The sequence below is a fragment of the Desulfothermus naphthae genome, from assembly GCF_054657475.1.
Genome location: NZ_BAAHYQ010000003.1, coordinates 1 through 230686, shown reverse-complemented (window position 1 = coordinate 230686; position 230686 = coordinate 1). Strand labels below are relative to the sequence as shown.

Below are 230686 nucleotides of genomic sequence, written 5' to 3'. Positions count from 1 at the left end.
AAAAAATAGGGTGACCTATTCCTTTGGTTCCAGGATAATCGGAAATAATCATTGTATGATGTTTTTTTATGCCTATGCTTTTAATAGAGCAGATAAAGAGGATATTAAGAAAGCACAAAAGGCCCTTTATGAAACAAATATTAAAATACTTGAGTTAGGTGGTATACCATGGAAGGCAGAGTTACCTGCTCAAAAAGAAATTTTAAAAAGAATGGATAAAAATACCAAAACACTTTTATTTAAGATTAAAAAATTAATGGACCCAAATCACATAATGAGTCCTGGAAATTGGGAGGAGTGATTTATGGATAAGGAATTATTAAATATTATTCATAGGTGCTTTAGATGCGGGTATTGTAAATTCCCGTCAACCTACATAGATTTTAACTGTCCAAGCTATTTTTCCTATAGATTTGAAACTTATTCTCCAGGGGGACGGATGTGGCTTATTTATGAATGGATAAATGGGAATTTGAGTTCAAGTCCAAGATATCAAGAAATTTTATATTCCTGCGCAACCTGTGCAAATTGTATTAACCATTGTGCCTTTCCTGATTTTAGAGATTTATTACTGGAAGTATTTAGACAGGCAAAAGAAAAATTAATAGAAGAAGGAAAGGTGCCTCCATCTGTGAGAGATTATTTAACCAATTTATATAAATTTAAAAATGGATTTGGAATATCAAATAAAAAGAGATTTGAATGGGCAGATAATGTAGAAGAATATGACAGCAATAAACATGAGTATCTTTTGTATGTAGGAGATGAATGTTGCTTTGATCCTATTGCAAATCAAATGGCTGTCTCAACTATAGAATTACTAAGATGTATGGACATATCCTTTGGTTTATTAAAGCAAGGTGAAATATCCGATGGACTTGAAGCATATAATCTTGGAGAAACTGAATTATTTAAGGAAATAGCAGGTGAGCTTGTTAAAAATATAAAAGATTCAAAGGTGCAGAAAATAATTTTTATTTCTCCTCATAGTTATTATAATTTTAAAAACTTATATCCTAAATTTTTTGATGTAGATTTTCATTTATATCATATTACAGAGATAATTGAGCAGAATTTTTCTAAGATAAAAAACAGGATTAAATCTATCAATAATCACATAAAAATAAGCTATCACGATCCATGTTATTTAGCACGACATTTAAAGGATTTTTCAACTGTTAGAAAAATTTTAAATATGTTGTCACTAAATTTTATAGAACTTCCTAGAAACAAAATGGATTCACTATGTTGTGGGGGAGGCGGAGGAAATTTCTACACCTCTTTAACTCAAAAAAATGAAGAAACTACAGCAAAGCAAAGGATTTTAGAAGCAATTGAGGCAAAGATAAAATGGCTTATTGTATCTTGTCCAATATGTAAAGTTATTTTAGAAGATGCTAAAAAATCTTTAAATCTAGACCAAAAAATAGAAGTCATTGACATATCTACATTTGTTTTAAAAAACATATAACTTGTGGCATTATTTTTTACCTGCGAAATCTTTTAACAAAGTTAAGGATAAGAGAGTCAGGTGGGTAAGAGATAAATTATCTAAATGCCTTGACACAGACATTAATTTTTTTTATGTCCAAATTGTAAGTTTAAAAAGAAGGTATTAACTCTGAAAAAGGAGGTAAAAGATGACTCAGAGACTGCAGATTTATCAATGTGAAGTGTGTGGAAACACCGTTGAGGTGATAGATAAGGGAAAGGGGAAGCTTGTATGTTGTGGGAAGCCCATGGTTTTTCTCAAGGAAAATGTTCAGGATACCGGAAAAGATACCCATTTGCCTGTAGTAAACAGAAAGGGAAATGTAGTGGAGGTCCAGGTTGGAAAAGTCCTCCATCCAATGGAAGAAAATCATTATATTAAGTGGATAGAACTTGAGGATGGAAATAGAGTTTATAGACAATACTTTGAGCAGCCTAAACCAATAGATGACGATGATGATAGAAATAAAAAGAAAAAACCTCCTCAGCCAAAAGCAACCTTTATAGTGGAAAATAAGCATTATTATGCAGTGAGAATCTATTGTAATTTGCACGGACTATGGAAGGCCTTTAAGAGTATGCAATTAGGGTTTTAAGGTGTTATTTTATTAGTCAAGCAGGTAAAAATTAGGGATACACTTCAACATAAAGGAGAGCTGGTATTTCTTTTAAAGAAATAGCAAAAAAATAGATTTAGAAGGAGAGTATTAATTTTTTGTGGGGGAAAAGATTTCTTAAAAAAATTATAATAAGAGAGGGTAAAAAGGGTGTTGACTACTCATTTTCTTAACAATGTTCATTAAGTAAAACTAAATTAAAAAATGGGGAGGGGGATGAGGTGAAGGGAAAAGATAATGGATCACAAACAATAGGTACCTATCAATGGGTAATTTTTGCGCTTTTGACCATTGTCCACCTGTTAATGGCCATGTGCTTCTATGCATGGGGACCACTTGCACCTTTCCTAAAAAATGATCTGCTCATTAATAATAACCAGTTTGGCTTTGTAGTTTCCATCATGTATGGAGTAATGGTTGTTGTTTCTATCCCTGGTGGTTTTCTTACTGATAAATATGGTGTTAAGTGGATGTTAGTGCTTTCAGGTTTTCTTTTGTCCATAGGTTTTGCACTATTTTCTGTCTTCAACTCTTACGAATCCCTTTTTTTGGTATCAGCCTTAGCAGGAGCTGGATATGGAATGATAAATCAGATTACGGCCAAGGGTTTGATGTATTGGTTTGAACCAAGCAAAAGAGCAACTATCATGGGGATAAAACAGACCAGTGTTCCAGTTGGTGGCAGTTTAATAGGAATTTATCTTCCTTTTTTTGCAAAGTTCATAGGGTGGCAAAGAGCTATTCTTCTTTTGGCAGGAGCGATTTTTTTTATCCTTCTAATTTCTTTAGTTTTTTACAGGGAGAAGCCGGATCTAGATGAATCCTTTTTCAAAGAACAACAAAAAGGAAAAACAGAAAAAACATCTATCAAGTCGGTCTTACTTCAAGCCAGTGTGCTTTCGTTGATAGTTATTTTTACCCTGCTTGCAATTGGTCAATCTTGTGTTACCTCTTTTATTGTTCTTTATGGACGTGAATCATTTTCCCTTCCCATGGAAATTGCTGGAAGTTTTCTTACGTTAGCAATGGTAGGCGGATCAATTAGTAGAATACTCTTTGGATTTATTAGTGATCGTTTTTTTAAAGGAGATAGAGTGGCCCCAATAGCACTGCTAACTTTAGTAGGAGTTGGGACAACCTTGTCTCTTGTTTTTTTGAATAAAGGTACCCCCCTATGGCTCCTATATGTTATATGTACTCTTCTAGGTGGAGCCTTGTTAGGGTGGAATTCTTTAGCCATTGTTTTAATGGCAGAAATTGCAGGAAACGAGCTGGTGGGATCTATTATGGGAATTATATTTACAATTGCCTGGGGAGGAATGGTGATAGGACCTACTTTATTTGGATACGTTGTTGACATGTATGGATACAAGATGGCATGGCTTGTAATTATGTTTTTTACTGCTATTTCTTTTATGGGATTGATCTGTCTGTGGCAAAAACAGAAAAAAGCAGTTCTTGCTTAACACTTTAAAATTACAGAGGTGGCCTATGTCAAAAATTGGAGATATCTTCAAAGCTGTTTTAGGGATATGCAGGACCAAAGAATTAAGTCCTCATTTGTGGAATTTAGAACAAAACAAGATATATATAGACTTAGAGAAAGTGCCAGAATTACAAAAAAAGGATGGTGCAGTTTATTTAAAAGGAAAGGGTCTTAAATATCCTGTGTTGATAATTCGTGATGGAGATAAAGATTTTTTGGCATTTGTTAATCGTTGTACCCATATTGGACATAGAAAACTTGATCCTGTGCCAGAGAAAAAGGAGATTCGCTGTTGCAGCTTATTTCACTCTACCTTTGACTATAAAGGAAATAAATTGAGAGGACCAGCAAAAAAACCATTAACTCCTTTCCCAGTCAAATGTGTTAATAATACTCTGATTGTAGATGTGGGTGGTCAATTTATTAAATGAGATAGGAGGCTGCAATGATTAATAGAGAACTAATAGAAAAGGCTGCAGAATTAATTTCTTCTAAAAAGCCTGTTGTTGCTTTTACAGGCGCGGGAGTTTCAAAAGAAAGCGGCATTTCTACATATCGAGACCCTGGTGGCTTATGGGATAGATACCCAGAAGGTAGCTCTGGTGGGATTTTAGCAGTTTTGAGAAATCATCCTGAAGAGGGTTCAAAAATACTCAAAGATTTTATGGCAAGATTAAAAAATGCCAGGCCTAATCCTGGTCACATGGCGCTTGTTGAGCTTGAAAAAATGGGATATTTAAGATCTGTTATAACCCAAAATGTTGACAACTTACACATAGAGGCAGGCAATTCAAAGGTCCTGGAATTGCATGGAAATATCTTTCGGCTTAGATGTATTAAGTGTGGAAAGATAATAAAACTTGAGAGAGAAAAATATTTTGAAATAATAGAAGAAATACTTAATCGCATGACACGATTGACCATGGAGGATCTATTTTCCCAACTTCCGCCCTGTGAATGCGGCGGAAAAAGACGTATAGACTTTGTTGGATTTGGCGAGCCAGTAAAGGACTTACCTGAAGCAATTGCAGAAGCTCAAACCTGTGGTCTCATGCTGATCTTGGGAACATCTGGAGTAGTCTATCCCGCTGCCTCTATTCCACTAACAGCAAAGTCAAAAGGGGCTATGCTTTTAGAGATAAATCCAAATAGAACTGCTTTAACTGACCATACAGACCTCTTTGTACCAGAAAAAACTGGAGAAGCACTCCCACAAATTGTTTCAGCTTTAAAAAAGAGAATAAAAAATTGAGAGAAATGGATTATCTTAACGACTAATGTCTATTTTTTGCAGCCTCTTCTGCCTCCTCCAAGGATTCGTAACCAAGGTCCATTACTAATTGTTTATATAATTCTTCTGCCATATTTTTCCCTTCTTTTTGCATCCCAACTATATCATCATACAGGCTTGCAAGGGTGTTGTGTGAATATGTTTCAAGTTCTCCTCTCAAATATGTTTCAAAGGAAGTTTGAAAAGGGGAATCTTGGGAGGAATACACTGGACGGGCACCGCGCATCAACTTTGGATACTTGCGAAACATCTCTTCTTGCCATTTACATTGGATATTCACAATCTTATCAATCAATGGATCTTGATTTTTTGGGGGAATAAGATTGTCCATACGGGCGTATTTTTCAGTCATTAAATTACGTCCTTCCTTTTCTGCCATCTCTAAGTCTTTGAGATAACTTTCCAAGGTCTTTTCAGACCACATCAAAAACTGAGCACGCCGCATGGTTTTAAAACTCTCAGGATGCTCCTGGCATGCTGCCTTTTGCCTCACAGGTACTGTTAAAAACATCTTTAACTCTTTATCTAAAATCTTTTCAATTAGTTCTGTTCTTTTTGTGTTTTCCACTTTACACCTCCTTTTTCCCCACTTATCCTCCTATGAATTTATCTTACTCTAAACTACAATACCAATTGTATGTTCTTTTCATTCCCTCAACAAATGGCGTGTATTCAAAACCTAGAACGCGTTGAACAAGAGTGCCCGAATATATTAGGTGTTTGTCCAGAGGAAATGGTAGTGGTATGAGCTCTCTTTCAATTGTCTGAACTGGTAATACAGTGGTGGGGATTTTTTGCCCTGTGATTTCTTCTAAGACCTGAACATATCTTCTATAAGAAACAAGCTCATCTGCTGAGAGATTAAAGGCCTGATTGAATGCCCTTTGGTTGCCAATACACTCTAAAATAATTTTAGCCACATCCCAAACAGAGACAAATTGGAAAAGGGCAAGTTCGTTATCTGGCAAAACAATCCTTTGACCACTTTTTATAAGGTCAAAAAAATAACTCTCTCTTGGAGCATAGTTATATTTTCCATAAATAATCGTGGGCCGCAGGCACGTATAAGGAATATTCGCTGACTCACACAACTCCATCAACTTTAGTTCTGCTAACCATTTATTATACCCATAATCTGCGGCTGGTCCTAATTCAGGCTGGGGGCCAGTTAATTTAGGTGCCTCTTCTTTTACAGGTAAGTCAAGTGTGTCTTCATAAATAGAGGCAGTGCTGATAAATATATATTGTTTTAATGAATTATTAGGTAAAACATTCATTAAAATCTCAATATCTGTAGGAGTATATGCGCAAAAATCTATTACAGCATCCCAGATTTTAGCAGGTAGGACCGCCTCAAGTCTATCAATATCGTGTCTATCACAAATGAGTTCATTAACTCTGTCCATATTTAAGGGACGATTTCCTCTATTTAATACATAAATATCAAATTCCTCTTTTTGCACAGCCTCTTCTACAAAAACCTTTCCTACAAAGTAACTCCCACCAATTACCAATATATTTTTTTTCATAACAATCTCCTTATCCTACCCATACATTTCGTTCTCTGAGTGCCCTGTCCTTTATCCTTCTCTGTACTTCAGGACCATGATCTAAAAGAAAACTACTATTGGAACTACTGAGATCATCAATCCTGAGTTGAGTAATAACATCACTACAAATAGATTCAATTATATCGACCTTTTCTTGATAATTATTGGTTGTGACTAAATTTAATATCTTTTGATGGATTTCCTTTCCCAATATTGGAAGTTCCTTTAATGCTCTATGCATCCATTTAAAAAATGGGGTATAACGTCTGTTTAACAAAAAAATAAGAGAAATCACATCAGCGCAAAATTTGGTTTCACAGTATTGAGCAGCAAAATATTCTTTTCTCTTAACACATCTACCAAAGTTGTATTGTCCTGATTGTGCAATTGTCATACAACGTGAAGCTATCTTTTTTAGTCTCACATCTTCTGGATAAAATTCAAGGAGTTTTTCTCTCCATCTGGAAAATTCCCCTAATGGATCATAGAACACTCTGCCATTAGTACATGCAGCCAGAGAGCTTTCTGGAATATAGAGCCACTCCTCATTATCTTTTGGTATATGATCTAATCCGATAAAATTAGCATAAAATTGGGAAATTTCAAATACACCAATTCTTCCAAGGCCCCAATCACTTACCTTTCTTGGACCATACCCCATAAAGACCTTTGGAAGTTTATAAATTTCATATTCGAGGTCTTTACCTATTTTTTCATAATCCTCTTTGGTTAACCAGACACAAAAACCCGGCCCCCAGTCATGATCTCTTGAAATTTCATCATCATAACCATAACATTCAGACCCATCCCCAACAAGCCCTGCAGCAATGCGCTTTTCATATTCTTTAAATTTCTTTTGTATCAAGGGCATTCCATAGGTTTCAAAATACTTTTCTGCCAGTTCTAATCCTTTCATATTTCTGTCCTCTTGTCTTGTTTATTTTTATTAATTTCTTTAATTAAAACCTTAATATTTTGTTTAACATATTCAGCTTTGTCCTTTTCTTCCAAAGATTCAAAAATGGGGAGGGCCCTTTTGTACAGCTTTAAAGCCTCTTGAGGGGAATCTTTCATCACATAAATATAAGCAATATTGGTGAGCTGATTTGCTATGCCTAACCTATTATCCAACTGTTCAAATAACTCCAAGGCCTTCTTATAATACTCCAAGGACTTATCATATTTTTGTTTATCCCTGTATACTGATCCTAAATCTCCAAGTTGTTCTGCTTGACCACGTAAATCATTCATGGATTTGTATAAATCATAGGCCCTTTTAAACCAAACAATGGCTTCCTCAAAGTTTTTTAACCTAACGGCTATTAGACCAAGATTACTGGCAACTACTGCTCGAATCCTTTTTTCTTCAATTTCTTCCAACAATTTATAACTTTGCCGATAAGTAGCCCTGGCCTTGTCTAACTGGCCTATAATCAAATATTCATTTGCTTTCCAACCCAATTGAAGAGCCTTATTTTTTATTTCTTTTTTCTCCATAATCCTCACCTTTTTTCAATTTGCCATTGTGTCTTTTTTAATTGTTAGGATAAAGATTAACTGATTAAGTAAGCAGTGTCAATTATTTTGAACGGAAATCAGCCCTTAATTTATATAGAAAAGACTTATCTTAAAAAAACAGATATTAAAACATTAGCCTTTTCATGTTGACCTTGTAAAAAATAGCTCTATACTTCAACTCCATATGTTTATAAATTTATGTTTAAGTATTGATTTTTCAACTTAATTGTGCAAAAAGCAATTTTTGCTAAGTAGTAAAAAGTAAATGGACAATTTTAATTTTGACATGGAAAAATTTTTATTAATTATTTCTGAAATAAAGGATATTGCCCATCTCATAGATGGATTAAAGGAGAATAACATTCAATTTCAAGTTAGCTGTGATTTGAATGAGATAGATGTTATTTTAAATAAGAGACATCCCAATTTAGTGATTGTTAAAGATAAACTTGAAAAATTAAATCCAGAACAAATAATAACTAAAATTGTAAATAGAGATAAAAGTCCATATGTTGTTGTTTTTTCAGAAAAAGCAGATGTTTTTATAGCAAAAAAATTTCTGGACCTAGGAGTATTTGATTTCTGGATAGCACCACTTATTTTAGAGAAAATCTTGGTCTTTTTTAAAGAAGAAAACAAAGAAAATTTTTCACAAAATCATAGGCCCAAAAATTATATAAAGATAGTTGGGGAGCATAAAAAGATAAAACTGGCACTTGCCTTGGCAAAAAAGATAGCGCCATCAAATGCAACAGTCTTAATTTGTGGGGAGTCTGGAACAGGTAAGGAACTTATTGCAAAATATATTCATATTAATAGTAAGAGGGCAAGAGGTCCTTTTGTTGCAGTAAATTGTGCTGCTTTACCAGAAAATCTTCTGGAAAGTGAACTTTTTGGATATGAAAAAGGGGCCTTTACTGGCGCATATAAATCAAAACCTGGAAAGTTCGAGCTGGCATCAGGTGGTACAATTTTACTGGATGAAATATCAGAGATGAATCTGACTTTGCAGGCAAAGCTTCTTAGAGTGATTCAAGAAAAAGAAGTAGATAGGCTAGGTGGAGTCCAACCAATAAAAGTTGATGTTAGAATAATTGCTACCACTAACAGAAATTTAAAAGAATATGTGGATCAGGGAAATTTCAGGCAGGATCTATATTTCAGATTAAATGTTATTCCTATTCATCTCCCTCCTTTACGAGAACGAGGTGAAGATGTTATCTTGCTTGCTAATTATTTTTTAGAAAAATTTTCCCTGGAATACAATATTCAATCACCTGGATTCAGCGAGGAATCAATCAGGTGGATGAAAAATTACAATTGGCCAGGAAATATAAGAGAGCTTGAAAATTTAGTTGAAAGAGCAATTCTTATAGCACAGAACTCATACATAGAGCCTAGACATCTACTCATGGATTCCTTAGAAGAAGATCTACTGGGAGAGAAGGATGAAAAGAATTTAAAAGATAATTCAAAAAAGCAAAACTTAGAAACTTCTCAATTTGCTCTGGATAGGATTATTCCATTGGAAGAGCTGGAAAAACACATGATAATAAAAAGTTTGGAAAAAACTAGAGGAAATAGGACTAAGGCAGCAGAACTCTTAGGCATATCTGTAAGAACCCTTAGAAATAAATTAAATAAATTAAAACAAGAAGGAATTACTTTGTAAACAATAGAATTAAGGGAGTGTAAATATGGGGTATTTAAACAAAGAAATAACTGGATTTTTAGAGAAAAGTTCCTGGATAAGGAAGATGTTTGAGGCTGGATTGGAATTGAAGAACAAGTTTGGTGAGGACAATGTTTATGATTTTAGTTTAGGAAATCCAGATTTGCCTCCACCAAAAAAGGTAAAAAATGCCCTTATAGAAATAGCAAATAATGCGGATAAACCATATGTTTTTGGGTATATGCCAAATGCTGGAGCACCTCAGACCAGAGAAAGAGTTGCTGAATACCTTTCTAATGAACAGGGCATTAAGATTTTGCCCAGTGATGTGATGCTAACCTGTGGTGCAGCTGGTGGCCTTAATTGTCTTTTCAGGGCTATTTTAGAGCCAGGAGAAGAGGTAATTTGTTTGTCTCCATATTTTGTTGAATATGTATTTTATCTCTCTAATCACAATGCAAAGGCTAGAATCGTTGAAACTAATGAAAACTTTGAAATAGATTTAGATAACATTGAGCAGGCTATTTCAAAAAATGTGAGAGCTGTTCTTATAAATTCCCCCAATAATCCAACAGGTCAAATCTATTCCAAAGAACATTTAGTGAGTTTGGGAGATTTGCTTACAAAATATTCAGAAAAATTTAATAGGCCAATCTATCTGATTTCAGATGAGCCTTACAGATTTTTAACATATGACGGATTTTTGTGTCCTTCAGTTTTTAAATGCTACAAAAATTCTATCGTTGTCAGCTCTTTTTCTAAGAATCTGTCTCTTGCTGGTGAGAGAATTGGTTATGTTGCCTTAAATCCTGAACTTGAAGGGAAAGAAGAGCTCATGAATGGGCTTATATTTGTAAATAGAATACTTGGTTACGTAAATGCCCCTACTATTGGGCAAAAAATCATAGACCATGCCCTGGGTGAGAATGTGGATATTTTGATATATAAAAAGAGAAGGGATTTGATGGCCAATATATTAAAAGATGCTGGATATGAATTTCTCATGCCAAAAGGTGGTTTTTACTTCTTCCCAAAATCTCCCATCCCTGATGAAGTTGAGTTCGTTAAAATACTTCAGGAAGAGCGAATTCTGGCAGTTCCCGGCTCTGGATTTGGAAGAAAAGGGTATTTTAGACTATCCTTTTGCGTTTCTGAAAAAACAATAGAAAATTCTGCCAATGGATTTAAAGAGGCTATAAAAAAGATATTGTCTTAACCTACTGTTTTTTTTAAATAAGAAAACACTAAAGGCAGAATTTTTATATTTAAGATTGGATCTAATCTTGATAAAAAGAGCCTTTAGTAATAGAATTTCCTATTTTCACCAAATCAAAAAATAGACTTTTGGACCTATAGGGTGTATAAGGTCATCTCGTGTTGCTAAGGGATTTGGTCATCCTGGTATAAATAAAAATAAGAGGTATTTTAAATTTATGACCAAAAACAAGACAAAATTTATTTTTATTACTGGAGGAGTTCTATCATCGTTAGGTAAAGGACTAGCTGCAGCCTCAATAGGGGCTTTGCTAAAGACAAGGGGGTTAAAAGTCACTATTCAAAAATTAGATCCATACATAAATGTAGATCCAGGCACAATGAACCCCTTTCAACACGGAGAGGTATATGTAACAGACGATGGCGCTGAAACCGATCTGGACCTTGGGCATTATGAAAGATATCTAGGCATTCCCATGGGGAAACACAATAACTATACCTCTGGAAGCGTGTATTATGAAGTTATAAAAAAAGAGCGCAGGGGAGACTATCTTGGAGGTACTGTCCAGGTTATTCCCCACATAACAGATCAAATAAAACAATATATTTTAAATGTAGTGAAAAATGACGAAGATGTTGCCATAATTGAAATTGGCGGCACTGTTGGGGATATTGAAGGACAACCCTTTTTAGAAGCAATTAGACAGATGCGCTACGACCTTGGGAAAGAAAGGGTCTTATATATCCACTTAACATTGGTTCCTTACATTAAAACCGCTGGAGAGCTTAAAACAAAACCCACCCAACACAGTGTAAAAGAACTCAGAAGCATAGGTATTCAACCAGATATTATTTTATGTAGAAGTGAGATGGAACTCAATGAAGGAATAAAAAGGAAAATTGCCCTTTTTTGTAATGTTGACCCAGATGCTGTTTTTTCTGCTGTAGATGTTGAGAATATATACGAAGTCCCCCTTACATTTTACAACGAAGGTATAGACCAAAAAATAGCAATAATGTTGAAACTTCCTGCGAAAAATCCAGACCTTACACCATGGATAAATCTTGTAAAAAAACTAAAATCATTAAAGCAAGGACCTAAAATTGCTATCGTTGGAAAATATGTTGATTTAAAAGAATCCTATAAAAGTTTACATGAAGCTTTGATTCATGGTGGAATAGCAAATGATGTAAAACCAGAGCTGGTCTATGTGAACGCTGAAGAATTAACACAAGATAATGTGAATGAAAAACTCGGGCAGGTGCATGGAATCTTAGTGCCTGGTGGATTTGGTTACCGTGGAGTAGAAGGCAAAATCATTGCATGCAAATACGCCAGAGAAAATAAAATTCCATTTTTTGGAATATGTCTTGGAATGCAATGCGCTGTAATTGAATTTGCCCGAAATGTGTTGAATTTGCCCAATGCAAATTCCTCTGAATTTGATCCCAACACCCCGGACCCAGTTATTTACCTTATGACTGAATGGTATGATTTTAGAAAAAAATGCGTGCAAAAAAGGGATGTATCATGTGAAAAAGGTGGCACAATGAGACTCGGGGCATATCCCTGTAAACTCAAAAAAGAAACAAAGAGTTTTGAAGCTTATAAAAAAGAGTTAATAAGCGAAAGACATAGACACAGATATGAATTTAATAAAAAATATGCAGAGGATTTTGAAAAAAATGGAATGGTCTTAAGCGGACTTTCTCCAAATGAAGAACTGGTGGAAATAATAGAAATTAAAGATCATCCATGGTTTGTGGGATGTCAGTTTCATCCAGAATTTAAGTCTAAACCCATGGACCCCCATCCCTTATTTGTCAACTTTATAAAAGCAGCAAAAGAAAAATTTTCGGGTTAATGGGTTAGGAATTTAAATTGTTCAACGTTCAATGTTCAACGTTCAATGTACTTAGAACTTTGAACCTTGAACATAGAACCTTGAACTTTGAACATAGAACTTAGAACCTTGAACTTTGAACCTTGAACATAGAACATAGAACTTTGAACTTAGAACCTTGAACCTTGAACCTTAGTAGGGTAAATAATGGAAGACCTAGAAAAAATATACAAAAATAGCTTTGAATCTCTGTTTTTCATATTAGGTCCATGTGTTATTGAAAATGAGGATATAGTTTTAAAAGTAGCTAAAGAAGTTAAAGGAATTTCTGATAAATACAATATTTCTATAATATTCAAGAGTTCTTTTGATAAGGCAAACAGGACATCTATAAAGAGTTTTAGAGGGCCAGGTCTTGATAAGGGCCTTGAGATATTGAACAAGGTAAAAGAAATGTATAAATTACTAATAACTACTGATATCCATGAAACATCGCAGGCAAGCCGAGTAGCTGAAGTGGTTGATGTAATTCAGATTCCTGCTTTTTTATGCAGACAGACAGATTTGTTAATTGCTGCAGGTAAGACAAATAAAATCGTAAATATAAAAAAAGGGCAATTTTTAGCCCCCTGGGATATGTTAAATGCTGTTGAAAAAGTAAGATCAACTGGAAATAACAAGGTCTGGTTAACAGAAAGAGGGAGTTTTTTTGGCTACAACAACCTTGTTGTGGATTTTAGATCTATTCCAATTATGCAGGATACAGGGTGTCCTGTTATTTTTGATGCAACCCATTCTGTGCAACTTCCTGGAGGAAAAGGAGAATCTTCAGGGGGAAAAAGAGAATATGTCCCACACCTTGCTTCCTGTGCTGTGGCGGCTGGGTGTAACGGAATTTTTATGGAAGTACATCCTGCCCCAGACAATGCCCTGTGCGATGGCCCAAACAGCTGGTATCTTGACAGGCTGGAAGATTTAATAAAAAAATTAATAAAAATAAAACAGGCAATCTCATGAAGGAACTGGTGAAAAAAATAAAGATACTTATAAGTGATGTAGATGGAGTGCTCACTGACGGAGGCTTGTATTATGATGATCAAGGAAATGTTTTTAAAAAATTTAATGTGCAGGATGGTCTTGGCATAAAACTGGCTCAAATGGCTGGATTGGAGATAGTTATAATAACAGGATTAAAATCAGAAGCAGTAAAGACAAGAATAAAACAACTTGGAATTACAGAATATTATGAAGGTTTTTTGAAAAAAGACCATTTGATAAGAAAAATTTCTAAAGATAAAAATATAAAATTTGAAGAAATGGCCTATCTTGGAGATGATTGGGTGGACGCTCCAGCCATGAAATTAGTGGGACTACCTATGGCTGTAAAAAATGGACAACCAGAGATAAAAAAAATTGCAAAGTGGATTTCCCAAAAAAAAGGAGGAGAAGGAGCCCTCAGAGAAGCAATAAATTTTATTTTGGGCATGCAAGGAAAATTAAAAGAGTTATGGGAAAAATGGTTAAACCAAGAATTTTAGCATTTGGCCTAATAGTTGCGGTACTTTTGGTCAGCATAATAATCTATTTTCAAAAATCAGAACAAACACCTCCCAAACAACAATTTTTAATAAAAAATCTACCATTTGAATCTATATTACAAAAGGCTATAATAAAAGGTGTTACTAAAAAAGGATTTTGGGTCTTAAAGGCAGATAAGGTCCTATCAAAAGACAAATTATCTGAGATTCGCTTTATTTCCCCTGAGTTATTGATAACCTTAAATGATAATTCCACACTTAACGTGAGCGCTCAAAGGGGATTTTATTTTAAACAACTCAAGAGAATAGAATTTGAATATAAAATAAAAGGTAAGTATAAAGATATCATTCTGGTTGCTAATTTTATGAATTTTAATTTAAAACTTAACAAAATTACATTTAAAAATGGCTTTAAAATAAGTAATAATCAATTAATTGTTTCAGGATTAGAAGGTATAATAGATTTGAACAAACATATTATAACTCTTAAAAAAAATGTCAGGGTGAAAATTATATGAAAAAATTTATATTTTTATTTACGCTTTTTTGTATATTATCATTAAATAAAATAAGTTTTTGTAAAAATATAAAATCTGCAATTACTATAGATGCTGAAAAGGCTATTTATATTGAAAAAGAAAATAAGGTGTTATTTGAAGATAAAGTTGTTGCTAAAAATAAAGATTTAACAATCAGATCAGATAAATTAATAGTTTTTTTGAAAAAAAAGGTAAAAAATATTAATTCTACAAAAAATAAAAAAGATATAATAAAAAAAATGGTAGCTAGCGGGAATGTCCATATAATATTTAAAGATAAAGAAGGGTATTGCTCTACTGCAGAATATAATATAAAAGATCAAAAAATCACATTGGAGGGAAATGTAACGCTCATTCAAAATAAAAATAAAATTGAAGGAGATAAATTGGTTATTGATTTAAATAAAAATACCAGTGAAATTTTTTCCAGTAATTCTACGAAAGTAAAAATAATATTTTATCCTGAAAAACAGGGAAATTCTCAGAACAAAAACAATGCAACAGAGATAGATAAAAAATAATGGATTCACATCTACAGGGAAAAAAACTGTCCAAAAGTTACGGAAAAAAAACAGTAGTCAGAGATATAAGTATTTCTGTATCAAGTGGACAGGTGGTAGGTCTTTTAGGTCCAAATGGTGCAGGTAAGACCACTACTTTTTATATGTTAGTAGGCATAATTTCTCCTACTAAAGGAGAGGTCTTTCTAGATAATGAAGATATCACCACCTGGCCATTATATAAACGTGCAAGAAAAGGAATAAGCTATTTGCCGCAGGAGAGCTCAGTTTTTAAAAAACTTACTGTAGAACAAAACCTGAAAATTATTCTTGAGTTTACTGGACTTTCTTCAAAAGAACAGGAAGAAAGAAAAGATTTTTTATTAAAAGAATTGGGCATTCATCATCTAAAAAAACAAAAGGCCTGTTATTTGTCAGGAGGAGAGAGGAGACGTCTTGAGATTGCCAGATCACTAATTAGACAACCAAAATTTATTTTGCTTGACGAGCCCTTTGCTGGTATTGACCCATTGGCTATTTTGGATATCCAAAATATTATTGCAAAGTTAAAACAAAAAGGTATAGGAATACTTATCTCTGATCACAATGTCAGGGATACAATGAAAATTTGCGACCTTGTTTATCTGGTGTATGAAGGAAAAATCATCTTAAAAGGAACTCCAGAAGATATAGCGAATAATGAAATTGCTAAAAGAATCTACCTTGGGGATCAGTTTGAACTTTAAGGGTTTATGGATTTCATTGAAGTTCTAGGTTCTGGATTCTGGGTTCTAGGTACTAAATTTCTTAAACATTGAACGTTGAACATTGAACATTGAACATTGAACGTTGAACATTGAACTTAGTTCTATGCTCTAACTTCAAGGATTTAAAGGTTAATGGGTTAAACTCAACAAACCCAAAAACCCAATTAATTTTGATTTGCCTTGAATCAAGAGATGTGGCATAATATTTGATAGGCGCGATTGCAAAGCCTGTTTACATAGAAAAGAAGATCCAGAGGAGGTAATAAATAAATAATGAGTTTGGAACTGAAACAAAATCTCAAACTGACCCAACAACTTGTAATGACACCCCAGTTGCAACAGGCCATAAAGATGTTGCAACTCTCACGGCTTGAGCTGGTTCAAACAGTTCAACAGGCATTGCAAGAAAATCCGTTACTTGAAGAAACACTACCAGAAGTCCAGGAGGTAAATGCAGAACAAAAGGTTTCAACAAAGGATGTTCCCACATTATTGAAAATTGATGAAAAACATCTGCTTAAAAATGCTGAATGGGAAAATTATCTTGGATATTTTTCCAGCTCCTCAAAAATGGCTAGGGAGATTGAATTCCCAGATGAAAAATCCAATTTAGAGGCCTTTTGTGCATCAAAACCAACTCTGGAAAGCCATTTATTATGGCAACTTCACTTATCTAATATGGATCCAGAAGAAATCAAAATTGGAGAAATAATTATTAAACATATAAATTCTTCAGGCTATTTGGACAGTAGTGTAGAAGAAATAGCCAACATAGTGAAAAAAAGCCCAGAACTAGTAGAAAAGGTCTTAAAAAAGATCCAACAATTTGATCCTGTTGGCGTTGGCAGTAGAGATTTAAAGGAATGCCTCATAGAACAACTCAAATTTCTGGGTATATTAGATGAGACCATTGAAAAGATTATAGAACATTATTTGCCATACCTTGAAAAAAAGAAATATAATCAAATTGCAGAAGAATTAAATATTACACTAGATAAGGTATTGGAGTATGTAGAAATTATCAAGAGTTTAGACCCAAAGCCAGGAAATAATTTTAGTGAAGGTGAAACTGTTTATATAAGTCCAGATGCATATGTATTTAAATATGAGGATGATTTTGTAATAATATTAAATGATGAAGGTTTTTCAAACATAAAAATAAATGAATATTATTTGGAATTACTCAAAAAAAATAACAGTAAAGATAAAGAATACCTTGAATCAAAATTTAAAGATGCACTCTGGCTTATAAAGAGTATACATCAAAGACAAAGAACCTTATACAAAGTTATTGAAAGTATTATAAAATTTCAAAGGGACTTTTTTGAATATGGAATAACACAACTAAAACCTCTTGTTCTTAGAGATATTGCAGAAGATATTGGAGTCCATGAATCCACAGTAAGTAGATTAACTACCAATAAATATATTTCTACTCCCCATGGTATATTTGAACTAAAGTTCTTTTTTAATAGTGGTATTAATGCCGGGAACGGTAATGAAGTATCTGCGGAAAGTGTAAAGTATTATATTAAAAAGTTAATTTCAGAAGAAGATTCCAAAAAACCTTTAAGTGATCAAAAAATAGCAGAGATATTAAAAGAAAAGTTTCAAATCAATATTGCCAGACGTACTGTAGCAAAATATAGGGAATCAATGGGAATTCCAGCTTCAAGTAAGAGAAAAACATTTTTTTAAATCATTTGTAAGAGAAAAACATTTTTTTAAATCATTTAAGGAGGATGTATGGAAATACAATTTAATTTCAAAAATTTTGAACCTTCAGAACATTTAAAAAAATACGCTGAAAACCGTTTTAGAAAACTTGAAAAATATATAAAAAGAATAGATAGTGCATACCTTCAAGTAAATATGGAAGTTGATAAATATAGACAAAAAATAGATGTTGTATTTAATGCAGATGATATTCATATTTCTGCTCAGGAAGAATCACAAGATATGTATGCATCAATTGATAAAGTGCTGGATAAAATGGACGCCCAACTTAGAAAAATGAAGGATAAAGAAAAAGATAGAAGAAAAGGTAAATTAAATAAATCACAAACTTTTAAAAGTGAATCTATTAGAGAATCTGTATCTGAAGGCTATCCTAATATCGTTATGTCAGATAATTATATCCCAAAACCAATCTCAATAGAGGACGCAGCAATAGAATTACAGAGAAGCGATAATAACTTTGTGGTTTTTATAAATTCTGATACCAAAAGGGTGAATGTGTTGTACAAAAAGAAGAATGGCGATTTTGGATTGATAGATCCACAGATATAGAGGCAAGGGAGCTAAAATGGAATTAATGGAATATTTAAGTAAAGACCTCATCCTCCCAGAATTGAGCTCTACTACTAAACAGGAAGTATTAAAGGAATTAGTAAGACCACTTGAGAATAAATTCCCAAAGTTTAATACAAAAAACGCATACAAAGTACTCCTTGAAAGAGAACAGTTAGGATCTACGGGTATTGGGGATGGTGTTGCCATCCCCCATGGTAAACTCCGGGAACTAAACAAAATCGTTGTTGTTGTTGGAAGGAGTTTTCTGGGAGTGGACTTTGATGCATTGGACAAAAAGCCCTGTCATATATTCTTTCTGGTACTTGCCCCAGAAAATGTGGCTGGACTTCACTTAAGAATCCTGGCACATATATCACGAATCCTGAAAGACCCAGCATTTAGGCAAGCCTTTATGGAGGCAAAAGGAGTGGATGGAATCTGGAATCTTTTGGGGGCACATTAAAAATGAATGAGATAAAACTTCCCCTGATCATTATAAGTGGCCTTTCTGGAGCTGGAAAGAGTACAGCACTAAAGGTGTTTGAGGATATGGGCTTCTTTACAGTGGATGGCTTACCTCTACCAATGACTATCAGACTAACTGAGCTATTTAGTGAACAAAATCCAAGAAAGTACAGAGGTCTTGCCCTGGGAGTAGATGTCAGACAAAAGGATTATCTCTCTGAGTGGGATGAGATAAAAAACCGGCTTATGTCTTATAATATTGAACCTCAAATAATCTTTTTGGAAGCAGACAAGGATATCTTAATTAAAAGATATGCAACTACAAGAAGACCCCATCCATTAGAATCAAAAGAAATTGGCCTTACACAGGCAATAGAAGAGGAAAAAGAGCTACTTAATGCCCTTAGAGAAGAATCCAAATTAGTGATTGACACATCAAATTTTTCAATTCATGACTTACGTAGAAAGATACAATCCAGCTTTGATTTTTTAATGGAAAGTAATGTTGGTTTCAGAATAAATATTATCTCATTTGGATATAAATATGGAATTCCAAAAGAGGCTGATATTGTTTTTGATCTCAGATTTCTACCAAATCCATATTTTGAAAATGATTTAAGGCCACTTTCTGGCAGAGAAGAAAAAATTCAAAAATATATTTTAAAGTTTGAACAATCAAAGACATTTTTGAATAAGCTGGAAGATTTTTTAGAATTTATGTTACCCTTATATTCTGAGGAAGGTCGGTACCGTCTCACAATAGCCTTTGGATGCACAGGTGGATTTCATAGGTCAGTTGCTATATCAGAGATAATATCTCAAAAATTGAGAGAAAAAAACTACAATGTCCAATTGGAACATAGGCACCTTGCCCTTGGATAAGTTAATTTAATGTTAGAGGTATAATATGGTGGGAGTACTTATAGTTACTCATCTTGATTTGGGGAAAAAACTACTTGAAGTGGCAGAATTAATTATGGGCAAACAAGAACTAACCAGAGCCCTTACCATTGATACTTCAAAGCCAATGGAAGAGATTCTTGGAGATATACAGATTAGTGTGAAGGAATTAGATGAAGGAGACGGGGTCATAATCCTAACAGACATGTTTGGTGGCACACCAAGCAATCTAAGTTTTTCCTTTTTAAAAACAAACAACCTTGAGGTAATTACTGGGGTAAATTTACCTATGCTCCTTAAAATATTTTCATCTAGAAATCTTCAATTAAAAGAACTTGCATCTGAGGCCAAAGTTGCCGGTAAAAAGGGTATAAGGATTGCTGGAGAAGTCCTCCAAAGGAAGGTTTCTACAAATGGAAGGTAATAACATCTGGGTCAGAATAGACAATAGACTTATACATGGACAGGTAATTGAGACCTGGATACCTTATTTTAAATCAAAATATGTAGTTGTGGCAAATGATGAATTAAATAACGATGCTATTAGACAGGAAATTATAAAGCTTGCTATTCCAGCCAGTTTGAAGGTATTTTTTTGTGGTGTACAGGAGGTTTTAAAAACAATAAAAAAAATTTTACAAAGAAAAAACGGGCAAATATTTATCCTTTTTGCCACTTGTCAGGATGCAAAAAAGGCATTTGATATTGGACTTAAATTCAATACCCTGAATCTGGGAAATCTTCACTACAAACCTGGAAAAAAACAGGTGTGTGACCACATTTTTTTAAGTCAAGAGGATATTACTTGCTTAAGATATTTAAATAAAAGAGGCATATCATTGGATTTTAGATGTGTGCCAAACAATCCAATTTCAATACCAGTGGATGAGTTATGGAAATAAATTTTATAAATCTATTTTTCTATAGTTTTTTTTTGGCCTTTTTTCATTAACCAGATTCCTTTTGCCTATAGGACTAGTTGACCGACCTATAACAATATCACTCCTATTTGTTTTTTTTGTCCAGGATATAGAACTTTGCTTAGGAGCAGGAATCTTCTTTGAGCTCCTGTGGATGGATTCTTTTCCTGCAGGGACATATATCCCTCCACAAAGGCAGTTCCCCCTGTTTTTGACCCTTGCCATTAGTAGTAACATTTCCATAACTAACCCAAATATATTTTACCTCTTACTTCTCATCACCATCCCCTTTGCACATATTGGAAAATGGTTAGAAAGATTTCACAGAATAGCACAAAACAAAGACTACGATAAAATAACAAAAAAAATTACTACACTTCCATCCTACCCCCTTGGACCAAGGCTTATTAAGTCTCTTATGCAACTACTGTTAATAAATATAACTGTTTTTTTTATCTCTTGCATCATTGTAACAAAAGCCATAACCATACTACACAACTATATCCCTTTATCTACCAGCACAAAAATAAACTGGTCCCTTATTTGGACTGTATCTTTTATAGGTGGGATTTTGTCCTTAAGGATAAAAAAGAGTTATTTGACATTTATAGTGAGTTATGTAGCAGCGGCAATTATGTTGGTATTTTTTCAATAAAAAAAACAGGCACTTAAAGTGCCCGTCCTTCATGCCGAGGGAGGGATTCGAACCCTCACGGGCAAATGCCCACTACCCCCTCAAGATAGCGTGTCTACCAGTTCCACCACCTCGGCATCAATAACAATATAGCTATATAAAATTTTTTTTCAGTTGTCTAGAATTTTCTTTTTATTTTTTTGTATTGTTTTTATCTTTTTCTGGGGCTACAGGAGTTTTATTTACCTTTACGGGCTTTTCCAAAATAACAGAATGCTGAGTCTGTACCTTTTTAGAAGAGTCATAAATTGTAAATCCCATGGATGTACAAAAAAACACTATGGCAAAGATCACGGTCATTTTAACCAAAAAACCACCAGCACCTGTACTTCCAAAAAAGGAAGATGAGCTAGGGCCTCCAAATATAACTCCCATTCCCTCTTCGCCCCTTTGAAGTAAAATCAAAATAATCAGAAAAATACAAGCAATAAAATGAATTGTAAGTAGTAGAGTCTCCAACTTTATCCTCCTTATAGCCTTTTAAGCTGTAACTATTTTGCTAAAACTATCAGCATTTAAACTAGCTCCTCCTACCAAGACCCCATCCACGTTGTCAATACTAATTATATCTGATGCATTATCTGGCTTTACACTCCCACCGTACAAAATCCTGATGGAGTTCCCAACTTCTCCATAAATATTTTTTAGCTCATCTCTCACAATTTTATGTGCCTCAAAGATTTCCTTTTCTCCTGCAACTTCCCCAGTACCAATGGCCCACACTGGCTCATAGGCAATTACAAGATGATTTTCTATAGCTGGTATCTTATTTAAATCTTTTAATATACTTAGCTGGGATTTTAACACCTCTCCCACTTGTCCTGCCTTTCTCTGTTCTATTTTTTCCCCAATACAAAATATTATGTTTAACCCCACCTCAAGGCCGTATTTTACTTTTTCTTTTAACAGCTCATCTCTTTCAAAAAAGATATGTCTTCTTTCTGAATGACCCACAAGTGCATATGAACATCCAATATCCAATAACATCTGAGGAGATATCTCACCAGTATAAGCGCCTTCTTTTGCCGGATAAAAATTTTGTGCTCCTAAGTACATGTAATTTATATCTTTTATCTCTTCTGCAACAACCTTTAATGATGTATAGGGGGGACATATCAAAACACCCCTATCCACATCCAACTCTTTTCCCAAAATATTAATAAGATTCTTTGTTGTGTTTTTGGCTTCATCCTGTGTCTTATACATCTTCCAATTAGCAGCCATTAATTTTTTCATAGAGATTTCTCCTTATTTTAATCGTATAATCCAAGAGCCTTTAGACCTGGTAGTTGTTTACCCTCTAAAAATTCCAAAAAAGATCCTCCACCTGTTGAGATAAAAGTTATTTTATCTTGAAGTTTACACTTATGAATGAGATTATCTGTATCACCCCCACCAACAATAGTAGTCCCTGATACAGCAGCAACACTCTGGGCTATGCCAAAGGAGCCTTGAGAAAATGTAGGGTTTTCAAACGCCCCCATTGGACCGTTCCATACAACTGTCCTGGCGTCCTTTAATACCTCTGAATATAAGGTGTGAGTTGCTGGTCCAGTATCAAAGATCTTCCCATCTGGATCCACATTTTGATAGGGAAATACTCCTAATGGAACTTGATCATTTATATCTTTACCCATGACATAGTCAACAGGAAGATAAAAGGCCACTCCTTTATCCTTTGCCTTATTTATTATTTTCAGGGCATCATCTAACAAATCTTTTTCATAAATAGAACTGCCAATTGGATAGCCCTGGGCCTTTCTAAATGTATTTGCCATTGCTCCACCTATTAAAATTGTATCTACCTTATCCAAGAGGTTATTTAACAGCCCTAATTTACTGGATACTTTAGCTCCTCCAGCAATAAGTACAAAGGGATGTTCTGGTTTTGCAAGATAATTATTCAAATACTCAACTTCTTTTTTAATTAAAAAGCCGCCACACACAACCTCTACATAGTCGCAAATGCCTACTACTGATGCATGTTTTCTGTGTACAACTCCAAAGGCGTCATTCACATAAACATCTGCCAGCTTGGCTAGTTCCTTACTAAACTCAGGATCATTTTCTGTCTCTCCTTTGTAATATCTTAAATTTTCAAGCAAAAGGATTTCACCCTCCTTTAATTCATTTGACATAGAGAGCACTTGATCCCCTATACAATCATCAGCCATTTTGACATCTTTGCCTAAAAGTTCTTTTAGGCGGCGGGCAACTGGCTTTAAAGACAATTCATCAACCCTTTTCCCCTTTGGTTTCCCAAGGTGTGAGCAGGCAATAAGTCTTCCACCAGTGTCTAAAATATATTTTATAGTATCCAGTGCTGCCTTAATCCGGGAATCGTCCTGAATTTCTCCCTGCTTTAGGGGTACATTAAAATCAAATCGCCCCAAAACCCTTTTCCCTTTTATATCTATTTGATCTATAAATCTAATAGCCATGAAACACCTCCACTTTGATTTAAGAAGTTACAATAAGGATTATATATTGTCTCCTCTTCTGCAAAATCTCCACTCCCAAAACTTATCCTTATCACAGGATGGGGAGCAAAATCATATTTGTTATAAATATAAAGCCCCTTAAATAACTCCTTATTACCTAAAAATATCTCTGCTATGGTATCCAAAAACAAACTCTTACCAAACCTACGGGGACGGGAAAGAAAATAATATTTTCCACCCCTTATTAGTTTGTGGGCAAAATATGTTTTATCAACATACACATATCCCTCTTCTATTATCTCACTAAAGCTCTGTATCCCTATGGGTAATCTCTTCACAAGGAACTCCTTGTATTTTTTTACATTCTGATTTATTATAACTCCTCTAAAAAATAAATACAAATAAAAAAATAAAGCCAAATTTGCTATAAACCTATATATTTATCCCAAAAAATTTGGACACCTTTTGAAAGTAAAATTAGGAATTGAGTAAGGGATGAAAAAGCTTCAACAAAAGGGACTAATCTAAAAAATAAAGTTCCTTTAACTTTTTTGCAGGATCCAATTTTGGCATAACTACTCTTTTTTGGGAATACATTCAATTACAATTTTATCTTTAAAGTGTTTTTTAACAACTTTGGCTCCACATATTCCACACCTAAAACTAACCAGCCCACTCACATTGGCAGCGGTTAAAAAAAATTTTTTTGGCACATCTATTTCCCAATTTTCAGTATAATTACCGCAATTTTTACATTCTACACTAAAATCATATGGGTATTTAAAATCCCAACATTTTTTAAAAAGTTCCCAATCTTCCAATGGTTCCACTATTTGAAGCTCTTTGCTAATCAAACCATGTTTTTGTAATATTTTTTTTAAGTCTTCTTTTATCTTAATCCATACATCAGGTTCCACAAAAACTCCTAGAAAATTATGTTCTTTGTCGTATAATTCATGAACTCCTTTCATCTCTATCTCCATAGTAAAAAAGCTTATTTACGCTTATATACACCCTTTTCCTCTTGGTTTACTTAAAATATATTTTTATCTGGTTTGTATGTTTCTCTAATTGTCCTGGCGTTGGTTGACCAGATGTTATTATGATTCTATCTCCTGGTTTAAACAACTCAGAGTTTTGGACAAAACTCTCAACTCTATCTAAATGGTTTGGAATCTTAGGATCAGAACGTATAGGAATAACTCCTTTCATAAAATTTAGATATTTCATTACTTCAATATGGGGGGTAAGAGCAAAAATTTTCTGTTTAGGCCTGCAACTTGAAATGAGTCTTGCTGTTTTACCTGAAGTAGAATGACAGGCTATACCTTTTGCATTGGTATAATTTGCCAGCAAACATGCAGAATAAGCCAAATAGGAGCCAGGATCTGTTTCATGATGAGGCTTTAATGGTTCTTTTTGTTGCTCAAAAATATAATTTTCTGTATTTTCTCCAATCTCTTTAATAATATTTATGACCTCAATAGGATAATTTCCTATAGCTGTTTCATCGGATAACATGAGACAATCTGCTCCATCCATGATTGCATTTGCCACATCTGTTGTTTCAGCCCTTGTGGGCAAAGGATTATGCACCATAGAAAGTAGCATTTGAGTGGCAACTATTGCAGGTTTATGTTGTTTGTTACAGGCATTAATTATCCTTTTCTGGATAATAGGTAAAGAAGATAAAGGACATTCAAGTCCAAGGTCTCCTCTGGCCACCATTACCCCATCTGCAACGTCAAGTATCTCAAACAAATTTTCAACACCATTGGCACGTTCTAACTTTGCAATCACTGGAATGAATTTATTATATTTATCTATCTCATTCTTTATATCAATGATATCTTGTTTATTTTGAACAAAAGATAATGCAAATGCATCTATATTAAGTTCAATTGCCTCATGGAGATTCTTTTTGTCTGTTTCTGTAAGTGCAGGCAAGGATATGTGTTTACCAGGGAAATTAATTCCTTTATTTGAAGAAACACTACCTCCTGATTCCACCTCTAACAAATAGACCCTATCTGGTTCTAAGACTTCTTCTACTCTAAAAACCGGAATTCCATCACTCAAAATTGCCTTCATCCCAACCTTTAATCCTTCAATAGCTTCTTTGATTTTTACGCCTAAAAATGGAATTTCCCTGTCTTCATATTTTGCTCTCAAAGATTCTAGGCCCAAAATTGCCTTATATCCCTTTCCAAGATATAGAGGAGAATTTTTTATCTCCCCTATTCTTATCTTTGGCCCACTTAAATCCCCCATTATAGTTAATGGGGTCTTTAATTCTGTTTCAAGTTCCCTTATTTTTTCAATTATCGGCATAAATTCCTTTGGTGTACCGTGGGAAAAGTTTAGTCTAAATATGCTCACTCCTCTTAAAACCATTTCTCTTAATACTTCTTTTGAAGAAGAACTAGGACCTATAGTAGCTATTATCTTTATGTGCATAAAAATTACTCCTCTATTGCTATAATTTATTAAAAAAATATAAAATACTTAGGGTTTATTTAAATTAAATTCAAAACCTTTATATTTTAAGACCTCTTTTACTTTTTTTAGTTCTTTTAGTTGTTTAAATTCTCTCATTTTATTTGGATTGTGTAAAATATAAGACCTTTTATCTAAAATAAAATCTACTCGTCTATTTTTTTTCCTGCCCAATGCAGTCTCATTTGAATATAAGGGATGATATTTACCATAGGCTTCAATTATTAATTTGTCTTTAGGCACACCAGATTGAATTAGATAATTATATACATTTATACATCTTTTAATAGATAAAATCCACGATGGATCTACTGCCAATTTTTTACTATTGGTTTGGGGAGTTTCTTGTTCAACTTCATACAGAGATGTGTGCCCGGCTACAAGAACTGGATATTTTACTGTTTTTAAAACTGGTGCAATTTTTTGTAATATAATTTCACCCTCTGAGGTTAAGTCTGCTGTACCTTTTTTAAATAGTAGTTCTGCATTTACTGAGAATATCTGGATAAATTTATTTTCTCTAAAATCTAGATCTTCTGAAAAATCTTCCCATATGAGGTTTTTAAGTGGTTCTAAGTCCTCTGTTTCCATTACTCCTGGCTCTAACAGATTAATATCTTTAGCCCTATTTTTGCCAATAATGCTCATATTTTCTCTACCAACACCAAAGGAACTACTCAAAGAACCAATAGCTAGATGCTTTTTTTTTATATCCTGCAAAGAAGCCATGCTAAGTAAGAGAACAAAAAAGGTAAGAAGCAAGGTCATAACATCAGAAAAAGTTACCAGCCATTGCGGGGTTTCTTCACCGCCACCGCCGCCATTTGATTTTTTCTTTTTTTTGGCCATATTTATCCCTGGGTTTTTCTTTCTTTTGGCGGAATAAAGCTATTTAATTTCTCTTCTATTATCCTTGGATTTTCGCCCTTTGATATAGATATAATCCCTTCTAAGATAAGTTCTCTTAAAAGCACTTCTTCTTTATGCCTGGCGCGAAGTTTTCCTGCCATGGGATTAAATATTAAATTGGCTAAAATAGCCCCGTAAAATGTAGTAATTAATGCTACAGCCATGGCTGGACCAATGGTACTTGGATCATTCATGGTTTGAAGCATCTGTATAAGTCCTATAACTGTGCCTATCATGCCCATGGCTGGAGAAAAGGAACCCATGGTAGACACAACTTCTGCCCCTAATTCGTGCCTCTCATCAAGGTAAGCTATCTCTGTTTCCAGGACTTCCCTGATCACATCAGGTTCCATTCCATCCACTGTGAGTTGCAACCCCTTTCTCAAATAATCATCATCTATTTCCTTTAAAATTGGCTCTAAGGCTAAAATTCCTTCTTTTCTTGCCTTTTGAGCATATTCTAAAAATCTCTCAATCATTGCTGAAGGTGATTCTGCTTTGTATAAAAAAGTATTTTTAATAATACCAATAACACCTATCACGTTTTTTAGAGGATAATTTACAAGGGTAGCGCCAATAGTCCCTCCAAAAACAATTAAAGCAGAGGGAAAATTAATAAAGGACCCTGGACTGCCACCCATAACTAATGATGCTATAACAAGACCAAATGCAATTACAATTCCAAGAACTGTTGCTAGATCCATCTAAACCCCTCTTAATATTTCCTTTGTCCAAATATATTAGTCCCAATACGAACTATTGTAGCTCCTTCTAGTATTGCCTCTTTAAAATCAGAACTCATACCCATTGACAGATGGGGAAGTTTTATATCCAATTTTTGTTCAAGCTCTTCCTTTAGTTTTCTCAGTTTATTAAAATAGAGTCTTACTTTTTCAGGATTTTCAAAATAAGGCGGTATACACGTAAGACCTAAAATATTTAATTTTTTTGTATTATTTAATAGTTCAGTTATAAAAATTTCAGCCTCTTGTATTAAGATTCCACCTTTTGTTTCCTCTTCAGCAACATTTATCTGAACAAGGATATCCTGCATTATGTCTTTTTTTTGACATCTTTTATCAAGTTCTTTAGCGAATTTTAAAGAATCTACTGAATGCACCATAACAAATCTTCCAGGGATATACTTTGCTTTATTGGATTGACACCTTCCAATAAAATGGAATCTCACATCAGGATTATTTAATTCCTCTATTTTTTCAAGGGCCTCTTGGATATAATTTTCGCCAAAATCAAGTTGTCCAAGTTCCACTGCCCACTTTATGTATTGAACAGGCTGGACTTTTGAAACCGCTACTATTTTAATATCTTCTGCCCTTGTTCCAGCCTTTTTAGCAGCTATCTCCACCTCTTCCCTAACCCTTTTTAAATTTTCTGCCAATTTTTCCTTAGTCACTTTAAAACTCCTCTGAATAAAGATATGTTATAAATCTTTCATCTTCATTCCATCTTTCTCTTACCTTTACCCAGAGTTGGAGATACACTTTAGAGTCCAATATAGCTTCTAATTCCTTCCTTGCAAGGGTACCTATTTCCTTAAGCATACTTCCTCTGTGGCCTATGACAATCTGTTTATGATTCTTTTTTGCCACATAAATTACTGCATGGATTTTAATTAAATTTTTTTCTTCATCCTCTTCCCAATGCTCAATTTCCACTGCCACAGAATAGGGAAGTTCTTTTTCGAGCTTTAAAAACAACTTTTCCCTTATAATCTCAGCTGCCATAAATCTTAAAGGCACTGATGATATCTGGTCTTCTGGAAAAAGTGGAGGACCAACAGGTAAACGCTTTTTTATCTCTTCTAAAAGTTCAAAAGAACCTTCTCCTGTTAGGGCAGAAATTAGAAATATCTCTACCCCTTCAAAGTGTTTTGACATAAAATCTATTATTGGCAAAAATTTGTTTTTGTTTTTAATTTTGTCTATTTTATTAATTGCAATTATTGTTTTATCAAGTTGATTTTTAAGAGGACCTATCAGAGGAGTAATTTCCTTTTCTAATAGAGATAATTTGTCAACATATCTGGCACCATCTATCATAAGAAGCACCACATCTGTTCCATTTATTGCCTGCCATGCGGTTTCAACTAAAAATCTATTTAAGGTCTGGTTAGATTTATGAATACCTGGCGTATCTAAAAAAATAATCTGACAATCCTCTCTTTGAAGTATTCCATTTATTCTGTTTCTTGTGGTCTGTGGTTTTGGCGTTACTATAGAAACTTTTTGACCTAAATAAGAATTTAGAAGAGTGGATTTCCCAGCATTGGGAGGCCCTATAAGTGCAACAATACCACATCTAAATTCCTTTTGTTCCCTCTTTTCATTCATTGTTTATTTCTCCTTAAAATTAAAATTGTATTCTTTGTTAAAAAAATTTTACTTGCGCAAAATTTTGACTCCATGTATAGCGTTCACTATTATGAAAAAAGATTTAATCATTGTTGAATCACCTGCCAAGGTCAAAACAATTAAAAAGATTTTAGGCAATAAATACCTTGTTGAGGCTACCCTTGGTCACATAAGGGATCTCCCCACCAATGTTTTAGGGGTGGATGAAAAAAATAATTTTAAGCCAACATATGTGATCCTCCCTGGAAAAGAACCGTTGGTTAAGAAGTTACAACAAAGTGCAAAAAAAGCCAACTATGTATTATTGGCACCAGACCCAGATAGGGAAGGCGAAGCAATTGCATGGCATGTTGCTGAATTAATTAAGGATGTAAACCCTAATTTTAAGCGAATGCAGTTCAATGAAATAACTGCAAGTGCAATTAAAGGTGCTTTAAACAACTTAAGGGACCTAGATGAAGATCTATTTAATTCCCAGCAGGCCAGGAGGATTTTAGATAGATTGGTTGGTTATAAGATATCTCCAATACTATGGAAAAAGGTAAAAAGGGGTATATCAGCAGGTAGGGTGCAATCAGTTGCACTTAGATTAATTGTTGACAGAGAAAAGGAAAGACAGGCCTTTGTACCCAAGGAATACTGGGTTTTTAAAGTCCATCTCAAGACCAAAAAACACGATATTCTTGTTGCTGAACTCTGGAAAATAGACAATAAAAAGGCCAATGTTCCTAATGAAAAAAAGGCATTAGAGTTAGAAAAATTACTTAAAACCAGTAAGTTTGAGGTAGTAGAAGTAAAGGAAAAGGAAAGGTCAAGGTCTCCAAAGCCACCATTTATTACTTCAACTTTGCAACAGGAATGTAATACACGGCTTGGTTATTCAACAAAAAAGGTCATGAATATTGCCCAACACCTATATGAGGGGATGGATTTGGGAGAGCTTGGCGTTAGGGCACTTATCACCTATATGAGAACCGATTCAGTCAGAGTGGCAAAGGAGGCTCAACTTCAGGCAAAGGATTGGATAGGAAAAAATTTTGGTAAAGAATATTTACCTCCAAGGATAAGAAATTACAAGACAAAGTCCTCATCGCAGGATGCCCATGAGGCTATTAGACCAGTAGATGTTACTATTACCCCTGAAATGATAAAAAATAGTGTATCTAAGGACCATTACATGGTGTATAAACTGATATGGGAAAGATTTGTTGCCTCTCAAATGGCAAGTGCAAGGATATTGGATACAGAGATCTCAATAAAGGCGCAAAATACCCTGTGGAGGGCAAAGGGCGAGAGAATAGTTTTTGATGGATTCTTAAAGGTGTATTCCTATGGAATGAAAAAAGAGCTTATTTTACCAGAAGTAGAAAAAGGAGAAATTTTGCCTCTTCAAAAAATAGAAAAAGAACAGAAATTCACCTCTCCCCCACCCCGTTATACTGAAGCCTCCCTGGTCAAAAAAATGGAAGAAAATGGGATAGGAAGACCATCTACCTATGCCCAGGTAGTATCTACCTTAAAAGAACGGGAATATGTCAAAATGGAAGAAAGATATTTTGTGCCAACAGAGCTTGGGTCTGTAGTTAGTGACCTTCTGGTTAAGCACTTTCCTAAATTAATGGACTCTGGATTTACTGCAGAAATGGAGCTAAATTTAGATAAAGTGGCAGAAGGAAAATTGAGCTGGATTTCTCTATTAAAGGATTTTGCCAAATATCTCTACCCTGCTTTAGATAAGGCACTAAAAGAAATGGAAGAGATAAAAACAGGTAAGTCCACTGATATTATTTGTGATAAGTGCGGATCTCCCATGGTGATAAAATTTGGGAAAAATGGGGAATTTCTTGCCTGTAGTTCATATCCTGAGTGCAAAAATACTAAGAATTTTAGAAGGGATGAAAATGGAAATATACAGATTGTAGATACAGAGCCAAGTGAACTTGAAGTTGTAGGCAAGTGTCCAAAATGTGGTGGGGATTTAGTAGTTAAATTTTCAAGGGCTGGAGCTAGATTTATTGCGTGCAAAAATTACCCTAAGTGTAAATATACAGAACCATTTTCTACTCATATAAAGTGTCCTATTGAAGGGTGTGATGGTGAAATAGTTGAGAGGACATCAAAAAGGGGTAAGGTGTTTTATTCTTGTAATAGATATCCCAAATGTAAATTTGCCATATGGAATCCACCTTATGATGAGATTTGTCCTGAATGCGGTTTTAAGATATTGGAAATAAAACAGAGCAAAAAAAGGGGAAAGTTTTTGTCCTGTCCAAATAAAAAATGTAATTTCTGGAAAAAATTAGAGGAATAAGTATGATTAATAAAAAGGCCCTTCAAATCATTGGTTATAAAAATTCTGGAAAGACCCATTTAATGGTTAATTTGTGCTCAATGTTTAAATCCAGAGGACTCAGAGTAGGATGTATAAAATATTCACATCACTCTCTTGATAAAAGGGATTCAGATACTGAGAAATTATCACATGAAGCAGATGTGGTAGTCGGGATCTCACCTTCCTCATCTCAAATATTTTTCAATAAAAAAAAGAGCTTTTTAGATGTGCTCACTTATCTGGATGTGGACATAATCTTGATTGAAGGTGGAAGAGGAGAAATAGACTTTTTGCCCAGAATTGTCGTGGCAAACCATGAAAAGGATATTGAACTCACAGATGAATTGACTATTGGAGTTTACCTCAGAAATAAGGATTTAAAATTCAAAGATGATAAAATAAATTTTAGTGATAAAGAAGAAGATTTATTAGAATGGATTTTAAACAAAGGATTTCTCTTGCCAGGTATAGATTGTGGTGCCTGTGGATATAATTCATGCAGAGAAATGGGTATTAAAATCTTAAAAAACCAAGAAAGTGTTCAATCATGTATGAGCATGAACACTCCTGAAGTAAAGGTTGAAGTGGATGGAGTGCCCCTTAATTTAAATCCCTTTGTGCAAAATATTGTCAAATCAACAATAGAAGGTCTTTTATCAAACTTAAAAGGGTATCACAAAGGCGAAATTAACATACAAATTAAAACAAAATAGGGCCATGTTTTTTAAAGTTGTCAAGGTCTCAGAATTCTATGATTTATTTTACAATTTTTCTCCCATTGAAACTCAAATTGAAGTTGATTCTGCAAAGAGTCTCAACAGGGTAGTTTCAGAGGATGTTGTAGCACCCGAGGATTTTCCCCCTTTTGATAGGGCATGTATGGATGGTTTTGCAGTTTTAAGTGAGAATACCTATGGGGCCTCTGAGTCAAATCCTGTATATTTAAAAGTAATTGGCGATGTTCAGATAGACAAAATCCCAGATTTTTCCATAAAAAGCGGTGAGTGTGCTAAAATCGTGACTGGTGCACCTATGCCAGGTGGCGCCAATGCAGTTGTTATGGTAGAATATACAGAAGAAGTGGCTCCAGATGAGATAGAGGTTCGCAAGAGTGTATCTCCTTTTGAGAACGTGATCCTTACAGGTGAAGATTTTAAGAAAAATGATATTTTGGTGACAAAGGGAGTAAGGATAAGACCACAGGAAATAGGGATTTTCATGGAATTTGGCGTAACCAAATGTAGGGTATTTGATTTTATAAGGGTTGGGGTTATTTCTACGGGAAATGAATTGGTTTCTCCTGATACAAAAAAATTATTGCCAGGTCAAATAAGGGATGTAAATTCCTATGTTATCTCATCCATTGTAAAAACAAATCACGCAAAACCTGTATTTTTTGGTATTATACCAGATGATAGAGATGCTTTGATCTCAGCAATTTCAAAGGCCTTATCTAATTGTCATCTGGTACTTATATCGGGTGGGAGCTCTATTGGGGTAAAAGATTTAACAGAACAGGCAATTACTTCTTTTAAAAACAGCGAGATACTATGTCATGGAGTGGCTATATCGCCGGGAAAACCAACTCTTCTTGCTTCAATAGACAAAACTCCAGTTGTTGGCCTGCCAGGGCAAGTGACCTCTGCCCAGATAGTTATGCAAATCTTAGTTGCACCTTTAATTCGTTTTTTGTCCAATGAGAAAGACTATCTCTCTGAGAATTATTTTCCAAAGACAAGGGCCAGATTAACCCACAACATACCATCTAAAAAAGGTAGAGAAGATTATATCAGGGTGAAGCTAATAAAAAGAAAAGGAGAGTTGTTGGCCCAGCCAATTTTTTCTAAATCAGGTATTATCAAAAGTCTGATTCAGGCAAAGGGCCTTGTAAGAGTACCATATATGAGCGAAGGGATTGTTGAAGATTCTGTAGTAGAAATATTATTACTCTGACACACAACAGATTTTGCTTTTAAATAGTGATCAAATCTTTGATTTTTGATAGAGTGTAGTTTTTTAGGACTCTTTAAGAATAACAACCTTTAAAAGTCCAACCATCAATTTACTAAATTTGGCAGGACAACCTCGGTTACTATATTTACTCGCAAGTGATTTTATTAAAGATTAATAAAATCTAATAAATCTCAACATATCAATTAGTGTATTGTACACTTATGTATACCCATCTGCAAATAATTTACCTTCAATTTTTTCTTTTCGACCAATTTTTTATCTGTTTTAGACATTGAATTGCCGAGTTAGAGTTTTTAATCTTGACAGGAGGGAAAAATTAAAATAGAAATTTTGTCAATTTTAAAAATGGAAATAAAAGGAGGTTTTTGCTTTGGCTAATACAAAACAAGCACTAAAAAGACACAGACAATCACTGAAAAGAAGGGCAAGAAATAGGGCGATGAAAAGCAGGGTGAAAAAAGCCATTAAAAATGTTCGACTGGCAATAGAAGCAAGAGATAAGGAAAGGGCTCAAACAGCACTCAGGAATGCTACTTCTTTATTGGATAAGGCTGCATCAAAAGGAGTAATACATTGGAAAAATGCAGCAAGAAGGATTTCTAGATTGTCTAGCCAGGTAAATAAGTTGAATTAATAATTGTTTTTTTATTTTTAATTTAGGATGCAAAAACCCAGGGAAATTACCCTGGGTTTTTTTTACAAAAATTATGGAAAAGGGATTAATTTTAAATTTTAATTGCTAAGTAAAAAACAATTGATTAATGATAATGGGTATATTTTTTGTTATAGGGCCTTTACAATGACTAAACGACTCCTTTTTATATTTATCCCTTTTATCGTCTTAATAGGATGTAGCCTTAGAACTCATTCGATGATTTCCCCATCTACCCTTGGTATAAAAATTGATATTTCAATGCTTAAAAAAGACTTTGCAAAGTATAACATCTATTACGCAGAACCAGTCTATAATCCACCAGCCATTTTATTTTTAAAAAAGCAAATAAAAGAAAAGATTATCTTAAGTAGATGTTTTAACAAGATAAAAGATCCAACAGAGTTCAAAGAATTAATGGGTAGAATAGAATACCTTCAACCTTATTTGTATGCTCTAACTATTAGGCAGAGGAAGAAATTCGATGTAGTTGGTTATATTTATACTGTAGGCCATACCTGTTTAAAAAAAACAGGGGATAATGAATATTTTTTGTTGCCAGTTAGAGAACATTTTAATGATATATATTATGGTGGAGACAATGCTTTTTTCCATGGTAATTTTGATTAAACATCAAGGATAGCATATGAAAATAAAGCATGTTATTAACAGAAATTGGTGTAAGGGATGCGGAATTTGTGTCGAATTTTGTCCAAAAAAGGTTTTAGAAATAGATAGAGAAGAAAAAGTTGTAGTAGCTAGGGCTGAGGACTGTATAGGCTGTAGGACCTGTGAATATAGGTGTCCAGATTTGGCAATAGAAGTTTTAGTGGAGAAAGAAGATGAAGAAGCAACAGCTTAAATTTATTCAAGGCAATGAGGTTTGTGCAGAGGCCGCACTTTATGCTGGAGTTGAATTTTTTGCCGGCTATCCCATTACTCCTTCATCTGAAATCCTAGAATACATGGCAAGAGAACTTCCCCTAAGAGGCGGAAGTTTTTTGCAAATGGAGGATGAAATTGCCTCTATATGTGCTATAGTGGGGGCATCTTTGACCGGAAAAAAGTCAATGACAGCAACTAGTGGCCCTGGTTTTTCTCTAATGCAGGAAGGTCTTGGATTTGCCATAATGGCTGAAATCCCATGTGTGATAGTGGATGTCCAAAGGTTTGGCCCATCAACTGGTCTTCCAACTCAAGGAGGCCAGCAAGATGTGTATCAAGCAAGATGGGGGCGACATGGAGACCATTCAATAATTGTACTTACAGCCTCCAATCATCAAGACCTCTTCAAAATCACGGTTGAGGCATTTAATTTTTCAGAGACCTATAGGACCCCTGTAATTTTATTATTTGATGAGATTGTTGCACACTTAAGGGAAAAAATAATTATTCCAGAAAAGGGGGAAATTCCAGTGATTGAGCGCCTTAGGACTTCTCTTCCCGAAGGAGTTGATTATCATCCCTATTTGCCAAGAGAAGATGGTCGGTTACCTATGTCAGACTTTGGAGGAAAACACAGATATAATGTGACAGGACTATTTCATGATATGTGGGGATTTCCCACAACCGATCCCAAAGTTGTCCACGGACTTTTGCATCACATAGTCGATAAAATAGAATCAAATGTAAGTGAAATAGCAAGATATAAGGAATATTTTTTAGAGGATGCCGATATTATATTGGTCTCTTATGGATCCTCGGCAAGGACAGCTCTTCATGTAGTAAGATCCATGAGAAGAAAAGGGCAAAAATGGGGACTTTTTGAACTTCAGACCTTATGGCCATTTCCAGCCTTTGTTGTCAAGGAAAAGTGTAAAGATGCAGATTTTGTCTTTGTAGTGGAGATTAATATGGGGCAGATTGTTCATGAGGTGAAAAAAAGTGTGGATCATCCAGAAAGAGTGTATCTTGTAAATAGGGTTGATGGAGAATTTATCACACCAACTGATATAAAAAACATTACAAGACTTATTCGAGGGAGGGGGGTATAGTGAGCTACTCAGTAAAAGATTATATTAGAAAGAGGTTTTTTCCCCACTTATGGTGTCCCGGATGTGGGCATGGTATAGTTCTCAATAATTTACTTAGAGCAGTTGCTGAACTTGGCATACCTAAAAATGAAATTGTTATGGTGTCTGGAATAGGGTGTTCATCAAGAATTTCTGGCTATGTGAATTTTCACTCTCTACATACCCTCCATGGTAGGGCTATTGCCTTTGCAACTGGAGTAAAGATGGCCCGACCATCGTTACATGTTATTGTCCCTATGGGTGATGGAGATGCACTTGCAATTGGCGGAAATCATTTTATCCATGCCTGTAGAAGGAATATAGATCTAACAGCAATAGTAATGAACAACAGGATATATGGTATGACAGGTGGTCAGTTTTCTCCTCTTTCAGGAAGAAATATAGTGGCCACTAGTGCGCCATTTTCAAATTTAGATCCTGCCTTTGATACCATCAAATTGTCATTATCCGCTGGCGCTAGTTTTGTTGCCAGGACAACTACTTTTCATTTTAATGAAATTAAAGAATATTTGAAAAAGGCCATATCACATAGAGGTTTTTCTGTTGTAGAGATTTTGTCCCAGTGTCCCACTTACTTTGGACGGAAAAATAAGATGGGCTCTCCAGTGGATATGCTTAAATATTTCAGGGATAATACAGCCCAGTTAGGATCTAAAAAATTAGAGAAAAATCCAGATTTTATCCCTAGAGGCATTTTTGTTGAAAAAGATGTTCCAGAATATACTGAAGAATATCAAAAACTAATCACAAGGTTGCACAAAAAATAACCTATAACATGTGGTAGGGATCGAGATCCAAATTGATTTTAATTCTTTTTTTGTAGTTTGAATATTTTTTAAAAATTTTAGCAGCAAATGCTCGGATAGGGGCATAAGTTTCTGCTTTTAAAAGACATTGATATCTTTTGTTCTTATTTAAAATAAAAATTGGAGCAGGTGCTGGTCCTAATACGGTAAGAGAGGTCCTTTTAATTTTATGTATAAAATCTCTTATTTCTTCTATTAATCTTTGATGTTGCTGGTAATCTTCTCTAATTTGAAATCTCAAGAGACCAAGTTTGACAAAGGGTGGATATCTCCTCTTTTGTCTAATTTTGAGCTCATGTTGAATAAACCCTTCATAGTCACTATTTTTTATATATTGCCAGCAATAGTGACTTGGATTTCTGGTCTGGATAAAGACCTTGCCTGGCTTTTGTCCTCTGCCAGACCTTCCTGCTACCTGTACTAGGAGTTGAAAGGTTCTTTCTGTTGCCCTATAGTCAGGAAGGTTTAGTCCAATGTCTCCATCCACAACTACAACCAGGGTTACACCTGGGAAATTATGTCCTTTGCTGCACATCTGAGTTCCAACTAAAATCTGGTATCTTCCTTCTGAGAAAGATTTTAATATGTCTTCATCTTTTTTTTCACGCCTGTAAGAGTCAGCATCAAGTCGCAATATTTTATAGCTATTTCCAAATTTTTCCTTTACAAACTCTTCAACCTGTTCTGTCCCAACATCTAATGGAATATATGAAACAGCTCCACAAACAGGACAATTGCATGGAAAGGGCATAACTTTTCCACAATAGTGACACAACAGCCTTTCTATTTTTTTATGGTATGTCATAGACACAGAACAATTTGGGCACTTGACCACCTCTCTGCATGAAGTGCAAAAAACCACAGGAGAAAAACCTCGTCTATTCAATAAGATTATTACTTGATCCCCATTGTCCAGTGTGGATTTTATTTCTGAAAAAACTATTTCACTAAATGGGCCATGTGTTGGAGGATTTTTATTTAAGTTTACAATATCTATCTCTGGTAAGGGATTTCCTGTGACCCTTTTTTTCATTTTCAATAGCTCAATTTTTTGATTAATTGCTGCATAATATGTCTTTAAATCTGGGGTTGCAGATCCAAAAACAAGGAGGCTCTTAAATTTATAGGCCAAAAGATAAGCAATTTCCCTTACATGGTATCTTAGTCTTTCATCTTGCTTATAGGAGGAATCATGTTCTTCATCTATAATAATTGTTCCAATGTTTTTCACTGGTAGAAATATGGCAGAGCGAGTTCCAATTATAATGGAGGGTGTAGTGGCTTGTGATAATGTTTTAAATATTTTTGCTCTCTCACCGTTGGACAAATATCCATGATAAAAATAAATATTAGTGCCTGAAAAAAATTGTTTAATTTCCTGATATGTACTCTCAGCTAAAGCTACTTCTGGAAGGAGAATTATACTATTTTTATTTAACTCCAAAGATTTTTTTATTAAATATATGTATATTAGAGTTTTACCACAACCAGTTACACCATGCAACAGCACTGTTTTAAAAATGTTTTTTTCTATATAGGGTATTAAGACATCGATAACTTCTTTTTGTTCTTTTGTGAGATTATAAGAAGAACAATAATCATATTGTAAATTTGAGGAATATTCTCTATTTTTTGATGAAAATCGAATTAAACCTTTGTTTAAAAAAGACCTTAAAACATTTCCTGAATATTTCCCAAATTTAGCTATGATATGAGATTTTTTTTGAGGACCCTGGGTGTAGAGATATTCCAAAATATCTAACTGGGTTTTTGCATTTTTTTTTACTGGCCATGGAGGAGAACATATAAGTTCAACTATTATATCTTCCTTTGATTGAGATACTATTTTAACATCTCCATTTATCCATTTTGCTAAAAATGCATTTAAAATGTGGGGTTCTTTTTTTAGAAATTCTAATATGTTAAATTTATTTCCTTTTTTGTCCAAAAAATATAATTTTAGTGACATTAATTTTGAAGGTGTTACTGATGATATAACCTGTCCCAGCTCAACTAAAAGGTGAGCAGAAATATCTTCAAAGATTTCAAGCTGTTCTTTTAAAAAAAGGGGCTTTTTATCAATGGGAAGGATTAATTCTTTTATTTTAAAATTCACATGTTTTTTATTATGGGATTTAATGATAATACCCATGGTATATCTTTTTTGTACAGGTACAATTACCCTTATTCCTGGTTCTAAGTTACAATTTTTCAGAAGGGAAGGAATTTTATATGTATATTTTTTAAATGGTGGAGTTAATAATACTACATCTATTAAGTGCATAAGATGAGTTAATTAGAAGACTCAGTGGAGGATTCTTTTACCTCAATTAAGTCATCGTCATTATTGATACTCATATCTAAGGGATTTAATTTATTGTCAGAAATTGATATACTTTTTTCAAAATCATTTATTTTTTCTTTTATCTCGTTAGATTTTTTACCAGTCAATATTGAAAATTTTTCAAATAAATTACGGGTGCGGGAATCCTTCTTAATATCTTTAATCTTTTCCTGCATATTACAATTGCCATGCAAGATTCCACCCCGATCTACTGAAAAGACCTTTGTAGATACATCTCCTACTATTTTACCTTTTTCTCCAATAATTAGGGTTTCTTTGGCTATTACATTTCCAACAACTTTTCCATGGACAACAACATTTTTTCCTGAAATATCACCTTCAATAAAGGCACTATGATTTATATATACATCTTCACTACATTCAATAATGCCTTTAAATGTTCCTTCAATACAGATGTTATCTTCTCCTTTGTAATTTCCCTCAAATACACTTTTTGCCCCTATTAAGGTGGGAGTTGAGTCAATTCTCTCCTTTTTGTTTTTCTTTGCAAAAGCCATTTTTTACCTCAACCCAAGACTTTTTAATCTTCTATCCCAGATATAATATTTGGGATTTACAGGTCTACCATCAACTACTATTTTGTAATGAAGATGTGTTCCAGTACTATGTCCTGTATTTCCCATATAACCAATTACATCCCACCTTTTTACCTTATCTCCTTCTTTAACAATTGTTTTATATAAATGTCCATATAAAGTTATAATATGAGGTGTATGTCTTATTCTTACATAATTCCCCACAATACTATTTTTGCCAACTTTTATTACAATCCCGTCTGCTGGAGCCACAATTGGTGTTTTCCAGGCAGAAGCTATATCTATGGCAGCGTGAAATTCCCTTTGTTGGGTGAATGGATTTGTTCGCCAACCAAAACCACATGAAATCCAGAACTTATCTCCTTTAATAGGAAGAATAGAGGGCATGTGCCTTAATTTTTTATGTCTTTTTTCCAGATAATCCACAAGTTGCGCCAGGCTTTCTCTCAGGTCTGTTGAATAAGATACGATGTTTTTTATTTTTTTGAAGTGTGTTGCATTTTGATCTTCAATTGAGAGAATGGTCTGTTTTTTTTTCTCTGGTGATGTGTTGTATTCAAAACCACCCTGGTGGGAGAATTTATCCTCTGCATTTGTTTTATCACTTTCAAGTCCCAGAAAATTTTTTATCTTATCTTCCATTTCTTCCATATCTGCAAGTTCATCTTGAACAGTGGATAGCTTTTTCTCTAAGGAAGATATCTTTTTTATCTTTTGTTTTAAGTCTTGCTCCAGTGCAAAAACTCGTTGTTGCTCTTTTTTCAATGTAGTAGTAATCACTACAATCTTGTTGCTTAGAGAAGCAATTTCTTTTTTTGCATTAGAAATTTTAAAATGCTGATAAATTAATAGTCCACTTAGAATTATAAGGCCTGAATATATAAGAAGATGAAGAAAAAGTAGTAGATAAGTTTTGGATTCTGTGAGAGAAATCCTGTTATATGTATTTTTTGACTTTGAAAACCAGATAATTGATACCTTTTTCAACTAATTTTCTCCTTGAATACCAGAGTTGTAGACTAGTAATTCAAACATATTTCCAAAAATAAAAGAGTAAATGTTATCCTGTTACTAAACAAAAAAATTTTTTTTGTCAAATAGAGTTCACATATTGTTGCGATTCTCAGTAAAGAACAAATTAGATTATTTGTAAGCGATCACAGGGAACTATACGTCACTAGGTTTTTAACCATTCAAAATCAAGTTTTTGCCCTTTAAAAATAAGCAGAAAAAGTGTCTAAAATTAGAGTTTATAATAACAGGGGACTTATGTCCCCTAAATAAAAAGGCACTCAAGGATAGTTAACTAACTGATTTTTCACTCTCATCTAAACCAAACTTCCTCAAAAGCCACATAAGAGGGCAGGTATTGGTAAAAGCAGATTGAAAGAGATTTATCCCTACAAAAAGGGTCAAAAGCAGCCACCAATAAGAATAGCTCACAGCCAAAATAAGACTTAAAATAATAATAAAACCCGCCACGCCTCGAACAATCCTATGCATATCCATGTGTTTCACCTCCTTTTTTTACACAACATCAATATCCTTTAATTGAAGATCTACGCCAATTAGTCCATTATATGTATTAATCCTGGGATAAAAGGCAATATTTACATATTTATTAGTAAGATCTTGCGGGATTAAATCCGCCATATTCCACGCCTTTGCCCACATGGTCTTTTTTGCCCTCTCATCCCTAACCTCTAAAAATACATGCTCTTTTCCCACTAACTTTTGTTTTAAGACCAATAGATCCTTTGTCCAGAAAACTGGTTCAGGATTGTCTGGTCCATAGGGCTCAAGTAATTCCAACTCCTTAATAAGGTTATAATCTATATATTTCAAAGGCAAGTAACTATCTACTATGAGATGTGGAGTTAATTCTATACCCTTAGTTATTTTCTCAATACATTCAACAAACAATTCTTCAAAATATTGAACTTGTTCCTTGCTAAGAGAAATTCCACCAGCCTGTGGATGGCCTCCAAATCTTAAAAGTGCATCTCTGCATTCCTTCATTGTTAAATATAAATCTACCTCAGGTATAGATCTGCCTGAACCCTTTACGTCTCCATTTTTACCAGTAAGTACAAATGTTGGCTTATAAAATCTTTCACAAACCCTAGATGCAACAATACCTATAACCCCTTCATGCCAATTATCGCCATACAAAACAAGGCCAGGCCTATCTGACTTTTCCATTGCCTGTTTTAGGGCATCCTTTAAAATCCTATCTTCTTCCTTTTTTCTTGCCCTATTGTATCCCTCTAATTTTTTGGCTATTTCCTTTGCCCTACTCATATCCTGTGTTAAAAGGAGTTCCACTCCATCCTTACCATTCCCCATTCTACCTGCAGCATTGATCCTTGGAGCAAGCATAAATCCAACCTCTTCTGCTCCCAATTTTGCCCCTACTTTAAGACCACTTTCCTCTTTAAGAGCTACAATGCCAGGCCGCCTGGTTTCAGAGAGCATTAACAGACCATTTTTAACCAGTATCCTATTATCTATATCTAAAGGCACTACATCTGCAATAGTTCCCATGGCCACAAGGTCAAGATATTGTCTAATATCTATTTTTTCAGGAAGTTCATTATTTAATCCAGCTGCAAGCAAAAAAGCAACGCCTACTCCTGCCAAATTTTTATATGCATTGCTATTTATTTTTGGATTAATAACAAAATTTGCAGGAGGCAACTCATCTGCCGGCATGTGATGATCAGTAATTACAACATCTATATTTTGCCCTCTTATCCACTTAACTTCCTCAATATTTGTTATTCCACAATCTACAGTAATGATTAAATTAACACCTTGTGCAACCAATGTTTTTAACCCTTCTAAATTAAGCCCATATCCCTCTTCCAGTCTATTTGGGATATAATAAATAGGAGAAAAACCTTTCTTTCTAAGTAAATCTACCAAAATAGCAGTAGATGTTATGCCATCTACATCATAATCACCCCAAATTGCAACCTTTTTCCCTGATTTCAATGAATGTGCAATAAATTTTACTGCACTATCTAACTCTCCAAGAGATGATAAGGGTTTTAAATATCTCAAATGCGGATTTAAGAATATATTCATATCTTCAATGGTTCTTATGCCCCTCTTTAACAAAAACTCCACAACTAATCTAGATACCCGTAATTTTTTAGAAAATTGGGGTACCAATAGCTTTAATTCATCAGACAAGGGCCTACTCATATTCCATTTATACAACAAATCAAACTCCTTATATAAGTGTCTGTGATCTGTGTGGGTGATCTGTATCTGTAACTTGACATCCCATACTGACCACTCACACTGATCACTCATCTTACCTTATTTATCACACTCAACACAACAGGGATATACACAATTTTTATTACATACTCATTTTTAAACCAATCCCTTTTTTTCTAAAAACTCCATAAACTTTCTTGCTTCTTCTAAGTCTGGATTTAATTCTAATGATTTTTCCAGATATTCTTTACATTTACTATAATCCTTCATTTCAAAATAACACCTGGCTATGTTATATAAAAGGTGATCATCCTCTGGAGCAAGTTCAAGTGCCCTTTGATAATATTCAAGGCACTGTCTATACATCTTATTTTTTCTGAGTTTAATTCCAAATTCATTGAACAGGTGTTTATGCTCTTTTTCAAAGGCTGCATCTAGCTTGACCAACCTTTCAAAAATATTTTGGGCCTTTTCTGTATCTCCCCTATCAAGGTATGTTAAACCAAGCCCAAAATTGGCCCTGATATTTTCTTCATCCACTTTCAGGGCATTTTTATATTCAAACTCTGCACTGTATGTCTCTCCCCTCATCCTGTGTCTATCTGCCCTGGCAATGGTCTTATTTAACTCCCGTATCCTTGGATAGACTTCATATGTATAAAATTCTGGCTCTGGGATAAATTTTTCAAGGAGTTCTTCTTTAGTAATTACTTTCTTTGGGCCAGAAGGAACATAATTCTTATTTAATGCTTGAATTTCCACATTTCCATCATCTAACTCCTTGACAAACCAATAACTTTTTTGAACAGTCTTTCTCTGGGTCGTACCTGTTCCTATCTTCATTACGGTCTGGGTAGAAAATACGCCTTTAATTTTTTCTATAGGTGCTTCCGTTGACTTATTATCCATATTATCTCCTCACCCTACATTTGGCTGATAAATATATACATCTTAAATTATCATATGCTTTATTTAAATCATCATTTAAAATTACATATTCAAATTCATCTATGGCTTCCATCTCTTTTTGTGCATTTTTTAATCTTATTTCAATTGTTTTGGGATCATCTCCACCCCTTCTGACCAACCTTCTCTTAAGTTCATCAATTGAAGGTGGTAAAATAAAGACAAATACACCTTGTCTCAAACTTTGTTTAAGACTTTTGGCCCCCTGAACATCAACATCAAATACAACATCAAAACCTTTATTTAATTTCTCTTCAATCTCCTTTCGTGGAGTCCCATAATAATTTCCATGTACATTTGCCCATTCAGCAAACATATCTTCTTTTATTAGTTTTTTAAATTCTTCCTTTGAGATAAATACATAGTCTATGCCATCAATTTCTCCTTCACGTGGTTTTCTCGTTGTGTAAGAGATTGAAAATTGGATGTTTGGAAATTCTTCAATAAGCATCTTTACAAGGGTTCCTTTGCCAGCTCCAGATGGACCACTGATAATCAGGGCAATACCCTTATTTTCCATCTCCCTCTCCTTTTTCTAAAGCTACCCTCTGCGATATGGTCTCAGGATGAAGGGAAGACAAAAATACATGGTTTGAATCTGTTAAAATAATAGACCTTGTCTTTCTTCCATGGGTTGCATCAATAAGTCTGTGATCGTCTCTTGCCTCTTCCTTTAACCGTCTCATTGGAGAAGAATTTGGATTAAAAATTCCCACGATTCTAGAGGCAACTACATAGCTTCCAAAACCTATATTTATAAGTTTTTCCCCCATAACATCACTCTAAGTTTTGTATTTGTTCTCTAATTCTTTCAAGTTCTGTCTTAAATTCAACTACAAAAGAACTTACTTTAGCGCATTGAGCCTTATTACCCAGGGTATTTATTTCTCTAAAGCTCTCTTGACAGAGAAAATCCAATTGTCTTCCAACATATCCTTCAGAATTAAGCAGATCTAACATGGCATTTAGATGGGATGTTAGCCTGACAAGCTCTTCTGACACGTCTAATCTATCCGCCATAATTGCCAGCTCTTGCATAAGTCTGTCTTGTTCCACCTGAATATCTATTGCCTTTAAAATTTCTTCTATCCTCTGTCTTAAGAGTTCAAACTTCTCACTTACCAGGCCTTTGGTGGCTTGACTTATTTTGTTTTTAATATCAACCAGTCTCTTAAGTCTAGACTTAAGATCCAACACAAGGTCTTGCCCTTCCCTTTCTCTGAATTTATTCCAGGATAAAAGGGCCTTTTTAAGACCATTTTTCAATTTGTCAACCAGCTCAGATTCTGCATCTACTGGAGCTTCAGTCCATAGGCCAGGAATAGAAAGAACCTTGTTATAATCTGGGACAAATACCTCGCCCTTTTTCTTGGCATAGCTTTTTAAAAATCCAAACAAGACATCTAGCAGTGTCTCGTTTATTTGAAATGGGACTTGATCTTGTCTAAATATTTTAAGCCCCAGAGAAATATCTATATTCCCTCTACTCACAAATTTTTTTACTTCTCTTAAAAAGATATATTCTACAGATCTCAAAAATGAAGGTATTTTAAATCTTATATTTAAATTTTTTGAATTTAGGCTCTTTATCTCCCAATGCTGCAAACAAATCTCATCGCTTATTTCATATGAACCATAGCCAGTCATTGACTTAATCATCTATTTCCCTTTAACTTTTTTTTATAATTCTCCCTTAAAAGCAAAAGGATCTTTTGAAGATCTTCCTTTGCATAATCTGGATATGTCCAAGGAAGGCTTTGCCATCTGCCCTTTTGAAAGATCAGGGTAAGGTCAGCCCAGATACCCTCTCTTAAATAAATCCTGTGAGTATATTCTTTTCCTGTGGCAAGCACGAACCTCTCAAAAGAGAGAATACCAGGATCTAAATTAAAGATCCTTGATCCATCTTGTTTTGCATATTTCTTTTCTATCTCATTAGTTGTTAATTTTATATCAGCCAACTTATCAGGTGAAATAAGATCTTTAAAGGACAGAATACGCCTATATATGGGAGTTCCAAGTTCCCTGTCATAATAGGTGGTCTCTGTAAATAAAATCATAGGAGATATGTATTCAATCTCTCCCAGGGCCTCTTTTAAATCTTCCTGCACCCTGGGCCAAAATTGATCCCATTTGCTTCCTAAGATAGATAATACTAAAAGGACATCTTTTGGTTTTTTGGGTACACTCATTTTATATCTGCTTAACAACCAAATTTAATTTATCAAAATCAAGGGACATAGGTACAGCTTTAATTAAGTCTCCCTTTTTTAAGGGTAAAAAACTTTTTTTATTTATTTTACAGATAATATAATATTCATTCATACCCACCAATTTTTCTGTATCTTCAACAATGATATTTACCTGGTCTAAAGAAAGAAGTTTTTTTAAAAAATTTTTCTTTTTCTCTAAAAAAAGTTTCCTTAACAAAAAACTTCTTTTTTGTTTAATATCTTTTGGAACTTGATATGGATATTTTGCAGCTGGGGTATCTGGCCTTTTGGAATATTTAAACACATGACCATAGGTAAAGGACATTTTTTTACAAAAATTATAAGTATCCAGAAAGTCTTTATCATCTTCACCAGGAAATCCAACTAACACATCGCATCCAAGTCCAAAAATTGGCCATATCTCTCTTAATTTATACATAAAATTTAAAATATCATCTGGAGAATAAGGGGACCTCCCCATTTTTTCCAAAATCTTTTTACTTGCTGACTGAACTGAGACGTGCAAATGCGGTGCAATTTCAGGACATTTGCTAATTACATCTAAAGCCCTATCATTTAAAAGAGATGGATCAAGTGAACTTATCCTAATGCGTGCCCCTTTATATTTTCTAACTAGCTTTGTTGCAACCACTTCTATGAGATCCCATAGATCTAATTCTTCTCCTAAATAATCGCCTTTAAACTCCTTTAAATTAATCCCACTAATTATAATCTCTTTAAAACCTCTATCTAAGATTGTTTTTACTTCTTCTAAAATAGATAGAACATCTCTACTCTTAGAAGGACCACGTGTTAAAGGCACAATACAATATTTACAATAATGGGAACAACCATCTTGTATCTTTATAATTGGTCTTGCCCTGAAATAATCCTGTATTTTCAAGGAAAAATTATCTCTGAAATCATCTTGTTTTGCACCTATGTTTTCTGGAAAGCCCAAAAGCTGGAATTTTTCCCTTTGAGGAATTGTAAGTCTAACTCCATCTATAGCTTTTATCTCTTTCTCCCATCTTGGAATGGCACATCCTGTTACTATTATCTTACATTCTGGGTTTTGTCTTGCAAATCTCCTTGCATACTTTTTTGTATCAGATATTGCCATATGAGTTACAGCACAGCTATTTATCAAGACAATATCTGCCTTTTGGGGATCATGAACTTCAAAAAGTCCTTTTTTAATCCAGGCTTCTCTGATTGCCTCTGACTCATATTGATTGATCTTACAACCAAGGGTCAAAATATAAAAACCTTTACCTTTCATTTCTGATTATTCCACCCCCCAGGACCACATTTCCAGAATAAAAACAACATATCTGACCTGGAGATGGTCTTGGAATCTTCTCTTTAAAAAATACTTGAATTATCTTATTTTTTTTCTCCCAAAAGGCCTTTTTTGGCTTCATGTTATAATTTACCTGAATCTCTATTTCTTCTGGCCAATTGTCCATGGGAACAAGGCAATTTACATCACCCACAACACACCTGTTATGCAAAAGGTCATTCTTTGTACCCACAACTAAAATATTTTGATCAAGGTCCTTATGGATCACATATAAAGGCTCTAAGTAAGGTATCCCAAGCCCACGTCTCTGGCCAATTGTATAATTAAAAAGCCCTTTATGAATACCCAATTCATCACCCCATATCCCTATAATCTTACCAGGTCCTGGAAGGTTCTTCCCCATTTTTTTTAAAAAATCTCTGTAATTTCCTTTTATAAAACAAATCTCCTGACTCTCAGATGTAATAGCTGGGGTAATATTTTTTTTATTTAACTTCTCTCTAATTTCATTTTTTTTATATCCACCAAGGGGCAATTTAACATCCTTAAAACTATCTTTTGATACCAAAGACAAAAAATAACTCTGATCTTTGGCTTTATCTATACCCCTATACAATCTAATTTGACTATTTTGGTTTATAAGTTTAGCATAATGGCCTGTTGCAAAATAATCAAATCCTAAGTCCATTACACATTGTTTAAGTACACCAAATTTAATATATTTATTGCATATACAACATGGATTTGGCGTAAAACCTTTTAAATAATAATCTACAAAAATATCTACTACATATTTTTTAAATTCATCTATTAGATCTAAAAATATACACTCAATATTAAGGGATTTAAATTTATCTTGAATTTTATCCTTAATTTTTCTTAATTCTTCTGTAAAAATGCCAAAAACACCTACTACATCATACCCTTTTTCCTTTAGCAAAACAGAACAAAAAAGACTGTCCATACCCCCACTTACTGCTACACCAATTTTCATACTAAAGTCTGAAATCAGCGGCGAGCGAGTAGCGAATCCGCTGAACCGTTTTGTTTGATTATTTTAATATTTCTATAATCCTGTCTATCACCTCTTGAACTTTGGAACCCTTCAAACTACCTATTTTATATAAAATTATATCTTTATCTGCTGTGAATATTTTATTAGGCCTTATATTACTTTCTTGCCTTAAACCACCTATTGCAAAATTGTCATCTTTTAATTCTATTGCATACTTATCTCTTACATTTTTGCTTGTTATTTAACACAAAATCAAATCCTGTCCTTCTAAGTTTGAAATTACTAATGCGGGCCTCCTTTTCCTTCCGGTTAAATCAGAAAAAGGAAAAGGAATAACTATCACATCTCCTTTTATAAATCTTTCCATGCTTCATCTTCCTCTGGAAGAAGCCAATCTTTAGATAGTGACTTTTCACTTAGATATAATGTTTCTTTTTTTTGAGCTTTTAATTGTAAATATTCTATAAAATCAATCAATTGCTTTTTATAGGGTAGCGGTAATTCCCGCATTTTTTCTATTAATTTTTCTTCTAAAACTTCTATTTCTTCCATTATATTCCCTTTTTTATTATTCTAACATCAACTCATAATTCATTAACTTTTTAGACCAAAGGGTTCGGGCAAAGGATCAAGTTCTCCTTCAACTCTGTCAGCAATTCCAAACAAAATGTCTTCCCTAAATGGCGGAGCAATAAATTGAAGCCCAACTGGAAGTTTTAGGTTATCTCCAAGTCCCACAGGAATGGAAATACCAGGCAGTCCACTTAAATTCAGAGGATTTGTAAAAACATCTGTGAGATACATGGTCAAAGGATCATGGATTTTTTCCTTTAATTTAAAGGGAAGTGTTGGTGATACTGGGGTTAGTATCACATCACAATTTGAAAAGGCCTCTAAAAAGTCCTGTCTAATTAATCTCCTTACCTGAGCTGCCTTTTTATAATAGGCATCATAATATCCTGCAGACAAAACATAAGTGCCTAAAATAATACGTCTTTGAACTTCAAATCCAAACCCTTCACTACGTGTTTTTACATACATATCAATTAATTCTTCTGCGTCCTTTGTCCTGTATCCATATCTTACTCCGTCATATCTTGCGAGGTTTGAACTGGCTTCTGCCATTACAATTATGTAATAAGTGGCAACTGCATATTTGGTATGGGGGAGGGAAATGTCAATGAGTTCTGCCCCTAATTCCTTTAAAAGCCTGAAAAAATCTTCTGATTTCTTTTGAATGTCAGGATCTAGCCCTTGTTGCCAATATTCCTTTGGCAGACCAATCTTTATTGACTTGAGGTCCTTGTATTTTTCCATCTCCTGTAAATAATCTGGCACTGGATTTGGAGATGATGTGGAATCTTTTTTATCTTTTCCAGCAATCACAGAAAGCATAAGGGCTGCGTCTTTTACTGTCTTGGTAATTGGACCTGCCTGGTCCAAAGAAGATCCATAGGCAATCAGCCCAAATCTAGATACCCTGCCATAAGTTGGTTTTAGCCCAACAACTCCGCAAAATGCAGCAGGTTGTCTAATAGACCCACCAGTATCAGTTCCAATTGAAATAGGGGATTGAGATGCCGCAGTAGAAGCTGCTGACCCTCCACTGGAGCCACCTGGAACCCTATCTAAGTCCCATGGATTTTTTGTTGGCTTAAATGCTGAATTTTCAGTGGATGACCCCATTGCAAATTCATCCATATTAGATTTTGCTATAATAATCCCCCCTTGTTCTTTTATTCTCCTAACTATCTCAGCATCATAAAAAGGAATAAAATTCTCCAACATTTTTGACGCACAAGTAGTTGGAATGCCTTTAGTTGTCAAAACATCCTTTATAATTACTGGTATTCCCCAGAGTTTTTTAGAAGGATCAGGACCATTTTTATCCATATCTCTTGCGTTCTCAAGGGCCTGGTCTTTATTTATGTAAAGGAGGGCATCAATTTTTCCTTCAGTCTCCTCAATCCTCTTTAAATATGCATTTACAACTTCTTCAACCTTGACCTCGCTACTTAAAATCATATCTCTGATTTTGATTCCAGAATATTTTCTAACATCCATAGATATATCTCCTCATTCTTTAGCTAACTACCTTTGGTACAATAAAGTGTTCCCCATCTTCCTCTGGTGCATTTTTTAATACATCTTCCCTTGTAAATTCAGAATAGACCTCATCTTCCCTATATGGAGTAGGATGTTCAACTGGTGAATACATGGGTTTTACATCAGATGTATCCACTTCTGATAATTGTTCCATGTAATCCAATATCTGGCTCAGTTGTTTTGAAAAAAGTTCCAATCTATTCTCATCTAGATGTAGTCTTGCTAAATAGGCTATGTTTTTGACCTGTTCTTTTGATATCTTCATACAATACTCCTTACCTCAAGAGAATTTTTAATATATCCTCAAAACAAACATATGTTGAGAAGCAATTCCCTTTTCATCCCACTTAATTGGTCCAATTGTCCACTTAAATTCTGGGTTATTTAAAATAGAATCAATAAGTTGTCCATTTTTTAGGTGTTCTTTAAGATATGCTGCATACCTAAAAAAGTCATACCCAAGACATATCCAGAAATTAACATCCTTTTTACTTAAATCAAACACTATTTTTTTCAAATTAATTAGCTGGTTATTATTGTTATCCTCTATCCAGGGAGATGGATAGTATGCCCTTTTAAACATGGATATTTCCAGGGGAGTAAATTCTGGTTTAAAGCTACCCCAAAGAGCTGGCCCTAAAAAATATAAATCAGATGCATTATAATAAAAAAAGTAAGGAATTATTATCCTGGAATTTTCAAAAGAATCTGGGATAAACACAGCAGAAAAATCTATATCTGGTTTAAACCCTTTTATCTTTTCATCGTCCTTATCTTGAAATAGATCTTTTGGCACATCCAAAAAATTACCTACTTTTTCTTGCCAATCCCTTGTGTTTTCAGGATCATACCATGATATTTGTGTGAGTTTAGCCCCAAGTAAACGAGCTTCATTAAAAAATTCTTCTCCCAAATTCCTGCCATAATCTGATCTTGGATAAAAAATAGCAAAAGAATCTATTTGGAGCTTATCCATAGAAAACTTAATTAACTCAGTGACCTGGTCTTTATGGGATGGAAAAAATCTAAAACCGTCCACGCCTTCCTTTGGAATATAAGACCTAAATGCAAATAAATGAATTTTTTTTGGAAGGTCTGTTTTCAATATCTCATTAAAAGTTTCCAGCTTAATAAAACCGCCAACAATTAAATCCTTACTTGCAATCTCTTTTAATCTATCTATCCACCCACTTGCATTTGAATTTAAAACAACTACTTTTGCTTCAACTCCCATACCTTCCATCTCATAAATAGCTGCCTCAACCCCAGTCAAAATCTCATAGGAGACTTGCTCATATAAAGGATCAAAGGGTAGGACCAAAACAAGTTCTATCCTTGGAATTCCATTTTTTTCAATAAGAGTTTTAAATTCATCTAGAAATAATTCTTTTAATAGGGAATTTTTGTTTAAAATATTCTGAAGCAACATATAAGATTTGGACCAAGATATCTTTTTTGAAGACAGAAGGCACAAAATCTTTGCCCACATTATTAAACTATCTGGAAGTTTTGCTGGATCTAGGTTTTCTAAACGATATTTTGTTGCAATATTCTCCTCTAATATGCTCTTGTACAAATCATTTAAAATATCATATTGTTCCCTTGAATTAAATGTGTTGTAATAATTATCAAAAATAGCTCTTCCATTATTTATATCTTTGTTTTTTAAATATGAGAGTTCCAATAAGATAAAGCTGTTTTTTCTAATAGTTAAAGGGAGATCTATTTTGATTAAGTCTATTAAATATTGGTAATATTTTTGTTTTTCATTTTTTAAATCTAAATAAGTCAAGTAGTATTTATGGAATTGCCATTTCTTTAAGTAGGTTGGATCAATTGATTTCCATTTATCCAAATATAATTTGGCCTTAACTAAATTTTTACTCTGGAGAGAACACTTAATAATCCTCTGTATCAAAGTAAGTTCCCTTTGTTTGGGAACAAGATAGTTATAAAGGGCCTTTTCATAATTTTCACAGGCAGATATATACTCCCCTTTTTCCCAGAGATAATCTCCAATCTCCAATGGAGATTTTGGAACCATCTTAATTTGTTTTTTGGGGCCACAACCTATAAAAATAATAAGAAAAATACAAAATAATAAATAATATCTCATGCAAACCTCTTGATCTTCAAATCTGTCGCCTTGAGAGACTAAAATAAAAAAGCCTGGGCTATATTTTAAGCCCAGGCTCAAGATTAGAGGAGGGGGAACGTTTATGTCAAGCACACTTATTTTTGCTCAGTATATTCAGCATCTACCACATCATCATCCTGGTTTGGATTACCTGCTTGTGCACTTGATGCGCCTGCTTGAGCGCTTGAACCTGTTGCACCTGCTTGTGCTCCTGCTTGTTGTTGCTGATATAATAACTCAGCCAACCTGTGAGATGTCTGAGTTAGGGCATCCATTGCATTTTTAATTGCCTGTTCGTCTTCGCCATCCATTACTTTCTTTAGATCTTCTATCTTTTGCTCTAATTCAGCCTTAAGAGCACTGTCTACTTTATCACCAAGATCCCTCATGGACTTTTCAGTTGTGTAGATCAGGGTATCTGCCTGATTTCTTAAATCAATCAAACGTTTTCTCTTTTCATCTTCTGCCTTATGGGCTTCTGCTTCTTTAATGATCCTTTGAATTTCTTCCTCTGATAGACCACTTGATGGCTGAATCCTGATAGACTGTTCTTTTCCTGTGCCAAGGTCCTTTGCAGAAACATTCACAATACCATTGGCGTCTATGTCAAAGGTAACCTCAATCTGAGGAACTCCCCTTGGTGCAGGAGGAATTCCAACTAAATCAAACCTACCCAGACTCATATTATCCTTTGCAAGGGGCCTCTCTCCCTGCAGTACATGGATAGATACTGAAGTCTGGTTATCAGCAGCAGTTGTAAATATCTGACTCTTTCTTGTTGGAATAGTAGTATTTTTCTCAATTAGTTTAGTAAATACCCCACCTAATGTCTCAATACCTAGAGAGAGTGGTGTTACGTCCAGGAGCAATACATCTTTTACATCTCCAGAAAGTATTCCACCTTGAATAGCAGCACCCATTGCAACTACTTCGTCAGGATTTACGCCTTTATGGGGCTCTTTTCCAAAGAACTCTTTTACTTTCTTCTGTACAAGTGGCATCCTTGTCATACCACCTACTAAGATAACTTCATCTATATCATTTACTGTAAGTCCAGCATCTGCCAATGCCTGCTTACATGGTCCTAGAGTCCTATCTACGAGATGTTCTGTAAGAGCCTCTAACTTTGCCCTACTTATTTTCATATTCAAGTGCTTTGGACCAGTCTGATCTGCAGTTATAAATGGTAGATTAATATCAGTCTCCAGGGCAGTTGAAAGCTCTTTTTTGGCCTTTTCTGCTGCCTCTTTAAGCCTTTGCAAGGCCATTGTATCATTGCTCAAATCAATTCCTGTCTCTTTCTTGAACTCTTCAATTATGTAATTTAAAAGTGCCTGATCAAAGTCTTCCCCACCCAGGAAGGTATCACCGTTTGTGGCCTTTACCTCAACAACATTATCACCAACTTCAAGAATTGAAATATCAAAGGTACCACCACCTAAGTCAAACACAGCTATTTTTTGATTAACTTTTTTATCAAATCCATATGCAAGGGAAGCAGCAGTTGGTTCATTAATTATCCTCTTTACTTCAAGTCCTGCAATTCTTCCTGCATCCTTTGTTGCCTGCCTCTGGGCATCGTTAAAATATGCAGGAACCGTTATAACTGCTTCTTTTACAGGTTCGCCCAGATAACTCTCTGCGTCTTCTTTTAATTTTCTTAAAATCATTGCAGAGATCTCTGGAGGGCTATATTTTTTCCCTTCAATTTCAACATATGCGTCGTTGTTTGGACCTGGAACTATATTATAGGGACACCTTTCTTTCCATTTTTTCACCTCTTCTGAATCATAACTGCGTCCCATAAGTCTTTTTATGGCAAAGATAGTCCTCTTTGGATTAGTAACTGCCTGTCTCTTTGCTAATTCACCAACTAGTCTCTCTTTATCAGTAAATGCAACAATAGACGGAGTGGTCCTCCCACCTTCAGGATTGGGAATACATTTTGGCTCTTTCCCTTCCATTACATAAACACAACTATTTGTTGTTCCGAGATCTATTCCTATTATTTTTCCCATCTTTTTGTCCTCCTAACTTACTAAATTTTCTTTACATAAAAAATAAGCTTATTTTTAAGCTTGTAAAGGGCTTAATTATTATTTTCCTGTTTTTTGCTCACCATGACCTTTGCAGGTCTAAGTACCCTATCCTTTATTTTGTATCCTTTTTGCATAACAGTAGAGACCATACCAGGTTCCATGTCTTCCCTTTCCTGCTGTGCCATGGCCTCATGATAATTTGGATCAAAGGGTTCTCCAATTTCAGTTTTAATCTGTTCTAACCCGTGATTTTTTAGGGTATTTAATAAAATATTTAAAGTCATTTCTATGCCTTCAACAATATCTTTACAGGCCTCTACTTTTTTTGCGTGCTCGAGTCCAAGTTCAAGGTTGTCTATTACTGGAACTATATCTTCTAAGACCTTTTCAGTTGCATATTTACAAAAATTCTCTTTTTCCCTTTCCATACGCTTTCTAAAATTATCTGCATCAGCCTTTACCCTGAGCATCTCCTGTTCCATTTCTTTTTTTACTGGACACTCAGGACAAATTTTCTCTTTGCAGAGTTCTTTTAATTTTTCTATATCTATCTCCTCTTCTTTTTCTTTGGTTTGTTTTTCTTGCTCTACCTCAATTTTTTCTTCTTGCTCACAAGAAACCTGTTCTTGTTTTTTTTCATCACTCATCCACTACACCTCCACAAATTATTTTTTTGAAAAATCAGACTTGAAATTAAGTAAGAGAAGGTTGGCTACTATAGCCTGGCCTCAAGTATCTTACTAAGCATTTTGGCCATATAGTCAACCATGGGGATTAATTTTGAATATTCCATGTAGATGGGACCAATGGTACCTATAATTCCTAAGGGTTCACCATAGGCACCATAAGGGGAGGAAATTATTGACCATTCACCCAGGTCAGGATCGAAAAGTTCATTTCCAAAATGAATAAAAATTCCTTTTCCTTCCTCTATTTTATCTAAAATCTTTAAAAATTCAGACCTTTTTTCTATATATTCTAATAGAGATTTCATCCTCTCTATATCTTTTGGATCTATACTACCAATAACCCTATGTGCACCTTGGACAAATATCTCCCGCTCATCTTCGGCCTCACAGGTATATTGAGCTAGGGTCAAGGCATTTATATATAATTCATTAAATTTCTTTTTTGCCTCTTCCATTTCTTTTAAAAACTGTTTTTTTACCTCAAACAGGGGCTTACCTGAAAATTTTTCATTTAAAAAATTGCTGAATTTAACAAGGTCATCGGAATTTATCTTCAAATCTTCCACTGCAATTAGTCTACTGTGAACCATACCCCCTTCAAATACCAAAATAGCCATAACAAGACCTGGTTTGACTAAGACAAAATCTATATGTTTCCATTTCATAAAGGAGATTTCAGGAGAAACAGCCAAACCCACAAGTGCAGTTTCATCTGATATAAACTTTGTTGCTCCTTCTAGAATTTGGGAAAAATCATATACAACTGCACTATTAAAATATTCCTTTATTTTCTTTTTTTCATACAAAAGTGGCTCTGGCTTCAAAATATTGTTTAAGTAAAACCTGAGACCTTTTTTGGTTGGAATCCTTCCAGCAGAGGTATGGGGCTGTTTTAAAAAACCCTTTTCAGTGAGATCAGCCATGACATTTCGCATGGTGGCGGGACTTAAATTAAATTTAGATTTCTTGGCAACATATCTGGAACCAACAGGAGTACCTCTCTCTATATATCCTTCGACCACTATTGACAAAACCTCTAATTCTCGGTCATTTAATGTTTCCATGGAGTAGCCCCTATTAACAATATTCTGCATATAACACATTTAATCATATACAAAATTTGTGTCAAGAAAGTGTTTTATTTCCTCTAGCAACTTTTTGAAATTTACAAAATTGTTAACACCAATTCTCGATGAACTTGGGAAGGTTGGGTTTAAGGAGTAATCCAAGAAAAATAATATATATTTTCGCAAAGTATGGAAAAAAGGACGGTATTGAAAGTTATACTGCTCCCAAAAAAGTTGGACACGTTTTGAAGGTAGAGTTAGGAGTTGAGTAAGGGGTGAAAAAGGGTTGAAATTTAATCTTGGAAACAAACTTTGGGAGGGATTTTCTATGAAGAGAAGGAAATGGAGTGCTGATGAAAAATTGGCCATTGTATAAATGGGAATTAAGGGGAAAAATCTGTGGCTCGAATCTGTAGGGAGCACCAAATTTCTCAAGCTCAGTATTATGAATGGTGTGAGAAATTTTTAGAAGGTGGTAAAAACGCCTTGGCTTTTGATGCTCCCAGCAAAAAAGAAGCTCAACTAAAAGCTGAAATTGAAAAACTACAAAAAATAAATGGAAAATAAACTGTCTACATCGAAATACTAAAAAAAAGAGGAACTTCTCAAGGGAAAATAGAAGCTATCTCACAGCTGGTAAAAATAAGTTTTTCTGTTAAAGATGCATATTACGCTATGGGGATATCCAGAAGCACTTATTATTCATACAAAAAAACACGTCGACCCAAAAAGAAAAGTAAGGAATATTTATATTTAGTAAATAAAATCAAAGAGATAAAAAACAATCATCCTTTTTGGGGATATAGACGATTAATACTGGCTTAAAAATAGAGAAAATATAAATGTAAACAGAAAAAAGGTCTATTGCTTGTTAGTGACAATGGCTCACAACCTACTTCCAGATCTTTTATGCAATATACAAAACAATTGAATATAAAACAAATTTTTACAACATATAATAATCCTAAAGGAAATGCAGATACTTAAAAAAGTAATAAGAACAATTAAAGAAGAAGTAATCTGGATAAATAAATTTACTTCATTAACAGAAGCAACTGAGACTATATCAAAGTGGTTAAAAAAAGACTATAATAAACTATATGTACATTCAACTCTTGGATATAAGAGTCCTGAGGAGTTTGAACAAGAATATTATAAATTACATTATAAGAAAGCGGCTTAAAAATATAAAGTTACTTTTTCTTCAGGGAACCCTTTAAAAAGTTAAGCGAAGGAGCCTTGACAACCGAAGGCGTGTCTTTTTCTGAGCTGGTATACTTGAATATAAGATTGGGTAATTGAAGATGCTACTTTTTCTTCAGTGTAACCCCAAAGCCAGGATCTCCTGGTCACCAGTTCAGAAAAAGATTGTCAAGGCCCGAAGCGAAAAAAAGTAAATTATATAAAGTTAACATAATTAACTTTATCTTAATTTCTTAAAAATTTGTCTTGATTTTTGGGAAGCATTACAATCATGGCTATCCCCAATTTTCTGTACTTGTCAAAAATAAAAACTTATTTTAAAAATCACAACTTGATGGCAAGATATGCTGGCTATGTTCCTTTAATTTAAAAATTTTAAGGAAAAAAAATGAAGACCTATTTAGAATGCATCCCATGTTTTGTTCGTCATGCCCTTGACGTAGGAAAAATTACTGGAGCAGATAAAAAAATTCAAGAGCAATTAATGAGAGAAGTGCTTGTAAGTTTAAGCAAAATAGATATGTCAAAACCACCCCCATATACAGCAAAACACATCCATTCATTAATTAGAAAAATAACCAATAATCCAGATCCTTACAAAGAGATAAAAATCAGACATAATAAATTGGCAATTAAGATATATCCAAAATTAAAATCAATGGTAATGAATTCTCAAGATCCTCTTAATACTGCTATGAGACTTGCCATGGCAGGAAATGTTATTGATCTTGGAGTAAAAAATAATATTACAGAACAAGAAATAGAAAACTCTATTTCTCAAGTTGTATCACATCCTATTATAGGAGATTTTCAATTATTAAAAAAACAAATAAAAAATTCAAAAAATATTCTTTATCTAGCAGATAATGCTGGCGAAATAGTATTTGATAAAATATTTATTGAAGAAATTGGACCTGAAAAAATTACATTGGCAGTTAGAGGTGGTCCTATTATAAATGATGCAACTATCTATGACGCTGAATTTTGCAATTTAGACAAAATTGTCAATGTTATAGACAATGGAGCAGATGCACCAGGAACCATTTTAGAAGAGTGTAAACAAGAATTCTTAAATATATTCTGGAACTCGGATTTAATTATTGCAAAGGGTCAGGGCAACTTTGAAAGCTTAAGCAATGTAAAACACAATATCTTTTTCTTATTTAAGGCAAAATGTAATGTTATTGCAAATCATGCAAATGTTCAAGTTGGCTCTTATGTATTGACACAACCACTTAATGAGGATAAGGGCGATTAAAAAAATGATTCATCAAAAAAAGGAGGAATCCTATGCCAACTTATGAATATGAATGCATAAATTGTGGACATAGATTTGAGATAAAACAATCAATGTCTGATAAGCCAATAAGTGAGTGCCCCCAATGTGGAGGCACGGTAAAACGTTTAATCAGCGGAGGAATGGGCTTTATTTTAAAGGGATCAAACTCTCATCCACCCTATAAAAGACAGGAAAAAGAATGTAATTTCGAAACCACGGGAAAGACCTGTTGTGGCAGAAGTGAGCCCTGTGGAAAGTGCCACTAAAAACTATTCAAAAAATCAAAACTCCTTGGACCAGCCAACATTTGCAAACTCAAATCTCTCTTTAAATTTCATATAGCAGTGGGAAGCAGCAACAGGACCTGTGCAATGGGAAACTGCTACAAGCTCAACTGAAAAACGCTCAAGCTCATCTAAAATATTGTTTAATTCTTCCCCTGGTGGGAAAAATCCAAGGTGGGTACCGCCTATCACCCCATAAAATTTTTTATATCCTGTTTTTTTTGAAAAATATCTCAGAATATTTACAACCCCACTGTGGGCACATCCAAGTAATACAACAGGACCTTTGTCTGTTTCAATAAGTAAACTTATATCGTCGTTAAATGGATCTTCAATATATTGACCATCATCTGTTCTTACAACAAGACGTGTGTCTTTTATGGCAAACCTCTCTTCCTTTGGGACCTCACCTGAAAAATAAATTCCCTTTGAGATCTCTGTAAATTCTTTTAAATACACAAATTCAGCCTTTAGAGAATCTTCTAATATCTCTTTTTTAAATTTAATCCCAATATACATATAATCAGTTCCTTTGGGAGTATTAAGTTCTGCATATTTTGCCCCAAAACAATCAGGGTGAAGATATACCTTTGCCCCTCTTGGGGGATATAAAGCATCCATAAGTCCACCTGTATGGTCATAATGCCCATGAGAAATCACTATCTTGTTAATCTCTTTAAAATCAACGCCTAGGATAGATGCATTGTGTTTTAAAGTAAAACCCTGACCTGTATCAAATAAAATTTTTTCTCCGTCCTTTTCAATTAGGGCAGAAAAACCATGCTCACCAATGAGGCCAAACATAGCGCCTGCTGTGTTTTCACATAATATTGTAATTTTTGTGGACATAATTTACACCTCCCCTCCCAAAATGCATATATTTATGCGTATTTAATGGTTAAAAAAACAAAAAAAGGGACGAGCCTTTTCGTCCCTTTTATCAAATTTTATTTTTACCAACCCTATTTTTCATCCAATTTAAGTATTGGTTCTAATATCTTTAAAAGGGCCTTGGCTGCTGGTGAGTCTTGATGATATTTAATAAAAACCTCGCCGCTATCTCCAGCCTCAACTAATTTGGGATCTAGGGGTATTTTTCCAAGAAACTCAACCCCTGCTTCCTTTGCTAAGGCCTCTCCTCCGCCTGATTTAAAGATATGAACCTCTTTACCACAATGGGGACATACAAAGCCACTCATATTTTCAATAACACCTATTATTGGATTTCCTGTGTGACGACAAAAATTAATTGACCTCCTTACATCATCAACTGCCACGTCTTGTGGTGTAGTCACTATAACTGCCCGGGCCTCTTTTCCCATAAGCTGCATAACAGAGAGGGGCTCATCCCCAGTGCCAGGGGGACAATCCACTACAAGATAATCTAAAACTCCCCAAACCACATCCGCTATGAATTGTTTTATAACTCCCATCTTAAGGGGCCCTCTCCAGATCACAGAATCTTCTTTGGAAGGAAGTAAAAATCCCAGGGAAATTACAGATAAATTTTTAGACCATGGGATTGGATACATTCCACTTGCACCAACTTCAGGCCTTGCCCCATCCAATTTTAATAAACGGGGAATAGATGGACCATGCACATCAACATCCATCAGCCCTACTTTTTTACCCTTTAAAGATAATCCAACAGCTATATTTGCTGCAATTGAGCTCTTTCCAACTCCACCTTTACCTGAAAGTATTACTATTTTATGTTTAATCCTGTTAAGTGTTTGCTTTAATTTCTTATCTCTAAATTCTTCACAAGTACCTTTTTTCGAACAACTCTCACACTCTTTTTTCTCCATTTCACACTTATTTTCACTCATGCCCATCACCTCCTCTTGTTAAAGATCTCTTCAAATAAACCCTGCAGAAAATATATAAGACCGTTACAACACCTTGTAAAGAAAAAAGTTAATACACTCTAACTTTTTTAAAATGCTTTAACTTTAAACTATCTCTGGTTTTGGATTTTTCTATAATAATCACCAATTGCCTCATGCAATGTATTTGCTGCAAGAAATGCACAATGATGGTGATCCTCAGGCAATCCTGGAAGTTGTGTTAGAACATCTTCTCCAGAAATTTTTTCAGCCTCTTCCAAAGGTTTCCCATGTGCCAGGTCGCAAACAAGAGATCCACAGACCACAGTGGCGATACAACCGTCTGTCCAGTACGAAATCTCATCTATCTTTCCCTTTTTGACTTTTATTAAAATTTCCACACTATCTCCACAACTCCCGGTAAGTTTGCCAATACCATCACCTTTTTCTAATACATTAAAGTATTTTAAATTTTTCCATATCTCAGCTATCTTTTTTCCATAGGCCTCTTCTACTTTTTTATCTATATCAATCTGAAGTCCTTGACAAAATTCATCTAACTCATCCATAGTCTTCCCTCCTTTAATTCTATCTTCTATACTCAATAGGATCTTTGATATTGGCCTCTTTAAATCCTTTGAGTCTTAGTTTACATGCTGGACATTTGCCACATGCAGGTCTTAGACCCTCATAACAGGTGTGGGTGTATTTATACCAATCCAATTTTCCAAGCTCTTTCATGAGTAAAACTGTGTCTTTTTTTGATAAATACATAAGAGGAGTATGTATTTCAAAAGAAGAGTCAACTGCGAGCTCCAATGTGGCGTTTAAAGACTTAATAAAAGTATTTCTACAGTCAGGATAGCCACTAAAATCTGTCTGAGATACACCAACTACTATATTCTTTATGCCATAAATATATGCAATGGAAGCTGCAGAGGAGATAAAAAATAAGTTTCTAAAAGGGACAAATGAAGCTGGAAGGTCTTTATCCAAATCAAAGGGCCTATTTAAATCCCCTTGATTTTTTATAAGATTACTTTCAGTTATCTGGGAAAAAAGTTGGTCTAATTTTATCTCAAAGTGTTTGACACACCCAGCAAGCTGGGAAAGTTTTCTCGCACACTCAACTTCAATTATATGTCTTTGGCCATATATAAAAGAAACACTTAATATATTTTTAAATTTTTCTTTTGCCCAGGCAAGGCAGGTTGCTGAATCCTGCCCTCCAGACAAACACACAATTGCATATTCTTTGTTAGTATGTCTCACCCCTATACACCTCAGCCCTGATTACCTTCTTGGGTGAGACATTAAGACTCCTTTAAAGGGAGGTCAAGGAATTTTAAGCTGAGTTTCTATCTCAGGCACTGTTGATTTAAATAACACTTACCCTGTTTCTTCCTTTTTCTTTTGAATTATAAAGGGCGGCATCAGCAGACTTTAAAACCTCTTCAAAATTTTTGTCAGCCTTTGGATCAAATTCAGAAATTCCAATACTAATAGTAATTTTTACTCTTTGTCCCCTATCTATTATAAAATTATGATTTTCTATTGTTTTCCTAAGTCTTTCAGCAAATCTGTGAGCACTCTGTTTATTGGTATGGGGCAATATTACAAGAAATTCCTCTCCCCCATAGCGGATTATATAGTCAATTTCCCTTGCATTCTCTTTAATTATATTTGCCACTTGATTTAATACTAAATCTCCTGCACCATGCCCAAATCTGTCATTAATATTTTTGAAGTGATCTATATCAATCATTACCACGCTGAATTTTGAACCAAGTCTCTCATGTCTTTTTATTTCCTGTCTAATTATTCCGTCAAAATAATGACGATTACCTACACCAGTTAGAAAGTCTACATAGGCAAATGAGGACAACTTTTCGTATTCCAGTCCACGTTGAATGAGCAAGCATAAATGGTCTATGGCCATCTCTAATACAGCAAAATCATCATATCCCATATGATTTGTGTCCATAGAAAGGAAAACTTTAAAATTTTCCAGGGAGGGAGATACATCCACAATATCAGCTTGTTTACTTGCTTGGACATCAAGTCTTATGCACTCTATGTCTAAACTATTTTTCTTTAATTTTAGTTTTTTCTCTACATAATTAGACCAAAAATCTTCATTATTAGTAACATAGAATTTATAGGTATTGTTTTCCAAAGGTATTAAAAGACATAAGTCATACACGGAAAAATAATCATTAATTTTTAAAAAACCTTTTTCTATAATTTCCTTTACACTTTTGGCATGAATTACTGTTTTAAAAAAAACATCTAAAAATTCCAAGTGCTCTGCCTTTTTAAAATAAAGCTCTTTGTACAAGGAAATCTCTTTTTTTAAGTTTGAAATAAAATTGTATATCCCTTTTGCTTCATCTATAACCCCTTTTAATTCCTTATCCTTTTTAAGCAATTTAGAAGAGATCGCTACTACACACTCTGCAAGTACATCTCTATCACCTAAAAAAGAGCCCTCTATTTTTTTGATATAAAACTTTTTTAAAGACTTCTCTTTATTGGTATTGGATAGTCTTACCCAATATCTAAAGGGAATCAAGATCACATAAGCCTCATTACTGTCAATTAGTCCCTCAAAAGGGTCTTTTTTGTTTGATTCAACAAAGGTGATTTCCTCAGGAGAGATAATACTAAATATCTTGCTTTTCTCTTCATCATTAAAATCAACACCAATAACCTTTCCAATGGGTTGATTTATGTATTTCATATTCACCCCTCTTGATTGGGTATTGTTAAAAAAATCGCAATAAGGAATTTTTTACTTATGCAAATGAATAAGCAAATAAAATACCAAATTAGTGATGATAGGACGAGTTTATTAAAATCTGGTAGGTCCTATATATCTGTTCTAAAAGAATTACCCTGGCCATTTCATGGGTAAAGGTAAGAGGACTCAGGCTAAATAAAAAATCAGACTTCTTCTTAATATCACAAGAAAGCCCGTATGGCCCCCCAACAACAAAACAGGGTATTTTATTTGGAAGCTCTGTCCATATAGTCAATTTTTTGGCAAAATCTGTAGAAGTAAGCAACTTTCCCTTCTCATCTAATGACACAACAAAGTCAGAAGATAATATTTTTTTCTTGATTTCTTTAGCTTCAAAATTGACCCTGTCCTTTATTCTGCCCCTTTTAGAATCCTTGACTACTATTAATTCCACATTAAAAAAATTGCCAATCCTCTGAAGATAAAAATTTTCCGCTTTTTTCCAAAAATCCTGCTTCACCTTACCTACAAAAATAAACTTTATGCGTCTTGCCATATGTAAAAAAACTCTATATTCTCAAGTTCAACAGAAGATATTTCTAAAAAATTCCAAAAAGAAAAAACACATAATGTCAACTAAAATCTCGCTTAAAAAATATTTGAAATTTGAACAAATAATAGTATTTTTGACTTTATTTGCATCTTTGATATTTGCAACAAAGACATTGCCCCAGAGTATAAATTTAGAAAATGTTATTTTAAACACGAGTAATAAAAACGTCAGCATCCAGATATTCCTTGATATCATTGACCCAAAAAAATTACATAAAATAATCAAGCACAATAAATTCCAGATTGTGTTCTCCTATCATGTGGAAATTCAAAAAAAAGTGAGGTTCTTCTTTGACAAAACTGTGTTCAGCAGGGATCGGGAATGGAGTATATGTTTTAATCCCATAAATAACAAATTTTCTCTAAGAAGAAAAAATAAACAAATTTACTCAACTGATTCTTTGGATAAACTACTTGAGAAAATAAGGATTATAACCCTCAAACTACCAATATGGACAACTCCTACAGGAAAAGAAAAATATGATTTAATACTTAAATTTGGCCTTAAAAAAAAGGTTCCTTACTGGATTGAAAAGACACTTTTTTTCTGGAACTTTAATATAACACCGCCATCTGAATACCATATTGATTTTAAATTCTAAATTTAATTATGAAATACATAAATATTCCCAAAAAGATCAAAATTGAGTTTTTGATTATACTTGTCTCAATAATATTAATTATATTATTTAGTTGGATTGAACTAAAATTTTTTGGAGTGAATTCATATCTGTTTTTTGTTGTATTTAATTTAAATATAATTCTTTTGTTGGTAATATTATTTTTAGTTGCTCGAAACAGTGTAAAATTATTCCTAGATAGAAAAAGAAATGTAGGTGGGTCAAGATTAAGAATTAAATTGGTTCTTTCATTTGTAACTCTTTCTTTTATACCTACTATATTAATGTTTTTGATCTCTGTAAAATTCGTACAGACTTCTGTTGATTACTGGTTTAGAAATCAAATAGATAATTCTTTAAAAACAGCACTTGAAATAGGTAAAATAAATTATAAATACATTCAGGATGAATTAAAAGCAAATTTAGATAAATTTAACAAAATACATTTCAGCAGATATAATGAAAAAAAATTAATTAAATTAACTAGTGATTTTGCTAAACAAAACAATATAGGGATCTTAATTTTAAGAAATGACAAAAGGGAAATTGGATTTATACAGAATGATTGGAAAAAAATCTGGTATAAATTAAAAAACAAAATAGAATGGGAATCCATACAAAAGAAAAATGAGTTTTGGATAAACATATATTCCTTTGAAGGATTAGATTATGTATTGGGTGTGGCTCCTTTAAAAAAGGGGAGTGTCAAAAAGTACGATTTTATAATTTTAGGTATTAAATTAAAATATCCAATTACTGAAAAAATGGAAAAAATAGTCCAGGGATTTTATGAATATAATCAACTTAAATCTTTAAAAAAACCCCTTAAGACATCCCTATATATCCTTTTAGGGGTAATGACCCTATTGATAATTTTTGGTTCAATCTGGTTTGGACTAAAACTGGCCAAGGAAATTTCATACCCTATACAGGCCCTCTCTTATGCGACTAAAAGGATTGCCCTAGGAGATCTTGAGGTGAGGATTGAAGATGAATCAGAAGATGAATTAGGTTCCCTGGTTAAATCATTCAATCTTATGGCTGAAGAGCTTAAACGGAGTCAAAGACGATTAAATGAAACAAATCAACTTTTATCCAGAAAAAACAAAGAATTAGAACATAGAAGACAGTATATGGAAGCGGTTCTAAATACCATAACATCAGGAGTGATTAGTTTAGACAGCCAATTCAAAATTAACACCATAAACAAATCCGCCCGGGAAATTTTACAGATTCCAGAAGGGAATATAGTAGGCAAAGGATTATTCGACGTATTACCTAGAGATTGTAAAGATAAATTCTCCTCCCTACTTCTTAAATTAGAGAAATATCCACACAAAGTAATCCAGACTCAACTAACAATTTCAGTGGAAAAAAAAGAAAGAAAACTTTTACTAAATTTAGTTAGTTTAAAAAGACATGAAAATGAACAAGTTGGAACAATCATAGTATTTGAAGACATAACAGAACTGGATAAGATGCAAAGACTTGCTGCCTGGCAGGAGGTTGCAAGGAGGATAGCCCATGAAATTAAAAATCCCTTAACTCCAATAAAACTCTCAGCCCAGAGATTAGAAAAAAAATTTTCTAATTTAATTGATGATCCTGTATTTAAAGAGGGGGTTAGAGTAATAGTTAGACAGGTTGACCATCTTCAGTCCCTGGTTAAAGAATTCTCAGAATTTGCAAAGCTCCCTGAAATAACCCCTACTAAAAACAATTTACAAACCTTAATAGATGAAATCTATCTCTTATATACAACCAGTTATCCTCAGATAATGTGGAAAAAAAATATTGATTCCAAAATCCCGGCTTTTAATTTTGATGCAAATGCTATAAAAAGAGTAATTATTAATTTATTAAATAACGCTGTTGAGGCCCTGCAAAAAGAACAAAACCCGGAAATTGAAATTAATTGTACTTATGATAAAAACTTTTCAAATGTAGTAATAGAAATAAAGGACAATGGTCCAGGACTGAGCCCTAAAGAGAAAGCCAGGATATTTGAACCATATTTTTCCATGAAAAAAGGGAGCACTGGGCTTGGACTCACAATAGCTAGAGCTATTGTAAAAGAGCATGGAGGTGAAATCACAGCAAACTCTCAAAAAGGTAAAGGAAGTCGCTTTCAAATAATACTGCCAGTTTAGAAAAATTAGTCATTAAGTTTAAACCTGAGTTTGCAATTAAAGCAAGGGAGAGATTTCATGGAATCCTTTATTTTGATAATAGACGACGAAGAAGACATCAGGATCTCCCTTTCAGGAATCTTAGAAGATGAAGGCTACAAATGTATTGGTTTTGAAAGTGGAGAAAAGGCATTGGAATTTATTAAGACAAAAGCAGAGCCTGATGCAATTTTTTTAGATATCTGGTTGACTGGCATGGATGGTGTAGATGTTTTGAAAATTTTGAAAAAGGACGTGCCACATATTCCAGTTATTATGATATCGGGACATGGAAATATTGAAACTGCTGTTCAAACAATAAAGCTGGGTGCCTTTGATTTTATTGAAAAACCTCTCTCTTTAGAAAAAGTAGTTGTTGCAGCAAAAAAAGCCCTGGAATTTAAGGAACTTACCATTGAAAACCAAAGACTAAGATATAGAGTAAAAAGAGATATCGTAGATGAGTTAACGGGCAAAAGTGAGGCAATATTAAAAGTTAAGGAACAAATAGAAAAAGTTGCTCCAACTGACGCATGGGTGCTTATAACTGGCGCTAATGGAACTGGAAAGGAAATAGTTGCAAGGGCAATACATAAAAAGAGTAAACGTTCAAAAAGGCCTTTAATAGCTATAAACTGCGCAGCCATTCCTGAAGAACTAATAGAAAGCGAATTATTTGGACATGAAAAAGGTGCTTTTACAGGAGCCCACAAAACCCATATAGGAAAATTTGAGCTGGCCCATAAGGGAACCCTTTTTTTAGATGAAATTGGAGATATGAGCCTTAAGACCCAGGCCAAGATCTTGAGAATCCTGCAAGAGCAAAAATTCGAACGCATAGGTAGCAACAGGACAATAGAGGTGGATGTAAGGGTTATAGTTGCAACAAATAAAGATCTAAAAAAAGAGATTCAAGAAGGCCGTTTTAGAGAAGATTTGTACTACAGATTAAATGTATTTCCAATTCATGTTCCAGATTTAAAAGACAGGAAAGAGGATATCCCTATTTTAATTAAAGAATTTATTGAGTCATTTTGTAAGGAAAACGGATATCAACCTATACAATTTACAAAATCTGCAATGTCTAAATTGATTAATTATCCATGGCCAGGAAATGTAAGGGAACTTAAAAATTTTACAGAAAGAATGTTAATATTATATGCAGGAAAAGAAGTGGATGTTTCTGATCTACCCGAGGAATACAAAAATTATTCTAAACTAAAAAATAAACAAGATGACACTACCTTCTTTGATATGGATTTCAAAACAGCCAGATCAAAATTTGAAATAGAATATCTTACATCAAAATTAAAAGAAGTTAACGGCAATGTTTCCAGACTCTCGGAATTAATTGGTTTAGAGAGGAGCTATTTACATAAAAAACTAAAATCTTATGGTATTATTTAAAAAGAATAGACTATTTTTCCCCTTCTTCTTTCTCATCCTTCTCTTTTTGTCCTTTTACCTCAGTAACAGGAGATTCTTTTCTTAACTTGTTCGCATCATATATCCCGTACTTTAGATATCCCATTACATTATTTAAACGGGGATCAGACTTGCTCTCCACCAAAATAATATTTCCCTCAACCAGGGGTTTTATATAATTAAATAGCTCTTTAGCCCCTCCACCAGTTAAAACAATAAGGTCAATATCCCAATCATTCTCCCACACTCTGTTTATATCTGTGGCTATTTGGGAAGCAAAATGAGAATAGACCCGTTCTTTTAAATTGACAATATTATACTCTTTTCCCTTTATTTTTATAGAACCAGAAAAAATTGCTTCATATAATCTGTATAGTTCAATACTAACACCAGCTTTTTGTCTCAGTTTATTGGCAATTATACCAAAACATTTAGACATGCCATTGTCTGTTGTAGTGCTTCCCCTCTCCACATATCTCAAATGATCAAGTAAAACAAAATCCGTGGTCCTAAATCCAATATCCACAACTCCTATCTTTTGACTAACCAATTTTTTATTTGTTACCTTCCCCTTTTCATCAAATAAGAGGTTAAACACTGAACCCATGGGCTGGGGTACCACCTTCACTTTAGCTATATTTAGTCTCTTTTCTCTCCCCTTACTCTTATTGGAAAGGAATTCAATTTTATGAAATCCTCTTAATATTTCCTGTATTTTTTTTGCATCTCTCCTGTAATATCCAACAGGCAGTCCTGTAACTACATTCAGTGTCTCTACTTCATCGGTGAGCATCCCTACGCCAGATATAGCAAGAATTTTGACAAATTCACTCACTAATTTATCCTGATCCAGGGTGTACTGTTTAACCAGAGATTGTTTTTCTGCCAGCTCTCCTAAAAAGAACATATTATCTCCCAATTTTACCTGGAGATTTTGCTCAAATTGGTCATCTTCTAATAAAAAATCAAACTGAATATCCGTATATTCTCCAATAATTGATTTAAAAATCACATATTCATCACCATTTGTTGCCTTTGTAAAGCCAAACCCCACATCAACCCCTATTGGTCTCATATCTAATTTCTCCTTATTTTCCTAAATTTAAGGATAATATGCCTTCTGTACTTTCCTTACTTGGCTTTTTTTAATCAATTTGGTATTCTTTTGCAAAGGAAAAATTAAAATAAAGGAGCTTAGGATGATAACACTTTATATTGGTTCCACATCTGGATATGCGGGCAAGACCTTAATTACATTAACTATTGGCCGTTATTTCCAAAAGTTGGGTTTTAAGGTGGGATTTTTAAAGCCCATTGGGACATCCCCAATCACAGAAAATGAAAACAAGGTAATAGACCAGGATGCACTTTTCATACAAAAAATTTTGGGATTAAATAATGATCCTGAGCTGCTTACGCCTGTTTTGGTAACTAGAGATCTACAGCTTTCAGTGTTCAAGAAAGGATGTCCTGATTTCATGGGAAAAATTTTAAATTCATATGAAAAACTCAAAAAAAACAACGATCTAATGCTTGTATGCGGTTCTGGAAGTTTTTTACATACAGGAAAATACTGCAATATTGCAGGCATAGATGTGGCAAATGCGCTGGAGGCAAAGGTCATATTAATTGATAGGTTTTTCAAGGAATTTAACTATGATTATTTGGTAAGTGCAAAAGAACTTTTGGGAGACAAACTCATTGGTTGTATCTTAAATTCTGTTCCTGAACGCATTATGGATACAGTGGATAATTTACTTGTACCCTTATTAAATAAAAAGGACATTAATGTTTTAGGGGTAATTCCTAAAGATCCATTTTTATATTCAATAACAATTAAAGAATTAGCTAAAAGACTTAGGGCAAATATTATATCTGGTCAAAGCAAATTAAATGAACTTGTAATTGATTTTATAATAGGCACCATGCAGATAGAAAATTTTATGTATCACTATCAAAAGAAAAGAAATCCAGCTGTAATTGTAGGTGGAGATAGATCAGACCTACAATTGGTAGCTTTAGAGGGAAAATGTAAATGCCTTATCTTAACAGGTAATATTTATCCCACAGACATTATCTTAAGTAGAGCTAAAGATTTAAAGATACCAATACTTGTAGTTAAAGATGATACATACACTGTTGCCAAGAAAATGGACTTTATCCTTGAAACCATTAAATTACGAGATGAACAAAAACTAAATTATGGCTTTAATTTCATTAAAGAACATATAAATTGGATTGTCTTTAAAAAATTATTGGGCTTAGAAAAATAAGAAAAAGTGCCATTTATTTATGGTTTTTTATACTCCCGTGGTGTTTTTATACAACTTTTAAGCAGGTCATCAATATGTGCAGTTGCAAGAGCTATACAGGTATCTGCGGCTCCATAATATATCTTTAATTCCCCGTTGTCTTCTAACACTGTTCCACAAGGGAATACTACATTTGGGACATCTCCTACCCTTTCATAGGTTTCATGGGGACCAAAGATATAATAGGGAGTATATCCAACAATCTTATGGGGCTCATCCAGATCAAGGAGCATGACACCTACTCTATAAATAAGGCCTCCTCCTGCAACTTTAACTCCATGGAAAAATACTAGCCAGCCCTTTTCAGTAAAAATTGGTGGTGTAGAGGCACCCATTTTAAAAGCACTCCAGGCACCTGGAGTAAAAAACATAAGGACCTTACTTTCCCCCCAATGAATCAGATCAGGAGAATAAGTAATCCACATGAGATTCATCTTTCCCCCACGACCAGCAGGTCTTGTTATCATGACATATTTGCCTTTTATCTTTTTTGGAAAGAGCACTCCATCTTTATTATCAACATCAGTGGCAAGACTAATTCTTTCAAATTTTTCAAAATCTTCAGTTACTCCAATACCTATCCTAACTCCATAGGGACCATAAGCTGTGTATGTTATATAAAATTTCTTATCTATCTGAGTAATTCTTGGGTCTTCAATGCCAAACCTCTCATAAGGTTCAAAATAAGGATCTTTTGATGGCACTATCCATGGTTTTTTATCAACCTTAAAATCTAAACCATCATGGGATCTGGCCAAGGTCAAATGGCTTTTTCCCTCAAAATCTTCAATGCGTAATAAAAGTAAATATTCCTCTTTAAATTTGCAGGCCGCCGCATTAAAAACTGTATTACAATGATAGGGTACATCCTCTCTTGTGATTATAGGATTTAAAGGATGTCTTTTGATTATCTCCAACTGGTATTTTTTCTTCATGGCTCCTCCTGGTCAAATATCCAAAATTAATCCATCCATATAGTAGAGACATTTAATATAGAGGGCTCTATTAATTTTCTGTAAATAGAGATGTGTTTGTCAGCCACGAGTGACCAAGAAATCCTTTCTTTTACATACACCTTTGCATTGCGGGAAAGTTCTTTATAAAGTTTTTCATCTTTTAACAAGCGTAAAATATTCTCCACATATTCCTCTTTTTCCTTAGACATAAGACCTGCTTTATATTTTGAGAAAATAGCTTCCATGGTCTTATTAAAAGAAGTTACAACAGGTTTTCCAAAGGCCATACAATGGGCAAAGATTCCGCTCTGGGATATCTTTTTATAGGGCAAGACCACGATATCAGCTGCTGACATAATAATATCAAAGGAATCCGGAGAAATCTGCCCTCTTATTACCTTTATATGTTCTTTAGCTGGGGAGGAATTAATTCTTTCGAACAAGAGATTTCTGTAATCCAGATAGGCTATAGTCCTTAATTTCCCAGCAATTATTAAAATGACCTTTCCATCATATTCCTTTACAATCTCTGGCCATAGATCAAGAATTTTCTCAAAATTTTTATATGGACTAAAGTACCCTATCATTAAAACTATTTTTGTATTTTCATCTATACCCAACTTCCTTTTTGCATCAGGAATATTATTTAACTCTCTAGCACCATGGGGAATAACTGAAATTTTTTCTTCGAGCCCTTCTGCTAAATTTAACTCCTCAACTAGGGCCTGTTTTTGAAACTTTTCATGGACTATCAGCTGATCTGAATAATTAAAAAAACAGGAAAATAAAATCTTGTGTTCAAAAATATTTTTTTCATAAATAGTATGAAGAGTTGTAACACAGGGGATGTTGGTCATCTTGAGTTGTAAATAAAGAGGGACAATGGAAACTCCATATTGCCTACCAAAAAGATTGAACTCATGTTGTACGTGGACAAGGTCTGGTGAGAGTCTGATTATCATGTCAAATATTTTATAGGATAGATCTCTATCTTCATAGTCAAAACAACTAAAAACATTTTTACCCTGGCCACCATAGTGAGATATAATATAAACATCTACTTCCTTGGCCCTTAATGCCTCAGTTAAAAAACTTGTATAAGTGGCGATACCACATTCAATTGGCGGATAAGTTGACACAAAGGCTATACGCATTTTTCTAACCCCTTACCCATTAATTTAATTTAGAAAATTTACATATAAAATAAGCTTCTATTCCTTGTCAAAGAGAAGTTTTATCATTGGGGAGTATAGGATGTTGTAGTTTTTTTTGAGGAGGGGAAACAGGTAAATAAATAACCACCTCTGTTCCTTTTTCCGGTGCTGAATCCACAAAAATTTTCCCATTGTGTTGTTTAGTAACTATAAAATAGGAAATATATAAACCCAATCCAGGACCTTCTCCCACTTGTTTTGTGGTGTAAAATGGATCAAATATATTCCCCATCATATTTCTAGGAATACCAGGCCCATTGTCTTTTATAGAGGTTTTCACTAAGTCATCCTTATCTTCAGAAATTGTAATTGTAATTTCAGATTCTTGCCTGCCTGCCATTGCTTGAGCAGAATTTTTTATAATGTTTAAAAAAACCTGTTGTATCTTTATGGGGTCACAAGAAATCTTTGGCACCTCTCCATAGTTCTTTTTTATTTTTATTTTTTTGACATCATACTTTTTCTTTAAACTATAATCATTATACGCCATTGCAAGAGCCTTTTCCATAACCTCTCTTAAATCTACATTATCAACAAAACCTAGCGGTTCCTGAGTAAAAGTTAAAAGCCCTTTTATAATAGCAGATGCTCTCATTGTTGCTTCTTTTATATTAAAAAGCATTTTATCTATTTTTCTATCTTGAATATATTTTTTAAGATAATCGAATTCAATACCTATTTGGTTTGCTATTTCTCTATTTTTAGACGTATCTTCTAGTCTATTTATACATACATCGCATGCCTGCATAATGATAGCTAAAGGATTATTTATTTCATGAGCTATTCCAGATGCCATATTACCTATTGTTATCATCTTTTCTGAATGTATCAACATCTCTTCAAATTTTATTTGATCTGTAATATCATCTATTTTTATTACTGCACCATCTACACCATTAGACTGCAATGGAAATATAATCACAATTTCAATTTTTTCAAATCCATCCTTATCTTCAGATCTTCTTAAATAAGACTGGATATCTTTTGCCAAAATAGCTTTCTTCAATTTATTTTTTAATTCATCTTCTATTTCTATAACATCAAATAGATTTTTGTTTCTTAAATCTTTTGATTGTTTTTCCCCTAAAAGGCTTTCAAAATATTTATTCCAATACACTACTTTAAAGTCTCTATCAACTGTAATCAACTTAGAAGGCATTGAATTTATTATATTTTGAAGCATATTTCTGAGTTTCTCTAGTTCCATTTGAATTCTTTTCTCTTCAGTAACATCCTGAACAATGACCATTACAGCAGGCTTCCCTTCATAATCAATCACTGAATCGCTTAGATTCACAAATTTTTTTTCACTATCTTTTGTAAATATCTCAAACTCATAACTAATAGGAACATCAATTGATCCTTGTTGTCTTAACATTCCTTTCTCTCTTACTATCTCTTGGCGATCCAAAGGTAGGATCTCCCAAAACTTATTCGACATAATCTCTTCTCTAGTATATCCAAAAATTTCAGTAATGGCCCTATTACAGTACACAAACCTCTCTCCTTGACAAATTAAGATACCTATAGGGGCATTTTCTGCCAAATTCCTAAATTTCTCTTCACTTTGTTTTAATTCCTCTTCCCTTTGCTTTATCTTTATCCCCAAATCCCTCACTTTATCGAACATTGATTTAAATTCAACAAACTCCATAGATGGAAAAAGATAGTTATATTGCCCCTCCTTTACCTTTGAAATTGCATTTGTTAAAGCTGATATTGGTGCTTCTAACTTATTTTTTAAAATCAAGTATGTAGAAAAATAGATAAAAATTATAATAAATAATACTAATGAACTATCAGCAAATAAAAAATTTTCGATATAATTAAAGCCTATCCGATTATCAAAAGTAATAGCTACATATCCAATTTCTTTATTTTCATGCAAAATAGGGATACGAATATTTTCTAAATCTATTTGAGTCTCTCTTTGAGATTTAAATAATATTGATTTATATGGCATTGCTACAACCTCAATCCCGGCTATTAAATCATTTTGTATATAACTATTTGATAACATTTCAATTTCTTTTTTATCTAATTTCCATAGGGGATATATATAAGCAGTTTTTATATTTTCAACTATATTATTTTTACGTAATAAAAAAATTTTTTTGGAATTTGATTGAAATATATAATAACTTATAAACAAGAATATTGATGAAATAAGTAAAATATTTAGAATTAAATGAAATCTTAAGATATTTATAATACTTTTCTTTTTCATAAAATTCATAATATATTTATTGAAATTTTAAAATAAATTCATTAATTTTTTTTATTAAACGATCTGAAACATCTTTTGAAAACATCAAATATCTTTTATTTCCTTTTTTCACATCTTTTAAATGTATAATAACAAAATCCTTTTTATTGTATCCTGCTGAAGCAATCAAAAACTCTATTTCTTCAGGAGAAATGAGCATATAGGAAAATCTTTTATATTTTAACATATGTATCAAATTCAATTGCTCTCCATCAATATTAATTACTCTTGGTTTAAATTCCTCTTGATATCTGTCAATTTCTTCTCCATATGAAAAATTTTTAATTCTTCCCCAGGTATATGATCTCATCCTAAATATTTGAGAAAGGTAGTGAAATTTAGTCAATCCCTGATTCCATTTTCCTGTCAAAAGTACAATGGGTTTGTTTTGATATATTGGAACTGAAAATTTTGCCCATCTGGTCCTCTCTTTTGTCTTAAACCATCCAGGCGAACATATGTTTTGATGTCCTCTTTTAAAAGATTCAATAATCCTATTTGGTGTTGAAAGTTCTAGTTCAAACTCAACTTTTGCTTGTCTTAAAACATAAATTGCTCTCTTTAAAATGATCCCCTTCACACCATCCTTATCATAAATATAATATGGTGGTCTGTGAAAAAATAAAAGTTTTAGCTTCTGGGCAAAGCCTAACTTTACAAAAATTACAATAATAAACAACGTAATCCAGTAAAATTTTTTTGTCTTTTTTTTCATTGTAGCAAAAATAGAATTTCCTCTATCAAGTCTGATACATTTGAAACAGGCTTATAAAATATCCTTTTACTAACTTTGTCAATATGAGCAATCTCTTTTCCATTGAATTCAATGGAACCAGTTATAATTATAAAAGAAATTTCTGGCTGCAATTCATGTGCCCTTTGAATAAACTGAAGGCCATTTATACCGGGCAGTCTTAAATCCACCAAAACAACCTTAAATTTTTTCATTTTCAGAAGCTGCAATCCTTCTTCCCCGGTTGTAGCAATTTCACACTCAAGTCCATAGTCTTCCAACAACAGTTCAAGGATCTCTGACATTGCCACTTCATCTTCTACAATCAAGATATTTTCTTCAATATTTTTCATTTTCCACCTCCATTTTTATTAAAAAAATTCTCATAGGAGATGGATTTCTAGCTCACAGTGAAGATAAATAGATAATAGCTCGTCTGAAATTCATTCATGCTTAGTTTACCAATTCTATAAAAAAATAGCAATGAAAATAAAAAATAAAGCAGAAAGTTTATATTTAGAAAGGTGTTTAGTTTAGGAAGAAGAACTAATGTTTTCTCAATGGCTTCTTTTAATTCCTAAAAAAAGACAAAAGGCAACCCCTCAGGTTGCCTTTTGTCTTAATCTTTCAATAAAAATATCTTTTTAATAAGGAGTTGCCAGACTCTCGTCGTCTTTATATACTTTTTCATCTATAATTTGTGTACCTACCACTAGGGGTTTTGGTTGTTTAACAGCTTCAAGTCTTATAAAAGATGAGGTATACCAATCCCTGTCAGCCCTAACCCCTATCTCTTTATAGACCTGACATTTTTCTTGATATCTGGAAAAACTTATGTCACCAAGAGGATAAACGCTAAATCTTCGTCTAATATCTGTTATGACAAATCCCATTTCCAAAAACCTTTTTTCAATTTCAAACCACTTTTTCTTAGATGCTTCAATGGTAGTAAGCCCTAAATATCCTGCACATCCAATGCCCTTTAATGACGACGTAGCCCTAGATATAAAAAGGGTAAACCCTGGAATGGTCTCAACTGGATCTGTTATAAATACATCAAATTTTTCTTTATATTTATCTGGAAGTGCCTGTTGGGCATCAAAGACATCTGCTCTTAAAGGCAGGTTCATATTTTCAGCTACCTTATTTATAAAACTTACCAGTCTTTCATCTATCTCAACGACCTGGACCCTTTTTGGGAGCCCTGTGACTGCAAGGGCTAAGGAGAGCAAGTCATCGTCACCCATTATGAAAATTTCTGCATCTAAAAGATCTCCCCTCTCATAAATATATGCAACCCTTCTGATCACCCCTTCTGGGGATATAAAACCCTGATCAAAAATCTCAATTGCCTCAGGTCGGCCTTTAGTTAATTTTTTCCATTTCTCTAAAAGTTCTTTAAAATATCCTTTGATTTCTACTCCTGTTTTATCACAACAAACACATTTAACATCGTCTATTGAACTAAGATTACTGTATGGGTCAGAACATTTTGAGGTCAGCTTAACTTTTCCTCCCTCAATTTCTATTATGCCTTCTCGCTCTAATTCCCTAATTCTTTGAAAAAATTCTTTTAGAGACAAGTCCTGTCTTTCAATTAATTCATAGATGGAAATATCACCTCTGCTACAAATTTGTAGCACCTGATTTTTAAATCTATCCATTTTAACCCCTATCAATTACCTGATGCTTATATGATGTGGGCTTGAATTTTTCTAAAAATAGCTCAAAGGCCTTATCTACCTTTGATACATCTCCACAGGTAAATACATCTAAATTAACTAATTCATATTCTGGCCAGGTATGTATGGATACGTGTGATTCTTCTACAAGAATCACACCAGTCACTCCGTAAGGTTGAAATTGTTTGTACATAGAGCCTATCTTATTGAACTTTGCCTTTTCTGTAACTTCTTCTAAGATTTCCCTTACCATGTCCTCATTGGAAATGAGGTCCTTTTTGACTCCATATAATTCTGCAATGATATGTCTTCCTACAACCATGGCCACCACCTGTACCTAGTAAAAGTTAAAGGTTAAACCCATGCAAGACACCCCCTGCCTAAGTATATTTTTTTTATTTTCCATAAAAAATACTCCATCTACAAAAAGATTCACACCTCATAAAGATGTGTCATTTTCTCTCTTTTAACTTATGATGTTAATTTAAAGCCTAAGCACAAAACACAAATATATCTATCACTTTTAACTATAATTAAAACTTTTTAAATTACAATCTAAAATTTTGTGGACAGAAAAACAACTAATTGTAAAAACGAGTCTTTCTACTTCGTATTTTCCCATATGTCAAGAAAAAAACAACCCCTTCAGCAATTCTCGGTGAGGGACAAATTAGATCATTTTAGATGTTTTCTCTCCTTCTTTCAGATTCAAAAAACTACCTTTTAAAAAGATCTCGCCTAAGCAGCAATCACTCTCTGATATCAATAACTCTTTTTGATTTTGCAAAGGTACGAGGCAGTTTTCCAAGGTCAACAACTTCAACTTCAATCCTCACTAATAACTTCTTTCTTAAAAAATTACTAATTGTCTTCTTAAGATTTTCATCCATGTCCTTTGACGCATATTCAGCCCGCTCCACCTTTAATTTCATATGATCCAGTCCCTCTTTTCTATATAACTCTATTTGATATTCACTGCTAACCTCTGGAATCTTTTCCAAAATTTCTGCAATTTGAGTTGGATATATATTTACCCCTCTAAAAATAATCATATCATCTGATCGTCCAACAATCTTGTCGTGCCTTGGAAGCCTTAAGCCACATGGACACAGGCCTGGAATCTTTCTGGATAAATCCCTTGTTCTGTATCTAATTAAAGGAGCAGCTTCTTTTTTTAAACTAGTCACCACCATCTCTCCAATCTCTCCATCTTCTACAGGCTTAAGGGTCTTTGGGTCAATTATCTCCAAGATAAAGATATCTGCAAAATAGTGAATTCCACAGTGTGCTGAGCACTCCAGGCCGGTGCCTGGGCCATACAATTCTGTCATCCCTGGAATATCAAAGGACTCTTCTAGTCCAAGGATCTGTTCTATCCTCTTTCTCATCTTAGGGGTATGTGGCTCAGCACCAAATATGGCCTTTTTTAAAGAAATATCTTCAGGCTTAAGCCCCATTTTTTTCACTTCCTCAGAAAGCAAAAGTGCCATAGAGGCAGTTGAACAAAGACATGTGGGTTTTAAATCCTGCAAAAATTGCAAATGTATCTCCAAATTCCCAGGACCAATTGGCAACGCAGTTGCCCCAAAATGTTCACATCCAAGCTGAAATCCAACCCCTGCTGTCCAGAGTCCATATCCAACTGCAATCTGAATCCTATCTTCTTCAGTGAGACCAGCTATCTCAAAGCACCTGGCCATCATCATTTTCCATACTTCCACGTCATTTTTTGTATAGGCCAAAATTTTTCTTTTTCCAGTTGTGCCTGAGGATGCATGTATCCTTATAACATCCTTCATGGGAACTGATAAAAAAGGAAAAGGATAATTTTCCCTCAAATCCTCTGCTGTTGTAAATGGAAGATGCTTTAAATCATCTAAAGATTTGATATCTTCAGGCGAAATTCCGTGTTCTTTTAGTCTTTTTCTATAAAATTCACTACCATTATACACATGCTCTACTGTCCATTTAAGCCCTTTTAATTGAATCTCTCTTAACTGATCTTCTGAGTATTCATTTAAAAATCTATATCCCATCTTTCTCACCTCAATTTTTCTTAATATCTTTTTAGATATAGTTATTGGATTTATTTACTTAACATCCCTAAATAACATAAAATAACCTCTTTACCAATGAGCATATACAAACAAGCTGCTAAACACAAAAAAGGCCCAAAGGGAATTGGATTTTGCGTGGTTTGATTTTGCTTTTTTAGATAATAAAGGCCACCCAAAAGTCCCATAATTGAACCAACAAACACTACAAAAGGAATTGCTGTAATACCTAGTAACGCTCCAATCATAAACATGAGTTTTATATCACCTGTGCCAAGCCCTTCTCTGCCTCTAATTAGTTTGTATCCCTGCTGAATCAAGAAAAAAAATCCCCCACCAAAAACTGCACCCCAAAAGGACAATTTAAAAGATACTCCAATTAATGGAGCACTTAAAAAAGCTAAGATACTTCCAGGTAGGGTTAGCTCGTCTGGGAGGATAAAGATCTCTAAATCAATAAAGCTAAGTATTATAAAAATACCTCCAAATAGTAGGAAAATAAAAAATGGAATTGAAAAACCAAACTTCAAATAAATACCCAAGGCCCATATAGCTGATATCAACTCAACAACGAGATATTTAATAGAAATTTTCTCACCGCATTTTAAACATCTACCCCTTAAAATCAAATAACTAATTATAGGGATATTCTCCCACCATGAAAGCACATGGGAACATTTTGGACAATGTGATCTAGGAGCAACTATAGATTCTCCAGCAATGTATCTATAGATACAGACATTGTAAAAGCTACCAAGACAAGCACCCAAAATAAAAGATGTTAAAGCAAAAAAGATAAAATGTGTCATATATTTAGCCTAAAAAATACCTTGTCTACCTGTTTTATCTCTTATTCAATTATTAACACGTCAATTCCTTCCACACCTTTAAATTTTTTATCAGAAGTAACAAATCTATTACATCCTGCATGTATGGCACAGGCGATTTGTATAGAATCAGAAGTATTTGTTTTATATTTGTCTCTAATAGTTGCAGCTAATCTTGCTACTTTTGTATCTATATCTATTACTTTAAAAAGTCTTTTAAAAAGGAAATTGTATTTCATCTCAATTTCCATATAAGAGAGAGAAGAAGAAAATAACCTTGCCTGATCTTGTTCTGCGTCTTTAAAAATAGGAAGAACTTTATCATAAAAATATTCATCTTTTTCAAAAAAATAAATAATTATATTTGTGTCTAAAAATATTTTTGGTATTCCTCTCATGAAGTTCTTTTTGGGTTTAGATACTTTTTTTTCGTATAATCCCTTTGAGATTCCAGAGAGCTCTCCCATTTTTTTGGGAGCAGGTCTAAGTAGTATAGTACCATCTACTACATCAATAATAATATTATCTCCCTCATCTATATTTACTTGTTCTCTTATGTTCTTTGGAATAATAAGTTGACATCTCCTGCCTAATTTAACTATTTCTGACATATTTTATACCTCCCCCTCCAACATATTTCTCTTATATTCTAAAAATTCAGGGTCTTTTTCCAAAAATATCTCATTTTATCAACACTATCCCTTATTATCTCTTTACCTTTATATTTAAACACTACTTGCTTTTGTTTTGTAACTTCACCAATATATGAACAAAAATCCCCTTTAAACAATGCCTCAAATTCATCTTTCTTATCTTTTGGTACTCCAACAACAAACCTTGATGGAGACTCTGAATACATGATTTTTTCAAATTCCATTTGAGCGGGACAACAAGGCACCGCATCTATATCGATAACTGCCCCTAAATCACCGCCAATTGCCATTTCACATACGCAAACTCCTAGCCCTCCATCAGATATATCGTGGCAAGATGAAATAATCCCCATTTGGATTGCCTCATACATCTTTTTGTAACGATTTCTTGCTGAAAGCAAATCCACCTGTGGGACATACCCTGATTTTATGTTCATTTCTAAAGCAAATTCTGAAGAGCCCATTTCATCCTTTGTAACACCAAGAATATAGATGCATTCTCCTGGTTCTTTGAAATCAGAGGTAACACATCTATATACATCAGGAATTACGCTAATTAATGAAAACAGCACTGTTGGAGGAATAGAGATTTTAATATTTCCCATTACATAATCATTTTTCATGGAGTCCTTGCCAGAAATACAGGGCACACCAAAGCCCATACAAAAATGTGCAAGTGCCATATTTGCCCTGACAAGTTGAGCAAGTTTATAATGGCCATCAGGGGTCTTTTCAGACTGAACAGGATCGCACCAGCAAAAATTATCCACCCCAGCCATATGATAGGGATTTGCCCCAACAGAAATTGCATTTCTAATTGCCTCGTCAATTGCACAGGCCATCATCCAATATGTATCTAAATCACTGTAGCGTGGACATATACCATTAGATACAACCAACCCCCTATCCTTTGTCAAAATGGGCCTGATAACTGCTGCATCTGATGGGCCATCTAAAAATTCACCAACCAGTGGTTTTATTGTACTCCCTCCTTGCACCTCATGGTCATATTGACGGATCACATATTCCCTTGAACAAATATTGAGCCTGGAGAGCATATTCCGCAAAATCTGTTTTGGATTTTCCTTTGCCTCATCAGGCACAATAAATGGCTTTTGGGAAGGGGGATCCCATATTGCCTTTAATTTCATTTGAGGCACACCTTCATGGAAAAACTCCATATCAAGCTCTGCCACTATTTTTTCCCCATACCTTACCCTAAAATAGCCTGAATCATTAAATTCACCTAAAATTGTGGCCTCAACATCCATCTCTTTTGCAAGTTGTAAAAATTTGTCTATATTTTGTTTTGGAACAGCCACACTCATCCTTTCCTGTGCTTCAGATAAGAGTATCTCCCAGGGAACGAGTCCATCGTATTTTAGAGGGACCTTTTTAAGATCAATCTCACACCCTCCACAATCCTGTGCCATCTCACCCATTGAGGAAGAAAGCCCTCCGGCGCCGTTATCAGTAATCGCATTATAAAGACCCAAATCCCTTGCCTTCATCAAAAAATCATACATCTTTTTTTGGGTTATTGGATCGCCAATTTGCACTGCAGTTGCTGGAGAACCTTCGTGTAAGGCCTCTGAAGAAAAAGTTGCCCCATGTATCCCATCCTTACCCACACGTCCCCCTACCATAACAGCAAGGTCACCTTTTTCTGCCCTTTTTTCATGGGATGGCCTACCATTTATAAGCCTTGGCATAATTCCAACTGTTCCGCAAAACACAAGGGGCTTTCCAAGATATCTTTCATCAAAAATAAGTCCTCCATTTACTGTGGGAATCCCGGACTGATTTCCTCCATCTTCAACCCCTTTTCTAACTCCCTCTAAAACCCTTCTTGGGTGGAGCAGTCTAGGTGGAAGGGGTTTATCATAAAATGGAGAGGCAAAACAAAATACATCTGTATTGCAAAGCAAGTTTGCACCAAGACCAGTCCCCATTGGATCCCTATTTACGCCAACAATACCGGTTAATGCACCTCCGTAAGGGTCCAGAGCTGATGGGCTATTATGGGTCTCTACCTTAATACATACACTGTAATCTTCATCAAATTTAATGACTCCAGCATTGTCTTTAAAAACAGACAGACAAAAATCTTTATCTCCCATTCTCTTTCTCAATATCTCTGTGGACTTTTGAATATATGTCTTAAATAGGCTGTTAATTATTCGTCTCTTATGGGTATTTTTTTCAATATATTCAATTTTTGCATTAAAGATCTTGTGTTTGCAGTGTTCAGACCATGTCTGGGCTATGGCCTCTATTTCTACATCTGTTGGATCTTGTGCAAGACCAATTTTTTTCCTGTAAGCCCTAACATCCTCCTGTGAGTAGTAATTTTTTATAACCTGCATCTCTTCTAAACTCAGGGCTAAAACCCTCTGTCTGCTCAATTTCATGAGCTCATCATCATCCATTTCACTTATTTTTATCACTTCAACTTTATCAGATGATTCGCCTGTAACTTTAGGGATTTTGATATCAAATCCAGGAGAATCTTTCCATTCATATTTTGATTTTATTCTAAACTCTTCAATTAATTCATTGCACAAAAGGTCTTTTGCTATGTGCTCTACTTGTTTTTTCTCTAATTTTCCGCAAATCAAATATTGAGTTGAATAATACACAGCCAAATCATCTCTATCTTCAATACCAAGACCATTTTTTATTGCTTCCTTGGCAACCCTGCCTTCATTGTCAGTAACACCAGGTCTAAATCCCACCTCAATTATCCAATCAAATCCCTTTGCAAGGGGTTTAGTAGAAGCCAAGTTTATAACAGGATCGTGTAATATGCCTTTATCAATTATTTCATCTACATATTTTTCCTCTAGACCAACTATTGTATACACTTTGATCAATCTCACATCATCTAAGTCTATATATAGATCCTTTTTAATTTGCCTTTTCAAAGACAGACCTTTGACATCCATGACACCTTTTAAAAGTCCTACACAAAGTCTAAACACTCTCATAAAAGGCCCCTAAATTTTTATAGAGTAAAGTTGTAAAGAAAGATTTGTATATCAGAGATAAAAAACTATCAAGAAATTTATATAGAAGACCCCAATGTCTCAGGAAAGATGTCGCCTTAGTGAGATAAGAAAGGTTTTTTTTTCTTGGGCTCTTATCTTATCATCCTTCCCCCTAGGGGGAAGGGGAAATTTTAACCGGCGCGAAAAGGAGTCTTTTACTATGTTTTATCCTGAAGATGTTAAAGAAAGTGTGCTTAAGCAAATTTTAACCACTTCAAAAACAGTTGTTGCTATTGCAAGAGAGAATAATATCCCCGATGACATGGAAAATTAATGCTCAAAAAGGAAAGACCATGAATAAAAAATTTTCAGCTGAAAAAAAACTTAATTTACTTTTTCAATGTGCCTCAATGAGTGAGATTGAGGTGTCCAGGTTTTGTAGGGAAAATTGGGGACGGGCGAATAATGCTTGACTATAACCAATCGAATTACGAATCTCAAATCATTGATTACTCTAAAGATAGAGGTGTTTTATTTAATAGATTCTGAGGTTGCAAAAAATTTAATTTGAGTTTAAAGCAAAATTTAAGAAAGCTATATAAGGTGAATTTAAATGCAATATGATATAGCGTCAAAGGTGATATTAACCCATTGCAGGAATACGGTGTTACGTGAGTTATGTGGATTAAATATAAGGGATGCAGAGTTAATAGATGTGCGTCCCCAGGAGACAGCATCAGTCAGGAGATCAGATTTTGTTTTAAGGGCCTTTTTTGAGGATGGAACAGAAAAGCTGGTGTTATTAGAATTAATAACCCAATGGAAAAGCTATTTGCCATTAAGGACTTTAGAGACGAGATGTCGTCATATTTTAGAAGAAGGTCTTGAGATAGAGACAATAATGATAGAGTTAAAGAGATGTTACGGAATGGTAGATTATTATCATGACAATGAAGTAGATTTCAAGTATAAGGTAATAAAATTATATGAGGTTGAAGCGAGAGAAGTAGTTAAAAAGGGTCTTAGATGTCTGTATCCATTTGTTCCTTTGATGAAAGGGGGCGAAGAATTAATAGAAGAAGCAGAGAGGGGGATTTATGAGAGTGAAGAGAGCATGGAGTATAAGTCAGATTTATTAACAGGCATGGCCATATTAAGTGGCTTAATATCCAAAGATATACCCCTTAAGTTGATTAAGAGGAGGAGAGATATAATGATAGAATCAGCTGCATATGAAATAATAAAAAAAGAGGGTTTTGAAGAAGGGGTCCAACATGGAATCCAAGAAGGAATTCAGCAAGGAATTCAACAAGGAATTCAACAAGGAATTCAACAAGGATTATTATTAGATGCCCAGGAAATGTTGTTAGAAGCTTTAGAAGAGCGTTTTGGAATTATACCTCGCTCTATTGCAAAAAAGATCAAGGAAATCGATAGTAGAGAGGTGATAAAAGGTTTGTTTAAGGTAACTATGCGAGTTAATTCATTGGAAGAATTCGAAGAGAAATTAAAGATTGCGATGAGTTGAATATGTAACAGTATGTAACAGAAAGTGGTCAGAGAAAAAATAGGATGAAACAAAGATATAGTGTTACAAATTATTATGGCAGACAATTATTTTGCAATTTTAGAAATGATTGCCGAAAAAAAAATAAAAGAGGCCATGGAAAAGGGTGAGTTTAACTCACTCCCTGGTAAAGGTAAACCCATTAAATTAGATGATGATTCACACATTCCCCCTGAATATAGACTTGCATATAGAATCCTAAAAAATGCTGGATACACTCATCCAGAGATAGAACAGAGAAAAGAGATAGAGAATATATATTCAATGTTAGAAAATTGTGAGGATGAACAGGAAGTATATAAAAAGGTCCAGAAATTAAATCTAATTGTATCAAAAATAAATATGAAGAGAAAGACTCCTGTTTATCTTGAATTAGAGCAGATTTATTACAAAAAAGTAGTTGAAAAGATAAAAGTAAAAAATAAGAGGAAGAAAAATGAAGAATGAATATTCTGAGAGCTTGCTGGTACATTTTCGTCGTGTAGAGGAATTAAAGAAAGAGTCTTTAAAATATCCCACTTATAGTTTAAATGAAAGGCAACTCTGTGATTTAGAACTACTTTTAAACAGGGCATTTTATCCCTTAGAGGGATTTTTAAATGAAAAAGAATATGTTTCAGTCTTGGAGAATGAAAGACTTAGTGATGGTACTGTGTGGCCAATACCCATTTATTTAGATGTACCCAAAAAAGTGGTTGATAAAATTTCAGTTGGAGAACCATTGGCTTTACTCGATGGAGAGGGATTTTTATTGGCAATCTTTTATGTAGAGGATATATATCGTCCTGACAAAAGATATGAAGCAAAAAAGATATATGGCACAGAAGATGAGAATAAACATCCATCAGTCTTCTCTTTATATCATGAAACCCATGAATATTATTTAGGTGGAAGGCTTGAGGGGATTTCTCTGCCTATTCACTACGATTTTGTAGAACTTAGAAAACCGCCCTCAGAGGTGCACAGATTTTTTTCTTCAATGGGATGGAGAAATGTAATTGGTTTTCATACAGAAAAGGCCTTACATTGTGCACACAAAGAAATGATTTTAAAGGCAGCAAGGGAGGTAAATGCTTCTATTTTTTTAAATCCTGTTGTAGGCATACCAGACCCCAGGGACTTAGACCACTTTACAATGATCAGATGTTACCAGGCATTTGTCAAACATTTTCCAAAAAATATAATAACATTGGCGCTACTTCCCTTTGCTAGTAGAAAGGCAGGGCCAAAAGAAGCAGTGCTTCAGGCAATAATTAGAAAAAATTATGGATGTACCCATTTTTTAGTTGCACCAGATCATGCAGATCCATTTATGCATTCAAGTGACAACAAAAAATTATTCTATCCAATGGGTGCTGCACAGGAAAAAGTTAAAGGATATGAGGATGAAATAGGTATAAAAATGGTGCCTCTTACCCCAATGGTATATTTTGAAGATGAGGGTAGATATATTCCTGAAAGTGAAGTTAGAGAAGGCATGAAGGTTAAGAGACTTTCTTCTGCAGAATTAAGGCGCAGACTGGAATACGATTTAGAAATCCCAGAATGGTTTTCCTTTAAAGAAGTTGTCCAGGAGTTAAAACGCACTTATCCTCCCAGACATAAACAGGGTTTTACTGTTTTTTTAACAGGTCTTCCAGGTGCTGGAAAATCTACTATTGCAAAAATATTATACGTTAAGTTCATGGAACTAAGAGATAGGCCAGTGACCCTTTTGGATGGGGATATTGTGAGAAAATATCTTTCTTCAGAACTATCCTATTCAAAGGAGCACAGGGAGATAAACGTGCGTAGAATTGGTTTTGTTGCCAGCGAGATCACCAAAAATGGAGGAATAGCTATTTGTGCGCCAATTGCACCTTATGAAGAATCACGAAGATATAATAGAGAACTTATTAGCAGATATGGTGGATATATAGAGGTCTATGTTGCAACTCCATTTGATGTGTGCATGCAAAGGGACAGAAAAGGGATGTATGAGAAGGCAAAAAAGGGACTTATAAAGAATTTTACAGGAGTTGATGATCCATATATCCCGCCCAAGAATCCAGAAATTACAATAGACACAACTGAACTAACACCCCAAGAAGCAGCTCAACAGATTATTTTATATTTAGAAGAACAAGGGTATATAAAATAAGAATAATATTTAATCATCATCCTCAGAGTCAAAGTCACTATCTGCCTCGGTGTTATCGTCATTTTCTTCTTCATTCTCTTCTTCATCATAATCTATCACATCATCAAAATCATCCTCTAGGTCTTGGTCATTTACATATAAGACTCTAGATTTGTTAAGGGATTTTGAAAGAAATCCTTTCCATAAAGCAACTAGTGAAATAACTATAGCCAGAATAGGTAAAGATATTAGTAAAATTTTCATATAGTCAACCTGCATATTAATTCCAGGAGTTGGGAGTAAGCCGGGTTCTGTTTTAGGTCGTCATTCATCTGGGACAGGGATTGCTCCCTGCCTCAAGCGACCCACCCGAAGGCGTGGACCGGGCCAGTCCAAAATGCCTTCCTATTTGGTCTTGCTCCGGACGGGGTTTACCTAGCCTGCTGTGTCACCACAGCAGCTGGTGAGCTCTTACCTCACCCTTTCACCCTTACCGAGCACCTAAATTTGTTTTTTTTCCCTTTTATAAAGAACAGCTAACTAAATTATTTTTGTTAGTTGGATAGGAAGTTAGGTGCTCGGCGGTCTGTTTTCTGTGGCACTAATCCAGGGATCACTCCCTCTGGGCGTTACCCAGCGTCCTGCCCTGTGGAGCCCGGACTTTCCTCCCCCAGACAAATTCTGGGAGCGACGACCCTCCAACTCCTGGTTCTTTTTTGTAAAAAAATTATTTTGTTATTTGTAAATCTCAAGGGATTAATCTGGAAATGTTTTATTCTAACTTGCATTAAAGATGAAGGAAAAATATGTATTACGTTGTAAAAACAATTTCTAAACTAGCCTTGGAATTCCGCCTCATATCTATAATTCCATTAAATCCCTGTCAAAGATGAATAAAACAGGGACATAGGAGTCTAGATAGCTGCGACATCTTGAATGGACATCTTGAAAACGGAGTTGTTCATCTAAACAGAAACTTCGTCTCCCCTACTAAAGTCGAAATCCTCAGTAAAAGGTAATCTCGAGAAATCATAATTAGTAAGTTTAACCCCTTTTAGCTTATAATTTCCTCTTCTGCAAAATATGCCCCTGCATTAAGTTTTAAACTTTAAACTTCTATACATTAAATTTTTGTATACGCTCTCCCTCCCATAGGTATTAACTTTAATAACTCATAATCAAAAAATTCATTATTCCCCTCATTTATTTTATTAAACACTGTACTTTTACTTTCGCACTATAATTCCTTTTTGCCTCAATCCCACAACACCTAATAAACCACTACTTAACAAAAGGATAGTAGTAGGAATTGGAACAGGATTTCCCGCAAATTGTCCCTCCTGGAGTTCACCTATTATCCCTGATATCTCCTCAGATATTCCAATCGCTTCATTAAAACCTATTAGAGTAAATTTAACACTTGAATCTTGTTTCTCCAAATCCGAAAAAAATCCTATCTCATAATTAGTATGATCTGAGGGGATAAACGACCAATGTCCAAAAAATGTGCCATCCCATTCGCCTGAAGGAAAATTCTTTTGTCCATATAGAAACAATTCCCCTAGTTCGTCTGTGTCACTAGACACCTCTAAATCAGCCATAACATGTAAAGGAAACTGAATTCCGCCCACTGAATAAGTACCGTCAAGATTAAACATAAAATTTCCTTTAAAAACTAAATCTTGAACGTTAAGTTGCTCCTGAGAAGCTTTAACTTCTGGGACTATAACCGCTACACACCCTACCCCTAACAAAAAGAGAAATAAGATAATCCTTTTCATGTAAAACCTCCTTTGTTAAAAAATTACAATAAATCCTTATCTGTTCCTACTTAATAAAGAAGTTTATAGTTATCCGCACAATTTCATATAATATGGGGTGCCCTTTAAAAATTTTTCTATCCAACTTTTAGCAAAACTTAGTTTTTTACATAACCTATTCCATGCTTCTGATATAACCTCCTCCATCTCTTTTATATCTTTTACAAAAACTAATGAAAGCACTCTTTTTATACTTTTCCAGATATACTCAATAGGATTTAACTCTGGTGAATAAGGGGGAAGATAGACTAGATAAATATCTAACTCAGATGCCTTCTCTCTTACTACTTTACTCTTATGGGATGAAAAATTATCTATTATTGCTACTATCGCTTTATATTTCTTATTTACTTCTCTTATCTTTTCTAAAAACTTAGCTATTGATAAGCCTTTTGAATCTTCTAAAAATGATTTTACACTTTCTCCTTTTATAGCATAAAAACCTATTGTGTTTGTCTTGAACTTTGTTGTATTTTTTATAATTCTTGTCTTCTCAAAACTCCATACCCTTACTGTATTGGCGGTGTTCTGCGGACTTGTTTCATCTATAAAACCTATTGCTATCTCCTCTTCTTTAAATCCTTTCTCCTTTAACAGAGAAAAAGTAAGTTGAAGTTGATTCTCTAATATCTTCTCTCCATCTTTTGGTTTCCTATAATCCATCGGATATGGTTTAGAAAAATGCATCTTAAGCTTATCTCTCAATATCCTTACTACATGGTCTTGGGAGTATTCTATATCAAAAGTATCTTTTATCAATGCCCTTACTTCTTTTGTAGTCCAATAAGCTCTCTTTTTAAGTAATTCCTTAAGCTTTTTTAAATCTTCCTCTGATAGCCTATTTGGCCTTCCTCCCCCTTTTCCTCTTCCTTTACCTTTTATCCCTTTATAACCCTCTTGGTTCCATTCCCTTATCCATAAGTATCCTGTCGATTGGGCTATCCCACAACCGCTACACGCCTTTTCAAAATCTATCCCTTCTCTTATAAGATTTAGAAAAATAAGTTTTACCAAAATATTGTCTTTCTTCTCACCCTTTAATTTTTCCTTTAGCTCTTCTGCATTTTTAACCTTAATACGTTCCCCTTTCATAAATATTCATTATATCAAATCGTTCCTATTATATCAAGTTCTGAAGGATACTATAATCCTCTGTCAATCTCTAGTCAAGAAAAATTATCGGCAAACAGCCATTCTTGGTGAGAAATAATTTGATTTTAGGGCTTTATTTTTTCAAGCAATAGGTATAAGATTTCTTTTTGGTTATTTTTTATATATTTTACGAAAAAAAATTATAACTTTTTTCGTATCCCCTTCTAAATCATAGCTTTACAAACTCACCGAGAATTACTGAGTATATATTAAAAAGCTAAAAAATTGCTTTCATTAGTTTTTGTAAGAAATGTGAATGAAATGAACAAGGTTATATTAAAAACATGGGATAAGTTTTGCTAAAAGCTGAATAGAAAAATTTTTAAAGGGAACACAATATTATATATAATTATGCAGAGAAACGCTCATCACCCAAAATATTATCTTGGGAACTGTATCGTCTTTTAACAGCATGAAATCCATGCTGTACTTTTAATTATTTATCTGGCTCCTTTTATGGGAGCCAGACAAATGGTTGATATTAAAATCTATAACCCGAAAACATCTTTGGCAAATTCACCAAAGGATCCTAAATCTTCACATACAGCAATCCCTGCTTCTTTTAGCGCAGCAATCTTTGCTGAGGCAGTACCTTTTTTACCACTAATGATTGCCCCTGCATGTCCCATTCTCCTTCCAGGAGGAGCTGTAAGTCCAGCTATAAATCCCACCACAGGCTTGGTCATATTATTTTTTATAAATTCAGCAGCCCTCTCTTCTGCATCTCCTCCGATCTCTCCCACCATAACCACGCCCTTTGTATCTTCATCTTGCTCAAAGGCAGCCAATGCATCTATAAAATTTGTGCCTATTATTGGATCTCCTCCTATACCAAGACAGGTTGTTTGACCAATATCCATTTGGGTTAACTGGTAAACAACTTCATAGGTAAGTGTTCCTGACCTGGAAACAACCCCAATTGGCCCACCTGGTTTATGAATATGGCCTGGCATAATCCCGATCTTACACTCACCAGGAGTTATTATGCCCGGACAATTTGGACCAATTAACCTACAATTTTTACCTCTTAGATAATTTTTCACCCGAAGCATATCTAAGGCTGGAATACCTTCAGTAATTGCAACAATTACTTCCATTCCAGCATCTATAGCCTCCAAAATGGCATCTGCTGCAAAGGCAGGAGGAACAAATATTAAAGAACAATTTGCACCAGTTTTCTCTTTTGCCTCAACAACAGTGTTGAAGACAGGGACATCATCCATCTTCATTCCGCCCTTTCCTGGTGTCACACCGGCCACTACTTTTGTTCCATAGCTGATGCATTGTCTTGCATGAAAACTACCTTCTTTTCCTGTTATTCCCTGAACAACTACCTTCGTATTTTTGTTTACAAATATACTCATGGCCTACTCCTTATACTAACTCTGCAATCATCTTTGCAGCCTCTTTTAAGTCTTTTGCAGTCTTTAAATTTAACCCAGAACCTAATAAAATTTCCCGTCCTCTCTCAGCATTGGTACCTTCCATTCTTACCACAACTGGAACATTTACCCCTACTTTTTTGGCTGCTGCAACCACTCCTTCTGCCAGTACATCACACCTTAAAATTCCGCCAAATATATTTATAAGTATTGCCTTTACATTTTTATCACTAAGCAAGATCTTAAATCCATTTTCCACCATCTCAGCACTTGCACCACCACCAACATCTAAAAAATTTGCTGGTTCAGCCCCGGCCCTCTTAATCAAATCCATGGTGGCCATGGCAAGACCAGCTCCATTTACAATATTACCTACATTTCCATCTAATTTAATATAATTTAAGCCGTATTTTGAAGCCTCAACCTCCAGTGGATCCTCTTCATCTATATCCCTTAGTTCCATTATATCTTTATGCCTGAATAGACCGTTATCATCAAAATTTATCTTTGCATCTAATGCTATCCACTTACCTTCTTTAGTTAATACAAGGGGATTTATCTCAACAAGAGAACAATCAAGGTCTACAAATATAGAATATAGGGATTTTGTTATGGACATAAGAGGCTTTTGTAGCTCTTTATCTATATTTAATCCAAAGACAATATTCCTCAAATTGTGGCTGCTTATTCCAATCAATGGATCAATAAAGACCTTGATTATTTTTTCCGGACTCTTTTCTGCCACCTCTTCTATATCCATACCACCAGCTTCACTTGCCATTATCACGATCTTCTCGGTAGAGCGATCCATCACAACTGCCATGTAATACTCTTTTTCAATATTTAATCCTTTTTCCACTAAGACCTTTCTAACCACTTTGCCCTCTGGTCCAGTCTGGTGGGTAACTAAGACCATATTTAACATGGATTCAGCTATTTGAGATACTTCCTCAGAGGATTTGGCCAACTTCACTCCACCGGCCTTTCCTCTTCCACCAGCATGAACCTGTGCCTTTATTACAACTGGATAATTCCCCAGTTCATTGGCAGCATCTAATATTTCTTGTTTTGTAAATGCCACCTTTCCCCTAGGCACAGGTATGTTATATTTTTTAAAAATTTCTTTTGCTTGATACTCATGTATTTTCATAGATATCCACCCTTCAAATTTTTCTTAGCTAAATATTAAAATTATTGGGAACTCCTTAACTTCTACCACAATAACATCTACTTGGTACAAAATTCAGTTAGTACGCCATGAGTTGATTTTGGATGTAAAAATGCCACCTTTTTCCCACCAGCACCAGGCACTGGTTCTTCATTTATGAGCTTACACCCTGTTTCTTTTGCCTTGGCGAGTTGTGCCACAATGTCATCACAAAAATATGCTATGTGGTGGACACCTTCCCCATTTCTCTGCAAAAATTGCGCAATAGGGCTATCCTGTGTAGTTGGTTCAAGTAATTCTAAATGAACACCTCCAACATCAAAAAAGGCGGTCTTGACCTTTTGCGTTGGGACCTCTTCTATTTTTTCGCATTTAATTCCAAGAGTTTCTTCGTAAAACTTTACAGCTTCATCCAAAGATTTAACTGCTATTCCAATATGATCTATTTTTTTTATCATAACTTAAACTCCTTTTATTTTATACTGGGATATTACCATGTTTCTTTGGTGCTCTAGCCTCCCTCTTGCTCTTTAAAATTTCTAAAGCAGCCACGAGTTTTGGCCTTGTGGCCCTTGGTTGAATCACTGCATCAATATAACCCCTCTCAGCTGCCCTGTAGGGATTTGCAAAAAGTTCTTCATATTCAGCAATCTTTTCTTTTCTCTTTTCTTCAGGATTTTCTGCAGACTTGATCTCTTTTCTATAAATAATATTTGCAGCACCTTCAGCACCCATGACTGCTATTTCAGCTGTAGGCCATGCATAAACTACATCAGCCCCCAAATCCTTAGAACACATGGCAAGATATGCCCCACCATATGATTTTCTTGTAATAAGTAACATCTTTGGCACTGTTGCCTCTGAATAACACCAGAGTAGTTTTGCACCGTGTCTGATTATCCCTCCCCATTCCTGATCTGTACCAGGAAGGTAACCTGGCACATCAGCTATTGTTAATAATGGAATATTAAAGGCATCACAAAACCTGATAAATCTGGTCGCCTTATCTGAGGCATTAATATCCAGACATCCCGCATAAACTTTGGGTTGATTTGCTATAATCCCTATGGAATGTCCATTTAATCTGGCAAAACAAACTACAATATTAGGCGCATAATATTCATGGGGTTCAAAAAATTCGCCATTGTCCACTATAGCCCTTATTACGTCCTTAATATCATAAGGTTGATTGGGGTTGTCTGGAATAATTTTATCCAGCTCAGGTGCCTCCCTATTAGGAGCATCTGAGGGAGTTTCATAAGGGGGATCTTCCATATTATTAAGCGGCAGGTATGACAATAATTTTTTTATCTTCATGATAGCATCTTCATCTGATTCGCAGGCAAAATGGGCAACTCCACTTTTTTGATTGTGAACAACAGCTCCACCAAGGTCTTCAAAACTCACATCTTCTCCTGTAACTGACTTAATCACCTGAGGACCTGTGATGAACATAAAGCTGGTCTTTTTAACCATAAAAATAAAATCCGTCATTGCAGGGGAATATACTGCCCCACCAGCAGTTGTTCCCATAATAGCTGAAATCTGAGGAATAACACCTGATGCATTTGCATTTCTAAAAAATATCTGTCCATAACCAGATAGAGCATCGACTCCTTCCTGAATCCTTGCTCCTCCTGAATCATTAAAACCAACAACAGGAACCCCCACCTTCAATGCCAGATCCATCACTTTACAAATCTTCTTAGCGTGCATTTCACCTAAGCTTCCAGCCCTTGAAGTGAAGTCTTGAGAAAAGGCACAAACAGGTCTTCCATTTACTAAACCAAAACCAGTTACCACTCCATCTGCAGGTATATTCACTTTTTCCATGCCAAAATATGAACACCTGTGTTTTACAAACATATCTACTTCTTGAAATGTCCCATTATCAAATAATAGATTTAATCTCTCCCTTGCAGTAAGTTTTCCCTGTTCTTTGTGTTTTTTTATGGCCTTCTCTCCCCCCATCTTCAGCACTTCTTTTTCCAATTCCTTGAGTTTTTTTATCTTCTCTTCAGTAGTCAGGGCCATATAAACTCCTTTTGTTTTTTTTATTTTTAAATCCTGCTAATCCCTATATTCTCCAAAAACTCCTCTTAAAACATCACAAATTTCGCCAATGGTGGCATATTGTTTTACTGCTTCAAGTATTGGATCCATTAGATTTTCGTCGCCCCTTGCAGCCTCTTTTAATCTATTTAAAGATGCTTCTACCTTAGAATTATCCCTCTGTTCCCTAACCTTTTTGACTCTTTCTACCTGGCGTCTTTCAACTTCTTTATCTATTTTTAATATTGGAACTTTAACAGTGTCTTTGGATTGAAATTCATTAACTCCAACAACAATTCTTTCCTTTGTTTCTATTTGCTTTTGATACTCATAGGCTGAATCTTCAATCTGTCTCTGAATAAATCCTGCCTCTATTGCAGGTATTACACCACCCATATCATCAATTTTCTGAATCAATGAAAAGGCCTCTTCTTCTATTTTATCAGTCAAATATTCTACTAAATAGGAACCACCCAACACGTCTATTGAATTCGCCACACCAGATTCATAGGCAATAATCTGCTGGGTTCTAAGGGCAGTTCTAACAGAATCTTCTGTTGGTAAGGTGAGGGCCTCATCCTTGGAATTTGTATGTAAGGATTGTGTTCCACCAAGTACTGCAGCAAGGGCCTGTAAAGCTACTCTAACCACGTTATTGTCAATCTGTTGCGCCGTTAAAGTATGTCCAGCCGTCTGGGTGTGAAATCTTAGCATGCATGCCCTGGAGTCTGTTGCTCCAAACCTCTCTTTCATGAGCTTTGCCCACATACGTCTTGCAGCCCTGAACTTGGCAACTTCCTCAATTATGTCAGTGGTTGCATTAAAGAAGAATGAAAGTCTTTTTCCAAAAACATTTACATCTAATCCTGCGTCAATAGCGGTTTTAACATAGGCACATCCATTAGCTAGAGTAAAAGCCACTTCCTGAACAGCTGTTGCACCTGCTTCTCTAATATGGTAACCTGAGATGGAAATTGTATTAAAAAGGGGCGTATTTTTTGTGCACCATTCAAATATGTTTGTTATAATCCTAAGTGATGGCTTGGGTGGAAAAATGTAAGTTCCTCTTGCCACATATTCTTTTAAGATATCATTTTGAATAGTACCTCTTAGCTTTTCCCTGGGCACCCCTTGTTTTTCTCCAACAGCTACATACATAGCAAGGAGAATAGAAGCTGGAGCATTTATGGTCATAGAAGTAGATACCTTGTCCAAAGGGATCTGATCAAATAAAATTTCCATATCAGCGAGAGAATCAATGGCTACCCCAACCTTTCCCACTTCGCCCTTACTCATAGGATGGTCTGAGTCGTAACCTATCTGAGTTGGGAGATCAAATGCAACAGAAAGCCCTGTCTGTCCCTGTTCTAAGAGATATTTATATCTTTCATTGGTTTCCTTTGCAGTGGCAAAACCAGCATATTGTCTCATTGTCCAGAGTCTGGAGCGATACATGGTCGGTTGAACGCCTCTGGTATAGGGATATTGACCCGGAAACCCTAATTTTTCTAAATATTCATCATCTATTTCTGTGGGAAGGGCAATACGTGGAAGATCAAGCCCTCCCACAGTTTTAAACTCTTTTTTCCTCTCAGGAAATCTTGCCAGGACCTTAGATAAAACCTTTTCTTCCCATTCTTTATATTTTGGATGATTTGACATATTCTACCCCTTTCAAAACAAATTTTTATTTTCTCATTTCAGATTTTATCACTGCCTAATTCATACTTTTATCTCAAGTCTATGCTCGGGCACATAGATAAACAGAACCTCCAGCCACCCCTTTGAAAAACAAATAAATTATTCAAATGAAGTCTTTAAATAACAGAGAAAATCATTATTTGTTACGTAACTTCCGCTTCCTGACCTTCATTATTTTTATTTTCACATAATTCTCTAAAGGTTTTAATTATTTCTTCCATCGGAGTACCTGGAGTAAATACCTTCTTAATTCCTCTCTTTTTTAACTCTTCAATATCGCTTTCAGGTATTATTCCACCACCAATAACTGGAGTATCTGTTGCCCCGTATTTTTTTAAGGCCTCCACAACTTCTGAAAACAATTCCATATGAGCTCCTGATAATGATGAAAGCCCAACCACGTCCACATCTTCTTCAACCGCTGCCATAGCAATCTCTTCTGGTGTACGTCTAATACCAGTATAAATCACTTCAAATCCATTATCTCTTAGTGCCCTGGCAATACACTTTGCCCCCCTATCGTGACCATCCAGTCCTGGCTTTCCAATTAAAACCCTGTAGACCTTTTTATCCCCCATATAAGCCCCCACTTTCAATTATTTTTTAAGACCCATCTCAAATAGATCCATTTTTTTAAAGGTTAATCTTTGCCACCAAATCTTTCACTGCCTGAACAGATTTTTTAAAAGCCTCTTCTTCTTCTGGTAGTAGTTCTATTTCTATAACTTCTTCTACACCATTTCCTCCCAATTTTACAGGAACACCCACAAAGTAGCCACCAACATTATATTCTTTATCACAATAGGCAGCACAGGGAAGAATACGTTTTTTGTCTTTTAAAATAGACTCAGCCATTTGCACCGCAGCAGCAGATGGTGCAAAAAAGGCACTTCCTGTTTTTAGCAAGGACACGATCTCTCCGCCCCCCTTTCTGGTCCTTTCAACCAGTGCATCTATTTTTTCCTTTGGCAGAAGTTTAGTTATAGGAATGCCTGCAACAGTGGAATATCTAGGTAAAGGAACCATTTGATCTCCATGTCCACCCAGCACAAAGGCTGTCACATCTTCAACTGAAACATCAAGTTCCATAGCAATAAATGTCCTGAACCTGGCTGAATCCAGAACACCAGCCATGCCAATCACCCTATTTGAAGGAAAACCACTTACTTTGTGGGCTACATATACCATTGCATCTAGTGGATTAGAAACTACGATGATTACTGCATTTGGTGAATATTTTGCTACCTGCTCTGTAACACTTTTTACTATTTGGGTATTTTTTGTCAGCAGGTCATCGCGACTCATTCCTGGCTTTCTTGCAAGACCAGCAGTGATTATAACAATATCAGAATCTGCTGTGTCACGATAGTCATTGGTTCCAATTATGTCTGAATCAAAGCCTTCTATTGGAGAGGCCTCTCTCAAATCAAGCCCTTTTCCCTGGGGCAATCCTTCAATTATATCTAATAAACACACATCTCCAAGTTCTTTGCTAGCAGCCCAGTGCGCTGCTGTAGCACCTACATTACCCCCACCAATTATTGTAATTTTCTTTCTTTTAAACATAAAATACACATTCCTTGCTTTTTTTATTACCCAATAACTACCAATACCTGACCCTTAGACACATTTTCTCCTTCTTTTACCTTTATATCTTTAACCACTCCAGATGTTGGTGAAGTAATAGAATTTTCCATTTTCATTGCCTCCAATATAAGAAGCACATCACCTTCTTCAACCCTGTCCCCTACATTTTTCTCGAGCCTAATAATAATTCCAGGCATTGGAGCCTCCACTGGTGTGCCTGATACTGGTGCTTCTACCTTTTTCTCTTCCTTTGGCCCTTCTTTTGGTTCTTCTTTCTTTGGAGCTGGAGACACTTCTGGTGAAGGTGCTGGTTGTACTGATGGTTGTGGTGGTGGTTGAGGTGGAACCATACCAGGCATCATGCCGGGCATTGGTGTTATCTGTGTTATTAATGGCTGACCATCAGCTGGGTCCACTTCTACCTTAAAGTATTCATCATCCACAAATACATTAAATGTCCTGATATTAGCACTTTTTTCTGGTGCTTTTTTCTCTTTTTTTTCCACTAATAACCCCCTTTTTGCCTTTTCTATAAGTTCTTGTTCTTTTTTTACATCTTCCATTGTCTTTGGTTTCATCTCATCGGGCATCTCTTCAAGCCCATATTTTATCCTGAGAAACTTTTTACCAGTCACTGGATATAAGGCATATATAAGGAGATCATCAATATCTTTTGCCAGATCTCCAATCTCCTTCTTGGCCTTTTCCAGCTCTGGCTCAAGGATATCAGCAGGACGGCCACTAAAAGGAGTTTCTCCCTTTGGATATCCCTTCAGTGCCTTCTTTTGAACCTCAGGATCAATAGGTGCTGGTGTTTTCCCATAAAGTCCATAACAGAGATCTTTCACCTCAACAGTAATCATTTTATATCTCTCATCAGGAGTATCAAAAAGTACATTATTTACAGTCTGAATTCCAACTATCTGAGAGGTGGGTGTTACCAGAGGAACCTGACCAAGCTCTTTTCTCACCCTTGGAAGTTCCTTAAACACATCCTCTAATTTATCAATTGCATCCATTTCCCTGAGTTGATTTACAAGATTTGACAACATACCACCTGGTGTTTGATGTAAAAGTACATTAACATCTATTACAGACATCCTGTCGTCTAAGAGGTGCTTATATTTTGGTGAAATTTCTTCAAAGTATTTTGCACACTTAATCAATTGTTTTAGGTCAAGGCCTGTATCTCTATTAGTCCCTTTTAAAGCAACTACAATAGGTTCAATAGCTGGATGTGATGTCCTGTATGCCCAGGGAGATAGACAGGTATCAATTATATCTACGCCAGCTTCAATGGCCTTGAGCATGGTCATGTCAGCCATACCAGAAGTAAAATGGCTGTGGAGATGAATTGGGACTTTAACGTTCTCTTTTAATGCCTTAATCAAAACATATGCATCATAGGGGGCAAGTAGACCAGCCATGTCTTTAATACAAATGGTATCAGCCCCCATATCCTCTAATTCTTTGGCTTTGTCCAGGTAATATTGAAGATTATAAACTGGTCCTCCCATTCTCTGTTCAGTCAAAGAATAACAAATACTACCCTGAAAATGTTTTCCATTTTTTTTGATTACTTTAACTGCAGTTTTAAAATTTCTAAAATCATTTAATGCATCAAAGACCCGAAATATATCTATTCCATTGACACAGCATCTCTCAACAAAGGCCTCAGCTACATCATCGGGATAATTTCGGTAGCCCACGAGATTTTGTCCTCTAAGTAGCATGGAAAAAGGAGTCTTTTTTATGTATTTTTTCAATGTCCTGATCCTTTCCCACGGATCCTCACCCAGAAATCTGTGACAAGTATCAAAAGTGGCACCCCCCCATACCTCCATTGAATAAAATCCACATTTATCCATCTCTTCTGCAATGGGAATAAAATCTTCAGTTCTTCCCCTAGTGGCAAAAAGGGACTGGTGTCCATCCCTCATAGTAAGGTCCTGGATTTTTAGCGGATTATCAACTTTTATCTTCTCTTCTAAGGTACCAGCCCGAAGCACTCCATGTTTTTCCACCATAACATACTCCTTAAATTAAAATTTACATAAACGATATTGCCAATTAAAACGTCTTTCCATAACGCTCATTCTTCCAGCAAGAGACCAAGGACTGGTAATTGGACGAGTCATTTGCGGTTGAACCATGGCACCCTGTGTCAGTCCCATCTGGGATAATGCCATAGCCTCTTGCTCAAGGTACACACAGATAGCAGCAGAAATTGCTGCTACGATTTTTTTCTTTTTATCCATAGGAAAATAACTCCTTTTGATCAAAGTTTTGGTTTAACGTAAATATCGCCGCCATAAACATCATATACCACAAAAGTCGGAAAATCTTCAACTACAAGTTCTCTTATAGCCTCTGGACCTAAATCTTCATAGGCGATAACCTTGGCCTTTTTTATTCTCAGCGATAACAATGCACCAATACCTCCAATTGCCCCTAAAAAAACACCCTTATATTCTTGTAAGGCCTTTTTCACTTCTTCAGAACGTTTCCCCTTTCCAATAGATGCTTTAAGCCCTAATTTGTATAATGTGGGGGCGTACTTATCCATCCTATAACTTGTAGTTGGACCTGCTGAACCTATCGGTCTTCCAGGTGGGGCAGGCGTTGGCCCAACATAATAGATGACTGCCCCTTCTATTGGGAATGGTAACTCCTCTCCTCTGTTAATCGTTTCTATCATTCGCTTGTGAGCAGTGTCTCTTGCCGTATAAATGGTTCCAGACAACAAGACTTTATCTCCCGCCCTTAATTTTAAAATATCTTCTTCTTTTAAAGGCGGATGTAATTTATAAATTTTCATTAATATTTTACCTCTCGTCCTTAGGTTAATATCTACATAAACCTCTTTACTTTATTTAATAATTTAATATCATCTAATCAAAATGTTTTACTTAAAAAGCCACCTCCCTATACCTTGCAGAGTGGCATTGGATATTTACAGCAACAGGCAAAGAGGCAATGTGACATTTCATTACATTGATTTTAACACCCAAAGCTGTAGTTTTACCACCCAACCCCATTGGACCAATTCCTAAACTGTTTATTTCCTCAAGCAGTTCATGTTCTTTTCGAGCTATATCTTTATCTGGATGTCTTTGATCAAGTGGCCTAAAGAGTGCCCTTTTTGCCAGAATTGTAGTAAAGTCAAAAGTACCACCAATACCAACGCCCACAATGATTGGAGGACAAGGATTTGGACAGACCTCAGCCACCCGATTTACAACGAACTCTTTAATCCCTTCCCATCCAGCCGCTGGAGGTAACATTTTACTTATGGACATATTCTCACTTCCACTACCTTTTGCCATAAATAATATTTTAAATACATCACCTTTGACAAAATTGTAATGAATAATTGGTGGACTATTATCACCAGTATTTTTTCTGGTAAATGGATCGCAAACGGATTTTCTAAAATATCCTTCTCTATATGCATCTACCATGGCCCTAGTCAAGACGTCCGAAATATGTTCTCCCTCTACTCTAACTTTATCTCCCATTATCACAAAAAATATCGCAGTACCTGTATCCTGGCAAAGAGGCAGTTTAGTTTCCCTGGCTAGCTTTGAATTTTCAAGGATTTGAGCCAAAACTTCCTTTGCTCGTTCTGAAGTCTCCTTTTCATAAGCCTTCTTAAGGGCCTCTTCTACATCTCTGGGCAGGATGTATCCAGTCTCTAACACAACTTGCTTCATTTTAGTATATATATCCTCAGATTTAATAACTCTCATAATTAACCCCACTATTTCTTTTTCTTAGAAAATACAGAAAATAACTTTCCAACCTTCCCGCCCAGGGATGCAATAGCCATCTTCCTTCTCATAATCCCCAGTTGATCCTGGAGGGGAATTTGTTTGGGACATACGTCTTCACAGCCAAGTAGGCCCATGCACCCAAAAACTCCTTCATCTGTCCCAATTACTTCATAATATTCTTCATCTGTCCTCTCGTCCCTTGGATCTATGTAGAATCTGGCTATTTTATTAATAGTGGCAGCCCCAAGAAAGTCCTCCCGCATCCTGGCAGTTCCACATGCTGCAATACAGCATCCACATTCAATACATCTATCTAGTTCAAATATCTCATTGGCTAAATCATTATCCATTCTCTCTTCAAGTGCATTTGGATCAAAGGTCTTGGTTGTGTGCACCCATGCCTCTATCTTTTTGGCAACTCCTCTAAACCATGTACCTGTATCTACAGAAAGGTCTCCAATCAATTTAAAAACAGGAAGTGGATGAAGCACAATCTTTTCTGGTAAATCCCTGGTTTTTGTCTTACAAGCAAGCCCAGGTCGTCCATTTATAACCATTGCACAGGAACCACAAACAGCTGCTCTACATACAAAATCAAATTGAAGAGATGGATCCTGTGTCTCTCTTATTTCATTTAAAGCCAAAAACAATGTCATATTGTCCTTTTCTTCAAGATAATATGTCTGCATATGTGGTTTTGAGTCAGGATCCATTGGATTGTAACGAAATATTTCAAAATGGAGTGTTCTACTCATGGTCTCCTCTCTCTTTTTTATTATTTTTTTGGGTTTACTTATTTATTATCACCTGATTTATCGTCACTATCTGATGGAATTACTTTCCCTTCTCCATAACCTCTATCACCTGGTGGGAGATGAAATACCTTTGAAGCAGGTTCATAATTCAAGGTGGGCAAATCATCCCCTTCTTTCCATGTAGCCAATGTCCTATTTAACCACTCTTTATCATTTCTATATGGATAATCTTCACGATAATGGGCTCCCCGGCTCTCTTTTCTCTGCAAAGCTCCATAGGCAATACAAAGGGCCACTTTAATCATTCCTGGAAGTCTAAGCGCTTCAGCAAGTTCTGGATTTGCACCAATTCCATTAGATACAATGGACAACTTCTTACTCCTATCAAGCAATGTTCTAAGAGAGTCCACAGCCTCCTGTAAATCCTTCTCATTTCTAAATATACCAACCTTTTCCATCATTATATCCTGCATCTCATCACGTAGTTTATACACATTCTCACCACCTGTAGATTTTTTCAATTTTTCAATACGCTCTTTCTGCTTTTTGACCTCTGCAGTAGCATATGAGGTTTTTATATCAACTTCATACCCTTTTAAGAATTCAACTACCTTTTCTCCTACAATCTTCCCAGCTACAACTGTTTCAGCCAGAGAATTTCCACCAAGTCTATTAAATCCATGCAGATCCCAACAAGCTGCCTCACCTGCAGCAAAAAGTCCTTTTAATCCATATGCAGCACCGTCTTTGTTTGTACGTACTCCACCCATACTATAATGCTGGGTAGGTCTTACAGGAATTAACTCATATATTGGATTGATTCCAAGAAAATTCATACAAATATCATATACTTCCCTTAATTTTGTAGTAATGTGCTTTTCCCCAAGATGTCTAATATCAAGCCACAAATGGTCTCCATAAGGACTTTTCACACCAAAACCCTTTCTTATGTGTTCAGTCATGCGTCTTGATACAACATCTCTAGAAGCAAGCTCGGCCTTTTCAGGCTCATAATCAGGCATAAATCTATATTCATTTTTATCTAAAAGTGTTCCTCCATCACCCCTGCATCCTTCAGTCACCAAAATATCTGTTGGAACAATCCCTGTTGGGTGGAACTGAACTGCCTCCATATTTCCAAGGGGCACGATTCCAGTATCAAGGGCCAATACAAGACCTGTACCCTGATTTATCACTGCATTGGTAGTATGTTTGTAAAGACGTCCGTATCCACCAGTTGCAATTAAAACTGCCTTTGCAAAATATACAAGCAGTTCCCCAGTCCTAAGGCACCTTGCAACTACACCAAAACAATTCTCCCCATCGTGAATTAAAGACAAAGCCTCTACCCTGTCATGTACTTCCACTCCAACTTCCAGGGCCTTACAGTCCATGGTATATAAAACACAATGACCTGTCCCATCTGCAGTATAACAGGTCCTCCACTTGGCAGTACCTCCAAAGGCACGCGCTGTAATAAGTCCGGCTTTTTCTTCTTTTTCATAAACTTCAAATTTTTGGCCCCCTTTAAAATAAACAGCTGGCCCTGGAACCACTCTGTTCCATGGCACCCCCCAAAAAGCAAGCTCTCTCATCACAATTGGAGCTGTGTCTACAAAAAGCCTGGCTACCTCTTGATCACATCCCCAGTCCGAGCCCTTTACTGTATCTTCAAAATGGATATCTGGAGAATCTCCTTCTCCCATTGCGCAATTCCCAAGCGCTGCCTGCATTCCTCCCTGGGCAGCACAAGAATGGGACCTCCTGGGAGGAACCAAACTCAACAATATACAATTGAATCCTGCTGAAGCTGCCTCTATGGCAACCCTTTCTCCAGCAAGACCCCCTCCAATACACAACATATCTGTATAAAAGGTCTGCATCTTTCTTACCCCGCTTAAGCTTTTTTAGGTTAGACTTTAAAGAAAATAAAACCTAAGTAAATTTAATAATTCCACCACAACATACACACCAATTAAATAATATATACACTTAAGTGCTTTCATCCTCTTTGCCCTTGTAACTACTCCCCACTTAACTCCTATCCTGTAGAGCCCTATACAACCATGAAGTGCTCCCACAACAATTAAAAGGAGGTAAAAGAGTATCCACAGACCCTTCTCAAGTTCCTGAGCTCCTTTGGCTGCAGTAATTGGAAGATCTGACAACACTGTCCACATGTGAATAGAGGCAATAACCAGCAAAATAGCACCTGTTGCAGCCTGAATTACCCAAAACCAGGTATCCCTATGGTGCATCATCTTGGCATGTCGAAGAATCAACTTCTGCTCCTTGGTCCTAAAGGGCATCTTTCTAGCACCAAGAAAGCCATGGAGCAAAAAAAGGAAAAAAAGAATTGGGCCACCCACCTGTGCAAGATAACATCTCTCAAAAAAAGCAGCAACAAAATCAAAGGACTTTGCCCCTAAAAGGACGGTACCAACAAACAACATATGGGCAAATAAAAAACACACTAAAGTTAAACCTGTTAACATCTGTAGCCAATCAAGCCATCCTGCCAACCTATGGCCTTTAAAGGATTCAACTGTAGCATCTACCGACATAACAAACCTCCATAAGGTTTTGGTTAATAAAAAATACCCCTTTTTGTTTGAAACATTAATTAAAATTTTCCTTCAAGGCAATACTGGAAAAACTTGTATATAATACTTAGGTAATATACGTATTAATTACCTTCCATTTCAAGGGCAGAAAGATAAATGTTCAAGTTTATATTTTTATTGAGGATTCCGAGTTTTTTTCTTATATTGTGTCTATGGGTATCAACAGTCCTTTTAGACAGTCCCAAAATCTCAGCAATTTCCTTAGTTGGCTTCCCGGATCTAATTAGATCCACAATTTGCAATTCAGTGGGAGTGAGTCCATATTTCTGACTCAATGTCCTCTGGTATGGTGATATTATCTCATTTAAATTTTGTTCAATTATTTTAATTAATTCCCTTTGTTCTTTTGTGAGTCTTGTTTGCCTTAATTTATCCAAATAAGGTTCTAAAATATGTTTTACATTAAAGATTATTCGCCTTCCAAAATTCTCATTATGTTCTTGCTTTTTTTCCAAAAGTATCTTCAAGGCAACATTCATTTCTTCTAATTTTTTATTAGTATCAATTAATTCTTTTGTCCGCTGACGTATCCTTGTTTCCAGTTCGAGATTAATTTTTTTTAATTTTTGTCTAACCCTTTGTAGTTCTAAATGGACTCTTACTCTTGCCAATACCTCCTCTTTTTGAAAGGGCTTTGTTATATAGTCCACCCCTCCGGCCCTAAAGGCCTTTATTTTCTCAATGGTATCTTTATGAACACTTATGAAAATAATAGGAATATCTCTGGTTTTAGGGTCATTTTTCAATCTCTGACACACCTCAATTCCATTCATCTCTGGCATAACAATATCCATGAGTATTAAATTTGGTATTCTATTTTTAACAAAAACCAAAACATCCTTTCCTTTCTCTGCAACAGCTATATTATAACCCGCACTAAGTAAAATATTGCCCAGCACCTGCAGATTATGCACATTGTCATCTACTATTAAAATTAACTTTGATTTGTCCAGCAATAATTTATCTCTCATCATATTTTTATTAATTTCTTCATTTTTTTCAATATATCTTTTATTCTTACTATATCACAGGTATTTATAGCATTTATAAGCGACTGACCTACATCTTTAGCCCCTTTAACTTTATATTTTTCTGCAACTTCATTCCATTTCAAAGCCAATTCACATATATCACTAAACTCTATAACCCCATCAATACTTGCTATTTTTTGCCCAAAATTTCGCTTTATCTCTTCTATAAAAGAGTCGGGAATATTATTAATTTCTTCTGACCAATAGGTTTTAACATTATTATCCTGGACTTTTAAAAATTTTTTAAGTATCTCTATTAATCTGGACTTTTGAATAGGTTTTAAGAGGTAATCATCAAAAAGTTTATTTATCTCATCCAATTTATCTTTAATGGATATTGCTGTTACAGCTATTATTGGAATATTTTTAAATCTTTCTTTTTGTCTCAATTTTTTAGTCAGGGAAATGCCATCCAACTCAGGCATGCGAATATCCATCAATATTACATCAAAATCTGTATATTGAAGCATCTCATATGCAGTCTTTGAATTTGTTACCCCTGTAACAAACAGACCTGTACCTTCTAAAAAATTCTTTATAACCTCAATATTGTAAAAAACATCGTCAATAACTAATATAGTCCCTCCGGCAAATCTTATATTACAACTTTCAGTCTGTATATTTAAAGAAGATGTAGTAAAAGAAGTAGTGCCAATTTCCACATCCTTTAAATAAACCTGAAACACACTACCCTTTCCCTCATCGCTATCCACACTAATTTCACCACCCATGAGTTCAACTAGCTTTTTTGTAATAGCAAGTCCAAGTCCAGTTCCACCATACTTCTTTGTCTGTTGATTATCCTGTTGTCTAAAATTTTCAAAAATTACTTCATGTTGAGATTTAGGTATTCCAATTCCTGTATCTTTTACCTTAATTACAATATCTGCTTTGCCATGGCTTTTATATTTCTGAGTCAGGCTAATTCCTACATAACCAGAGTCTGTAAATTTTATGGCATTGCTGATTAAATTCATAAGTATTTGTCTTATACGTACTTCGTCTAAAATAAGTGTATCTGAAACATTGGGATCAATCTCAACTTTAAATTCCAACCCCTTTTTCTCTGCCCTATCCAAAAAAATAGAGCGTATTTCATAGACTACATTCTTTATGTTAATGGGTTCTGGTTGCAATTTAAGTTTACCTGCTTCAATCTTAGAGAGATCCAAAATATCATCAATTAAGGCCAAAAGGTTTCTTCCACTGGCCAGTATTGTTTCCAAAAATCTTCTGTGCCTCTCATTTACTGTTTCGCTGAGTAGGGTTTCAGTAAACCCCAATATGGCGTTCATAGGAGTCCTGATCTCATGGGAAATATTTGCTAAAAACTCAGATTTTGCCCTACTTGCCGCCTCTGCAGCTTCCTTGCTTTTTTCTAACTCCCTTTGTGCCTGTTTTATTTGCGTTAGATCCCTTGCCACGCATACACTGCCAATTACTTTTCCCCTTTCTTTAAGCACGCTAATGGACATCCCCATGGGTAAAATTTTTCCACTTTTTGTCTTTACATTGATCTCAAAGTCCCTTACATACCCATTTGATCTAAGCTCTGTTAACATCCTGTTTAAGGTCTCCTTATCTTCATAGAGATCAAAAGATGATTTTCCCTTTAATTCTTCAAAACTATAACCAAATAGCTCCTCAGCTCTTTTATTCCATCTAATAAACCTCCCTTTAACATCTACTATACCGATTGCATCGGCTGAATTATCAAGAACATTTTTAAAATAATCCCTCTCTTTTTTGAGTTCATTTTGGGCCTTTTTTAATTCTATCAAATCCTGGGCCACCTCCATCAATGTCTTATAACTTGAACTTGCATCTATGGCCCTTTCATACTCCATTAATAGGAGTTCAAGCTCTTTGTTCCTCTTTTTTAACTTTTCTATTTGACTTATAGTAACTTGTTCTGATGTAATGTTTTTATCCATAAGTCCCTGAGCCGAATTCTTATTGATTTTACACCTCTTCTATAGGATAGTTGACAGGATCTAATATAGTCAAAGCCTCACCAACCGTAAAGAGTGAGCCAGTAATAAGGATCATATCATTATCCATTGCCATCTCCTTTGCCCTTAAAATAGCCGACTCTAAACTATTTAGAACTTCATAATTATGTTTTTTTGGATATTGTTCTTTTAGTTTAAAAGGATCCATGGCTCTGTAATATTCTGGACGGGTATAAATAGTCAAATCTGCCACTGGCACAATTATATCTAAAATATCTTTAATGTCTTTATCCTGCATAATTCCAATAATCAATATAAGTTTATTATATTTTATATTTTTAAGGGACCCTTTAAGTCCATACATCGCTGCTAAATTATGAGCTCCATCTAATAAGATAATTGGTCTCTCAGAAATTATATGCATTCTACCAGGCCAAAATGTTTCTTTTACTCCATCAATTACATGTTTATCTTTAATACAAAATTCCATATTATTTAAAAGTTCTACAGATGCCAGGGAAATAGCCAGATTATTTTTTTGATAAATCCCCATAAGTCCATTTTTAAGGCCTTTGTATTGTTGCTTTAAACCAAAATAATTGTAAATTCCATTCTTTTCTTCACAAAAGAAGTCCTTTTCCAACAAATACATTTTAACATTTTTTTTCTTACAAATATTCTGAATAAATTGAATGGCCTCCTCTTGTGTAATTCCTGTTACAAGAGGAATTTTTTCTTTTATAATTCCTGCTTTTTCTTTTGTAATATCCTCTATTGTATTTCCCAAAAATTCTTGATGTTCTAAAGATACATTAGTTATAATAGTCAAAATTGGATTAATAATATTTGTAGCATCAAGTCTTCCCCCCATGCCTGTTTCAAGTATTACAATATCAACCTTTTTATCTGCAAAGTACTTAATGGCCATTGCAGTTACAGCCTCAAAAAAAGTGGGGGGTTCACTTTGATTTATGACCTCTTTAATTAATTTCGTATAATGTACTACATCTCTTTTAGAAATATTTTTCCCATTTATCCTCATCCTCTCAGTAAAAGAAACAAGATGAGGTGATGTATATAGTCCTACTCTGTATCCTGCATTCATGAGGATAAAATTTAAATAATTGGCAACAGATCCTTTACCATTTGTACCTGCTATATGAATAAATTTTAACTCCCTTTGCGGTGTATTTAGCCTTTCCAACAAATTTTCTGTTTTTGATAAGCCAAATTTTATACCAAATTTTTGAAGTGAATAAAGAAATTTGAGCGCCTCTTTATAGGCTTTTTTCATAATAAACATCCTCACTTAAAGAGCTTTATTGTAGAAATGGTTAAAACAAAAATATTTTTTACATTTTTATTCAAATCAAAAATCTCCAATATACACACGCTTTACCCTGGAGGAAATTTGAGAAACTATTTCATAATTAATAGTTTGTGCCAGCTCCGCCACCTCATCCACACTCAATTCAAAAGAATTATACTTCCCAAAAAGGACCACTTTATCCCCAACTGCAGCATCTACGTCTGTTATATCCACTAAAAACTGGTCCATGCAAATCCTTCCAGCTATTTTGGCAAACTTACCATTAATAAGCACATAACCTCTATTTGATAATAACCGTGGATAACCGTCTGCATAACCAACTGGTACAGTAGCAAGGCGTGCTCTTCTCTTCGTTATATAGGTAGATCCATAACTCACTTTAAATCCAGATGTAACCTTTTTTATTTGAACAATCCTGCTAATTAAACTCATTGCTGGTTTGAGTTGTACATATGTACTATCTTTTAAATACCTAGAAGGATAAAGTCCATAAAGCATAATACCTGGACGAACTATATCTAAATGGGAATCAGGAAGTTGGATAATAGCGGCACTATTTGCTGCATGATATTTAATTTTTTTATTAACTCTTTCAGATAATTCATTTATTAATTCTTTAAACAAACCAAGTTGCATTTTTGAATATGAAAGGTCTTGTTCATCAGCCCTGGCAAAATGGGTATAGATTCCTTCAACAGAAAATTCATCAACCTTTAAAAGTTCTTTTATATCTGAAATAGCCTGCTTTTTTTGGTCTTTATCTGACAATACATATCCAACCCTTCCCATTCCAGTGTCTACTTTTATATGGATGCGCATTCTACACCCTAATTCTTTGCATTTCTTAATGTATTCTGTTGCCTGGGTTTTATCAAATATTGAAACTATGAAGTTATATTTTTTAACAATTTCTAAATCTGAAGGGGAGATGTATCCAAATATGAGTATATCTTGAAAAATTCCTTTTTTCCTTAAGTCTAGGGCCTCCTCCAATCTTGCAACCCCAAGGTATGATGCCCCCTCCCGTAAAACAACCTTTGCCACTTCAGCAGCTCCATGTCCATAACCATTTGCTTTAACAACTGCCATTATCTCAGTATTTGAAGATATAATTTTTTTAACCTCTCGTAGGTTGTGGGCAATATTAGTCAGATCCACAAGAGCGATTACTAATGATTCCATGAGACTCCTTAACTAATAAAAAACAAGGACTTTTGTCAAAGTCGTATAAGTATTGTTAGAAGGCTATTTACAAGTTTTGAATCAAATTTTTCTGGTTGTTGAGATAAGGATCGTGCTATTTTTTTTATTATTTCAGGATTTATTTCTTTATATGTGCACAACATTTCATTAAAAGATGCCCCTATAGCTGCTATTCTTCCTGGCACACTTATCTCATTTCCAGAGAGTTTCTGGGGAAATCCAGAACCATCTAAACGTTCGCAATGTTCCAGAACGCATTGAAGGGCGATTTTTTGCCTAACTCCATGATTATTTAATATCTTAGCTCCAAGTAAAGGATATTGTTTATACTGTTTCTCTTCCTCCATTGTTAAATTCTTTTTGTTAAGGAGGTGAAGAGGGAGTTTGCTCTTGCCTACATACACCATAGACAACCCTATCACAAGGGAATATAAAAATTTATCTTCAATTTCTCCTTCATAACCTCTTAAATAAGTTCCAAGACCTATAACCAGGACATTTGTAGCCTGAACCCATAATTCATCAGAGGGTCTAACTCTACTTATTAATCTTACTATTTTGTGGGGATCATTTTTAAGATATTCGCCAATTACCATGATATTGGGTAATATGTTGTTCAATACCAACTTTACTGGCTGGAGATAAAAGAGTTTAAGATTTTCAGGTATCCCACTCCAGAGTATTTCTGCAACCTCTGATTCATGCAGGTTTGTGTCCTGTAAAATGAGATCAAGTTGTTTACTTATATGTTCAGAATAAACAGGAAAATCAGATCTTGCCACAAATATATTACCTTGCTTACATAAATTAAATAATTCTTCCTGTTCTTCTTTGGAAAGTCTCTTTCCTTTTTTTACGTATAATTGAAGGTCATTGACCTTTTCATTAAAATAATAGAGATTAAGGGGAGGACTGAATTTTGGAAAACTTTCTAAAACAGGAAGAGACACCTGATAAAACTCTTCAGCAATGGTTTGTTGCGGAGTAGCCTTCATGGGAAAGAAAATATCTAAAGATTTTGATGGTTACAAATTTTCTGTAAATTTTTCGTAGGATTAATAAGAATGTTTATTTCTTAAACTTCCTAAAGAAATTTCAAGCTGGAGTTGATAATTCTAACACAAACAAGATTATGCAAGATTATTTTTGTAATTTTTTATGGAATTTTGAATATCCTCCAATGAATTACTATTTTTTATGGTTGTAGCGAAATTTTCTAAACTATTCTGTCTTTGTCTTAGAGAAAGATCCTCTAAATTAGAGATGTCTTTCCAGGTAGACAAAAAATCTTTCAAGGTACCTTTTAAATTATCACTTTCTCTTCCCACCTCAAAAATTTTGTTTACAGAAGAAATATAACTAGAAGCAGTATTGTATCCAAATTTTTCATATGTAGAAACCGATAGATTCATTAATAAATTGCCAAGTTCTCTATCATTTTCCTGAAGAAAAGAATAATTTTCAAAAAGAGAAGAAAGGGCCTGTTTATTTCCATGTTGTAACATATCTTTCCATAAGAGAGCAGTAAAAGAACTGGTTTTTGTATCATAATTTAATGCCATTTGTTGGATAAATTCTCGAAATCCTGAGAGTACTTCTTCTCCTTCACTTTTACTAAGTTCTGTGTAAATTGAACTAATTTGTTTTGCCGCAAGACTAATTTCTTGAAAACTCGTTGTAGCTACATCAAACACTACTTTATTTAGTAAGTCACTGTTATCTTTATCTTTATCATAAAATCCAAATAAAAGGGAATTCATTAATTGCCCTGTTTTCTCAATCATAATTTAGTCCTCCTCTCAATTTTTTGTCTCTGATTTTTTTATTTTTAGCAAAATTGCAATGCTTAAGTTTTTATATAACATTTTTATGTCTATAAAGCAAGGCATCTTTTAATAGTTTTATGTCTTGTATATGATCCTTGTTAACCAAATTTCTTTTCGGATTCCTTTGGACCTTTCAAATTCCTTGACTGGAGAATCTTTTTAACTTATTAAACTTTGATTGTTGAATTTTTTGTTTAAGGGTACAAGGGCAAAGAGAAAATATTAAAGGAATCAATTTTAAGGAAAGTAGCTAGTTGGTAACAGGGATAAGGCAAGTGCCACAGTTCCCAGAAATATTTCTTAAGGAGTGAAACTTGAGCGGGCGAAATAGCAAAAGTAACTTAATAAAACAGAGATTTGAAAAGGCAGAAAAGTTAGAGAAACAAGGAGTAAATCTCTTTCCAAACACATTTAGAAAAAAACAGGATATCCTGGAAATCAAAGAAAAGTATAAGTTTCTTTCAAAGGAAGAGCTGGAAAAGGTTAAAGAAGAAAGTGTAATAGCCGGAAGGTTAATGGCCATAAGATCCTTTGGCAAGGCAACTTTTGCACATATACAGGATGGAACTGATAAAATTCAGATATTTTTGCAACAAAAAGAGCTTGGCATTGATAAATATAAATTTTTCAAAAAACTGGATATTGGCGATATAATTGGACTTAGAGGAAGGCCTTTTTTAACAAAGACAGGAGAACTTACTCTAAATGTAAGTGATTTTGAGCTGGTGACCAAGTCTCTTCGTCCTCTTCCTGAAAAATTTCACGGCCTAAAAGATGTGGAGGCGAGATACAGACAGAGATATGTTGACTTAATAGTCAATCCAAAGGTGAGAGATATCTTTAGGACCAGGACCATGATATTAAAATTAATTAGACAATATTTAGATCAAAGGGGGTTTATGGAAGTTGAGACCCCTATGATGCAGATTATTCCAGGTGGTGCTACTGCAAAACCCTTTGAGACTTATCATAATGCCTTGGGAATGAAACTTTTTTTAAGAATAGCACCTGAACTGTACCTAAAAAGATTGTTGGTGGGTGGATTTGAGAAGGTCTATGAGCTCAATAGAAATTTTAGAAATGAAGGAATATCTACCCAGCACAATCCTGAGTTCACAATGCTGGAATTCTACATGGCCTATGCTGACTACAATGATTTAATCAAGATTACAGAAGATATGTTTTCATATCTAGCTCAAGAGATTTTGGGGTCCTTGAAAATAAATTATCAGGGTAAAGAAATAGATTTAACTCCTCCATGGAACAAACTCAGTTTTTATGAATCATTGGAGAAAATAGGCGGGCTTTCCAAGAAACAGTATCAAGACATTAAAAATGCAAAAAATCTAGTACTGGAACTTGGAGAGAATGTAAAGGAGTATGATAGTCTTGGAAAGATTCAAACAAAACTCTTTGATCTTTTGGTTGAGCCAAAGTTAATACAGCCTCACTTTATTTATCACTACCCAACTGAAGTCTCCCCCCTATCCAGACGCAATGACAAAGACCCATCAATTACAGACAGGTTTGAGCTCTTTATTGCAGGAAGGGAGATGGCAAATGCTTTTTCTGAATTAAACGATCCCAGGGATCAAAAAAGGAGATTTGAAGAACAGGTAAAAGAAAAGGCCAAAGGAGAAGAAGAGGCACATTTTATGGACCAGGACTATGTCCGTGCCTTAGAATATGGGATGCCCCCAGCTGCTGGTGAAGGTATTGGAATTGACAGGCTCGTTATGTTGTTTACAGATTCTCCATCCATAAGGGAAGTTATATTATTCCCTTTGCTTAAGCCAGAAAAAGATAAGTAGCTTATGTCATCCTTTGAGTTTTTTGTTGCTACCAGATATCTTTTGAGTAGAAGAAAACACAGTTTTATCTCTGTTATATCTGTTTTTTCTATTGCAGGTATTGCACTAGGAGTAGCTGCTTTAATTGTTGTCTTAGGTGTGATGAATGGGTTTTCCAATAATCTTCAGGATAAGATTTTGGGGGTGAATGCCCAGCTGATCATAACCAGTTTGGAAGGTCCAATTGCAGATTATCAAAAGGTATATGAGAAGATAAAGAAGGTTCAGAGTGTAAAAGGAGTTATGCCCTTTTTGTATAGTGAAGTAATGGTGAGTTCCCAAAAGGGCGTTAAAGGGGTTGTTTTAAGAGGTATTGATCCTTATTTGGCAAAAAAGGTGTTGAGGTTAGATAAAGATTTGGTTTTGGGATCTATAGATGATTTGTCCTCTTCATCTATTCCTCCACTTATTATTGGAAAAGAACTTGCCTTTAAACTGGGATTGGGAAGGGGAAGTTTTTTAAATATCTTGAGTCCCACTGGGGGAACTTCTTCTTTTGGATTTATTCCAAAAATCAAGGTCTTCAAAGTGGTCGGAATCTTTGATACTGGCATGTATGAATATGACTCTTCTCTGATTTATACAAATATATCTTCTGCCCAAAAATTAATGGGATTTAAAAAAGATGTAGTATCAGGGATTGAGGTAAGTTTGTATGATATTTATAAGGCACCAGATATAGCCAAGCACCTCAGAAAAATCCTTGGTCCTACCTATTTTATTCAAACATGGATTGATTTGAATAAAAATTTGTTTTCCGCCCTTAAACTTGAGAAATTTGCAATGGGCATAATTTTGGCGATGATTGTCTTAGTAGGGTCCTTTAGTATAATTACAACCCTTTTTATGCTTGTTATGGAGAGGAAAAAGGATATAGCTATCTTGATGTCAATGGGAGCAACAAAGAGAGAAATCAAAAGGATTTTTGTGTTATTGGGAAGCTTAATTGGGTTTGTTGGTACCACTATTGGATATATATTTGGACTAGGGCTTGGATACCTTATTGAAAAATATCAATTCATAAAATTGCCCCAGGATGTTTATTATTTAGATTACCTTCCAGTTGAATACACTTTCATAGATCTAGCCACTATAGGGATTGTAGCAATGTTACTATGTTTTTTAGCTACCCTTTATCCAGCATCTCAGGCCGCAAATGTAGAACCAGCACAGGTGCTGAGGTATGAATAAAGAGTTATATAAGGTAGAGGGTGTGACAAAGGATATTGAATTACCCAATGAAAGATTAAGTATTTTAAAGGGAATAAATTTAAATATAAAAAAAGGCGAAAGTGTTGCTATTGTGGGTGCCTCAGGTTCTGGAAAAAGTACTTTGTTGCACATACTTGGAGGATTAGATAGACCAAGTTATGGAAGGGTTTTTTTTAAAGACAAGGATTTGACATCAATGGATGATGCTCAAATGGCCTTATTTAGAAACAAATATGTTGGTTTTGTGTTCCAATTCCACCACCTCCTTGCTGAACTCAATGTGCTGGAAAACGTTGCCATGCCCCTGATTATAAGGGGGATTAAGAAAAAAAAGGCATTTGAACGAGCCCTTTTTGTACTTGGTCTAGTTGGTATGGAACACAAGAAAAAGCAGATGGTTAATACCTTATCTGGTGGTGAGAGGCAGCTTGTTGCCCTTGCCAGATCACTGATAGGAGAGCCTGAAGTAATCCTTGCTGATGAGCCAACAGGTAATTTAGATAGAAAAAATGCTGCAAAGGTGGGAGAAATATTAAAAAACTTAAATCGAGAGATGGGTCTTACAATAATATTGGTGACCCATAACATGGAACTTGCCAAGCTAATGGACCGGATATTAAAACTTAAACACGGGAAAATTCAATGAGGAAAGTCTTTGTCTTTTTTATAGTTTTGAGTGTTTTTTTTACCTCCTTTGGACATTGCAAAACAAAAACTATCCTAGTCCTGCCCTTTGGATACAATGGATCACCCAAATATTCTTATTTAATTGAAGACCTCCCAAAACTCATAAAAAAAGAGCTGGAAAAAAGAGGTTTTTCTGTTTTTCCCCTGGAAGATACTACGGCTTTACTTCAAGAGCAGGGAATTACTGAGTTAGATTCAAGCATAGTTAAAGATCTCACAATCCTGGCTGGAGCAGATTTTGGTTTATATGGAAGTTTTACTCAAATAGGAGAAGGGTTTAGCATTGATGCTATGGTCATTGACCCATATGAATTGGGTGGTACTAGAACAATTTCCATATCAAAAAATTCCATTTTAGAGTTAATGTCAGCTCTGTCATTGCTGGCAAAGCAAGTAAAAGAAGCTGTTTTTCACAAAATGGTAATAAAGGATATAAGGGTTAAAGGGAATAAAGTGTTGGGTTCTGATGTTGTTTTAATGAGGTTAAAAGCAACTAAAGGTAGTGTATTTGATTTAAAGACAATAGATGAAGATTTAAAAAGATTATATAAAACTGGATACTTTGACGACATTTCTGTGGATGTTCAAGATACAGCAGAGGGTAAAATAATTACTTTTATTGTAAAAGAAAAGCCTATTATAGGAAGAATTAAGATAAAAGGAGCCAAAAATATTGATAAAGATGATATTTTAGAAGTAATGGATACCAAACCTAAAGGGCTTTTAAATTTAAAGGTGCTAAGTTCAGATCTAGAGAAAATTAGAGAATTATATAAAAAGGAGGGTTATTATAACGTTAGAATATCCTATGATGTAAAAGAGATATCCCTTGGAAGGGCTGAGCTTATCTTACATATTCAAGAGGGTAATAAACTTTATATTAAAAAAATTACTATTAAAGGAGTTAAACAATTAGATGAAGATGATGTAAAGGATGTCCTGGCCTTAAAAACCAGGGGATGGTTTTCATGGCTAACAGGGAGCGGTATCTTTAAAGAGGAGCTCTTAGATAGAGATGTTGCTGCAATAGAGGCACTCTATGCAAATAGGGGGTTTATAGACGTAAAAGTAGGACAACCACAGGTAGAATTTAAAAAACATGGGATTTATATTACTTATACAGTAATCGAAGGTACCAGATATAAAATTGGTGATATAAAATTTCAAGGAGACTTAATTGTACCCAGAAAAGAACTCTTAAACCTTATAAAACTTGATGAATTAAAGAAAAAAGATAAATATTTTGATAGATCAGTCCTCAGGGATGATTCAGAAGCCATTAGAAAATTTTATGCAGATTATGGATATGCCTTTGCAGAGGTTAATGTGAATATTTCCAGAAAATTAGAACAAAAAAAGGTAGATGTTATTTTTGATATAATTAAGAGGCAGCTGGTATTTATCAACAGGGTTGAAGTAGAGGGAAATACCAAGACCAGAGAAAATGTAATAAGGAGATATCTTGCTATTTCAGATGGAGACAAATTTAGCGCCAAAAAGATAGATTTTTCAAAGGAAATGTTAACTAAACTGGACTACTTTGATGAGGTAAATATAGAGACAGTGCCAACAAAAAAACAGGATGAGCTGGATCTTAAGGTAAAAGTCAAAGAGAAAAGCACAGGTTTTTTTAGTGCAGGCGCAGGTTATTCAAGTATAGATAGTGTATTTTTTACAGGCAAAATAACTGAGAGAAATCTTTTTGGGAGGGGATATCAACTATCTTTTCAAGGCAGCTTTGGTAGCTCTTCTTCATATTATTCTTTGAGTTTCTGGAACCCGAATTTATATGATGGACCGCTAGGTATTGGGACAGATCTTTTCAATACAGAAAGGGAATATGATGACTACACATTAAGCAGGACTGGCTGCTCCTTGAGATTTGGATATTCAGTTGGAAGATTTTCTAGAATTTATTGGAATTTTTCCACGGAAAAATATAAGGTCTATGACCTTGACGAGTTTGTGAGTGATGAAATAGAAGACATAGAGGGAAAGAACTGGGCGAATTCTGTTTATGCTGCACTGGTTAGAGACTCAACTAATAGAATTTTTAATCCTACAAAAGGGAGTTTGAACAAGATATCCCTCGAATATTCAGGTGGTATACTTGGTGGAGATGACAATTTTATAAAATTCGAATATGAGTTTGGCTATCATAAAAATGTATTCTGGAAACTTACTTTTAATCTTCACTTTGAAATGGGGTGGCTATTTAAAAATACCGGAGATGATGTCCCTGATTTTGAGAGATATTATCTGGGGGGATTAAACAGTGTAAGGGGCTATGATTATAGAGATATTTCCTGTTATGATAGTGCAGGTAATGATATAGGAGGTTATAAGATGTATTTTACAAATTGGGAATTAACCTTTCCAGTAAAGGAGGATATTGGACTTATAGGGCTTGTTTTCTTTGACGCAGGAAATGTTTGGGATAAAAACGAGATGTATGATTTGGATCTATATAAAAGTGTTGGATTTGGTATAAGATGGAATTCTCCAATGGGCCCCTTAAGGTTGGAATATGGGTATCCCTTGGATGATCTAAAGGACAATCAGGGAAAGTTTGAATTTTCTGTTGGAACATTTTTTTAATAAATAACAAACAGGAGGACAATTATGAAAAAGTTTTTATTTTGTATTTTGATCATGTATTTTATTTGGCCAAATGTAGTTTTATCTGAAAATATAAAAATTGGAGTGGTTGATCTACAGGCAGTACTTGAAAAATGTGAGGCAGGTAAAGCTGCAATCGCTAAACTACAGGCTGAATTTAAAAGTTTAAAAGATAAACTGGATAAGAAAAAGCAAGCAATAGATAAGCTGAGGGCTCAACTTGAAAAACAAAGACTTATGTTAACTCAAGAAGCTCAAATAGATAAGGAATTGGAATACAAACAAAAGGTGCAGGAGTTTAAGACTTTATATTCCACATATCAGCAAAAGATGCGTATTAAAGAGCGTCAGTTGAGGGAACCTATTGTAAAAGAACTAGAAAAAGTATTGGAAAAATATGGCAAAGAAAAGAATTTTACTTTGATAATAGATAAGAGAAATAGTGGGGTAGTTTATAATAGTCCCACAGTAGATATTACCAAAGAAGTAATAGTTGAATTCAATAAGGCATGGAGAACTAGAAAAAAGAAAAAATAACATGGATGGATAGATACATGAAATATAGATTAAGCGAACTTGGTGCTTTTTTAAAGAGAGAATTTATTGGCAAAGATGTGGAAATATGTGGTTGTAATACATTAATGGATGCAAAAGAAGGAGAAATATCATTTCTAGCTAATCCTAAATATGCGAAATATCTAAAATCTACAAGAGCAGGAGCGGTTATATTAGAACCTTCTTATGCCAGTGAAGTAAAAAATTGTATTATAAGCGACAATCCATATCTTGATTTTGCAAAGGTTGTGTCTTTATTTGCAAAGGAGCAGGGAGAATTTTCAGGAATCAGTGAGCTTTCCTATATTCATGAAGATGCAAAAATAGCTGAAGATGTGGTTATTTATCCTTATGTGTATATTGGTCCAAGGGCAAAAATTGGCAAAAAAACCAAAATTTTCTCAGGGGTTTATATAGGAGAAGATGTATCTATTGGTAATAAATGCACAATATATCCAAATGTGGTGATAATGGGAGGATGTGAGATAGGAAATAGAGTGATTCTACATCCTGGAGTGGTAATTGGTTCTGATGGTTTTGGATTTGCAATGGGAGATGAGGGCAGGGAAAAGTTCCCTCAAATTGGTAAAGTGGTAATTGAGGACGATGTAGAAATAGGGTCCAATTCAACAGTGGATAGAGCAGCCTTAGGTGAGACAAAAATAGGTAAAGGAACCAAAATAGATAATCTGGTTCAAATTGGTCATAATGTAAAGATTGGTGCAAACTCTGTTTTAGTGGCCCAGGTTGGTATAGCTGGCTCAACTAATATTGGAAAAAATGTAATACTGGCAGGACAGGTGGGAGTAGTTGGTCACTTAAATATTGCAGATGGAGTTATTATTGGTGCAAAATCCGGCGTTCCTAAAGATATAAAGAAAAAAGGTATATACAGTGGCTCACCTATAATGGAACACAATCGTTTTTTACGAACATGTTCTGTTATTTCTAAGCTTCCTGAAATATATAAAGAATTCAAACAGTTAAAGAAAAAATTAGATATTCTTGAAAAACAGTTAACAGGTAATCAGGATAGATAGATTATGGATAAATTTATGGATATAAGAAAAATTTTAGAATTACTGCCCCATAGATTTCCTTTTTTATTGGTTGATAGGGTACTTGAGTTTGAGAAAGGAAAATCTTTAGTTGCGATTAAGAATGTGACAATAAATGAGCCATATTTTCAGGGACACTTTCCTGATTATCCAGTAATGCCAGGTGTACTTATTGTTGAGGCTATGGCCCAGGCTGGGGGATTATTGACAATATATAGCATGGAAAACCTGCCAGAGGGAAAGCTCTTTTTATTTACAGGCATAGAGAAGGTGAGATTTAGAAAACCTGTTTACCCAGGAGACCAGCTCATTTTAAAGGCATTTTATTTAAAACATAAGATGAATATGTGGAAAATGAAGGCCGAGGCATGGGTTGAAGATAAACTCACAACTGATGGAATCCTCACAGCAGCATTGGTTGATAGGGGGAAATAAATGGCCACAGAGATTCATAAAACAGCAATTGTGGATAAAGATGCAACTATTGGAGATAATGTTTATATTGGTCCTTATGTGGTTATAGAATCAGAGGTAGAAATTGGAGATGGTTGCAGAATAGAGCCATTTGCCCAGATTAAAAGATTTACTAAAATGGGAAGGAATAATCATATTCATTCCTATGCGTGTATTGGTGGTCCGCCTCAGGACTTGAAATTTAAAGGGGAAGAGAGTTATTTAATTATTGGAAATGATAATTGTATTAGAGAATATGTTACTTTAAATAGAGGGACAAAACATGGTGGAGGCGTCACAAAAATAGGATCTAGATGTCTGATTATGGCCTATGCCCATGTTGCCCACGATTGTATTCTGGAAGATGAGGTGATAATGGCTAACGCAGCTTCTTTAGCAGGACATGTTATAATTGAAAAAGGAGCTGTTTTAGGAGGGCTAAGTGCAATACATCAATTTGTGAGAATAGGAAAATATGCCTATATTGGAGGATTAACAGGTGTTGCCCAGGATGTTCCTCCTTTTACTTTGATTGCAGGCGAGAGAGGGAGCATGCATGGTCTTAATTTGGTCGGACTTAGAAGGAGAGGATTCTCTAAAGAAGATATCAGTAAGCTAAAAAGGGCCTATAAAATCTTGTGGAGAGAGGGACTTAAAAAAGATGAGGCCATTGAAAAAATTCAGGTTGAGTTTGGAAACCATGATATGATTATGGAACTTGTGAATTTTGTGAAAAATAGTAAAAGAGGGATAGTTCCACCAAAAAAAATAAAATAATAGAATAAAGTTATGTTAAATAGAGTTGGAATAATAGCTGGAGAAGGAGATTTTCCTTTTTTAGTGTCACAAGGAGTGAAAGATACAGGAAATGAGCCCTATATAGTGGCAATAACAGGTCATACAAGGGAAGAAATATCGGCTATTTCTGAGAATGTTTTGTGGATACATCTAGGACAGTTTGGAAAGCTTATAAATTTTTTCAAAAAGAATAACGTAAAAGAAATAATATTTGCAGGGGCCATAAATAAACCCAAAGCATTAAACATCAGACCAGACTTTAGAGCTGCTAAATTGCTTTTAAAACTCAGAGCTCATTCAGACAATACACTACTTCAAGCTGTGATAGATGAACTTGTAGAGGAAGGTTTTTCTGTTATTCCACCTACAAATTATGTTCCTTCTCTTAAGACCCCAAAGGGAATTTTGACAAAGAGAAAGCCGAATAAAAGAGAAAAAGAAAGTATAAAATATGGATGGCCTATTGCAAAAAAGCTTGGAGAAATGGACATAGGTCAGACAATAGTAGTAAAAAATAAAATGGTTGTTGCTGTAGAGGCAATGGAAGGGACTAATGATACTATACAAAGGGCAGGGTCACTGGTAAAAGGAGAGTTAGTAGTCATTAAAGTTTTTAAACCTAATCAGAGTGCTGTGGTTGACCAGCCCAGCGTGGGAGTTAAGACAATAGAAATCATGAAAAAAGCAGGAGCCAGCATCCTTGCTATAGAAGCTGAAAAGAGCCTTTTTTTCGAAAAAGATAGAGCAATTTCTCTGGCCAATGAGTATGGAATTTCCATAGTGGGGATTTTGGAAGGTCCAGAGGAATTAGATTGAGTCATCAAAAAAGTGAATTTGTTCATGTAAAAGTAATATCTTTTTTACTTGTTTACCAGATGAAAAACCACCTATATAATTGTTCTTTTTTATCACTCTGTGACAGGGTATTACTATTGGCCAGGGATTTTTATTTAATGCCCTGCCAATTGCCCTTTGTCCATTTTTAAGATCAATTAAGTGGGCAAGTTTCTGATAGGTTATGGATTGTCCAAACTTTGTGTGTTTGATTAATGTAATAAATACCTTTTTTTGAAATGGGGTAACAATATTCCAATTTAAAGGGACTATAGGTGGAGGATCTTCTTTTTTAATAAAATAGTGTGTAAAAAATTCTTGGGCTAATTCTCCAGCTTTGGATTTTATGTCTGGTTCTAAGGGGCTCTTTTTTTTAATTGGAGATAAAAAAATTTTTAAGATAAGGTCTTTGTGAGTTATTAATTTGATTTTTAAATATGAAAAATATAGGGTTTCTATTCTATCCATAATTAAAAAAAAATTGAGAGAATATGCATATGAGCAAAATATTTGATAAAATATTGGGCGTTTTTTCAAATGACCTGGCAATTGATTTAGGCACAGCCAATACCCTTGTGTATGTAAAGGGTAAAGGGGTTGTTGTCAATGAACCTTCTGTTGTAGCTGTTAAAAAGGACAAAAGGGGTAATAACAGGGTAGTAGCTGTTGGAGATCAGGCAAAAAGGATGTTGGGCAGAACACCTGGTAATATAGTTGCCATCAGGCCCATGAAAGATGGGGTTATTGCAGATTTTGAAATAACCGAGGCCATGCTCAGATATTTTATTTCCCAGGTACACAATAGCAGACGATTGGTTAGACCAAGGATTGTGATCTGTGTTCCAACTGGAATTACACAGGTGGAAATGCGAGCAGTAAAGGAATCTGCTCAAAGCGCTGGTGCAAGGGAAGTATATTTGATTGAAGAACCCATGGCAGCGGCTATTGGGGCAAAACTCCCAATAACTGAACCCACAGCAAATATGGTTGTTGACATTGGAGGTGGTACCACTGAAGTAGCTGTAATTTCCCTTGCTGGCATTGTATATAGTAAGTCTGTGAGAGTTGGTGGAGATAAAATGGATGAAGCCATACTCCACTACATTAAACGGAAATATAACATGTTAATTGGACTTGGTATAGCAGAGAGGATAAAAAAGCAGATTGGTTCAGCCTATCCTGGAGAATATGACTCTGAAAAAATCATTGTAAAGGGTAGAGACTTGGTCTCAGGCATCCCTCAACACGTTGAGGTATCTACCCCAGAGATCAGAGAAGCAATTTCTGAGGATGTAAATTCCATAGTTCAAGCAGTGAGAATTACACTGGAACAAACCCCCCCTGAACTTGCAGCAGATATAGTGGATAGAGGGATTGTTTTAACAGGTGGTGGTGCACTTTTGCGGGGCATAAATAAACTACTTATGGAAGAAACCCAGCTTCCTATAACAATAGTGGATGATCCTTTAACCGCTGTGGTTATGGGTTCAGGAATGGTTCTGGATAACTTAAATATGTTAAAAGAAGTAACAATAGAATAGTCATCAAAAATTAAATCCCTATTGGGCACAATCAACTAATATGAAAAGATTTATAGATAAAAAATTCTTATGAAGAATTTAAAAACACTAATGTGTTGGATTGCCCTTTTGACCCTTTTATATTTAGGTCTTTTTACATGGAATATAAAGACCCATCATTTGGATTGGATTTCTAAACAATGGGGATTAAATATAGTGGGAATGATTCTCCTTCCAGGTAAAAAAATACAGCAGGAGATTAAAGAGTTCTGGTATAATTACATAGACCTAAGAAGGGTCAGAGAAGAAAATAAGATATTGGAAAAAAAAATTAAAAAATTGGAATTAGAAAACATCTCTTTAAAAATAAAAGTACGAGAGTGGGAAAGGATAAGAAAACTCCTTAAATTTACACAAAAAAAAAGGTGGAAATTTATAGGAGCCAGGCTGCTTTTATACAAACAGGTTGACTCAGAATTTCTAAATTGTATTCTTATAGATGTGGGGACAAAGCAAGGCATTAAAAAAGACTTACCTGTAATAGTGCCTGAAGGACTTGTGGGGCGAATTTTAAACACATCCTTGCATTTTTCTACAGTCCTGCTCATATCTGATACCAATTCTAGAATTCCTGTTATATCCGCTGTTCACAGGGTCAAAGGGATTGTTCAAGGTCTGGGAAATGAAGAAAAAATTGAGGTTAAATATGTCCCCATTACAGCACATCTCGCTGTTGGAGAAGAGTTTGTTACATCTGGTCTTGGAGGAATTTTCCCAAAAGGTATTCCTGTTGGTGCAGTTTCTTCAATAAAAAATGAACCTACTTCATTATTTAAAAAGGTCTTTTTAAAACCATATGCCAATCTCTCTCAAGTAGAGGAAGTTTTAATAATCCAGGTCCCATCACAACAAGCTATCAACAAATTAGCACCAAAAACAGATCTTGTTAAAAATTAGAACAAATTCATTGAAAGATACATGATAATGTAATTTATGTTCTAGAAACTTGACCAATTTTTTTTTATAAATTATTTCCCCAAACAACAGGTTAAAATGGAGAGATTATGAAGTCTTTTTACAATATACTTGTTTATGGCTCCCTGCCCTTTGCTCTGGCAAGGATATTTTATAAGAGTTTTAGACTTAGAGAATATAGGGAAAGAATTTCTGAACGATTTGGGCTAGTTAGTTTTCCCCAACTTAAAAACTCAATTTGGCTCCATTCAGTATCTGTTGGCGAGGCGCAAACATCATTGCCTATTTGTTTTAAACTAAGAGAAAAATTTCCCCAAATCCCTATTGTTATAACTACAACTACACCAACTGGATCAAATATTGTAAAAAAAAATTTAAAGTCCAATATGTTCCATTCTTATTTACCATATGACCTAAACAAATTTGTAAAGAGATATATTAACCATATTAACCCAGTTTGCTTTATTGTAATGGAAACGGAAATATGGCCAAATTTATTCTGTAATTTACATAAAAATAACGTTCCCATTATTATAGTAAATGGAAGAATATCTCCTTGGTCCTATAAAAATTATTTAAAAATTAAATTTTTTATGTCTGAAATTTTAGGCAAGTGTAGTTATATACTGGTACAAAATGAAGAATATGCCAAAAGATTTATTAATATTGGAGCACCATCAGAAAATGTTAAAATCTTTGGTAATATAAAATTTGATATTCCTATTCCACAGGATAAAGTTAAAATAGGAAGAGAATTAAAACAAAAATATCTAAAAGAATATAAAATCCTTATAGGTGCATCAACCCACGGAGATGAAGAAAAAGTACTACTTGAAATATATATTAACCTTAAAAGAAAAAGTAATAATTTCAAATTGATACTAGTTCCAAGACATCCAGAAAGATTTAACTTAATAAATGATCTATGTAAATCTTATGGCTTAATCGTGCACAGAAGATCTTGGGATTTGGTTCCTTCAGGCGATTTTGATGTTTATCTTGGTGATTCCATGGGAGAGATGATGATGTATTATGCAATGTCAGACGTGGCATTTGTAGGCGGCTCTCTGGAAAAAATAGGCGGTCATAATGTGTTAGAGCCTGCAGCCATTGGTATTCCTGTGGTTATTGGCCCAAATTATTTTAATTTTCAGGAAATTGTGGATGTATTTAAAGAAAACAATGCAATAGTTGTTGCCAAAGATAAATTGGCTTTGGAAAAGGAAATTTTAAAGCTTTTTCAAGATGAACAAACAAGAACCTGTATTGTAGAAAATGCAAAAATAGTTCTGGATAAGAATAAAGGAGCCTTATTACAAACACTGGATATAATTTATTCTCTTGTAGAGAAGAGAATATAAGGTTTTATTATGATCAAAGAAATTTTTTTTGAGACATTGACACAATCTCTTCATAAACTCAATTTAAAACAAATATCATTTCTGGGACGTACACTAGGTACATTGATGTGGACATTTTTGCCTTTTAGAAGAAAAAGGGCAATAACAAGTGTTGAAAAGCATCTTAATAAAAACAAAAAAGAGGCCATTTATATTGCAAAAAAAAATTTTCTGCATACAGGACAGGCATTTGTCGAAATCTTTTTCAATCTAAAAATGGACTATAGATTTTTAAGTGATTTTGTGGAAATAAAAAACGAGTTTATTTTGAAAGAAATCAAAAGATTAAAAAGACCTGTGGTAGCTGCAACGGCACATCTTGGTGCATGGGAATTGTTGTCTGGAATAATGTCTCTATTGTTTCATGATATACCCACGCAAATAGTCATTAGAGAACCAAATGATCCAGTGATCAGCGCAATTGTTAAAAGGCTTAGGGGAAAATATAAACATGAGATAGTTCCCAGGGACAATTCTGTTCCCCGTATTGTAAAAGTTTTAAAAAAAAATGGTATGAGTGCCTTTTTAGTTGACCACAACTGTGGGTGGAGGAAAGCTGTATTTCTTCCTTTTTTGGGAGAAGTTGCAGCAGTAAATTTTGGACCTGCATTAATGGCTGTAAGAACAAGAGCAATTGTACTCCCTGTATTTTTGGTAAGAGGAGGAGCAAAAGGCTATAAACTCTATTTTTTGCCTTACCTTGATACTAAAAAATGCAAAGGGACATTAAAAGAAAAAGTTAAAGCCATTTGTGAATTTTATACAAAAGCAGTGGAAGAGATGGTCTTAAAATATCCTGAACAATGGTATTGGATACACAATAGGTGGAGAACTAAGCCCAAAAAATAAGATTAAAACAAGGAGTTTTTGTGAAGAACTTTCAGCATGGCGGTAATTTACACCAAATTGCCAGAGAATGTGGAAAATCTGCAGATGAACTCATAGATTTTTCTGCCAATATTAACCCACTCGGACCTCCTATATCAGTAATTCGTGCTATTAGAGAAGCAACCCATTATATTATTCACTATCCAGAAACACCACCTAAAGAACTACTAAATAGTGCAAGTAATTTTTATGGAGTTAGTGAAAAAGAAATAGTATTTGGCAATGGTTCCACAGAACTTTTATATCTCATTCCCAGAATAGTAAATAAAAAAAAGGCAGTAATAGTAGTTCCATCATATGTTGATTATGAAAAGATATGTATATTAAATGGCATACCAATTGATTTTTATTATCTTAAAGAACAAGATAAATTCAAATTAGATTTTGACAAATTATCTTCATTTTTAGACATTCCATCTATAGTATTTATAGGACAGCCAAATAATCCAACTGGTAAAATTTTTAATCCAGAGTCAATAAGAGAAATAGCGATTTCCAATCCAAATTCAATTTTTGTAATTGATGAAGCTTTTGCTGACTTTGTGGATGCAAGTGATAGAATATATCTAAGACGACCTAAAAATGTAATTGTGCTCTTGTCTCTTACAAAATTTTTCGCTATTCCTGGAATTAGACTAGGACTTATGATAGCAGATGAGGCTATAATAGAAAAGATAAAAGAGCATTTACCTCCATGGTCAGTAAATTCCATTGCTTATAGAGTAGGTATAAATATTTTTCAAGAAAAGGATTATATTTATCAAACTAGAAAATATGTATCAGAACAATATAAATTCATCATCAATGAATTAAAACAGATCCCAGGATTATGCCCCTTTGAATCTGATGTAAATTTTATTTTAGTAAAAATTACTTCAAAAAATATAGATGTGTCTTTTTTAAAGGATCTTTTACTAAAAAAAAATATAATTATCAGGGATTGTTCAAATTATAGAGGGCTGAACAATAAATTTTTTAGGATTGCAGTAAAAAGCAAGGAGGAGAATTCATATTTAATAGAGTGTTTAAAAGAAATATTTTTCAATAAAAAAACAGATAAAAAATTTTATCCTATGGGGCCATATTCTTCCACAAATACCCCTGCAATTATGTTTGTTGGGACAGGTTCAAATGCTGGAAAATCCATTTTAGCTGCGGGATTATGCAGGATATTATATAATGAAGGTTTTAAAGTAGCCCCATTTAAGGCCCAAAATATGTCATTAAATTCCTATGTTACCAAAGATGGTGGTGAGATGGGAAGGGCCCAGGTCTTGCAGGCTCAGGCATGTAGATTAGATCCAGACGTAAGAATGAACCCCGTTCTTTTAAAACCTTCTTCAGACACTGGCTCTCAGGTAATTGTTTTGGGAAAGCCAATAGCAAATATGGATGTTAAGGATTATTTTGAATACAAAAGGAAACTTTTAGATGTAGTGAGACATGCCTATGATTCACTTGCATCTGAGTTTGATGTTATAGTATTAGAAGGAGCAGGCAGTCCTGCTGAAATAAACTTAAAATCACACGATATTACTAATATGCAAATGGCTAAATATGCAAAGGCAAATACTCTCTTAGTTGGGGATATAGATAGAGGAGGAGTATTTGCTTCTTTTATTGGAACCATGGATCTACTTGATAAATGGGAACAAAATTTAATCAAAGGATTTATTATAAATAAATTTAGAGGAGATGCATCCCTGTTAGATTCTGCAATTGATGTTATAGAAAATTACACAGGTAAACCTTTTTTTGGAATAGTTCCCTATATTAGAAATCTAGGCCTTCCTGAAGAAGATTCAGTATCATTTAAAATAGGATGGGATAAGATAAAAAAAAGGGAAAATGCTCCTATTAAAATAGCTTGTATTGATTTGCCTCATATATCAAATTTTACTGACTTAGATCCTTTTTTGTTTGAACCAGATGTATCAATATATATAATAAAAGATAAATTAGAATTATTAAGAAATGAATTTGATTTAATTATTATTCCTGGAAGTAAAAATGTAATCAAAGACAATGAATATTTAAAAAAATCTTCAATAGCTGAAACCATTAAGTATATTATAGAGAATCAAAAGACACAACTTATAGGTATTTGCGGTGGATTTCAGATAATTGGAGAAAAAATTTGCGATCCCCACAACATTGAGTCGTCCCAGGTTTATACAGATGGATTGGGATTTCTTCCTGTTATAACAGAATTAGCCAAGGAAAAAACATTGATTCAAACAGATGCTGTATATATACCAGTTGGTTTAAAATTAACAGGTTATGAGATCCACCATGGGAAGACCTTTTGCAGCGTTCCAGATAAACTTATGTGTGTTGTAAAAAATAAAAGAGGTGATGAAATTGGATATGGGACAAAGGACCTTAAGGTGTGGGGAAGTTATCTTCATGGAATATTTGATGATGATATTTTTAGACGGTGGATTATTGACCAGCTCAGGACAAAAAAAGGTCTTCTTCCACTTAAAACTCCTCAATTTAGCTACAATGTTGAACAAGGATTAAACCATCTTGCAGAAGTTTTAAAAAATAGTTTAGACATGGAAAAAATTTTAAATTTTATTCTTGCCTAGCTTTTTAAAAAACCTATAAAATTCCTTTGAGATATTTCATAGAGAATTGGAATTTTCCTCTCAAAGTATGTTTGCAAAAAATAAAAATCAAACCATAAAATTCCTATCCAAACTCCTATACCCAATAGCCTCAGCTAAGTGGTTTATTTCTATTTTTTCTTTTTTATCTAAATCTGCAATTGTCCTTGCTATGCGAAGGACCCTGGTATATGCCCTTGCAGATAATCCCAATTTTTCTACTGCATTTTGCAAAAATTCATGTTCTTTTTCACCAAGTGAGCAGAATTGATTTAGCCATTTACCATATAGTTTACTATTGGTTGAAAAGGGTAAGTCTCTATATCTTTTTTGTTGCACATCCCTTGCCCATAAAATCCTTTCCCTCATCACTTTAGAGGATACACCACTTACATTTTGTTTTAAGTCTTCATAAGGCACAGGCCCAACTTCTACGTGTAGGTCTATTCTATCTAAGAGTGGACCAGAAATCTTTGACCTATATCTCTGGATCTGGGTAGGTGTACATATACAGGTGTGTTTTTTATCGCCAAAATAGCCGCATGGACAGGGATTCATTGCAGCAACTAACATAAAATCAGCTGGATATGTTAAAGACATAGAAGCCCTTGATATTGTCACTTTTCCATCTTCTAAGGGTTGTCGCAAGACCTCAAGTACGTGTTTTTTAAATTCTGGTAATTCATCTAAAAAAAGGACTCCTTTACTAGCCAAAGATACCTCGCCAGGTGAAGGATATCTACCTCCGCCTATTAGTCCTGCATCAGAGATTGTGTGGTGAGGGGCCCTAAATGGACGTCTCACTATGAGGCCTTGGTTATCTAACAATCCTGCAACGCTATAAATCCTTGTAACTTCCAATGCTTCATTAAATTCCAGGGGAGGGAGTACAGTAGGTATCCTCTGGGCAAGCATTGTCTTCCCGCTTCCAGGTGGGCCAATAAACAGGATATTGTGTGAGCCTGCTGCAGCTATTTCAATAGCCCTTTTGGCGTGGTTTTGTCCTTTTACTTCATCAAAATCTATTAAAAATTTTTCCCTTTGAGACCAGAGACTCTTTATGTCTATTTTTACGGGCAGGACCTGTTTTTGGCCTGTTAGGAGCTCTACGCATTCCAAAAGTGAACCAGCAGCTACACAATCAATGCCATCTACAACACTTGCCTCTTTTGCATTTTTCTCTGGCAGGATTATTCTTTTTATTCTAGTCTCTTTTGCCATCATTGCAATTGAGAGTGCTCCATAAACAGGCTTTAGCTCGCCATTTAAAGATAACTCTCCTATGAACAGGGTATCATTTAAAGAAGGAGGTTCAATTTTTTCAAGGGCACACAAGATCCCTATTGCAAGTGGTAGATCATAGGCACTACCCTGTTTTTTTATATCTGCAGGTGCTAGATTTACAGTAATCCTTGAGGCTGGAATTTTGAAGCCACAATTTTTTAACGCAGTAAACACCCTCTCCTTGCTTTCCTTAACAGCACCCTCAGCCAGCCCAACCATTCTAAAACAGGGAATACCAGACCTTGTTATGTCTATCTCTAAAATTACAGGCTGGGCCTCTATACCAATTAAAAGTGCACTTTTTACCTTAGCAAGCATATTAAAACCACTTACAAGTTTTTCTGTGTTAGTGAATTATCTTAAACATCCTATTCCATCTGATGTTGGTTATACCCTGCCATGACCAATAGATAATCCACGCCCTTCCCAAAATTTTATTTTCCTTTACAAAGCCCCAGAACCTTGAATCATATGATTCATCCCTGTTGTCTCCCATAACAAAATATTTGTGTGCAGGGACTTTTATAGGTCCAAAGTTGTCTCTAAGCCTAGGATCAAACCTCTTTGGAGGCCATTTATCCATTGGAAATCTCTCTCTTATGATTGAATAAGACGTGTGTATTGTATATGGCTCATTTAGCCTTCTGCCATTTCTATATACCACTTTATCCTTTATTTCAATTACATCTCCAGGCACCCCAATTACCCTCTTAATAAAGTCTTTGGATTCATCAAGGGGGAATTTAAAAACAATAACATCCCCAAACTTAGGCTTAGACACAGGGATTATTTCCTTATCAATAAAGGGAAGTTTTATTCCGTATATGAATTTATTTACCAGTAAGTGATCTCCTATTTGCAATGTTGGTATCATAGAACCAGAAGGTATTTTAAATGCCTGAATTATAAATGCTCTGATAAAAAAGGCCAGTATAAATGCAATAACTAAAGCTTCTACATATTCCTTTACGATTTCACTAAAAGATTTTTTCATTTTAAAAAATCACTCCTTAATATTAAGTGTTCAGTGTGAGTTATCTGTGTGTGAAAAAAGTTTTTGTCATAATTAATTGTAATTAATAGTTATTCATGGTTATTAGTAGTTATTTGTTGTTTAAGGTTGTTTTATCCTCTTATTAAGCCATTGTTGAAAAGAATTTTGACTCTCCCCAGATGGTTTTCCTGCCAGCAGGTTTTCAATGCTAATGTCTTCATCAAGAGATTCCCAGTGAATTCCATGTCCATTGCCAATAAGTCTCCACCCTTGCCTTTCTTCTGGTGTAGCATGAACTAACCGAGGATACCATGTAGTGGGGACCAATACTGTCCGGCCATCACTCAATTCAACCGTTAAGGTATCATCAGTGACTGAGACTGTTACAATTTGAGGAATCTCCATTCTAATCGCCAAAGTATTCATTCCATGCCTCCACAATTAATTTATTGAAATATTCCATAATCACTTAATCCTTTTTAAGCACTGCCAAAAATGCCTCTTGTGGGATTTCAATGTTACCCATTTTTTTCATTCTCTTTTTGCCCTGTTTTTGTTTTTCCAAGAGTTTTCTTTTTCTGGTAATATCTCCTCCATAACACTTAGCTGTAACATTTTTTCTAAAAGGCGGGATCCTCTCCCTTGCAACAATTCTTGTCCCTATGCTTGCCTGAATTATTACTTCAAATAATTGTCTTGGAATGATCCTTTTTAATTTAAGGGCAAGTTCCCTTCCAATCCTATGGGCATTTTCCCTGTGAACAATGGTTGATAGGGCATCCACTGGCTCGCCGTTTATAAGAATATCTAACTTCACCATATCACCAGGATAAAATCCTATAAATTCATAATCAAGAGATGCATATCCCCTGGTATAAGATTTTAGTTTGTCAAAGAAGTCATATACAATTTCAACAAAGGGGAGCTCATAGGTAACAATTACCCTGGAAGATGACAGGTATCTAATATCCTTTTGAACTCCTCTTTTTTCTTCGCAAAGGGAGAGCACATTCCCTACATATTCATGGGGTACATGGATATCCATCCTTACAAAAGGTTCTTTGATTTCAGCAATTTTCCCAGGGGGAGGCATCTTGCTGGGATTATCAATTTTAAAGACCTTTCCATCAGTAGTTTTGACCTCATATACAACAGAGGGGGCAGTGGCAATTAGCTCTGCCTTAAATTCCCTCTCAAGCCTCTCCTGAATAATGTCCATGTGGAGCAATCCCAAAAAGCCACACCTAAAACCAAAGCCAAGGGCAGTAGATGTTTCAGGTTCAAATACAAAGGCAGAATCGTTTAATTGCAATTTTTCCAAGGATTTTTTTAGAAGTTCAAATTTTGCTGGTTCAGTTGGATACAATCCACAAAAGACCATTGGTAGAGCTCGTTTAAATCCAGGACAGGGCTTTTTAGTGGGATTATTTGCCCAGGTTATTGTATCACCTACCCGTGCGTCTTTGATTTCCTTAATATTTGCAAATAAAAAACCTACTTCTCCAGGCCCTAAAAAATTGACTTCTTTTGGATTTGGCGAATAAACCCCAAGTTGCACAATTTCATATTTCTTTTTAGTTGAAAACATTTGAATCTCTTGGCTCTTTTCTAAATAACCGTCAAAAATACGAAACAACACCCCTACTCCAAGATAGGAATCATACCATGAATCAAAGATCAGGGCCTTTAATGGTGCGTTTATATCGCCTTTTGGAGAAGGACATTTTTTTATAATAGCATCAATTAATTTATCTACATTTTCCCCTGTTTTGGCACTAACCATTATTATATCAGAACAATCCAGCCCAATGGCCTCTTCAATCTCTTGAATTACCCTATCAGGCTCTGCACTTGGTAGATCAATTTTATTTAAAATAGGTATTATCTCTAAATCATGCTCTAATGCCAGATATACATTTGCTAGAGTTTGGGCCTCTACTCCCTGGGTTGCATCAACAAGTAAAACAGCACATTCGCATGCAGCCAGGCTCCTTGAGACTTCATAATTAAAATCCACATGTCCTGGTGTATCTATTAGGTTTAAAATATATTTTTGATTATCTGTGTGGGTGTAAGGGATCCTGACTGTTTGAGATTTTATAGTAATTCCCCTTTCCCTTTCTAAGTCCAGACGATCTAAAAATTGTTCCCTAAGCTCCCTTTGTGATACCAATTTTGTTATCTCCAAAATCCTATCAGCAAGAGTGGATTTTCCATGGTCAATATGGGCTATTATGCTAAAATTTCTTATTTGACTAAGAGGGGTAATTTGTTTCTCTCTTTTCATATCAAGTTCCTGATTAAAAAAATAACTATTTTTTGGGAATTTAGGATAGTATTTAAGGACTCATCTGGCCCTTGATTAATTTACCCAGCATTAGAGATATATTCTCCACTTTTTCCACCACTTTTATATACTAATTTTCCTTCTGATATCAAAATATCCTTTTGAACTGCTTTGCACATATCATAGATTGTTATGGCAGCAATGTGGGCTGCTACCATTGCTTCTATTTCCACTCCTGTTTTTGCAGTAGTCCTTGCTTCTGCTTCTATTCTGACGGAAAATTCCTGGTCATTTAGGTAGAATCTAACGTCTAGATAAGTCAAGGGGAGAGGATGGGCAAGGGGTATTAAGTAAGGGGTATTTTTGGCAGCAAGGATTCCAGCTACTTTGGCAGTATTTAACACATCGCCTTTGGGGAGACTATTTTTTTTTAAGAGATTATAGGTAGCTTCTGATAGGTTTATAACAATTTCATATATGGCTTTTCTTGGTGTATCTTTTTTTTTTGATACATCCACCATTGTTATAGAGCCATCATCCAACACATGAGTTAACTTTCGCTCCATTTATCCTCCCATGGCCCTTTTAAAAAAATTTTTTACCTTATTTTTTGTCTTTTTCTTCTCAATTCTCTCAAATTCTTTTAAGAGTTCTATTTGTCTTTTTGTAAGATTAGTAGGAGTCTTTACATTGACTTCAACAAGCAAATCTCCTCGTTTTTTTTGACCTACATAAGGGATTCCAAGACCTCTTAACCTGAGTACATCCCCTGGCTGTGTCCCTTTTGGTATTTCAACCTTTACAGGCTCCTCCAAGGTAGGAATTTCTATTTTTGTACCCAGCGCAGCCTGTACAAAGGAGATCTCTATTGGAACTATCAAATCCTGCCCCTGTCTCTTAAAAGTATCATGGGGTTCAACAGTTAGTATCACGTAAAGATCACCAGCAGGTCCGCCAAAACTTCCGCCTTCCCCTTCGCCTCTGAGTCTAAGCCTGGTGCCATTATCCACGCCAGGAGGGATGTTTACAGTTATTTTTTTGTTGTTTATAATTCTTCCTTGACCACGGCACCGTTTACATGGATGTCTATTTATACTACCCATGCCACCACATTGCGGACAGGTAGTTGAGATTCTGAAAAAGCCGTGGCGTTGAAAGACCTCTCCCCTCCCTCCACAATATGAACAAGTTTCTGCTGAATAACCTGGCTCAATCCCTGAACCTGAACATTCAGGACAGTCCTCTTCCTTAGGAATTTCTATTTCCACTTGGGCACCTAGGGCAGCTTGTTCAAATGATATTGTCAAATCATATCTTAAATCTGCTCCTCTTCTAGCACTGCTCCTTTCACCTCGACCAAAGCCAAAAAAACCATCAAACATATCATTAAATGAGGAAAAAAATTCTTCAAAAATGTCTCTACTTGACCTGAAATTATTGTAACCAAAGTTATTTAAGCCTTCATGGCCAAATCTATCGTATGTGGCCCTCTTCTGCGGGTCACTTAAAACCTGATAGGCCTCACTTACTTCCTTAAATTTTTGTTCTGCCTCTGGATCGTCAGGATTTCTATCTGGATGGTATTGGAAGGCGAGTTTTCTATATGCCTTTTTTATCTCTTCTGTGGTTGCTGTTCTAGATACCCCTAGTACTTCGTAATAATCTCTTTTCATTGTTTCTTATACCTCTATACCTGCCTCTTTTATGGGTTTTTTGAGTTTTACTTTTCCAGCAGCAATTTCTCTTAAGGCAGTTACTATCTCTGTGTTATTACATTCTATAAGGGGTTTATAGCCTTGATGATACATTTTAACCCTTCTCATCGCCATGTGTGCAATAACAAACCTATTGTTGACCTTTTTAAGTGCATCTTCTACTGTAATTCTTGCCATGTCAATCTCCTTGATTTTATTAGGTAAATATCTCCCTTTTTTATATTATGAAATATTTCATTGGGAAGCATTCGAGAGGCTGTTTATTAGCTATAAACATAGTTTGTCCCCTAGTCAATACACAAGAGTTTCACCAGGAGGAATTTCTTAAGTGGGGAAGATTTCATATATTCAAAAATCATGTATTTCAAAAACATCAAAATTAATGGCCTCTGCAGATATGCTTTTTTCAGGGGCAAGGATTGGAGTTGCTATCTCTGGGGGAGTTGATAGTGGAGTTTTACTCAAGATTTTAACTTTGATAAAAAGGAAGCTCCCTTTTGAGATTGAGCTCATGGCCCTTCATATTAATCCAGGATTTGACAGAAATAATCACATTCATCTTGTCTCATGGGTAAAAGAGTTAGGCATCTCAGGTTATTTTTTTGTAAGTGATTTTGGTTTAAAGGCCCATAGTGATGAAAATAGATCAAATTCTCCTTGTTTTTTTTGTGCCTGGCGAAGAAGAAAAAGGCTGTTTGAGCTGGTAAAGGAATTTAAATTAACTCATCTTGCCCTAGGACATACGGGTGACGATTTGGTGAGTACTTTTTTCATGAATCTATTTTATGGAGGCCGAGTTGAGACCTTGTATCCCAAAGAGATTTTTTTTAAAGGTGAATTTTATCTTATTCGTCCTCTCCTTTTAATTGAAAAGCAAAAAATTATAAAACTGGCAAAGGAACTTGATATCCCAGTTATAGAAAATCCATGTCCATCAGCAAAGAATACATCAAGATCTAAAATAATGGAATTTTTTGAACAAATCTGGTGTAAGGACAAAAGAATAAAGAAAAATATCTTCTCAGCCTTGTACAATTATATATTAAAACATCCTATGCCAGATTATAGTTTAAGAGGAGCAAAGTAAAATTTAAGTTGATGCAATATTATTGCGTTTATGGGTAATTTTTACCCCAAAATATAGCCAGTCCCCAAGATATAGCTATTATTAAAAACAATAAAAAAAATAGATATTTTTCAATCTTCTTTGTGGTATTTAATTTTAATAGTTGAAAAACAGCGCCAATTATAAACCCTGTAATGAGTCCAAAGAAATGGCTCCCTACATCCACACCCTGGGCACCAATTCCTAGCATGGCAAATAGTCCCAATCCACTCATGGCATATAGTCCAATATCTTTTGGATTTTGAATACCTCTGATGGCAATAGATATTCCGATTGTTGCAAATACACAGGTGGAGAAACCAAGGCTAATATGGCTTAAGGGATAAAAAAAATAATTTAACAAATTCCCTAAAGCCCCACCAAGAAATATCAATGCCCAGGCAATAGATGGGGGAATTTCTTTTAAAAGAAAGTAGATGAATACTCCTTCCCAAAATATATTAGATAAGACATGAGGGATATTTTTATGGAGGGTTAGGCTTGTTATAAGCCTCCACCATTCTCCTTTGTAAATTGCCCAACTATTGGCACAACCATGTTGTTCTAATGGTAAAGAAACATTTTTTGATGTTATGTGAAATAAAAAAATAAGAAATAATATCCAAATAGAGCTTTCTATACTGTATCCAGGCTTGATATCTTTTGAATCTTTATGGCTTTGTTCTTTAAATTCCTCCTTTTGTTCTTGCTCAAATTCTAAAATTTCTCTAATAGCTCGTTCTTTATCTTTGAATTTTACCTCTAAATAAAATCCCTTTTCACTTTTTTGTACAATATGATCAATACCAAATGCACTTAAGACCAATGACCACTCATTAATTTTTTCCTGATCATTATGATTAGTTATCTGGATATAATTCATATTTGATTTACTTCATAAATAAAAGACGAAATTGACTTTTTTACTTTTTCTTTGGTTTCTTTGTGTGTGGTGAGGATGTGTCTAGTAGTTATTTGTTCCATAATTGGATACAGTTCTAATTTTCTTATATCAGATCTCACTTTTGTTATTATTTCCCACGCATTAGAAACTGGAACCACTATATCATGAGGTGAATGTAAAACAAGTATTGGACAACTGATGAGTGGAAGATTATATCTTATATTTTTTAATGCCTTTATAAAGCTGTATAAGGGATTTAAGGCAAAAAATCCATCATACCCTTTAAATGGTGCTATTTCTCTGGCCTCTTTAGTTGCTTTCGGTACTTTTACAACTGGTATTATAAATCGCAAAATTCCAATTAAAGGTAGTAATTTAGATGCACCTTCAAAAGGAAAAAATTTATATAGATAAACAGGAGAAGCTATTGTAATGAGTGCAGGGACAGGGTATCTTTGGGCTAGATACATTCCTATACTTCCACCCATAGAAAGACCAATTACTATAGGTTTAAGCCCCTTATGAAAAAGAGCTAGAAACCTTTTTTCTGCCTCCAAGGCCCAATCTTTAAACCCTGTTTTTTTAAAGGCATCAATGTCTTTACAATGCCCAGGCAAGGTGGGACAAATGATATTTTTAAAACCATCTTCCTTTAACATATTAACTAGTGGTTCAACCTCAAATGGAGATCCTCCAAACCCATGTAACACCAAAAATGACAATTTCTCCTTATTATCCATTGACTAACCCCTTTATTTAAGAATAAAAAATTATTTAGTTTTTGCAATATCCAGTTTTAAACAACATTAAGTAATGTTGAAATCATAACTAAAATTGTAAGAAATATAGGTGAAATATTATATGGCAGTCAAAGGAATTAACAGAATTCAGATGATTTTGGCTATCTTATGGGTGCTACTTTTAGGCTTAGATATATGGCTCTCTTTGTCTTCTGGAGTAACACCACCATATGAGTTTGAGCAATCTGACAAATTTTACCATACAGGGATGTATTTTTTGCTGTCACTTTTGCCTTTTATATATTCAATTAATATTACAAAAGCAACTTTTTTGTCCCTTGTAAGTTTAATGGCAGGTATCATTTTAGAATGTATGCAGTTTTTTGTGCCTTTCAGGGAATTTTCAATTATGGATATTTGTGCTAATGAATTGGGGATATTTCTTGGGATAATTGTTGGATCAAGGATCCGTAGATATCTATTTGGCAAGGGGATAATTTATGTATTATCTGCGTCACTTTTTTGATCCGGATTTTAACTATAGAGAACTAAAACCAAAGGAGAAAAAAGATGGTAAAATGGATTTTTATAATCTCGGTTATGTTCAAAATGTTATTAGGAATCAAGTTATTGCTGAATTTGAAAAAATCTCACCTGAAGAAGTGGATAAATATGATGAGAGATTTATTTACAAGGAGAAGAAGTTCCCTATTGGCTCCAATTGTGCTGTAAACCCAAAAAATCCAAATCAACTTATATCTTTAGTCAATGGATATGTTTATTATGACGAACATGGCAATATTTCAGTAAAAAACCTTTTGAATGTAAGGGGTAATGTAGATTTTCGCACGGGAAATATATATTTTGTAAATAATGTGATAGTTCATGGGGATGTAAAAAATGGATTTGAAGTGCAGGGAAATTCTATTTTAGTTAAAGGCATTGTAGAAGGAGCAAAAATAAAGGCCCTTAAATCCATTTCTGTAGAAGGTGGAATAAAGGGTGAAAATAAGGCGATTCTAATTGCAGAATATAATATTCACTGTCGATATTGTGAAAATGGAATTTTATTAGCCAAGAGATCAATAATAATTGATAAACACTGTCTTCATTCAAACGTATACGTAGGTAAGAATATAAAAGTAGGTGATAAATTAATTGGGGGAAATGTTTATTGCGGTGAGAAGATTTTGATAGAAGGAGAACTCGGTGGTGGTTTTAATGTGCCAACAATTTTGGTCTTGGGATATGATCCCGTTGATATGTATAAGTTTTCAAATTTGGAGATGAGATTAGAGAAACTCCATAATAGACTGGAATTTTTAGAATTAAAGAGGAAATCAAAGGATGACCCTCAAATAGTGGTAGAAATTCAGGAAATTAGAAAAAAAATCAAGGTACTTACAAAACATTTAAACCGCATAGCATCTTCCATCAGGTCAAAAAATTTAAATAAGTGTCGCGTCATTGTACGTGGTAAAATTAATCCGGGAATAGAAATATCCATTGGACCTGCATATTATAAAGTGGACGAGTTTATTAAAGGAACTACTTTTTATTTTAAAGATGGTGAAGTAAATATTTCAAAATTCGAAAAATTGAAGGAATATTAGTAATCGTACTGCTTATATTTATTGAACGTGGAATTAAAAATAAATGATTGTGATTAATGTTAAATCGGACAAAATTTTAATCATTAAATAGGATAGCAAAATAGTGGTGTATTTTTAATAGTGGAGAGCCATTATGGATATAGGGACCTTGATAGGACTTCTTGCAGGATTTGGACTTATTATTGGTTCTATTTTTATTGGTGGAAGTCTGGGGGCTTTTATAGACCTCCCTTCTATATTTATTGTTATTGGTGGAACATTATCGGTTACCTTTATTATGTTTCCTATGGGCACTGTATTTGGAGCCATTAAAGTCGCTATGAAGGCCTTTTTTGCTAAACCTATAAACGCAAATGAAATAATTTCTCAAATTACCTCTTTAGCAGAAGTGGCAAGAAAGGACGGGCTGGTAGCCCTGGAAAAGGCAAGTACTGACATTGAATTCTTAAAAAAAGGATGTATTTTAGTTGCTGATGGAAATAACAGCGAAGTAGTAAGATCTGTTCTGGAGATAGAACTTGCATTTATGCAACAAAGGCACACTACAGGTCAAGATATATTTAAATCAATGGGATCCATGTCCCCTGCATTTGGAATGATCGGTACACTTATTGGTCTTGTTCAAATGTTACAGACTCTGGACGATCCCTCATCCATAGGACCAGCAATGGCAGTGGCATTGCTCACTACATTTTATGGAGCGGTCCTGGCAAATGTTGCATTTATTCCTATTGCAAAAAAATTAGAAGAAAGGTCAAAGGAAGAGACCCTTTATATGGAGATTATTATTGAAGGGATAGTTTCCATTGCAAATGGTGAACATCCAGCAATAACCAAAGAAAAACTCCTTGCATTTTTAGCTCCAGCTTTGAGGGAGAAAAAGTAAGATTACACGTTAGAACGGTAAAAATAAAACTCAACTCTTCTATTTTTTTCTGATATATTGGGAACTATTGGAAGAGTATCAGCATATCCTTCAGCTTTAAATCTCCTTGAATTAAACTTACCTTTTTCAAGAAGATATGTAAGGACCGCTGCTACCCGAGCTGAGGTTTATTTTTTCACAAAATTTTTCAGTATTTCTTCAAATTCTTTAATATTTTTTACCTTTTGGGCCCTTCTGATTAAAAGCTTAAGAATAGTTAGATCATTTAATTTTTGAATTTGTTTTAAGATGTTAAGATCAATATTATCGAATCGGGCTTCTAAAGTTTCTACAAGTACTTCTTTAAGGGCTTTTTGCTTTCCAATTTCAATACCTTTTTCAATTCCTTTTTGTCTGCCTAATTCAAATCCTTCTTCTTTATAATCTTCAAAGGTCTTCACATTAAACCCCAGAGATTTTAAATATGTCAAATTTTCTGCCAGGGTCTCTGTTATACTCATGTTCATGCCTCCTATTGTCTTTTTAAACTCTTCTCTTGTGGCTATTTCTTTTAAATCATCCCTCTGGCTGGAGAATAAGAGAAATTTAAAATATGTTAGCCACCTACTGCTTAATTTACTGAAGTTTAAAACATACTTTAACGCCTCACTTAGTTTTCTCCTGCCAGCAAAGAGCATGAGTAATAATAAATCAAATTGATCTTTTAATTTAATTTCACTTAAAAATATAAATCTGTTCTCTGCTTCTAGATATCTGTATGTGTATATTCCAGGCTCTAATTTTTCTAATTTGTAGTCCCTGATAATTTTTTTATTAGAATAAGCAGAGATAAGACTAAAAGTAATTTCATCAAAATCATGGACCTCTGACCTGCTCATGTATGCAGGGACATAAAAAAGTCCTTCGAGAAAATGGTCTATTTTGAATCTATCAGTAATGGATTTAAAAGAAATTAAATTGTGATTTTTAAAATAAGAGAAAAATTCCAGCTCCTGAGGCCGATAAGCTCCTTTGATAACGAGTATATCTAGCCTTTTTGGGATATTAAATAGCTCAAAATCTGTCTCTACATGCAGGGCAAGCTCTTTTCCAAAGAAAAGTGAAGCCACCGCCTTAAAGGCTTCATCCTGTTTCATAATAAAAGATTATAAGAGCTTGAGATAGAGAAGTCAAATATTGTCAGGAGAGGAATAGAAGGTAGTTTAAATAAGGGGCATAATTGTTTTGAAAAATAGAAATTATTTGCCTCAAATTTTTAGTCCCAGCTTTGAGGGAGAAAAAGTAAGATTACACGTTAGGACGGTAGAAATAAAACTCAACTCTTCTATTTTTTTGTCTATTTTTTTCTGATATATTGGGAACTATTGGAAGTGTATCAGCATATCCTTCAGCTTTAAATCTCCGGGGGTTAAATTTACCTTTTTCAAGAAGATATCTAAGCACTGCAGCTGCCCGAGCTGTTGATAGTTCCCACGCTGAAGAATATTTAGAATTTTTTGCTTCAATATCATCAGTATGTCCTCTGATAGCCACCATCCAGTCGTTTTTTTTGAGTAATTTTATTATGGAATCTAAAACCTTCTTGGAAGAAGGGAGAAGTTTGGCTGTCCCCTTCTTAAATATCACATCACTTTGAACCCTAATCAATACACCATTATCTTCAGAAGAAATATCCATTGGCGTCTGTTGTTGAACATCGGTTAATAAGGACTTTACAGTTAAAACCATTCCAAGTATGTCTTTATCCTGTTTTGTTAGCTTTACTTTGCTTTCATATTTTGATGGTGAAAAAGCTACATAATCAGCTTGCTGCCTTTTTACCTGGACTCCAAAGGCATCTTTTATGGATCCAAGCATATCCTGAAATTTCTGGATATCCATGTTGGCAAAGGACAAAAGTAACACAAAAAAAGTCAAAAGAAGGGACATCAGATCAGAAAATGTAGTCAACCACTCTGGTGCGCCTTCTTCTTGTTTTGGGGGTGGTTCTTTTCTTGCCATTTTTTTATTTTACTTACTCCTTTGGCCATGGTGTACATATTCTGCAGGGGGCATATCCCTTGTAAAAGGCTTCATATAAAGATGAAAAATATACCCTACTTTTCCAATATATCTTTCTACCCAATGGACACACAAGGGTATGGAACCTAAGCTCTTTTTTATTCCCAATATATCTTTTATTCGCACCATGCATTGATAAAATCCTACTCCAGAATCCCCTTCTTTGGTCCATGGCCATCCTTTGTGCATTTAAAAATCTTCTAGCAATTTTTCTTTCTAAATCATGGTGAGGGAAATAAAATGCATACCCCTCTTTTATCATGATCAGATTTACAAATCTACCATCTGGAAGGTAGACATAAGCAAGATATCTACCATATCTATCCTTTGTTAAACCATATTTTTTTATTATTACATATCTTTTTTTAATTAATTGTATGAGCCTTTTTAAGGCCTCCTTTGCAAAGTACTGGTTCCTTTCACCTTTTTTATGTGCAATTTCTGGAGCATCTATGCCCTTTAAACGCACAAATTGATGCCCCTTGATAATAAAGGTATCTCCATCAACCACCCACTCTACTTTAACTTTCCATTGAGTGGGCCTTCTCTCTGAAAAACTTTTTTTTATAAACCAAATAAAAATAAACAAAAAAATAACAAAAAGGGATAAGGAGATATACCAAGATAAAAACTTGAACCTTGAAGGTTGAATCCTCAACATCTCCTTATCCCTTAATTTTGTTCACAAAACCTTTAAAATTATAAATCATAATATGCCTTTAAAATTTGGCTCCTAGAGGGATGTTTTAATTTTCTGAGCGCCTTTGCCTCTATCTGTCTTATCCTCTCTCTTGTTACATTAAAAAGTTTTCCTACCTCTTCTAAGGTATGATCCGACTTTTCCCCAATACCAAATCTCTTTCGAATAACCTGTTCTTCTCTTGGCGTCAACTCTGATAAGATTTTATTTATCTGTTCCTCTAATTTTGAATGGACAACCTTTTCCGCTGGTGCGACTGCTTTTTTGTCTTCAATAAAATCTCCTAAGTTGGAATCTTCTTCATCTCCAATTGGAGTTTCAAGGGAAATAGGCTCTTTGGCAATCCTGAGTACTTTTTTAACCTTTTCCAGGGGATAGTCCATTCTCTCGGCAATCTCTTCAGGAAGAGGCTCTCTGCCAAGTTCCTGAACAAGGTATCTTGAGGTACGAATAAGTTTGTTTATAGTCTCTATCATATGCACAGGGATCCTTATCGTCCTTGCCTGATCTGCAATTGCCCTTGTGATTGCCTGTCTTATCCACCAAGTAGCATATGTGGAGAACTTGTATCCACGCTGGTATTCAAATTTATCTACTGCCTTCATTAGACCAATATTTCCTTCCTGAATTAAGTCTAAAAATTGTAGTCCTCTATTAGTATATTTTTTGGCTATACTCACAACAAGACGCAAATTTGCCCTGATCAACTCCTGTTTTGCCTTTATGGCATACTCATTTCCATACTTCATTCGCCAGAGGATATCCTCTAACTCATTAATATCGTGACAACAATTTTCCTCTAATCTTCTGAGAATTTCTACCTTGGCTGTTAGCATTTCTTTAAAGGAAAAGAGTTCTTCAATAGTCATATTGAGCTGTTCAGCAGCAACTATTGGCTTAATCTCTCGCCTATCTAATTTATCAAACAATTCTTCTATTTCAGCCTGTGTCTTCCCAACAGAAATAATGTAGGCAGAATAATCTCGTCTGCAATTATTCATCTGCCTGACGTAATCTTCAACATGCTCTATAACTTGATCCACAAGCTTTTTCTCTAGTTTTATTGCTCTTAGCCTTTCAACTATCTCCATTTTTAAATCTAAAAATTTCTGCGCCAGGGCCCGGGTCCTTTTATTTACCACACACAGGTCTTCCAACTTTTTATAAAGGTGTTTTTTCTTTTTATATATCTGTTTAATTTCTTCAAGCAGGGAAATTACCCTTTCTCTCTGGTTCATTTCCTCTTCAGTTGGGTTATCTTCTTCTATTGTCTTCACCACGTCCTTTAATTTTATCTGTCCTTTTTTCAATTCTTCTCCTACTTTTATTAAATACTCAACTGCAACAGGAACCTCAGCAATAGAATATAGAACCTCCAGTTCTCCCTGTTCTATCTTCTTTGCAATCCTTACCTCTCCCTCTCTATCTAAAAGGGGTACAAGTCCCATCTCATGTAAATACATTCTAACAGGATCACTACTTCTTGAAGGCTCTGCCAAATCTTTTTCCTCCTCAACCTCAAATTCTTCAAAATCTAATTCAACATCTTTTATCACTTCTATTTTTTTATTGGTCTGTTCATCGATTATAGAAATCTCAAGCTGTTCGAAAAGATTAATAATCTCTTCAATTTGCTCTGGCTCATTAATATCCGAAGGGAGAGCATCGTTTAATTCTTGAAAGGTCAAAAAGCCTTTTTCTTTGCCTTTAGAAATCAGGGCCTTGATATGCTGAATTTCTTTTATGCTTTTCATCCGCCCCCCTTTTGATTAAAATTTATGGGTTAATGTGTTTATGGGTTTATGGGTTAATGGGTTATGAGTTAATCTGATTATACAGATATTCTGACTTATATACACATCCACACATATACGCATCCACTCATCCACCCATATACCCATCCACCCATCCACCCACTCATCATCCTCTGTTCTTTAAAAGCTCATTTATTTGAGAAAAATAATAATTTATTTTTTCACTATTTTGTTCCATTTGAGCACGCATAAGCTGCTTTTTTAGCTCATTTAACTTTTTTTCCCTCTGCTTTTTACTCAAAAATCCCTTTAAATCTGTCCAAAGTTTCTCAAAATCTTCATTTCTTTCTTTGAAGAAAAGGGACTCAATGTAAAAAGATCGCTCTTTATCGTCTAAATTATATAAAATTTCCTCAGGAGAGCAATTGTTAAGCTTTTCCCACAGGGACTTTGAAAAATTACTTTTTAGATAATCGCCTACATCTAGTGCCCTTAAATCTTCCAGATATTCTGGAAAACAGATAGCAAAACGCAAAACTTCCCTATCTCCAATAGATAAAACTTTTTGTTGCGGTACTATCTTATGTCTAGTGCCATGGTCTATATTTTTTCTAATTAGCTCAGCTTCAGGGATTCCAAATTCTCTGGATAAAGTGGGAAGATAAAAAGATCTCAGTGCTGGATCTTCAAGGGAATTTAAAAACTCCCTACACCAATTAATAATTTCCTTTGGTGAAGATGAAAATTTAATCATTTTGGCGCAAAAGGCAAGACCTTCTTTTGCGTTTTTTAACAATTTGTCAAGACCTGTGTTTTCATATTTTTGTAGATAAGTATCAATATCTTCACCCTCTGGAAGTTCTACCACATCTACCTTGGTACCATGGGCTAGAAAGAGCTGGGCACTTTTAAATGCTGCCTTTTGCCCTGCCTGGTCTCCATCAAAAATCAATATCACTTTAGGACAGAACCTGGATAATTTTTTTACATGAATCTCAGTAAGGGCTGTGCCTAGTACCCCACAGGAATTTTTATATCCATACTGGTGTAATCTTATCACATCAATATACCCTTCGGTCAAGATAACACTTTTTTTTAGGGTAATCTCTCTTCTTGCCTGATAAAAACCATACAAATTTTCACCCTTTTTAAAAATCTCGTTTTCACTAGTATTTAGATATTTTGGTTCTCCCTCCCCTATTATACGACCACCAAACCCAATGCATCTACCTAAAATATCAAGTATTGGAAAAATAATTCTGCCTCTAAACCTATCATAGATCCTATTCTTCTCATTCTTTACAACTACCCCAGCATCAACACAAGAACTCAAGGCATATCCTTTTTTTATAAGGTAATTTTTTAAAGACTCCCACATGTCAGGTGCATACCCTATTTTAAACTCATTAATTAACTCCTGGGAGATATTTCTATCTTTGAGATAATTTATTGCATCAGAACTTTTTTTAAGGGATTTTCTAAAAAAATCTAAACAAATACTATTTATCTCATAAAGGATTTTCCTTTTTGAAGGCACAAAAGACTTACTTTTCTTTAAATCAAGATTTACTCCAGCCTCTTTGGCCAACTCAACTAAACCATCATAAAATTCCAATCCATTTATTTTGCAATAAAAATCAATTATATCTCCAGATGCATTACAGCCAAAACAGTGATAAAATCCTAAATTTGGATCCACGTAAAAAGAAGGCTTTGTCTCTTGATGAAAAGGACATGGCCCTCTAAATCTGGACCCTACCTTCTGCAAAGGGACATATCGTTCCACAATGGATATAATATCCAGTCTATCTTTGATTTCCTGAATAACTTCTCTATTCATCTGAAACTTATGGAGTTTGAGTTTTAAGCTACCTTAAAGTAACTATTGTAACCCCATCTCCTCCTCTATCTTCTGGGGCAAAACAAAAGGACTCCACATTCGGGAAATCTCGCAGGATTTCCCTGACCTTAGCCCTTAAAATACCTTCACCTCTCCCATGAATAATTTCAACATTTTTAAGACCTCTATAAATGGCCCTGTCTAAAAATTGAATAATCATTGTCTCTGCTTCATCAACTCTTTTTCCCCTGATATCTAGCACTGCAAAGGATGATTTATCTATATCCAGTGTAATATTTACCTTAGGCTCAGCCATTTTTTTATCTTGAGATTTAAGTAAAGCAACTTCATCACAATTTACCCAGATACTAACACCAGAGATATTCAATTTTATTTTAGACTCTCTTTTATTTATCTGTTCAACCTTCCCTTTTTTTGACCAGGGAATATACTTTAATTCAGATCCTATTTTAATGTCCTTTAAATCAACTTTTTCAGAAGAAGAACTCAATGATATTTCTTTTTGCAGTGTTTTTTTGTATTCCTTTAATTTTTTCAAGGCCATTTTTCTCTGTATTTTCTGTTCCCTGTAAGAGGTGACTATTTCTTTTATTGCTCTGCTTATCTCATCTACGAGTTTACTTATATTCTTTTCATATTTTTCCCTTAATTTCTTTTTTTCATTTTCAAGGGCTAGGGCCTTTTGTCGTAACTTCTTTAATTCTTCTTCTCTTTTTACTGCAAGATCATTTAGTTTTTCTATAACTGCATTGGTCTTTTCATCATCTATTAAGAGATATTCTCTAGCCCTCATCAAAATCTCATCAGGCATTCCAAATTCTTTAGCCACATCCAGGGCCTGTGATGTTCCAATCTGATCATAGGCTATTTTGTATAAGGGTTTTTTGGTTTTTGGGTCAAATAGCACTGTTGCAGCCCTAACATTAGGGTGATTTAAAGCATACGCCTTAAGTGAGGGGAAATGGGTAACTGAAAAAATCCAGGCCCCTTTGTCAAGCAGACAATCTAAAACAGCTTGAGCCAAAGCAGCACCCTGGGAAGGGTCAGTACCAGCACCAAATTCGTCTAGTAAAACTAAGGTTGATTCTCCTACTTTTGGCCAGATATCTCTAATTTTCTTGATTTGGGCAGTGAAGGTACTTAAATTTTCTTGCAGGGATTGTTCATCCCCTAAAAATACAAATATATCCTTCCAAAAAGGAAGGGTGGTTCCTTCAGCGCAGGGTACAGGAAGTCCACTGTAGGCCATCAATGAACAAAGGCCTAAAGTTTTTAGAGAAACAGTCTTACCCCCAGAATTTCCTCCAGTCAAAATAAGGGCCCTTTGGTCTTCTTCTAAAATTATGTCAACAGGTTCAATCTTATGGCCATGTTCTACAAATAAAATTGGATGCCTTGCATCTTTTAAGAAAACACGCCTATCCCCCACGTGAACTGGATTTCCTTTGATTTTTTCTGCAAAAAGCACCTTTGCCCTGAATATATCAACATCTACCATTATATCATGCAAGTTTAAAAGCTTATCCTTTTCCTCTATTAAAAGGGAGGTCAAGTATTTTAAGACCCTATTTATTTCTTCCCTTTCTGACTTTCTTAGTTCCTGCAGTTTATTATTTAACTCTATCAAGAACAGGGGTTCAAAATAACAGGTCTCACCACTCTGGGAATAGTCGTGAACTATTCCCTTTATCCTGCCTTTAAAATTAGATTTAAGTGCAATTACATATCTATCTGAGGAAATAGTGAGATATTCATCTTGTAGCATATCTGAAATACTTTTTTCAGTAATAAATTCATTTATTTTTTTTGTGCACTGGCGTTGAATCTTTCTTATTTCACCTCTTATTGAAGCCAAATTAGGACTGGCATGATCTTTTATCTGACCATTTTGGTCAAGGCACCTATTTATTGCCTGAGATAACTTACCTGGCCAGGGTAATGATTCAAAGGTGTTAAATAAAATAATTCTAGATTCTTGGTCCAGCTTATCAATAAAATCTCTTATCTGACCTGCCTTTCTCAAAAAAATTAAAATGGCCCAAAAACCATCTTCATCCAGGATCTTACCTGAATTTACATGGGAAAATATTCCATCCAGGGAAGGGAAATCCAGTGAAAGTCCTATTATCTCATCTTTATAATCAAAAGCCTTGATTAAGGCTTGATAGTTTCTTTTAACATCCTCTAAATTCCCAGAGGGAATTATGGAGAGTGCCTTTTTTTTGCCGGTCTCTGAAACACAAAAATCTGAAACCAATCTTAAAACAAGGTTAAAATCTAATAACTCAAGGGTATTTTTTTCCATTTCAATACAACTTTAAGGGATTTATAGGTTTACTTAGGAAGTTAATCTTCTTGTTTGGTAGGAAATCAAAACAAGGAAATGGCCATACACCACCATTTCCCTATTTTTTTTTCAAAATAGAACTAGATCAGTCCAGCCTTTCTGAGCTTTTTCATAAGCCTTTTTCTAGCAGCAGCTTCTTTCTTTTTCCTCTTAACACTGGGTTTTTCATAATGCTGTCTCTTTTTTAACTCTGAAAGGATTCCAGCCTTTTCACACTGTTTTTTGAATTTCTTTATGGCAATCTCAAAATTTTCGCCATCATTTAAAAAAACTCCTGGCACTAAGCTCACCCCCTTTCAAAAAAATAACATAAAGAAAAATAAATTTAAAAAAAAAAATATTTTTTTGCAAGAAAAAAAAAGGAGGCGAATTTTTTTCTCACCTCCTTTTTTTTCGATTGATTCCTCAAAAGAATTTGTCAGGTTACTTATATTTTTCCTTTAATACTTGTAGCAATGATTTTAAGGTTACCAGTCCCACTCCTGAACCAATAACCACTAATATAATATAGACTATTCCAAAAAATATTGCATGGTCTGGTCTCCACCATGGCAAATCCTGAGGTAACATTGAATGGATTGTTTCACCATGAAGCATAACTTCATCCTCTTATATCATGTTTTATTATTTTACTGCTTCTTTTAAAAGTTTTCCTGGTTTAAATTTAACAACCTTTGTTGCGGGAATAATCATTTCTTCACCAGTTTGAGGATTTCTTCCCTTTCTTTCTTTTCTCTGGACCACTTCAAAGGTGCCAAATCCCGTAATTGTTAGTTTTTGATCGCTCTGTAAAATTTCTTTGATTGCATCAAGGCAAGCAGCAACTGCCTTTTCTGCTTCTGATTTTTTCATTTCTGCCAACTCAGCAACTTTTGCAATAAGATCTGCCTTTGTCATTATATTTTCCTCCTTTACCTTTAATTGTTTGGACATTTACTGTTAATATTTGGATCTACCTAAAAATTTTTCTTAAATCTAAACTCTATGCTCAATTTCTTTTATAGGGGATGCATATTAATATTAATCAAAAAGTTCTGTCAAGCTATTATCCCTTAATTTTCAAGGAGAAATTGGTAGTTACAAGTACCGATTTAAAAAATTACCTTTGAGAGCTCTACGTAATCTTCGGAGCTTAACATATTGGGGCGCATACTTTTGTTTAAGCTTTGTTTTTCAAAAAATTCTTGGACTTTCTCGTTCCAATAAATTTTTAATAAATTTTTAAGTTGTTTTCTAGGACTTTTGAAGCATATTTTTAAAGTTCTTATTAACCCTATTTTTGTTTTTTTGTCTAGAAAAATCTTTTTAGGAGTTAAGACAATTACCTGTGACATAACCTTTGGACGAGGGAAAAAACATCCTGGATTTATTTGAAATTCCAGTTTTACGTCACAAAATGTCTGTATCCAGACAGATAGGACATTATATTTTTTCTGGCCAACTTTAGCACCTATTTTTTCAGCTACTTCCTTTTGCACTGTGAACACAATCTTTTCAACATCTGGCAAATTAGAGACCATCTCAAAGATAAGGGTAGTGGCTATATTATAAGGTAAATTCCCCACAATTTTATTAAACTTTCCATTTACTTTAGACCAACAAAGATCAAGTGCGTCCATTATTAAGACATCTACTAAAAAATTTTTTTTTATGAAAAAGCCGAGCTCCAAGTCTTTTTCTATTGTGAGAATATAAGAACAGTTTTTTATAAGGTGTTTTGTTAAAGCTCCCTGGCCTGGGCCTATTTCTAATATTTTATCAGACTCCCTTGGAGATATTATACTGATTATCTTTTTCAAGACATTAGGGTCTTTTAAAAAGTTTTGTCCCAGACTCTTCTTATGAATAAAACCATCTCTCTTAGCGCTGGTTTTAAAATTATTCCAGTACATCAAATTTCTCAAATTTCATTATAAAATTAGCCCTGCCCTGGGTAGCAGATCTAAGATCAGTTGAAAATCCAAATAGTTTTCTAAGTGGAGCCAGGGCATGGACGACCTTATCTGTTCCCCTCTCAAACATATTTTCAATCTTTCCACCCTTCATACCTATAAGGGATATAACATCTCCAACAAACTCTTCAGGTACATATATTTCCACTGACATAATTGGTTCCATTAAAAGAGGCCCAGCCTTGTCAAGGGCCTTTTTAAGGCAACTACCAGCAGCCATATGATAACCAATTTCTGAAGACTCTTCTTTTAAAATGCCGAGAGATAACACACTTACTTTGACACCTTGAACAGGGCTACCTTTTAATACACCGCTCTGTAACCCATCTTTAATTGCTGTTTCTGTTGCAACAACAAATTTTTCTGGAATAGCTTCTGTATCCACCTCAAATATAAGCTTATTGTCCTTCTGTCTATCTATTGGTTCTACCTTTAACTCAACATAGCCATAGTGCATCTCATCTCCAAGTTCCTTTAAGAATTCTTCTTTAGCAGTGGCAGGTTTGGAGATGGTTTCCCTGTAAACTACCTGGGGATTGCCTGCCCTGAACTCCACATTATGTTCTCTTTTGAGCCTGTCCTGAACAACTTCCAGATGGAGCTCCCCCATACCAGACAATATTATCTGGCCAGTTTCCTGGTCCTCCTCCATAAAAAGGGTGGGATCTTCTTTTAACATTTTATTCAAGGCCTCTCTTAACTTTTCTCCTTCCGCTGTATTTTTTGGCTCAAGGGCAATGGATATAACTGATTTGTAATCACTTATCCTTTCAAGGATTATCTTGTTATCTTCAAAGCAAAGGGTGTCTCCAGTCTTTACATCTTTGAGTCCTGCTGCTCCAACAATTTCCCCAGCCCTGGCCATGTCAATGCGTTCTTTTCTATCTGCATGCAAGGTAAATAATCTGGCAATCCTCTGTTTTATCTTCTGGGTTGCATTGAAAACCGTCTCACCTGGTTTTACTGTGCCAGAATAGACCCTAAAAAGGGACATCTGTCTTCCTGATTCCATGGTGATTTTAAAAACAAGGGCTGAAAATGGAGCCTTAGAAGATACAGGAAATACCTTTTTTTTCTTTGTATCTGGGTCAATTCCTTCTATTTGTTTTACTTCTAAGGGAGAAGGTAAAAAATCACAAATCCCATCTAATACTGGCTGAACTCCAATATTTTTCAGGGCTGAACCAGCAAATACTGGCGTTAGCTTGAGCTCAATAGTCCCTTTTTTTAGTCCTTGTTTTATTTCTGAAGTAGAGAATTCTTCTTCAGATAAATATTTTTCCAAAAGTGATTCATCTATCTCTGATATACTTTCAATGAGTTTGTCTCGCCAGAGCTCTGCCTTTTCTCTCTGTTCACTAGTAAGTTCTCTTTTTTCATATTTTTCACCCTCGGTTGAGGGATCAAACCATAAAAATTTCATTTCAATTAAATCTATAATCCCCTCAAAATCTGGACCAGCTCCCCAGGGTATTTGCACTGCAACTGGATTTGCCCCTAATTTTTTCTTCATTTCAAAAAGGACATTCTCAAAATCAGCTCCAATTCTATCCATTTTGTTTACAAAGGCTATTTTGGGAACATGGTATTTTTCTGACTGTTTCCACACAGTCTCACTCTGGGGTTCTACCCCACCCACGGCACAAAAAATACCAACTGCCCCATCTAATACCCTCAGTGCCCTTTCAACCTCTATTGTAAAATCCACATGACCTGGGGTGTCTATAATATTTATCTGTTTGTCCTGCCAGTGACAGGAAGTACAGGCAGATGTAATGGTGATCCCTCGTTCTTGCTCTTCTGGCATATAATCCATTGTAGCAGTCCCTTCATGGACTTCACCCATTTTGTGAATCCTTTTGGTATAATATAAAATCCTCTCAGTAAGAGTTGTTTTTCCTGCATCAATATGGGCTATTATCCCTATATTTCTTATAAAATTTAAATATTTATCAAATCCCTTTGTCTTTTTAGACATAAATATCCCCTCACCCTTTATTCCAGGACAATAATTGATGTTCAGCTCTTAACCTTAAATAGGAATCTCGTCAATTATTTCTATCTTAATTTAAAAAATTCCAATACCCTCGTAAGGGTAATTTATTAATTGTCAGAGGGATTCAGAAATCACTAATTAGACCTCCCACTCCTGGTCTTCCCAATATATCTTAGCATCTGTCCAACTACAATTGAAATTACTTCTCTTGGCAAAAAATCTTGATCCTTTTTCGGCATAAGCTCATTGACTGCCTCCTCTGTAGCCACAGATATATCTTTATATTTTTTATAGATGTCTTCTAAAAGTATTCTGGTTTGCTTTGCAGATTCAATGGACTTTTCGAGAAATTTTTTTGCATCTTTACCTGTGATGGCCCCATAATGTTCTGCTAAGAAAATGTCTATATCTAATTTACTCATTCTCAATAAACTATCCATATACTCCTCAAAATTAGAGTTGGCTGCGGTAAACACATCATCTCCCATGGGTATTCCACCTGCATCTGATGCAAACAGGGCCTTTAAATTTGGCTCATAAAGGGCAATTGAGCAAGAAGAATGACCTGGAACCTCCATGACTTTAAGACTAAAACTCCCAACTTTGATGGTATCTCCCTCTGACACTACCTTATCAACCTCCAGTTTTGGAAAATTCAGCCCCAGTTCCTTTGCCTTTTGTTTCATATTTTGTTTTTCCAAGATCATTTCATTCATAGATTGAATAGATGAGATAACCTTATCCTTTGAAAGAAGTTCCTTTGCCTTGTTTGAACCAATAATCTCTATCCATTGCCACTTTTTCTTTAGATAGGGTAGGATACCAACGTGGTCAAAGTGGGAATGCAATATAATTGCCTTTTTTATCCTTTTGGGATTAATGTGAAAATTTTCTATTTGTTTTATAACATCAGGAGCAATATATATCATTCCTCCACCCAAAATAGCTGCTTCATCACCTCCATCTAATAAATACACATTGGATTCTTTTGTTCCCAAAAGATAAATGGGATCTACTACTTTACCTGTTTCTAATATCCTCATAACTCCCCCTAATCCTCATTAATAATTAAAAAAATTTCACTAATTTTATAGTCTTTTCTAGATGATTAATTTGCAATTAGCATACTTTAAAATAAATTTCAATTGACTATTATCTAAAATCCCCTGTTTTCAAGGATTTTTCAAAAAATTTCCTCCTTGACTCTCACTAATTTTTTTGTGATAAATATTCTAACTAACGTTAGGGAGACTAACAGATGAGAAAAGATGGAAGTAGACGGGAGGAACTGATTAAAATTGCCACTAAACTTTTCATGGAAAAGGGGTATCGCACCACTTCAATGCAGGATATTGCAAAACAAATGGGCATACAAAAGCCGTCCCTCTATCACTACATCTCTTCAAAGGAAGATATCCTTAAAGAGATTGTAGATATCACCATGAATAGACTTATAAGTTCTATTGAAGAGATAGATAGGGCAGACATATCTCCTGTTGAAAAGTTGGAGAGAATTATTGATTCCCATATTACTCTAATATGCGAAAATTTAGAACTCTTTACAGTTAGCTTGAGAGAAATAAACAGATTCAATGCAAAAGGCTTTTGGGCCCATGTAGTGGCCTTGAGAGATAAATATGAATACCATGTGAGAAATATTTTGGCTTCAGGAAAAAAACTAGGCTATTTTAGGGAAGATATTGATGAAAAGATTATTGGTTTTGCACTTCTCGGATGTGTAAACTGGACAATTAGATGGTACTGTCCAAAAGGAGAAAAATCTCCCAAGGAGATCTCTAATCAGTGGAAAAAACTTTTTTTAAATGGGCTTTTAAAAAATAAATAGCATAACTAGCCATGACTTAGGAGGTCAAAGTGGATTTTGAGTTACCAGAGAACTTACAAAAAATAAAAGACAAAGTTAAAAGGTTTGTGGAACAAGAGCTAGAACCAATAAGTTTTCAGGTGGAGAGGGAAAATAGGATACCAGAAGAAATTGTTCAAAAGATGAGAGAGATGGGACTCTTTGGTATTTCTATCCCAAAGGAATATGGGGGACTTGGTTATGGCACTTTAGGGGAGTGTCTCATCTATGAAGAAATTTCTAAAACCAATGCATGTTTTCGGACCAGGATTGGCACAAATAATGGCATAGGTTCCCAGGGGATCTTGATAGACGGAACAGAAGAACAAAAAAGAAAATATTTGCCCAAATTTGCCTCTGGTGAATGGACAGCTTGTTTTGCCTTAACTGAACCAGAAGCTGGATCAGATGCGGCTAATATAAAGACCAGGGCTGAGCTTAAAGGGGATTACTTTGTACTTAATGGATCAAAAATTTTTATCACAAATGGAGACATAGCAGATGTTGCAACGGTCTTTGCTGTAACTGATCCCAAGAAAAGGGCAAAAGGTGGCATAACTGCCTTTATTGTTGAAAGGACCTTTCCTGGCTTTAAGGTGGGAAAGTTGGAAAAAAAGATGGGACTTAGAGGATCCAATACTGCAGAGCTCATATTTGATAATTGTATTGTGCCAAGGGAAAACGTGATTGGAGGAGAGAAAATGATCGGATATGGCTTTAAAACTGCCATGAAGGTGCTTGATAGGGGAAGGCTCACAATGGGTGCTTGCATGATGGGTGCTGCTCAAAAGCTACTGGAACTCTCAGTTAAATTTGCCAAGCAGAGACACCAATTTGGACAACCAATTGCAAATTTTCAAGGGATTCAATTTATGCTGGCAGAGCTGGCAACAGAAATTTATGCAGCTAGGCAAATGGTATATCATGCTGCCTGGTTAAGAGATAAACTTGGTACCTCTATTATTAAAGAGGCTTCAATGGTGAAGTTGTTTTGCACAGAGCTGGCAAATAAGGCGGCTAGGATTGCCTTAGAAATCCATGGTGGAGAGGGATATATTAAGGGTTCTCCTGTAGAACGATTTTACAGAGATGTCCGTTTAACCAGGATCTATGAAGGAACAAGTGAGATCCAAAAATTGGTCATAGCAAGGGAAATTTTAAAAGAATATAATTAAATAAGGAGGGGGAGAAGCTATGGTTTCTGGTATAAAAAATATCTTTGTAGTAGGAGCAGGACTAATGGGAAGTGGTATTACTCAGGTCTGTGCTCAAAGTGGATACAGTGTTTATATGTGTGATATCTCTAAAGATGCCCTTGATAGAGCCATGAAAAATATTCATTGGTCAGTGTCAAAGTTCAAAGAAAAAGGAAAATTAACTGAGCCAGTAGAAACAATTATTCAAAGAATAAATCCAGTTACTTCATACGATGCTGCGGCCCAAGCAGATCTTGTAATTGAAGCAGTTTTTGAAAAACTTGATCTGAAAAAAGAGGTCTTTGAAAAAATAGATAAAATAGCTCCCAAAGAGACCATAATAGCCACAAATACCAGTGCAATTTCAGTTACAGAACTTGCAGCAGTCACAAATCGCAGAGAAAAAGTGCTGGGACTCCATTTCTTCAGTCCTGTTCCTATGATGCAAGCAGTGGAAGTAGTTAAGGCCATGACAACAAGTGAAGAGACCTTTAAGTTTGGAGAAGAATTTGTAAGAACCCTGGGAAAAGAGCCAATATTGGTTAAAAAAGATATTCCAGGATTTATAATAAATCGTATCAATTTTCCTTCAACCATGGAGGCAATGAGATTGGTGGAAGCTGGTATTTGCACTGTTGAAGATATAGACAAGGGACTAAAACTTGCTGCTGGTCGCAAAATGGGCATATTTGAAACAGGAGATATGGTGGGTTTAGATGTTACCCATGGGGCGCTTATGGCTATTTATGAAGAAACCAAGGACCCAAAATGGTATCCTCCAGAGATTTTAAGACGCAAAGTAAGACTTGGACACCTTGGGAGAAAAACCAGAAGGGGATGGTATATCTACGATGAAGATGGCAATAAGATTGGAGTGGCTGATTATTAAGGAGTTAAAATTAAGGAGGACTTGATGAGAGATGTGGTAATTGTAACTGGGGCAAGGACTCCAATCGGGAGATATGGAGGAATATTAAAGGATGTTGAAGCATATGTTCTGGGAGCACTTGTGCTAAATAGGGTTATTGAAAAAATAGGGATTTCTCCAGAGGAGGTTGATGAGGTAATAATGGGTCAGTCTTATCAAAACGGTGAATATGTAAATATTGCCCGTATGTCCCTTTTGACTGCAGGTTGGCCTGATAATATCCCTGGCATTACCATTGACAGGCGATGTTGCACAGGACTTGATGTGATTCGTATAGGCGCCACCTTAATACAAACAAATCAGGCTGATGTTGTTGTTGCTGGCGGGGTTGAGAGCATGAGTAATGCTGAGTTTTACCTTCCTGGTAATATTAAATGGGGAATAGGTGGAAAAGGTAATATGCCAAGAGGTCATGGAGACTTATCTATTTGGGGAATTCCATTATTTGATAGAATACAACGTGCACGAGTTATGTCACAGCCAATAGATAGATATGGCACTTTAGTTTCAATGATGAGCTGGGCTGAGACTGCAGCTAAAAAAGAAAATATAAGCAGAGAAGAGTGTGACATGTGGGCATATGAAAGCCATAAAAAGGCTACTTCTGCATGGGATACAGGAAAATTTCAGGAAGAAGTAGTGCCTGTTCAAATAAAAGGAAAAAAGGGGGAAGTTTCCCTTGTTCAAGTAGATGAGACTCCTAGATGGGATACTTCATTAGAAAAATTGAAAAAATTAAGACCAGTTCTAGGAGGTGTATGCACTGCTGGAAATTCCTCTTCAGAAAATGATGGTGCTGCAGCTGTTGTACTAATGTCTGTGGAAAAGGCAAAAAAATTAAATATAAAGCCTATTGTCAAGGTTGTCTCTATTTCCCTGGCTGCCTCTGACCCACGTTATACTTATGAGGCAGTGCCTGAAGCCACAAAGAGTGTTTTAAAAAATAGCGGGCTATCTTTAAGTGACATGGATCTTATAGAAATCCAGGAGGCCTTTGCAGCGCAAGTGCTGGCTGATATAAAAATGATGGGATTAAGTGAAAAGGATTATCCTCGTATAAATGTAAATGGTAGCGGGATTTCTTTAGGACATCCAATAGCCTGTACTGGAACAAGGGTACTTGTTTCCCTTATTTATGAAATGAAAAGGCGAAAGGCAAAGTATGGTCTTGAATGTATTTGTGGCGGTGGAGGACTTGGCATAGCAGGAATATTTGAAGGAATTTTTGATTAATTTAGCCTGCCAACAACAGGGAGAGAATAGAATGGACTTTTCTTATACAAAGGAACAGCTACTCATTCAAAAAAGTGCAAGGGAATTTGCAAAAAAAGAGCTTTTACCCAAGGCCATGGAAAGAGACGAAAATTCAATCTATCCCAAAGAAAGTTTGAAACTCATGGCAGACCTTGGATTTCTGGGAATGGTTGTTTCAGAAGAATATGGTGGCATGGAACTTGACACTGTATCATATGTCCTGGCACTCTCTGAAATTGCTTCAGCATGTGCCTCAACAGCTCTGATAACCTCTATCCATAATTCCCAGGTTTGTGAACTCATATCAAGATATGGGACTAAGGAACAAAAACAAAAATATTTAAACAAACTGGCCAGAGGAGAGTATATAGGGTCCTTTGCCCTATCTGAAGAAGGTGCTGGGTCAGACATACATGCTATTTCCACTACTGCCAAAAAAAGAGGAGATTACTATATTTTAAATGGGAAAAAGAGATGGATTGCAGGTGGAGCAAATTCTTATGTTTTTATAGTGTTTGCAAAAACTAAGGGAAATAACATCACAGCCTTTATAGTAACAAGGGATATGGAAGGTTTTTTACAGGGTGAAAGTGCAGACAAAATGGGGCTTAGGGCCTGCGATATTACTGAAATAATTTTTGATAATCTAAAAGTGCCCCCGCAAAATTTACTGGGACAAGAAAATCAAGGAGAAAAAATTGCGCTCTCAGCCATGGACTTTGGTCGTATTGGAAATGGGGCAATATCTTATGGCATAGCCCTGGCAGCATTTGAGCTTGCTGTTAAATATTCAAAACAAAGGGTTCAATTTAATAGACCCATATGTAAGAATCAAGGACTTAGATGGATGATTTCAGACATGGCTGTGGATATTGAAGCAGGAAAATTCCTCCTGCTCAATGCTGCTCTAAAAAAAGACAGAGGAGAAAACTATTCTAAAGAAGCATCTATAGCAAAACTATATCTTTCTGAAATGGCAAATAGGGTGGTAGATACAGCCCTTCAAATCCATGGTGGATATGGCTATATAAAAGAATATCCTGTTGAGAGGATGTACAGGGATGTAAGGGCCTTTACCATACTCCAAGGAACATCCAAGATCCAAAAAAATATAATTGCTGATAAAATAATAGGTGATTAATAAAAAAATCAATTAAGACAAAAACCTAGGGAGGGAGAAAATGGCCAAATTTAACGACGTAATCTATGAAAAAAGAGGAAAGGTTGCATGGATCATTATTAATAGACCTCAGAAATACAATGCATGCACCCCTATTACCTTGTATGAACTGTCAAAGGCATTTATTTTGGCCTGGACAGATAAAGATATAGGGGTAGTTGTATTTACTGGAGCCGGAGACAAGGCATTTTGCACGGGTGGAGATCAGAGTATTAGAGATGTAGGGGGATACAAAGGATATAGTGCTGAAGATATTAAAGGGACCATTGCAGAACTTCCTTTAGAAGTGGGCTGGCAGATAGTATCCTTTCTTATAAGACATATTCCAAAGCCTGTTATAGCTAGGGTAAATGGTTATGCAGTTGGTGGTGGACATGTATGGCAGGTTAATTGTGATTTATCAGTTGCTTCAGAAAATGCAAAACTTGGACAGGCTGGACCTCGGGTTGGAAGTTTTGATCCTGGTTTTGGGACAGGGGAACTATGGCGAAATGTTGGAATGAAACGAGCTAAAGAGATATGGTTTTTGTGTAAGCTATATAGTGCCAAAGAGGCATTGGAAATGGGACTTGTCAATAAAGTGGTTCCCCAGGAAAAGTTAGATGAAGAAATTGACCTTCTCTGCAGTGAATTATTAAAAAAGAGTCCCACATCTTTGAAGATGTTAAAATATACATTTCTTGCTGATACCGAAGGTTTGTCAGGCATCACAGAACTTGGGGTAGGTGGACTGAGTCTATATTATGGAACTGAGGAATCTGCTGAAGGAAGTAAGGCATTTATGGAAAAAAGAGAGCCGGATTTCTGGAAATATGTAAAATAAGGGGGAAAGATATGTTTGAGTTAAAAGACAAAATAGCAATTGTAACTGGCGCAGGAAGAGGCATAGGAAAGGCCATTGCCACTATTTTGGCAAAACAGGGTGCTAAAGTAGCTCTTGCAGATATAAGAATAGAGGAGGCCAGAGAATGTGAAAGAGAAATCAAAGATAATGGAGGTAGTGCAATAGCTATAAAAACAGATGTTTCAGAACTATCTTCAGTCAAAGAAATGGTTAATATTGTCCATGATTCATTTGGTCAAATAGATATACTTATCAACAATGCTGGTTGGGATAAGATGCAGCCCTTTCTCGAAACCACCCCAGATCTTTGGGATAAGATTATCTCCATAAATTATAAAGGTGTGTTAAATTGTGTCTATTGTGTTGCCCCTGATATGATTAATAAAGGTGGAGGTAGAATTATTTCCATTAGTTCTGATGCAGGAAGGGTTGGAAGTAGTGGAGAGGCAGTTTATTCAGGAACAAAAGGAGCGGTTATTTCCTTTAGTAAGACCATGGCAAGGGAATTTGCTAGACATAAAATTACAGTCAATGTAGTATGTCCTGGTCCTACAGAAACACCTTTGGTGGATGAGATGAAACAAGACAGCGATAGAAACAAAAAGATCTTTGATGCAATGGCAAAAATAATACCTTTAAGGCGCATGGGGAAACCAGAGGACATTGCATATGCTGTTTTGTTCTTGGCCTCAGATGAAGCCAATTTTATAACTGGACAGGTTTTAAGTGTAAGTGGTGGCCTCACTATGGTATAACAAAAAGGGAGAATTATCTATGAAAGTATTGGCTATTAATGGAAGTCATAGAAAGGGAAAAAATACCGCAAAGATGTTAAATATGGTTTTAGAACCAATAAAAGCTGCAGGGATAGATACTGAATTAATAGAATTAATGGATTACAATATAAAATTATGTAAAGCTTGTAACAAGTGTCTGATAAGGCCAGAATGTAGTATTAAAGATGATGATATGGGAATAATTGCACAAAAGATGTTAGAATCCGATGCCATAATTATAGGATCTCCTGTATATTTTGGAAATGTTACCAGCAAATTAAAAATATTTATGGATAGGACACGGTGGATGCATATGTGTGAGAATCTCTTAGAGGGAAAATTAGGTGCTATAGTGACCCATGCAGGTTTAAGAAATGGAGGTCAGGAAATTACTCAGTGGATTTTAGAAAGTTATTTACTTCATCACGGCCTTATTGTTGTCCAGCCAAGATTACCCAAAAAAAGTATATATAACGTAGGTGTCATGGGAGCGATGTTTAAAGCATTGGATGGAGAGAAGATTAAATGGAAAAAAGGTGTGGAAGAAGATTTACTTACTGTTAAAATGTGTAGAGATTTGGGTGTTAATATTGCAGATAAATTAAAAAATAAATCTTAAATCTGTAATATTTACAATATCAACTACTTTTAACCCACAGTGGGTTAAAAGTAGTTGAAGAAATCGTACAAAATAATATAAGTAGTATGTACTTTAATTTTTCTTATCATTCAATATAATTGCTCTTTTAATTCTTGAGATATTTGCTCCAACGATCTTGGTACCGTCTTCTAAGAAAAAAGTTGGAACAGAGTTTATTTTTAAATCTCTTGCCAATTTACTAATATCCTGTATTAGCTTTTTCGCCCTATCACATGTTTTGATTTGTTTTTTTATGGGAAAATTAGTGGTTATATAACTATCTAAGTCCATATTACTGCAGATTACCTTCTCAATTTCCCTATCTCCCTGAGGGGTATGGACAGAATATAAAATAATTTTTATCTTTGAATTAGTATTTTTTGCGAGTTCTTTAATTTCTTTAATAGCCCTGTGGCAATAGGGACAGAGTGGGTCTGTGAAAAAATATATTGTATGTTCTGTTTTTTTGTTTGAAGGAGAGTAGTTAAACACAGAAAGTTTATCTAATTGTTTTTTGTGTTCCAAAAATAAATCTTTTACTATTGACTCCAATTCCTCTGCTGGGATGTTTTTTTTGTTTTTAAACATCTGTCCTACGATAACAAAGTCCTCAGTTGAATAAAAAGGGATGTCTCTCCCTCTAAATTCTAAAATTGTTTGACACATGCCATTGACTTCTTTTTGGGATATTATTTTTGTTCCTGGAGGTAAGGGCTGAGGAAGATGTTTATTTATAGTTTTTAGCGTTGAGTTATTACAAGTTTCTGCAAAAAGTGTCTCAATAAAGCTAAAAATCATAATAGATATTAAAACAGCGAGTATTAGTTTTTTCATTGCACCACCTACTATATTTTGTTAAAAAAATTGTGACCTGATTTTGGAGCTACAAAACTCTGTTATGATTGTCAACACTAAAAAAGTGTGATGGACATCATTTTCAATGAATTTTATTCAAGTAGTTTATTTTCAATGAAATAATTTGGAAAAGGGGACCAATTATGAAGATTTCATCTGTCATTTTAATTGTCTTATTTTCCTTTGTATCTCTATCCATTGGATTTTGTGCAAATCAAAATGTTTTTTTTATTCCTGAAAAAGAACTACCCAGAAAGATTGCCATAATTGGTCCAATACCAATGTCTAAAAAAAGGATAGAACTATCAGCCTTGGGTATGGTCAAAAATGTGATTAAAAATTATATGTCAGGCAAAGGGTATATTATATCTAGGTTAAAGGGGGAGATTAATTTTTCCAAAAGCCCTAATTATAAAGAACTAAAAAAAATTTTAAAAAAGAATCCAGATCTTGATGGAATATTGAGAATTAGTGTATATAGACTTTCAAGTTTTAATATTGCCTTTGCACAATATTACAAAATGGATGGGGAGATTTGTTTATATACTCAACAGAAAAAATTGGGTTGTTGGCGTGAAACTGCAACGAGAAAAAAATTGTCCATAGCAACGGATCCATTAGGAGCTATTGCTACAGTAGTATCTTCAGTTGTTAGTAGTGAAGGAGACGTAAATATAAAAAATGTAATTTTTGATTGGGCATTTAAGATATCCAGTTTAATACCAACCTTTTCTACTGCTGCCAAAAAACCTAAAATCCTCAGAGTGGTGACAAATGTATCTAATTCAACTTTTAAGATGGGTGATAAGATTATGGTTGGATTAGAAGGTACACCTGGAGGTAAGGCCTATTTTGATATCGTCCCTCTTATTAAAAAGGTGCCTATGGCAGAGGTCCAAAATGGAATTTACAAGGGAATGTATATAGTGCATGAAGGAGATTTCTTAAAAAAGGGTATAATTTATGTCCATCTTGAAAATGAGCAGGGTGAGCGACGTGATTGGATTGAATCTCCTCCATTTGTCAGGATTGATGGTATTCCTCCCAAAAAGATTAAAGACCTATCATGTGTTATTAATAAGGATTCCCTAGTTCTTAAATGGACTACCACTGATACTGATACAACTAAATTTGAGATTTATAGGAGTAATATGCCTTTATCTGGTTACAAAAAAAAGGCAGAAGTATCAGATTTTTCGTGGACAGATAGTAGTGTAAAAATTGGTGAGGATTACTTTTATAGGATTATAAGTGTGGATAAAGTGGGAAATAAGTCAAAACCGGTTCAAATTGGACCTCTTTCCCTCCCAATTTTCATTGAACAAAAATTGCCAGATATAGTTGTAGCAAATATAACAAAAGGGAAATATTTTATAAATGGAACAAGCACTATTCCCTTTGGCTCAAATGTTGTGATAGGGCCCAATGTGGATATTGAATTCAGGAATAACTCTACTTTAAAGGTTCAAGGAAATTTAACTATAAAATCAAGTTTTATCCATTCAAATGATACAAACAGTACGAAGAAAATCTTGGTGGATGAAACAGGAAAATTGACAATATTTACTCTTAAAAGCAAAGGTATTTCTAATATTTATGTAAAAGGAAAGATTGTTGTTGACAATTTATATGTTTTAAAACAGAATTTTGGAATTATAATAGATTCAATAAGTCAGGCTAAAATTTCAAATTCAACATTTAGAGAACTTCATGCGGCCATTATAGTAAAGGATGGCAAGGTAAAAATAACTAATTGTAACTTTGAAAGAAATAAGTTAGCCTTAAAAATAAATAAAGGAGATGTTGATATAAAATATAGTAACTTTATTGATAATAAAGTAAACATAGAGACAAAATCGCCAATAAAAATAAAGTCAAATTTCTTAGGTTCAAACAACCCTTCAGAATTTCGCCTTAAAGGAAATGTTGAGGTATTGTCATTTTTGTCAGATCCATACCCCTCTGGAAAAGAAATCACCATGGCAGAGTTGATTAAGGATGCAAAAAACAAGGCAGAAAAAGCGATTTCTTTTTTAAATAAGGGAAATTATGGCAAAGCAGTGGAGGTCTTTAAAAAAGTGGTTCCAATTTATTCTAATGCGACTATATATATCTATTACATATATTCTCTTTCAATGATTCAGGATCCATCAATTGAAATGGTTATAAATAAGGCTATAGAAAAATATCCCTATGAAACACGTATCTATCAAATAGGAATAAGGTATTTTCTCCAGATTAACAAAAAGGAAAAAGCAAAAAAATTGCTGGAAAAAGGGCTTAAATTAAATCCAAATAATCCTACATTGCAGTCAATGAAGGTATTTTTTAATCCTTAAAAAGTAAAAGGAGGATAGGCTTATGAAGAGTAAATTTGTATTGATGGGAGTGTTGGTCTTTTTATTATTTAGTTCACCCCTTTTAGGTAGGACTATTGTTGCTATAGGTGAAGGACAAACAAGACAGGGTGCTATTAATAATGGTATCAGGGCTGCAGTAGAAGAGGCTCTTGGCTCTCTAGTCACTTCAACATCCAATGTCTCCCAAGGAAAATTGATTTATGATCGGATTACATCGGCAAGTGCCGGCTATGTTAAGAGTTATAATGTGATCGCAGAAGGTAAAGATCCAGTAACTGATGTTTATAAGGTTAAATTAAGTGTTGTTTTAGATGACTTTAAATTAAAAAACGCTATAAGCCAGTTTATGGAGGATCCTCGATTTCAACGAACATTTCAAGAAACCAAGTTTGATGAAAGAAAAGTGATTGTGTTGTATAAACCAAGGACAGGATTGGATCTGCCTTATAGCTCAAAAGCAGTTCAATCTGTAATGGATTTAATTGAGGACAGATTGTCTGGTAAGGGATTTAGAGTATTTTTGCCTTCCCAGTTAAAGAGAATTAGGGGACGTGCTGCTGAAATGGTTATTGATGAAGAAACTGCAATAAATATTGCAAGACAGGAGACTGGAGATGCAGTAGTTATTGTTAGTTTTGATGCAGGGAAAAGACCTACCAGTGATGGATATTATATTATATATGCTACACTTACTTTAAAGGCATATGATTGTACAACAGGAGAGCTTTTTGCTAATGTTCAAGATAGGGGCAAGACCATCACTAGAGGTGGAGAATATGGGCTACAGGATGGCATTGCAAGGGTAGCTATAAAAATAGGTCCAAGAGTAGTAGATCGTCTAATTGGTAAAATAGTGAGTCGTTTTAGCGGTGCAAGGGCCAAATTCGTTATGTTAATTCTCAGAAATATAAGTATAAATCAACAAGATAAAGTTGAAGATGTATTAGAGGAACTGGGTTGGAGATACAGGATTTCAAGACAGACAGGAAGTTACATGGAAGTGGAAATCTTTAGTGAAGCTGATCCAACCTCAGTCAGACGAATCTTAAGGAAAAGTTTCAAGAAAAAAACCCTTGGTTTAATTCCAGCAGAGGTCTCAGGCGCAAGGGTCATATTTGAAGGAAGTTATTCTGGTGCAGGAGGAGGGTATTAATCATGAAAAAAATAGGGCCTGCTTTTATATTAATTTTTCTTTTTGTCACCGGATGTGCAACCACTAATGTAAGTTCTAGGGGGGCATTGGTAAATGTATATCGCCCGAATACAGTAAAAGAGGGGCTTGTGTGCTCTTCTGGAGGGGACAGTGGCATCTCCTATATGTATGTGGGAGCGGACACTATTAGCGGAAATGTATCTAAAAAAGACAAATATTTAATAGCCCAATTTTCCAGAGCAGTACTTGGAGAAACAAGGTTTATAAATCCAGTTGTTGTATCTTCAATGGAAGGTGAATATCCAGATCTCAGTATCAGGGTTGTAAACTTCTATGTCACTACAAAAAGTCAAGGTGGCGTGGTAAGGCGCCATGGTGTATTTCAGGCAAACTTTTCAGTGAGACAAGCTGGAATGCTTGAATGTTCTACAGCTGATCCAATTTTAATAGAAAAGACTTATGTTCAGCCTGCATACAGGAAGGATAAACTGCCTTCTGTTTTGAAGGTGAAGGAAAGGCTTATTAAAGAAGCTGTTAGACGAGTAGTGAGGCAATTTGTCCCCGTTAAGTCAACAATTCTCCGACCAGTTAAAGGTATGAGCGGAATGGCCAAAAGTGCAGCTGATATGATAAATGCGGGGAATTGCATAGGGGCATATGAAATTCTAAAACCAATTGTAGATAATCCCACATGCAAAGATAGTAATGTGCTCTACAATGCAGGGGTAGCATTGGAATGTATGGCTTGGAATAATGCCAATGATATAAATACCCAGCAACAGTATTTAACCAAAGCACTTAAATATTATCGGAGGGCTGCTATGCTAAAACCTGGAGACATGGACATTCAAAGGGCCATGGGAGACGTATCCTATGAATTAAATACTGCTTTTTCTGCATCTAAGAGACAAAAAAAGACCAAGAAATTATTGGAAGAGTTTAAGACTCCTACAGGTTATTAATTTTTGAGTTAATTCAGCAATCTTAGAGAGAGGAGGAGATTATTAATGGTGCTTAGAAAATTATTAATAGTAATAGTGGTTTTCTTTGTAGGTGGATGTGCCACTGGTGGTCTTATGTCAGCAGGTAATATTGCAAATAGTATGGCTGGAGTAGAGGGAGCAAAAAATAAAAACCCTCTCATAGAGGCAGAAATAGATATTACCCTGGCAAATGAACTTGCCGCAATAGTAAAGCTTAACCAGGTTATGCTTGAGCGTATGCCAGTATCTTATGAAGACAGCTGGCCTGAAATTCTGAATAGTTATTATCACACAATTTATCTAACCCAGGAGGAAAAAAGAAATAGGACAAAATACAATAACTGTCTAAAGAAGTTGTTAAAAAAGGACTTTTCTTTTTATCGTGTTTATAACCTAGATCTTTATGCGGCGAGTATTATGTCTATGTCTAAGGGGAATATATTCTTTAATGCATTAGGTGCAATGGGTTCTCGGATGTTTATAAAAGGATGCGAAAATCTGGGTATTGAATTTGAGCACGCAAAATCAGTTCTCTCATATGTCCCCTTTGGTTGTGATTGTCATTATTTTAAAAAAGAATTTAACGATGCCTCTTACGGTAGCAGGATCTGTAAAAAAATTAAATATTCCATTTATTACAAGAAAAAATGTGACTTTTTTAACAGACCCACTGAGTTTATGTTGACAAGGTATCTCTATAGGCGTGGCGGAGTAAAAAATTGGGCAGATCTTCCAATTGAGCAATGCTGTTTTAGAGCAGTTAAAGGCGAACAACTTGGTACATTTAAAGAGGTATTTTATTCCCTTTTACCTCCTTCAATTAGATTTAAGATTCAAAGAATAGATGAAGAAGCCATGATCGTTAAGGCGGACCTAGAGACGGTTAATGCAAAATTACAGGATAAATCTTTAAGTGGTGCAGAAAAGGCAGCTCTTAAAAGACAAAAATCGGATTTAATGAGAAGATTAAAAGCAAAGGAGACCCTCCAGGAAAAATTATATAAACAGGCATTATCCACTTTAAATGTTAGTAGAGAAAACGTAAAAAAAGCAAAAAAATTAAAAGAAATAGTAGATTATATTGATAGGAGTTTTGTTGAAAACATGTCTGTTATTGTGAATCTTACAGTCAAAATTATTAATGATGCGGCAACGATGAAAAAGATGAACCTTACAAGAGCCTTTGTGACTTATCCTTTTCTCGTAAAAAAAGGTGTTTTTTTAAAAAGAAACAGAAAATTTTATGAAAGGAGGTATAAAAACATTGTTAAACAATTAATTGCTTTGCCTGTAACATATTTTGAGATAGTGGGATATACCATTGCTCAAGAGTATCAAGTCTCAAAGTATAGAAGTTATTTAAAAGCCATGATTGACATGGAAAAAAAATTAAAACAATAGGAGGGTTTTTATGCAAAAATCATTTTTTATTTTTACCATTGTGATCCTATTTTTTTTAAATGCTTGCGGTCCTAAAAAGCCCAAAGGGGTCTCTTTAGAGGACAATCCTACTCATCATTATTTAATGGGGATGCAACTTATAGAGAAACAGGACATAAAAGGTGCAAGGAACCATTTTGATAGGGCAATTTATTTAGACAAAGATTTTACTCCAGCGTTGGCAGGAAAGGCCCTCATATTTGCAATTTACGCCCATACACAGAAGTCAAAAGGTCATTGGGAAGTAGACGCAAAAAATGCACTAGAATATCTAAAAAAGGCAAAAAAAGCAGCGGAAAATAACAGTGAAAAATTTATATATCATGTAACAGCTATAAGGGTCTATTTCACTGCACAACCAAAAGGCTGGCTGGAAGACGCAGAGGAGCATTATGAGGATGCACTTGGTTTAGACAATGTAAAAGAAGAGAAACTTCCATATTATCAGACCATTGCTGCTGTCCACTATTTTATGGGTTATGCTTATTATATGGGATATGAGTTTAGAAAAGCAGAAGATGCCTTTTCCAAGACACTGTCTTCTAAGCCAGGGAAATGGCATGATAAAGCGGATAAGATGCTTAAAAGGGTTCAAAAAATAGTCAGGGCCATGGGTCAGTATACTTTAACTGATGTTGGTAAGAAAATAGCTGTAAAACCTGAGGTTAATAAAGGTGATGTTGCAGCACTTTTAGTTGATGAACTGCATTTAGATAAATTTATGGCTGGTAGAATAGTTGTAAAATCCAAGCTACCTAAGGCTGCGTACATACCCGCAGATGTATTAAATTCTCCTTTTAAAGAAGAGATACTCACTGTAATAAAATGGAATATAAGAGGACTTCAGCCTGAATTTGACAAAACTACGCAGGCATATTTGTTTAAACCCGCAGCACCCATTACAAGAAAGCAATTAGCATTCACATTAGAGGAGTTACTAATTAAGTTAACAGGTGATGATTCAATTGCTACAGCTTATTTTGGCACAGAAAAAAGTCCATTTCCCGATGTTAAAACCACAGATGCCTGGTTTAATGCTGTTATGAATGTAACTACTAGGGGCCTTATGGAACCTGATATATCTGGTGAATTTAGACCCAACGATCCAGTGGAAGGGGCTGATCTTATTTTGGCATTGATGAAGTTAAGAAATATAATGAATATTTATTAAAGGAGGGAGGTCATGAGAAAGTTAGGATTATTTCTTGGGATTTTAATTTTTGTCTGTTTTAATGCCATGGCAGAAGAGTGGCAGCCTGTAACAGACCCTGTTAAAGTATTCTCCGAAGGATATATTCAGGTAATAGGGACTTCTGAAGAAGGTCAGAGCAGGTATAGGGCAGTTAGAGCTGCAACAGTGGTAGCTCAAAGGGACCTATTAGAAGTACTTCAGGGAATTACCCTATACGGTACAACTACAGTCAGGGATGGAATGTTGCAGAGTGATAATATTAAAACCACAGTACAAGGAGTATTAAAAGGTGCAATTAAATGTGGAGAAAAATATTATCCAAATAGGGGCTATGCAGAAGTTTGCTTAAGGCTTTATTTGAGAGGGCACGGTGGTCTTTATGACGTTATTTTACCTCTTTTAAAACAGGAAGGAATGCTTCCACCTCCAAAGCCAGTCTATCAACCAAAGTTAATCCCTCAGGTAATAGAACAACCTAAAACACAAACACAGCCAAGCCAGAAAAAACCTGAGGTCATCACACCTTCAAAGATTGAAAAGCCATACGATGGAGTGATTGTGGACGTCAGGGAATTTCCGTTTAGGCCAGCTCTGGTTAATAGGATTTTAAATGAAAAGGGTGAGATTATATTTGATCCATCAAAGATTGTGAGCTCTGTTCTGGTTGAAAGGGGATGTGGCGGTTTTACAAATAACGAAGACAAGGCAATCGCCCTTTTAAAGACCTGGGGTTCTAAAAATCCCCTCCAGATAAAGGCTATAAAGGTAATAAAAAATACTGACGTAGCAGTAAACAAAGACGATTCTGCACTTATTTTTGTAAATAATGAAAAAACTCAATTTCTAAATCAGGCAAGAGTTGTATTCCTACTTAAATAATTTTTATGGCATTGGGCATCAAGGATTTATAATAATTCCTTGATGCCCTGATTAACATGTTAGACTTAAAAAGAGAAAAATAATGGGAAAATATCAAAAGCTGATATTTACAATATTAACTGATCAAGCTGATAATAAAATAAAATTTATTGACTTGTGTAATTTGCTGAAAAAATTAGGATTTGAAGAAAGAATAAGAGGAAGTCATCATATTTTTAGAAAAGAAGGAATCATAGAAAAAATTAATCTCCAAAAAGATGGTAGCCATGCAAAACCATATCAAGTAAAACAGGTAAGAAATTTAATAATTAAATATAAACTAACGGAGAAAATATAAAATGACCTATAGATATGAAATTATAATTTACTGGAGTAAAGAAGACAATGCTTTTATTGCTGAAGTTCCTGAATTGCCAGGATGTATGGCTCATGGAGATAGTTATGAAGAGGCAATCCAAAATATAAAAACCGCTATAAACCTTTGGATTGACACAGCAAAAGAGTTTGGGGACCCAATTCCACAACCTAAAGAAGAAAAATTAATATATGCTTAAAGTCCAACAAGTCGGTTCAGCGGACTCGCTAACCGCTCGCCGCTGACCTCTAACGTTAAAAAAAGTTCAAGGGCATGAAATTTCGTTATAGAACTTTAATTATCATTTTATTTATTTTTTTTATAACATCCCTAACCAATACTTTTAGCAATATATCTCCTACCAAAAAAATAGGTTCAAATAAAAGTCTTGGTCTGGAATTTTCAGGGAAATTAAATCTCGCTCTGCCCATTGATGTAAATAGACTTAAGTTTAATGGAGAAATAAATCTTTTAAATGTAAAATTTAAAGGTGATTTTAATGTAAATATTATAAGTAAAATACCATTTAATGCTTCTATTAGCTCAAAATCTATTTCAGCTGATGTTTATCAACTGTTTTGTCTTTTAGAAAAAATAGGAGTGAAATTTAATCCACCTAAAGAACTATCAGGCACAATACATCTTAGAGGAGTTGATGTAGTTATTAAAGGAGATGAATATAATTTACACATAAAGAAGATTAACGGACTTAATCTTGCTGAACAAAATATTTCAATTAATGATTTAGTTTTTAAGGGAAATTTAAAAAAGAAATTAATTAGTCTTAAAATAGGAAAAGTTAATTTAAGTAAAACTTTTATTAGACAAATTGATTTAAATATAAACAACGATTTATTAATTTTAAATGCAAAAGAAATTAAGTTACATCTTGAAACTATCACAAAGGCTATTTTTAAGGCATTACCAAATATAAGAAAAAATATATTAAGTGAGTTAAAAAAAATTAAATATATATTTCCAGTAAATGATATAAAGGCAAAGGGAATTTTGTCTTTAAAAGACCTCCATGCCACTCTTAATGGCCTAAAATCAAATAAGATTCATTTAACTAAATTTCTCGCAGATATAGATGCCAATCCAGTATCTGTTATTATTTATACAAACAAAAAAAATCCTCTTATTCTATCTATTTTAACCAATTCCACCAATCTTATTTATTCTATTAATAAAACAGAAGTAAAATCAAGTTCTCTTTTAGTAGATTTGGACAATCTATTTTTGAAAAAAAATATAGACATCCTAAATACAAAATCCTTAACCATTCCAAAATTGTCATTCAATTTAACAATTAATGCACTTCTTGAACATAAAGACAATTCTACTGTTGTTTCCTTTACTAGCAATGTTGCCCCAAAAAGAGCAATTTTAATACATACAGATGCAGGTTCAATATTGAAAGTTATTTCTAGTCCTATAGATTTAAATGTTCATAACAATAAATTGAAATTATCATCACAAAAGATTGTGGCTCAGATAAAGAAGGGAATTGTAAAACAATCTAAGGGTAATTTAAATGTTACAGGGGATGTCCAAGCAAATGACGTGATTATTAATTATGAAAATAAAAAATTTAATATTAAATCAAATATAAAAATATGTTCCTCTAATTTTCAATATAATGACTTATCAGCATTCATTAAAGATTTAAAAACAGATCTATGTCTAAGTAATAAGACGATTGAATTAAAAAATGGAACTTTAAATGCTAAGGTCAATCAAAAAGGAAATGTAAATTTAAAATTTGCTACAAAAATTCCTCTAGAAAATATAGCCTATAACTTAAGAAGTATATATAAAGATACTTTTTTTGATTTGACAATCACTGATTTAGAAAAGGATGATATGAATATATCATCTCTTAGGGCAAAAAAGGATCATCCAGATGTTGTTCATTTTGATTATTCTATAATTTTTCCATCTGGAAATGCTATAGGTTCAACTCAGACCAGGCTTTTGTCTGATAGATTCGATCTTATTACAAGAAAACTAAAGTTTATTGCTAATAGCAAACAAAAAATCAAAACACAGATTAAATCTCCCCAAAAATCTGATAATAATAAAGAAATAAAAATTCAAATTCCTGAGGCTATCAAAGAATTTTCATCCCATTATCATCTTGAGTTTGATTCACTACAGTATTTAATAAATGAATTTGAATATGAAGTATCCTTATTAAAAGGAGATATCTTGTTAAAAGATCACCCTTCTGTTGGATTTACTGGTTATTTTTGCAATGTTTCATTTTCTGGTGGAGCAGAACTTTTAGACAAAGGTATGTCTGGCATACTCGATATTCGGGCAGTTGGTATGCCAATAGATCATTTATTAGGTTGCTTTATTAGAAAGTCCCCAATTTATATAACTGGCGATACAGATATTCAGGTAAATATAAATTTCCAAGGTAATACTCTTAAAGAAATAAAGGAAAATTTGTTTTTTGATGCGTATATTGATGTGAATAATGGGAGAATTTTAAAACTATCAAACCTGAGTAAGAAAATTACTATTATATTAGATATACTTAACTTTGTGAAATTAAACCCCTCAAAACTAGAAGATAGTTTAGAATTTAATAAGTTTGGGTTATTTTTAAATGGTGGATTAAAGACAATTAACATTAAACAGGTTACCCTAAACTCCTCTCTTTTGAATCTATATGGATCTGGTAAAATAGACCCTGACAAAAACAATATAGAAATAATTGGCCAGGTAAAAAAAGGTGTTATTTCCAAAAAATTTCATTTTAATGAAAAAATAAAAAAACAAAGCAAGGAGAGTAATAAATGAGATGTGCATTAAAGCATATAATTATAGTGTTCTTTCCATTGTTTTTAATAGCTCATAATGGAATTTATGCATCATCTCCTTTTAGTAATGAAACTCTGGCACAGGAGAGACTAGCCCAGTGGAATATTAATTATGCCAGTTATTTAATAGACGTTGGAAAATATCTTGACGCACTTGAAGCCTATAACACTGCCTTTGATGTAACACCTTTTAAAAAAACTAAATTAAAGGTTCTTTTGCATAAGGCAAATCTCCTTGCTACTTTTTTGGATGCAGAAAATCAGGCATTGGAGATTTACGACAAGATTATCTCTAATTATCCTGAAGGCATGGAAATAGCCTTGTATAGAAAAGGGCTTTTGCTTTTTGATATGAAAAAATATCAGGATGCTGCTACTGTTTTGTCTCGATATCTTTCTAAATATCCTAAAGGACGTTTTAGGTTTCAGGCAGAAGTTTTATTGGAGCAGGCAAAAAAAGCTGTAGCCCCTCCTCCTGTTGTGAAACCAACAATAGAAAAAAAGCCACCCCTTGTTAGAGTACTTCTTTTAAGAAAGGCGAGACTTGTTAAATTGGTAGGATGTGGTTTGAAAGTAGATGGTAAGCCCATTGAAAAACAAAGTATAGTATTTGATACTGCAAGTGTAAGGGCAAGAGAGATTATGATAGAAGCAAAATCGCCCATCAGGATTAAATCTGGTGAATATTCAAAAAGGGTTCGAGGAAAGGTTGTTATAAAACCAAAAAAGTCTAAATTAATGGTATTAAATATACTTGATATTGAGAAATATCTATGGGGAGTGGTTCCATCAGAATCTTATCCTTCCTGGCCTATTGAAACACTAAAAGCCCAGGCTGTGGCTTCCAGGACCTATGCCTATTATCAGGTTTTACATAGAAAAAATTGGGAGTATGACTTAGTGGATAATGAGGGGGACCAGGCTTATAAAGGGGTTGATAGAGAGACAAAAAAGACTACACAGGCTGTTAATGAGACCAGGGGATTGGTTTTAATGGAACAAAATAGACCAATTTTAGCCATGTACACTGCAAACAGTGGGGGATATACTGCAGATGCAAGATATATATTTAAATTAAATAAAAGGTACCTTGTGGCCCACCCTGATCCCATGTCACTTAAAGGCAAAATGTCCTCTTGGAAAAGGAGTTTTTCTATATCTGAAGTAGAAGAAAAACTCAGAAGGATTGGTGTTCCTGTGCGTAATTTAAGGAAGATTTTGCCCACAAAGACAAGTCCTTCAGGAAGAATTATCAGTGTCAAGATAGTTTCTGATACTGTAAATAAAGAATACAGGACCTGGACCATTTTGCGCAGGGCACTTAGACTTCCAGAAATATTATTTTCAATTGAAAAAAGAGGCAATAAATTTATCTTTTTAGGAAAGGGTTGGGGACATGGTGTTGGATATTCCCAATGGGGAAGTGCTGAAATGGGAAAACAGGGATATAAATTTCGTAAAATCCTAAAATTTTATTATCCTGAGACAAAAATCACCAAATTGTGGTAAATAATACCTAGCCCTTTACAAAAAGGGCTTTATGCTGTTATGTATATTCCATCCTAACCAATACTTTATAGTAATGTAAAAAAAGTGAGGGTTAGATGATGGGGGTAGTTGTAGTTTTAAATGCAGATTATACATATTTAAACATAATTAACTGGAAAAGGGCAGTAAAACTTCTGGTCCAAAAGAAAGTTGAGGTAATAAAATATACCAATAGAGTAATACATGGTTTTAACCATAAAATTAGAATACCTCTTGTGGTTCGGCTAATTAAGTTTGTGAGAAGTTTGTATAGACGGAGTGTGCCCTTATCAAAGAAAAATATATTTATAAGGGATGGTTATATTTGTCAGTATTGTGGAAAAAAAATCAAGTCAAGGCCTACCATTGATCATATTGTTCCAAAATCTAGGGGCGGAGATTTTTCATGGACCAATGTAGTAACTGCTTGTATTCGATGTAATCAAAAAAAAGGGTGTAAACTTCCTTCAGAAGCCTCTATGTCTTTAATAAAGCGTCCTGTTAAACCTACTATATCTGAATTTTTGATGAAAAAAATAGAGCTTCTTGGTCTCTCTGGTGTCTTAGAGGATCTTTGGAGTTAAAGAACAAATGGGCTGTCTTAACATAACCAATGAAGAAATTGCAGATAAATTGGAAGAGCTTGCAAACTATCTGGAATTAGAAGGAGGAGATATTTATAAAATAAGGGCATATAAAAATGCTGCCCAGGTAATTCGTGGGATTGGAGAAGACTTATGTGAAATGGTTAAACAAGGAAAAGACCTTAAGGCCTTTTCAGGAATTGGTAGAAATATAGAAAATAAAATAATTGAAATCGTAAAAACTGGTGATCTTACGAAATTAAAAAAATTGAGACTAAAATATCCTAAAGATATTTTAAAATTGCTAAATATTCATGGATTAGGCATTAAAAAGATAAAAACCCTGTGTGAAAGTTTAAACATAACATCTCTAAAAGAGCTTTTAGATTATGCTGAAAAGGGAAGAATAAAATCTTTACCTGGATTTGGAGTAAAATTGGAAAAAAAGATTTTTGAGTATTTAAAAAAATTTAACTAAATAACAAGTTTTACGACTACCAAAAATCTCAAATTTGCCTAGGATAAGAAAAAGTAATTGCACGTTAGAAGTATCTTGCGGTCATAAACAAACATTATACTGAAAAATTTGCAACTTTAAATGGAGAACTCTTAGACTAGCTAGAAGAGGCTCATGCTTTGAGCTTAATCAAGGTTAAATTGTCAAAGGTAAAATAAATTCCTCAGGAAAAGGCCCTTAAAATTCCCCACCTGATATGATAATCACCTCTGAAAATATTTTATTCGGAGGTGAAATAAAGATGAAGGGGGTAGCTATGTATTACACTGTAAAAACAATGCTTGAGCACGGTAAGAGTATTTCAGCAATAGCAAGAGATCTTGGTATTGACCGAAAGACTGTCCGCAAAATACGAGATAGGGTGAAAAATGGGGAAATAAAAACTCCTGTTATGAAGAGAAAAAGTAAATTAGACACTTATAAAGAAGAGATTATTGGCTATCTTGAGAAGGGTTTTTCAGGAGTATTAATTCATCAGAAACTAACAGAAAAAGGTGTAGATATTTCATATAGTGGGGTGAAAAAATATGTGAGGAAACTAAAGGGCCCTAGAGAGACTTATGTCCCTATAGTTTCCCCACCGGGCAAAGAAGCCCAGGTAGACTTCGGCTATGCAGGTTATTTTAACTATGGTGGGAAAAAGGTCAAGACCTGGATATTCTGTATGAGGCTAAGCTTTAGTAGATATGATTATTATGAATTGGTAACAAACCAGAATGTTCCTACATTTATCAGGTGTCATATAAATGCTTTTGAATACTTTGGAGCAGTGCCTGAGATAGTAAAGATAGATAATCTTAAATCTGGTGTTTTAAAAGCCAATTTTTATGAACCTGAAATCCAGCATGAATATGCTAACATGCTTTCTTATTATGGTAGTAGTCCAATTACTTGCAAAGTAAAAAGACCAAAAGAAAAAGGCAAGGTTGAATCAGCAATTAAATATGTAAAGAATAATTTTCTAAAATCTCTTGAAACAAAAGATTTAGAAACTGCCAGGAAGAAACTCAGAGAATGGATGGAAAACACTTGCAATAAAAGAATTCACACCACCACGAGAAAGATACCTGCAGAGGAATTTAAGAATAAAGAAAGGCCTTTTATGATAAGCCTTCCGGCAAAGAGATATGAAACATATGTAATAGAAAAGAGACGAGTCAACAGATATGGTCATGTTTCATACAGATATAACTATTACTCAGTTCCTTATAAATATGTAGGTGAAGAAGTAACCATTAAAGCAGGTAGAGATATTTTAAAGGTCTATGATAGAGAACATAATGAAATAGCAGTCCATCCAATCGATAAAGGCACTGGCAATTTTGTAACAAGAGAAGAACATATACCTAAGAGAAAACAACGAAAAAGTTCAGAATATTATGAACAACAGTGTAGCTAGATAGGAATGGGTGCTGTTTCTTTTTTTAGGAATTTAAAGAGCCACAAACCTAATGAATATCATAGGCTTATTCAGGGTGTTCTTTCTTTACGTAGATATTACAGTGATTCCATAATAAATTCTGCATGCATTAGAGCAGATAAATTTGGTTGTTACTCTTTTAAATCAGTGAAGAAGATTTGTGAACAAGGGTTATTTGAAACTCCTGCTGAAATAGATACATCTGCTATAGGTGGCGGGTATGGTAATAATCTTAGAGATTATGATAGAAATTAGTGGGGGCCTTTCAAATGAATCAATTAAAAAAGAAAATACAAAATCTTAAACTCTCCGGTATTGTTAAGACTTTAGAATCTAGAAATAAGTATGCCATAGAAAATCAATTAAGTTATATAGATTTTCTTGAGTTATTAATTGAAGATGAATATGCCAACAGGTGTTCAAATTCTTATAATAAAAGACTAAATAAATCCAAATTAGATACTTCAAAAACTATTGAAACCTACGATTTTACATATCAACCAGAATTAAATAAAAAAGAGATACTTGATTTGGCTTCTTGCCGTTTTATACAGGAAAATATTTTTATGGGTAATCCTAGTGGGGGGAAAACTCATCTTGCCAATGCATTGAAAATAGAGGCCCTAAAACAGGGTTCTAAAGTCATATTTTGTTCATGCCAATGATATTGTTTCAAAGCTTATGTCTGCTAGGGGAGATGGTACTTATTATGCTGTCCTAAAAGACCTACTTAAATGGACCTACTCATAATTGATGAAATAGGATTTAAGAAAATACCTCAAAATTCTGTAGATGAATTCTTTGAAGTTATTAGAAGACGTTATGAGAATGGATCTATTATAATCACCACTAACCGACCTTTTGAAGAATGGGCTAATATATTTGGCGATGCTGTCCTTGCATCTGCTATTGTAGATAGAATTGTCCATCATTCTCATATAATAAAAATATTAGGCAAAAGTTATAGAATGAAGGAGTTAACTAAATCTAACTTGACTTTCAGAGATAAGTGATAGTTTGTATTCTCTTATCAAGTAATTTTAGGATGTTATAAATCTATGGTTTGTAGAACCCAATTCTCGTTTGTTTGATACTCAATGGCTTTAAATACGCCATTTTGAGATATTGTAGGTTCATGGAAGCCGTTAACGTCTATTGATTTTATCCTTAATTTTATTATTATATAAATGTGAAAGAAAATATTATAAATGATAGGTTCTACAATTGCAAGAAAAAAATTAAATTTTCCCTAAAATCTGCAATTACAGTTCAATCGTAAGCAACTGATTGTTCTGGACAGAGATACCTAGATATGGAGCTGTTATGTTAAAGGATATGTCTCCCTCATTGTGACTTGGAAGGCTTTTTCAGGTAGAAGCTGCGGTCAGTGGCACTCTTTACGGGTGTGTAAAGGCACACCACTGCACATGGACTTACGCAAAATCCTATTTTGGAGGATACTCTCAAAAAAAGATTAAGCAAATTGTAATGACCGGATGGAATTTTCTATCTTTATCCAACGTTCTTTGAAAAAATAATCCCTCGATAATCGAAGGAACCATTGTCGTCCCGCATGCATCAGCCGAGCTGGAACATGGATTAGAAACATGCGGATTGTGTTGGGCTCTTCTCTAAAACCATCTTCATCGTTGAGCCACATCATCCAAACCAGTAGATTGTAAGCCAGAATACAGGTCTGGAATATGGCGGAGTTGGCCCAAAAATCCTGTGTCAAAATGCTTCCAGAGGCCATCTGTCCCTTACACCACTCAATCCAGTTTTCACTGGCCCCCCGTTGGCAATAATACCTGTGGACGTCCCAGGGACTCAGGTTCATATTTGTTACATAACAAAAATAATCATACTCAGTCTTTGTAACGCTGAAAAAAAAGCAACTAAATTTGCTCTCTATTACTTGACGTACGGCCACAAACCGGCGGGGGTGTTTCCACCTCTCACATTTGTATGTGAATTCGGTCTTCTCATAGCCAGGTCTATTTTTAACCTTGTGCCATTTCTGAGCTTCTAAAAGCTGAGTGAGTCCTCGCATCTTAACCTTGATTAAGTACAAAGCATGAGCCTCTTCTAAGTAGTCTAAAAGTTCTCCATTAAAAAAGGCGGAATCTGCACGTACAATAATTTTCCAGACTCTCCTTGGAAGCTTGGCAAAGCACTCTTGCATAAACTCTACACAACCATTGGCTGAATAAGCATCTCCGGCTCTAAACCAGTTGTGAAGACATTCCCGCGTCTCAGCAATAAAGCAAAGGAGCGGATGATATCCCCTTTGTCCTGGCTTCTTGGGGTTGTAACCCTTCTCGGCACCTTCCTGTTTCCCATACACCCCACGCACTGTAGAGTCCAAATCTAAAGTGATGCGGCTAAACCATTTTTTACCCCAAACCTTTTTGCGCACTTTTGTTTCTACATCGGAGAGCTCATTGCAATGTCGGGGATTAAACAACTTAAAAACCCGATTTATGGTAGTATAGTCAGGAAACCTTTCCCATTTAAAAAGCGACCTCAATGCTAAATCAGATCTTAGGATAAATACATGGCTCATATGCTTAGCCCCAGCTAACACTGCCATCATCAAAATCATGATAATGTCGGAAACCTTATACTGTGCGGTAGCTCCCCGCTTAATAGTAATGTGTTGCTCAAGCATCTTGGGAAGCTTCAGTTTGTCAGCAAACAGGCCCAGCAATACCAGTCCGGCGTTGCCCGTAAGATTTTTTTCAGTGAACTTAACATGGAATCTACGCATAGAATCAGTGCCTCCTTCATACTTCCTATTTGAAACACTTTATACCATTAATTCACTATATTGTCAAGCTAAACATTATCTTATGATGCAAATTTTAGGTTATATATTTTTTAAGCATCGACAAATTTAGATCGTCTTCACATAAGGATAATCCAAAATTTTCTTATCTAAAGTAACTATAGTTATCCCTATAACTTTATATAATGTCTATCATATTGTTTTTCTTAAAAAAATTTTTCATCTATAATTTTTTTATAAAACTTCCCTCTTTCTCGCTCTTAATCTACTTTTATCTGTTTATGAATTCTAGGGCATAATGTCTCAATTATATCGAATTCTGCAGGATACTATAAAAGACAATTATATATACGGGCAGTCGCAACTATTATTTGATCTGCAGGATCTTTGTGAAAATTTCCAGGAAGTCTCGTCGATTCAATAGCTATCTTTGGCGAAAGTGATATAAGTTCAATACCTGGATAATTTAGTGCCTCGTCAAACCATTCTTCTAAAGAACACGGGAGAGCTAGCCGTTGATATTCTACCAATTTAGCGATTTCCCAACATGATATAGCGCTAACTCCTATAATTTCTGATTCCTGAGCAGCTATAGTTTCTCTTTGTATTTGTGTAAGTAAGTCAGGCTGATGAACCCACCAAATCCATATATGTGTATCAAGTATTATCATCGCAGCACTTCCCACTCATTTTGAGCTACACTTTCAAATGGTGCTTCATATTTTACAGGCTTGCCTCGTAAAGAATATTCCCTCCTCTCTTTTTTTATTACTCGATCACCTAAAATAATAATCCTTACTTTTTCACCCTTCTTAAATGGCACACCTTTTATTTTAACAACTCCTTTCTCAGAAACAGTTATTTCTGTACGATAAACTTTCACAATACTTTTCCTCCTTTTTCTTAAGGTGTCTATGATCTATTATCTATCTGAGTGTTATCTAATCATCCGCACCGTTCAACCCTTAAACTCATCCCTTTTGCTCCCATCAGCCTTCTAACCCTCAACTACTAAATATTTTGCAACCTCTTTAAAGAATACACATTTAACTCCCCAATTATGGGCACAAACTGACGCTCTCGCTTGCAACCAAGCAAATCTTTTATCTGAACAAAAATTTCCTGGAGAAATCTCTTGCTACCCAATACCCCCGCATCTGTAAAATACCTACATCTATACCTAAAAACCTCTGTGGTTTTTAATCTATAACCTTTTTTTCTCTCTTCTTCCACTATTTCTTTTGAAATTGCTGCCCCCTTACCAGCATCTATCGCTCCTGTCTCATACACAAATTCACGGTATTTCCTCACTATTTCCTTCTCATCCAATTCATTCCATTCCTTCATACCAAAATCCACACTTAATAAATTATCCTTGTTGTCTGACTGAATATGATAACCCAAGGAACACCACCTGTATTCCTCTGGCCTTTTTACAATCCCAGCTCGAACTGCATTTAAATCAACATACGCAAGTAAGTTTACTAGGGTAAGACCGTCTTCTACAATCAAACTCTTAAAACGCTCTCCCCACAAGGTCCCTCGCCGATTATACTTCTTATTAAAATACCTGCTAAATCCCTGTTTTATCTCCTTCACATACCACGACAAACTGCATAACTTCTTCTTAAACCTCTCAAATTCAATTTCAGAACCAATTTCTTTTGTCCCATACAATCTCTTATACCGCTCTCTTACATCTTCATCAAACACATCAGACTCAGGATACATCCTAACTACAAGATGAAAATGGTTGCCCATTATGGCAAATCCCAACACATCCACAAAAAATATTTTGCTCCATTTCTTTATAAGCTCAAGCATATATTCTTTGTCTTCATCTCTAAATGGCAAACCCTCCAAAGCTGTTCTGGATATTACATGATATACTGTAGGTTTATCTTCTTTTAAAAACCTCGCTATCCTTGGCATAACAAAACTCCTTATGTAAGTGTCTGTTATCTGTGGTCTGTAACTGATTTGGGGAAAAAGGTTTTTTGTTCAATGTTCTAGGTTCAAAGTTTTAGGTTCTAGGTTTTACATTTTTGAAACATAGAACGTTGAACTTTTAAAGTCAAGCATTATTCGCCTGTCCCTTTTTTTCTCATAAAAAAGAAAATTAAAAACAAATAAATTAGCTTCTTCATAAATCCCCTCCTATTTCAAAAAAATAGTTAATGAAACACTTTTCAGAAAAAACTTATGTTAAAGCAATTTTTAATTTATTTTCAAATTCTTCCAATGAATTAACTCGCATAGCTACCTTAAACAAACCTTTTACCACATCTCTACTATCGATTTCCTTGATCTTTTTTGCAATAGAGCGAGGTATGATCCCAAAACGCTCTTCTAAGGCATCTAACAACATTTCCTGGGCATCTAACAATAATCCTTGCTGAATCCCTTGTTGAATTCCTTCTTCAAAACCCTCTTTTTTTATTATTTCATATGCTGCTGACTCTATCATTATATCCCTCCTCCTCTTAATCAACTTAAGGGGTATCTCTTTGGATATTAAACCACTTAATATGGCCATACCTGTTAATAAATCTGACTTATACTCCCTGCTCTCTTCACTCTCATAAATCCCCCTCTCCGCTTCTTCTATTAATTCTTCGCCCCCTTTCATCAAAGGAACAAATGGATACAGACATCTAAACCCCTTTTTAACCACTTCTCTTGCTTCAACCTCATATAATTTTATTACCTTATACCTAAAATCTACCTCATTGTCATGATAATAATCTACCACCCCGTAACATCTCTTTAACTCTATCATTATTGTCTCTATCTCAAGACCTTCTTCTAAAATATGACGACATCTCGTCTCTAATGTCCTCACTGGCAAATAGCTTTTCCACTGCGTTATTAATTCTAATAACACTAGCTTCTCTGTTCCATCCTCAAAAAAGGCCCTTAAAACAAAATCTGACCTCCTGACCGATGCTGTCTCCTGGGGACGCACTTCTATTAACTCTGCATCCTTTACATTTAATCCACATAACTGACGCAACACCATATTCCTGCAATGGGTCAATATCACCTTTGACGCTATATCATATTGCATTTAAATTCCCCTTATATACCCTTCTTAAATCCTGCTCTAAACTCAAATTAAATTTTTTGCAACCTCAAAAAGTATTATAGTATCCTTCAGAACTTGATATAATAGGAACGATTTGATATAATGAATATTTATGAAAGGGGAACGTATTAAGGTTAAAAATGCAGAAGAGCTAAAGGAAAAATTAAAGGGTGAGAAGAAAGACAATATTTTGGTAAAACTTATTTTTCTAAATCTTATAAGAGAAGGGATAGATTTTGAAAAGGCGTGTAGCGGTTGTGGGATAGCCCAATCGACAGGATACTTATGGATAAGGGAATGGAACCAAGAGGGTTATAAAGGGATAAAAGGTAAAGGAAGAGGAAAAGGGGGAGGAAGGCCAAATAGGCTATCAGAGGAAGATTTAAAAAAGCTTAAGGAATTACTTAAAAAGAGAGCTTATTGGACTACAAAAGAAGTAAGGGCATTGATAAAAGATACTTTTGATATAGAATACTCCCAAGACCATGTAGTAAGGATATTGAGAGATAAGCTTAAGATGCATTTTTCTAAACCATATCCGATGGATTATAGGAAACCAAAAGATGGAGAGAAGATATTAGAGAATCAACTTCAACTTACTTTTTCTCTGTTAAAGGAGAAAGGATTTAAAGAAGAGGAGATAGCAATAGGTTTTATAGATGAAACAAGTCCGCAGAACACCGCCAATACAGTAAGGGTATGGAGTTTTGAGAAGACAAGAATTATAAAAAATACAACAAAGTTCAAGACAAACACAATAGGTTTTTATGCTATAAAAGGAGAAAGTGTAAAATCATTTTTAGAAGATTCAAAAGGCTTATCAATAGCTAAGTTTTTAGAAAAGATAAGAGAAGTAAATAAGAAATATAAAGCGATAGTAGCAATAATAGATAATTTTTCATCCCATAAGAGTAAAGTAGTAAGAGAGAAGGCATCTGAGTTAGATATTTATCTAGTCTATCTTCCCCCTTATTCACCAGAGTTAAATCCTATTGAGTATATCTGGAAAAGTATAAAAAGAGTGCTTTCATTAGTTTTTGTAAAAGATATAAAAGAGATGGAGGAGGTTATATCAGAAGCATGGAATAGGTTATGTAAAAAACTAAGTTTTGCTAAAAGTTGGATAGAAAAATTTTTAAAGGGCACCCCATATTATATGAAATTGTGCGGATAACTATAAAGGGTGAGAAGAAAGACAATATTTTGGTAAAACTTATTTTTCTAAATCTTATAAGAGAAGGGATAGATTTTGAAAAGGCGTGTAGCGGTTGTGGGATAGCCCAATCGACAGGATACTTATGGATAAGGGAATGGAACCAAGAGGGTTATAAAGGGATAAAAGGTAAAGGAAGAGGAAAAGGGGGAGGAAGGCCAAGTAGGCTATCAGAGGAAGATTTAAAAAAGCTTAAGGAATTACTTAAAAAGAGAGCTTATTGGACTACAAAAGAAGTAAGGGCATTGATAAAAGATACTTTTGATATAGAATACTCCCAAGACCATGTAGTAAGGATATTGAGAGATAAGCTTAAGATGCATTTTTCTAAACCATATCCGATGGATTATAGGAAACCAAAAGATGGAGAGAAGATATTAGAGAATCAACTTCAACTTACTTTTTCTCTGTTAAAGGAGAAAGGATTTAAAGAAGAGGAGATAGCAATAGGTTTTATAGATGAAACAAGTCCGCAGAACACCGCCAATACAGTAAGGGTATGGAGTTTTGAGAAGACAAGAATTATAAAAAATACAACAAAGTTCAAGACAAACACAATAGGTTTTTATGCTATAAAAGGAGAAAGTGTAAAATCATTTTTAGAAGATTCAAAAGGCTTATCAATAGCTAAGTTTTTAGAAAAGATAAGAGAAGTAAATAAGAAATATAAAGCGATAGTAGCAATAATAGATAATTTTTCATCCCATAAGAGTAAAGTAGTAAGAGAGAAGGCATCTGAGTTAGATATTTATCTAGTCTATCTTCCCCCTTATTCACCAGAGTTAAATCCTATTGAGTATATCTGGAAAAGTATAAAAAGAGTGCTTTCATTAGTTTTTGTAAAAGATATAAAAGAGATGGAGGAGGTTATATCAGAAGCATGGAATAGGTTATGTAAAAAACTAAGTTTTGCTAAAAGTTGGATAGAAAAATTTTTAAAGGGCACCCCATATTATATGAAATTGTGCGGATAACTATAAATTAAACACCCCTATCTTTAGAATAATCAATGATTTGAAATCCGTAATTCGATTGGTTATTGATGTGTTAACTATCAGTAAACATAGGCGGATATAATAATCCCTCTCTTCTCTATTCACGAATCACAAATCACGATTTACTATCCCCCACTTCCCTGCAACCGCTTAAGTGAATATACCTCAAAATCCCTAATCACTTGCACAAATTTCCGGTGTCTTTTTGAACCCAATAGGCCCTTTATCTCCTCAAAAACTTTCTCCTAAAATCTCTTACTCCCAAGCACCCCTGCATCTGTAAAATAACGGCATCTATATCTGAATAATTCTCGAAGTCTTAACTGAAAATTCTTCTTTCTCTCTGCATCTATTATCTCCTCATCTATGACTGCCCCCTTGCCTGCATCTATTGCCCCTGTCTCATATACAAATTCCCTGTATTTCTTCACTATCTCTTTCTCATCCAACTCATTCCATTCCTTCATTCCAAAATCAACACTTACTAAATTATCTTTATTACCAAACTGAATATGATATCCCAAGGAACACCATCTGTATTCTTCTGGCCTTTTTACTATACCAGCTCGAACTGCATTTAAATCAACATACGCAAGTAAATTAACAAGGGTAAGACCGTCTTCTACAATCAAACTCTTAAAACGCTCTCCCCACAAGGTCCCTCGCCGATTATACTTCTTATTATAATACCTGCTAAATCCCTGTTTTATCTCCTTCACATACCACGACAAACTGCATAACTTCTTCTTAAACCTCTCAAATTCAACTCCAGAACCAATCTCTTTTGTCCCATACAATCTATTATACCTCTCCCTTACATCTTCATCAGACACATCAGACTCAGGATACATCCTAACTACAAGATGAAAATGGTTGCCCATTATGGCAAATCCCAACACATCCACAAAAAATATCTTGCTCCATTTCTTTATAAGCTCAAGCATATATTCTTTGTCTTCATCTCTAAATGGCAAACCCTCCAAAGCTGTTCTGGATATTACATGATATACTGTAGGTTTATCTTCTTTTAAAAACCTCGCTATCCTTGGCATAACAAAACTCCTTATGTAAGTGTCTGGGACCTGTTATCTGTGGCAAATTTCGGGAAAAAGAATTCCTTCTTTAAGGTTCTAAGATTTTTTGAAGATAAAACGTTGAACGGGAAAAGTTAAGCATTATTCGCCTGTCCCCTTTTTTTCCTTTGCTATTTCATATGGAAGATAGCCAGACATAAAAATAGTCCTTTAAGTCATTTTAATCAGTTAACAATCTTCATTTATGCTATCTAAAAGTATAATAAAATGCAAATTAAGGCAGCTGAGATGCATGATACAGAACCAAAATAGCTCTCAGCTTTTGAAATTACCCTTGTCTCTTTACTTACTGTAGAATAATAAATATTAGCGGTTTGGCCATAAGGCTATGTAATAATTCAAAAATCAAGACCTGACCCCCAGCTCATTACTAATTAAACATACAAAGATTGTAATAATTCCTGTGTTCCTATGCAAATGTCAAATCCTTTACATTCTAAATATCTACATAGTTTTTTATCTCCTGTCCAAAGCTTAGCATCTAAAAATAAAGATAAAGCTACAAAAGGAGCATCTAATGGATCAATTATAGCAAGCTCATAGCTTTGTTTAAGTATTCGTTTGTCTATTTCCTTTAGAGAGATAAATTCTATTTGGTCTAAAACGATTCCTAAAAGCTCTAAAAGTTCTTCTTCTGAAAGAGAAGAATATTTCTGTATTTTCTCTTTATGTTTAAAAAGCTCTATAAAAACAAATGTTGGCCCAAAGAATTTACAATTTGCATTCATCAAAACTTTTATGTAAGGATTTCCTTTCTTCAATAGGGCAGAAAACAAAATATTAGCATCAACAACTATTCTATTTTTCATTTAATAATCTCTCCACTTCTTTTTTACCAGCTTCTTTAACACTTTTAGATATCTCTTCTATTTCTTCCTCGGAGGCTGTTGATTTATCTACTATTTCCAACGCTCGGACATATTTTAAAAATTTTCTTATTGTAGCATCTTTAAGAAAACTTTTAGGTAAATTGAAACTTACCAAATCATCTTTATACATAATTTTTACCATCATATGGTATACTCCTCTTCCTTAATATTTACTCAATTTATGCTGTCCTTTAGTAACCTCGCACCGCTCTTATACTACACACAATACTACACGGTCAATATTATAGGGTCAAGCCTTAGCGTGATAAGCTATTGATAAAACATTTGTATCTTGGCAGAGGCCGAAGCTCCAGGTAACTCCATTGCTGCTACCGCCAGAAAATAATTCGCTTTGCTTCTAATAGGCATTGTGCATTATTTGCATGTCCCCTTTTTCCCTCTTCTCTATTCACGAATCACAAATCACGATTTACTATCCCCCACTTCCCTGCAACCGCTTAAGTGAATATACCTCAAAATCCCTAATCACTTGCACAAATTTCCGGTGTCTTTTTGAACCCAATAGGCCCTTTATCTCCTCAAAAACTTTCTCCTAAAATCTCTTACTCCCAAGCACCCCTGCATCTGTAAAATAACGGCATCTATATCTGAATAATTCTCGAAGTCTTAACTGAAAATTCTTCTTTCTCTCTGCATCTATTATCTCCTCATCTATGACTGCCCCCTTGCCTGCATCTATTGCCCCTGTCTCATATACAAATTCCCTGTATTTCTTCACTATCTCTTTCTCATCCAACTCATTCCATTCCTTCATTCCAAAATCAACACTTACTAAATTATCTTTATTACCAAACTGAATATGATATCCCAAGGAACACCATCTGTATTCTTCTGGCCTTTTTACTATACCAGCTCGAACTGCATTTAAATCAACATACGCAAGTAAATTAACAAGGGTAAGACCGTCTTCTACAATCAAACTCTTAAAACGCTCTCCCCACAAGGTCCCTCGCCGATTATACTTCTTATTATAATACCTGCTAAATCCCTGTTTTATCTCCTTCACATACCACGACAAGCTGCATAACTTCTTCTTAAAACTCTCAAAGTTGGTTCCAGAACCAACTTCTTTTGCTCCATACAATCTCTTATACCGCTCCCTCACATCCTTATCACACACATCAGACTCAGGATACGTCCTAACTACAAGATGAAAATGATTTCCCATTATGGCAAATCCCAACACATCCACAAAAAATATCTTGCTCCATTTCTTTATAAGCTTAAGCATATATTCTTTGTCTTCATCTCTAAATGGCAAACCCTCCAAAGCTGTTCTGGATATTACATGATATACAGTAGGCTCATCTTCTTTTAAAAACCTCGCTATCCTTGGCATAACAAAACTCCTTAGGTAAGTGTCTGTTACCTGGTATCTGTGGCAGATCTCGGGAAAAAAATTCTTCTTTAATGTTCTAAGTTTTTTTGAAGATAAAACGTTGAACGAGAAAAGTCAAGCATTATTCGCCTGTCCCCTTTTTCTATTTATAATAAATATTTATAATAAATGTATTACTTTACAATTAAGTAATACATGTTAAAGAGGTAAGACATGCTTACAGTAAAGATTACAAAGAAAGGTCAGGTAACTATACCAGCTAAATTTAGGAAAAAACTTAACACTGATATTGTAAAGATAAAAATGGAAGGAGGTAAAGTAATTATAGAGCCGTATAGAAAACTTGGAGGTATTTTCCATAAATATGCCATAAAGGGCAAATCTATAGAAGAAATAATAAAAATGGAAAAGGAAGCTTTTATCAATGCAATCAAAGAAAAACACAATAGCAATAGACGCTAATATAATTCTGAGATACCTGCTAAAAGATAGCGAAGCGCTTTATTCTCTTGCAAACAACTTTTTTGAAGCTGTTTTTTCTGGTGAGAAAATAGCCTATGTCCTCCAATCCATTTTAGCAGAAGTAATTTATGTGCTTATAAAATTCTATAAGGTAGAAAAAGAGCAGGTTGTAGAAGTTTTAGAAGAATTTTTAAGTAATAAAAACATAAAGGTACAGGACAAAGATGTAACCATAACCGCTATTCATCTATTCAAAACTATCAATATTGATTTTGTAGACTGTTTATTGTGTGCTTACAGTAAAAAGATGGAAATATTCTCCTTTAATAAGAAGCTAAACAAATGTAGCGAAGAGTTAAAAAGAGTTCCCAACATCCGCGATTGATTTTTGGGAAAAGGGCATTTTGACAAGCAAATAAGTGGAAATTAGAAGATATCCTGCCCCCAGGGCAGGATACCTGTGTCCTTCTTGTAATATCATACTGTAATGTTTGTCAACCCCCTTAAGTTATTTTTTTCTATTTGGCTTTGAGCAGAAGTTTTATCAAAATTATTACCAGGAGGCTGCTTAATGACCTCTACTTTAAAATGGGTTAAAATATGTCCACCCTGGAAGGGAGCACTACATCTACCCCTCACCGAGAATTGCTGCGTCAAATTAATGGATGTTGACAAATTAAATGAGATGAGTAACACTTTTAATACAAAAATAAAAAGAGGTTAAAAAATGAGTGTAACTACTGTTAGACTCCCTGATCAATTAAATTTTAGGCTCTCCAGGCTTGCTCAAGCCACTAAAAGGCCCATAAGTTATTTTATCCGAGAAGCTCTGGAAAGAGTAATTGAGGATATGGAAGATGCTTATCTTGCTGAAACTGAATATGAAGAATTTTTAAGAAGCGGAGAACAGGCTGTATCCATTGAAGAAATGGAGAAAAAACTTGGCCTGGAAGATTAAGTTCATCCCTAAAACAGAGAAACAATTGCGAAAAATTCCCGCCCAGGACGTAAAAAAGATTTTTGATTTTTTGAAAAAACAAGTAGCCAAAGATCCAAGAGCTATAGGAAAGCCTTTGAAAGGAGAGTTAAGAGAATTTTGGCGATATAGAGTGGGAAATTATAGAATACTTGCAAAAATCAAAAATAATCAGTTGATTGTTCTGATTGTTAAAGTTGGTCATAGGAAAGATGTCTATCGTTGATTAGCCTAACTCAAAAATATATAGTTGATGTTTAAAAAATATGCTTTTCCCTTGAAATGTGTATTATTTGCATGTCCCCTTTTTCCTCTTTTATATAAGTGTCTGTGACCTGTTATCTGTGGTCTGTAACTGATTTGGGGAAAAAGGTTTTTTGTTCTATGTTCTAGGTTCAAAGTTTTAGGTTCTAGGTTTTACATTTTTGAAACATTGAACATAGAACGTTGAACGTTGAACTTTTAAAGTCAAGCATTATTCGCCTGTCCCTTTTTCTGTCCATAAAAGGTAAAGTCCTGGACAAATGTTGCCTGAGGCAGCAAATGGATGTCTGGCTATTAATGTGCCAAAAGTGCACTTAATAATTAATTAGCCATAAGTACTGGATTAAAAAGACTGGCAAAAAAATATACTCTAAAAACGCCACCTGGAAAGTTTACTGGGAGGGTGCAGGGAAAACTCCGTCTTCCCTCTTGACATACTTATCATGGATGTCCCCTTTTTCTTTTTCCTATTGTCCTTCTCAGAATCCGCCTAATAAATCCATTCCTTAGAAAGAAGAAATTTATATGCTGGGACCACATAAATCCTAATATGTTGTTCAACTAATTCTTCCTCATCATCAAAGGTTATAATAAAACCTTTCTTTAAATTAAAATACTTGCAACATCCTATTAGACCATTAATTTCTCTTTTCTTTGTTTTGCTGTCTGTAAGGTCATAACAAACCTGAATAATTATTCTATCATCAACAACAAAGTCGCATTCCCTTTTTTCTTTAAAAAAGGTAATTTTTTTACCTTGCACCAGCAGTTCATGCCATACCAAATTTTCCAATAAAGATCCAAAATTGCTTTTGTCAAAAGCTCTTATAGAATTTAGCAAACCATTATCTATAAAATAGACTTTTTTTTCTCCTAACTCAGATTTTATTACAGAACCATAATGTTTTTTAACTAATCCAATCAAAAAACACGTGTCCATATACTCTAGATAATCATACAGAGTGTTTTTGCTAATCTTTATTCCCTGAGATTTTAGTTCATTGTATATCTTATTTACAGATAATGCATTGGTCACATTCTCGGCCAATCTTTTTATAAAATACTTTAGAACAAAAGGTTCTTTTATACTGTATCTTTCTACTATATCCCTATATATCATAACATTGAAATATTCTTGTAAAGAAAGAAGTTTTAATTCTTTCTCCATTAAAGCAATCTCAGGAAATCCTCCATACACCAAAAACTCTTCAAACAATTTAAACAACACGGCCTTTTTTTTGCTGTTGTAAAAATCAACTTTACAGTCAAACTCAACATTCTTAAATCTTATAAACTCATCAAATGTTAAGGGATTAACCCTGTATTTTAATGTCCTTCCTCTCAAAGATGTTGCAATTTCATCTCCTAGCAGCTTTGAATTTGACCCTGTTATAAATATATTTTTTGTTATTGTATCATATATTCTCCTAATAAACTTTTCCCAGCCATCAACATTTTGTACCTCATCAAAAAAGAAATAGTTTTTTTTCAAATCTATTTCAGGATATAATTCCCTATAGGCTTGCAATATCAAATCTAAATCTTCTTTTTTTACATCAATCCTCTCATCTTCAAAATTGATATATATACATCTCTTTTTATCTACTCCTGCGTGGAAGAGTTTTTGAATGGTTTTAAATAAAAGATAAGTTTTCCCCGACCTTCGAGGCCCAACAACAGATATAATCTTGTTTGAGTTCAAAGGCAGTTCAATTTTTCTCTCAATAACCACAGGTAAATCCCAAGAGTGAAATTCAACTATGATTGATTTTAGAATATCTTTCTTTTTCATAAGGAAAATTTAAAAGATATTTTTCCTTTTTTCAAGGAAAAATATCAAAAAAACATCTCATTTTTTGATATTTTAACAAAAAATGAGAAAAAGGAAAGCTATAGCAAAACGCTATACTAACTCTTTAAAATTTTTGTCTTGATCTTTGGGGAGCACCTCAGATGTCACATTTTTGTCCATGATTATAAGTTCAAAAGTATAAAATAAAAGTAACAACCACATTCGGAATTAGGAAGGAAGGATATTTTTTTAATAATTACAAGATAATAAAGTCAAGCATTATTCACCTGTTTAAATATATAAGTATCGGAAATTGCTGCCCCATAAATTTAGATCGTCTTCACATAAGGATAATCCAAAATTTTCTTGTCTAAAGTAACTAAAGGACAATTATATATACGGGCAGTCGCAACTATTATTTGATCTGCAGGATCTTTGTGAAAATTTCCAGGAAGTCTCGTCGATTCAATAGCTATCTTTGGCGAAAGTGATATAAGTTCAATACCTGGATAATTTAGTGCCTCTTCAAACCATTCTTCTCCTCCTTCATTCCAAAATCAACACTTAATAAATTATCTTTATTACCAGACTGAATATGATATCCCAAGGAACACTACCTGTATTCTTCTGGCCTTTTTACTATACCAGCTCGAACTGCATTCAAATCCACATACGCCAATAAGTTTACCAAAGTCAGTCCATCTTCTAATATCAAACTCTTAAATCTATCCCCCCACAATGTCCCCCGCCTCCCATATTTCTTATTAAACCTCTCAAATTCAATTCCAGAACCAATCTCTTTTGTCCCATACAATCTCTTATACCGCTCCCTTACATCTTCATCACACACATCAGACTCAGGATACGTCCTAACTACAAGATGAAAATGATTTCCCATTATGACAAAACCCAAAACATCCACAAAAAATATCTTGCTCCATTTTTTTATAAGCTCAAGCATATATTCTTTGTCTTCATCTTTAAATGGCAAACCCTCCAAAGCTGTTCTGGATATTACATGATATACAGTAGGCTCATCTTCTCTTAAAAACCTTGCTATCCTTGGCATAACAAAACTCCTTATGGAAGTGTCTGTTATCTGTGGTCTGTAACTGATTTGGGGAAAAAGGTTTTTTGTTCAATGTTCTAGGTTCAAAGTTTTAGGTTCTAGGTTTTACATTTTTGAAACATAGAACATAGAACGTTGAACGTTGAACTTTTAAAGTCAAGCATTATTCGCCCGTCCCCTTTTTTGTCCATAAGTACTAGATTAAAAAGACTGGCAAAAAATATACTCTAAAAACGCCACCAGGAAGGTTTACTGGGAGGGTGCTGGGAAAACTCCGTCTTCCCTCTTGACATACTTATCATGGATGTCCCTTTTTTTCTATAAAAAAGAAAATTAAAAACAAATAAATTAGCTTCTTCATAAATCCCCTCCTATTTCAAAAAAATAGTTAATAAAACACTTTTCAGAAAAAAACTTATGTTAAAGCAATTTTTAATTTATTTTCAAATTCTTCCAATGAATTAACTCGCATAGCTACCTTAAACAAACCTTTTACCACCTCTCTACTATCTATTTCCTTGATCTTTTTTGCAATAGAGCGAGGTATGATCCCAAAACGCTCTTCTAAGGCATCTAATAACATTTCCTGGGCATCTAACAATAATCCTTGTTGAATCCCTTGCTGAATCCCTTGCTGAATCCCTTGTCGAATCCCTTGCTGAATCCCTTGTTGGATTCCTTGTTGGATTCCTTCTTCAAAACCCTCTTTTTTTATTATTTCATATGCTGCTGATTCTATCATTATATCCCTCCTCCTCTTAATCAACTTAAGGGGTATCTCTTTGGATATTAAGCCACTCAATATGGCCATACCTGTTAATAAATCTGACTTATACTCCCTGCTCTCTTCACTCTCATAAATCCCTCTCTCTGCTTCTTCTATTAATTCTTCGCCCCCTTTCATCAAAGGAACAAATGGATACAGACATCTAAGACCCTTTTTAACCACTTCTCTTGCTTCAACCTCATATAATTTTATCACCTTATACCTAAAATCCACCTCATTGTCATGATAATAATCTACCACTCCGTAACATCTCTTTAACTCTATCATTATTGTCTCTATCTCAAGACCTTCTTCTAAAATATGACGACATCTCGTCTCTAATGTCCTCAATGGCAAATAGCTTTTCCACTGGGTTATTAATTCTAATAACACTAGCTTCTCTGTTCCATCCTCAAAAAAGGCCCTTAAAACAAAATCTGATCTCCTGACTGATGCTGTCTCCTGGGGACGCACTTCTATTAACTCTGCATCCTTTATATTTAATCCACATAACTGACGCAACACCATATTCCTGCAATGAGTCAATATCACCTTTGACGCTATATCATATTGCATTTAAATTCCCCTTATATAGTCTCCTTAAATCCTGCTCTAAACTCAAATTAAATTTTTTGCAACCTCAGAAAATATTAAATTAAACACCTCTATCTTTGGAGTAATCAATGATTTGAGATTAGTAATTCGATTGATTATATTTATGTGTTAACTATCAGTAAATATAGGCGGATATAATAATCCCTCTCTTCCATATTCACGAATCACAAATCACGATTCACTATCCACTGCTTCCCTGCAACCTCTTGAGCGAATACACCCCAAAATCCCTAAGTACTGGCACAAACTTTCTATCCTTTTTTGAACCCAACAAATCTTTCATCTCCCAAAAAACTCTCTGCACAAAATTCTTATATCATTTGCCTTTGGAAAAGACATATTATAAAATAAAAGGCCTCCAGTTTCAGATGAGAGGGTTAGTGATGTCTAAGAGGATGAATATAGAATGGCGAGAGGGGGAAAAGGAATTATTGGAATTGTATAAAAGAGAACAAGATGTTGAGATACGTTCTCGATTGCATGCATTTTGGCTTTTGAGGAAAGGGTATTCAGTAGCAGAGGTGAAAAAAGTTTTAGGTATACATGAACGAACGCTTCGACGTTGGATAGCATGGTATAGGGCAGGGGGTATAGAAGAAGTGAGGCGACGAAAGAAAGGAGGGCGACAGGGGAGAGAATGCTGGTTGAGTGCAGAGCAAAAGGAGCAATTGAAAGCTAAGGCAGCAGAAAGAGTCTTTAAAACGATACAAGATGCTGTAGAGTGGGTAGCGAAAGAGTTCAAAGTCAAATACAGCTACTGGGGGATGCGATCGTTGTTTGTTCGGCTTGGTATCAAGAAGAAAGTTCCAAGGCCGAAAGCAGAAAAAGCCTGTGCCGAGGCACAAAAGGAGTGGAAAAAAGGGGGCTTGCTTCAGCTCTTAGGGAGTATGGGATAACAGGGGAGAAGAAAGTTGTATGGGCAGATGAGATGCGGATAGGGCTTCGAGGACAGGTAAGGAAAGTGTGGGCACCAAGAGGGGTAAAGGTAGAGCAAAAAGTACAAATTGATTACAAGTGGACATATCTGGCCTTAGGGGTAGATGTTATGGGAGGTGGTCTTGAGTGGTGTTGGATAGAGAGTATGAAAGGAGAGGATGTAGCCAAAGCAGTTCAAAGATGGCAAGATAAAAAGATAGAAGCAGTTATATGGGACAGAGCCAGGAGCCATAATTCACAGCCTGTAAAGGAAGTAGGTTTAACCTTGATTCAACAGCCGCCTTATTCTCCAGAGCTGAACCCTGCTGAGAGAGTATTTGAAGAAGTGCGTCGCCAAGTAGAGGGAAAGATTTATTCTGACCTGGAAGCTAAAAAACGTGCTGTCGAAGAAGTGCTTAAAAACCTTGCATCGTATCCTGATAAAGTGAAAAGATTAACATGCTGGAATTGGATTATGAATGCATTTCAGTCTCTTTCAAATATGACTTTACCATGAGCAATTGGTATTACTTCCAAGTACCCCCGCATCTGTAAAATACCTGCATCTATACCTGAAAATTTCTGCCTTTTTCAACCTGAAACCTTTCTTCCTCTCTTCTTCCACTATTTCCTCTGAAATCACTGCCCCCTTGCCTGCATCTATTGCCCCTGTCTCATATACAAATTCACGATATTTCCTCACTATCTCATGCTCATCAAACTCATTCCACTCCTTCATTCCAAAATCAACACCTAATAAATCATTTCTATTTCCTGACTGGATATGATAGCCCAAAGAACACCACCTGTATTCTTCTGGCCTTTTTACTATACCAGCTCGAACTGCATTTAAATCAACATACGCAAGTAAATTAACAAGAGTAAGACCGTCTTCTACAATCAAACTCTTAAAACGCTCTCCCCACAACGTCCCTCGCCGATTATACTTCTTATTAAAATACCTGCTAAATCCCTGTTTTATCTCCTTCACATACCACGACAAACTGCATAACTTCTTCTTAAAACCGGTGAATGTCAGTAAAGATGTCACCAAAAGTTATTTTATTTTTTCCCATCAAGCAACCTTTTTAAGATGTTGTTTAGTTCCTGGATTGAGATCAACACTTAAAATAGGATCCCAATTCCGGATGTTTCCAGACCACCGCTCTGGATGTTTAGAACGGGCTTTTTTGTATACCTCTTTACGCTTGGCTAAAATCTCAATATCCAAGCCTAAGTGTCTCTGCTCAGGCGTAACAAACTTAATTTTGCTGTGATAATGTTTAAAATTATACCAATTAACAAATTCAAGACACCAATTCCTGGCTTCTTCCAGACTAGAAAATCTACATGGATACTCAGGACAATATTTTACTGTTTTAAAAAGGGACTCTATGTATGGATTATCATCACTAACATGAGGGCGACTAAAAGATGGCACTATCCCTAAATTCTGCATAGTAGCTAACATGCTTGAGCCTTTCATAGGCTTACCATTGTCTGAATGAATCACAAGCCCTTGTCCTGTAATATTTTCACAAAGCAAAGCTCTATTTAGTACTTTTGTTGCCAAGTCACTTTTTTGTTCTGAATATACCTCCCATCCTACTATCTTACGGCTATAAATATCTATGTACATGTATAAATAAAAAAACATGCCTTGGATTAATGTAGGAAGATAAGTGATATCCCAACTCCAAATCTGATTCGGCCCTGAAGCTCTATAATGTTTAGGTTTGGAATATGTCTTGGGTTTAGACCTTTGCCTGTGTGTCAATTGACCTGCTTCTCTGAGTACACGGTAAAAAGTACTTTCTGATGCAATATATTGCCCTCTGTCAGCTAACATGGGTACAATCTTATTGGGGGATAACTCTTTGAAGGTCTCTGAATTACAAATAGATAAGATCTTTTTTCTTTCTTGCTCAGACAACTTGTTAGCTGGCTTCCTGGGGACATCTTTTCTCTTATCTTCCAAAGTCCCTGCACTCTTCCATCGTTGGTAAGTCCTTATTGAAATCCCAATAAGATCACATGCTTTTTTCAAACTACACCCCTCTTTTTTGGCTTGTGTTATAGCTTTGTAAGCATATTCTTTTTGTTGTAACTCTATCTTTCGTCCTCTTGCTCCTCCAAGAAATTTTCCCATTTTTTTTTAAGCACCAATAAAGCCGTTGTCTCTGCTATAGTCTTGTCCTTTCGCCGTATTTCCCTTTCTAACTTGCAAATCTTCTGTTTTAATCTTTTCTCTTTTTTCTTGAATTCCTTATTAGAACGGTTATCAATATTTTCCAGACAGGCCTGTTTCCATTTCTCCAATGTACTCGGATATATGCCTTTTTCCCTACAAAACCTGGACACCTCAATCTCACTCATTGAGGCACATTGAAAAAGTAAATTAAGTTTTTCTTCAGCTGAAAATTTTTTATTCATTGTTTTTCCTTTTTGAGCGTTAATTTTCCATGTCATCACTGTACTATAGGGGATATTATTCTCTCTTGCAATAGCAGCAACTGTTTTTGAAGTGGTTAAAATTTGCTTAAGCACACTTTCTTTAACATCTTCAGGATAAAACATAATAAAAGACTCCTTTTCGCCCAGGTTAAAATTTTCCCTTCCCCCTAGGGGGAAGGATGATAAGATAGGAGCTCAAGAAAAGAACCCCCTTTCTTATCTCACTAAGGCGACATCTTTCCTGAGACATTGGGAAACTCTCAAATTCAAATCCAGAACCAATTTCTTTTGCTCCATACAATCTCTTATACCGCTCCCTCACATCCTTATCAGACACATCAGACTCAGGATACGTCCTAACTACAAGATGAAAATGATTTCCCATTATGGCAAATCCCAACACATCCACAAAAAATATCTTGCTCCATTTCTTTATAAGCTCAAGCATATATTCTTTGTCTTCATCTCTAAATGGCAAACCCTCCAAAGCTGTTCTGGATATTTCATGATATACAGTAGGCTCATCTTCTTTTAAAAACCTCGCTATCCTTGGCATAACAAATCTCCTTATGGAAGTGTCTGTTATCTGTGGTCTGGGGCTGATTTCGGAAAAAAGGGGTTTTTGTTCTATGTTCTAGGTTCAAAGTTTTAGATTCTAGGTTTTACATTTTTGAAACATTGAACATTGAACGTTGAACTTTGAAAGTCAAGCATTATTCGCCTGTCACCTTTTTCCGTCACCTTTTTCCTTTATTAATGCACATAAAGTAATATTTTTTTACAGTCTTCCTGCCGGACCTCTCGAAAGGGACTGTATGATCCGGTAAAACGGAGATATACCTATCGTCTGTTTAGAGGCCGGCAGGTTTTACCCAAACTTAATCTTCTGCGATGGCAACAAAAAAACATTTGTCCAATAAAAGGTAAAGTCCTGGACAAATGTTGCCTGAGGCAGCAAATGGATGTCTGGCTATTAATGTGCCAAAAGTGCACTTAATAATTAATTAGCCATAAGTACTGGATTAAAAAGACTGGCAAAAAATATACTCTAAAAACGCCACCAGGAAGGTTTACTGGGAGGGTGGTGGGAAAACTCCGTCTTCCCTCTTGACATACTTATCATGGATGTCCCCTTTTTCTCTCTTTATAAGAAGGGAGTGGATGAGTAAATGCGTATATGCGTGGATGCTTCATCTCGTTTTTATATACCATGCGTAAAGTTTCTTTATTCCTTCCTCAAGAGGAACTGTGTGGTGCCAGCCAAGAGAATTCAGTCTAGAGACATCGGTCACTTTTCGGGGAGTGCCATCGGGCTTTGAAGTATTAAAGTATATCTCACCTTTAAAACCTATAATATCTCTTATAAGATAGGCTAAATCTCGTATTGTTATTTCTTCACCTGTACCAATATTAAGATGAACATTCCGTATCTCCTTCCCTTTCATTACAAACGAAATAGGCGTACACGAAGTATTTTTTAGTGGAGGGAACTCTGGATATATCAATCTAACAATATCCCAAAAATCAATGTTTTCCATCAAGAAGATACAAGCATCTGCCATGTCCTCTGACCAGAGAAATTCTCTTTTCGGTTTTCCGGTTCCCCAAACTTCCACTTTAACCGTCGAGTCACTAATCTTCTTTATCCCGTATTTTTCAAGAACCTTTAATATATCCTCCTCAGATCTAGAACCTTCCACACCTTCTATTGGTAACTTACTTAAATTTTCTCTGATAAGTTCCCAATTATTGTTCTCAAGAGCCTTTGCCAGGTGTATTTTTCTAACAAGGGCCGGGAGGACGTGAGACTTTTCAAGATCAAAATTATCGTTGAAACCGTAAAGGTTTGTGGGCATAACCGAGATGAAATTCGTTCCGTACTGCAGATTATAGCTTTCGCACATCTTCATACCTGCTATTTTGGCTATGGCATAGGGCTCGTTGGTATATTCAAGCTCCCCTGTCAGGAGATATTCTTCTTTCATAGGTTGGGGACAATCTCTTGGATATATACATGTGCTACCTAAGAAGAGAAGTTTGTTTACGCCGTGGAGATAACTTTGATGTATTATATTATTTTGAATCTGGAGGTTTTGATAGATAAAATCTGCCCGGTAAATATTGTTGGCCCATATGCCACCAACTTTAGCCGCAGCCAAGAAGACGTATTCTGATCTTTCTTTCTCAAAAAAATTCTTTACTTCTGCCTGATTAGTTAAATCAAGCTGTAGAAACCTTATGTAACCTTTTTCAATATGTTCCTCATAACCACTGTATAACGATTCTGGATTCCTCGAAAAGTAAGAGCCGAGTATATTCTTGTAGCCCTTATCAAGGAGTTTTCTTACGATAGCACTCCCTACAAGCCCACTTGCCCCAGCAACAAAAATTTTGCTGGTTTTATTCATTGGTTATCTCCTGTAATTTTTTATTTCTCTTTTTTTCTATACTAACTTTTAACCTTTTTCCACTCCAATTTATCAAAAAATAAAAATTGACCTAAAATTTGCATCATAAGATAATGTTTAGCTTGACAATATAGTGAATTAATGGTATAAAGTGTTTCAAATAGGAAGTATGAAGGAGGCACTGATTCTATGCGTAGATTCCATGTTAAGTTCACTGAAAAAAATCTTACGGGCAACGCCGGACTGGTATTGCTGGGCCTGTTTGCTGACAAACTGAAGCTTCCCAAGATGCTTGAGCAACACATTACTATTAAGCGGGGAGCTACCGCACAGTATAAGGTTTCCGACATTATCATGATTTTGATGATGGCAGTGTTAGCTGGGGCTAAGCATATGAGCCATGTATTTATCCTAAGATCTGATTTAGCATTGAGGTCGCTTTTTAAATGGGAAAGGTTTCCTGACTATACTACCATAAATCGGGTTTTTAAGTTGTTTAATCCCCGACATTGCAATGAGCTCTCCGATGTAGAAACAAAAGTGCGCAAAAAGGTTTGGGGTAAAAAATGGTTTAGCCGCATCACTTTAGATTTGGACTCTACAGTGCGTGGGGTGTATGGGAAACAGGAAGGTGCCGAGAAGGGTTACAACCCCAAGAAGCCAGGACAAAGGGGATATCATCCGCTCCTTTGCTTTATTGCTGAGACGCGGGAATGTCTTCACAACTGGTTTAGAGCCGGAGATGCTTATTCAGCCAATGGTTGTGTAGAGTTTATGCAAGAGTGCTTTGCCAAGCTTCCAAGGAGAGTCTGGAAAATTATTGTACGTGCAGATTCCGCCTTTTTTAATGGAGAACTTTTAGACTACTTAGAAGAGGCTCATGCTTTGTACTTAATCAAGGTTAAGATGCGAGGACTCACTCAGCTTTTAGAAGCTCAGAAATGGCACAAGGTTAAAAATAGACCTGGCTATGAGAAGACCGAATTCACATACAAATGTGAGAGGTGGAAACACCCCCGCCGGTTTGTGGCCGTACGTCAAGTAATAGAGAGCAAATTTAGTTGCTTTTTTTTCACCGTTACAAAGACTGAGTATGATTATTTTTGTTATGTAACAAATATGAACCTGAGTCCCTGGGACGTCCACAGGTATTATTGCCAACGGGGGGCCAGTGAAAACTGGATTGAGTGGTGTAAGGGACAGATGGCCTCTGGAAGCATTTTGACACAGGATTTTTGGGCCAACTCCGCCATATTCCAGACCTGTATTCTGGCTTACAATCTACTGGTTTGGATGATGTGGCTCAACGATGAAGATGGTTTTAGAGAAGAGCCCAACACAATCCGCATGTTTCTAATCCATGTTCCAGCTCGGCTGATGCATGCGGGACGACAATGGTTCCTTCGATTATCGAGGGATTATTTTTTCAAAGAACGTTGGATAAAGATAGAAAATTCCATCCGGTCATTACAATTTGCTTAATCTTTTTTTGAGAGTATCCTCCAAAATAGGATTTTGCGTAAGTCCATGTGCAGTGGTGTGCCTTTACACACCCGTAAAGAGTGCCACTGACCGCAGCTTCTACCTGAAAAAGCCTTCCAAGTCACAATGAGGGAGACATATCCTTTAACATAACAGCTCCATATCTAGGTATCTCTGTCCAGAACAATCAGTTGCTTACGATTGAACTGTAATTGCAGATTTTAGGATTGATTAAATCCTTTAGAAACCAGAGGTTCTTGAAGTTTCTTATCTCCTGTCCACAAATAAGCACCTAATTCCATTGTTAAAGCAACAAATACTGTATCTTTCTCATCCACATCATGACATAGTTCAAAAGCTTTTTTCAAAATCTCTGGAGAAATTAAGTCTTCATTGTAAAAATTTATCAATTTCAATAATTTGTAAAAGGTTATTAAAATTTCATTTTCCGTTAACTTTGAATATTTCAATATTTTCTCTTTGTTTTTAAAAAGCTCCACTATTGCGAAACGACAAGAAAAAAATTCTATCTCTTCTGACAAGAATAAGAAATCCCTTTCTTTACTCTTATGCTTTAGCAATACAGAAAACATAATATTTGTATCAACAACTACTTTCATTTTTTATTCTCTTCAAAATATTTTTTTTATTTTCTTCCCACCACTTTTCTTTAATTTCCTCTGAAAGCCTCCATGCATCCTCTTCAGAAAGTTTACTTTTTAGAGCTATTTTTTCCATTTCAAGTAATTCTATAAAACGCTGCACATACTTGGAAGACATTAAATTTTTTGGAAAACATAAAATCACATTGTCATTGTTAATCTCAATTTTTATCATCTCTAATTTTTCTCCTTTTTTCTAAAGTGTCTGTGGTCAGTAAATCACTCCTACCAATCAAACACACTAACCACTGACTCTATCCCCCTCTACAACTTCTACAACATTTACAACCTCTAACCTTAAGGCTCTCACTCCTCACACCTTCTTACCCTATATCCCCCGTTTTTGAGGTACACTTCCTTCTTGGCCAGTTCAAGGTCCGCGAAAACCATATCCCTTATGAGATCTTCTAAAGTATGCTTTGGCCTCCAGCCGAGTTTTTCCCTGGCCTTCGTGGCATCGCCTATGAGGATATCTACCTCCGTGGGGCGGAAGTACCGAGGATCAACCTCTATCACCACATCTCCTTTCTTAACTCCAGAACTACCTCCTACAACCTCTAGAGCTTCTACAACATCTAAAACTTTCTTCACCACCCCTTTTCCCTGCCATTCGATCTCCAGGCCTATGGCCTATAAGCTTGAAGGCCTTTTCCGCAAATTCTCTTACGGAATGGGTTTCCCCTGTAGCCAAAACGTAATCATCCGGCTCAGGCTGTTAGAGCATCAGCCACATGCCATCTACATAGTCTTTGGCATGTCCCCTTTGTCACTAACGACTTTTTTAAAAATCCCATAATTTCAAGGTGTTTTAAAAAGGACTTAGAACATAGTGCATCACAACAATATTGAAAAGTCCTATCTCCTCATCCATCAAGGCTTAACCCTCATAACTCAAGAACTTGCAATGATTTAAGCTTCTCTAAAAAACGTAAATTTTTTTCACGTTTTTAAAGAGAAAAGCTTAACTCACTATCTACTATATTTAAACCACAAAGCTCTCTTAAAACCGGACCTCGACAATGGGTTAATATTACTTTGGATGCTATATCATACTGCATGGAAGGTTCCTCTTATATAAATAACTCATACAATTTTGATGTAAATCTAAATATTTTGCAACCTCTTTAAAGAATACAACTTTAATTCTCCAATTACTGGCACGAATTGACGTTCTCGCTTACAACCAAGCAAATCTCTTATCTGAACAAAAATTTCCTGGAGAAATCTCTTGCTACCCAATACCCCCGCATCTGTAAAATACCTGCATCTATACCTGAAAACTTCTGCCTTTTTCAACCTGAAATCTTTCTTCCTCTCTTTTTCCACTATCTCCTCTGAAATCACTGCCCCCTTGCCTGCCTCTATCGCTCCTGTCTCATATACAAATTCCCTGTATTTCCTCACTATCTCTTTCTCATCAAACTCATTCCATTCTTTCATTCCAAAATCAACACTTAATAAATTATCTTTATTACCAGACTGAATATAATATCCCAAGGAACACCACCTGTATTCCTCTGGCCTTTTTACTATACCAGCTCGAACTGCATTTAAATCAACATACGCAAGTAAATTAACAAGGGTAAGACCGTCTTCTACAATCAAACTCTTAAAACGCTCTCCCCACAACGTCCCTCGCCGATTATACTTCTTATTATAATACCTGCTAAATCCCTGTTTTATCTCCTTCACATACCACGACAAGCTGCATAACTTCTTCTTAAAACTCTCAAAGTTGGTTCCAGAACCAATTTCTTTTGCTCCATACAATCTCTTATACCGCTCCCTCACATCCTTATCAGACACATCAGACTCAGGATACGTCCTAACTACAAGATGAAAATGATTTCCCATTATGGCAAATCCCAACACATCCACAAAAAATATCTTGCTCCATTTTTTTATAAGCTCAAGCATATATTCTTTGTCTTCATCTCTAAATGGCAAACCCTCCAAAGCTGTTCTGGATATTACATGATATACAGTAGGCTCATCTTCTTTTAAAAACCTTGCTATCCTTGGCATAACAAAACTCCTTATATAAGTATATAAGTGTCTGTGACCTGTTATCTGTGGCAAATTTCGGGAAAAAGAATTTCTTCTTTAATGTTCTAAGTTTTTTTGAAAATAAAACGTTGAACGGGAAAAGTCAAGCATTATTCGCCTGTCCCCTTTTTTTGATTCTCTTCCATCGTTGGTAAGTCCTTATTGAAATCCCTGGGAGAAAAATTGAAAGATGAAAAGAAAAAGAGTTTATTTGATGCCTTTACCTTAGTTGGTAAAGATATTGAAGAGGCAGATGTGGAATATGCCTTTGAAGTTCAAAGAGAAGTACTGGTTGAAAATGACTAAAAAAGTGAGGCGGGGTGAAATTTGGTTGGTTAACTGGAACCCAGGTAGAAGCTCAGAACAACGAGGTTTTAGACCAGCTCTTATTGTTCAAACATATGCTGCCAATTTAAATCCCAATTATCCAAATACAATAGTTGTTGCCATAAGTACAAAAGGTAAGCCTGTACCTTTTCACATTATAGTAGAACCGTCATTGGGAAATGGGTTAAAAAAGAGATCTCACATTAAAGCTGAACAATTGTTAACTATATCAAAGGAGAGGCTTGTTAAGTGTATAGGACTGCTTGAAAGAGAAGTTATGTTTCAGGTGGAAGAATCTATAAAAATAGTTTTGGAGTTAATTTAAGGAGAAGAGAGGGCTTCAATTAAAATAACTCAGTGATCCTATCCGCCTTTTTTTTACAAATCTCTAATCACTAATCACGATTTATTAATCCCTGAGAGCCACATAATGACCTTTATTTCCGTTTTTTGATAAAATTTTGAAATATAGAACTGGTAAAAAAAGACAAAAGAAGGGCTATTTTGTGCGTAATAGAATGTGAGTGGATGCGTATATGCGTGGATGCGCACTTACGTCTCACCTCTACATTTACACGTTAACCCGATAAGCCCATTAACCCATTTATTTACAAAAAATGTGCATTATTCGCATGTCCCCTTTTTCCTATTTTTTTATAAGCTCAAGCATATATTCTTTGTCTTCATCTCTAAATGGCAAACCCTCCAAAGCTGTTCTGGATATTTCATGATATACAGTAGGCTCATCTTCTTTTAAAAACCTCGCTATCCTTGGCATAACAAATCTCCTTATGGAAGTGTCTGTTATCTGTGGTCTGTAACTGATTTGGGGAAAAAGGTTTTTTGTTCAATGTTCTAGGTTCAAAGTTTTAATTTCTAGGTTTTACATTTTTGAAACATTGAACATTGAACATAGAACGTAGAACGTTGAACTTTTAAAGTTATACCAATTGCTCATGGTAAAGTCATATTTGAAAGAGACTGAAATGCATTCATAATCCAATTCCAGCATGTTAATCTTTTCACTTTATCAGGATACGATGCAAGGTTTTTAAGCACTTCTTCGACAGCACGTTTTTTAGCTTCCAGGTCAGAATAAATCTTTCCCTCTACTTGGCGACGCACTTCTTCAAATACTCTCTCAGCAGGGTTTAGCTCTGGAGAATAAGGCGGCTGTTGAATCAAAGTTAAACCTACTTCCTTTACAGGCTGTGAATTATGGCTCCTGGCTCTGTCCCATACAACTGCTTCTATCTTTTTATCTTGCCATCTTTGAACTGCTTTGGCTACATCCTCTCCTTTCATACTCTCTATCCAACACCACTCAAGACCACCTCCCATAACATCTACCCCTAAGGCCAGATATGTCCACTTGTAATCAATTTGTACTTTTTGCTCTACCTTTACCCCTCTTGGTGCCCACACTTTCCTTACCTGTCCTCGAAGCCCTATCCGCATCTCATCTGCCCATACAACTTTCTTCTCCCCTGTTATCCCATACTCCCTAAGAGCTGAAGCAAGCCCCCTTTTTTCCACTCCTTTTGTGCCTCGGCACAGGCTTTTTCTGCTTTCGGCCTTGGAACTTTCTTCTTGATACCAAGCCGAACAAACAACGATCGCATCCCCCAGTAGCTGTATTTGACTTTGAACTCTTTCGCTACCCACTCTACAGCATCTTGTATCGTTTTAAAGACTCCTTCTGCTGCCTTAGCTTTCAATTGCTCCTTTTGCTCTGCACTCAACCAGCATTCTCTCCCCTGTCGCCCTCCTTTCTTTCGTCGCCTCACTTCTTCTATACCCCCTGACCTATACCATGCTATCCTACGTCGAAGCGTTCGTTCATGGATACCTAAAACTTTTTTCACCTCTGCTACTGAATACCCTTTCCTCAAAAGCCAAAATGCATGCAATCGAGAACGTATCTCAACATCTTGTTCTCTTTTATACAATTCCAATAATTCCTTTTCCCCCTCTCGCCATTCTATATTCATCCTCTTAGACATCATTAACCCTCTCATCTGAAACTGGAGGCCTTTTATTTTATAATATGTCTTTTCCAAAGGCAAATGGTATTATTTAAAGTCAAGCATTATTCGCCTGTCACCTTTTTCCTCTATTGTGGAATCCACAACTAAGAGAGGTGTATGAGCGAGAAAAGCGAAAAGGTAATAAAAATAGAGCAACTTTGGCAGTTGCACGAAAATTAGTGGCTTATCTTTTAGCCGTAGATAAAAATAAAAGGCCTTTTAAGATGAAAGAATTTTGAAAATGAGTTAGACGGGTCGGATGTCACTTCTTTTGCATTTGCAGGTTTTATAGGTACCTACACTCAAAAAAAAAGCGCCATCCGACCCTTAATGCACATAAAGTAATATTTTTTTACAGTCTTCCTGCCGGACCTCTCGAAAGGGACTGTATGATCCGGTAAAACGGAGATATACCTATCGTCTGTTTAGAGGCCGGCAGGTTTTACCCAAACTTAATCTTCTGCGATGGCAACAAAAAAACATTTGTCCAATAAAAGGTAAAGTCCTGGACAAATGTTGCCTGAGGCAGCAAATGGATGTCTGGCTATTAATGTGCCAAAAGTGCACTTAATAATTAATTAGCCATAAGTACTAGATTAAAAAGACTGGCAAAAAATATACTCTAAAAACGCCACCAGGAAGGTTTACTGGGAGGGTGCTGGGAAAACTCCGTCTTCCCTCTTGACATACTTATCATGGATGTCCCTTTTTTTCTATAAAAAAGAAAATTAAAAACAAATAAATTAGCTTCTTCATAAATCCCCTCCTATTTCAAAAAAATAGTTAATAAAACACTTTTCAGAAAAAAACTTATGTTAAAGCAATTTTTAATTTATTTTCAAATTCTTCCAATGAATTAACTCGCATAGCTACCTTAAACAAACCTTTTACCACCTCTCTACTATCTATTTCCTTGATCTTTTTTGCAATAGAGCGAGGTATGATCCCAAAACGCTCTTCTAAGGCATCTAATAACATTTCCTGGGCATCTAACAATAATCCTTGTTGAATCCCTTGCTGAATCCCTTGCTGAATCCCTTGCTGAATCCCTTGTCGAATCCCTTGCTGAATCCCTTGTTGGATTCCTTGTTGGATTCCTTCTTCAAAACCCTCTTTTTTTATTATTTCATATGCTGCTGATTCTATCATTATATCCCTCCTCCTCTTAATCAACTTAAGGGGTATCTCTTTGGATATTAAGCCACTCAATATGGCCATACCTGTTAATAAATCTGACTTATACTCCCTGCTCTCTTCACTCTCATAAATCCCTCTCTCTGCTTCTTCTATTAATTCTTCGCCCCCTTTCATCAAAGGAACAAATGGATACAGACATCTAAGACCCTTTTTAACCACTTCTCTTGCTTCAACCTCATATAATTTTATCACCTTATACCTAAAATCCACCTCATTGTCATGATAATAATCTACCACTCCGTAACATCTCTTTAACTCTATCATTATTGTCTCTATCTCAAGACCTTCTTCTAAAATATGACGACATCTCGTCTCTAATGTCCTCAATGGCAAATAGCTTTTCCACTGGGTTATTAATTCTAATAACACTAGCTTCTCTGTTCCATCCTCAAAAAAGGCCCTTAAAACAAAATCTGATCTCCTGACTGATGCTGTCTCCTGGGGACGCACTTCTATTAACTCTGCATCCTTTATATTTAATCCACATAACTGACGCAACACCATATTCCTGCAATGAGTCAATATCACCTTTGACGCTATATCATATTGCATTTAAATTCCCCTTATATAGTCTCCTTAAATCCTGCTCTAAACTCAAATTAAATTTTTTGCAACCTCAGAAAATATTAAATTAAACACCTCTATCTTTGGAGTAATCAATGATTTGAGATTAGTAATTCGATTGATTATATTTATGTGTTAACTATCAGTAAATATAGGCGGATATAATAATCCCTCTCTTCCATATTCACGAATCACAAATCACGATTCACTATCCACTGCTTCCCTGCAACCTCTTGAGCGAATACACCCCAAAATCCCTAAGTACTGGCACAAACTTTCTATCCTTTTTTGAACCCAACAAATCTTTCATCTCCCAAAAAACTCTCTGCACAAAATTCTTACTTCCAAGTACCCCCGCATCTGTAAAATACCTGCATCTATACCTGAAAACTTCTGCCTTTTTCAACCTGAAATCTTTCTTCCTCTCTTTTTCCACTATCTCCTCTGAAATCACTGCCCCCTTGCCTGCCTCTATCGCTCCTGTCTCATATACAAATTCCCTGTATTTCCTCACTATCTCTTTCTCATCAAACTCATTCCATTCTTTCATTCCAAAATCAACACTTAATAAATTATCTTTATTACCAGACTGAATATGATATCCCAAGGAACACCACCTGTATTCCTCTGGCCTTTTTACTATACCAGCTCGAACTGCATTTAAATCAACATACGCAAGTAAATTAACAAGGGTAAGACCGTCTTCTACAATCAAACTCTTAAAACGCTCTCCCCACAACGTCCCTCGCCGATTATACTTCTTATTATAATACCTGCTAAATCCCTGTTTTATCTCCTTCACATACCACGACAAACTGCATAACTTCTTCTTAAAACTCTCAAAGTTGGTTCCAGAACCAATTTCTTTTGCTCCATACAATCTCTTATACCGCTCCCTCACATCCTTATCAGACACATCAGACTCAGGATACATCCTAACTACAAGATGAAAATGATTTCCCATTATGGCAAATCCCAACACATCCACAAAAAATATCTTGCTCCATTTCTTTATAAGCTCAAGCATATATTCTTTGTCTTCATCTCTAAATGGCAAACCCTCCAAAGCTGTTCTGGATATTACATGATATACAGTAGGCTCATCTTCTTTTAAAAACCTCGCTATCCTTGGCATAACAAAACTCCTTATGTAAGTGTCTGTTATCTGTGGTCTGGGGCTGATTTCGGAAAAAAGGGGTTTTTGTTCTATGTTCTAGGTTCAAAGTTTTAGATTCTAGGTTTTACATTTTTGAAACATTGAACATAGAACGTTGAACTTTGAAAGTCAAGCATTATTCGCCTGTCACCTTTTTCCTTGGCATAACAAATCTCCTTATGGAAGTGTCTGTTATCTGTGGTCTGTAACTGATTTGGGGAAAAAGATTTTTTGTTCTATGTTCTAGGTTCAAAGTTTTAGGTTCTAGGTTTTACATTTTTGAAACATTGAACATAGAACGTAGAACGTTGAACTTTTAAAGTCAAACATTATTCGCCTGTCACCTTTTTCCCTCTTATCAGACACATCAGACTCAGGATACGTCCTAACTACAAGATGAAAATGATTTCCCATTATGGCAAATCCCAACACATCCACAAAAAATATCTTGCTCCATTTTTTTATTTTTTTATAAGCTCAAGCATATATTCTTTGTCTTCATCTCTAAATGGTAAACCATCCAGCGCTGTCCTGGATATTACATGATATACTGTAGGCTCATCTTCTTTTAAAAACCTCGCTATCCTTGGCATAACAAAACTCCTTATGTAAGTGTCTGTTATCTGTGGTCTGGGGCTGATTTCGGAAAAAAGGGGTTTTTGTTCTATGTTCTAGGTTCAAAGTTTTAGATTCTAGGTTTTACATTTTTGAAACATTGAACATAGAACGTTGAACTTTGAAAGTCAAGCATTATTCGCCTGTCACCTTTTTCCTTGGCATAACAAATCTCCTTATGGAAGTGTCTGTTATCTGTGGTCTATAACTGATTTGGGGAAAAAGGTTTTTTGTTCTATGTTCTAGGTTCAAAGTTTTAGGTTCTAGGTTTTACATTTTTGAAACATTGAACATAGAACGTAGAACGTTGAACTTTGAAAGTCAAGCATTATTCGCCTGTCACCTTTTTCCTTGGCATAACAAATCTCCTTATGGAAGTGTCTGTTATCTGTGGTCTGTAACTGATTTGGGGAAAAAGGTTTTTTGTTCTATGTTCTAGGTTCAAAGTTTTAGGTTCTAGGTTTTACATTTTTGAAACATTGAACATAGAACGTTGAACTTTGAAAGTCAAGCATTATTCGCCTGTCACCTTTTTCCTTGGCATAACAAATCTCCTTATGGAAGTGTCTGTTATCTGTGGTCTGTAACTGATTTGGGGAAAAAGGTTTTTTGTTCAATGTTCTAGGTTCAAAGTTTTAGGTTCTAGGTTTTACATTTTTGAAACATAGAACATAGAATGTAGAACGTTGAACGTAGAACTTTTACAGTCAAGCATTATTCGCCTGTCACCTTTTTTGTCGTCCCCTTTTTTGTCCTTTGCTCTTGTTTTCATTTTTTTACCTCCTAAAAATTGTATAATATAATACAAATTTGCACAAAATCAAGTTTTTGGATTTAAAAAATGTGCACTATTTGCATGTCCCCTTTTCCTTTTTTTTGTTCTTTGAAACATTGAACATAGAACGTAGAACGTTGAACTTTTAAAGTCAAACATTATTCGCCTGTCACCTTTTTCCCTTGGCATAACAAATCTCCTTATGGAAGTGTCTGTTATCTGTGGTCTGTAACTGATTTGGGGAAAAAAGGTTTTTTGTTCAATGTTCTAGGTTCAAAGTTTTAGGTTCTAGGTTTTACATTTTTGAAACATAGAACATAGAACGTTGAACTTTGAAAGTCAAGCATTATTCGCCTGTCACCTTTTTCCCTCTACTGCGATCGTCTGTTTAGAGGCCGGCAGGTTTTACCCAAACTTAATCTTCTGCGATGGCAACAAAAAAAACATTTGTCCAATAAAAGGTAAAGTCCTGGACAAATGTTGCCTGAGGCAGCAAATGGATGTCTGGCTATTAATGTGCCAAAAGTGCACTTAATAATTAATTAGCCATAAGTACTAGATTAAAAAGACTGGCAAAAAATATACTCTAAAAACGCCACCAGGAAGGTTTACTGGGAGGGTGCTGGGAAAACTCCGTCTTCCCTCTTGACATACTTATCATGGATGTCCTTTTTTTTTGTTCAATGTTCTAGGTTCAAAGTTTTAATTTCTAGGTTTTACATTTTTGAAACATTGAACATAGAACGTAGAACGTTGAACTTTTAAAGTCATTTAAAGTCAAGCATTATTCGCCTGTCCCCTTTTTTTCTTTGGGAAATAGGTACGGTATCGTCTGGAATCCCTGGTAAGAAGAATATACCTACAGACAGCTGCATGGGCTCCAATGTAAAAATCGGGAAGAGGAGAAGTTTTCTTTCCATTTCTTTTTTTGTAAGCTAAAAAACATTTTCCAGCTAAAAAAGCAGCTTCCCAGGGAAGGGGTTCTCTTATAAAAATATCGGATGGAAGAGCTTCTTCTACTTCTTCAATTTTTTCAAAACCTATAGAAATCTCAGCATAAATTATAGGATTTATTACCAATATATCATTTTCAACACATTCTACAAGACGAGAAGCAGACCATTCAAACCAGTTTGGATCTTCGGTAAGCACATCCAATAAAACATTGGAGTCCACTAAAAAAGGCATCAATTTTTTCCTCTTGTAAGATCCATTATTTCATCTGTACTCAAACGGATTGTTGCTTTACCTCTTAAATGTTTTATAAGCTGTTCACCTTTGCCTGGAGCTGTTTTCTTTTTTATCAGTTTAAGAGAGTTTCCATCAGAAATAAATTCTACTTCTGTCCCCGGAAAAAATCCCAATTTATTTCTTAATTTCTGAGGAATAGTAACTTGTCCTTTAGCTGTAATTTTCATATTTAATCTCTCTTGTAAGAATTTTATAGTAAAAATCTTACAAATTTGATATTATTTTGTCAAAGAAAAAGACTAAAAGAAGGAAAGTGAACTACTTTGTCCTTGCCTTTTTTCTTTCGGGCTTATTCTTCTTTTCTTCCTTTCTAATCACAAATTACCAATCACTCTAAATACGACGCCCTGTCCTCTAAGAGCCACGTAATGCCCCTTATTTTCGTCTTTTGGTGTAAATTTGATTAATAAACAGGTAGGGATTTGGCCAAAAAACAAAATAAGGGCTATTTTGTGCCGAATAAGATGTGAGTTAATGGGTGGATGAGTAGATGCGCAATTAGGTCTCATTCTCGCCTCAACCCACTAACCCAACAAACCCACAAACTCAATAAACTCATAAACCCAAATAAATTGTGTATTATTTGCATGTCCCCTTTTTTCATTTTCCCTTATTTTTCCTTTTCCAATCAATCCCACCACTTACTGTGCATACTTAGCTTTTTTATTATATTTTTAGGTAATCTATGATAATTATATCCTAGCTTATAACCAATGTACTTAGACATATTGCGAACACAAAACTCGGGGAGTAAATGATAGTAATGATTGCTTAATATAAATTTTAGCTCCGACAGTATATATTTCTTACCTTCACCAGTAGCCTTACCAAAAGTATCAATTAACCAGCGTTCCCGTCTGTGAAATACTCCTATATCAAAATATCTTTTCAATTCTTGAAAAATTGTATAATTATGAGAGTGATAAACCTTAGCCTCAGCTTCATAAGCAACTTTATATCCTTTCAAAAGCATCTTTGCCACAGCATAAGAATCTTCACCGAAAATCAATCCCTCCTTAAACCATCCAATTTCCTCTAAGACCGACCTACGATAGGCCGCAAAAGAATTAGAACAAAAACAGGTTTTCAAGCCATATTTTTCTTTATCATTTAAGCTTCGCACAGAGGACTTATCGGAATAATTAAAAAGCCTCAAGTGTTTTGCAAAAGGTGTTGCCTCAGGATATGGCAATTGACGCCCAAATGCCACTCCTAACTTTTCGTCTTTATAAAAAGGCTTAACCAAATTTTCTATAGCATATTTATCATAAGGCAATGCATCTTGTGTTAAGTAAACCAAAATATCACCTTTAGCCATTTTCCCCGCTTTAGTCCGTGTTCCACCATGATCAAATTCTTGTTGGTTAATAATTAATACTTTGGTACCAAAGGATTTAGCTATTTTAATAGTATTATCTATTGAAGAAGAGTCAATAATTATAATTTCCTTATCTTCTGTTGTCTGTTGATGTAAAATTTTCAACAACTTTGGTAAAATTTTTTCAGCATTATAAGTAGGAATAATTATAGAAATCAACTTCTTCTTAAAACCTCCTCAAATACTTTTAAAATTTGCCTTGATGTTTTTTCCCAGCTAAACAACTTAGCTCTTTCTAGTCCTTTTTGAATTAAAGTTTTCCTTAAATTTTCATCTATTAAAACTTTATAAATACCCTCTGCGATGCTGTCAACATCATAAAGATTCACATAATAAGCTGCGTTGCCACAGATTTCGAGCAAAGAAGCAATATTCGAGGATTAGTCGGCTGTCACCCTTTTTATACTTATAACTGCTGCCTTACTCCACCATGACCTTTCTTCCTCTTCCCAGCCTTTCCCTTTCCTTTGCTTGCCCTTCGCCTACAATAAGGATTATCTGATGACGGAGGTTGGTTTGAATTGGAAGAGTTACGCTTTCATAACTTTTCAACAATCCTTTTAAGTTCCTTAACTCGTTCCAAAAGCTCCGCTATCGTCTTTTCACGTTCAATTATAAAACGCCGAACCGATGAGGGGATTGCATTCCAGTCTTCTTCTGAAAAAGGTAATTCCAAAGCTTCTGCACTTGATGAAATATCAACAGTGACTGTTTTTCTCTTTTTCACTCTTTTCTTTTAAAATCACTACTTTCTTTACACTAAAAAACACACTAAAACAAAAATTTATCCAGCATTATGGCATCCTGTGAACGTTTACGCATCGACTATCATAGAGGTCCCCTTTTTCTCCCTTTTGCAACCTCAGAAAGTATTAAATTAAACACCTCTATCGTTGGAGTAATCAATGATTTGAGATTCGTAATTCGATTCGGTATATTGGCGTATTAACTATTGTGCATTATTTGCCGGTCCCTTTTTTTTAGTTCCATAAATAGATTTTGAATTTCTAATGCTACTCTTTTTATATCATAATTTTTTAAAACCTTTAACTTTGCATTAAGACTAATATATTTTAAATCATCTATGTTTTCAATTATATTTATTAATTTCTTGGCCATCAATTTTGCATTATTTGGTTCGACTAAAAAACCTGTCTTATTTTCATCAATAATCTCTAATGGACCACCTGCAGCTGTAGCTAGGACTATACATCCAGCTGCCATACCTTCGATAACAGTTCTTCCAAAAGGTTCACTTGTCATTGTGGGTACAACTAATATATCAGTCTCAGATAATAAAGCGGGTATATCTCTTCTAATACCAAGAAATTCTACATTATCAATTTTTTCATTAATGACTTTTTGCTTTAAATTTGCTAAATATTCTGGTTTTGAACTAGCTGGACCACCTATGAATTTAAAAATAACATTGGGATGTTTAGCCAATACTATAGGTATAGCTTCCAAAAGAACATGCTGACCTTTCCACTTCTCAAATCTTCCTATACAACTTACTACTATATTATTTTTTTGTGTGTTTCTTGGTAAATTTAGATATTCTTTTAAATTTATTCCGTTATATATAACTCTTGTATTGTTACAACAAAATGATTCTTTAACCGCATTTGAGATTGCAATAGTTTTAGTAGACAACTTGCAAACAACTTTTTTAACAAGATTATCAAGTATACCATTACCTAATATTTCTCTAAGGTGCAATACTAGAGGCACTTTTGTTAAATAAGCACCTAAAGCACCTTGAATATTTAAACTAGTATTAACATGGACAATATCAGGTCTTTCTTTTTTTATAATTTTCATTATACTAAATACATTAGGTATAAATTTTAATAAAAATAGAAAAGTTCTTTTAGAATATAACTTCTTTGGAGGACCTATAAAATCAACTTCGTATACCGACAAAAAAAGTTTTTTATAATTTTGGATCATTGGATCATTCTTTTTTAAAATCATTATAGGGCGAATAATCTTCTTATCAATTGAAGCAACAAGTTCGTATAATGATTTATCAGATCCACCAAAAATATCAGATGTATAATGTATAAAAATAACTTTAAGCATTTTTTTCTATTCTTTTCGTAATAACATAAATAGTCATTGCAATATAAAACATTATTACTGATATTAAATCGTGAGCAACCGATAACGAATTAAAAAAAATTAAATTTATCATAACGAAAGATAGTAGTTCTTGATTAATCCCAAATTTTAAAATAAGTAAAACAAGAGGTAATATAAAAATAAATACATAAATCAAAATACCTAAAAATGCACCAAAATATCCCATTAGAGATAATAGTGTATTATGGACGGTTATACCTCTTTGTTTAGAAGTATCTACAGTAAAATTCAAATACCCTTTACCAAATATTAAGTTATTTTCAATAACATTTATTGCTGCAATATATGTTTCTATTCTTTCTTTAAAAGTACTTGCTTTAGATGGAGCAGATATACTTTCTACTGTAAAGTCAATTTTTCTTTTTATTGCTGAATTTTCATAATCAAAATTAGGTAAAATAATATATGTAAAAAATATTAAAAATATGACAATACTAACAGTAAAATATATTATTTTTTTAAATATTAAAGATTTAATAATCATCTTAATATTAATAAAAAATAGCATTAATAAAATAAAAAAAGCTGTTTTTGATAACGTTAAAAAAATATATAAAAATATTATTATATCAAATGAATGATTTTCAATATCTAAATGTTTTTTTAAAGTTATACTAATATATAATAAAAAAAGTAAAAATAATGCCCATCTATTTGCATCTAATAAAAATCCTGTCAGTCTCCAAGGGAAAACCATATTACCAGATTTTCTCAAAAAGATTTTAATGTCTGTAAATTGAGGATGAAATTTGATTAATAATTCCAATATTATAGAAAATACTAAGAAAATACTTAAAGTTTTTATTGCATAAATAATAATTTTTCGATATTTTAATACTTTATAAAATTGTGTTTTGACATAAGTTTTACTAAAGTAAATATTATAATACAAAGTAAATATTAAAATGAAAATTAATAAAATAAATACAGATGGATGTAACTCTATGGAATTATTAATTATTGAAATAATGGAAAGCATGACTATTAAAGTCAATACAAATAACGGTATAAAAACATGTCTATTAATTTTACTTTTAATTAAATAATAGCTTAATAAATAAACAGAAAAAAACGTTATAATCCTACCGAATATTTTCAAATAAGCAAGATAAGGGAAAACTTTATTTATAAATAAAGGATGGACAGACAAACCTATAGAAAACATTAGTACAAATAGTATAATCATTATATGATATGAATAATCTCTATATTTAGATATCAAAACTTACCCCTTTCCTTAAATAAAGCGACTTCTATCTTGACACTGAGGGAAATTACATTTTTCATTTTTTCCTGGTGTATTATTCTAAAGGGCTAACTCTAAAAAATAATACTTTTTATTATAAGTTTATAACATTTAATAAAATTATCCATATACTCTATTCCTGGTAAATTAAACAAAATAGTCTTACATCCGAACTCAACACCTTCATATAAAGCAGTTGAAAAAACACCTGCTTGATAGTCACTCTCTGCTAACAATCTATACAGATTAACATCTTCAACAACTTTAACGTTGGCTTTCTTCTTCAACTTTAATAAATTTGGATACTCATTAATTTTACCATATTCCTCCGGATGTAACTTAAATATAATTGAAAATTTTTTAAATCTATCATAGTTATCCAATATTTTTTTTGCCATCTTATCCGTCAAAACACTCTGTCCCAATACTACCATCTGATTCTTGATCTTTCTTAAGGATGAATATTTTTTCTTTTCAATCTCCAAAAACTTAAAGGGATAAATATTTATCTTACAGTTTTCAGGGAATTTTATTAAATTAGCCCAGTAATCATTCCACACCCAAAATTCATCTGGAAAGTAACTAAGATTTTTTTTATTTGGATAAGAATAACCCAAATGATACTTGCTAAAGGTACCATGCTGCAATTCAATAACCTTTACACCCATATCCTTAGCCGCCTTCACTAACTCAGGCCTACCGTAACTAACAACCAAAAATATCTTCTCTGGAGAAATCTTTTCTAAGATTCTTTTGTAGATTTGATATGCTGGAATAAATTTTTTCACTCTATCTACTAATAGCTTTGATAGATTAAAACTTGAAATACCTATCTCTTTTTGTATTCTCTTTAGAAAATCAAGTTGCGTTCTACTTATATTTATACTCAAAAATTTAGCCTTTAAATTTCTATATAAAACTATGTAATCGAGATATCTTTTGTAAGATTTAAACTTTCTTACATGTTTTCCTTTAAATGGTTCTTCAAACTCTATAAAACTTTTCTGCTTATTCATTAAGTCTTCAATTAAATAATGAGTGTATATATCGATCGTTTCTCCATTTACAATCTTGCTTCTTGGATGAGAAAAGACTAAATATTTAACATTTCTAAAATTCAGGAACGGATTACGTATCACCGAATTTTTAACAAGATAAAATATGGATCTTAACTTTTCTTGTTTACTCATTCCCCGTTGAAGCTTTTTTTCAAATATACCTAAATATCGTCCTAATCCATAGTATATTTCCAGCCTATGAGCCTGCCAGGGCTTTATCCCCTCTATTTCAAAATCAAGCAAATTGTACTTATCTTCTAAATACCAAATGAATTCGCAAAGCTCTTTAACAGTCCTTATACTAATCAATGGAATTTCCCCTCTTTCTTTAATTTTTCATAATGTTCAATATCCCTATATTTAAACACCTTGGCAGGATGACCTCCTGCAACTGCATATTTTGGGATATCCTTAACAACAACACTTCCAGCTTGAATAATAGCACCCTCGCCGATTTTAACTCCACCTAAAATAATCACTCTATCTCCTAACCACACATTATCTTCAATAATAACATCCTTAACAATATAAGTATCGTCATAAGGTATAGCTTTTCCTTTATCATAATTGTGAACGTCTGTAATAATTAAACAATCTTCACCGCAGTGAAAATTATTTCCAACTATTACCTTTCCCTTTGCTTTGATTTTTATTCCATTAAAATTAACGTTTTTACCAAGGATAGTATTTTTAGTAACCCGAGAATATTTATTCACTTTTAGTGGTTCCTTATAGACTTTAACTGTCTTTATAATTTTCCTCTTAAAATAGAAACGCAAAAGATTAATTAGAATTCTCTTTAGGAACCTCATAAAATCCCCCTTTATCAGCAAAAACATATCTTGAACTACTAAGTTTTTTAACGTAAAACAGAGTAACAAAAAACATAAAAAGAAAAGATAAAAATGTAGCCTGAGCCGCTCCCACAAATCCATTTAACTTAATTAAAAAGCAATTCAATATTAAATTGAGCAAACTAGTACTGAATGTTATATACATAAAAATATTCGTTTTCCCTTCACTAACAACTACATTATAAAAAATCTGATACCATCCCCTAAAAACAAAAGCCAAACTTATCCAGAAAATAATAGATCTTCCACTTAAATATCTTGAGTGAACAATTAAAGGAAATATTAAATAAGAACCTAACCAAACAGTAATTCCTAAAAACAAAAAACCAATCATTAAAAGATAAATTGCTTTACTTATATTAACTCGTTTTGCCAAATTTCTATACATCCAAGGGTTAATTGCCATAATTATTGCGTTAATTAATATCATGGTAATTGATCCAAACTGACAACCGATCGCATAAAAACCTACTTCTTTTAGACCAACTATTTGCTGAACAAAAACTCTATCAGAAAGGAATATGATACTCCCTCCTAACAAATGGAATATCAGTGGGAGAGAAACTGAATATATTTCCCTTAGAGGATACAATCCTTCAAACAAAGAAAACTTTTTTCCTATAGAATAAAAAGAAAAGAACATAGTAAAAAGTTGGGCAATTAGAATTCCATAAATTAAACTCTTCCAACCTTCGTTAAAAACAATTAATAAAATAAGAGTTATCAAAAAATTCAAAAATGTAATAAGAATTTGAATAATTCCATATTCAATAGCTTTTTCTTCATTTCTCAAAATTGTTAAGTTAAATAAATTTATTGTTTGAGCATAGATAATAATAGGCATTATGTATAAAGTTTCGTTTGGTATCCCTAAAGGGTTATCGAAAAACATACTTATTACAAATACTCCCAGCATTCCTAAAAGAACATTTAAGTGTAAAACAATGATTAAAGATGATATTGTTTTAGATAATTCTTCTTTTGAAACTTTAAAGAAGTTCTTTGTAATGTTAATATCTAACGACATCCTAACAAAAGGAGAAAGGAAAGACAAAAAGACTTGATACATCCCGTAAATTCCATATTCACGAGGCGTTAAATATTGTGTAATAATAGGTAACAATAAAAAAGGAATAGCCTTGTTTATTATTTCTGTTCCTATGTAAACGCAAGAATTTTTTATAATTTTCATAGTAATTATTACAAGAGTTTTGTACTATTTACTATCTATTAAAATCATTCTCCACTTCAAAATTTCATCTTCATGTATATCCATTATAGCCTTTTTCCCAACAACCTTATCAATAAACTTGGGACTTATTCCATGTGCAGGCCTTTTCCAAGTCAAATCTTCATATTCAATCACCTTCCCCTTAGAAATAAACTTCTTAGCAACTAAACTTCTTCTTGCATTTTTTCGAGCTGGTTCCTCAGAAGATAAAGCATATTTTCTAAAATCTCCAAGCAACTCAAAAATTCTTTCCAAGTTACTTTTAAAAATTTTTAAGTCTTCCTTGTCCATAGCATGATAATGATCATTACCCGGTAGAGTTTTATCGAAAGTAAAATGTTTTTCAATAATTACAGCACCAAGCAAAGTAGCAACCTCTAAAGTTTTCATATCTTTAGGCAAAGTATGATCAGAATAACCTATGATCTTATCCGGAAATTTTCTCTTCAAATCAAAAATCATTCCAAGATTTGCGTTTTTATCTTCAGTTGGGTAATTTAAAACGCAATGGAGTAAAGCTAACGGATTACCATATTTTTCTATCCAAAAAGCAGCTTCTTCTATTTCCCAAATATAGGAAGCTCCTGTAGAAAGGATAATGGGCTTCTCAAATTTACAAATATATTCTATAAAGGGCTTATTAGTAATATCAGAGGAAGATATTTTAAAGGCAGGCATTAGATCGTTCAAAAATTTTGCAGACTCTAAATCAAAAGGTGTACTTAAAAATTCTATACCCACATCATCACAGTATTTTTTTAATTCTTCAAACTCCTTTTTCCAGAATTTATCATATTTTTTGAAGAGTTCATATTGGCTTTTGGTACGTTCTTTTGTTGTATCCCAATAGGCTGGTGAATATTTAGAGGCAAGAGTTTCTGCTTTATAACTTTGAAATTTTATTGCATCAGCTCCTCCATCTTTTGCCTCTTCTATTAAACGTTTAGCTAAATCCATCTTACCTTCGTGGTTAACTCCCGCTTCTGCAATAATATAGGGGACATAAAGTCGTTGATCATATGGATTGAAATCCCTAAAAAGCTTTAAAAGCTTACTCATTTTTTCCTCCATTATTTTCAATTATAGATTTTATAAGATTAATAACTCTCTCTCTACCCTTTCTAACTTCTTTGGAAAGCATCAATCGATTCATTAATTTTCTTTCTTCAACGTTATTAATAAGTCTTTTAAATACATCCAAAATTTCTTTATTTGATACATTTATTCCTAAACCCATATTAATAAATCCATTCTCAGAATTTGCGAAAAAGTGCGTTAGTTCTCTTTCATTTTGCGCCAAAACTATAGTTGGAGTCCCTATACAAGCTATTTCATATATAGTCCTTCCTGCTGAAGTAAAAATAACATCAGCATCTAACATATATTGAGAAATATTTTTTACATTTTCAAAAATTTCGATATCTTCAAAATTTGATAAAGAATCTTGGTATTTATAACCTAAACCTAAAATAACCTTAATTTTTGTTCCCTGTTGCACACAGTAATCATAAATACTTTTCAATGTTTTAAGAGTAAGATTGTTAGGATCTGTACCTCCAAATGTAATTAGCACATTTTGTACTTCGCAAGACACATTTTTAAATTTGGAATAAATAAATTCATCACGTGGTACAAAATATTTATATCCAAAATAATGATTTGGAAGAGGCTCTCGTTCAGGATAGAGAGAATTTATAACAAGATCCGCATATCTTGCTCCTTCCCCTAAATCTTCAAAATTGATAACCGTATAACCTTTATTTTTAAGTGACAGGACATATTCCTTAGAAGTATCTAAAATATCATTGATGACCACATCCGGATCTATCTTTTCAATATCATTTAAAATATTTTCAGATTGCTGTAAAATAACAGGATAATTATACTCTTTTATTTTTTGCAATCCCAATATACTTTTTTTATCAACTAAAAACAGGAGATCATGCGCTGTAATATTATTTGCTATTATTAAAGTCCTGTACACATGTCCTAAACCTATTTCTCTATAACCTGACACTACAAATAAAATTTTTTTCTTATTTAATAGATATTCACATAGATTCCAATCTTCATAAGTATCTATATCAATAGCTTCTCTTTCCGAAAGAAGATATAGATTTATATTTTTACCTATTCTCGTCCCATATTTTAAAAGATTTTCTGTTCTACAGATAATAAATCCGCCTGTCTCTAAATAAACAGGATCTAAAAATTGCCTATTAATTCTTTCTTTATATAGTGGCACAAATTGTCCATGCTCTTTTTTCCACATTAAATGGGCAAATTTTTTGGCAGATATAATCGTATCGTATTGGGAATCAAGAAATTCTTTGATAGCACTTATTAAAGTCCTTGCTTTAAGAAGAGGTGAAGTTGGTTGTATAGTGATTATATAGTCATATAACCGCTCGTTCTCTTTACTTAAAAACTTATAAGCCTCTAAAACTACTTCGTCTAAAGTAGTTTTATCATCCGCGAGTTCCTTTGGACGTCTATGAATTTTAGCTCCAAACTTTTCTGCTATAGCGATAATTTCTTCATCATCACTACTAACATAAACATCAATATCAAAATTTTCAGCAACTTTTAATCCTGTTTTTATAGGATAATAAATTAAAGGTTTTCCTGCTAAATTTCTAATATTTTTTCTTGGAATTCCTTTTGAACCACCTCTTGCAGGTATTACAATTAAGCCTTTCATGAACTACTCCTAAACTCAAATTTCTCCCGCCCCAAAACCCGCACCAGATAGGGCAAAGTAATTAGTGGCAAAATATAATTCGCCCCCTGGAGAACGGAAAGGGAAAGGAAGTTTTCCAGGAGGCGGCGTTTGTCGGTGTCTTGGAGTTTGGACTTTAGATTAGTGAGCATGGGTGTTTTTTGAGGTTTTAGAGGGTTTAGAGGCTCTAGAGGTTGTAGAGGTTGTAGAAGGGGTAGAGGTTGTAGAAGTTCTAGAGGCTTTAGAAGTTGTAGAGGGGGTAGAGGTTTTAGAGGGGGTAGATGTTGTAGAGGTTAGGGATTTGATTAGTTGGTTTAGAAGGTAGCTTATTTCGCTCAATTTGGATTCAAAGGCATTATATGCTTCCTCCGTCATATATCCTAAATCTTTAAACAACAAAAGAAAATATCTTAATTCCTCCAGAGAGCCTCTGGAAATATAAAGATACCTTAAAAATTCCTTTTTACTTTTCTTAGAATGTCCTTTACCCTGTGGAATACTAAACCGAATATCCTTCTTCATTTAAAAATCCTCTTAATCTGTTTTTTAGATACCGCTTACCATAACTACTTTTTAAATACTTCTCTCTACGTAAAGCATCTTGCTGATTCAGACAGGCTTCATAATAAATTAATTTTAAAGGTCTTCTGAATTTTGTTGATTTAACTTTTCCTTCATTATGCATTTGCACTCTATTTTTAAGATTTGCTGTATATCCTACATAAAAGTTCCCATCTTTTTCACTTAGTAAAACATAAACATAAAACATTTTATTCCACAGGGTGAACAATATTCGCTGGCACAGAATAAGCCGCCCTTTTTATTTGATCTACTAGAGAATAAGTTCTGACCTGGGAAAATCTTTTGTCAATCTGTAAACTCCTAGCACCATCTCGTGAGCCTTCTGCCAAACTACTAAATCCTTCCAGCTATTTGCCATCTACAACCTCTATCCCTTCTACAACCTCTACAACCTTTACAACTTTTACAACCTTTACAACCTTCCTACATGGAAAGTTCTATGTTCTACGTTCTATGTTCAATGTTCTGGGTTCCTTAAACGTTGAACTTTGAACCTTGAACGTTGAACCTTAATAAGAAGTTCTAAGTTCTAGGTTCTATGTTTATGGGTTTATTGGGTTTGTAACCCTCTAACTCTCAACCCTATAACCCAATTATCCCCCAAACGGATTTACTACCTTTAACCTTCCTTCAATTATCTGCCCATCCTGCATGTCTTCTGTATATAAAATAGAACAATCATTTTCTAGAGCTGAAGCTACTATAAGACTGTCCCAGTAAGAAAATTTATACCTTTTCTTAATATTCATTGCTCTTTTAATATTCTTCTTTGTTATTAGCACAAAATCAAAAATTTCCATAAATCCATCAGCATATGCAAAAATATCTTCTAAAAATAATAAATTTTTCTTTATCAAAACAGCAACAAATTCATTAATAACTTGAGAACTAATCATTATATGGTTAGCTTTGTCTATCAATAGTTGCCTAGCTATATCACATTTTATGGAATTTTCACATACAGCATAAATTAATATATTAGAATCTACAAAAAAACTATCGCTCATGAGCCTCTTCTCTATTAAATTTATAATTATAAGGCAATTTCCCTTTGGGTTTCATAAATAATTTTTTTAACTCTTTAACTTTATTTATTCTTTTACTATATCTAAACAATAAAAACTGATAAAACTCCATCAATTCTTTCTTTGCCTCATTAGGTAAGATTTCAAGGTCTAATTGTTCTTGATTGAATTCTTGCATATTTTCACCCTCCAAGGGTTTGGTGTTCAAGGTTCTAGGTTCAAAGTTCAAAGTTCAAGGTTCAAAGTTCAAAGTTCAAGGTTCTAGGTTCTAGGCTTTTTAAACGTTGAACTTTAATAACAAGTTCTAGGTTCTATGTTCTAGGTTTCTTAAACGTTGAACCTTAAACCTTGAACGTTGAACTTTAATAACAAGTTCTAGGTTCTATGTTCTACGTTCTAGGTTCTATGTTCTAGGTTTCTTAAACGTTGAACCTTAAACCTTGAACGTTGAACTTTAATAACAAGTTCTAGGTTCTATGTTCTACGTTCTAGGTTCTATGTTCTAGGTTTCTTAAACGTTGAACCTTAAACCTTGAACGTTGAACTTTAATAACAAGTTCTAGGTTCTATGTTCTACGTTCTAGGTTCTATGTTCTAGGTTTCTTAAACGTTGAACCTTAAACCTTGAACGTTGAACTTTAATAACAAGTTCTAGGTTCTATGTTCTACGTTCTAGGTTCTATGTTCTAGGTTTCTTAAACGTTGAACCTTAAACCTTGAACGTTGAACTTTAATAACAAGTTCTAGGTTCTATGTTCTACGTTCTAGGTTCTATGTTCTAGGTTTCTTAAACGTTGAACCTTAAACCTTGAACGTTGAACTTTAATAACAAGTTCTAGGTTCTATGTTCTACGTTCTAGGTTCTATGTTCTAGGTTTCTTAAACGTTGAACCTTAAACCTTGAACGTTGAACTTTAATAACAAGTTCTAGGTTCTATGTTCTACGTTCTAGGTTCTATGTTCTAGGTTTCTTAAACGTTGAACCTTAAACCTTGAACGTTGAACTCATATTTTAGGTTATCTTTTTCTGTTTGAATTTTTTAAATAACGAATAAAACCATTTATTAAGTTTGTTAGCTTTAAACACTGTTCAGAAATTTTGTTAAAGACTTTATTATCTATATACCCAATATCTAAAGCTGCATAGCTTAGACTTTTTACTTCTGAAACAGATGCTCTAGCTATTATTAAAAATTGAATAAACTCTTTATTACTGCCTCGATCAAATCCTTCTGCTATATTTGACATCACTGAAATAGCTGCCCTCTGAATTTGATCTCGAAAACCATAATCTTTTATACCTCTAAATTCTTGATATATAGCTTTAACTAAAAATCGTGCTTCTTTCCATGCTTCTATGTCTTCAAATTTTTCAATTATCATGCTTTTTAAAGTTCTAAGTTCTATGTTCTAGGTTCTATGTTCTAGGTTTCTTAAACGTTGAACTTTGAACTTTGAACGTTGAACCTTGAACTTTTCCATCTACAATCTCCGTCCATTTCGCCTTTGGTCTCTAGCCTCTGACATGACCACCCACACTGATCACTCATTATCCTTCAGCCCGCCAAAAACATTATCAAAAAATTTATCTTTGTCCAGCATTTTTTGCCATTCTCTATGACGTTTCACTCTTTCAATTCTTTTCTTTCTTGGTTGATTTAAAAATCTAAAAGTTTCTATAGGACCTAAGGTATCCATTAGTACTTTTATAGATTTTCTAATTAACGTATCTTCATCCATATATCTCTCAGCTTTCATTGCAAATCCTCCTTTATACAAAAATCCACAGGATTACCACATCAAACTTTTATTTTGTACCTTCTACATTTATTGATAAGTTTTCTATCACATGAAACAAATTCAGCTCCTGCCTTCTCTGCAAAGGCTACATGGGCAGCATCTGCAATTCCAAACTTCAATTTTACCAATTCTTCAGCCCGTTTTCTGACATCTTTCATAATGCGTTAATATACCCATTCACCCATCTACTCATCTCCGACCTCTACAATAAAGGTTCATCTAGCATTGATAAAACTTTGTTAACTATCTCTTGACTTATACGAAAATTGATACGTTTTTTCATTTGAATTATTAATGACCTCACTTTCTTCCACTATACTCTTTTCTTTTGCTAATATCAAAATACCAAGCGTCCCTATTACCTTTAATCCTTGCTTTTCAGCTATTTTTCTGGCTTGTTTGTCGTCTAAAATTACTCTATCTATTCCCTTTTCAAGGGCAAAAGCTATCACCTCACTCTCTCCAACATCAAGATATAAATTGAGAACTTTTACAAGACTTTTATTTTTTACTTTTCTTACTTTAATAAAATCTGCTTTTGGTATTTCTTTGTTTGCTATCGCAAAAACCTCTTCGTAGACCGCTTGAGGGATTAATATTTCCGAAAAAAGTTTCTTTAATATGTCCAGTCTATTGACACTTGCTAAAGCAATTATGGGAGAAGAATTACAAACCACAATCATTTAAACCACTCCAGATTTTTAAGATCTCTTTCTACTTCTTCTTCATCATAATTAAGAGACATATCTTCTTCTTTCAAAAGGCTCATAAATTCAAATCTTGTTAAACCACACATTTCTGCCGCTTTTCCTATACCTATAATGCCCTTCTCGTAAAGCTTCAGGGCGAGAAGCTTTAAAAGTTCTTCTTTTTTTCTTTTCTCAGGAAGTTTTATAGCTTCTTCTACTGTGTCTGGGATAGTTATGTTAAGCATAATTACCTCACATAATGAAAAATATTATTTAAAACTATATATAGCTTGTCACGCAGTTTGGTTTTTGTTGGTGTTAGTGTTGGCTCTACCACTATCACTACCACTACCCCCTAGTCTGTGATCTGTGTGGGTGATCTGTATATGTTGATCTGTATATGTTATCTGGGTCTTATCTGTTTCTCACACTCACACTGATCACTCAC

235 protein-coding genes, 1 tRNA gene, 1 other RNA gene and 8 pseudogenes (1 of these 245 cut by a window edge) are annotated in these 230686 nt (G+C 34.6%); 92 read left to right on the top strand and 153 right to left on the bottom strand.

Annotation, left to right across the window (positions count from 1 at the left end; all coding sequences use genetic code 11):
* The 6 genes from ACYQ1E_RS12640 to ACYQ1E_RS12615 all read left to right on the top strand — a co-directional run.
* On the top strand, positions 1 to 301 hold the end of the coding sequence (locus tag ACYQ1E_RS12640) for an FAD-binding oxidoreductase (protein ID WP_459879994.1). It extends 1091 nt beyond the left edge of the window; 301 of the gene's 1392 nt are visible here — the last part of the coding sequence; its start codon lies beyond the left edge, outside the window; it ends in the stop codon at positions 299 to 301.
* 3 nt (positions 302 to 304) lie between these two features.
* A complete protein-coding gene (locus tag ACYQ1E_RS12635; RefSeq protein WP_459879991.1) occupies positions 305 to 1471 on the top strand; it encodes a (Fe-S)-binding protein in 1167 nt (388 codons plus the stop codon).
* 169 nt (positions 1472 to 1640) lie between these two features.
* Positions 1641 to 2087, top strand: coding sequence for a desulfoferrodoxin family protein (locus ACYQ1E_RS12630; RefSeq protein WP_459879988.1), 447 nt, complete (start codon positions 1641 to 1643; stop codon positions 2085 to 2087).
* Between the two features lie 242 nt (positions 2088 to 2329).
* Positions 2330 to 3574: an MFS transporter gene (locus ACYQ1E_RS12625; RefSeq protein WP_459879986.1), complete on the top strand. Its 1245-nt coding sequence runs from the start codon at positions 2330 to 2332 to the stop codon at positions 3572 to 3574.
* 25 nt (positions 3575 to 3599) lie between these two features.
* Positions 3600 to 4025: a QcrA and Rieske domain-containing protein gene (locus ACYQ1E_RS12620; RefSeq protein ID WP_459879983.1), complete on the top strand. Its 426-nt coding sequence runs from the start codon at positions 3600 to 3602 to the stop codon at positions 4023 to 4025.
* Positions 4026 to 4039: 14 nt separating this feature from the next.
* Positions 4040 to 4846, top strand: a complete 807-nt coding sequence (locus ACYQ1E_RS12615) for an SIR2 family NAD-dependent protein deacylase (protein ID WP_459879980.1) — start codon at positions 4040 to 4042, stop codon at positions 4844 to 4846.
* Positions 4847 to 4868: 22 nt separating this feature from the next.
* Here the strand turns inward: ACYQ1E_RS12615 and ACYQ1E_RS12610 are convergent, their stop codons facing one another.
* From ACYQ1E_RS12610 to ACYQ1E_RS12595, 4 genes are read right to left on the bottom strand one after another with little or no spacing between them, the layout of a single operon-like run.
* Positions 4869 to 5453, bottom strand: a complete 585-nt coding sequence (locus tag ACYQ1E_RS12610) for a DUF4125 family protein (RefSeq protein WP_459879977.1) — start codon at positions 5451 to 5453, stop codon at positions 4869 to 4871.
* 43 nt (positions 5454 to 5496) lie between these two features.
* Positions 5497 to 6414: an NAD-dependent epimerase/dehydratase family protein gene (locus tag ACYQ1E_RS12605; RefSeq protein ID WP_459879974.1), complete on the bottom strand. Its 918-nt coding sequence runs from the start codon at positions 6412 to 6414 to the stop codon at positions 5497 to 5499.
* Between the two features lie 10 nt (positions 6415 to 6424).
* Complete coding sequence (locus ACYQ1E_RS12600) at positions 6425 to 7351, bottom strand: DUF4037 domain-containing protein (RefSeq protein WP_459879972.1); 927 nt, start codon at positions 7349 to 7351, stop codon at positions 6425 to 6427.
* Positions 7348 to 7932, bottom strand: coding sequence for a tetratricopeptide repeat protein (locus tag ACYQ1E_RS12595; RefSeq protein WP_459879969.1), 585 nt, complete (start codon positions 7930 to 7932; stop codon positions 7348 to 7350). Before ACYQ1E_RS12595 ends, ACYQ1E_RS12600 begins: the two co-directional genes overlap by 4 nt.
* A gap of 286 nt (positions 7933 to 8218) precedes the next feature.
* Here ACYQ1E_RS12595 and ACYQ1E_RS12590 point away from each other — a divergent pair, with 286 nt between their 5' ends.
* The 14 genes from ACYQ1E_RS12590 (at position 8219) to ACYQ1E_RS12525 (ending at position 20587) form a co-directional block, all read left to right on the top strand.
* A complete protein-coding gene (locus tag ACYQ1E_RS12590) occupies positions 8219 to 9625 on the top strand; it encodes a sigma-54 interaction domain-containing protein (protein WP_459879966.1) in 1407 nt (468 codons plus the stop codon).
* A gap of 25 nt (positions 9626 to 9650) precedes the next feature.
* Positions 9651 to 10841 carry a pyridoxal phosphate-dependent aminotransferase gene (locus ACYQ1E_RS12585; RefSeq protein ID WP_459879964.1) on the top strand — a complete coding sequence of 397 codons (1191 nt, stop codon included), beginning with the start codon at positions 9651 to 9653 and terminating at the stop codon, positions 10839 to 10841.
* Between the two features lie 217 nt (positions 10842 to 11058).
* A complete protein-coding gene (pyrG, locus tag ACYQ1E_RS12580) occupies positions 11059 to 12705 on the top strand; it encodes a CTP synthase (RefSeq protein WP_459879962.1) in 1647 nt (548 codons plus the stop codon).
* 186 nt (positions 12706 to 12891) lie between these two features.
* Positions 12892 to 13701: a 3-deoxy-8-phosphooctulonate synthase gene (gene kdsA / locus ACYQ1E_RS12575; protein WP_459879960.1), complete on the top strand. Its 810-nt coding sequence runs from the start codon at positions 12892 to 12894 to the stop codon at positions 13699 to 13701.
* A complete protein-coding gene (locus ACYQ1E_RS12570) occupies positions 13698 to 14222 on the top strand; it encodes a KdsC family phosphatase (RefSeq protein WP_459879958.1) in 525 nt (174 codons plus the stop codon). Before kdsA ends, ACYQ1E_RS12570 begins: the two co-directional genes overlap by 4 nt.
* Positions 14192 to 14740 carry an LPS export ABC transporter periplasmic protein LptC gene (gene lptC / locus ACYQ1E_RS12565; protein ID WP_459879955.1) on the top strand — a complete coding sequence of 183 codons (549 nt, stop codon included), beginning with the start codon at positions 14192 to 14194 and terminating at the stop codon, positions 14738 to 14740. The genes ACYQ1E_RS12570 and lptC overlap by 31 nt, the downstream gene beginning before the upstream one ends.
* Positions 14737 to 15282 carry an LptA/OstA family protein gene (locus ACYQ1E_RS12560; RefSeq protein ID WP_459879952.1) on the top strand — a complete coding sequence of 182 codons (546 nt, stop codon included), beginning with the start codon at positions 14737 to 14739 and terminating at the stop codon, positions 15280 to 15282. Before lptC ends, ACYQ1E_RS12560 begins: the two co-directional genes overlap by 4 nt.
* Entirely contained in the window at positions 15282 to 16007 is a 726-nt protein-coding gene (lptB, locus tag ACYQ1E_RS12555; protein WP_459879949.1) for an LPS export ABC transporter ATP-binding protein, read from the top strand. Before ACYQ1E_RS12560 ends, lptB begins: the two co-directional genes overlap by 1 nt.
* 294 nt (positions 16008 to 16301) lie before the next feature.
* Entirely contained in the window at positions 16302 to 17726 is a 1425-nt protein-coding gene (rpoN, locus tag ACYQ1E_RS12550) for an RNA polymerase factor sigma-54 (RefSeq protein WP_459879947.1), read from the top strand.
* Positions 17727 to 17774: 48 nt separating this feature from the next.
* On the top strand, positions 17775 to 18317 hold the full coding sequence (gene hpf, locus ACYQ1E_RS12545) for a ribosome hibernation-promoting factor, HPF/YfiA family (protein WP_459879944.1): 543 nt from the start codon (positions 17775 to 17777) through the stop codon (positions 18315 to 18317).
* Positions 18318 to 18333: 16 nt separating this feature from the next.
* Entirely contained in the window at positions 18334 to 18783 is a 450-nt protein-coding gene (locus tag ACYQ1E_RS12540; protein WP_459879941.1) for a PTS sugar transporter subunit IIA, read from the top strand.
* A 2-nt stretch (positions 18784 to 18785) separates the two neighbouring features.
* The gene (gene rapZ / locus ACYQ1E_RS12535; RefSeq protein ID WP_459879939.1) at positions 18786 to 19667 is read left to right on the top strand and encodes an RNase adapter RapZ; all 882 of its coding nucleotides are present in this window, start codon (positions 18786 to 18788) and stop codon (positions 19665 to 19667) included.
* A gap of 25 nt (positions 19668 to 19692) precedes the next feature.
* A complete protein-coding gene (locus ACYQ1E_RS12530; protein WP_459879936.1) occupies positions 19693 to 20109 on the top strand; it encodes a PTS sugar transporter subunit IIA in 417 nt (138 codons plus the stop codon).
* Complete coding sequence (locus ACYQ1E_RS12525; RefSeq protein WP_459879933.1) at positions 20099 to 20587, top strand: PTS sugar transporter subunit IIB; 489 nt, start codon at positions 20099 to 20101, stop codon at positions 20585 to 20587. Before ACYQ1E_RS12530 ends, ACYQ1E_RS12525 begins: the two co-directional genes overlap by 11 nt.
* A 3-nt stretch (positions 20588 to 20590) precedes the next feature.
* On the opposite strand, the gene ACYQ1E_RS12520 is transcribed toward ACYQ1E_RS12525, so the two are convergent.
* The 12 genes from ACYQ1E_RS12520 to era all read right to left on the bottom strand — a co-directional run bounded on the left by ACYQ1E_RS12520 (position 20591) and on the right by era (position 29496).
* Positions 20591 to 20848 carry a hypothetical protein gene (locus tag ACYQ1E_RS12520; protein WP_459879931.1) on the bottom strand — a complete coding sequence of 86 codons (258 nt, stop codon included), beginning with the start codon at positions 20846 to 20848 and terminating at the stop codon, positions 20591 to 20593.
* Positions 20849 to 21292: 444 nt separating this feature from the next.
* Positions 21293 to 21376, bottom strand: a tRNA-Leu gene (locus ACYQ1E_RS12515).
* A gap of 55 nt (positions 21377 to 21431) precedes the next feature.
* Positions 21432 to 21758: a preprotein translocase subunit SecG gene (secG, locus tag ACYQ1E_RS12510; RefSeq protein ID WP_459879928.1), complete on the bottom strand. Its 327-nt coding sequence runs from the start codon at positions 21756 to 21758 to the stop codon at positions 21432 to 21434.
* A gap of 21 nt (positions 21759 to 21779) precedes the next feature.
* Entirely contained in the window at positions 21780 to 22535 is a 756-nt protein-coding gene (tpiA, locus tag ACYQ1E_RS12505; RefSeq protein WP_459879925.1) for a triose-phosphate isomerase, read from the bottom strand.
* A 17-nt stretch (positions 22536 to 22552) separates the two neighbouring features.
* Positions 22553 to 23740, bottom strand: coding sequence for a phosphoglycerate kinase (locus tag ACYQ1E_RS12500; protein ID WP_459879922.1), 1188 nt, complete (start codon positions 23738 to 23740; stop codon positions 22553 to 22555).
* Positions 23722 to 24078, bottom strand: coding sequence for an AAA family ATPase (locus tag ACYQ1E_RS12495; protein ID WP_459879919.1), 357 nt, complete (start codon positions 24076 to 24078; stop codon positions 23722 to 23724). The genes ACYQ1E_RS12500 and ACYQ1E_RS12495 overlap by 19 nt, the downstream gene beginning before the upstream one ends.
* A gap of 237 nt (positions 24079 to 24315) precedes the next feature.
* Positions 24316 to 24711, bottom strand: a complete 396-nt coding sequence (locus ACYQ1E_RS12490; protein ID WP_459879916.1) for a hypothetical protein — start codon at positions 24709 to 24711, stop codon at positions 24316 to 24318.
* Positions 24712 to 24769: 58 nt separating this feature from the next.
* Entirely contained in the window at positions 24770 to 26197 is a 1428-nt protein-coding gene (pyk, locus tag ACYQ1E_RS12485; protein ID WP_459879913.1) for a pyruvate kinase, read from the bottom strand.
* A gap of 48 nt (positions 26198 to 26245) precedes the next feature.
* Positions 26246 to 27085, bottom strand: a complete 840-nt coding sequence (locus tag ACYQ1E_RS12480) for an OmpA/MotB family protein (RefSeq protein WP_459879911.1) — start codon at positions 27083 to 27085, stop codon at positions 26246 to 26248.
* 2 nt (positions 27086 to 27087) lie between these two features.
* Positions 27088 to 27849, bottom strand: a complete 762-nt coding sequence (locus tag ACYQ1E_RS12475; RefSeq protein WP_459879908.1) for a flagellar motor protein — start codon at positions 27847 to 27849, stop codon at positions 27088 to 27090.
* Between the two features lie 11 nt (positions 27850 to 27860).
* A complete protein-coding gene (locus ACYQ1E_RS12470) occupies positions 27861 to 28559 on the bottom strand; it encodes a YggS family pyridoxal phosphate-dependent enzyme (protein WP_459879905.1) in 699 nt (232 codons plus the stop codon).
* A gap of 1 nt (position 28560) precedes the next feature.
* Positions 28561 to 29496, bottom strand: a complete 936-nt coding sequence (gene era / locus ACYQ1E_RS12465; RefSeq protein ID WP_459879902.1) for a GTPase Era — start codon at positions 29494 to 29496, stop codon at positions 28561 to 28563.
* Positions 29497 to 29587: 91 nt separating this feature from the next.
* Here era and topA point away from each other — a divergent pair, with 91 nt between their 5' ends.
* From topA to ACYQ1E_RS12425, 8 genes are all read left to right on the top strand, one after another.
* Entirely contained in the window at positions 29588 to 31828 is a 2241-nt protein-coding gene (gene topA, locus ACYQ1E_RS12460; protein ID WP_459879899.1) for a type I DNA topoisomerase, read from the top strand.
* Between the two features lie 2 nt (positions 31829 to 31830).
* Positions 31831 to 32562 (top strand): molybdopterin-guanine dinucleotide biosynthesis protein MobB, encoded by a 732-nt coding sequence (locus ACYQ1E_RS12455; RefSeq protein ID WP_459879896.1) that lies wholly within the window; start codon positions 31831 to 31833, stop codon positions 32560 to 32562.
* Positions 32563 to 32566: 4 nt separating this feature from the next.
* Positions 32567 to 33802: a molybdopterin molybdotransferase MoeA gene (locus ACYQ1E_RS12450; RefSeq protein WP_459879893.1), complete on the top strand. Its 1236-nt coding sequence runs from the start codon at positions 32567 to 32569 to the stop codon at positions 33800 to 33802.
* A 391-nt stretch (positions 33803 to 34193) separates the two neighbouring features.
* Positions 34194 to 34457 (top strand): 30S ribosomal protein S20, encoded by a 264-nt coding sequence (gene rpsT, locus ACYQ1E_RS12445; RefSeq protein ID WP_459879890.1) that lies wholly within the window; start codon positions 34194 to 34196, stop codon positions 34455 to 34457.
* Positions 34458 to 34694: 237 nt separating this feature from the next.
* The gene (locus ACYQ1E_RS12440; RefSeq protein ID WP_459879887.1) at positions 34695 to 35105 is read left to right on the top strand and encodes a hypothetical protein; all 411 of its coding nucleotides are present in this window, start codon (positions 34695 to 34697) and stop codon (positions 35103 to 35105) included.
* A gap of 16 nt (positions 35106 to 35121) precedes the next feature.
* Complete coding sequence (locus ACYQ1E_RS12435; RefSeq protein ID WP_459879884.1) at positions 35122 to 35337, top strand: 4Fe-4S dicluster domain-containing protein; 216 nt, start codon at positions 35122 to 35124, stop codon at positions 35335 to 35337.
* The gene (locus tag ACYQ1E_RS12430; RefSeq protein ID WP_459879881.1) at positions 35318 to 36469 is read left to right on the top strand and encodes a 2-oxoacid:acceptor oxidoreductase subunit alpha; all 1152 of its coding nucleotides are present in this window, start codon (positions 35318 to 35320) and stop codon (positions 36467 to 36469) included. Before ACYQ1E_RS12435 ends, ACYQ1E_RS12430 begins: the two co-directional genes overlap by 20 nt.
* Positions 36469 to 37275 carry a 2-oxoacid:ferredoxin oxidoreductase subunit beta gene (locus tag ACYQ1E_RS12425; protein WP_459879879.1) on the top strand — a complete coding sequence of 269 codons (807 nt, stop codon included), beginning with the start codon at positions 36469 to 36471 and terminating at the stop codon, positions 37273 to 37275. Before ACYQ1E_RS12430 ends, ACYQ1E_RS12425 begins: the two co-directional genes overlap by 1 nt.
* Before the next feature lies 1 nt (position 37276).
* Here ACYQ1E_RS12425 and priA read toward each other — a convergent pair whose 3' ends face one another.
* The 20 genes from priA to hrcA form a co-directional block, all read right to left on the bottom strand.
* Positions 37277 to 39598, bottom strand: a complete 2322-nt coding sequence (priA, locus tag ACYQ1E_RS12420) for a replication restart helicase PriA (protein ID WP_459879876.1) — start codon at positions 39596 to 39598, stop codon at positions 37277 to 37279.
* Between the two features lie 8 nt (positions 39599 to 39606).
* Positions 39607 to 40176 (bottom strand): bactofilin family protein, encoded by a 570-nt coding sequence (locus ACYQ1E_RS12415; RefSeq protein WP_459879873.1) that lies wholly within the window; start codon positions 40174 to 40176, stop codon positions 39607 to 39609.
* Positions 40177 to 40179: 3 nt separating this feature from the next.
* Entirely contained in the window at positions 40180 to 41202 is a 1023-nt protein-coding gene (locus tag ACYQ1E_RS12410) for a peptidoglycan DD-metalloendopeptidase family protein (RefSeq protein WP_459879870.1), read from the bottom strand.
* Between the two features lie 315 nt (positions 41203 to 41517).
* Positions 41518 to 41718: a YgaP family membrane protein gene (locus ACYQ1E_RS12405; protein WP_459879867.1), complete on the bottom strand. Its 201-nt coding sequence runs from the start codon at positions 41716 to 41718 to the stop codon at positions 41518 to 41520.
* Positions 41719 to 41742: 24 nt separating this feature from the next.
* The gene (gene recJ, locus ACYQ1E_RS12400) at positions 41743 to 43440 is read right to left on the bottom strand and encodes a single-stranded-DNA-specific exonuclease RecJ (protein WP_459879863.1); all 1698 of its coding nucleotides are present in this window, start codon (positions 43438 to 43440) and stop codon (positions 41743 to 41745) included.
* Between the two features lie 156 nt (positions 43441 to 43596).
* The gene (locus tag ACYQ1E_RS12395; protein ID WP_459879860.1) at positions 43597 to 44349 is read right to left on the bottom strand and encodes a tetratricopeptide repeat protein; all 753 of its coding nucleotides are present in this window, start codon (positions 44347 to 44349) and stop codon (positions 43597 to 43599) included.
* Position 44350: 1 nt separating this feature from the next.
* The gene (gmk, locus tag ACYQ1E_RS12390; RefSeq protein WP_459879857.1) at positions 44351 to 44926 is read right to left on the bottom strand and encodes a guanylate kinase; all 576 of its coding nucleotides are present in this window, start codon (positions 44924 to 44926) and stop codon (positions 44351 to 44353) included.
* A complete protein-coding gene (locus tag ACYQ1E_RS12385) occupies positions 44916 to 45179 on the bottom strand; it encodes a DUF370 domain-containing protein (protein WP_459879855.1) in 264 nt (87 codons plus the stop codon). Before ACYQ1E_RS12385 ends, gmk begins: the two co-directional genes overlap by 11 nt.
* 4 nt (positions 45180 to 45183) lie before the next feature.
* Positions 45184 to 46065 carry a YicC/YloC family endoribonuclease gene (locus ACYQ1E_RS12380; protein WP_459879853.1) on the bottom strand — a complete coding sequence of 294 codons (882 nt, stop codon included), beginning with the start codon at positions 46063 to 46065 and terminating at the stop codon, positions 45184 to 45186.
* Positions 46062 to 46598, bottom strand: coding sequence for a DUF4416 family protein (locus ACYQ1E_RS12375; protein ID WP_459879851.1), 537 nt, complete (start codon positions 46596 to 46598; stop codon positions 46062 to 46064). Before ACYQ1E_RS12375 ends, ACYQ1E_RS12380 begins: the two co-directional genes overlap by 4 nt.
* Before the next feature lies 1 nt (position 46599).
* Positions 46600 to 47901: a MiaB/RimO family radical SAM methylthiotransferase gene (locus ACYQ1E_RS12370; RefSeq protein ID WP_459879849.1), complete on the bottom strand. Its 1302-nt coding sequence runs from the start codon at positions 47899 to 47901 to the stop codon at positions 46600 to 46602.
* Positions 47891 to 48916, bottom strand: a complete 1026-nt coding sequence (gene mnmA / locus ACYQ1E_RS12365) for a tRNA 2-thiouridine(34) synthase MnmA (RefSeq protein WP_459879846.1) — start codon at positions 48914 to 48916, stop codon at positions 47891 to 47893. Before mnmA ends, ACYQ1E_RS12370 begins: the two co-directional genes overlap by 11 nt.
* Positions 48917 to 49178: 262 nt before the next feature.
* The gene (locus ACYQ1E_RS12360) at positions 49179 to 49304 is read right to left on the bottom strand and encodes a hypothetical protein (protein WP_459879843.1); all 126 of its coding nucleotides are present in this window, start codon (positions 49302 to 49304) and stop codon (positions 49179 to 49181) included.
* Positions 49289 to 49489: a hypothetical protein gene (locus ACYQ1E_RS12355; protein ID WP_459879841.1), complete on the bottom strand. Its 201-nt coding sequence runs from the start codon at positions 49487 to 49489 to the stop codon at positions 49289 to 49291. The genes ACYQ1E_RS12360 and ACYQ1E_RS12355 overlap by 16 nt, the downstream gene beginning before the upstream one ends.
* Positions 49490 to 49531: 42 nt before the next feature.
* Positions 49532 to 51001 carry an Asp-tRNA(Asn)/Glu-tRNA(Gln) amidotransferase subunit GatA gene (gene gatA, locus ACYQ1E_RS12350; protein WP_459879838.1) on the bottom strand — a complete coding sequence of 490 codons (1470 nt, stop codon included), beginning with the start codon at positions 50999 to 51001 and terminating at the stop codon, positions 49532 to 49534.
* Positions 51002 to 51020: 19 nt separating this feature from the next.
* Positions 51021 to 51308: an Asp-tRNA(Asn)/Glu-tRNA(Gln) amidotransferase subunit GatC gene (gene gatC / locus ACYQ1E_RS12345; protein WP_459879834.1), complete on the bottom strand. Its 288-nt coding sequence runs from the start codon at positions 51306 to 51308 to the stop codon at positions 51021 to 51023.
* Between the two features lie 27 nt (positions 51309 to 51335).
* Positions 51336 to 53159, bottom strand: coding sequence for a type 1 periplasmic-binding domain-containing protein (locus tag ACYQ1E_RS12340; protein WP_459879831.1), 1824 nt, complete (start codon positions 53157 to 53159; stop codon positions 51336 to 51338).
* 116 nt (positions 53160 to 53275) lie between these two features.
* Positions 53276 to 55198 carry a molecular chaperone DnaK gene (dnaK, locus tag ACYQ1E_RS12335; RefSeq protein WP_459879828.1) on the bottom strand — a complete coding sequence of 641 codons (1923 nt, stop codon included), beginning with the start codon at positions 55196 to 55198 and terminating at the stop codon, positions 53276 to 53278.
* Positions 55199 to 55269: 71 nt separating this feature from the next.
* The gene (gene grpE, locus ACYQ1E_RS12330; protein WP_459879825.1) at positions 55270 to 55866 is read right to left on the bottom strand and encodes a nucleotide exchange factor GrpE; all 597 of its coding nucleotides are present in this window, start codon (positions 55864 to 55866) and stop codon (positions 55270 to 55272) included.
* A gap of 68 nt (positions 55867 to 55934) precedes the next feature.
* Positions 55935 to 56972, bottom strand: a complete 1038-nt coding sequence (hrcA, locus tag ACYQ1E_RS12325; RefSeq protein ID WP_459879822.1) for a heat-inducible transcriptional repressor HrcA — start codon at positions 56970 to 56972, stop codon at positions 55935 to 55937.
* Positions 56973 to 57374: 402 nt separating this feature from the next.
* Here hrcA and ACYQ1E_RS12320 point away from each other — a divergent pair, with 402 nt between their 5' ends.
* The 4 genes from ACYQ1E_RS12320 (at position 57375) to ACYQ1E_RS12305 (ending at position 59723) form a co-directional block, all read left to right on the top strand.
* Positions 57375 to 57542 carry a transposase gene (locus tag ACYQ1E_RS12320; protein WP_459879819.1) on the top strand — a complete coding sequence of 56 codons (168 nt, stop codon included), beginning with the start codon at positions 57375 to 57377 and terminating at the stop codon, positions 57540 to 57542.
* Between the two features lie 406 nt (positions 57543 to 57948).
* Positions 57949 to 58158 carry an integrase core domain-containing protein gene (locus tag ACYQ1E_RS12315; RefSeq protein ID WP_459879816.1) on the top strand — a complete coding sequence of 70 codons (210 nt, stop codon included), beginning with the start codon at positions 57949 to 57951 and terminating at the stop codon, positions 58156 to 58158.
* Positions 58159 to 58566: 408 nt separating this feature from the next.
* Positions 58567 to 59436: a damage-control phosphatase ARMT1 family protein gene (locus ACYQ1E_RS12310; protein ID WP_459879813.1), complete on the top strand. Its 870-nt coding sequence runs from the start codon at positions 58567 to 58569 to the stop codon at positions 59434 to 59436.
* A gap of 32 nt (positions 59437 to 59468) precedes the next feature.
* Positions 59469 to 59723, top strand: coding sequence for an FmdB family zinc ribbon protein (locus ACYQ1E_RS12305; RefSeq protein WP_459879810.1), 255 nt, complete (start codon positions 59469 to 59471; stop codon positions 59721 to 59723).
* A gap of 15 nt (positions 59724 to 59738) precedes the next feature.
* On the opposite strand, the gene ACYQ1E_RS12300 is transcribed toward ACYQ1E_RS12305, so the two are convergent.
* From ACYQ1E_RS12300 to ACYQ1E_RS12275, 6 genes are all read right to left on the bottom strand, one after another.
* Positions 59739 to 60590, bottom strand: a complete 852-nt coding sequence (locus tag ACYQ1E_RS12300; protein ID WP_459879807.1) for an MBL fold metallo-hydrolase — start codon at positions 60588 to 60590, stop codon at positions 59739 to 59741.
* A 113-nt stretch (positions 60591 to 60703) separates the two neighbouring features.
* Positions 60704 to 61570, bottom strand: coding sequence for a P-loop NTPase (locus ACYQ1E_RS12295; protein WP_459879804.1), 867 nt, complete (start codon positions 61568 to 61570; stop codon positions 60704 to 60706).
* A 128-nt stretch (positions 61571 to 61698) separates the two neighbouring features.
* Positions 61699 to 62136 carry an iron-sulfur cluster assembly scaffold protein gene (locus ACYQ1E_RS12290; RefSeq protein ID WP_459879802.1) on the bottom strand — a complete coding sequence of 146 codons (438 nt, stop codon included), beginning with the start codon at positions 62134 to 62136 and terminating at the stop codon, positions 61699 to 61701.
* A gap of 19 nt (positions 62137 to 62155) precedes the next feature.
* On the bottom strand, positions 62156 to 62839 hold the full coding sequence (gene queC / locus ACYQ1E_RS12285; RefSeq protein ID WP_459879799.1) for a 7-cyano-7-deazaguanine synthase QueC: 684 nt from the start codon (positions 62837 to 62839) through the stop codon (positions 62156 to 62158).
* A 106-nt stretch (positions 62840 to 62945) separates the two neighbouring features.
* Positions 62946 to 64307, bottom strand: a complete 1362-nt coding sequence (locus tag ACYQ1E_RS12280) for a GGDEF domain-containing protein (protein WP_459879796.1) — start codon at positions 64305 to 64307, stop codon at positions 62946 to 62948.
* Positions 64308 to 64395: 88 nt separating this feature from the next.
* Positions 64396 to 64863 (bottom strand): 23S rRNA (pseudouridine(1915)-N(3))-methyltransferase RlmH, encoded by a 468-nt coding sequence (locus tag ACYQ1E_RS12275; protein WP_459879793.1) that lies wholly within the window; start codon positions 64861 to 64863, stop codon positions 64396 to 64398.
* 73 nt (positions 64864 to 64936) lie between these two features.
* On the opposite strand from ACYQ1E_RS12275, the gene ACYQ1E_RS12270 reads away from it, so the two are divergent.
* From ACYQ1E_RS12270 to ACYQ1E_RS12260, 3 genes are read left to right on the top strand one after another with little or no spacing between them, the layout of a single operon-like run.
* Positions 64937 to 65521, top strand: coding sequence for a DUF4390 domain-containing protein (locus ACYQ1E_RS12270; protein WP_459879790.1), 585 nt, complete (start codon positions 64937 to 64939; stop codon positions 65519 to 65521).
* Positions 65522 to 65529: 8 nt separating this feature from the next.
* The gene (locus tag ACYQ1E_RS12265; RefSeq protein ID WP_459879787.1) at positions 65530 to 67689 is read left to right on the top strand and encodes a sensor histidine kinase; all 2160 of its coding nucleotides are present in this window, start codon (positions 65530 to 65532) and stop codon (positions 67687 to 67689) included.
* A gap of 57 nt (positions 67690 to 67746) precedes the next feature.
* On the top strand, positions 67747 to 69114 hold the full coding sequence (locus tag ACYQ1E_RS12260) for a sigma-54-dependent transcriptional regulator (protein WP_459879784.1): 1368 nt from the start codon (positions 67747 to 67749) through the stop codon (positions 69112 to 69114).
* A gap of 10 nt (positions 69115 to 69124) precedes the next feature.
* Here ACYQ1E_RS12260 and ACYQ1E_RS12255 read toward each other — a convergent pair whose 3' ends face one another.
* Positions 69125 to 70207: a ParM/StbA family protein gene (locus ACYQ1E_RS12255; protein ID WP_459879781.1), complete on the bottom strand. Its 1083-nt coding sequence runs from the start codon at positions 70205 to 70207 to the stop codon at positions 69125 to 69127.
* Positions 70208 to 70331: 124 nt separating this feature from the next.
* Between ACYQ1E_RS12255 and ACYQ1E_RS12250 the strand changes: the two genes are divergently transcribed.
* A complete protein-coding gene (locus tag ACYQ1E_RS12250) occupies positions 70332 to 71405 on the top strand; it encodes a phosphotransacetylase family protein (protein WP_459879778.1) in 1074 nt (357 codons plus the stop codon).
* 17 nt (positions 71406 to 71422) lie between these two features.
* On the opposite strand, the gene ACYQ1E_RS12245 is transcribed toward ACYQ1E_RS12250, so the two are convergent.
* The 11 genes from ACYQ1E_RS12245 to ACYQ1E_RS12195 form a co-directional block, all read right to left on the bottom strand.
* Positions 71423 to 72379 carry a glycoside hydrolase family 130 protein gene (locus tag ACYQ1E_RS12245; protein WP_459879775.1) on the bottom strand — a complete coding sequence of 319 codons (957 nt, stop codon included), beginning with the start codon at positions 72377 to 72379 and terminating at the stop codon, positions 71423 to 71425.
* Positions 72380 to 72405: 26 nt separating this feature from the next.
* Positions 72406 to 73554 carry a glycosyltransferase gene (locus ACYQ1E_RS12240; protein WP_459879772.1) on the bottom strand — a complete coding sequence of 383 codons (1149 nt, stop codon included), beginning with the start codon at positions 73552 to 73554 and terminating at the stop codon, positions 72406 to 72408.
* A 67-nt stretch (positions 73555 to 73621) separates the two neighbouring features.
* Complete coding sequence (locus ACYQ1E_RS12235) at positions 73622 to 75841, bottom strand: PAS domain-containing sensor histidine kinase (protein WP_459879769.1); 2220 nt, start codon at positions 75839 to 75841, stop codon at positions 73622 to 73624.
* Positions 75842 to 75857: 16 nt separating this feature from the next.
* Entirely contained in the window at positions 75858 to 76595 is a 738-nt protein-coding gene (locus tag ACYQ1E_RS12230; protein WP_459879766.1) for a transporter substrate-binding domain-containing protein, read from the bottom strand.
* Complete coding sequence (locus ACYQ1E_RS12225) at positions 76592 to 76966, bottom strand: response regulator (RefSeq protein ID WP_459879763.1); 375 nt, start codon at positions 76964 to 76966, stop codon at positions 76592 to 76594. Before ACYQ1E_RS12225 ends, ACYQ1E_RS12230 begins: the two co-directional genes overlap by 4 nt.
* 291 nt (positions 76967 to 77257) lie before the next feature.
* Complete coding sequence (locus tag ACYQ1E_RS12220) at positions 77258 to 78277, bottom strand: bis-aminopropyl spermidine synthase family protein (RefSeq protein WP_459879760.1); 1020 nt, start codon at positions 78275 to 78277, stop codon at positions 77258 to 77260.
* Position 78278: 1 nt separating this feature from the next.
* Complete coding sequence (gene speD / locus ACYQ1E_RS12215) at positions 78279 to 78617, bottom strand: adenosylmethionine decarboxylase (RefSeq protein ID WP_459879758.1); 339 nt, start codon at positions 78615 to 78617, stop codon at positions 78279 to 78281.
* 427 nt (positions 78618 to 79044) lie between these two features.
* Positions 79045 to 80331 (bottom strand): phenylacetate--CoA ligase family protein, encoded by a 1287-nt coding sequence (locus ACYQ1E_RS12210; protein WP_459879755.1) that lies wholly within the window; start codon positions 80329 to 80331, stop codon positions 79045 to 79047.
* A 50-nt stretch (positions 80332 to 80381) separates the two neighbouring features.
* Positions 80382 to 81158 carry a prepilin peptidase gene (locus tag ACYQ1E_RS12205; protein ID WP_459879752.1) on the bottom strand — a complete coding sequence of 259 codons (777 nt, stop codon included), beginning with the start codon at positions 81156 to 81158 and terminating at the stop codon, positions 80382 to 80384.
* A gap of 41 nt (positions 81159 to 81199) precedes the next feature.
* A complete protein-coding gene (locus tag ACYQ1E_RS12200) occupies positions 81200 to 81787 on the bottom strand; it encodes a PIN domain-containing protein (protein ID WP_459879749.1) in 588 nt (195 codons plus the stop codon).
* Between the two features lie 38 nt (positions 81788 to 81825).
* Positions 81826 to 84816 (bottom strand): phosphoribosylformylglycinamidine synthase subunit PurS, encoded by a 2991-nt coding sequence (locus ACYQ1E_RS12195; protein ID WP_459879746.1) that lies wholly within the window; start codon positions 84814 to 84816, stop codon positions 81826 to 81828.
* Between the two features lie 613 nt (positions 84817 to 85429).
* On the opposite strand from ACYQ1E_RS12195, the gene ACYQ1E_RS12190 reads away from it, so the two are divergent.
* Genes ACYQ1E_RS12190 through ACYQ1E_RS12180 form a run of 3 tightly spaced genes read left to right on the top strand, consistent with a single transcriptional unit; the run spans position 85430 to position 88523 of the window.
* Positions 85430 to 86344, top strand: a complete 915-nt coding sequence (locus ACYQ1E_RS12190) for a hypothetical protein (RefSeq protein ID WP_459879743.1) — start codon at positions 85430 to 85432, stop codon at positions 86342 to 86344.
* Positions 86345 to 86404: 60 nt separating this feature from the next.
* On the top strand, positions 86405 to 86830 hold the full coding sequence (locus ACYQ1E_RS12185; RefSeq protein WP_459879740.1) for a DnaJ family domain-containing protein: 426 nt from the start codon (positions 86405 to 86407) through the stop codon (positions 86828 to 86830).
* A complete protein-coding gene (locus ACYQ1E_RS12180) occupies positions 86820 to 88523 on the top strand; it encodes a bifunctional sulfate adenylyltransferase/adenylylsulfate kinase (RefSeq protein ID WP_459879738.1) in 1704 nt (567 codons plus the stop codon). The genes ACYQ1E_RS12185 and ACYQ1E_RS12180 overlap by 11 nt, the downstream gene beginning before the upstream one ends.
* Before the next feature lie 9 nt (positions 88524 to 88532).
* Here ACYQ1E_RS12180 and ACYQ1E_RS12175 read toward each other — a convergent pair whose 3' ends face one another.
* The 24 genes from ACYQ1E_RS12175 to ACYQ1E_RS12060 form a co-directional block, all read right to left on the bottom strand.
* The gene (locus ACYQ1E_RS12175; protein ID WP_459879735.1) at positions 88533 to 88781 is read right to left on the bottom strand and encodes a hypothetical protein; all 249 of its coding nucleotides are present in this window, start codon (positions 88779 to 88781) and stop codon (positions 88533 to 88535) included.
* A 5-nt stretch (positions 88782 to 88786) separates the two neighbouring features.
* Positions 88787 to 89209, bottom strand: an RNA gene (gene rnpB / locus ACYQ1E_RS12170) — RNase P RNA component class A.
* Between the two features lie 519 nt (positions 89210 to 89728).
* The gene (locus tag ACYQ1E_RS12165) at positions 89729 to 90283 is read right to left on the bottom strand and encodes a hypothetical protein (RefSeq protein WP_459879732.1); all 555 of its coding nucleotides are present in this window, start codon (positions 90281 to 90283) and stop codon (positions 89729 to 89731) included.
* Between the two features lie 69 nt (positions 90284 to 90352).
* The gene (locus ACYQ1E_RS12160) at positions 90353 to 91414 is read right to left on the bottom strand and encodes an IS630 family transposase (protein ID WP_459879480.1); all 1062 of its coding nucleotides are present in this window, start codon (positions 91412 to 91414) and stop codon (positions 90353 to 90355) included.
* Between the two features lie 548 nt (positions 91415 to 91962).
* Positions 91963 to 92838 (bottom strand): succinate--CoA ligase subunit alpha, encoded by an 876-nt coding sequence (gene sucD, locus ACYQ1E_RS12155; protein ID WP_459879729.1) that lies wholly within the window; start codon positions 92836 to 92838, stop codon positions 91963 to 91965.
* A 10-nt stretch (positions 92839 to 92848) separates the two neighbouring features.
* The gene (gene sucC, locus ACYQ1E_RS12150) at positions 92849 to 94006 is read right to left on the bottom strand and encodes an ADP-forming succinate--CoA ligase subunit beta (RefSeq protein ID WP_459879727.1); all 1158 of its coding nucleotides are present in this window, start codon (positions 94004 to 94006) and stop codon (positions 92849 to 92851) included.
* Positions 94007 to 94083: 77 nt separating this feature from the next.
* Entirely contained in the window at positions 94084 to 94482 is a 399-nt protein-coding gene (gene mce / locus ACYQ1E_RS12145; RefSeq protein WP_459879724.1) for a methylmalonyl-CoA epimerase, read from the bottom strand.
* A gap of 19 nt (positions 94483 to 94501) precedes the next feature.
* Positions 94502 to 96058 carry an acyl-CoA carboxylase subunit beta gene (locus ACYQ1E_RS12140; protein WP_459879721.1) on the bottom strand — a complete coding sequence of 519 codons (1557 nt, stop codon included), beginning with the start codon at positions 96056 to 96058 and terminating at the stop codon, positions 94502 to 94504.
* Between the two features lie 36 nt (positions 96059 to 96094).
* Positions 96095 to 97738: an acyl-CoA mutase large subunit family protein gene (locus ACYQ1E_RS12135; protein WP_459879718.1), complete on the bottom strand. Its 1644-nt coding sequence runs from the start codon at positions 97736 to 97738 to the stop codon at positions 96095 to 96097.
* Positions 97739 to 97920: 182 nt separating this feature from the next.
* Entirely contained in the window at positions 97921 to 98355 is a 435-nt protein-coding gene (locus tag ACYQ1E_RS12130) for a cobalamin B12-binding domain-containing protein (RefSeq protein ID WP_459879715.1), read from the bottom strand.
* Between the two features lie 55 nt (positions 98356 to 98410).
* The gene (mdh, locus tag ACYQ1E_RS12125) at positions 98411 to 99343 is read right to left on the bottom strand and encodes a malate dehydrogenase (protein ID WP_459879712.1); all 933 of its coding nucleotides are present in this window, start codon (positions 99341 to 99343) and stop codon (positions 98411 to 98413) included.
* A 26-nt stretch (positions 99344 to 99369) separates the two neighbouring features.
* The gene (locus ACYQ1E_RS12120) at positions 99370 to 101391 is read right to left on the bottom strand and encodes a pyruvate carboxylase subunit B (protein ID WP_459879709.1); all 2022 of its coding nucleotides are present in this window, start codon (positions 101389 to 101391) and stop codon (positions 99370 to 99372) included.
* Between the two features lie 15 nt (positions 101392 to 101406).
* Positions 101407 to 101622: a hypothetical protein gene (locus tag ACYQ1E_RS12115; RefSeq protein ID WP_459879707.1), complete on the bottom strand. Its 216-nt coding sequence runs from the start codon at positions 101620 to 101622 to the stop codon at positions 101407 to 101409.
* Positions 101623 to 101642: 20 nt separating this feature from the next.
* Positions 101643 to 102182 (bottom strand): Fe-S-containing hydro-lyase, encoded by a 540-nt coding sequence (locus ACYQ1E_RS12110; RefSeq protein WP_459879704.1) that lies wholly within the window; start codon positions 102180 to 102182, stop codon positions 101643 to 101645.
* Between the two features lie 91 nt (positions 102183 to 102273).
* Positions 102274 to 103113, bottom strand: coding sequence for a fumarate hydratase (locus tag ACYQ1E_RS12105; protein WP_459879701.1), 840 nt, complete (start codon positions 103111 to 103113; stop codon positions 102274 to 102276).
* An 11-nt stretch (positions 103114 to 103124) separates the two neighbouring features.
* A complete protein-coding gene (locus ACYQ1E_RS12100) occupies positions 103125 to 103892 on the bottom strand; it encodes a fumarate reductase iron-sulfur subunit (protein WP_459879698.1) in 768 nt (255 codons plus the stop codon).
* Positions 103893 to 103930: 38 nt separating this feature from the next.
* Entirely contained in the window at positions 103931 to 105775 is a 1845-nt protein-coding gene (locus ACYQ1E_RS12095; protein ID WP_459879696.1) for a fumarate reductase flavoprotein subunit, read from the bottom strand.
* A gap of 36 nt (positions 105776 to 105811) precedes the next feature.
* Entirely contained in the window at positions 105812 to 106456 is a 645-nt protein-coding gene (locus ACYQ1E_RS12090; protein WP_459879693.1) for a succinate dehydrogenase/fumarate reductase transmembrane subunit, read from the bottom strand.
* A 122-nt stretch (positions 106457 to 106578) separates the two neighbouring features.
* Positions 106579 to 107490, bottom strand: coding sequence for a response regulator (locus tag ACYQ1E_RS12085; protein ID WP_459879690.1), 912 nt, complete (start codon positions 107488 to 107490; stop codon positions 106579 to 106581).
* On the bottom strand, positions 107487 to 109481 hold the full coding sequence (locus ACYQ1E_RS12080) for an ATP-binding protein (RefSeq protein WP_459879687.1): 1995 nt from the start codon (positions 109479 to 109481) through the stop codon (positions 107487 to 107489). Before ACYQ1E_RS12080 ends, ACYQ1E_RS12085 begins: the two co-directional genes overlap by 4 nt.
* A gap of 28 nt (positions 109482 to 109509) precedes the next feature.
* Positions 109510 to 110793, bottom strand: a complete 1284-nt coding sequence (locus tag ACYQ1E_RS12075; protein ID WP_459879684.1) for a bifunctional folylpolyglutamate synthase/dihydrofolate synthase — start codon at positions 110791 to 110793, stop codon at positions 109510 to 109512.
* Positions 110794 to 110868: 75 nt separating this feature from the next.
* The gene (gene alr, locus ACYQ1E_RS12070; RefSeq protein WP_459879681.1) at positions 110869 to 112011 is read right to left on the bottom strand and encodes an alanine racemase; all 1143 of its coding nucleotides are present in this window, start codon (positions 112009 to 112011) and stop codon (positions 110869 to 110871) included.
* A 35-nt stretch (positions 112012 to 112046) separates the two neighbouring features.
* Complete coding sequence (locus ACYQ1E_RS12065; RefSeq protein WP_459879678.1) at positions 112047 to 112982, bottom strand: HD-GYP domain-containing protein; 936 nt, start codon at positions 112980 to 112982, stop codon at positions 112047 to 112049.
* Between the two features lie 180 nt (positions 112983 to 113162).
* Positions 113163 to 113816 (bottom strand): hypothetical protein, encoded by a 654-nt coding sequence (locus tag ACYQ1E_RS12060; RefSeq protein WP_459879675.1) that lies wholly within the window; start codon positions 113814 to 113816, stop codon positions 113163 to 113165.
* A gap of 356 nt (positions 113817 to 114172) precedes the next feature.
* Between ACYQ1E_RS12060 and lysS the strand changes: the two genes are divergently transcribed.
* Genes lysS through ACYQ1E_RS12015 form a run of 9 tightly spaced genes read left to right on the top strand, consistent with a single transcriptional unit; the run spans position 114173 to position 123906 of the window.
* On the top strand, positions 114173 to 115669 hold the full coding sequence (gene lysS, locus ACYQ1E_RS12055; protein WP_459879672.1) for a lysine--tRNA ligase: 1497 nt from the start codon (positions 114173 to 114175) through the stop codon (positions 115667 to 115669).
* A 3-nt stretch (positions 115670 to 115672) separates the two neighbouring features.
* Positions 115673 to 116899: a lipoprotein-releasing ABC transporter permease subunit gene (locus tag ACYQ1E_RS12050; protein ID WP_459879669.1), complete on the top strand. Its 1227-nt coding sequence runs from the start codon at positions 115673 to 115675 to the stop codon at positions 116897 to 116899.
* Positions 116892 to 117566: an ABC transporter ATP-binding protein gene (locus ACYQ1E_RS12045; protein ID WP_459879666.1), complete on the top strand. Its 675-nt coding sequence runs from the start codon at positions 116892 to 116894 to the stop codon at positions 117564 to 117566. Before ACYQ1E_RS12050 ends, ACYQ1E_RS12045 begins: the two co-directional genes overlap by 8 nt.
* The gene (gene bamA / locus ACYQ1E_RS12040; RefSeq protein WP_459879663.1) at positions 117563 to 120205 is read left to right on the top strand and encodes an outer membrane protein assembly factor BamA; all 2643 of its coding nucleotides are present in this window, start codon (positions 117563 to 117565) and stop codon (positions 120203 to 120205) included. The genes ACYQ1E_RS12045 and bamA overlap by 4 nt, the downstream gene beginning before the upstream one ends.
* A 24-nt stretch (positions 120206 to 120229) precedes the next feature.
* Positions 120230 to 120763: an OmpH/Skp family outer membrane protein gene (locus ACYQ1E_RS12035; protein WP_459879660.1), complete on the top strand. Its 534-nt coding sequence runs from the start codon at positions 120230 to 120232 to the stop codon at positions 120761 to 120763.
* Positions 120764 to 120780: 17 nt separating this feature from the next.
* The gene (gene lpxD / locus ACYQ1E_RS12030; RefSeq protein ID WP_459879657.1) at positions 120781 to 121821 is read left to right on the top strand and encodes a UDP-3-O-(3-hydroxymyristoyl)glucosamine N-acyltransferase; all 1041 of its coding nucleotides are present in this window, start codon (positions 120781 to 120783) and stop codon (positions 121819 to 121821) included.
* Positions 121822 to 121824: 3 nt separating this feature from the next.
* Positions 121825 to 122274: a 3-hydroxyacyl-ACP dehydratase FabZ gene (gene fabZ, locus ACYQ1E_RS12025; protein ID WP_459879654.1), complete on the top strand. Its 450-nt coding sequence runs from the start codon at positions 121825 to 121827 to the stop codon at positions 122272 to 122274.
* Entirely contained in the window at positions 122275 to 123069 is a 795-nt protein-coding gene (gene lpxA / locus ACYQ1E_RS12020; RefSeq protein WP_459879651.1) for an acyl-ACP--UDP-N-acetylglucosamine O-acyltransferase, read from the top strand. It abuts the gene before it with no gap.
* A 12-nt stretch (positions 123070 to 123081) separates the two neighbouring features.
* Entirely contained in the window at positions 123082 to 123906 is an 825-nt protein-coding gene (locus ACYQ1E_RS12015; protein WP_459879648.1) for an LpxI family protein, read from the top strand.
* Here the strand turns inward: ACYQ1E_RS12015 and ACYQ1E_RS12010 are convergent.
* The gene (locus ACYQ1E_RS12010; protein ID WP_459879645.1) at positions 123898 to 124392 is read right to left on the bottom strand and encodes a methylated-DNA--[protein]-cysteine S-methyltransferase; all 495 of its coding nucleotides are present in this window, start codon (positions 124390 to 124392) and stop codon (positions 123898 to 123900) included. The two genes, ACYQ1E_RS12015 and ACYQ1E_RS12010, sit on opposite strands and share 9 nt — an antisense overlap.
* Positions 124393 to 124421: 29 nt before the next feature.
* Between ACYQ1E_RS12010 and ACYQ1E_RS12005 the strand changes: the two genes are divergently transcribed.
* From ACYQ1E_RS12005 to ACYQ1E_RS11985, 5 genes are all read left to right on the top strand, one after another.
* Positions 124422 to 125465: a rod shape-determining protein gene (locus tag ACYQ1E_RS12005; RefSeq protein ID WP_459879643.1), complete on the top strand. Its 1044-nt coding sequence runs from the start codon at positions 124422 to 124424 to the stop codon at positions 125463 to 125465.
* A 69-nt stretch (positions 125466 to 125534) separates the two neighbouring features.
* Positions 125535 to 126401: a rod shape-determining protein MreC gene (gene mreC, locus ACYQ1E_RS12000; protein ID WP_459879640.1), complete on the top strand. Its 867-nt coding sequence runs from the start codon at positions 125535 to 125537 to the stop codon at positions 126399 to 126401.
* A gap of 107 nt (positions 126402 to 126508) precedes the next feature.
* A complete protein-coding gene (gene waaA / locus ACYQ1E_RS11995) occupies positions 126509 to 127780 on the top strand; it encodes a lipid IV(A) 3-deoxy-D-manno-octulosonic acid transferase (protein WP_459879638.1) in 1272 nt (423 codons plus the stop codon).
* A gap of 9 nt (positions 127781 to 127789) precedes the next feature.
* The gene (locus ACYQ1E_RS11990; RefSeq protein WP_459879635.1) at positions 127790 to 128668 is read left to right on the top strand and encodes a lysophospholipid acyltransferase family protein; all 879 of its coding nucleotides are present in this window, start codon (positions 127790 to 127792) and stop codon (positions 128666 to 128668) included.
* Between the two features lie 20 nt (positions 128669 to 128688).
* Positions 128689 to 131298, top strand: a complete 2610-nt coding sequence (locus ACYQ1E_RS11985; RefSeq protein WP_459879632.1) for a cobyric acid synthase — start codon at positions 128689 to 128691, stop codon at positions 131296 to 131298.
* Positions 131299 to 131385: 87 nt separating this feature from the next.
* Here the strand turns inward: ACYQ1E_RS11985 and ACYQ1E_RS11980 are convergent, their stop codons facing one another.
* The 7 genes from ACYQ1E_RS11980 to rpoZ form a co-directional block, all read right to left on the bottom strand.
* Entirely contained in the window at positions 131386 to 132918 is a 1533-nt protein-coding gene (locus ACYQ1E_RS11980) for a YifB family Mg chelatase-like AAA ATPase (RefSeq protein ID WP_459879629.1), read from the bottom strand.
* A gap of 28 nt (positions 132919 to 132946) precedes the next feature.
* Positions 132947 to 133594 (bottom strand): signal peptidase I, encoded by a 648-nt coding sequence (gene lepB, locus ACYQ1E_RS11975; protein WP_459879626.1) that lies wholly within the window; start codon positions 133592 to 133594, stop codon positions 132947 to 132949.
* Between the two features lie 120 nt (positions 133595 to 133714).
* A complete protein-coding gene (locus ACYQ1E_RS11970; RefSeq protein WP_459879624.1) occupies positions 133715 to 134020 on the bottom strand; it encodes a DUF2442 domain-containing protein in 306 nt (101 codons plus the stop codon).
* Between the two features lie 43 nt (positions 134021 to 134063).
* Positions 134064 to 135881, bottom strand: coding sequence for a translation elongation factor 4 (gene lepA, locus ACYQ1E_RS11965; protein ID WP_459879621.1), 1818 nt, complete (start codon positions 135879 to 135881; stop codon positions 134064 to 134066).
* Positions 135882 to 135961: 80 nt separating this feature from the next.
* Positions 135962 to 136447: a cyclic pyranopterin monophosphate synthase MoaC gene (gene moaC / locus ACYQ1E_RS11960; protein ID WP_459879618.1), complete on the bottom strand. Its 486-nt coding sequence runs from the start codon at positions 136445 to 136447 to the stop codon at positions 135962 to 135964.
* Positions 136448 to 137554, bottom strand: coding sequence for a molecular chaperone DnaJ (gene dnaJ / locus ACYQ1E_RS11955; protein WP_459879615.1), 1107 nt, complete (start codon positions 137552 to 137554; stop codon positions 136448 to 136450).
* Positions 137555 to 137560: 6 nt separating this feature from the next.
* Positions 137561 to 137773 (bottom strand): DNA-directed RNA polymerase subunit omega, encoded by a 213-nt coding sequence (gene rpoZ / locus ACYQ1E_RS11950; protein WP_459879612.1) that lies wholly within the window; start codon positions 137771 to 137773, stop codon positions 137561 to 137563.
* A 151-nt stretch (positions 137774 to 137924) separates the two neighbouring features.
* Between rpoZ and ACYQ1E_RS11945 the strand changes: the two genes are divergently transcribed.
* Positions 137925 to 138683, top strand: coding sequence for a tRNA lysidine(34) synthetase (locus tag ACYQ1E_RS11945; protein WP_459879609.1), 759 nt, complete (start codon positions 137925 to 137927; stop codon positions 138681 to 138683).
* A 28-nt stretch (positions 138684 to 138711) separates the two neighbouring features.
* On the opposite strand, the gene ACYQ1E_RS11940 is transcribed toward ACYQ1E_RS11945, so the two are convergent.
* Together ACYQ1E_RS11940 and ACYQ1E_RS11935 are read right to left on the bottom strand one after the other, a co-directional pair.
* A complete protein-coding gene (locus tag ACYQ1E_RS11940; RefSeq protein ID WP_459879606.1) occupies positions 138712 to 139584 on the bottom strand; it encodes a rhomboid family intramembrane serine protease in 873 nt (290 codons plus the stop codon).
* Positions 139581 to 140345, bottom strand: coding sequence for an alpha/beta hydrolase (locus tag ACYQ1E_RS11935; RefSeq protein ID WP_459879602.1), 765 nt, complete (start codon positions 140343 to 140345; stop codon positions 139581 to 139583). The genes ACYQ1E_RS11940 and ACYQ1E_RS11935 overlap by 4 nt, the downstream gene beginning before the upstream one ends.
* A 121-nt stretch (positions 140346 to 140466) precedes the next feature.
* Between ACYQ1E_RS11935 and ACYQ1E_RS11930 the strand changes: the two genes are divergently transcribed.
* The 3 genes from ACYQ1E_RS11930 (at position 140467) to ACYQ1E_RS11920 (ending at position 142844) form a co-directional block, all read left to right on the top strand.
* Positions 140467 to 140871: a VanZ family protein gene (locus ACYQ1E_RS11930; RefSeq protein ID WP_459879599.1), complete on the top strand. Its 405-nt coding sequence runs from the start codon at positions 140467 to 140469 to the stop codon at positions 140869 to 140871.
* Positions 140846 to 141958 carry a flagellar assembly protein A gene (locus ACYQ1E_RS11925; RefSeq protein ID WP_459879596.1) on the top strand — a complete coding sequence of 371 codons (1113 nt, stop codon included), beginning with the start codon at positions 140846 to 140848 and terminating at the stop codon, positions 141956 to 141958. The genes ACYQ1E_RS11930 and ACYQ1E_RS11925 overlap by 26 nt, the downstream gene beginning before the upstream one ends.
* Before the next feature lie 133 nt (positions 141959 to 142091).
* The gene (locus ACYQ1E_RS11920; RefSeq protein ID WP_459879593.1) at positions 142092 to 142844 is read left to right on the top strand and encodes a motility protein A; all 753 of its coding nucleotides are present in this window, start codon (positions 142092 to 142094) and stop codon (positions 142842 to 142844) included.
* A gap of 167 nt (positions 142845 to 143011) precedes the next feature.
* Here ACYQ1E_RS11920 and ACYQ1E_RS11915 read toward each other — a convergent pair whose 3' ends face one another.
* From ACYQ1E_RS11915 to ACYQ1E_RS11860, 12 genes are all read right to left on the bottom strand, one after another.
* Positions 143012 to 143980 carry an RpnC/YadD family protein gene (locus ACYQ1E_RS11915; RefSeq protein ID WP_459879590.1) on the bottom strand — a complete coding sequence of 323 codons (969 nt, stop codon included), beginning with the start codon at positions 143978 to 143980 and terminating at the stop codon, positions 143012 to 143014.
* A 151-nt stretch (positions 143981 to 144131) separates the two neighbouring features.
* Positions 144132 to 144845 carry an OmpA family protein gene (locus ACYQ1E_RS11910; protein WP_459879587.1) on the bottom strand — a complete coding sequence of 238 codons (714 nt, stop codon included), beginning with the start codon at positions 144843 to 144845 and terminating at the stop codon, positions 144132 to 144134.
* 13 nt (positions 144846 to 144858) lie between these two features.
* Positions 144859 to 145374, bottom strand: a complete 516-nt coding sequence (locus ACYQ1E_RS11905) for a thermonuclease family protein (protein WP_459879584.1) — start codon at positions 145372 to 145374, stop codon at positions 144859 to 144861.
* Positions 145375 to 145604: 230 nt separating this feature from the next.
* Positions 145605 to 147359: an RNA polymerase sigma factor RpoD gene (rpoD, locus tag ACYQ1E_RS11900; protein ID WP_459879581.1), complete on the bottom strand. Its 1755-nt coding sequence runs from the start codon at positions 147357 to 147359 to the stop codon at positions 145605 to 145607.
* 166 nt (positions 147360 to 147525) lie between these two features.
* The gene (dnaG, locus tag ACYQ1E_RS11895; RefSeq protein ID WP_459879579.1) at positions 147526 to 149199 is read right to left on the bottom strand and encodes a DNA primase; all 1674 of its coding nucleotides are present in this window, start codon (positions 149197 to 149199) and stop codon (positions 147526 to 147528) included.
* Positions 149200 to 149227: 28 nt separating this feature from the next.
* Positions 149228 to 151525, bottom strand: coding sequence for an endonuclease MutS2 (locus tag ACYQ1E_RS11890; protein WP_459879576.1), 2298 nt, complete (start codon positions 151523 to 151525; stop codon positions 149228 to 149230).
* Between the two features lie 122 nt (positions 151526 to 151647).
* The gene (gene rpsU, locus ACYQ1E_RS11885) at positions 151648 to 151848 is read right to left on the bottom strand and encodes a 30S ribosomal protein S21 (RefSeq protein WP_459879574.1); all 201 of its coding nucleotides are present in this window, start codon (positions 151846 to 151848) and stop codon (positions 151648 to 151650) included.
* A gap of 142 nt (positions 151849 to 151990) precedes the next feature.
* Positions 151991 to 152164, bottom strand: a complete 174-nt coding sequence (locus ACYQ1E_RS11880; RefSeq protein WP_459879571.1) for a hypothetical protein — start codon at positions 152162 to 152164, stop codon at positions 151991 to 151993.
* A gap of 27 nt (positions 152165 to 152191) precedes the next feature.
* Positions 152192 to 152464: an HU family DNA-binding protein gene (locus tag ACYQ1E_RS11875; RefSeq protein ID WP_459879569.1), complete on the bottom strand. Its 273-nt coding sequence runs from the start codon at positions 152462 to 152464 to the stop codon at positions 152192 to 152194.
* 194 nt (positions 152465 to 152658) lie between these two features.
* Positions 152659 to 153459 (bottom strand): 16S rRNA (adenine(1518)-N(6)/adenine(1519)-N(6))-dimethyltransferase RsmA, encoded by an 801-nt coding sequence (rsmA, locus tag ACYQ1E_RS11870; protein WP_459879566.1) that lies wholly within the window; start codon positions 153457 to 153459, stop codon positions 152659 to 152661.
* Positions 153446 to 155497 (bottom strand): elongation factor G, encoded by a 2052-nt coding sequence (gene fusA, locus ACYQ1E_RS11865; RefSeq protein ID WP_459879563.1) that lies wholly within the window; start codon positions 155495 to 155497, stop codon positions 153446 to 153448. The genes rsmA and fusA overlap by 14 nt, the downstream gene beginning before the upstream one ends.
* A 152-nt stretch (positions 155498 to 155649) precedes the next feature.
* Positions 155650 to 156558 (bottom strand): MBL fold metallo-hydrolase, encoded by a 909-nt coding sequence (locus tag ACYQ1E_RS11860; protein WP_459879561.1) that lies wholly within the window; start codon positions 156556 to 156558, stop codon positions 155650 to 155652.
* 215 nt (positions 156559 to 156773) lie between these two features.
* Between ACYQ1E_RS11860 and ACYQ1E_RS11855 the strand changes: the two genes are divergently transcribed.
* From ACYQ1E_RS11855 to ACYQ1E_RS11820, 8 genes are read left to right on the top strand one after another with little or no spacing between them, the layout of a single operon-like run.
* A complete protein-coding gene (locus ACYQ1E_RS11855; protein ID WP_459879558.1) occupies positions 156774 to 157361 on the top strand; it encodes a TetR/AcrR family transcriptional regulator in 588 nt (195 codons plus the stop codon).
* 29 nt (positions 157362 to 157390) lie between these two features.
* Entirely contained in the window at positions 157391 to 158554 is a 1164-nt protein-coding gene (locus ACYQ1E_RS11850; RefSeq protein ID WP_459879554.1) for an acyl-CoA dehydrogenase family protein, read from the top strand.
* Between the two features lie 19 nt (positions 158555 to 158573).
* Positions 158574 to 159464 carry a 3-hydroxyacyl-CoA dehydrogenase family protein gene (locus tag ACYQ1E_RS11845; RefSeq protein ID WP_459879551.1) on the top strand — a complete coding sequence of 297 codons (891 nt, stop codon included), beginning with the start codon at positions 158574 to 158576 and terminating at the stop codon, positions 159462 to 159464.
* Between the two features lie 24 nt (positions 159465 to 159488).
* Positions 159489 to 160736 (top strand): thiolase family protein, encoded by a 1248-nt coding sequence (locus ACYQ1E_RS11840; protein WP_459879548.1) that lies wholly within the window; start codon positions 159489 to 159491, stop codon positions 160734 to 160736.
* A gap of 31 nt (positions 160737 to 160767) precedes the next feature.
* Positions 160768 to 161898: an acyl-CoA dehydrogenase family protein gene (locus tag ACYQ1E_RS11835; RefSeq protein ID WP_459879545.1), complete on the top strand. Its 1131-nt coding sequence runs from the start codon at positions 160768 to 160770 to the stop codon at positions 161896 to 161898.
* A 40-nt stretch (positions 161899 to 161938) separates the two neighbouring features.
* On the top strand, positions 161939 to 162760 hold the full coding sequence (locus tag ACYQ1E_RS11830) for an enoyl-CoA hydratase-related protein (RefSeq protein WP_459879543.1): 822 nt from the start codon (positions 161939 to 161941) through the stop codon (positions 162758 to 162760).
* A gap of 11 nt (positions 162761 to 162771) precedes the next feature.
* Positions 162772 to 163536, top strand: a complete 765-nt coding sequence (locus ACYQ1E_RS11825; RefSeq protein ID WP_459879540.1) for an SDR family NAD(P)-dependent oxidoreductase — start codon at positions 162772 to 162774, stop codon at positions 163534 to 163536.
* Between the two features lie 19 nt (positions 163537 to 163555).
* Positions 163556 to 164176, top strand: coding sequence for a flavodoxin family protein (locus tag ACYQ1E_RS11820; RefSeq protein ID WP_459879537.1), 621 nt, complete (start codon positions 163556 to 163558; stop codon positions 164174 to 164176).
* A 93-nt stretch (positions 164177 to 164269) separates the two neighbouring features.
* On the opposite strand, the gene ACYQ1E_RS11815 is transcribed toward ACYQ1E_RS11820, so the two are convergent.
* Positions 164270 to 165031, bottom strand: a complete 762-nt coding sequence (locus tag ACYQ1E_RS11815; RefSeq protein ID WP_459879533.1) for a thioredoxin fold domain-containing protein — start codon at positions 165029 to 165031, stop codon at positions 164270 to 164272.
* Positions 165032 to 165195: 164 nt separating this feature from the next.
* Here ACYQ1E_RS11815 and ACYQ1E_RS11810 point away from each other — a divergent pair, with 164 nt between their 5' ends.
* The 15 genes and pseudogenes from ACYQ1E_RS11810 to istB all read left to right on the top strand — a co-directional run bounded on the left by ACYQ1E_RS11810 (position 165196) and on the right by istB (position 181303).
* Entirely contained in the window at positions 165196 to 167391 is a 2196-nt protein-coding gene (locus ACYQ1E_RS11810; RefSeq protein WP_459879530.1) for a fibronectin type III domain-containing protein, read from the top strand.
* A 22-nt stretch (positions 167392 to 167413) separates the two neighbouring features.
* Positions 167414 to 168565 (top strand): hypothetical protein, encoded by a 1152-nt coding sequence (locus ACYQ1E_RS11805; RefSeq protein ID WP_459879527.1) that lies wholly within the window; start codon positions 167414 to 167416, stop codon positions 168563 to 168565.
* Positions 168566 to 168567: 2 nt separating this feature from the next.
* Positions 168568 to 169527 carry a hypothetical protein gene (locus ACYQ1E_RS11800; protein WP_459879523.1) on the top strand — a complete coding sequence of 320 codons (960 nt, stop codon included), beginning with the start codon at positions 168568 to 168570 and terminating at the stop codon, positions 169525 to 169527.
* Positions 169528 to 169572: 45 nt separating this feature from the next.
* On the top strand, positions 169573 to 170949 hold the full coding sequence (locus ACYQ1E_RS11795; protein WP_459879521.1) for a hypothetical protein: 1377 nt from the start codon (positions 169573 to 169575) through the stop codon (positions 170947 to 170949).
* A 10-nt stretch (positions 170950 to 170959) separates the two neighbouring features.
* Positions 170960 to 172159, top strand: a complete 1200-nt coding sequence (locus ACYQ1E_RS11790; RefSeq protein ID WP_459879518.1) for an S-layer homology domain-containing protein — start codon at positions 170960 to 170962, stop codon at positions 172157 to 172159.
* Between the two features lie 12 nt (positions 172160 to 172171).
* On the top strand, positions 172172 to 173059 hold the full coding sequence (locus tag ACYQ1E_RS11785; protein ID WP_459879515.1) for a hypothetical protein: 888 nt from the start codon (positions 172172 to 172174) through the stop codon (positions 173057 to 173059).
* 82 nt (positions 173060 to 173141) lie between these two features.
* On the top strand, positions 173142 to 173396 hold the full coding sequence (locus ACYQ1E_RS11780; RefSeq protein WP_459879512.1) for a type II toxin-antitoxin system HicA family toxin: 255 nt from the start codon (positions 173142 to 173144) through the stop codon (positions 173394 to 173396).
* Between the two features lies 1 nt (position 173397).
* Positions 173398 to 173613 carry a type II toxin-antitoxin system HicB family antitoxin gene (locus tag ACYQ1E_RS11775; protein ID WP_459879510.1) on the top strand — a complete coding sequence of 72 codons (216 nt, stop codon included), beginning with the start codon at positions 173398 to 173400 and terminating at the stop codon, positions 173611 to 173613.
* A gap of 74 nt (positions 173614 to 173687) precedes the next feature.
* On the top strand, positions 173688 to 176222 hold the full coding sequence (locus ACYQ1E_RS11770) for a hypothetical protein (RefSeq protein WP_459879507.1): 2535 nt from the start codon (positions 173688 to 173690) through the stop codon (positions 176220 to 176222).
* Positions 176219 to 177751, top strand: coding sequence for a SpoIID/LytB domain-containing protein (locus tag ACYQ1E_RS11765; RefSeq protein WP_459879505.1), 1533 nt, complete (start codon positions 176219 to 176221; stop codon positions 177749 to 177751). The genes ACYQ1E_RS11770 and ACYQ1E_RS11765 overlap by 4 nt, the downstream gene beginning before the upstream one ends.
* Before the next feature lie 95 nt (positions 177752 to 177846).
* Positions 177847 to 178353 (top strand): HNH endonuclease, encoded by a 507-nt coding sequence (locus ACYQ1E_RS11760; RefSeq protein WP_459879503.1) that lies wholly within the window; start codon positions 177847 to 177849, stop codon positions 178351 to 178353.
* Between the two features lie 7 nt (positions 178354 to 178360).
* On the top strand, positions 178361 to 178831 hold the full coding sequence (locus tag ACYQ1E_RS11755) for a helix-hairpin-helix domain-containing protein (RefSeq protein WP_459879500.1): 471 nt from the start codon (positions 178361 to 178363) through the stop codon (positions 178829 to 178831).
* Positions 178832 to 179111: 280 nt separating this feature from the next.
* Entirely contained in the window at positions 179112 to 180269 is a 1158-nt protein-coding gene (gene istA, locus ACYQ1E_RS11750; protein ID WP_459879497.1) for an IS21 family transposase, read from the top strand.
* A 6-nt stretch (positions 180270 to 180275) separates the two neighbouring features.
* A complete protein-coding gene (locus tag ACYQ1E_RS11745; protein WP_459879494.1) occupies positions 180276 to 180545 on the top strand; it encodes a hypothetical protein in 270 nt (89 codons plus the stop codon).
* A 14-nt stretch (positions 180546 to 180559) separates the two neighbouring features.
* Positions 180560 to 181303, top strand: a pseudogene (istB, locus tag ACYQ1E_RS11740) (IS21-like element helper ATPase IstB).
* Between the two features lie 461 nt (positions 181304 to 181764).
* On the opposite strand, the gene ACYQ1E_RS11735 reads toward istB, so the two are convergent.
* The 5 genes from ACYQ1E_RS11735 to ACYQ1E_RS11715 form a co-directional block, all read right to left on the bottom strand.
* On the bottom strand, positions 181765 to 183057 hold the full coding sequence (locus ACYQ1E_RS11735; RefSeq protein ID WP_459874805.1) for an IS1380 family transposase: 1293 nt from the start codon (positions 183055 to 183057) through the stop codon (positions 181765 to 181767).
* 347 nt (positions 183058 to 183404) lie between these two features.
* A complete protein-coding gene (locus ACYQ1E_RS11730; protein ID WP_459879491.1) occupies positions 183405 to 183746 on the bottom strand; it encodes a type II toxin-antitoxin system VapC family toxin in 342 nt (113 codons plus the stop codon).
* Positions 183743 to 183958 carry a hypothetical protein gene (locus tag ACYQ1E_RS11725; protein ID WP_459879489.1) on the bottom strand — a complete coding sequence of 72 codons (216 nt, stop codon included), beginning with the start codon at positions 183956 to 183958 and terminating at the stop codon, positions 183743 to 183745. The genes ACYQ1E_RS11730 and ACYQ1E_RS11725 overlap by 4 nt, the downstream gene beginning before the upstream one ends.
* A gap of 128 nt (positions 183959 to 184086) precedes the next feature.
* On the bottom strand, positions 184087 to 185007 hold the full coding sequence (locus tag ACYQ1E_RS11720; protein WP_459879486.1) for a transposase: 921 nt from the start codon (positions 185005 to 185007) through the stop codon (positions 184087 to 184089).
* 268 nt (positions 185008 to 185275) lie between these two features.
* Positions 185276 to 186142, bottom strand: a complete 867-nt coding sequence (locus ACYQ1E_RS11715; protein ID WP_459879483.1) for an RpnC/YadD family protein — start codon at positions 186140 to 186142, stop codon at positions 185276 to 185278.
* A gap of 130 nt (positions 186143 to 186272) precedes the next feature.
* On the opposite strand from ACYQ1E_RS11715, the gene ACYQ1E_RS11710 reads away from it, so the two are divergent.
* Both ACYQ1E_RS11710 and ACYQ1E_RS11705 read left to right on the top strand, forming a co-directional pair.
* A complete protein-coding gene (locus ACYQ1E_RS11710) occupies positions 186273 to 187334 on the top strand; it encodes an IS630 family transposase (RefSeq protein ID WP_459879480.1) in 1062 nt (353 codons plus the stop codon).
* 29 nt (positions 187335 to 187363) lie between these two features.
* Positions 187364 to 188347 (top strand): IS630 family transposase, encoded by a 984-nt coding sequence (locus ACYQ1E_RS11705; RefSeq protein WP_459879478.1) that lies wholly within the window; start codon positions 187364 to 187366, stop codon positions 188345 to 188347.
* Positions 188348 to 188493: 146 nt separating this feature from the next.
* Here the strand turns inward: ACYQ1E_RS11705 and ACYQ1E_RS11700 are convergent.
* The 4 genes and pseudogenes from ACYQ1E_RS11700 to ACYQ1E_RS11685 all read right to left on the bottom strand — a co-directional run bounded on the left by ACYQ1E_RS11700 (position 188494) and on the right by ACYQ1E_RS11685 (position 191691).
* Positions 188494 to 189420, bottom strand: a pseudogene (locus ACYQ1E_RS11700) (transposase).
* A gap of 416 nt (positions 189421 to 189836) precedes the next feature.
* Positions 189837 to 190271 (bottom strand): PIN domain-containing protein, encoded by a 435-nt coding sequence (locus ACYQ1E_RS11695; RefSeq protein WP_459879475.1) that lies wholly within the window; start codon positions 190269 to 190271, stop codon positions 189837 to 189839.
* On the bottom strand, positions 190261 to 190476 hold the full coding sequence (locus tag ACYQ1E_RS11690; protein ID WP_459879472.1) for a hypothetical protein: 216 nt from the start codon (positions 190474 to 190476) through the stop codon (positions 190261 to 190263). Before ACYQ1E_RS11690 ends, ACYQ1E_RS11695 begins: the two co-directional genes overlap by 11 nt.
* Positions 190477 to 190764: 288 nt before the next feature.
* Positions 190765 to 191691 (bottom strand): annotated as a pseudogene (locus ACYQ1E_RS11685) (transposase).
* A gap of 213 nt (positions 191692 to 191904) precedes the next feature.
* Here ACYQ1E_RS11685 and ACYQ1E_RS11680 point away from each other — a divergent pair.
* The 4 genes from ACYQ1E_RS11680 to ACYQ1E_RS11665 all read left to right on the top strand — a co-directional run bounded on the left by ACYQ1E_RS11680 (position 191905) and on the right by ACYQ1E_RS11665 (position 193355).
* On the top strand, positions 191905 to 192153 hold the full coding sequence (locus ACYQ1E_RS11680; protein WP_459879470.1) for an AbrB/MazE/SpoVT family DNA-binding domain-containing protein: 249 nt from the start codon (positions 191905 to 191907) through the stop codon (positions 192151 to 192153).
* Complete coding sequence (locus ACYQ1E_RS11675) at positions 192116 to 192538, top strand: type II toxin-antitoxin system VapC family toxin (RefSeq protein ID WP_459879467.1); 423 nt, start codon at positions 192116 to 192118, stop codon at positions 192536 to 192538. The genes ACYQ1E_RS11680 and ACYQ1E_RS11675 overlap by 38 nt, the downstream gene beginning before the upstream one ends.
* A gap of 342 nt (positions 192539 to 192880) precedes the next feature.
* Positions 192881 to 193111, top strand: a complete 231-nt coding sequence (gene relB / locus ACYQ1E_RS11670) for a type II toxin-antitoxin system RelB family antitoxin (protein ID WP_459879464.1) — start codon at positions 192881 to 192883, stop codon at positions 193109 to 193111.
* Positions 193095 to 193355 carry a type II toxin-antitoxin system RelE family toxin gene (locus ACYQ1E_RS11665; RefSeq protein ID WP_459879462.1) on the top strand — a complete coding sequence of 87 codons (261 nt, stop codon included), beginning with the start codon at positions 193095 to 193097 and terminating at the stop codon, positions 193353 to 193355. The genes relB and ACYQ1E_RS11665 overlap by 17 nt, the downstream gene beginning before the upstream one ends.
* A gap of 528 nt (positions 193356 to 193883) precedes the next feature.
* On the opposite strand, the gene ACYQ1E_RS11660 is transcribed toward ACYQ1E_RS11665, so the two are convergent.
* From ACYQ1E_RS11660 to ACYQ1E_RS11645, 4 genes and pseudogenes are all read right to left on the bottom strand, one after another.
* On the bottom strand, positions 193884 to 195185 hold the full coding sequence (locus ACYQ1E_RS11660) for an ATP-binding protein (RefSeq protein ID WP_459879459.1): 1302 nt from the start codon (positions 195183 to 195185) through the stop codon (positions 193884 to 193886).
* 329 nt (positions 195186 to 195514) lie between these two features.
* Positions 195515 to 195712, bottom strand: a pseudogene (locus tag ACYQ1E_RS11655) (type II toxin-antitoxin system VapC family toxin); the annotation flags it as partial.
* A 14-nt stretch (positions 195713 to 195726) separates the two neighbouring features.
* A pseudogene (locus tag ACYQ1E_RS11650) lies at positions 195727 to 196254 on the bottom strand (transposase); the annotation flags it as partial.
* Between the two features lie 415 nt (positions 196255 to 196669).
* Positions 196670 to 197596: a hypothetical protein gene (locus ACYQ1E_RS11645; protein WP_459879456.1), complete on the bottom strand. Its 927-nt coding sequence runs from the start codon at positions 197594 to 197596 to the stop codon at positions 196670 to 196672.
* Positions 197597 to 198018: 422 nt separating this feature from the next.
* Between ACYQ1E_RS11645 and ACYQ1E_RS11640 the strand changes: the two genes are divergently transcribed.
* Positions 198019 to 198531 (top strand): winged helix-turn-helix domain-containing protein, encoded by a 513-nt coding sequence (locus ACYQ1E_RS11640; RefSeq protein WP_459879452.1) that lies wholly within the window; start codon positions 198019 to 198021, stop codon positions 198529 to 198531.
* Complete coding sequence (locus ACYQ1E_RS11635; RefSeq protein WP_459879449.1) at positions 198486 to 199067, top strand: transposase; 582 nt, start codon at positions 198486 to 198488, stop codon at positions 199065 to 199067. Before ACYQ1E_RS11640 ends, ACYQ1E_RS11635 begins: the two co-directional genes overlap by 46 nt.
* Positions 199068 to 199082: 15 nt before the next feature.
* Here the strand turns inward: ACYQ1E_RS11635 and ACYQ1E_RS11630 are convergent.
* The 5 genes and pseudogenes from ACYQ1E_RS11630 to ACYQ1E_RS11610 all read right to left on the bottom strand — a co-directional run.
* Positions 199083 to 199571 (bottom strand): annotated as a pseudogene (locus ACYQ1E_RS11630) (transposase); the annotation flags it as partial.
* Positions 199572 to 199625: 54 nt separating this feature from the next.
* On the bottom strand, positions 199626 to 200699 hold the full coding sequence (locus ACYQ1E_RS11625; RefSeq protein ID WP_459874751.1) for an IS3 family transposase: 1074 nt from the start codon (positions 200697 to 200699) through the stop codon (positions 199626 to 199628).
* Positions 200660 to 201127, bottom strand: a complete 468-nt coding sequence (locus ACYQ1E_RS11620; protein WP_459874752.1) for a transposase — start codon at positions 201125 to 201127, stop codon at positions 200660 to 200662. The genes ACYQ1E_RS11625 and ACYQ1E_RS11620 overlap by 40 nt, the downstream gene beginning before the upstream one ends.
* Positions 201128 to 201152: 25 nt before the next feature.
* Positions 201153 to 201560, bottom strand: a complete 408-nt coding sequence (locus ACYQ1E_RS11615) for a transposase (RefSeq protein WP_459879446.1) — start codon at positions 201558 to 201560, stop codon at positions 201153 to 201155.
* Between the two features lie 634 nt (positions 201561 to 202194).
* Positions 202195 to 203412 (bottom strand): GDP-L-fucose synthase family protein, encoded by a 1218-nt coding sequence (locus ACYQ1E_RS11610; protein WP_459879443.1) that lies wholly within the window; start codon positions 203410 to 203412, stop codon positions 202195 to 202197.
* A gap of 189 nt (positions 203413 to 203601) precedes the next feature.
* Here ACYQ1E_RS11610 and ACYQ1E_RS11605 point away from each other — a divergent pair, with 189 nt between their 5' ends.
* Positions 203602 to 204894, top strand: a complete 1293-nt coding sequence (locus ACYQ1E_RS11605; protein WP_459879441.1) for an IS1380 family transposase — start codon at positions 203602 to 203604, stop codon at positions 204892 to 204894.
* 221 nt (positions 204895 to 205115) lie between these two features.
* Here the strand turns inward: ACYQ1E_RS11605 and ACYQ1E_RS11600 are convergent, their stop codons facing one another.
* From ACYQ1E_RS11600 to ACYQ1E_RS11580, 5 genes and pseudogenes are all read right to left on the bottom strand, one after another.
* A complete protein-coding gene (locus ACYQ1E_RS11600; protein WP_459879438.1) occupies positions 205116 to 205514 on the bottom strand; it encodes a putative toxin-antitoxin system toxin component, PIN family in 399 nt (132 codons plus the stop codon).
* The gene (locus ACYQ1E_RS11595; protein WP_459879435.1) at positions 205498 to 205731 is read right to left on the bottom strand and encodes a hypothetical protein; all 234 of its coding nucleotides are present in this window, start codon (positions 205729 to 205731) and stop codon (positions 205498 to 205500) included. The genes ACYQ1E_RS11600 and ACYQ1E_RS11595 overlap by 17 nt, the downstream gene beginning before the upstream one ends.
* 131 nt (positions 205732 to 205862) lie before the next feature.
* The gene (locus ACYQ1E_RS11590) at positions 205863 to 206147 is read right to left on the bottom strand and encodes a GDP-mannose 4,6-dehydratase (RefSeq protein ID WP_459879432.1); all 285 of its coding nucleotides are present in this window, start codon (positions 206145 to 206147) and stop codon (positions 205863 to 205865) included.
* Positions 206098 to 206259, bottom strand: a pseudogene (locus ACYQ1E_RS11585) (hypothetical protein); the annotation flags it as partial. The pseudogene ACYQ1E_RS11585 and the gene ACYQ1E_RS11590, both read right to left, overlap by 50 nt.
* Positions 206260 to 206660: 401 nt before the next feature.
* Complete coding sequence (locus ACYQ1E_RS11580; RefSeq protein WP_459879428.1) at positions 206661 to 207581, bottom strand: transposase; 921 nt, start codon at positions 207579 to 207581, stop codon at positions 206661 to 206663.
* A gap of 204 nt (positions 207582 to 207785) precedes the next feature.
* Between ACYQ1E_RS11580 and ACYQ1E_RS11575 the strand changes: the two genes are divergently transcribed.
* Both ACYQ1E_RS11575 and ACYQ1E_RS11570 read left to right on the top strand, forming a co-directional pair.
* Positions 207786 to 207908, top strand: coding sequence for a hypothetical protein (locus tag ACYQ1E_RS11575; protein ID WP_459879425.1), 123 nt, complete (start codon positions 207786 to 207788; stop codon positions 207906 to 207908).
* On the top strand, positions 207901 to 208254 hold the full coding sequence (locus tag ACYQ1E_RS11570; protein WP_459879422.1) for a type II toxin-antitoxin system PemK/MazF family toxin: 354 nt from the start codon (positions 207901 to 207903) through the stop codon (positions 208252 to 208254). Before ACYQ1E_RS11575 ends, ACYQ1E_RS11570 begins: the two co-directional genes overlap by 8 nt.
* Positions 208255 to 208575: 321 nt before the next feature.
* Here the strand turns inward: ACYQ1E_RS11570 and ACYQ1E_RS11565 are convergent, their stop codons facing one another.
* The 19 genes from ACYQ1E_RS11565 to ACYQ1E_RS11475 all read right to left on the bottom strand — a co-directional run bounded on the left by ACYQ1E_RS11565 (position 208576) and on the right by ACYQ1E_RS11475 (position 226124).
* On the bottom strand, positions 208576 to 208707 hold the full coding sequence (locus ACYQ1E_RS11565) for a hypothetical protein (protein WP_459881830.1): 132 nt from the start codon (positions 208705 to 208707) through the stop codon (positions 208576 to 208578).
* A 176-nt stretch (positions 208708 to 208883) separates the two neighbouring features.
* On the bottom strand, positions 208884 to 209465 hold the full coding sequence (locus ACYQ1E_RS11560; protein WP_459879419.1) for a transposase: 582 nt from the start codon (positions 209463 to 209465) through the stop codon (positions 208884 to 208886).
* A complete protein-coding gene (locus tag ACYQ1E_RS11555; protein WP_459879416.1) occupies positions 209420 to 209932 on the bottom strand; it encodes a helix-turn-helix domain-containing protein in 513 nt (170 codons plus the stop codon). The genes ACYQ1E_RS11560 and ACYQ1E_RS11555 overlap by 46 nt, the downstream gene beginning before the upstream one ends.
* Before the next feature lie 834 nt (positions 209933 to 210766).
* Entirely contained in the window at positions 210767 to 211705 is a 939-nt protein-coding gene (locus tag ACYQ1E_RS11550) for a hypothetical protein (protein ID WP_459879413.1), read from the bottom strand.
* 220 nt (positions 211706 to 211925) lie between these two features.
* Positions 211926 to 212852, bottom strand: a complete 927-nt coding sequence (locus ACYQ1E_RS11545) for a transposase (protein WP_459879410.1) — start codon at positions 212850 to 212852, stop codon at positions 211926 to 211928.
* Between the two features lie 482 nt (positions 212853 to 213334).
* Positions 213335 to 213466 (bottom strand): hypothetical protein, encoded by a 132-nt coding sequence (locus ACYQ1E_RS11540; protein WP_459879407.1) that lies wholly within the window; start codon positions 213464 to 213466, stop codon positions 213335 to 213337.
* Between the two features lie 671 nt (positions 213467 to 214137).
* Positions 214138 to 214260: a hypothetical protein gene (locus ACYQ1E_RS11535; protein ID WP_459879405.1), complete on the bottom strand. Its 123-nt coding sequence runs from the start codon at positions 214258 to 214260 to the stop codon at positions 214138 to 214140.
* Positions 214261 to 215040: 780 nt separating this feature from the next.
* Entirely contained in the window at positions 215041 to 215451 is a 411-nt protein-coding gene (locus ACYQ1E_RS11530) for a type II toxin-antitoxin system VapC family toxin (protein ID WP_459879403.1), read from the bottom strand.
* On the bottom strand, positions 215451 to 215681 hold the full coding sequence (locus tag ACYQ1E_RS11525; protein ID WP_459879401.1) for an AbrB/MazE/SpoVT family DNA-binding domain-containing protein: 231 nt from the start codon (positions 215679 to 215681) through the stop codon (positions 215451 to 215453). The genes ACYQ1E_RS11530 and ACYQ1E_RS11525 overlap by 1 nt, the downstream gene beginning before the upstream one ends.
* Positions 215682 to 216142: 461 nt before the next feature.
* Complete coding sequence (locus ACYQ1E_RS11520) at positions 216143 to 217051, bottom strand: glycosyltransferase family 2 protein (RefSeq protein ID WP_459879399.1); 909 nt, start codon at positions 217049 to 217051, stop codon at positions 216143 to 216145.
* The gene (locus ACYQ1E_RS11515) at positions 217048 to 217221 is read right to left on the bottom strand and encodes a hypothetical protein (RefSeq protein WP_459879397.1); all 174 of its coding nucleotides are present in this window, start codon (positions 217219 to 217221) and stop codon (positions 217048 to 217050) included. Before ACYQ1E_RS11515 ends, ACYQ1E_RS11520 begins: the two co-directional genes overlap by 4 nt.
* 209 nt (positions 217222 to 217430) lie before the next feature.
* Entirely contained in the window at positions 217431 to 217619 is a 189-nt protein-coding gene (locus ACYQ1E_RS11510) for a hypothetical protein (protein ID WP_459879395.1), read from the bottom strand.
* A gap of 218 nt (positions 217620 to 217837) precedes the next feature.
* On the bottom strand, positions 217838 to 218974 hold the full coding sequence (locus ACYQ1E_RS11505) for a glycosyltransferase family 4 protein (protein ID WP_459879393.1): 1137 nt from the start codon (positions 218972 to 218974) through the stop codon (positions 217838 to 217840).
* Positions 218967 to 220256 (bottom strand): O-antigen ligase family protein, encoded by a 1290-nt coding sequence (locus ACYQ1E_RS11500; RefSeq protein WP_459879391.1) that lies wholly within the window; start codon positions 220254 to 220256, stop codon positions 218967 to 218969. The genes ACYQ1E_RS11505 and ACYQ1E_RS11500 overlap by 8 nt, the downstream gene beginning before the upstream one ends.
* A 98-nt stretch (positions 220257 to 220354) precedes the next feature.
* Entirely contained in the window at positions 220355 to 221647 is a 1293-nt protein-coding gene (locus ACYQ1E_RS11495; RefSeq protein WP_459879389.1) for a hypothetical protein, read from the bottom strand.
* Complete coding sequence (locus tag ACYQ1E_RS11490; protein WP_459879387.1) at positions 221644 to 222150, bottom strand: acyltransferase; 507 nt, start codon at positions 222148 to 222150, stop codon at positions 221644 to 221646. The genes ACYQ1E_RS11495 and ACYQ1E_RS11490 overlap by 4 nt, the downstream gene beginning before the upstream one ends.
* Complete coding sequence (locus ACYQ1E_RS11485; protein ID WP_459879385.1) at positions 222122 to 223384, bottom strand: oligosaccharide flippase family protein; 1263 nt, start codon at positions 223382 to 223384, stop codon at positions 222122 to 222124. Before ACYQ1E_RS11485 ends, ACYQ1E_RS11490 begins: the two co-directional genes overlap by 29 nt.
* 24 nt (positions 223385 to 223408) lie before the next feature.
* A complete protein-coding gene (locus ACYQ1E_RS11480) occupies positions 223409 to 224482 on the bottom strand; it encodes an N-acetylneuraminate synthase family protein (RefSeq protein WP_459881779.1) in 1074 nt (357 codons plus the stop codon).
* Positions 224475 to 226124, bottom strand: coding sequence for a cytidylyltransferase domain-containing protein (locus ACYQ1E_RS11475; protein ID WP_459879383.1), 1650 nt, complete (start codon positions 226122 to 226124; stop codon positions 224475 to 224477). The genes ACYQ1E_RS11480 and ACYQ1E_RS11475 overlap by 8 nt, the downstream gene beginning before the upstream one ends.
* A 172-nt stretch (positions 226125 to 226296) precedes the next feature.
* On the opposite strand from ACYQ1E_RS11475, the gene ACYQ1E_RS11470 reads away from it, so the two are divergent.
* The gene (locus ACYQ1E_RS11470) at positions 226297 to 226467 is read left to right on the top strand and encodes a hypothetical protein (RefSeq protein ID WP_459881827.1); all 171 of its coding nucleotides are present in this window, start codon (positions 226297 to 226299) and stop codon (positions 226465 to 226467) included.
* A 29-nt stretch (positions 226468 to 226496) separates the two neighbouring features.
* Here the strand turns inward: ACYQ1E_RS11470 and ACYQ1E_RS11465 are convergent.
* The 10 genes and pseudogenes from ACYQ1E_RS11465 to ACYQ1E_RS11420 form a co-directional block, all read right to left on the bottom strand.
* Positions 226497 to 226664: pseudogene (locus ACYQ1E_RS11465) on the bottom strand (four helix bundle protein); the annotation flags it as partial.
* Positions 226642 to 226911 carry a GIY-YIG nuclease family protein gene (locus ACYQ1E_RS11460; RefSeq protein WP_459879381.1) on the bottom strand — a complete coding sequence of 90 codons (270 nt, stop codon included), beginning with the start codon at positions 226909 to 226911 and terminating at the stop codon, positions 226642 to 226644. The pseudogene ACYQ1E_RS11465 and the gene ACYQ1E_RS11460, both read right to left, overlap by 23 nt.
* 1 nt (position 226912) lies before the next feature.
* Positions 226913 to 227053, bottom strand: coding sequence for a four helix bundle protein (locus ACYQ1E_RS11455; protein WP_459879379.1), 141 nt, complete (start codon positions 227051 to 227053; stop codon positions 226913 to 226915).
* A 264-nt stretch (positions 227054 to 227317) separates the two neighbouring features.
* A complete protein-coding gene (locus ACYQ1E_RS11450) occupies positions 227318 to 227731 on the bottom strand; it encodes a PIN domain-containing protein (RefSeq protein ID WP_459879377.1) in 414 nt (137 codons plus the stop codon).
* Entirely contained in the window at positions 227721 to 227927 is a 207-nt protein-coding gene (locus ACYQ1E_RS11445) for a hypothetical protein (protein ID WP_459879375.1), read from the bottom strand. The genes ACYQ1E_RS11450 and ACYQ1E_RS11445 overlap by 11 nt, the downstream gene beginning before the upstream one ends.
* Before the next feature lie 839 nt (positions 227928 to 228766).
* Positions 228767 to 229132, bottom strand: coding sequence for a four helix bundle protein (locus ACYQ1E_RS11440; RefSeq protein WP_459879373.1), 366 nt, complete (start codon positions 229130 to 229132; stop codon positions 228767 to 228769).
* A 159-nt stretch (positions 229133 to 229291) separates the two neighbouring features.
* Positions 229292 to 229507, bottom strand: a complete 216-nt coding sequence (locus ACYQ1E_RS11435) for a hypothetical protein (RefSeq protein WP_459879371.1) — start codon at positions 229505 to 229507, stop codon at positions 229292 to 229294.
* 41 nt (positions 229508 to 229548) lie between these two features.
* Positions 229549 to 229707: a hypothetical protein gene (locus ACYQ1E_RS11430; RefSeq protein WP_459879369.1), complete on the bottom strand. Its 159-nt coding sequence runs from the start codon at positions 229705 to 229707 to the stop codon at positions 229549 to 229551.
* 81 nt (positions 229708 to 229788) lie between these two features.
* Positions 229789 to 230232, bottom strand: coding sequence for a PIN domain-containing protein (locus ACYQ1E_RS11425; protein ID WP_459879367.1), 444 nt, complete (start codon positions 230230 to 230232; stop codon positions 229789 to 229791).
* Positions 230229 to 230483 (bottom strand): UPF0175 family protein, encoded by a 255-nt coding sequence (locus tag ACYQ1E_RS11420; RefSeq protein ID WP_459879365.1) that lies wholly within the window; start codon positions 230481 to 230483, stop codon positions 230229 to 230231. The genes ACYQ1E_RS11425 and ACYQ1E_RS11420 overlap by 4 nt, the downstream gene beginning before the upstream one ends.
* Positions 230484 to 230686: the final 203 nt, after the last annotated feature.

Bases quoted from the DNA above. Each gene is read 5' to 3' on its own strand.
- ACYQ1E_RS12005 (WP_459879643.1), top strand. From the start codon at position 124,422: ATGAGCAAAATATTTGATAAAATATTGGGCGTTTTTTCAAATGACCTG.
- ACYQ1E_RS12270 (WP_459879790.1), top strand. From the start codon at position 64,937: ATGTCAACTAAAATCTCGCTTAAAAAATATTTGAAATTTGAACAAATA.
- ACYQ1E_RS12180 (WP_459879738.1), top strand. From the start codon at position 86,820: ATGAAGAATGAATATTCTGAGAGCTTGCTGGTACATTTTCGTCGTGTA.
- dnaG (WP_459879579.1), bottom strand. From the start codon at position 149,199: ATGAATAGAGAAGTTATTCAGGAAATCAAAGATAGACTGGATATTATA.
- ACYQ1E_RS11565 (WP_459881830.1), bottom strand. From the start codon at position 208,707: ATGCCAAGGATAGCGAGGTTTTTAAAAGAAGATGAGCCTACTGTATAT.
- ACYQ1E_RS12300 (WP_459879807.1), bottom strand. From the start codon at position 60,590: ATGTCCACAAAAATTACAATATTATGTGAAAACACAGCAGGCGCTATG.
- ACYQ1E_RS12265 (WP_459879787.1), top strand. From the start codon at position 65,530: ATGAAATACATAAATATTCCCAAAAAGATCAAAATTGAGTTTTTGATT.
- ACYQ1E_RS12590 (WP_459879966.1), top strand. From the start codon at position 8,219: ATGGACAATTTTAATTTTGACATGGAAAAATTTTTATTAATTATTTCT.
- ACYQ1E_RS11695 (WP_459879475.1), bottom strand. From the start codon at position 190,271: ATGAAAAATAGAATAGTTGTTGATGCTAATATTTTGTTTTCTGCCCTA.
- tpiA (WP_459879925.1), bottom strand. From the start codon at position 22,535: ATGAAAAAATTAATGGCTGCTAATTGGAAGATGTATAAGACACAGGAT.
- ACYQ1E_RS12305 (WP_459879810.1), top strand. From the start codon at position 59,469: ATGCCAACTTATGAATATGAATGCATAAATTGTGGACATAGATTTGAG.
- ACYQ1E_RS12160 (WP_459879480.1), bottom strand. From the start codon at position 91,414: ATGAAAGGGGAACGTATTAAGGTTAAAAATGCAGAAGAGCTAAAGGAA.
- priA (WP_459879876.1), bottom strand. From the start codon at position 39,598: ATGCACTTAATAGATGTAGTATTATTAACTCCACCATTTAAAAAATAT.
- ACYQ1E_RS12405 (WP_459879867.1), bottom strand. From the start codon at position 41,718: ATGCATAGGATTGTTCGAGGCGTGGCGGGTTTTATTATTATTTTAAGT.
- ACYQ1E_RS11660 (WP_459879459.1), bottom strand. From the start codon at position 195,185: ATGAAAAAGAAAGATATTCTAAAATCAATCATAGTTGAATTTCACTCT.
- mreC (WP_459879640.1), top strand. From the start codon at position 125,535: ATGAAGAATTTAAAAACACTAATGTGTTGGATTGCCCTTTTGACCCTT.
- ACYQ1E_RS12315 (WP_459879816.1), top strand. From the start codon at position 57,949: ATGCAGATACTTAAAAAAGTAATAAGAACAATTAAAGAAGAAGTAATC.
- ACYQ1E_RS12275 (WP_459879793.1), bottom strand. From the start codon at position 64,863: ATGGCAAGACGCATAAAGTTTATTTTTGTAGGTAAGGTGAAGCAGGAT.
- hrcA (WP_459879822.1), bottom strand. From the start codon at position 56,972: ATGGAAACATTAAATGACCGAGAATTAGAGGTTTTGTCAATAGTGGTC.
- ACYQ1E_RS12190 (WP_459879743.1), top strand. From the start codon at position 85,430: ATGCAATATGATATAGCGTCAAAGGTGATATTAACCCATTGCAGGAAT.
- ACYQ1E_RS11435 (WP_459879371.1), bottom strand. From the start codon at position 229,507: ATGAAAGCTGAGAGATATATGGATGAAGATACGTTAATTAGAAAATCT.
- ACYQ1E_RS11460 (WP_459879381.1), bottom strand. From the start codon at position 226,911: ATGTTTTATGTTTATGTTTTACTAAGTGAAAAAGATGGGAACTTTTAT.
- ACYQ1E_RS12175 (WP_459879735.1), bottom strand. From the start codon at position 88,781: ATGCAGGTTGACTATATGAAAATTTTACTAATATCTTTACCTATTCTG.
- sucC (WP_459879727.1), bottom strand. From the start codon at position 94,006: ATGAAAATACATGAGTATCAAGCAAAAGAAATTTTTAAAAAATATAAC.
- ACYQ1E_RS11475 (WP_459879383.1), bottom strand. From the start codon at position 226,124: ATGAAAGGCTTAATTGTAATACCTGCAAGAGGTGGTTCAAAAGGAATT.
- mce (WP_459879724.1), bottom strand. From the start codon at position 94,482: ATGATAAAAAAAATAGATCATATTGGAATAGCAGTTAAATCTTTGGAT.
- ACYQ1E_RS11755 (WP_459879500.1), top strand. From the start codon at position 178,361: ATGGGCTGTCTTAACATAACCAATGAAGAAATTGCAGATAAATTGGAA.
- ACYQ1E_RS11970 (WP_459879624.1), bottom strand. From the start codon at position 134,020: ATGAATACTTTGGCGATTAGAATGGAGATTCCTCAAATTGTAACAGTC.
- ACYQ1E_RS11775 (WP_459879510.1), top strand. From the start codon at position 173,398: ATGACCTATAGATATGAAATTATAATTTACTGGAGTAAAGAAGACAAT.
- ACYQ1E_RS11915 (WP_459879590.1), bottom strand. From the start codon at position 143,980: ATGAAACAGGATGAAGCCTTTAAGGCGGTGGCTTCACTTTTCTTTGGA.
- ACYQ1E_RS11810 (WP_459879530.1), top strand. From the start codon at position 165,196: ATGAAGATTTCATCTGTCATTTTAATTGTCTTATTTTCCTTTGTATCT.
- ACYQ1E_RS12165 (WP_459879732.1), bottom strand. From the start codon at position 90,283: ATGAAAAGGATTATCTTATTTCTCTTTTTGTTAGGGGTAGGGTGTGTA.
- ACYQ1E_RS11525 (WP_459879401.1), bottom strand. From the start codon at position 215,681: ATGAAAATTACAGCTAAAGGACAAGTTACTATTCCTCAGAAATTAAGA.
- ACYQ1E_RS11555 (WP_459879416.1), bottom strand. From the start codon at position 209,932: ATGTCTAAGAGGATGAATATAGAATGGCGAGAGGGGGAAAAGGAATTA.
- ACYQ1E_RS11825 (WP_459879540.1), top strand. From the start codon at position 162,772: ATGTTTGAGTTAAAAGACAAAATAGCAATTGTAACTGGCGCAGGAAGA.
- ACYQ1E_RS11445 (WP_459879375.1), bottom strand. From the start codon at position 227,927: ATGCAAGAATTCAATCAAGAACAATTAGACCTTGAAATCTTACCTAAT.
- lepB (WP_459879626.1), bottom strand. From the start codon at position 133,594: ATGAAAAAATCTTTTAGTGAAATCGTAAAGGAATATGTAGAAGCTTTA.
- moaC (WP_459879618.1), bottom strand. From the start codon at position 136,447: ATGGAGCGAAAGTTAACTCATGTGTTGGATGATGGCTCTATAACAATG.
- ACYQ1E_RS12355 (WP_459879841.1), bottom strand. From the start codon at position 49,489: ATGGAAGAAATAGAAGTTTTAGAAGAAAAATTAATAGAAAAAATGCGG.
- ACYQ1E_RS11440 (WP_459879373.1), bottom strand. From the start codon at position 229,132: ATGATAATTGAAAAATTTGAAGACATAGAAGCATGGAAAGAAGCACGA.
- ACYQ1E_RS12195 (WP_459879746.1), bottom strand. From the start codon at position 84,816: ATGAGAGTGTTTAGACTTTGTGTAGGACTTTTAAAAGGTGTCATGGAT.
- ACYQ1E_RS11535 (WP_459879405.1), bottom strand. From the start codon at position 214,260: ATGAAAACAAGAGCAAAGGACAAAAAAGGGGACGACAAAAAAGGTGAC.
- rsmA (WP_459879566.1), bottom strand. From the start codon at position 153,459: ATGTACTGGAATAATTTTAAAACCAGCGCTAAGAGAGATGGTTTTATT.
- ACYQ1E_RS12415 (WP_459879873.1), bottom strand. From the start codon at position 40,176: ATGGCTTTTGCAAAGAAAAACAAAAAGGAGAGAATTGACTCAACTCCC.
- ACYQ1E_RS11790 (WP_459879518.1), top strand. From the start codon at position 170,960: ATGCAAAAATCATTTTTTATTTTTACCATTGTGATCCTATTTTTTTTA.
- ACYQ1E_RS11530 (WP_459879403.1), bottom strand. From the start codon at position 215,451: ATGCCTTTTTTAGTGGACTCCAATGTTTTATTGGATGTGCTTACCGAA.
- speD (WP_459879758.1), bottom strand. From the start codon at position 78,617: ATGGTTGTAGGAAGACATATCATTGCAGAATTATATGGAGTCAAAAAG.
- pyrG (WP_459879962.1), top strand. From the start codon at position 11,059: ATGACCAAAAACAAGACAAAATTTATTTTTATTACTGGAGGAGTTCTA.
- bamA (WP_459879663.1), top strand. From the start codon at position 117,563: ATGAGGAAAGTCTTTGTCTTTTTTATAGTTTTGAGTGTTTTTTTTACC.
- ACYQ1E_RS11580 (WP_459879428.1), bottom strand. From the start codon at position 207,581: ATGCCAAGGATAGCAAGGTTTTTAAAAGAAGATGAGCCTACTGTATAT.
- ACYQ1E_RS11625 (WP_459874751.1), bottom strand. From the start codon at position 200,699: ATGGGAAAATTTCTTGGAGGAGCAAGAGGACGAAAGATAGAGTTACAA.
- ACYQ1E_RS11875 (WP_459879569.1), bottom strand. From the start codon at position 152,464: ATGACAAAGGCAGATCTTATTGCAAAAGTTGCTGAGTTGGCAGAAATG.
- ACYQ1E_RS11840 (WP_459879548.1), top strand. From the start codon at position 159,489: ATGAGAGATGTGGTAATTGTAACTGGGGCAAGGACTCCAATCGGGAGA.
- ACYQ1E_RS11765 (WP_459879505.1), top strand. From the start codon at position 176,219: ATGAGATGTGCATTAAAGCATATAATTATAGTGTTCTTTCCATTGTTT.
- ACYQ1E_RS11645 (WP_459879456.1), bottom strand. From the start codon at position 197,596: ATGCAATATGATATAGCGTCAAAGGTGATATTGACTCATTGCAGGAAT.
- ACYQ1E_RS12490 (WP_459879916.1), bottom strand. From the start codon at position 24,711: ATGAAAGGAGTTCATGAATTATACGACAAAGAACATAATTTTCTAGGA.
- ACYQ1E_RS11605 (WP_459879441.1), top strand. From the start codon at position 203,602: ATGCGTAGATTCCATGTTAAGTTCACTGAAAAAAATCTTACGGGCAAC.
- ACYQ1E_RS11545 (WP_459879410.1), bottom strand. From the start codon at position 212,852: ATGCCAAGGATAGCGAGGTTTTTAAAAGAAGATGAGCCTACTGTATAT.
- sucD (WP_459879729.1), bottom strand. From the start codon at position 92,838: ATGAGTATATTTGTAAACAAAAATACGAAGGTAGTTGTTCAGGGAATA.
- fusA (WP_459879563.1), bottom strand. From the start codon at position 155,497: ATGTCTAAAAAGACAAAGGGATTTGATAAATATTTAAATTTTATAAGA.
- ACYQ1E_RS11990 (WP_459879635.1), top strand. From the start codon at position 127,790: ATGATCAAAGAAATTTTTTTTGAGACATTGACACAATCTCTTCATAAA.
- ACYQ1E_RS12570 (WP_459879958.1), top strand. From the start codon at position 13,698: ATGAAGGAACTGGTGAAAAAAATAAAGATACTTATAAGTGATGTAGAT.
- pyk (WP_459879913.1), bottom strand. From the start codon at position 26,197: ATGCACATAAAGATAATAGCTACTATAGGTCCTAGTTCTTCTTCAAAA.
- ACYQ1E_RS12075 (WP_459879684.1), bottom strand. From the start codon at position 110,793: ATGAAAAAAGCCTATAAAGAGGCGCTCAAATTTCTTTATTCACTTCAA.
- ACYQ1E_RS11610 (WP_459879443.1), bottom strand. From the start codon at position 203,412: ATGAATAAAACCAGCAAAATTTTTGTTGCTGGGGCAAGTGGGCTTGTA.
- ACYQ1E_RS12620 (WP_459879983.1), top strand. From the start codon at position 3,600: ATGTCAAAAATTGGAGATATCTTCAAAGCTGTTTTAGGGATATGCAGG.
- waaA (WP_459879638.1), top strand. From the start codon at position 126,509: ATGAAGTCTTTTTACAATATACTTGTTTATGGCTCCCTGCCCTTTGCT.
- ACYQ1E_RS11880 (WP_459879571.1), bottom strand. From the start codon at position 152,164: ATGCTTCATGGTGAAACAATCCATTCAATGTTACCTCAGGATTTGCCA.
- ACYQ1E_RS11615 (WP_459879446.1), bottom strand. From the start codon at position 201,560: ATGCCAAGGATAGCGAGGTTTTTAAAAGAAGATGAGCCTACTGTATAT.
- ACYQ1E_RS12095 (WP_459879696.1), bottom strand. From the start codon at position 105,775: ATGCAGACCTTTTATACAGATATGTTGTGTATTGGAGGGGGTCTTGCT.
- alr (WP_459879681.1), bottom strand. From the start codon at position 112,011: ATGGAATCATTAGTAATCGCTCTTGTGGATCTGACTAATATTGCCCAC.
- ACYQ1E_RS11835 (WP_459879545.1), top strand. From the start codon at position 160,768: ATGGACTTTTCTTATACAAAGGAACAGCTACTCATTCAAAAAAGTGCA.
- ACYQ1E_RS12370 (WP_459879849.1), bottom strand. From the start codon at position 47,901: ATGAAAGGTAAAGGTTTTTATATTTTGACCCTTGGTTGTAAGATCAAT.
- ACYQ1E_RS12630 (WP_459879988.1), top strand. From the start codon at position 1,641: ATGACTCAGAGACTGCAGATTTATCAATGTGAAGTGTGTGGAAACACC.
- ACYQ1E_RS11620 (WP_459874752.1), bottom strand. From the start codon at position 201,127: ATGTTTTATCCTGAAGATGTTAAAGAAAGTGTGCTTAAGCAAATTTTA.
- ACYQ1E_RS12600 (WP_459879972.1), bottom strand. From the start codon at position 7,351: ATGAAAGGATTAGAACTGGCAGAAAAGTATTTTGAAACCTATGGAATG.
- ACYQ1E_RS11550 (WP_459879413.1), bottom strand. From the start codon at position 211,705: ATGCAATATGATATAGCGTCAAAGGTGATATTGACTCATTGCAGGAAT.
- ACYQ1E_RS12010 (WP_459879645.1), bottom strand. From the start codon at position 124,392: ATGGATAGAATAGAAACCCTATATTTTTCATATTTAAAAATCAAATTA.
- ACYQ1E_RS11890 (WP_459879576.1), bottom strand. From the start codon at position 151,525: ATGGAAAAAAATACCCTTGAGTTATTAGATTTTAACCTTGTTTTAAGA.
- ACYQ1E_RS12280 (WP_459879796.1), bottom strand. From the start codon at position 64,307: ATGAAATACATAAATCAACCCATTGGAAAGGTTATTGGTGTTGATTTT.
- ACYQ1E_RS12235 (WP_459879769.1), bottom strand. From the start codon at position 75,841: ATGAAAAAGAAAAGTATTATAAATATCTTAAGATTTCATTTAATTCTA.
- ACYQ1E_RS11420 (WP_459879365.1), bottom strand. From the start codon at position 230,483: ATGCTTAACATAACTATCCCAGACACAGTAGAAGAAGCTATAAAACTT.
- ACYQ1E_RS11490 (WP_459879387.1), bottom strand. From the start codon at position 222,150: ATGAGGTTCCTAAAGAGAATTCTAATTAATCTTTTGCGTTTCTATTTT.
- ACYQ1E_RS12210 (WP_459879755.1), bottom strand. From the start codon at position 80,331: ATGGGATATAGATTTTTAAATGAATACTCAGAAGATCAGTTAAGAGAG.
- ACYQ1E_RS11505 (WP_459879393.1), bottom strand. From the start codon at position 218,974: ATGCTTAAAGTTATTTTTATACATTATACATCTGATATTTTTGGTGGA.
- ACYQ1E_RS12380 (WP_459879853.1), bottom strand. From the start codon at position 46,065: ATGATTAAGTCAATGACTGGCTATGGTTCATATGAAATAAGCGATGAG.
- ACYQ1E_RS12100 (WP_459879698.1), bottom strand. From the start codon at position 103,892: ATGAGTAGAACACTCCATTTTGAAATATTTCGTTACAATCCAATGGAT.
- ACYQ1E_RS12035 (WP_459879660.1), top strand. From the start codon at position 120,230: ATGAAAAAGTTTTTATTTTGTATTTTGATCATGTATTTTATTTGGCCA.
- ACYQ1E_RS12200 (WP_459879749.1), bottom strand. From the start codon at position 81,787: ATGTCAGAAATAGTTAAATTAGGCAGGAGATGTCAACTTATTATTCCA.
- lpxA (WP_459879651.1), top strand. From the start codon at position 122,275: ATGGCCACAGAGATTCATAAAACAGCAATTGTGGATAAAGATGCAACT.
- ACYQ1E_RS12615 (WP_459879980.1), top strand. From the start codon at position 4,040: ATGATTAATAGAGAACTAATAGAAAAGGCTGCAGAATTAATTTCTTCT.
- ACYQ1E_RS11715 (WP_459879483.1), bottom strand. From the start codon at position 186,142: ATGCAATATGATATAGCGTCAAAGGTGATATTGACCCATTGCAGGAAT.
- ACYQ1E_RS12205 (WP_459879752.1), bottom strand. From the start codon at position 81,158: ATGACACATTTTATCTTTTTTGCTTTAACATCTTTTATTTTGGGTGCT.
- ACYQ1E_RS12480 (WP_459879911.1), bottom strand. From the start codon at position 27,085: ATGGCCAAAAAAAAGAAAAAATCAAATGGCGGCGGTGGCGGTGAAGAA.
- ACYQ1E_RS12255 (WP_459879781.1), bottom strand. From the start codon at position 70,207: ATGAGACCAATAGGGGTTGATGTGGGGTTTGGCTTTACAAAGGCAACA.
- ACYQ1E_RS11430 (WP_459879369.1), bottom strand. From the start codon at position 229,707: ATGAAAGATGTCAGAAAACGGGCTGAAGAATTGGTAAAATTGAAGTTT.
- ACYQ1E_RS12015 (WP_459879648.1), top strand. From the start codon at position 123,082: ATGTTAAATAGAGTTGGAATAATAGCTGGAGAAGGAGATTTTCCTTTT.
- ACYQ1E_RS12310 (WP_459879813.1), top strand. From the start codon at position 58,567: ATGAAGACCTATTTAGAATGCATCCCATGTTTTGTTCGTCATGCCCTT.
- ACYQ1E_RS11680 (WP_459879470.1), top strand. From the start codon at position 191,905: ATGCTTACAGTAAAGATTACAAAGAAAGGTCAGGTAACTATACCAGCT.
- ACYQ1E_RS11860 (WP_459879561.1), bottom strand. From the start codon at position 156,558: ATGAGGATATTAGAAACAGGTAAAGTAGTAGATCCCATTTATCTTTTG.
- ACYQ1E_RS11815 (WP_459879533.1), bottom strand. From the start codon at position 165,031: ATGAAAAAACTAATACTCGCTGTTTTAATATCTATTATGATTTTTAGC.
- ACYQ1E_RS12635 (WP_459879991.1), top strand. From the start codon at position 305: ATGGATAAGGAATTATTAAATATTATTCATAGGTGCTTTAGATGCGGG.
- ACYQ1E_RS12090 (WP_459879693.1), bottom strand. From the start codon at position 106,456: ATGTCGGTAGATGCTACAGTTGAATCCTTTAAAGGCCATAGGTTGGCA.
- ACYQ1E_RS11595 (WP_459879435.1), bottom strand. From the start codon at position 205,731: ATGATAAAAATTGAGATTAACAATGACAATGTGATTTTATGTTTTCCA.
- ACYQ1E_RS12045 (WP_459879666.1), top strand. From the start codon at position 116,892: ATGAATAAAGAGTTATATAAGGTAGAGGGTGTGACAAAGGATATTGAA.
- ACYQ1E_RS12295 (WP_459879804.1), bottom strand. From the start codon at position 61,570: ATGAGTGAAAATAAGTGTGAAATGGAGAAAAAAGAGTGTGAGAGTTGT.
- ACYQ1E_RS12340 (WP_459879831.1), bottom strand. From the start codon at position 53,159: ATGAGATATTATTTATTATTTTGTATTTTTCTTATTATTTTTATAGGT.
- ACYQ1E_RS12540 (WP_459879941.1), top strand. From the start codon at position 18,334: ATGGAATTAATGGAATATTTAAGTAAAGACCTCATCCTCCCAGAATTG.
- ACYQ1E_RS12240 (WP_459879772.1), bottom strand. From the start codon at position 73,554: ATGCGTATAGCCTTTGTGTCAACTTATCCGCCAATTGAATGTGGTATC.
- ACYQ1E_RS11795 (WP_459879521.1), top strand. From the start codon at position 169,573: ATGGTGCTTAGAAAATTATTAATAGTAATAGTGGTTTTCTTTGTAGGT.
- ACYQ1E_RS12475 (WP_459879908.1), bottom strand. From the start codon at position 27,849: ATGGATCTAGCAACAGTTCTTGGAATTGTAATTGCATTTGGTCTTGTT.
- era (WP_459879902.1), bottom strand. From the start codon at position 29,496: ATGAATGAAAAGAGGGAACAAAAGGAATTTAGATGTGGTATTGTTGCA.
- ACYQ1E_RS12080 (WP_459879687.1), bottom strand. From the start codon at position 109,481: ATGGATAAAAACATTACATCAGAACAAGTTACTATAAGTCAAATAGAA.
- ACYQ1E_RS11940 (WP_459879606.1), bottom strand. From the start codon at position 139,584: ATGAATTATATCCAGATAACTAATCATAATGATCAGGAAAAAATTAAT.
- rpoD (WP_459879581.1), bottom strand. From the start codon at position 147,359: ATGAAAAGCATAAAAGAAATTCAGCATATCAAGGCCCTGATTTCTAAA.
- lpxD (WP_459879657.1), top strand. From the start codon at position 120,781: ATGAAATATAGATTAAGCGAACTTGGTGCTTTTTTAAAGAGAGAATTT.
- ACYQ1E_RS11780 (WP_459879512.1), top strand. From the start codon at position 173,142: ATGGGAAAATATCAAAAGCTGATATTTACAATATTAACTGATCAAGCT.
- mdh (WP_459879712.1), bottom strand. From the start codon at position 99,343: ATGTTTAAAAGAAAGAAAATTACAATAATTGGTGGGGGTAATGTAGGT.
- mnmA (WP_459879846.1), bottom strand. From the start codon at position 48,916: ATGAAAATTGGTGTAGCAGTAAGTGGGGGTATGGACAGTCTTTTTTGT.
- ACYQ1E_RS11425 (WP_459879367.1), bottom strand. From the start codon at position 230,232: ATGATTGTGGTTTGTAATTCTTCTCCCATAATTGCTTTAGCAAGTGTC.
- ACYQ1E_RS12395 (WP_459879860.1), bottom strand. From the start codon at position 44,349: ATGGATAATAAGTCAACGGAAGCACCTATAGAAAAAATTAAAGGCGTA.
- ACYQ1E_RS11540 (WP_459879407.1), bottom strand. From the start codon at position 213,466: ATGCCAAGGATAGCGAGGTTTTTAAAAGAAGATGAGCCTACAGTATAT.
- ACYQ1E_RS12050 (WP_459879669.1), top strand. From the start codon at position 115,673: ATGTCATCCTTTGAGTTTTTTGTTGCTACCAGATATCTTTTGAGTAGA.
- ACYQ1E_RS11845 (WP_459879551.1), top strand. From the start codon at position 158,574: ATGGTTTCTGGTATAAAAAATATCTTTGTAGTAGGAGCAGGACTAATG.
- ACYQ1E_RS12140 (WP_459879721.1), bottom strand. From the start codon at position 96,058: ATGGCCCTGACTACTGAAGAGAAGATAAAAAAACTCAAGGAATTGGAA.
- dnaJ (WP_459879615.1), bottom strand. From the start codon at position 137,554: ATGAAAAGAGATTATTACGAAGTACTAGGGGTATCTAGAACAGCAACC.
- hpf (WP_459879944.1), top strand. From the start codon at position 17,775: ATGGAAATACAATTTAATTTCAAAAATTTTGAACCTTCAGAACATTTA.
- ACYQ1E_RS12430 (WP_459879881.1), top strand. From the start codon at position 35,318: ATGAAGAAGCAACAGCTTAAATTTATTCAAGGCAATGAGGTTTGTGCA.
- ACYQ1E_RS12250 (WP_459879778.1), top strand. From the start codon at position 70,332: ATGATAACACTTTATATTGGTTCCACATCTGGATATGCGGGCAAGACC.
- ACYQ1E_RS11710 (WP_459879480.1), top strand. From the start codon at position 186,273: ATGAAAGGGGAACGTATTAAGGTTAAAAATGCAGAAGAGCTAAAGGAA.
- ACYQ1E_RS11980 (WP_459879629.1), bottom strand. From the start codon at position 132,918: ATGCTTGCTAAGGTAAAAAGTGCACTTTTAATTGGTATAGAGGCCCAG.
- ACYQ1E_RS11570 (WP_459879422.1), top strand. From the start codon at position 207,901: ATGACTAAAAAAGTGAGGCGGGGTGAAATTTGGTTGGTTAACTGGAAC.
- ACYQ1E_RS12605 (WP_459879974.1), bottom strand. From the start codon at position 6,414: ATGAAAAAAAATATATTGGTAATTGGTGGGAGTTACTTTGTAGGAAAG.
- ACYQ1E_RS11485 (WP_459879385.1), bottom strand. From the start codon at position 223,384: ATGAAAATTATAAAAAATTCTTGCGTTTACATAGGAACAGAAATAATA.
- rpoZ (WP_459879612.1), bottom strand. From the start codon at position 137,773: ATGGCAAGAATTACAGTAGAAGATGCACTTAAAAAGGTCAACAATAGG.
- ACYQ1E_RS11450 (WP_459879377.1), bottom strand. From the start codon at position 227,731: ATGAGCGATAGTTTTTTTGTAGATTCTAATATATTAATTTATGCTGTA.
- ACYQ1E_RS12225 (WP_459879763.1), bottom strand. From the start codon at position 76,966: ATGAAAAATATTGAAGAAAATATCTTGATTGTAGAAGATGAAGTGGCA.
- fabZ (WP_459879654.1), top strand. From the start codon at position 121,825: ATGGATAAATTTATGGATATAAGAAAAATTTTAGAATTACTGCCCCAT.
- ACYQ1E_RS12440 (WP_459879887.1), top strand. From the start codon at position 34,695: ATGATTTCCCCATCTACCCTTGGTATAAAAATTGATATTTCAATGCTT.
- ACYQ1E_RS12060 (WP_459879675.1), bottom strand. From the start codon at position 113,816: ATGATTGAGAAAACAGGGCAATTAATGAATTCCCTTTTATTTGGATTT.
- ACYQ1E_RS11735 (WP_459874805.1), bottom strand. From the start codon at position 183,057: ATGCGTAGATTCCATGTTAAGTTCACTGAAAAAAATCTTACGGGCAAC.
- ACYQ1E_RS11690 (WP_459879472.1), bottom strand. From the start codon at position 190,476: ATGATGGTAAAAATTATGTATAAAGATGATTTGGTAAGTTTCAATTTA.
- ACYQ1E_RS12520 (WP_459879931.1), bottom strand. From the start codon at position 20,848: ATGGAAATGTTACTACTAATGGCAAGGGTCAAAAACAGGGGGAACTGC.
- ACYQ1E_RS11675 (WP_459879467.1), top strand. From the start codon at position 192,116: ATGCAATCAAAGAAAAACACAATAGCAATAGACGCTAATATAATTCTG.
- ACYQ1E_RS11640 (WP_459879452.1), top strand. From the start codon at position 198,019: ATGTCTAAGAGGATGAATATAGAATGGCGAGAGGGGGAAAAGGAATTA.
- ACYQ1E_RS11760 (WP_459879503.1), top strand. From the start codon at position 177,847: ATGATGGGGGTAGTTGTAGTTTTAAATGCAGATTATACATATTTAAAC.
- ACYQ1E_RS12130 (WP_459879715.1), bottom strand. From the start codon at position 98,355: ATGGGGGATAAAAAGGTCTACAGGGTTTTAATTGGAAAGCCAGGACTG.
- ACYQ1E_RS11720 (WP_459879486.1), bottom strand. From the start codon at position 185,007: ATGCCAAGGATAGCGAGGTTTTTAAAAGAAGATAAACCTACAGTATAT.
- ACYQ1E_RS12360 (WP_459879843.1), bottom strand. From the start codon at position 49,304: ATGGAAAGATTTATAAAAGGAGATGTGATAGTTATTCCTTTTCCTTTT.
- ACYQ1E_RS12525 (WP_459879933.1), top strand. From the start codon at position 20,099: ATGGAAGGTAATAACATCTGGGTCAGAATAGACAATAGACTTATACAT.
- ACYQ1E_RS12560 (WP_459879952.1), top strand. From the start codon at position 14,737: ATGAAAAAATTTATATTTTTATTTACGCTTTTTTGTATATTATCATTA.
- gatC (WP_459879834.1), bottom strand. From the start codon at position 51,308: ATGAAGATATCAAAAGAACAGGTCAAAAACATAGCCTATTTAGCAAGA.
- ACYQ1E_RS12385 (WP_459879855.1), bottom strand. From the start codon at position 45,179: ATGGGGGAAAAACTTATAAATATAGGTTTTGGAAGCTATGTAGTTGCC.
- ACYQ1E_RS12120 (WP_459879709.1), bottom strand. From the start codon at position 101,391: ATGGTGGAAAAACATGGAGTGCTTCGGGCTGGTACCTTAGAAGAGAAG.
- ACYQ1E_RS12455 (WP_459879896.1), top strand. From the start codon at position 31,831: ATGATTAATAAAAAGGCCCTTCAAATCATTGGTTATAAAAATTCTGGA.
- ACYQ1E_RS12135 (WP_459879718.1), bottom strand. From the start codon at position 97,738: ATGTCAAATCATCCAAAATATAAAGAATGGGAAGAAAAGGTTTTATCT.
- lptC (WP_459879955.1), top strand. From the start codon at position 14,192: ATGGGAAAAATGGTTAAACCAAGAATTTTAGCATTTGGCCTAATAGTT.
- ACYQ1E_RS12245 (WP_459879775.1), bottom strand. From the start codon at position 72,379: ATGAAGAAAAAATACCAGTTGGAGATAATCAAAAGACATCCTTTAAAT.
- ACYQ1E_RS12110 (WP_459879704.1), bottom strand. From the start codon at position 102,182: ATGAAAATTTATAAATTACATCCGCCTTTAAAAGAAGAAGATATTTTA.
- ACYQ1E_RS11830 (WP_459879543.1), top strand. From the start codon at position 161,939: ATGGCCAAATTTAACGACGTAATCTATGAAAAAAGAGGAAAGGTTGCA.
- ACYQ1E_RS11910 (WP_459879587.1), bottom strand. From the start codon at position 144,845: ATGGCAAGAAAAGAACCACCCCCAAAACAAGAAGAAGGCGCACCAGAG.
- ACYQ1E_RS12230 (WP_459879766.1), bottom strand. From the start codon at position 76,595: ATGAAAAAAAAGACAAAAAAATTTTACTGGATTACGTTGTTTATTATT.
- rapZ (WP_459879939.1), top strand. From the start codon at position 18,786: ATGAATGAGATAAAACTTCCCCTGATCATTATAAGTGGCCTTTCTGGA.
- ACYQ1E_RS11730 (WP_459879491.1), bottom strand. From the start codon at position 183,746: ATGATAATACTTGATACACATATATGGATTTGGTGGGTTCATCAGCCT.
- gmk (WP_459879857.1), bottom strand. From the start codon at position 44,926: ATGGAAAATAAGGGTATTGCCCTGATTATCAGTGGTCCATCTGGAGCT.
- ACYQ1E_RS11820 (WP_459879537.1), top strand. From the start codon at position 163,556: ATGAAAGTATTGGCTATTAATGGAAGTCATAGAAAGGGAAAAAATACC.
- ACYQ1E_RS12595 (WP_459879969.1), bottom strand. From the start codon at position 7,932: ATGGAGAAAAAAGAAATAAAAAATAAGGCTCTTCAATTGGGTTGGAAA.
- ACYQ1E_RS11930 (WP_459879599.1), top strand. From the start codon at position 140,467: ATGGCAGTCAAAGGAATTAACAGAATTCAGATGATTTTGGCTATCTTA.
- ACYQ1E_RS12220 (WP_459879760.1), bottom strand. From the start codon at position 78,277: ATGGATAGATTTAAAAATCAGGTGCTACAAATTTGTAGCAGAGGTGAT.
- ACYQ1E_RS12375 (WP_459879851.1), bottom strand. From the start codon at position 46,598: ATGAGTGTACCCAAAAAACCAAAAGATGTCCTTTTAGTATTATCTATC.
- ACYQ1E_RS11480 (WP_459881779.1), bottom strand. From the start codon at position 224,482: ATGAGTAAGCTTTTAAAGCTTTTTAGGGATTTCAATCCATATGATCAA.
- gatA (WP_459879838.1), bottom strand. From the start codon at position 51,001: ATGGATGTTAGAAAATATTCTGGAATCAAAATCAGAGATATGATTTTA.
- ACYQ1E_RS12290 (WP_459879802.1), bottom strand. From the start codon at position 62,136: ATGGATGAGTTAGATGAATTTTGTCAAGGACTTCAGATTGATATAGAT.
- dnaK (WP_459879828.1), bottom strand. From the start codon at position 55,198: ATGGGAAAAATAATAGGAATAGATCTCGGAACAACAAATAGTTGTGTT.
- ACYQ1E_RS11925 (WP_459879596.1), top strand. From the start codon at position 140,846: ATGTATTATCTGCGTCACTTTTTTGATCCGGATTTTAACTATAGAGAA.
- ACYQ1E_RS11935 (WP_459879602.1), bottom strand. From the start codon at position 140,345: ATGGATAATAAGGAGAAATTGTCATTTTTGGTGTTACATGGGTTTGGA.
- ACYQ1E_RS12105 (WP_459879701.1), bottom strand. From the start codon at position 103,113: ATGAGAGTTATTAAATCTGAGGATATATATACTAAAATGAAGCAAGTT.
- ACYQ1E_RS12085 (WP_459879690.1), bottom strand. From the start codon at position 107,490: ATGATGAGAGATAAATTATTGCTGGACAAATCAAAGTTAATTTTAATA.
- relB (WP_459879464.1), top strand. From the start codon at position 192,881: ATGAGTGTAACTACTGTTAGACTCCCTGATCAATTAAATTTTAGGCTC.
- ACYQ1E_RS12115 (WP_459879707.1), bottom strand. From the start codon at position 101,622: ATGGATAAAAAGAAAAAAATCGTAGCAGCAATTTCTGCTGCTATCTGT.
- grpE (WP_459879825.1), bottom strand. From the start codon at position 55,866: ATGAGTGATGAAAAAAAACAAGAACAGGTTTCTTGTGAGCAAGAAGAA.
- ACYQ1E_RS11805 (WP_459879527.1), top strand. From the start codon at position 167,414: ATGAAGAGTAAATTTGTATTGATGGGAGTGTTGGTCTTTTTATTATTT.
- lepA (WP_459879621.1), bottom strand. From the start codon at position 135,881: ATGAAAAGAGAGAAACAAATTACCCCTCTTAGTCAAATAAGAAATTTT.
- ACYQ1E_RS11920 (WP_459879593.1), top strand. From the start codon at position 142,092: ATGGATATAGGGACCTTGATAGGACTTCTTGCAGGATTTGGACTTATT.
- ACYQ1E_RS12435 (WP_459879884.1), top strand. From the start codon at position 35,122: ATGAAAATAAAGCATGTTATTAACAGAAATTGGTGTAAGGGATGCGGA.
- ACYQ1E_RS11785 (WP_459879515.1), top strand. From the start codon at position 172,172: ATGAGAAAGTTAGGATTATTTCTTGGGATTTTAATTTTTGTCTGTTTT.
- ACYQ1E_RS12500 (WP_459879922.1), bottom strand. From the start codon at position 23,740: ATGGCTATTAGATTTATAGATCAAATAGATATAAAAGGGAAAAGGGTT.
- ACYQ1E_RS12450 (WP_459879893.1), top strand. From the start codon at position 32,567: ATGTTTTTTAAAGTTGTCAAGGTCTCAGAATTCTATGATTTATTTTAC.
- ACYQ1E_RS11800 (WP_459879523.1), top strand. From the start codon at position 168,568: ATGAAAAAAATAGGGCCTGCTTTTATATTAATTTTTCTTTTTGTCACC.
- ACYQ1E_RS12260 (WP_459879784.1), top strand. From the start codon at position 67,747: ATGGAATCCTTTATTTTGATAATAGACGACGAAGAAGACATCAGGATC.
- ACYQ1E_RS12585 (WP_459879964.1), top strand. From the start codon at position 9,651: ATGGGGTATTTAAACAAAGAAATAACTGGATTTTTAGAGAAAAGTTCC.
- ACYQ1E_RS11600 (WP_459879438.1), bottom strand. From the start codon at position 205,514: ATGAAAGTAGTTGTTGATACAAATATTATGTTTTCTGTATTGCTAAAG.
- rpoN (WP_459879947.1), top strand. From the start codon at position 16,302: ATGAGTTTGGAACTGAAACAAAATCTCAAACTGACCCAACAACTTGTA.
- kdsA (WP_459879960.1), top strand. From the start codon at position 12,892: ATGGAAGACCTAGAAAAAATATACAAAAATAGCTTTGAATCTCTGTTT.
- ACYQ1E_RS11745 (WP_459879494.1), top strand. From the start codon at position 180,276: ATGGGTGCTGTTTCTTTTTTTAGGAATTTAAAGAGCCACAAACCTAAT.
- ACYQ1E_RS11770 (WP_459879507.1), top strand. From the start codon at position 173,688: ATGAAATTTCGTTATAGAACTTTAATTATCATTTTATTTATTTTTTTT.
- istA (WP_459879497.1), top strand. From the start codon at position 179,112: ATGAAGGGGGTAGCTATGTATTACACTGTAAAAACAATGCTTGAGCAC.
- topA (WP_459879899.1), top strand. From the start codon at position 29,588: ATGAAAAAAGATTTAATCATTGTTGAATCACCTGCCAAGGTCAAAACA.
- ACYQ1E_RS11855 (WP_459879558.1), top strand. From the start codon at position 156,774: ATGAGAAAAGATGGAAGTAGACGGGAGGAACTGATTAAAATTGCCACT.
- ACYQ1E_RS12530 (WP_459879936.1), top strand. From the start codon at position 19,693: ATGGTGGGAGTACTTATAGTTACTCATCTTGATTTGGGGAAAAAACTA.
- lptB (WP_459879949.1), top strand. From the start codon at position 15,282: ATGGATTCACATCTACAGGGAAAAAAACTGTCCAAAAGTTACGGAAAA.